This window comes from Halomonas sp. AOP12-B1-6, assembly GCF_052379225.1.
GTDB classification, from domain to species: Bacteria; Pseudomonadota; Gammaproteobacteria; order Pseudomonadales; family Halomonadaceae; genus Vreelandella; species Vreelandella casei.
This window is the reverse complement of the sequence record NZ_JBQSYK010000001.1, coordinates 632,195-862,880: the sequence shown is the minus strand read 5'-3', so window position 1 is coordinate 862,880 and position 230,686 is coordinate 632,195. Positions and strand designations below refer to the sequence as shown.

Here is a 230,686-nt window from a genome sequence, read left to right as displayed (position 1 = left end):
TCCTACGATCAGCGCAGTGCGCTCTTGAGGGAGGTGAGTTGAATGTCGCGCCATCGTGATAGGCTCCTGGGTTCAGAGGTGGGTGCGCAACTGCCAGAGTTCGGGGAATAGAACTGTGTTGAGAGTGGAGCGAAGGTAGCTAACTCCGCTGGTGCCGCCGGTTCCCTGGCGATGGCCGATGATTCGTTCTACCGTGCAGAGGTGGCGAAAGCGCCAGTGCTTAACGCTGTCTTCTAATTCCACTAGTTGCTCGCCTAGGGTGTATAGCTCTCGGTGTTCCTCGGGCTGGCGATACACTTGCAACCAAGCTGCTTCCACTGAAGGAGAGTGACTAGTTGGCTCACTATGCTCAAATTGCAGCCGAGACTGGTCAATATCCATGCCGCGTGCAGCCATTAGGCGCACCACTTCATCATACAGTGATGGCGCCATTAAACGCTTTTGCAGTGCATGCAGGGCCAGTTCGTCCTGAGTGTGGTCTGCTAAGTGTGCTGAGGATTTGTTGCCAAGCAGGAACTCTATCTCACGAAACTGCACGGACTGATGCCCTGAGGCGCTGCCCAGCGACGGGCGCATAGCAAGAAAATCGCTAGGGGTTAGGGTCGCCAGCACGCTCCAGGCGTGATTCAAGTGATCCATGATCCGCTGTACTCGCGCGATGGCCTTCAGCGCGGCGGGTAGGTTATCACTGCCCAAATGCTGAATCGCCTGGGTCAACTCATACAGCATCAACTTCATCCACAGTTCAGCTGTCTGATGCTGGATGATAAACAACAATTCGTCAGGGATCTCGGAGCGTGGAACTTGGCTGTCTAAAATCTGCTTGAGATGTAGATAATCGTCATAGCGCATTTCGTTCGGGGCGGTGGCCGACGTCACACGCTTTCTGCCGGATAATGGGCATGGCATCGTAGTATCTCCTCAGGCCTTTGTCAGTGGTTTGCAGATATAGTTGATCTGACCACCGGCCACGGCAGGGAGAATAATAACCTCATCACCCTCGTTAATTGGTGTCTGTAGGCCGCTGTGAAAGCGCACGTCCTGATCGTTGACGTAAAGGTTTATAAATTTCACCAGAGCATCATCCTTTACCAGTCGTTGCTTCACTCCTGGCCAATCTCGCTCCAGGTCATCAATGACGTCAGCCAAGTTACTACCTTGGGCATCAACAGTGGCAGCTCCATTGGTTAAGGAGCGCATAATAGTGGGTATATGAATAGTGACAGGCATTTAGATTCCTTATTTATCAATAAAATAGTGGGGGTTGCTCGAAAGTCAGCTCTTGTTCCAGTATCCGACCATGCTTGATGTAGTAGCAGCGCATCGCTGGGCAGAAGTGTTTAACGGTGCTAATGATTAAGTGGTAGGCGTCGGGAAAGGCAGCGGCATAATCTACATCTGTGGAACTGGGATAGGGTTTTGAGGCAGTATGGGAGTGATAGATCACCAGTGGAAACTCACTACGTACGTCCATTTCCCGCCACACTAGTAGTTGTTCTCGTGGCTCGAAGATGAAAAAGTCTTTAGATTGAGCGGCATTGTGCATAGGTATCAGTCGGTGAGGTCTGGGCTCTCCTGCCAAGCTGGTGATGATGCCGCAGCATTCAATCGGGTGTTGCTCATGAGCTTGGCGGAAGAGGGCATCACGCATTGAAGTGGATAAATTCAGCATGATCGCACCTTAGTAACTTGCTAGAGTCGGATTGACATCGTGTACCCATGCCAATACGCCACCCTGCAAATTGCGCACGTTACTGAAACCGGCAGTGAGCATCGCCTGGACTACTTCTCTGGAGCGGGTGCCGGCCTTGCAGTACACCACGTAAGGTGCGTCTTTTTCGGCCATGACACCTTGGCCAAGGCTAGTTAGTACGTACGCCTTGGGCAGCAAATGTGCGCCCTCAATATGGACGATGTCCCACTCGTTCTGTTCGCGAACATCCAGCAGTGTCACTGTGGGCTCTTTAACCAGCAGTGTATGCAACTCAGTGGCGCTGATGCTTGGTACTTCGGTCTGTGCATTAGTTGGCTGGCCTATACCGCAGAACTGTGGATAGTCCTGGAGTGAGGTTATAGGTATACGCTGAGGGTCGCGCTGCAACGGCAGATAACGGTGACGCATGCGTAGTGCGTCGTAGACCATCAGTGTGCCAAGCAATGTCTCACCGATACCGGTGATCAGCTTAATGGCTTCTGTGCTCATCGCTGAAGCCACAGCGGCGCAAAGAACGCCGAGCACGCCGCCTTCTGAGCAGGACGGAGCGAATTGTGGCGGGGGTGGCTCAGGATAGAGGTCTCTGTAGTTCAGCCCACCATTCGGAGCATTTTCCCAAAATACGCTGACCTGCCCTTCAAATCGGTAGATTGAGCCCCACACATAAGGTTTATTGGCCATCACGCAAGCGTCGTTAACCAGATAACGAGTGGCGAAGTTATCGGCCCCATCGATGATCAGGTCGTATTGGTCGAACAGTTCAAGGGCATTGCTGTTATCCAAGCGAAGCTCATGCAGTTGCACCTTTACATTGGGGTTTAGTGCCTTGATGGCGAGGCTAGCGCTTTTTGTCTTGGGCTGACCCAAAGTATTCATGTTGTGGATCACTTGACGTTGCAGGTTTGAGGCTTCGACTAGGTCAAAGTCAACGATGCCCAGTGTGCCAATACCTGCTGCGGCTAGGTAGAGCAGAGTAGGAGAACCTAATCCTCCGGCGCCAATCACTAGAACTCGGGCGTTTTTTAGGCGTTGCTGCCCAGTCAAACCTAATTCGGGAATTAAGATGTGACGACTGTAGCGTGATAACTCCTCAGGGATTAGTTTGGCTCCTTGATTACTAACCAGAGGTGCTAGGTCTCGAGGTAATACCGATGCGTCATCATGTTGATTCCTAGTGGTCATAGGTCAGCTCCGTTCGAGGTTCAAAACTTGCGCCAAGGCTTGGCGTAGGATGTGCATTTCGTCGGTGGTACCAAGGGTGATACGTACCCACTTATCAAGTCCCGGCCAACTTCTGCCGACTTTCACACCCAGTTGCGCGAGCTCCTCAATTATCGTGGCGACGGGCCGTTGACAGTCGATCAATAGGCAGTTGCTGTGGGAGTTGCTGTGGCGCAAGCCATAGCCGCCTAGCCAATCTGTGAAAGCTTGGCGTTCCTTCTTAGTGGCATGCTTACGCCGTGTGCATTCGGCTTCGTCAGCTAGACACGCAAGGGCAGCGGCTGCCGCCGGTGCCGGTACGTCATGAGCCGGTTGTGTATGGATGCGATTAAGCAGCTCTGGTTGCGCCACTGCATACCCAATGCGCAGACCTGCCAGTCCGTAGATTTTCGAGAAGGTGCGTGTAACAACCAAGTTTGGATGTTCTCGTAGTGCAGCGATCATCGAGGGCTCGTCACTGAATTCCACATAGGCTTCATCTACTAGCACCACGGCCTGTTGGGTCAGGTTGGCGGCGCCGTGAATCAGTCGAAGGAGCGCATCATGGGGCGTTACGCTGCCGGTGGGGTTGTTGGGGTTGGCCACATAGATCAATCCTCCTGCACCAGCCTCAAGCATCGCTGACACATTATGTTCCCCGTCTGCTAGTAAGGGTATCTGGCACACTGGCCGTTCATGCAGCCGTGCAGCTTGCTCACACACTGGAAAACCAGGCGCCCCTACCACTAGTGGTTTTTGAGCATTTGTGAAGGCCAGTGTCGCGTAGTGCAGAGCACGGTTCGAGCCTGGATAAAGCGATATCCATTCATTGGGAATTTGGTGTCGGTCGGCCAGGTCTTGACGTAGCTGTTCGACCAGTTCGAATTGATAGCGTGAAGATATCCTCACTGCATTCCGTGCAGCCTCTAGTGCTGCTGTTGGCACGCCGTAGGGCGATTCATTCAAGTTGAGGGAAATCGGCGCTTGACTTGCCCGCATGAAGTTTCCGCTTGACTCCTGGCGGCAGTATGGTGACTGCATTATGTTATGTTCCTTTTGTTTAGTTTTAAATCAATTGGTTAAAGTGAGTCGCGCACCGATTTTGGCGTGTAGCCGAAAAACTTTGTGAAGGCGGCACTAAAATTGTTTGGGTGCTGGTAGCCTACTTGGTAGGCCGATTCCGATACTCGGTATCCAGCCGCTAATAGTTCTTGTGCGCGCTGCATGCGCATCTCCAACAAGTGTTGGGCGGGACTGTTGCTGTAGGCCTGACGGAAACATTCCTTGAGTTTGTACTCACTGATGCCCAGCTCCGCGCACAAGCAAGCATTGTTTATAGGCTGGCTCAAGTGGGTGCGCATGAAGGTTTCAACTCTTTCAAGCAAGTCCACATCACGGCCTGTAATTCCTCCTCTCTGTACCTCACCGGGGGCCAGCAGGTTGAGCTGTTCACCGAGCAGGCTTAGAGCATGGATACGCTGGCGCAGCCCGTCTTGCTCTCCTACCCTCGGGTTCTTGAAAAATCTGAGATGTTCACTGGCTCGGCTGTTGACGTGAGAGATTTTGCGAAAGCTTTCGTTATGGCGCAGAGCTTTGCCAAGTAATCGATCACAGCGCTCTGGCCCGATATAACGCGTAAGTGCTGACTCAGAAACCACTAGGCGCAACTGCTGGATGGGTTCGTCGGCGGCGTAGCGCCTTTCACCAATGCCTTCCTGAAATACTGAAACCGTAGTTCGGTTGGCTGAGAAGGGTAAGCTGTTACCTACTCGGTCTAAGAACTCGGATTGTCCTGAAAGACCGAATGTGATCACCAGGGTTCGTTCATTGCCTTCGTGCTGACAAGCTTCGCGTAACTCGCGTCCCGAAGAGATTCGAGAGCGGACAACTGAGAAACCTGCCTCGCAATCCAGTCGCTCAATTAATGTATGGCTTCGAGAAGAATCGCTTTGACGGCATGTCCATTTCTGCAGTTCTTGATCAGTGGCCAATTTCGGTTTTGACAAGCAGTTCACAACACATCACTCCTTATCCATCTTAATCAGCAGGCGTTTCGGCGTGGGCAGCAATGAAACGCCAATAAGCCCCTAGGCGCAGTGTCTGCAATCTGTGGCTGGGGTAATCAGAGCACAGGCGGTACAGGCAAAAAATGGCTTCGCATGAATAGCATACGGAAACCTTCGATTTTCATATGTAATGCGAATGATTAGCATTACCTCAATAAAGTATCATCCCTCATGTCATCTCGACAATTGCCAGCAGGCTGATTACTCGTTGCTCAATATCCGATCCGAGGTAGGGCATATACGGGGGCGCGCATTGATTCTGGTTAAATTTGGCAGAGTAAGGAGGAGGGGGATGATCCCGATTGTTGTGAAACCGCCACTGACGGGGATTACGATATCCTTGACTCCTGCGCCAATAGGGTTGGAAGCGGTTGCAGAGGCTTTTATCCACCGAGCAGAGCTGCTTGGTGCACGAGTAGAGAGGAATCTGCAGTCCACCGCTAACAAGCTGGTAGCACAGTTCGAAGATGGTGGGGGTGCACGAGTGGTTGTGTACTTACGTGGCTGGCCTTGTGGTAATCAGCCAATAAGCGAGGCGCTGGCGCAGGCAGCTTGTGGGCTGAGTGGTTGGCATGCTCGCAATGCAGGTGGTGTATTTGCTCTGGGGCCGGACTATCTATCGGTGCTATCCGCATCACTTATGTGCACTACTGGCGTAGCCGCTCTGATTGGCCAGTACCGTGGTAGTGGTAGCCGTGAAGTAAACCTGAGCCTGGGCGGAGTCGGGTTGTTATCTATGGCTCAGTATTTGGCTATGGATGACGCTGGCCAAGCCTCTCCATCCAAAGCAGGCATAGATTGGTCTTCACCTCCCTTTATCAGTGTCGAAGGGCACCTCTTTGAGCTTGAAGCACTGAGCCCTGAGGCTTGGCTAAGCTTTTGGAGTAGGTTACAGGTTTCGGCAGTTGACATCGCAGCAGCTTGGTCGCCCTTCCTACAGCGCTATACCACCGCCCAAGCGCTGCTGCCGTCCAGCCTATTTGATGCCTGTTCCAGCCGACGATTGGTGGATCTGCAGCGCATGGCTAGAAACAGTGGTGTGGATATATGCCCACTGCGTTCGGGAACTGTGGTGTCTTGGCAGACACATGGCCCTTGGTCTTTCGGAGAGCCACGAGTGGCCGCGTGTAGCTCCACGTTAAACACTGCACCGGAGCGGCCATTGACAGGGTTGCGGGGGATTGAAGCTTGTCGATTGATTCAGGGGCCGCTGGCGGGACACCTGTTGCGCGAACTTGGCATGGAACTGGTAAAGGTAGAACCACCTGGCAGCGACCCGATGCGAGGTATGGCGCCATTGGTGAACGAGTTGTCGGTACATTTTCATGCCATCAATCGGGATAAGTCGTGTGTCGAGCTTAATCTGCGCAGCGGGGGGGACCGGGAACGCTTGCTACAGATGGCTGGCGGCGCAGATGTCTTCCTGCATAACTGGGCGCCTGGCCGAGCCGAGCGTTTAGGGTTGACGCCTGACATACTGCGTCGCCAGTCATCCTCACTCATCTATGCTTCGGCGTCTGGTACTGGTCGAGTACCAAAAATGAATGATCCACTTGCCACCGATTTCATGATCCAGGCGTATAGCGGTTTAGCATGCCGGATCAACCAAGCAGAAAGTCCCGCTGGAGCGTTACTGACGTTGGTGGACGTGCTTGGTGGAGTGGCCCTAGCCGAAGGTGTTGTTGCTGCACTTTACGCTCGCTATGCACATCAGCAGGTTCTGGAGCTAGATTCAGCCATGGCCGGAGCTGCTGCGCTGCTTATGGCGTCTAGCCCTGGCTCACCCCCGGCACGGAGTTTCGCCACTGCCGATGGTTACGTGATGGTTGAGTCGTGCTCCAGGCACATGTTGTCAGAGTTAGACCTGCGCTCGCTAGCGACTACCAAGGCGCTGACTTTGCTGGCAAAGCAAGGGGTTATCGCTACCCCCGTTTCTTTTTGTGCTGCTGATGTCGGAGCCCACCCCAACTTGTCAGGCACGCTGAGCCGTGACGAACATGGTCTGAATGTTGCCACCCCTTGGATCATTAATGCTTAAGGACAATGTAACATGCCTAATGAACTAGCCATGCGGCAGAATCAAAGTCAACTCAAAAAAACACAGGTGTTGGATTGGGTTCCTACCAGCCTACGCGAGCGTTGGGCCTCGGAAGGTATCTACCCGAATAAAGGCTTGTTTGAGGCCTTTCTGGATATTGCTCAAGTGCGTCCGATGGATGCAGCCGTTATCGAGGGTGCCGACAGCCTCAGCTATGCTCAATTGCGAGCGCGAAGTCTCAGCCTAGCCCAAGTGCTGCATGATATGGGAGTTGGTGCGGGAGATGTGGTGGCAGTGAACTTACCAAATGGGTGGCGTGCCTGTGCTGTAGACTTGGCTGTAGCCGCATTGGGGGCGATTGTGCTGCCATATCCAATGGGGCGACGCAAACGCGATACCCGCGCTATGCTCACCAAATCCGCCGCACGCGTTCTGGTATGTAAACGAAAGGTAGGCGACACCGATTACGCTGAGTTGGTCGATAGTTTGAAGCATGAATTACCGGCACTAGAGCAGGTGCTGGTATGCGGACAACGTTACCAAAATTGGCCGAGTTTGGCTGAGTGTTGGGAAAGGTCAGAATTCAATGCCCTCAGCGTGCGCGTCGATCCTAATGCTGGAGCCCGCCTGATAGCTTCTTCAGGCTCGGAGTCTGAGCCTAAATTGGTGCTTTACTCGCACAATGCGTTGGTGGGTGGTCAGACAGCTTATCTACACAGCTTGGTTCAGGATTCATCGAAAATACGTGCACTTTTTGCGGTGCCGCTAGCTTCGCCCTTTGGCTCGCTTGGCACTCCCTGCACTTTGGCTTCCCTTGGGGGAGTTCTCATTTGCTTGGATCGCTTCGAGCCGGACGAAGTGCTACGTCTGCTCTCCCAACAACGAGCCACACACCTTTTTGCTGGCCCTAATATGGTTGACATGCTGTTGGCTAGTCCTTTGCTCCAGCCATGTGGGTCTGAATCGCTTGATTTCTCCTCTCTCACGACGATCGTCAGCGGAGGCTCAGCACTGAGTGAGCAGACTTATGAAGGGGTACGTAACAAACTAGGGTGCACGCTGATCCAGTCCTACGGTTCTGCTGACGGTATTGCCTGCCATACTGAGCTTGATGACCGGCCTGAAACGACTGTGCGGACTGTCGGTTGCCCCGATCCGACAGTGATTAGCGTGAGCATTCGCAATGATTTGGGCCAGCAGCTCGGCTGTGGTGAAGAGGGAGAAATATGGGCGCGCGGACCTATGACGCCGATGTGCTACTACGGTGCACCGGAACTGGATCAGCGCTACCGCAACACCGAAGGTTGGGTGCGTATAGGTGATCATGGATTACTTGATGCTGAAGGGCGTCTGCGCATTGTTGGTCGACGTGCTGACACTGTGCTACGCGGCGGTTATAAAATTAATCTTGTTGAAGTGGCCCATATATTGCGCGGTCATCCTGCGGTTGACCAGAGTGTGGTGCTCAACAACCCTACTGAAGATGGCAAGCCGAGCCTGGATGCTTTTGTAGTCATGCAGCCTGGCCGTCACGCGCTGACGTTGGAGAAAATGCTGGCGTATCTCGTAAAGGAAGTGGGTGCTCAGCCGAGTCAACTGCCTGATACGCTGACGTGTGTGCCTGAGTTGCCATTGGCGCCATCTGGTAAGGTTGACCAGAAGGCGTTACTACAACGCTGTAAGGCGGTCTGGAACGGTGTTTCAGCACAGCCGGTAATTGACTTATTGATGGGGGTGGAGCGCGCAGGCGTGTTACGTGCGGCTATCGAGCTCCAATTGTTTGATCAAATGGGCGAAGGCGTCACCGCTGAGGTACTGGCTGAGCGTATTCAGGCCAGCCCCCGTGGTACTCGCATCCTGCTCGATGCTCTCGCTGGGCTGGGGCTAGTGTCAAACGAACCCGGCCACTCCTACTATCGTGCTAGTTCTTTGGGAGAGAAATTCTTGTGTCGTACTTCACCCCATTATGTCGGTGGCTTGACACAAGTTTACACCGCTGACCTGATGTGGGACGCCTTCCGCGATTTTAAGGGCGCGGTAGTAGCTGGTGGTAGCGTTCTTTCGCAAAGCCTGGAAGCGGCTAATCACCCATATTGGAAAGAATTCTCTCAGGGCATCACTAACACTGCGCGAGTTACTGCTCGACGTTTAGCTGACCAAATACTGCCATGGCTGGGCGAGCGTTCGCAGCCTGAGGTTCTGGACTTGGCCTGCGGAAACGGTACCTACGGCTTCACACTGGCTGCCAAACAACCTTCGATGAGAGTGTGGGGAGTTGACTGGCCAGACAGCGAAGAGTTATTTGAGAAAACCGCTGAGTGTTTTGGTGTTTGTGAGCAGGTACGTTTCATTCCTGGTGACCTCTTTGAAGTAAGGTTTGAGCAGCGCTTTGACTTGATCATTCTTAGTCAAGTGTTACACCACTTCGATGAATCTCAGTGTTGGCACCTGTTGGCGCGTTTGCAATCTTGGCTGAAACCCGGAGGGCGGGTTCTAATTGCTGGCTTCATGCGCTCCAATGCACCACCCGAACAGGAACCGATTCAACGGCTGTTTGCAGCACAGATGCTCAGCCTCACTGAGGCTGGTGACTGTCATTCGATAGAGTTGGTGCAGCAATTACTAGCCGAACAAGGTTGGCAGGATATTAAAACCAACCGTCTGAGAGGACTGCCTATTCAGTGCGTGCTGGCAACTAGAGGTGACTCGGGGGTAGAGGCATGACCCCGGTTCTCTGGCGCTTGTCGCGGCCTTTGCGTCCTTCGATTTTACTGGCTGCGTTCGGCCAAGTGGTTGTCACCGCCTGTCATGTTGGTCAGGCGCTATGCTTAGCCAGTGCTTTGGCCGGGCTATTCGCTGACCAGCCATTGTCCGAACTATGGTGGCCGCTGTCGGTTTTTTTTGTTTTTACTTGGCTACGCATCGTGCTGATGGGGTTGTCTGAAGCACTCGCTATGCGTGTGGCAGGGCTTGCCCGGCACTACTTGCGTCAGCGCCTGATTGGTCAGGTATTACGTGTGGCGGCTGATCCGGCCAGCGACCGAGATAGCGGGGAACTGAGTACCACCTTGGTGCAGTCGGTGGAAGCCTTGCAAGCCTATTACAGCCGTTATGTGCCTGCAGTGCTGGGTGCGGTGTTTGGTGGCGGGGGTGTGCTACTGCTAATGGCGTATTTCGATAGCCGTTCTGCCCTTGTGGCTGCTCTTGCTGCGCTGGCGCTACCCTTTACTGATCGCCTCTGGTTGCGTTGGCGGCGCGCTTCTGCAGGTGGGTTGTTCGCGAGTATGGGGCGTTTTTCCGCGTATTTGCTCGACAGCTTGCGCGGCGTCACCACGCTCAAGGCCTTCAATGCTCAGACCCGGCGCCGTCAGGTACTCAGTCAACAGGCACGGGATCTGCGTGAGCAGGCCATGGGTGTGCTTTACGCCATTCTCATGCGTAACGGCGCAACAGGGCTGCTTAGCTTGGGTGGTTTAGCGTTGGTGACTGCGCTTAGCGCTCAGCGCGCCGTTGCCGGTGAGCTATCGCCGTTTGCGTTGTTGGCCGTTGTGCTGCTGGCCCGCGAGGCCTTCGGTACGCTGGAAAAGCTTGATAAGACCTTCCACATTGCATGGTCGGGTAATGCGGCGGCGGCCCCCGTCATTCGTTTACTTGACGCTATACCTGGGGTGCCAGAGCCGATTGAGGCCCGGGCTTTACCGACCCATCATGGAGTGGCCTTTGATAGCGTTAGTTATACCTGGCCGGGTGGCTGCGAACCTGCGTTGCACAATGTGAATTTTACGCTTGAGCCTGGTGAGTTCGTGGCTGTGGTAGGGCCCTCTGGCGCAGGAAAATCGACCCTGGCAGCTCTATTGATGCGCTTTGTTGCACCTGACTGCGGCCGCGTCAGCCTGGGCGGCGTTGATCTTCGCGATTTGCGCGTCAATGACGTATACGAAAACGTCAGTGGCGTGTTCCAACATAGTGTGCTGCTGCATGGCAGCATCGAAGAGAACTTGAGGATGGGGGCTCCTCAAGCCAGTGATGAGGATCTGGCTGAGGCATGCCGGGTAGCGTCACTGGAATCGTGGATTTCAAGTCTTGAAAAAGGCGTTGCCACTGCCGTGGGAGAAGGCGGCGCGCGACTTTCTGGCGGTCAGCGACAGCGCATAGCTATCGCACGTGCTTGGCTAAAAAATACACCGGTCATGGTGTTGGACGAGGCGACCGCGAACGTGGACGTTGCCAGCGAAACCCACATTGGAGAGGCCATCGAGCGGCTTCGCGGTCAGCGTTCGCTACTGGTGATTGCACATCGTCTAGCCAACGTTCGGAATGCCGACCGCATTCTGGTGCTTGATCGTGGTCGTTTAGTTGAGATCGGTGATCACCACAACCTACTGACCCGAAATGGCCTCTATGCGCGCCTCTGGAACCGGCAGCACGCCCACGAAGCGTCGCCCCAAACCGAGGAAGAACTAATATGAAAGTCAATGTCCACGAAATTCCCCAGGGGCCGCGTAGCACATGGGGTGACCTGTTACGCCTTTCCGCTGGCCAGCCGCGCCTGCTAGCACTCACTATCGCTGCTACGCTCATTGCCCAGGCTGGCATGGTGACAAGCCTTGCGTTGGGTGCCTGGCTAGCAGGTTTGGCGCTGACGGGTGCACCGGAGAGCCTCTGGCAACCCGTGCTTTGGGGCATGCTTGTCAGCGCCGTTGCTGGGGCCGGTGGTCGCTGGTGGCAGGCACATATCTCCCATGCCTTTGCTTTTGCTCTGATCGAAACGCTGCAGGTGGGCATTTACGACGGTCTAGAGCGTGCCGCCCCAGGTGGTTTGTCCGACACCCGCAGCGGCGAGCAGGCCAACGTGGCGCTGAACGATGCTCAGGCGCTGGAACACTTTTTTGCCCACACCCTGGCCGATACCATCGCTGCAGTTGTGGTACCGCTGTTGGCACTGCTGGCGCTGGCCTGGATACAGCCTTGGCTTACTTTAGTGTTACTGCCATTTCTGCCGACTCTGACCAGCGTGCCATTCTGGCTGGGGGAGCGTGCTTTTCGCCAGGGGCGCGAGATGAATGCCGCGCTAGCGGGACTAAACGCTGAAGTGATTGAGGGCATTGAGGCGCGTCGAGAGATCCTCTTGTTCAATCAGGAGGCGGCTTGGCGCGCTCGGCTGGGGCAGTATCTGGCGCGGCTGAAGAGCGAGCAGCGTCGTTACGCCTTGCGAACAGGCGCGGAGCAAGGCGGTATAGAGCTGATCCAGTCCTTAGCATTGATCACCGCGCTGGTGGCCAGCGCAGTGTTGCTTGAATATCAAGCCCTAGCGTTGGCTCAAGTTCCGCTATCGGTCGTGCTGGTAGGCGCGGCACTGCTACCTTTGGCAGAGGTAGCGCGCAGTGCCAGCCAACTGGGTGCAGTGCGCGCCAGTGCGGCACGGGTGTTGGCGTTGCTGCATCAGCGTTCGCCGATTCAGGACAATGGCCAGCGATTGCCTAAGGATGCCAGCATCGAATTCAACCAAGTGGTGTTCGCCCATTCCGAGCGCCCTGTGCTGCAGGGTGTCAACTTCCGGGTAGAAACGGGTGAGATGGTCGCACTGGTTGGCCCCTCAGGATCTGGCAAGACCACCTGCGCCAACTTACTAATGCGCTTCTATGAGGTGCAGAGCGGCACAGTGAAGCTGGGCAGCGAAGATCTGCGTGATATTCCCCTATCCGAGCTGCGCCACTGGATCGCCTGGGTTGGTCAGGAGGCCTACTTGTTTGACGACAGTATCGAGGGCAACTTGCGCTTGGGCAAACCAGAGGCGACGCAGCAGGAAATCGAAATCGCTGCGCATCAGGCCCAGGCCCACGATTTCATTCAGGCCCTACCTGAGGGCTACCAAACGCGTTGCGGCGCGAATGGTGCGCGGCTTTCAGGTGGTCAGCGTCAGCGTATCGCCATCGCCCGGGCACTGCTGTCTCAAGCGCCCGTGCTGGTAATGGATGAAGCTTCATCCAGCCTCGATGCTGACAGTGAACATGCCCTGCAGCAGGCCTTGTTGGCGCTTCGTGGGCAGTACACGCTACTGGTGGTAGCACATCGTCCAAGCACCATTGCTCAGGCTGACAGGGTCGTACTCCTGCAGGATGGCTGCATTCTCGATCAGGGCTCTCATGAGCAGTTGCTGCACCGTTGCGAGCAATATGTCCAGTTGCTCGCGCAGCCAGCCAGCGCTTAAAAACACATGCTTAGCAACGAGTACCTTAAGCGTTTAGCTCCAGAAACTTAAAACCTGGGAATACCGACATGAAAGCCCCCGCCATTTCGTACTGGTCGTTGCAGTTGCTGCTCGGCTGGATCAACTTCGCTATGACCGCACCAATGATCTATCTCTACCTAGGGTTACCGCTGGTGATGCGCCAGCAGGGGTGGTCCGGCACCGCCATCGGCCTCTTCCAATTGGCAGGGTTGCCGGCCGTGCTCAAGTTCGTATTGGCTGCTCCGGTAGATCGCTGGGCGCGAGATACCGCCGGTTATCGGCGCTGGAGCTTAGTACTGTTGGTCGGTTATGCCGCAAGCCTTGTAGCGCTGGCGGGGCTCGACATAGGAAAAACGGGCTTCACGACGTTATTCGCCCTGGCGATGCTGGCTAGCTTATTCGGCACTTGGGCCGACGCGCCGGTCAATGCCTTGGCTATTCGCTGTTTACCCGAGACTGAACGTATGCGCGCAGGCACTATCCGTTCAGCCGCCAGTTCATTGGGGGCAGTGTTCGGGGGTGGTGCGATGCTCATTTTGCATGATCGTGTTGGCTGGTCTTGGCCGTTCTTTGTGCTGGGGGTTGGACTGTTGTTGGCCCTTGTCGGACTTTATCTCATACGCCCAGTGCATCTTGATACGATAGCGACACCCAAACGCTCAGAGGTGGGGGTGCGCCAATGGGTTGGCTATTTCGCTTCTGCTCAGCGTCGCCGTTGGGTGGTCGTGTTGATGCTCTATTTCCCCTTTATTGGCACTGCCTGGGTATACCTTAAACCGTTACTGCTCGATCAAGGACTGCCGTCCGGTCAGGTGGCCGTGGTAGCTGGTTTGCTGGGTGGCGTGGTCGGTGCTTTGGGCAGTCTGCTAGGCGGTTATGTCACTTACCGTCGTGGTTTGCACTATGCCCTGCCTGGCTTTGCAATGCTCGCCCTCGTTGCCTTGGCTGCATTATCGGCGGCGTTGGCCAGCCATGCGAGCTTGCCGTTGCTAACTGCCTGCACCGTGCTTCTGGCGCTGGCCATGGGCGCCTCGGCTGGATTAGTGTTTGGCATGATGATGTACTACACCCGTGAAGGTTTGACGGCTGTGGACTATGGTCTGCAATCGAGTCTATTCGTGCTCACGCGTACGGTTGTGCCCATGCTCGCAGGGCTGCTGCTTGACCATTTCGGGTATCTGGGCATGTTAAGCGCTCTGATGGCTGGCATGCTGGGAATAGGTTACTGGAGCCTGCGATTTGTGCGGGGCATGGGCGAGATGCCACCAAAGATGGGGCGTGTCGCCTGATTCCCGAACCGTTGTGGTCACTATAGTGGGGTACTGCGGAGCTAGGTCGGTTGTGCTGAGAACATCGTGATGTTAGCCGTGTCCGGTGTCGACTTCCGGCACCACTGACATGCCGACTTTTAACTGTTGGGCTTGAGGTTGACCTGGATCGATGGCGATGCGCACCGGTAGACGTTGGACGATCTTGGTGAAATTACCTGTGGCGTTGTGGGGTTGAATGGCTGAAAAGCTCACCGAGCTGGCTGGGCCTAGGCTATCCACTCTGCCGGTTAGGGTGATGTTGGGGAGAGCATCGATGGTGAAACTTACCGGTTGGCTGGGCCGCATACGGGCGATTTGTGTTTCACGGAAATTGGCGGTGATATAGAGATTGTCCAGAGGAACTAAGGTCAGCAGCGTTTCACCGATTTTCATATAGCCGCCGAGGCGCACCACTTTCTGAGCGACGATACCTTTCACCGGTGCTGTAATGTGGGTGTAGGATAATGCCAATTCCGCTGCGTCCAGTTTGGCCTGAGCGATGTTTTGCGCCGCTTGGGCTTTCTCTAGGTCGGCCTGCAACACTTCCAACGCCTGTTGGGTAGCGGTATAGGCGGCCTGGTCGCCGATCAGGGTGGCCCTTGATGCAGCTAACTCTGCCTCTGCCCTTTGCAGCGACTGAACGGTACCGGCACCGCGGGCGCGCAGGTTGAGGTAGCGTTCTCGCTCCTGTCGAGCCAGTGTCACTGCGGCCTGATCGACGTCAAGTTTTGCCTGTGCTTGATGAATGCGACTTTCCTGACGCACGATTTGCGCTTGTAGACTGACGATTTCCGCAGCTGCCTGGGCCAGTCCAGCACTTGCTTCTTCCACCTTAGCTCGTGTATCGCTGTCATCGATCTCTACTAGCAGGTCGCCGACGCTCACCGTCTGGTTTTCTTCCACCAGTACCCGCTGTACACGACCGGCAACCTGCGACGCCACCCGTGTTAGATCTGCCTGTATATAAGCATCGTTGGTGGATTGATATCTGGCGGCGCTTTCCGGGCGGTTCAGCGCATAGACACCCGTAATTGCCAGGGCCAGGAGTATCAGAATGAAAGGAGTTCGCAAGCGACGTAATGAGGTCATGGCTATTATTCCGGTGAACGAGAGGGAGGTGACGGTGGCGTTACGGGCGTGAGACAGAGCGTCAGCGGAATCAGCATCAGGGCAAGCACGCTAAGTGCCCGGTAAGCGTCGGCGGTGGCCAGCGTGACGGCTTGGGTAGTGACGGCGTCGGACAACGTCATCAGTTGGTCTTCATGCATTCCTAGGGCGGCGCCAGCTCGAGCCATGCTGTCCAGCAACATGTCGCTGTGAAAATGGCTTTGAATCAGTATCAACTGAGTGACCAGCGCGCTGCCCAGGGCGGTGCCGAAGGCGCGCAGCATATTCACCAGCCCGGATACGAAGGGGCCTTCCATTGGCTGTACCACACTGGTAGCCAGAAATAGCAGTGAGACCACCGCCATTGGCTGGCCGATCGCTTGCAGTGCTTGTACAGCGACGAACTGGTGCCACATCCATTCACTGGTGATTTGGGCGCCTAGCCAGCAGGCTATCGCCACAATCAGCAGGCCAGTGGCAAATACCTTGCGTGCATCCATCCAAGGCTGGTATAGAAGCAGAGCCACCAGGGAGCCGAGCACCAACTGTGGTAGCCCGATGGTGAGCCCAACGGCACTGGATTGCAGTGGTCTATAACCTTGCACTTGGGCGAGAAAATTAAGCGGCAGTAGAGCGCCGGACATCAGCACAACCAACAGCCCAACAAACAGGGTGAAGCCCAGCCCAAGGTTGCGCCGGGAAAGCAGTTGAAGGCGGATAAAAGGGCTGGGATGATGCCACTCGCTGAGCAGACCGGCGAAGGTGGCGATTAGGCCGCCAGCAAGTGCACTGCAGATCAGTGTTGAATGAAACCAGCCAAGACGTACACCCTGACTGAGAACTATCGCAAGCAGCGCTAATCCGGTAACCAGACAAATATGGCCGATCCAGTTGCCCTGACCGAAGCGCTCATGGCGTGGTGGATCCTGAGGGAGGCCCCATGCACATAGCGCTAAGCTGAACATACCCAGCGGAACGATTTGCCAGTAGACCCACCGCCAGTCGAACAACTGATCTGTCCACACGCCAGCCAGCCACACCGCCAGATTGGGTGCTAGGGTGGCAGTCATGGCGAATAGCGCCAAACCGTGCAGGCGAATATGAAACGGCAGAAAACGCAGCGCTGCCATCATCAGTGTCGGGATCAGACCGCCAGCGACGGCACCTTGCAGACCGCGCAGTAGGAGCATGGACGGTAGCGACTGGGCAAAGGGCAGTAGTAATCCGAGCAGCGTGGCAGCGGAGATTAACACCAGTTGATAACGGCGCAGTGATAGGGTGATGGCGAACCAGGCGGCAAACGGTTGTACCGTGATTTCGCCAACGAGATAGACGGTATCCAGCCAGGAGGCAGCGTCGGCACCCAAACCATGGGCGCCGCGAATATCTGGCAATGATAAGGCAGGAACCCGGTTGTTAAATCCTGCCATGATGGCTGCGATGAATACGCCGGTCAGCCCGGCGATAAGCCGAGGGCCAAAAACAGGCTGGGCTGGGGTGGCGGTGCGGGTATTAGGCATGGAGAGCGCTCCGGCGATCACAATCGCCAAGTGAAGCGCATTCCTACCTCCCGGGGCGGGCTGTAGATGGTGACGAAGCCGTTCTGGTAGCCCACGGCGTCATAGCGCTTATCGCCGATGTTGTCGGCGTAGGCGGCGAGCTCCCAATCACCTAACTGATAGCCAGCGACCAAGTTGAGCAGTGCATAGTCGTTACGCTCGTATTGGTTGGCGGCGTCTAGGTAGACTTTGCTGCTACCGACCAGGCTGCCCTGGGTGTACCAGCCTTCTGGATCGTCGTAGCGTAGGCTCAAATAACCGGTAAAATCGGGAGCGAAAGGATTGTGATTACCAGCGTAGTCGGCTGAGCCATCTTGGAATTGATCAAATCGGGTATGGTTCCAGGCTAACCCCCCTTTAATTTGCCACCCATCGCCAAGCAGATAGTCAAGGTCGAGTTCTACCCCTTTAGAGGTGGCTGTGGCAGCATTGGTGATGTACATCATGCCGGCGGTGGGCATTTGCATGACTTGCATGTTGTCGATGTCCATCAGATAGGCGGCGAGAGAGTAACGCAGGCGCCCTTCGGCTAGCCAACCCTTAGCGCCGGTCTCGTAGGACCAAGTTTTCTCTGGACCGAAGGACTGATAGTTCGTTGCGGGGGATAATATATTGAACCCACCGCTACGCACGCCTCGCGAGATACTGGCGTACCACTGATTGCGTGGGCTGATTTCATATTGCAACGCGATCTTGGGCGAAAAGTGCGACCATGATTCCGACCGGCTTGCCGCACCACGTGGGTGTAGTTCCACCTGATTGTGCTCAATGCGCCCACCGGTAGAAAGGCGCCAGTGTTGTGCCAAGGGTAGGTTCCAATGGGTAAACAGGGCTGTCGTTTGGCTTTCCTGATTGGCATGAAGATCCACAGAGCCCATCATATTTTTGCTGATACTATGCAGCCGGTTATCACTGCTATCGCCGTAGACGCCGAGCAACCACTCTGTCTCGCCAAGAGCACCCTCTAAGCGAAGCTCCTGGGATAGCGTGCGTAGCCGGTTGTCACGACCTACGTGCAAGATATCCTCGGCCCTGAAATCGGTATCCTGCTGTATATGATCCCGGAAATCATTCCAGGCAGTGACGGAATGGAGACTCAAGTCCGAGGCGAATTCATGTTCCGCGGTTAGTGCTAGGGTTTGCCCCCAGGATCGGTTCCAACTTGGGGTGCCTGAGGCAACAGTGGCACGATGCGCGCTAGGTGCCCCCCAGCGGGATGCACCATCATCATACTCTTGGCGCGTATAGCGCAGTGCCAAATCAGTCGCATCACCAGGCGTCCAGCGCAGCCCTAGGTTGAGATCGTGCCGATTGCGGTCATCTTCATTACTGCCGGTGTGGATGTTGTCGATAAAACCATCCTCACTCGACGTGCTAACCGCAATACTGGCATAGAGATTGTCCTGAACGATGGGGTGACTGACGGCGAAGCGAACGGCTCGATGGCCATGGTTGCCGGCTTCACCGCTAACAGTGGCGCGAGGTTGGTTGTCCATCGGCTGGGTGTGGATAGCAATGACGCCAGCTTCGGCATTACTGCCATAGAGTGTGGACTGAGGGCCGCGTAGTATCTCGATTCGGTCGACGTTAAGTAGGCTGCTCTCGAATCCCTGAGCAGACAGTGTTGGTACACCATCCACCAGAAGCAACGTTGAGGTGGAAAAGGTGTTGAAGTTAGCCGTTAGTCCCCTCATTACGGGAGAATTCATGCCGGCCTGTCCGAATGGCTGAAACGATAACCCAGGAACCCGTCCCTCTAACTGTTCGAGGCTGGTCAGGCCCGCTGCTTCAATTTCAGAACCATCAATCACCGCGACACTGGCAGCCACATTTTCCAGTGGCTGCTCGGTTTTTTCCGCGGTCACCGTTATCGGTGTGAGGGTGGCGGGGGCTTCACCCTCTGTCGTTATTGCTGAGTTTGTCGTATTCGCCCACCCGGGGACGGCTTGCAGGCAACTCATCATGGCTGCCAAATGGAAAATTCGACGTCGCTTGTGCTGCATCTTTCGTTTCCCCTTATTCCCTTATGTTATTTCATTACGTGCTAATTTCCCCGCTACAATCTCATCGGTACGGGGAGTACGCTGAGAACAAGGATACTCTTAAGGCAAATAGTAATCATTGCTATTAAGTATGGTGGTTGGCGGTTTACCTATGAATGTATGCAAGCGCAGGGCTGGGGCAGCTGCCCATTCTGGTTCGGCCGAGCTGATTTTGACTGCTCAGTTCAAATTGAGCCTTGGGGCGTAGTCTGCTATTCTGTCGTCCCATCCTGGTGTGGCTTTCTGTTACGCCTTTTGATCACGTTTCGACAGGTTTTCCATGACACGATATATCTTCGTGACCGGCGGCGTTGTGTCCTCTCTTGGCAAGGGCATCGCGTCGGCCTCGCTGGCGGCGATTTTAGAGGCCCGCGGCCTTAAGGTCACCATGCTCAAGCTCGACCCGTACATCAACGTGGACCCGGGCACCATGAGCCCTTTCCAGCACGGCGAGGTGTTCGTCACCGAGGATGGCGCCGAGACCGATCTGGACCTGGGCCACTACGAACGCTTTATTCGTACCAAGATGACCCAGCGCAACAACTTCACCACAGGCCGTGTTTACGAGCACGTGCTGCGCAAAGAGCGCCGTGGCGATTACCTGGGTGGCACGGTACAGGTCATCCCGCACATCACCGATGAAATCAAGCAGCGCGTTTATGCCGGCGGTGAAGGTTTCGACGTGGCGCTGGTAGAAATCGGTGGCACGGTAGGTGATATCGAATCGCTGCCGTTTTTGGAGTCTATTCGCCAGATTCGTAGCGAGCAGGGTGCTAATCGCGCGCTGTTTATGCACCTGACGCTGGTGCCGTATATCAAGACGGCGGGCGAGACGAAAACCAAGCCTACCCAGCACAGCGTTAAAGAGCTGCGCTCGATTGGTATTCAGCCGGATATTCTGATTTGCCGCAGCGAAGTCGAGCTTGAAGAGAGCGAACGCCGCAAAATCGCGTTGTTTACCAACGTTGAAGAGCGTGCGGTCGTACCGCTTCAGGACGCAGATACCATCTACCGTATCCCGCTGATGCTTCATGAACACGGCCTGGACGATATCGTCTGCGATAAGCTGCGCCTTGATGCCGAGCCCGCCGATCTTTCCGAGTGGGTGAAAGTGCTGGACTCCAAGCTTAATCCGCTCAAGTCCGTAAGTATCGCCATGGTCGGTAAGTACATGGAACTGCTGGACGCGTACAAGTCGCTTAATGAAGCCTTGATTCATGCAGGCATTCAAGGGCGCATCAAAGTCAATGTCGACTATATTGACTCCGAAGACATTGAGCGCCATGGCACCGAGCGTCTGGCGGGCAAAGACGCCATTCTAGTGCCCGGCGGCTTTGGCGAACGCGGCGTCGAAGGCAAAATTCTGACGGCTCAATTCGCGCGTGAAAACAACGTGCCTTATCTAGGCATCTGCTTGGGTATGCAAGTGGCGGTGATTGAGTTTGCCCGTAACGTGGCGGGTTGGAATGACGCTAACTCCACCGAGTTTACCCACGATACCCAACACCCGGTGGTGGGGTTGATTACCGAGTGGCTGAACCCAGAAGGCAAAATCGAGCTACGCGATGCGGCGTCTGATTTAGGCGGCACCATGCGCTTGGGCGGCCAAGTATGCCATCTTGAAACAGGCACTAAAGCGCGCGAAGCCTACGGCTCTGATGAGATTGTTGAGCGCCATCGCCACCGCTTTGAGGTCAATAATCAGTTTATTGATGAGCTTGAGAAAGCAGGGTTGGTGATCTCGGGCAAGAGCGTCGACCAGTCGCTGGTGGAAGTTATCGAGCTGGCTGACCACCCTTGGTATGTGGCCTGCCAGTTCCACCCAGAGTTCACCTCCACCCCACGCGATGGCCACCCGCTATTCTCGGGCTTTGTTAACGCCGCATTGGAGCATAAAACAGCGCGCAGTCGCGCCCATGCGCATTCTCAGGAATAAGAGGGCAACAGCATGGCTTCTCAAGAACGGTCTCAAGAACGCTCTCAAGCTGGATCGCAAGAGCGTCATATTAACGTCGCCGGCTTAACCGCCGGCAATTCCTTGCCGCTAATGCTGCTGGGCGGCATGAATGTGCTGGAGTCTGCCGAGCTTGCCGATGAGGTAGCTCAAGCGTATGTGACGGTGACCCAGAAGCTGGGGATGCCTTACGTATTCAAGGCCAGTTTCGATAAAGCCAACCGCAGTTCAATCAACTCTTACCGCGGCCCCGGTATTGAGAAAGGCCTGCAGATTCTGGCCGATATCAAAGCCCGCTATAACGTGCCGATTATCACCGATGTGCACGAGCCCTGGCAGGCGGAAGCGGCCGCTGAAGTCGCCGATATTATTCAACTGCCCGCCTTTTTGGCCCGCCAAACCGATTTGGTGGTCGCCATGGCCAAAACCGGCGCGGTCATCAATATCAAGAAGCCGCAGTTTTTGGCGCCTCATGAAATGCGCCACATCCTCAGCAAGTTCCAGGAAGCGGGTAACGACCAACTGATGCTTTGTGAGCGTGGCTCAAGCTTTGGTTACAACAACCTGATTGTTGATATGCTCGGCTTTGGCGATATGAAGCAAACCGGCTATCCGGTGTTTTTCGATGTGACCCACGCGCTGCAACGCCCCGGTGGGCGAGCAGACAGCGCCGATGGGCGCCGAGCTCAGGTAGCGGAATTAGCCCGGGCAGGTGTGGCCGTAGGGCTTGCTGGGCTATTTTTGGAAGCTCACCCGGACCCTGACAACGCCAAATGCGACGGACCCTGTGCGCTGCCGCTGGATCAATTAGAGCCGTTCTTAACTCAGCTTGCGCAGCTGGATGCGCTAGTGAAAGGGTTTGAGCCGCTAACGATTCGCTAAGCAGGACGTTATATTAATAATTTTATCTGACCTATAGGAAAGGATATTGCCATGACCAAAATTGTTGCTATCAGTGCGTTGGAAGTGCTGGATTCACGCGGTAACCCGACCGTGCAGGCGCACGTACGCCTTGCCAGTGGCGCTGTCGGCGAAGCCTGTGCCCCCAGCGGAGCCTCAACCGGTTCACGGGAAGCGCTAGAGTTGCGTGACGGCGATAAGTCGCGCTACCTCGGCAAAGGTGTGCTGAAAGCAGTCGATGCGGTCAATGGCAAAATTCGTGATGCGTTGTTAGGTATGGATGCCCGCGACCAGCGCGGCTTGGACGATGCCATGCTGGCGCTGGATGGTACCGAGAACAAGGCGAATCTGGGCGCTAACGCGATTCTAGCGGTTTCCCTGGCAGCCGCGAAAGCGGCGGCTAACGCCAAAGGCGTGCCGCTTTATGCCCACATCGCTGAGCTATACGGCCAGCCGGGTCAGTACAGCATGCCGGTACCGATGATGAACATTATCAACGGCGGCGAACACGCGGATAACAACGTCGATATCCAAGAGTTTATGGTGCAGCCGGTGGGCGCGGCTAACTTCCGTGAAGGACTGCGCATGGGGGCGGAGATTTTCCACGCGCTGAAGAAGGTGCTGTCGGCAAAAGGTCTTTCTACTTCAGTGGGTGACGAGGGCGGCTTTGCGCCTAATCTTGCGTCTAACGCCGATGCGCTGGCTATCATTAAGCAGGCAGTGGCGGATGCTGGCTACTCTTTGGGTACTGACGTTACGCTGGCGCTGGACTGTGCGTCGTCTGAGTTCTATAAAGACGGCCAGTACAACCTTTCTGGGGAAGGTAAGAGCTACGACGCCGAAGGTTTTACTAACTATTTGGCCGGCCTGTGCGCCGATTATCCGATCGTTTCTATTGAAGACGGTATGGATGAATCAGACTGGGCTGGTTGGAAAGCGCTGACCGATAAGCTGGGCGATAAAGTGCAGCTGGTGGGCGATGATCTGTTTGTGACCAATACCAAAATTCTCAAACGCGGTATTGATGAAAAGATTGGCAACTCGATTCTGATCAAGTTTAATCAGATTGGCTCGCTTTCCGAGACATTGGATGCCATTAAAATGGCGCAGGATGCGGGTTTCACTGCGGTCATTTCTCACCGTTCAGGTGAAACGGAAGATACCACTATTGCTGATTTGGCGGTGGGAACCTGCGCAGGCCAGATTAAAACGGGTTCGCTATGCCGTTCTGACCGGGTGGCTAAATATAATCGCTTGCTGGTCATCGAGGCTGAGCTTGGCGAGGTTAGCTACCCTGGCCTAAAAGCGATTAAAGGCCAATAAATCGCTGAAATTGAGCGAAATATTAGGGTGTTTGTAAGAGATGTCTCAAAATTTTGTAAGAGATGTCGTACAAATTCCGACGAAAATCGCTCTGGTTAGGGTAAGAAAATATGACATTTGCCGCTAGCTAAAACTTAAGCTATTGTTTTTTAAATTATAATCGTTGAAAGGCGAGTCGATATGACTCGCCTTTTTGCGTTATGGTCATGTTGAGAAGCCGCCGAGATCTGCCACAATGCGATCAGGACAAGGGGAGGCAGGGATGCTTTAGGCAGGATGCAATAGGATGAAAGATCGGAGGCGCCTGGTAATTAGTGGAGTGATTACTGGCAAGGATGTTTTCCGAGAGGGGAGTGGTCAGAGGAAGTGCTTGGAGTGGGCGGCCTAAGGGTCGCCTTTTTTTATGCCTGACCCTGCCTATATTGCACTGCCTATATGGGCCCCAGCTCAGAATAAAAAAAACCAGCGTAGCCGCTGGTTTAACAAATGCTAGGTTAAGAAAAACGCTGCGCTCAGCGCTCTAGTTTTTCCATCTTGCCTGGCTTGCCGTCCCATTCTTCAGCATCGGGTAGCGCATCTTTTCTTTCGGCTATGTTCGGCCATACATCTGCTAGCTCAGCGTTAATCTCAATAAAGGCCTCTTGCCCTTCAGGCAACTCATCTTCTGAGAATATCGCTTCGGCGGGGCACTCGGGCTCACACAGTGCGCAATCAATACACTCATCCGGATGAATAACCAGAAAGTTCGGGCCTTCATAGAAGCAGTCGACCGGGCAGACTTCCACGCAGTCGGTGTATTTGCACTGGATGCAGTTCTCGGTAACGACAAACGTCATCTTGCTATCCCTCTCGCGGGACCGGATATGTCCCGGTCATGATTAATCGTGAATGGTTATAAATCAGCCGTTTTTTATAAGCTAAAAGTTTGATGACATTCTAGAGGTGCGCATACCATGCGGCAAGCGCCGCATGGTCTTCTATTGCAGCTATTAGAGCAAGTCCCGCCATTGATAAAGCAGCGCGAGGGCTTCTCGCGGCGATAAATCATCCATATCCGTCTTTTCAAGTGCCTCGATCACCGGGTGAGGTGTTGCGGCAAATAAGTCGTTTTGCTGCGGCGCAGTGCTCGGCGCCTGTGTACTGTTGCCCACATCACGATGCTCTAAGCTGACCAGCTTTTCACGGGCGCGTTTAATCACATGATTAGGAACGCCGGCTAACTGAGCCACCTGCAAACCATAGCTCTGGCTTGCAGGGCCTGCCTCTATGCGATGCATAAACACAATGCTGTCGCCATGCTCGGTGGCCGTTAAATGGATGTTGGCCACGCCGTCCATGTGCTCCGGAAGGGCGGTCATCTCAAAGTAATGGGTGGCAAAGAGCGTTAGCGCACGCCCTTTAGCCAAATGTTCGGCGCTGGCCCAGGCAAGTGATAGGCCATCAAAGGTGCTGGTGCCACGGCCAATTTCATCCATCAAAATCAGGCTTTGCTGGGTAGCATTATGCAGAATATTGGCAGTTTCGGTCATTTCGACCATAAAGGTAGAGCGCCCGCCCGCAAGATCATCCGACGAGCCAATGCGGGTGAAAATGCGGTCCAGTGGGCCTATTTCAGCGGCATCGGCGGGCACGAAGCTGCCGCAGTGAGCCAGCAGCGCAATTAGCGCGGTCTGGCGCATATAGGTCGATTTACCGCCCATGTTGGGGCCAGTAATGATCAGCATGTGCTGATCAGGCGTGAGCGTGACGTCGTTAGGTACAAAAGGCGTTTCACTGACGTGCTCAACGACAGGGTGGCGCCCGGCTTCAATTCGTATGCCGGTGGCCTCGCTGAGCATTGGGCGAACCCAGCCAAGTGCTTCTGCGCGCTCAGCAAAGGCGCACAGTACATCCAGCTCAGCGACGGCTTGAGAGGTGCTTTGCAGCGCATGCAGGCTGGCATTGAGATCACCCAGCAGGCGATCATAAAGCCATTTTTCACGCGTCAGCGCGCGCGATTTGGCTGACAGCGCTTTATCTTCAAACTCTTTGAGTTCAGGAATGATAAACCGCTCGGCATTTTTCAGCGTTTGGCGACGGATATAGTCGGCTGGCGCCTGCTGTGCCTGGGAGCGAGGTAACTCAATAAAGTAGCCATGCACTCGGTTATAACCGACTTTCAGGTGCGCCAAGCCAGTGCGTTCGCGCTCGCGAAGTTCGAGCTGGACCAGATAGTCGCCAGCGTTTTCGGCCATACCGCGATGCTCGTCGAGCTCAGCGTCAAAGCCGTCAGCAATCACGCCGCCATCGCGGATGACCACGGGCGGGTTCTCGACCAGCGCACGGCTCAGCATATCGGCCATTTCTGGGTAGGGGCGAATATGCGGGCGCAGGGTGTCCAACGCACTGCCGCTCTCTACCTCACTCAATTGCTGTTCAAGCGTGGGCAGCGTTACTAGTGCGTCTCTAAGGCGTGCTAAATCTCGTGGGCGGGCGCTATACAGTGCCACGCGAGCCAGAATACGCTCGACGTCGCCGACGGCGCTCAAGGTATCGCGAAGCGGCATGTAGGCGGCATCTAAGCTGAGCAGTGCCACGCCTGCATGACGAGCCTGGACAATCTCGCGCTGGCGCAGGGGACGGTTGAGCCAGCGCTTGAGCAGTCGCGAGCCCATGGCAGTGGTGCAGGTATCCAGCACGCTGGCCAGGGTGTTGTCGCTATTGCCGCCGAGGTTGATGTCAATTTCTAAATTGCGCCGGCTGGCCGCGTCAATGACCACCGCATCATCACGATTTTCGACGCTGATCGCAGTGACATGAGGCAGTCGCGAGCGCTGGGTGTCGCGGGCGTAATCGATCAATACGCCTGCGGCAATCAGTGCGGTAGTCAAATGCGCGCAGCCAAAGCCGCGCAAATCCTGGACTTCAAACTGATCACACAGGCTGCGGGTAGCGCTGTCTATATCAAATAGCCATTCACCCTGACGACGCAGGCTGCGTTTTTGTGACCAGGCAGCCGGCAGCGTTAAGCTTTCCGGTACGAGCAGCTCAGCGGGCGATAGGCGCGTAAGCTCGGCGAGCATTTCGGCTTCGCTCTCTACTTCCAGTACGTTGAAGCGGCCGCTGGAAAGCTCAAGCCATGCCAGGCCCCAGCTATCTTTGCCGGGGGAGACGGATACCAGTACGTTGTCGCGGCGCGCATCGAGCAGCGCTTCGTCGTGGAGCGTGCCGGGGGTGACGATGCGAACCACCTGGCGATCAACGGGGCCTTTGCTGGTCGCTGGGTCGCCAATTTGCTCGCAGATAGCCACCGACTCGCCGCCAGCAACTAAGCGTGCCAGGTAGCCTTCAGCGCTGTGGTAGGGTACGCCAGCCATCGGAATAGGTTTGCCGCCTGACTGCCCGCGCTGGGTAAGCGTGATATCCAGTAACGCGGAGGCGCGTTTAGCATCGTCGAAAAATAGCTCGTAAAAATCCCCCATTCGGTAGAACAGCAGTACCTCGGGATGTTCACGTTTGATCTTTAAGTATTGCGTGATCATTGGCGTATTAGCGGGGATGGCCTGTGACATGGGCGTCCTGGTTAAGCGTAGCGTAAGCCGTCTCGACCGACGGCATGTTCTTTGAGCGGTTTCTTTGCGTCAGTTCTTTAAGAAAGCTAAACGCAGTATTCTACGCTGAACTGACGACTCACTTGAAGGAGCGACGATAGTGACCAGCGTATCTAGCCTAAAAAATCTTGATTTAACACTGCTTGCTCAGCGGCTGGGGCGGCTTTGCCAGCAGTTAAAGGTAGAAGTCACCGCCGCTGAGTCGTGCACGGGCGGCGGCGTTGCCAGCGCGATTACCGCGGTTGCGGGTAGCTCGGCCTATTTTACGACCGGCTATGTAGCGTATGCGAATCCGGTGAAGAGCCGATTATTGGGCGTGCCCGACGCTATGCTGGCAGCGCACGGTGCGGTGAGTGAAGAAGTGGTGAACGCCATGGTGCTTGGTGCCTGCCGGGAAAGTGGTGCAGGCTTGGGCGTTGCGGTCAGCGGTATCGCCGGGCCAGACGGTGGCAGTGAGGACAAGCCGGTAGGTACAGTATGGCTGGCGTGGGGCGATGCCAATGCCCAGCAGGCGGAATGTTTTCATTTTCCAGGCGACCGCTCAGCAGTGCGTGAACAGGCCGTGCGTCAGGCGCTAGCCGGGCTAGTGGCGCGCTTGGATGCTCAGGTAAATGCGGGCGATACGAAATAATTGTGAGAAAGTGTCGTCGAGGATTTGTTTACGACGGAATCTTTGGCATACTACTGGCTAATTATACAGCTTGTTATGAGGAATCACTGAATGGCTCAGGATGACAACCGCACTAAAGCGCTAAACGCTGCACTCAGCCAAATCGACCGTCAGTTCGGCAAAGGCACCGTCATGCGTCTAGGCGACGCTCCGCGTGTAGTCATGCCGTCGGTTTCCACCGGTTCATTGGGGCTGGATATCGCGCTCGGCATCGGTGGTCTGCCGTACGGACGAGTATGCGAAATCTTTGGTCCAGAATCGTCGGGTAAAACCACGCTGACCCTTTCAGTGATTGCTCAGGCGCAAAAGCAGGGCAAAGTGTGTGCCTTTGTAGATGCCGAGCACGCGCTTGATCCAAGCTACGCTGAAAAACTGGGCGTTAATCTGGATGACCTGCTGGTTTCCCAGCCGGACACCGGCGAGCAAGCGCTAGAAATTACCGACATGCTGGTGCGTTCTGGCGGTGTTGACGTGATTGTTATCGACTCGGTCGCAGCGCTGACGCCGCGTGCGGAAATCGAAGGCGAGATGGGCGATACGCACGTTGGCCTACAGGCGCGGTTGATGTCACAGGCGCTGCGTAAAATCACCGGTAATATCAAAAATGCCAACTGCTTAGTTATCTTCATTAACCAGATTCGTATGAAGATCGGCGTTATGTTTGGTAGCCCTGAAACGACGACCGGCGGTAATGCGCTCAAGTTTTACGCTAGTGTGCGCCTCGACATTCGCCGTACGGGCTCGGTTAAGGTTGGTGATGAAGTCACCGGTAACGAAACCCGCGTCAAAGTGGTCAAGAACAAAGTGGCGCCGCCGTTCCGCCAGGCTGAATTCCAGATTCTTTACGGCAAGGGTATCTATCACGCGGGCGAAGTTATTGATCTGGGCGTGCAGTGTAACCTCGTCGATAAAGCCGGTGCTTGGTACAGCTACAAGGGTAAGAAAATAGGCCAGGGTAAAGCTAATTCAGCGCTGTATCTGGAAGAGCATCCTGAGATTATGATTGAAATCGAAACGCAAATCCGCGAGCAGTTACTGGCCAAGCCGGACCCCAAGAAGGAAAAGGAAGAGGCGTCTGTAGAGGCAGCGGTTGACGCAGATGCGGGTGATGACGATCTGCTATAAGGCACCCTAATGGCGTTTGCCTCGCAGCGTGATGCTACGCCACGAGTGATCGCCATCGGCTTGCTGGCTCGGCGCGAATATTCGCGCGCTGAGCTGGCACAGCGATTGGCGAAAAAATCCTTTGAGCCCGCTGCCATTGATGAGTGTCTGGATACGCTGATCGAGCAAGGGTTCCAGTCGGACGAACGCTTTGCTGCAAGCTTTGTGCGCTCACGTATTTTGCGTGGTCAGGGCGTTATCCGTATTAAGGGTGAGCTACGCCAGCGCGGCGTCGACCAAGAAACGCTTAGCGCTGCGTTTGAGTCGGTGGTGGCGAACGAGCAGGTTGACTGGTTTGAGTTGGCGCGCGAAACCTTGGCTCGGCGCTTTACGTCTGCTGGCGAAACACCCAAAGAGCGCGCCAGGCGAGAGCGCTTTTTAGCCAGCCGTGGCTTCGATTTTGAACAAATACGTTACGCACTTTCCTGTCTTTAACGCCTTCTTAGGCGCCTGAAATATCTTCGTTTCTGCGTATAACCACATCGTCTCTTACATTTCTAATGGCGCTCTAATAGGCTTGTGCATCTTTTTGATTGCATTTCTGCCACTAAGTGCGGCTTTAGTCGTTTGACAACTGCGCTATAATGGCTGCTTTGCGACCCCTGAGGGTAGCGGTGACAGCGCCCTGGGACACCACGCTTTCTTGTTACGGATACCCTATGAAAAGCGCAGAGATAAGACAGGCCTTTCTTTCCTTCTTTGCAGAGCAGGGGCACACCATTGTGCCAACCAGCTCGCTAGTGCCGGGTAATGACCCTACGCTGCTGTTTACCAATGCCGGTATGGTGCCGTTTAAAGATGTGTTTCTGGGTCGCGACCCGCGCCCGTATGTACGCGCCACTTCTGCGCAACGCTGCGTGCGCGCGGGCGGAAAGCACAATGATTTAGATAACGTCGGTTATACCGCCCGTCATCATACTTTCTTCGAAATGATGGGTAACTTCAGTTTCGGTGACTACTTCAAGCGTGATGCTATTCGCTTTGCCTGGGTGTTTCTAACCGAAACGCTGGGGCTGCCTAAAGAAAAGCTGTGGGTAACGGTGCACATCAGTGACGACGAAGCTGAGCGTATCTGGAAGGATGAAGTGGGCATTGACCCTGAGCGCTTTTCCAAGCTGGATGAGGACAATTTCTGGCAGATGGGTGATACCGGCCCCTGCGGGCCCAGCTCAGAAATCTTCTATGATCACGGCCCAGAGGTCTGGGGCGGCCCTCCCGGTAGTCCGGAAGAAGATGGCGACCGCTATATTGAAATCTGGAATTTAGTGTTCATGCAGTTTGATCGCGATGCTCAGGGAACGCTCAATCCGCTGCCTAAACCTTCTATTGATACCGGCATGGGCCTGGAGCGAGTGGCTGCTGTCATGCAGGGTGTTCACTCCAACTATGAGATCGACCTGTTTCAGCGCCTGCTGCAAGCAGCTTCACAGGCAACCGGCCATGTGGACACGGCGACGCCTTCATTGCGCGTGATTGCCGATCACATTCGCTCCTGCGCCTTTTTAATTGCCGATGGGGTGCTGCCTTCCAACGAAGGGCGCGGCTACGTGCTGCGGCGTATTATTCGCCGCGCGATTCGCCACGGCCATAAGCTAGGTGCGGTCGACCCGTTCTTCCACAAGCTGGTCGGTGCGCTTGACGCTGAAATGGGCGATGCCTATCCAGAGTTGCGCGAAGCCTGTGGTCAAATCGAGCGCGTGCTACTGAAAGAAGAAGAGCAGTTTGCCCGTACGCTGGATCACGGTATGGGGCTATTGAATGCGGCGCTGGCTGAGCTGGAGGGCAACGTGCTGTCGGGTGAAACTGTGTTTAAGCTTTATGACACTTATGGTTTCCCCTTTGACCTGACGGCGGATGTTTGCCGGGAGCGTGGCGTCACCCTCGACGAAGAAGGTTTTCAGCGTGAGCTGGAAGCGCAGCGCGAACGCGCCCGAGCGGCCAGTCAGTTTGGTGCTGATTACAGCGCCTCCATTGAAGTGGATGGCGAGACAGCCTTTACCGGGTACGACCGCTTAGAAGATCAGGCCAAAGTGACGGCGCTGGTCGACAGCGAAGGTAATGCACTGGCGGCACTTGAGGCCGGTCAGAAAGGCACCGTAGTGCTGGATCGTACGCCGTTTTACGGCGAGTCGGGTGGCCAGGTAGGCGACACCGGCTATCTATACGTAGATGGCGGGCGCTTCCAGGTAATGGATACCCAAAAGCAGAGCGGTCATCACCTGCATCAAGGTGTGATGGTGGAGGGCGCGTTGAGCGTTGGTGCTAGCGTGCGCGGCGAAGTAGACGCCAGCCTGCGCGCTGCAACTATTCGCAACCATTCGGCCACTCACCTGCTGCATAAAGCGCTGCGCATGGTGCTGGGTGATCACGTGCAGCAGAAAGGGTCACTGGTTAACGCTGAACGCCTGCGCTTTGACTTTAGCCACTTTGAACCGATGACGGCTGAACAGCTGGCGGAAGTCGAGCGGCTGGTCAACGAGCAGATTCTCGCTAACGCTGCGACCAAAACCGAGCAGATGAGCTTGGATCAGGCCAAAGCCAAAGGCGCTGCGGCACTGTTTGAAGCCAAGTATGCAGAGAACGTGCGCGTACTGACTATCGGTGCTGACGACTTCTCTATTGAGCTTTGTGGCGGTACCCACGTGGCGCGCAGTGGCGATATCGGCTGCTGTCACGTGATGAGCGAAGTGGGCATTGCTTCGGGCGTGCGCCGCATTGAGGCGATTACCGGCGAAAACGCGCTGGCCTACTTCCGCGAGCAGGAAGCTTGCCTGGGGCGCTTGGGTGATCGCTTGAAAACCAAGCCAGAGCAGGTCGAAGCGCGGGTAGAGTCACTGGTTGAGCGTAACCGCAGCCTTGAGAAAGAGCTTGAGCAGCTCAAAGCTAAGCTTGCTAGCGCCGCGGGCAGCGACATGCTTAGCCAGGTCCAAGAGATCCAAGGTGTTAAACTGTTGGCGACCCAGCTAGAGGGTGTGTCTGGCAAAGATCTGCGTGGCATGCTTGATCAGATTAAGAACAAGCTAGGCTCCGGCGTAGTTATTCTTGGCGTTGCCGATCAGGCGGCGGGCAAAGTAAGTCTCATTGCCGGCGTGACCCAAGATCTGACTGGCCGCGTGAAAGCTGGGGAATTGGTCAACCATGTTGCCTCGCTTGTGGGTGGAAAGGGCGGTGGCCGCCCCGATATGGCTCAGGCGGGGGGTAGCCAACCCGATGCGCTGCCGGATGCGCTGAAGAGCGTACCTCTATGGTTAGAAAACACGCTTAACTAAACTCCAAGGCCGGTGGCATTATTGCACCGGCCTTATCGTTAGATATGTACGACAAATTTCATCCTCCATTTCCGAACGCATAGGAAAAACGGCATATGGCACTATACGTACAGAAGTTCGGCGGCACCTCGGTGGGCTCTGTCGAGCGCATCAAGGCCGTCGCTGAAAAGGTCAAAGGCTTTCGTGATCAAGGCCATCAAGTGGTGGTCGTGGTTTCTGCCATGAGTGGCGAAACGAATCGACTAACAGACATGGCCCAGGCGCTGAATGAAGAACCTGCTCCGCGCGAGATGGACATGCTGTTGTCTACCGGCGAGCAGGTCACGATTTCGCTACTCGCCATGGCGCTTCAACAGATTGGCGTGCCAGCAACGTCGCATACCGGTGCGCAGGTGGGGATTCTGACGGATAGTGCCTATACCAAAGCTCGTATTCAGCGCATTGAAACCGACGACTTAAAAGCGGACTTAGATGCCGGTCGGGTCGTCGTGGTGGCTGGCTTTCAGGGGGTCGATGAAAACGGCAATATTACTACCCTGGGGCGCGGTGGCTCTGATACCACTGGGGTTGCATTAGCAGCAGCGCTAGGTGCCGATGAGTGTCAAATTTACACCGATGTCGACGGTGTCTATACCACCGATCCGCGAGTATGCTCTAAGGCCCAGCGGCTAGAAAGTATCACTGTGGAAGAGATGCTAGAGCTTGCCAGCCTAGGCTCTAAAGTGCTGCAAATTCGTGCCGTAGAGTTTGCCGGTAAGTACAACGTACCCCTGCGGGTGCTGTCGAGCTTTGAAGACGGCCCCGGCACCCTAATTATTGCAGAAGCAGACAAAGACGAGGACGCAATGGAAGAACCACTGATCTCCGGTATCGCCTTCACTAAAAATGAAGCCAAACTGACCCTGCTGAACACGCCTGATGTGCCCGGCGTGGCATCGCGTATTCTTGGCCCCATTGCCGATGCCAATATCGAAGTCGATATGATCGTGCAGAACGTGGCTCCCGCCGGTGACTATACTGATTTCACCTTTACGGTCGCGAAAGGTGACTACAAGGCTACCAAGAAGCTGCTCGAAGAGACGGTGATCCCTGATTTGGGAGGCGGTGAGCTACGCGGTGATGATAATATCGCTAAAGTATCGCTCGTCGGTGTCGGTATGCGTTCCCATGCGGGCGTGGCATCGAAAATGTTCCGCGTGCTGGCCGATGAAAACGTTAATATCCGTATGGTATCCACCTCCGAGATTAAAATTTCGGTGGTGATTGATGAAAAACATATGGAACTTGCTGTTAACGCGCTACACAAAGCATTTGGCCTAGATAAAGCAGATGTTGAATCTGAGTAACACTAATCGCTTAACTCTTCTACGCTAAAGAAGTACTTACTGCCGTGTGGTGGTGAGCTTTCTTTCAGCGGGAGGTTTTAAGGTATCAAGGAGCCGATGTTTTTTGTGGTAGGCAATACCGTGTAGTACTCGTGGTATTGCCTTCGGCTGATATACCCCGCTGTAAAACGTCTGAAAAGGAGATCAGCCATGCTCATCCTAACTCGCCGTGTTGGCGAAACCCTGATGATCGGTGATGAAATGACCGTCACGGTGCTAGGTGTGAAAGGTAATCAAGTGCGTATCGGCGTAAATGCGCCGAAAGATGTATCGGTTCACCGTGAAGAGATTTATCAGCGCATTCAGCGTGAAAAGAACAGCGAAAACGAAGTGAAATGACGCTTACGCTCGTGCATCATTATGTGATGCATTCAGCGTAAGGTAAGGCCAGCGCGAAAAAAAATCGGCCAAGGGCTGGACAGAAGTAACCTAAATCGGTAATATTCGCGCCGTGCCGTTAAGGAGAGGTGGCCGAGTGGCTGAAGGCGCTCCCCTGCTAAGGGAGTATAGGGTTTATAGCCCTATCGAGGGTTCGAATCCCTCCTTCTCCGCCAACTGCACACTAGGTATGCGCCCGTAGCTCAGCTGGATAGAGTACCTGACTACGAATCAGGGGGTCGGAGGTTCGAATCCTCCCGGGCGCGCCACCTTTTAGTTAGCAAGATGCAGTAAATATAAGTGCAGTTATTACGCGCCCGTAGCTCAGCTGGATAGAGTACCTGACTACGAATCAGGGGGTCGGAGGTTCGAATCCTCCCGGGCGCGCCAGATTCTAAACCCGCTCTCTCTTGAGGGCGGGTTTTCTGTTTCAAGCCTGTTTGTAGCCTGGCCGGAAATGGCTCGCGCCCCGGTCTTGCGATCGTGTGTAGCGCCCACCGCTTTTGCGGCTGGGCGCTTTTTTTGGCCGTTCGTTTTGTTTAAGCACTGACCACAAGGCTGTCGAGCAGGTGGTCTAAGTCGGTGAGACGCTTAACGCGTTGAAAGTTCTGGTTAGCTTCGTCGCTGCCTTGACGCATTTGGGCAAGCCACTGCTTCACTAAAGAGACGACGACGCGGTCCGGCAGGTGTTGGCGCTGCAGGGCGGCATACTCTTGAAGTACGCTTGCGCGCATCGCCCAGCTGCTTTCAGGCAGTCGCTCACCGGTTGTCTGCCAATGGCGAATGCGCGGTGCAAGCCAGGGGTCTGCCAGTGCGCTGCGCCCAAGCATGACGTCATCACATCCCGAGAGCGTGCGCGCTTTCCAGTAATCTTCAAGCGTCCAGATATCGCCGTTGGCGACCACCGGAATGCTGACATGTCGACGAATCTTGCCGATCCATTCCCAGTGAGCCGGTGGGCGGTAGCCCTCGTCACGGGTGCGTGCATGCACCACCAAGTGTGCCGCACCGCCAGCTTCAGCCGCTTGCGCGCAGGCCACCGCTAAGCGCCGATTAGAGAAGCCCAGACGAATCTTGGCGGTCACCGGGATCTCGCCGTCCAGCGCGTCAGCAGCGGCTTTAACCGCTTGGTAGACACGTTCAGGTTGGCGTAATAGTGCAGCGCCGCCGTCGTGTCGATTGACCAGCTTGGCGGGGCAGCCGAAATTAAGATCAACGCTCACTGCGCCTAAATGGAGCGCTTGGCGCGCGTTGGCGGCCAGAGCGCTAGGGTCAGAGCCGAGCAGCTGCAGATGTACCGGAATACCGCTTGGGGTTGCCACGGGGGGCTGAGCAAGCTCTGGGCAGTGTTTATAAAACACTCGCGGCGGCAAGCATGCATCAACCACGCGCACGAACTCAGTCACGGTCCAATCGAACCCCGCTTGGCGGGTTAAGAGATCGCGGGTGAGCGCATCGATCACTCCCTCCATGGGGGCTAGGCCAATTCTTCCGTTATGTAGTAAATTAACAACCATGACTTCCACTATCGCGCCATTGCATTCTATTCTGGGTGTGGCAGGTTAGTGTATTCCCCTTACTGCGCCAAGCGCCTTTCATTGCATTGGCGTAATCCTATGCCAATGAGCAGCACTTATAAACGAAGGAGAGCGTCTTATGCAGGATCAAGGACTATTGCAGGACGGGCTAGCGTTGATGGCGCTCGGGATGGGGGTAGTGTTTGTTTTTCTTGCTATTTTAGTTGTCAGCGTCACGCTGATGTCAAAGCTAATCGGCCGCTTTCAACCGGTACCTGTCGCTGCTGATACGGGTAGAAAGTCACTAAGTTCTTATCCATCTTCCTCGCCGGATGACGAGGTCATGGCCGTCATCAGTGCTGCAGTGCACCGTTATCGCTCCACGCGACGTAGTTAACTTTCTGGTTTTTTTTCGTTAAAGCTACTTTTTGGCTATTTTTTTGTTAATTTTACTACAAACTTGCCGTTCTCTACTGTGAGCTAAGACTATGAACGAAGTAAAACGCCCTTTAGGCATTACCGATGTCGTGTTGCGCGATGCCCATCAATCGCTGTTTGCAACGCGCATGCGTTTGGACGATATGCTGCCGATCGCTGAAAAGCTTGATCAGGTTGGCTACTGGTCGTTGGAAACATGGGGCGGTGCCACCTATGACGCCTGCATTCGTTACCTCGGCGAAGACCCGTGGGAGCGTATCCGCGCCTTGAAAGAAGCCATGCCGAATACGCCTCAAGCAATGCTGCTACGTGGCCAGAACTTGCTAGGCTATCGCCACTATGCAGACGACGTAGTGGATAAGTTCGTGGAGCGGGCAAAAACCAACGGTGTGGATGTTTTTCGCGTGTTTGATGCGATGAATGACCCGCGCAACCTTGAGCGCGCCATTCTGGCGGTGCGAAATGTAGAAGGCCATGCTCAAGGCACCATTTCTTATACAGTGAGCCCGGTACATACCCTGGATAGCTGGGTCGATCTCGCCAAAACCATTGCAGGTTTAGGCGCAGATTCATTGGCTATCAAGGATATGGCGGGGCTGCTTACTCCCTACACGGCGTTTGATCTTGTCACGCGGCTGAAGAAAGAGCTGCCGATTCCGATACACCTGCATTGCCATGCCACCACAGGCCTCTCGACCTCGACCATTCTAAAAGCCGTCGAGGCGGGTATTGATAACGTTGATACGTCAATCTCTTCGATGTCGATGACTTATGGCCACAGCCCGACCGAATCGGTGGTCGCGATGCTCAAAGACACCGACCGCGATACTGGTTTGGATCTTGAACTGCTGGAAGATATTGCCGGTTATTTTCGCGAAGTGCGTAAAAAATACGCCGCCTTTGAAGGCTCGCTGCGGGGGATTGATTCGCGCATTCTGATTGCCCAGGTGCCGGGCGGCATGCTGACCAACATGGAAAGCCAGCTTAAAGAACAGGGCGCTGGCGACAAGCTCGACGACGTGCTGAACGAGATTCCACGTGTGCGTGAAGATCTGGGGTTTATTCCCCTGGTTACGCCAACCTCACAAATTGTCGGCACGCAGGCCGTCATGAACGTGATGATGGGCGAGCGCTACAAGTCCATTTCCAAAGAAGTGCAGGCGCTGCTCAAGGGTGAGTACGGCGCGGCCCCTGCGCCCTTTAACGCTGAGCTGCAAAAGCGTGTATTAGAAGGCGGTGAGCCGATTACCTGCCGCCCGGCGGATAACCTTGCGCCTGAAATGGAAAGGCTGGCCACAGAGCTGAAAGAGAAGGCCGGTGCTGACGGTATCCGGCTGGCAGAGGGTAAGCAGACAGTCGATGACGTGCTGACCTATGCGCTGTTTCCGCAGATTGGTTTGAAGTTTTTGAAACATCGCGATAACCCCGACGCTTTTGAACCCGCGCCCCAGGCGGTGGATGCGAGCGCCGGTAACGCGGCTGCTCCGACTGAAAGTAAGCCGTCAGTCGCGAACGGCGGCCCAGAGACCTATACCGTTAAGCTCAATGGCAAAGCCTACGTGGTGGAAGTTTCTGAAGGGGGTGAGCTCGGCGAGGTGCAGGAGCAAACGGCAAGCGCGACGACGGCCGCCGCCCCTCAGGAAGCATCCACGCCTAGCGGGGAAAGCATCGATGCGCCGCTGGCAGGTAATATTTTTAAAGTGAATGTGCGTCCTGGCGATCAGGTCGCTGACGGTGATGTCGTCATTATCCTGGAAGCGATGAAAATGGAAACCGAAGTGCGCGCTAGCAGCGCAGGCACTGTGTCTAAGGTTAACGTTAGCGAAGGCGATAGTGTCGCCGTAGGCGATACGCTGATCGAACTCTAAGGGCGCTCGGTAATGGATAAATTAGTAACCTTATGGGAAGGCTCTGGGCTTTATAACCTTGAACTTGGCCAGGCGGCAATGATCTTAGTGGGGCTATTGCTGCTCTATCTGGCTATTTATAAGAAGTTTGAGCCGCTGTTGTTAGTGCCGATTGGCTTTGGCGGCATCCTTGCCAACATACCCGAAGCAGGGCTGGCACTTTCGGCGCTAGATCAGGCCATTGATGTTGCTAAACCTGTGGTGCTGCAGCAGATAGCAGCCGCGCTAGGCGCAACGCTGGACCCGGTTGGCGGTCTTGAAACATGGCGAGAATCGCTGAAAGTGATCGCCCACGATGGCGTTGCGCCAGACCAGCTACGTGCCGCGCGAGACATTGCCATGAGCGTCGGCTACAGCGACGGCATGCTGTATAACTTCTATAAAGTGGCGATTGGCTCGGGTATTGCGCCGCTGATTATCTTTATGGGTGTGGGTGCCATGACTGACTTTGGCCCCCTGCTGGCCAATCCGCGCACGCTGTTTTTAGGCGCGGCAGCTCAGTTTGGCATTTTTGCCACCCTGTTTGGCGCCGTGCTGCTGACCTCAATGGGCGTGATGGATTTCTCGCTTAATCAGGCGGCCGCTATTGGTATTATCGGTGGCGCGGATGGCCCGACGTCTATTTACGTATCAAGTGTGCTAGCGCCTGAGCTGCTGGGTGCAATCGCTGTAGCCGCTTACGCGTATATGGCATTGGTGCCGTTGATTCAGCCTCCCATCATGCGTCTTTTGACTACTCAAAAAGAACGTGAAATCAAAATGACGCAGCTACGGGCGGTGTCTAGGTTAGAGAAAGTCGTCTTCCCGCTGATGCTGTTGATTTTGGTTGCGCTATTTTTACCCGATGCCGCACCGCTTCTGGGAATGTTTTGCTTTGGTAATCTGATGCGTGAATGTGGGGTGGTCGAGCGCTTGTCGGATACCGCGCAAAACGCGCTGATCAATATCGTAACGATAATCCTAGGGCTTTCCGTAGGCTCCAAGCTCATGGCCGAGAGCTTTCTGGCATTTGAGACGCTGGGAATACTGGGCTTAGGTATTGTCGCTTTTGGTATTGGTACAGCTGCCGGGGTATTAATGGCCAAGCTAATGAACCTAGTGAGTAAAATGCCCATCAACCCGCTCATTGGCGCCGCAGGCGTTTCCGCTGTGCCTATGGCGGCCCGGGTGGCTAATAAAGTAGGGCTTGAAGCCAACCCGCATAACTTTTTATTGATGCACGCTATGGGGCCCAACGTGGCTGGGGTAATTGGATCAGCGGTCGCTGCTGGGGTAATGATTAAATATCTGGGTTAATCAAGCTACGCGTATCAAGGTGCGTCATCAGACCGTTTTTAACGCAGAGTTGAAACATTAGCGATTAGAGCGCGGCATGCTGAAAATTTCAGCTGTCGCGTTTTTTATGGTGGGGCGGTATGAAACTCAATCGTGCTCTTCAAGCGGTTTTCCAGCGGCGAAAAGTCGAGCGGGCAGTCGCTTGGCCAGCCAACGGCTAAGCGGACGCCGTTTCCATCGTAATCGGCTTGCTCAATAAGAACGTCACGCTCTTCGCACCAAGCGCGAGCAATCGCTTCATGGGCAAAGCTCAGCCGTAGAGTGTAGATATCGCGCTCAATGACCTCGCAGGTGGGCAGTGTCTCAAGCGCATGGCTGACTGCCTGGGCGTAGGCGCGAGCTAACCCACCGGTGCCTAGCTTTGTACCGCCAAAATAACGAATGACGACACAGCCAACGTGGCCAAGCCGGCTACCTTGCAGCACCTGATACATTGGCCTGCCGGCGGTGCCGCCAGGCTCGCCATCGTCAGAAAAACCAATGAAATTCTGCTCGCCTGGCGGTCCTGCAATGTAGGCGGTGCAGTGATGGCTCGCATTAGGGTGTGCCGTTTTAGCGGCATTGAGTAGAGCAGTGAACGCATCAATGTTAGAGGCGTGACATATCCAGGTTATAAATTGGCTCTTCTCTACGTCAATGTCAGCCGTATGCCATATGGATGCAGGCAGATTGGGAACCCGGTAACGCATTAATGCTCCGTAATAGCAGACTTGCTCACATGAGGTTCAACACCCATCACCATGCCCAGTACCTGAATATCCCTATTATGCAAAAAGAGCGCTGGCTGAAGCGCATCTTCTGGCCATAGCTGCACGCCAGAACGGCTTATGGAGAGCTGCTTCAGCGCTATTTTCTGCTGATTGATTTCGGCAACGGCGGTTTCTGTTTGGGTGTCGTGCTGGTAGCGCCGAATAATAATGACATCGCCATCGAATAAGTTGCAATCGCGCATCGCATTGCCGCGTACTTTAAGCGCATAGGTATTGTGCCGCGTAACGTTAGACGTCAATGCATGAGGGCGCGGTAGTGGTTGCCTATGAGTGAGCGTAGCGGTAGATGCTGCCATTGATATCGTCATTTGGGAATCTCCATTGCTACGCCGGCTGGTTAGGCTTCGTTCATGCGTAGTGAACTTGAAAATAGCGACCTTAAACATTGACTGCAGGCAATCGCTTTAGCGGTGCAGGCGATGCTGAATCGCACAAAACATGTCTTTCCATACAGTGGTTTTAGTATAGGCCTGTTTTTGCATACAGTGCTAGTGGTAATTCGTCTTATTGATCATTGGAGTCCGTTGTCCACTGGTTGATGGCCGGTTGTGCAAGTGGCGAGAAAGGAGCTTTCCGTGTAGAGTTCGATGCGAAATCAATGTGCCTGGAGTGACGCTTGAGCCTGCATCTACAAGCCCGAGGACTTGGCTGTGAACGTGATGACCGCTGGCTATTTAAAGGGCTGGATCTGGATATTCATAGCGGTGAAGTCGTGCGTATTGAAGGGCCTAATGGCTGCGGCAAGACAACGCTGCTCAAGATCCTCTCTGGGCAGCTCAGCGACTATCAGGGCGCGCTTTTCTGGAATGGCACGGTAATGAGCAAGGCTCGTGACCACTTTCTTGCTAACCTGCTTTATTTGGGGCATGCCCCCGGCATAAAGTTGGGGCTTTCGCCGCTAGAAAATTTAGCGTGGTATCAGGCGCTGAGCGGTGAAAAAGACGACGAGGAAGAGCGCTTGAATGCGCTTGAAAGCACCGGGCTGGCAGGTTTTGAAGAAGTGCCTACCGGGCAGCTGTCGGCGGGTCAGCAGCGGCGAGTGGCATTGGCGCGGTTAACGCTGACGCCGCGAGCCCTGTGGGTATTGGATGAGCCCTTTACCGCGATTGATCGTAACGGCATTGCTGATCTTGAAAGACAGCTTGTTGCGCATGCAAAGGCAGGTGGCTGCGTACTCGTCACCACACACCACGATCTGCCCGCCTCGCCGCTGCTGAGGCAGGTAGCGCTGGGGTAGAAGGAGACCGCGTTGCATAGCACGTCCAATGGCTCTTCAGAAAGTCCTTCAAGCCGCCCGCTGAGCTACGCTTCCAGCAGCGCTTCACAGCCTTCAGCGCCTAGCTGTTTGGATAGTTCGGCGATCGGCCCAGTAGCGCCATTGCTCGACCATAAGGGCGGGCTAATGATTGCGGTAAAAGCCACGCTGCTGCGTGATTTAACGCTATTGCTTCGCCGTCGCGGTGACATTCTTAATCCTTTAGTGTTCTTTGCGCTCGTGATTACCTTGTTTCCAATGGCTATTTCGCCCGACCCTGCGCTGTTGGCAATTATTGCACCGGGCTTGCTCTGGGTGGCGGCGCTATTAGCCGCGCTGCTGTCACTCGATAGCCTGTTTCGCAGCGACTATGACGACGGTAGTCTTGAGCAGCTGTTGCTGGCCCCGCACTCGTTGGCCGCGCTAAGCCTAGCAAAAGTGGCCGTTCACTGGCTGCTAACTGGCTTGCCCTTAGCGCTGATAGCGCCGCTATTAGGCGTTATGCTGTCGTTGCCCACCGGCAGCTACGCCGTGCTAGCGCTGTCGCTTGCGCTGGGGTCGGCCAGCCTGAGTTTGATTGGCGCGATTGGCGCCGCGTTAACCGTCGGCCTGGCGCGCGGCGGCGTGCTGCTCTCGCTGCTGGTGCTGCCGCTGACGATCCCGGTATTGATTTTTGGGGTGGGCGCGGTGCAGGCGTCTATTGTCGGTAGCGGTGTTGCCGCACATTTAGCTATTTTGGGCGCGCTGCTTGCCGCCTCGCTTATGCTGGCGCCGTGGGCGATTGCCGCATCGCTGCGCATTAGTATTAACGGTTGAGGATAGAACACGCTATGTGGGCCTTTATACATAAGCTGGGATCGCCTCGGTGGTTCTATGGCATGAGTGCCAAGATGCAGCCGTGGTTTTGGGCTGCAGCGGTGCTGCTGTTGGTCGTTGGTTCACTATGGGGGCTGGCATTTGCGCCTGCGGATTATCAGCAGGGCAACAGCTTTCGGATTATTTATGTACACGTGCCGGCTGCTTTTTTAGCCCAATCTATTTTTATCGCTATGGCCGTGTCGGGCCTGGTGTTTATGGTTTGGAAAATTAAAGTGGCCGACATGGCGGCGACAGTGATGGCGCCGTTCGGGGCGGTGATGACCTTTGTGGCGCTGTTTTCCGGTGCTGTGTGGGGCGTGCCTACCTGGGGTACCTGGTGGATGTGGGATGCGCGGCTCACCTCTATGCTGATTTTGCTGTTTCTGTATATCGGGGTCATCGCCTTACGCAGCGCGTTTACCCGGCGCGATAGCGGGTCCCGTGCAGCCTCGGTGCTGACGATGGTGGGTGTCATCAATATTCCCATCATTAAGTATTCGGTTGATTGGTGGTATACCCTGCACCAGACGGCTTCATTTACGTTAACCTCGCGCCCGACCATGCCTACACAAATGTGGCTGCCGTTGGTCATTATGCTGTTGGGTTTTTACTGCTTCTTTATTGCGATAACGCTAATGCGCACGCGTAGCGAGATTCTACGGCGAGAAGCCAGTAAACGCTGGGTGCAAGAGTTGCTGACAGACCCGATGTTGAGCACTGCAACGAAGAAGGCGCGCTAATGGCATTTACTTCCTTTTCTGACTTTCTCGCCATGGGTGGCCATGCACCTTACGTTTGGTCTGCTTGGGGTGTCACGGCGCTGCTGCTGCTCGCCAGCGCTTGGCATGCGCGCCTTGAACAGCGTCAATTGCTTAGGGTCTTGAGACGGCGCGCCAGGCGCTCGAAAGGAGTACGTCATGACGCCTAAACGAAAACAGAAACTGTGGGTTATCCTAGGCTTGGTGTCGCTGGCGGCGATCGCCGTGGGGCTAACGCTGTACGCGCTGCGCGCTAATATTAATCTGTTTTTTAGTCCGGTACAGATCGCCCAGGGTGATGCCCCCATGGCGCGACAAATTCGTGCCGGTGGGATGGTCAAAGAAGGTTCGGTGGCTCGCGATCCTGACAGCCTGGACGTCGAATTTACCGTTACGGACTATGTCGATGATCTTCAGGTCGTTTACAGCGGAATTTTGCCCGACCTTTTTCGTGAAGGCCAAGGCGTGGTAGTGGTGGGTGAGCTTCAGGCCGACGGCCATTTGTACGCCGATAAAGTCCTCGCTCGCCATGATGAAAATTACATGCCGCCGGAAGTGGCCCAGGCGTTGAAAGAGGCGGGTTATTCGCCTGCCGACTATCAGACCAGTGCCGCCGACAAGTAATGGTGCGATTGCGCCTGCTTGCCAACCAGCCAGTGCCAATTCGGAGTGCACATGTTCATCACAATGATTCCTGAAATTGGCCACTTTGCGCTGATTATTGCGCTGCTCATGGCGGTGGTGCAGGCCGTGATGCCGCTTGCCGGCGCGGCGACGCGGCGGCCTCTATGGATGGCCTACGGCCAATCGATGGCGGCGGGGCAGTTTTTGTTTGTCGCCATTGCCTACGGCTGTTTAACCGCAAGCTATATGCTCGACGATTTTAGCGTGGCGAACGTGGCCAATAACGCCAACTCGCTGCTGCCCTGGTATTACAAATTCAGTGCGGTATGGGGCAATCATGAAGGCTCGGTGCTGATGTGGAGCTTGATGCTGGCAGGCTGGGGGTTTGCCGCGAGTAGGTTCACCGGTAGCCTACCGCGGGATATGGTTGCCCGAGTGATGGGCGTAATGGGCATGGTTTGCGGTGGGTTTTTATTGTTTATTCTGATCACCTCTAATCCCTTCGAACGATTGCTGCCCAATATGCCGCCCGATGGCGCTGATCTGAATCCGCTGCTGCAGGACATTGGGCTTATCGTTCATCCGCCAATGCTTTATATGGGCTATGTGGGCTTTTCTGTGGTGTTCGCCTTTGCCATCGCGGCGCTGCTGGGCGGTCGACTAGATGCGGCCTGGGCTCGCTGGGCGCGGCCTTGGACCAATGTAGCGTGGGCATTTTTGACCGTAGGAATCGCGCTGGGCAGTTGGTGGGCTTATTACGAGCTTGGTTGGGGTGGCTGGTGGTTTTGGGACCCCGTTGAAAATGCCTCACTGCTGCCTTGGCTAACCGGTACCGCGCTGGTCCATTCGCTGGCGGTGACCGAGAAACGCGGCTCCTTTAAAAGCTGGACTGTGCTGCTGGCGATTGCGACCTTTTCGCTGTCGCTGATGGGGACTTTTCTAGTGCGCTCCGGCGTATTAACCTCCGTGCACGCTTTCGCCAACGACCCCGACCGTGGGCTCTTTATTCTGATTCTGTTAGCCATTACGGTAACGCTGTCACTGCTGCTGTTCGCTCTGCGCGCACCGCGTGTGAGCCATAGCATCGGCTTCAACTGGCTCTCCCGAGATGCGCTGCTGCTGATCAATAACGTGTTTCTCGTCATTATGACCGTGACTGTTTTACTCGGCACCGTTTACCCGTTGATTCTAGATTCTCTCAACCTTGGAAAAATCAGCGTGGGGCCGCCTTACTTTAACGCGCTGTTTGTGCCATTAACCGTGATGATGTGTGTGTTTATGGGCCTTGGCTCGGCCGCCCGTTGGAAAGGTATGGCGGCTAAAGACCTTATCCATAAGCTTTGGTGGGCGGGCGCTGCGGCGCTGATCATTGGGGCAGTAATGCCGCTGCTATATCGCGGCGAGTGGAATCTTTTGGTCTCTCTAGGCATTGTCTCTGCGCTGTGGGTTGTGCTGCCGATACTGCGCGATATCGTTGATAAAACCCGTCATGCCCGCTCGTTTTCTGCGGGGCTACGCAAGCTTTCACTGTCCTACTGGGGCATGGTGCTGGGCCACGTGGGCGTAGCTGTCACCATTGTTGGTGTGACCGTTGTTTCTAACTACAACATTGAACGCAACGTGCGCATGTCGCCAGGCACCACGGTAGAAGTAGCGGGCTATCAGTTCACCATGAGCGAACTGACCGAGCGTCACGGTGCTAACTTTTTGGCCGATACTGCGATAATTCAGGTGCAGCGCGGCGAGTCAGGGCGCCGCTTCACTATGCGCCCTGAAAAGCGTCTTTATCTAGCGACGGGTATGCCGATGACCCAGGTCGCCCTGCGGCCGGGGCTATTTCGCGACCTATACGTGGCAATGGGCGAAGACCTGGGCGACGGTAGCTGGGCAATGCGTGTTCAGTACAAGCCGTTTGTGCGCTGGCTCTGGCTGGGCGCCTTATTGATGGCCTTTGGCGGAGTGCTTGCAGTGCTCGATAAGCGCTATCGCCGTGTCGCCATAGCGCGTGATATACCCGCTTCGACCGCCCAGCGCTATGCTGCGCAGAAGGTCACACTATGAAACGACGGTTACTGCTATTACTGCTGCCGCTGTGTTTTTTAGGCTTAGCCCTGTTCTTTTACAAAGGTTTGTCGCTGGACCCTTCGCAGCGCGATTCAGCGCTCATGGAGCGGCCGTTCCCAAGCTTTGAGGCAGTCACGCTGCGCGATGAACATCAGCGCGTTGACCAAACGCTGCTGGAAGGCGAGGTGACGTTGGTGAACGTCTGGGGCGAGTGGTGCCCGGCGTGCAAGCAAGAGATGCCGCAGCTTTTAGAGTTAGCGGATCACGACGTTCGTATGATGGGCGTCAACTATCGTGATATCCGCGAGAAGGGCTTAGCGTTTCTCAACGAATTTGGCGACCCGTTTGAGGCCAATATTTTTGATCCCCAGGGCGAGCTAGGCTTTGATCTTGGCGTTTACGGTGCGCCGGAAACGTTTATTGTCGATGCCAACGGTGTGATTCGCTATCACCACAAAGGCTATATATCACCGGATGACGTGCGCGAGCGGATTCTTCCGGAGGTGGAAAAATGGCGTTAATGCGTGCCGTTGCAGCAATGCTGATAATGATCGTCGCCTCTAGTGCGGCGGCGGGTGGAATTGAGCTGCGTCAATTTGATGACCCGGTGATGCAGGCGCGTTATCACGATTTAACCGCCGCCATGCGCTGCCCGCTGTGTGAAAACCAGGCCATCGGTGACTCTAACGCGCCGATTGCCGCAGACATGCGCGATCGCGTTTACCAGCTGCTGCAAGAAGGCCGGTCGGATATCGAAATTGTTGATTATATGGTGCAGCGGTTTGGTGAGTATATTCTGTACAATCCGCGCTTAGAGAACCGCACGTATCTGCTTTGGGGGTTGCCCATTGCGCTGGTAATGCTGGGAGCGCTGGTGGTTTTACTGATGATCCGCGCCCGCCGTAATGCCTCTTCCAAAGCGCTAAGTGCGGAAGAGCGCCAGCGTGTTGAAGCGCTGATTAACCGTAAGAGGCCTTCATGACGCTGCTTTGGATTGCGATTGCCGTTTTATTGCTACCTGCGCTATGGCTGTTAGTATCGCCGCTCAGGAATGCGCGTGCACTGCATGAGCAGCAGCGCCAGTTTGAAGCCAACGACGTCTCCGACGAACAGAATGTCGCTATTTTCAAGCGTCGTCTTGCCTCGCTAGAAGCTGCACATGAGCGTGGCGACATTGATGTCGAACGCTTTGAAGAAGACCGTTTGGAGCTAGAGCGTAGCCTGCTGGAAGACACTGCCGTGCGCGAGCAGCGCCCGCTTAAACCTGCCCACGCCGGGCGTTTAGCGGTGCCGCTGATAATGGTAGCGGTGGTGGCGGTTAGCGTGGTGTGGTATCAGCACAAGGGCGCTGAAGGCGATCTAATACTTCTGGCGGTGCGGCAAGCCGTGCAGCAAGACCCGGAAGGGTCGCTTGATATGTATATTGAGCGTATGCAATTGCAGGCGGAACGCCAGCCGAACAACCCCAATGTGTGGGGCACGCTGTTTCCGCTTTATCGCGAAACGGGGCAGATGCCTCAGGCCGTTGGTGCCTTGGAGCGCCTGATTGAGATTGAAGGGCGTCTTCCACCGCTGCTGGCTCAGCTCGCACAGATTCGTTTTTTTATGGCCGGGCGAGAGCTTACCGATGAGGTACAGGCGCTGGTCGATGAAACGCTGGCCAAAGACCCGAATGAGCCCACCGTGCTAGGGATGTTGGGTCTGCACGCCTTTGATAATGGCGATTACGAACAAGCGATTGACCGCTGGCGCCGCGCGGTCGCTAATAGTGCCGATACGGATACCGCCGCCTCGCTGCGAGAGGCTATTCGCATCGCCCAAGAGCGCATGAGTGCGGCTTCCGAAGGGCCTGAAGAAAACGTCGACGAAGTAGTGAACAGCCATGCACTTAAATAGCCGTTTGTTGAGCAGCCCTGTTTTGAATAACCAAGGCGTGGCCTCGCTATGCGCTTAACCTCCATACGCTTAGTCGGCTTTAAGTCCTTTGTCGACCCTGTGACGGTGCCTTTTGATGGCAATATGACCGCCATCGTAGGGCCCAACGGCTGTGGAAAATCCAATATTATTGACGCCGTGCGCTGGGTGATGGGCGAATCTTCGGCGAAAACGCTGCGCGGCGAATCCATGGCCGACGTTATTTTTAACGGCTCGACCGGCCGTAAACCTATCAGCCAAGCATCCATCGAGCTCAAATTTGATAATCGCGACGGCGGCATGGGCGGTATCTATGCCCAGTATGCTGAAATTGTCGTTAGACGACTCGTAACCCGCGATGGTCAGTCCAACTATTTCTTCAACGGCCAAAAGTGCCGGCGTCGGGATATCGCCGATCTGTTTATGGGCACCGGCCTGGGGCCGCGATCCTATGCGATTATCGGCCAGGGCATGATTTCGCGCCTGATTGAAGCTCGCCCCGATGATCTACGTTCGACGCTAGAAGAAGCCGCGGGCATCTCCAAGTACAAAGAGCGCCGCCGGGAAACCGAAAACCGCATGCGGCGGACCCAGGAGAATTTGGAACGTCTTAACGATATTCGCGAAGAGCTGGATAAACAGTTAGATCGGCTTAAGCGCCAGGCTGAAGCCGCCAAGCGTTATCAAGAGTTGAAACAGCTGGAGTATCGTCTCAAAGGTGAGCTTGCGCTATTACGCGGCCGAACTCTGCGCGTCGAACAGTCACATCAAGAAAATCGCGTTCGCGAGCTGGAAATCGCCGTTGAAAAAGATGTCTTTGGCGTTCGCCAATGCGAAACACGGCTGGAACAAGCCCGCGAGCAACATGACGAGCTATCTGAAGTACTCGATCGTCATCAGCAGCAGTTCTTTGAAACTACCACGCGCATTGCTCGGCTGGAGCAAGACCAGGCCCACCGCCGCAGCCGTGAAGCGCAGCTGGCCAGCGATATCGCCACCGCCCGCGGTGAGTTAGACGAGCAGCGGCGCGTTAGCGAAGGTGATCAGATTCGCTTAGCCGCGATTGATGAACGCTTTGACGATTTGCAGCCTGAACACGACGCATTGGAAGAGCAGCTTGAGCGCCTGGAGCAATCGCTGGCCGATGCCTCTCCAGCGCTGGAAGCGGTCGAGCAGCAGTGGGCCGACGCTGAAACGCGCTGGCGCGATGCCAGCCGCGATGCTGAGCGAAGCCAGGATCAACTGCGGGATCTTGAGCAACGGATTCAGCGCTTGCAGGCTGAAAACCAGCGCCGCCGTCAGCAGCGCAGCGAGGTGGCTGATCTCACCGAGCTGCGCGATGAGCACGCTTTGTGCCACGCGCAGCTAGCGGATGCTCAGCAGCAGGCCGACGACTTTCACGCCGGGCGCGACCAGTGGCAGCAGCGCTACAGCGATGCTAAAGCAGCGTATCAACAGGCCTCCCAGTCACGGGATCAACAGCGTGCTGCACTAAGCCAGCGACAGGGGGAGCTTGCATCCCTTCAAGCGCTGATGGATGCGGCCCTGGCGGATCATGACCCTGATATTGGGGCTCGTCTGGAAGCGCTGGGTCTCGAACAGGCGCCTCAGCTGGGCGAGGTGCTTCAAGTGACACCCGGTTGGGAAGCGCTTACTTCTTGGCTTCTAGCGCCGTGGCTTAATGCTCGCTTGGTCGCTAGCCATCAGCTCGCCGCCTTGCCTGATGCGCTGGCCACCGACTGGTGTTTGATTGATCAAGCGTCGCCAGCACCATCAACCGCGGGCCAACGGCTGGATAGCCTGGTAAAAGGCGCGGGAGCACTGAGCGAATGGTTAGCAAGTGTTCACTACACGGAAACGGCTGCCGAGGCGCAGCAGCAGGTAGCGCACCTAGCCCCTGGCGAAAGCGTGGTGAGTCGCGACGGCGTTTGGCTGGGCCGTGGCTGGCTGCATCAACAGGCCAACGGCGAGGGTATTGATGGGTTGCTGCTTATCCGTCGACGCTACGCCGAACTCAATGAGCGTCGTGAGAGCGAAGAAGAAGCGCTAGCGCTGGCCGAAGAGCAGTGTGAAGCCGCCAGTGAGACCATTGAGTCGCTAGATCAGGCCCGCGATCAGCAGGCTGAGCAGGAGCGCAATCACGCCGCTAGCTTGCAGCAGCTAGCGGTAAAAGAGCGTAGCCTCGCTCAGCGCCTTGAGCATTTAGCTGGCCGCGCGACGGAGCTAGATGCAGAGCTTGCCCAGTTGCAAGAGGATGAGGCGGAGTTAGTACTTACCTTAGATGAGCAGCGCGCACGCTGGAACGAGGCGATGGCGCAGCTGGAAAGCACCGCAGAAGGGCGCGAGCAGGCCTCGGAGCAGCGCCGCTTTTTGCGTGAACAGCGTGACCAGCTGACCCAGCAGCATTCGCCGCTTAAAGCACAGCAGCAGGCGCTGGCGCTTGAGCGCGAACGCTTAAATGCCGAGCGCGCTAGCCTGCGCTCGCAGCAGTCCCGCTCAAGCGACTCTGAAGAACGCCTATCGCTGCGCATTGCCGAGTTGGAAGAGTCTCGGGAAATGCTGATTGAGCCCGATGAGTTGGCAGGCGAAGAGCTTGAAGAGCTGCTGCAGCAGCGTGAGCAGCAGGAAGGGCGCTTAAACGCGACTCGCCAGCAGGCTCAAGCGCTGGCAGAACAGCTGCGCAATGATGAGCTTGCCCGCCAGCAGCATGAGCGCAATCTAGAACAGAGCCGCGAGCAGCTACAGCAGCGGCGCATGGACGTGCAGGCGCTGGCATTGAAAGCCGCCACTCAAGATGAGCAGTTGGCAGAATTAGGCCATAACGCTGAAACGCTTGCCGAACAGCTGCCTCAGGAGGCCACTGAAACGAGTTGGCAAGAGCGTCTGGAAAGTACCACCGATAAGATACGCCGCTTAGGGGCAATCAACCTTGCCGCGATTGAAGAGTATGATCAGCAGGCTGAACGACGTAATTATTTAGAGGCGCAGCACGCTGAACTTACCGAGGCGCTGGAAACGTTAGAGAGAGCGATTAAGCGCATTGATCAAGAAACGCGCATACGCTTTCGGGAAACCTTTGATCAGGTTAATGCCGGGCTGCAAGTTTTGTTTCCGCGTGTGTTTGGCGGCGGTGCGGCATGGTTAACGCTGACGGGCGATGATTTGTTGGAAACGGGGGTGGCGATTATGGCCCGCCCACCGGGCAAGAAGAACAGCACTATTCATCTGCTATCAGGCGGAGAAAAAGCGCTGACGGCATTGTCGCTGGTGTTTGCGATCTTCCAGCTTAATCCCGCGCCTTTTTGTATGCTAGATGAAGTGGATGCCCCGCTGGATGACGCTAACGTTGGGCGTTACGCCAAGCTGGTGAAAGAAATGTCTGAGAACGTTCAGTTTATTTACATCACCCACAACAAAATTGCCATGGAAGCCGCCGAGCGCTTGATGGGGGTGACCATGCAAGAGCCCGGCGTATCGAGACTAGTCTCGGTAGGTATTGAAGAGGCGGCCGCACTGGTTGATTAAGCGCCTTCGCGCTTAGCCCTCACCTAGTTCGCGCATGACCGCGTAGAGTTTGGACTTCGCTTCAAAGCCTACACCTGGGATATCCGGCAGGCCGACATAGCCATTCTCAACTTGAATGCCGTCAGCGAAACCACCAAAAGGTTGGAAAACATCCGGATACGACTCGTTGCCACCTAAATGCAGGCCGGCCGCAATGTTCAATGACATCTGGTGGCCGCCATGGGGAACGACGCGGCGCGATGACCAGCCCAGGTCTTCCATTACCTTCAGCGTACGCATGTATTCAACTAAGCCGTAAGAGAGTGCGCAGTCAAACTGAACAAAGTCGCGGTCAGGGCGCATGCCGCCATGGCGTAACAAGTTGCGTGCATCTTGATGCGAGAACAGGTTTTCGCCGGTCGCCATAGGCAGGTCGTAATGATTAGCAAGCTCTGCCTGAAGAGCGTAATCAAGCGGATCGCCAGCTTCTTCATACCAAAATAGATTATAAGGCTTTAGCGCTTCGGCATAGGCGATAGCGGTGGCTTGGTCAAAGCGGCCGTTAGCGTCAACGGCGACGCGGCTGCCATCACCCACAACCTTAATTACGGCCTCAACGCGGCGTAAATCTTCTTCAAGCGGTGCTGCGCCAATCTTCATTTTGACTACGTTATAACCGCGGTCTAAATAGCTGTGCATTTCATCTTGTAGTTTGCTGTGGTCTTTACCGGGATAGTAATAACCGCCCGCTGCATACACCCACACTTTATCGTCGGCAACGCCGTTACGGTAACGTTCGGCCAACAGCTTATAGAGTGGTTTGCCTTCGATTTTAGCCACGGCGTCCCAAACGGCCATGTCGATTGTGCCTACCGCAACGGAACGCTCGCCGTGGCCGCCGGGCTTTTCGTTGGTCATTAAGGCTTTCCAGATAGCAAACGGATCAAGGTTGTTATTCTCTTGATCGATAAGGCTTTCTGGGTCCGCTTCGCTAATGCGATCCAAAAAACGGTCGCGCATCAGCGCTCCCTGTCCATAGCGTCCATTCGAGTTAAACCCGTAGCCAATCACCGGCTTACCGTCACGTACTACGTCGGTCACTACGGCGACCACGGAGCACGTCATTTTAGAAAAGTCGATATAAGCGTTGGCGATGGGTGACGCAATGGAAACAGTTTTTTCGCGGATTTCAACGATGCGCATAAGGCATTCCTCTATCGATTTAGTGCTTAACAATAACCGTGGTAATTCAAGCCAACCAATGCTATTACTGGGCAACCCCATGCTGAAATGGCATTGCCTATGGAGCTTGTTTGGCTTGAAGATTTTATCGCCCTAGCGGAGCACGGTAGTTTCGTGCGTGCTGCAGACGCTCGTCATATTACCCAGCCAGCGTTTAGCCGCAGGATACGTTCACTTGAGCAGTGGATGGGGGTGAGCCTGTTCGTGCGAACGCCGCAAGGCACCACGCTGACAGAAGCCGGGCGGCATATTTTAACCGACGCGTCTGAAGCCACGAGCCGCCTTTATCGGCTGCGCACCGAGGCGCAGGAAGTGGCTGGGCATATGGCCAAAACGCTTCCTTTTGCCGCGACGCACTCGCTTTCGTTTACGTTTTTCCCGCGCTGGATTCGCCAGGTGGATAACGGCGCTCCGATTGAGGCCATTCGTCTTCATTCCGATAGCATGGCAGGGTGTGAAAAGTTACTGGTGCATGGGGAGGTGCCTTTTTTGCTCTGCCACCGACATCCTGCCGTGCCTTCACCCTTGGCCCCGGGGCTGTTTATTAGCAAGCAGGTGGGGGAAGACACCCTGATTGCGTTGATGAGTCGACACGTAAGTCAAGAAATTCCCTCTCATCAGCTGCCTTATTTGGCTTACACCGAAGCATCGGGCCTAGGCCGTATTGTGGCCCATCGTTTATATGGCAAAGCCGCGGTTTTGGCCGTTAAACCACAGTTTAGTAGCCACTTAGCCGCGGTGTTAATGTCCATGGCGCTGGAGGGAAAGGGGGTGGCGTGGTTGCCAAAAAGCCTTGCAGAGCAAGAGATTAGCGATGGTCGCTTAGTCCGTGCGCTGGACGAAAGATGGGATATTACTTTACAAATACATCTTACCCGCCCCGTTGGCCCCTTAAGTGCGGCGGCTGAAGTATTTTGGAATAAGCTGTAATTTTAAACAGCGGTTTGTTAATCATAGGCTCATAAACATTAACTTAGATGTGTAAAAAAATGTCCTAAAGTGTTCAACTTAACTATATTACCTCTATTAAAGTTGATCTTGGGGCCCTTAAGGAGCTTAAAGATAGAGGCTGAAGCTTGAAGTGATAAGCATGTTTAATGAGGAAGTGGTAGTGCGATTTCCTAAGATTAATTCATCCTTTCTTGCTTCTACGGGTTCTATATAAAGCGGCTTAAAAAGCCTTGATCAAATGCTCGTTGCACTTTTGTTTGAAGTTAAGGTCTATTTTTTTGCTTTTAACCGTGCCAATGCTTTGCTAATGTGCAAAAATTGTGCGAAATAGAGTAAAAAGTGGCCCTTTTCATAGTATTCGCGCTATGCTTGGTGGTATTAATGGCAAGTATTTATTTAATCGCCGTTACCTTTATTTAGGCATGAATTTTTAGACACAGTGCCTTAGCAACCGGCAAGATGACCATGGAACGTTCGACATGGAACTAAGAGAGTGGCTAATTATTTTAGGGCTGGCGTTGGTATCGCTCATCGTTATAGATGGTGTGCGAAGACTTCAACGACAGCGTCGTGTACCTCGCCTTGATCAGGCAGAGAAGGATCTTTCAGCTAGTCAGCTAGAAGACCCTGATGATGCTGCTAAAGCAGCCGAGATCAATTGGGAGCTTCCTAACGGTGGCGCCCGAGTTGTTAAGCCTGCAGATTATAGCGGATTAGGAAGTAAGCCAAAGTTAGAACGTCAAGAGCATCCTGGTGCCTCACGAGTACTTGCTGAGTTTAGGCGCTCAGCCACGGCTAAGGTCGCTAAGCGTAAAGCCGAGAAAGCCGAGAAAGCAGAAGCGCTAGCGGTTGCTAAAGCATCGCCCGCAGCACCTCAGGTCAATACGCCGACGGCTAGTCATCGAGTCAACATTGCTGATACAGCGCCTGAACATGAGCGCCGCGAGCCCAGTGTTTCTTTTACAGCGCCGCAGACTGCACAACCAGCGACGGCTTCTATTGCCGAAACGCCATCGGTTACTGAAACATCATCTACTGCTCAGGTACCGGCAACAGAATCGGTTGTTTCAGAACCCATCGCGCCAGAAGTAGTGACGACGCCTGCTGAGCCTATGACTGCTGAGACTCCTACTACAAGTGCGGGTATAAGCGCGAGTGAACCAGTCGAAGCTCCGGTGCAGTCCGAGCGCGAGAACGTGCTACGTGCCGAGCCGGAAGATGCCGCGTTTGCAAAACACGCTTTTAGCGACGCTGCACCAAAGCGTCGTAAGCTGCGCTCTGATACCGTGGGCGAGCAGGAAGAGTTAGACGATGATCAGGTAGACGAATATCGTCTTGTTGATTTTGAAGGTATGGGCCGATCGTTTAAACGTCGTCTCATTGAGCGTCGTTTAGACCGCCAGCGTAAAAAAGCTGAGAAAGCCATTCGCGATAAAGCGTTGGCAAAACAGAAGGCCGAGCGCAAGGTGTTAGAAGCTGAACAGCGTCGTGAGGCTAAAGAGGCCGCTGATGCTGAGCGTGCTCGACTAGCTCAAGAACAGGCGCAGGCACGCGAAGTCGCTGCCAACGCCGCGGCAGCTGATCGACTGGCAGCACAGCAGCGTATCGCTGAAGAAGAGGCGCGTCACGAATCGGAAAGCTCCTTCGCTTATGAAGAAAGTTATGACCACGCAGATGAGCGCGACGAGTACGCCAGCGACGAGTCTTTTGATGAACGGGCCGCTAGTGAGCGAGAGTCCAATCAGAGAGTGCGCGTTCATCCCACGTTAGAAAAAGCCTTACGTCATGACGTCAATGGCGAGCACGCGAAAGAAACGCTTTCCAGCGCTGAAGAAGTAGTGGTTATCAGCGTACTGTCGCGTGATCCCGACGGCTTTGATGGCAGTAAATTGCTTGAACTCATGATGGTGTGTGGTTTGCGCTACAGCAGTGGTATGGGTATTTTCCACCGCTTTGAGACTGAAAGCGAAGACAGCGAGCTACAGTTCTCGATGGTTAACGTTGTTAAGCCGGGCACTTTCCCCATTCAAGAAATGGGTGAGTTCATGACCCCCGGCGTAACGCTGCTGATGCCGCTGCCCGGCGCTGTCGACAGCTCCGCTGCGTTTGAGGCGATGGTCGAGACGGCCATGGTGCTGGTTCGTCATATGGGCGGTGAGCTGAAAGATGAAAATCGCAGCGTTATGACCGCACAAACGATTGAATTCGCCCGCCAGCGTGTGCGTGAATTTGAACGCCGACACCGACTGCATCGCCATATGCAAGCACGTTAATTCGCGCTAGCTGTCTAACACCCGCCTTCTTTCAGAGGGCGGGTGTTTTTGTTTATGCGCCTGCTTTTATAATGGGTGCTGTTTTCAATATCTGTTTTAAATATCTATTTTGCATTTTCGCTGCCGCTTTTAGCTAGTACTGGAACCCATTCTAATGAGTCAGTCTGATTCTCAGCCACGAGAAGAGATAAACCAACTGCGCGTCGCCTTGGATGAGGCCAATCACCGCTACTACATCCTGGATGAACCGACACTGACGGATGCCGACTACGACCGCAAGCTACAGCGTTTACAGCAGTTGGAAGCCAGTTATCCCAATCTAATTACCAGCGATTCGCCGACCCAGCGGGTGGGTGCCGCCCCGGCGGACGGTTTTTTGTCTGTGGCGCATGCCATTCCCATGCTGTCGCTGGATAACGCCTTTAGCCGCGAAGATATCCTCACTTTTGCCGAGCGTGTGGCTGATCGCCTGGAATGTGCTGCCGATGAAATTACCTTTAGCTGCGAGCCTAAGCTTGACGGCGCCGCCGTGTCGCTCGTTTACGAACAAGGCAGGTTAGTGAGCGGTGCGACGCGAGGCGATGGCCGTAGCGGTGAAGGCATTACCTCTAACCTGCGCACGCTGCGCTCGGTGCCGCTGAAGCTGCTGGGCAACAACGTGCCTGGGCTGCTGGAAGTACGTGGCGAGGTGATTATGCGCCATACGGGTTTTGAAGCGCTTAACGAGCGCGCACGAGAAGAAGGCAGCAAGGTATTTGCTAACCCGCGCAATGCCGCTGCCGGCAGCTTACGCCAGCTAGATCCGCGGATTACCGCAAAACGTCCGCTAGAATTCCACGCCTATCAAGTTGCCCGAATCGATATGGCAAATTTGGATGACAGTGTAATACCAACACACAGCCGGCAAATGGAAAGATTGAAAGATTGGGGTTTTCGATCGAGTGGTGAGCTGAAAGTCGTCAAAGGCCCGCAAGCGGTCGCCGACTACTGTGAGAAGCTAGGCGAGCAGCGCGATAGCCTCGGCTTTGATATCGACGGTGTAGTGATTAAGGTTGATGACCTGCGCCATCAGCGAGAGCTGGGCTTTGTCGCCCGGGCCCCGCGCTGGGCGGTGGCATTTAAGTTTCCAGCCCAGGAGGAAGTCACCACGCTTAACGATGTGGAGTTTCAGGTGGGGCGCACCGGGGCAATTACGCCCGTCGCGCGGCTGGAGCCTGTTAGCGTGGCGGGCGTGACGGTATCGAATGCAACATTGCATAACGCTGATGAAATCAGCCGCTTAGATGTGATGGTCGGGGATACGGTGTCGATTCGCCGCGCTGGCGATGTGATCCCACAGGTGGTTCGGGTGCATACGGAGCTGCGGCCGGCGGACGCTAGAGCCATTATCTTTCCTGAGCACTGCCCGGTGTGCGATTCACAAATTGAGCGGCTTGAAGGTGAGGCGGTGGCGCGCTGCTCGGGCGGCCTATACTGCGCTGCCCAGCGTAAAGAGGCGCTGAAACACTTTTCCAGCCGCAAAGCGCTGGATATTGATGGCTTAGGTGAAAAGCTGATTGTGCAGCTAGTGGATCTTGACTGGGTCAAAACGCCGGCGGATCTGTTTCAGTTAACGGTTGAAAAGCTGCAAAGTCTGCCGCGCATGGGTGAAAAATCCGCTACCAACCTGGTCGGCGCGCTTGAAAATGCTAAGGCGACCACGCTTGCGCGGTTTATTTACTCGCTGGGTATTCGCGAAGTGGGCGAAGCAACGGCGGCTAACCTAGCCAATCATTTTGGTACGCTTGAAACTATTCAGGCGGCAGAGCTGGCGGCGCTGGAAGCCGTGGGCGATGTTGGCCCCATTGTCGCTGCTCATGTGCATACTTTTTTTCGTCAGCCCCATAACCAGGAAACCATTGCGGCACTGCGCGACGCCGGTATTACTTGGCAAGAAGCGGTCGTCACACAAGGCCCTACGCCGCTGGAAGGGCAAACCTGGGTACTGACCGGCTCGCTGGAAAGCATGACCCGCGACGAAGGTAAGGCACGCTTGCAGGCTTTGGGGGCCAAAGTGGCAGGCAGTGTTTCGAAAAAAACCACGTGCCTGGTCGCTGGCGAAGCCGCTGGCAGCAAACTGACGAAAGCCGAGCAGATGGGCGTTGACGTCATCGACGAGGCTACTTTTATTGAACGCTTGGCAGAGTGGGAGCAGCGCTAATGGGCCGATTTATTGAAGTACCCGCACGAATGCTGCCAGAAGAAACGTTGAATGCGCTGTTGGAGGCCTTCGTTACCCGCCAGGGTTACGATACGACCGACACGACTGGCGAGGGCATGCACGGCTGGGTCGCCGAACTGAAAAAACAGCTGTCGCGCAATGAACTCATCATTGCGCATGACCTGGAGCTAGAGATGACCGAAGTCATGACCCTAGCTCAGTGGCGCTCCTTTGGCCGTGACGTGGCCGACGATGAAGAGGAAGGCGACTACTGAGCGCGGATAATCGCGCTAATAATACGTCGTCCTGGATGCAGGTGATCAACCAGCGGTACTTCTAAAGGCATTGGCTCATCGCACAGCCGCGAAGCAATCAGCTCGGCACATAGCGGCGCGCTGGCCAAGCCCCGCGAGCCGTGCGCGGTGGTTATCCACAGCCCCCTATGATGCTCGCCACGCTTGTTCGGCACGCGAGTGGCATCTTTGCTGAGCACGCAATAGTCGGCCCGCCACGTATCCGCTACCGGCACCGGCCCTGCGTAGGGGCTTTTGTCGGGGCTCGCGGCACGCACCGCTGCCCGGCCCTGCAGGTTTTCAGGGCTAAGATTAATGCCCGCCTGTTCTAGCTCTTCAGCCAGGGCGGGCAGCGTTTGGCGCAGCTCGTCAATGTTGCGCTGATGGTCGGCCGCTGACACATCGGTGGTGGCGTTGTTGGGCACAAAGCTTGCGCCAAAGGTTAATACGCCATCCAATGCCGGCGCGACATAGCCACCGGCACATATCACGCGGCTAGGGCCTGCCACCTGTTCGGGTAGATTGATTTCACTGACCTGACCACGCACAGATTGCAGCGGTAGCGCCAAGGTTTGCGCAAAGCGGTTGGCTAAGTGGGCGCTGGCAACCACGACCTGATCCGCCTCCACGATGCGACCATCGGCTAAGTGAAGCTGCCAGCCCTGGCCAGACGCACAAGCAGCGTCTTTGCGATCAAACGATGCGACGTCGCCCTGCAGCAGTGTGATGTTCGAATGGCTTAGCAAGTGCTCACATAGCGCCTTAGGCCGCACCCAGCCCGCCTGCGAATAAAATAGTCCGTGAGACGCGTCAATAGTCAGCGCCGCCGTATCGGTTAGCGCAGGATTTTGCATCGCAGAGACGACCTCGCTAGGCAGCGGGTGCTGCTCAATAAAGCGCTGCTGGCGAAGCGCCTCTTTATCGCCACTAGCGAGTTGAATGACGCCACAAGGTTGCCATAAAGGAGATGCAGACAGCGGCTGTGTGCAACGCTGCTGGGCCAGCCAGCGCTGGCTATAGAGCAGCCCGGCGAGATAAACGCGGCTTTGATGGTTGGTCTCTGCGGCAAGCTTCACATACAGCGCGCCCTGACGGTTGCCGGAGCCGCCCGCACCAGGGGCCTCACGCTCAATGACCGTCACCTGAACGCCGCGCCGCGCTAGCGCCGCCGCCACGCTACTGCCCGCAAGCCCCGCGCCGATTATTGCTACGTGCTTAGCCACTTCAATAGAGGGCGGCGTAAACCAGGGGGTTTTCTCACGCCGCTGATCGCTGGGCGGCGACTCAATACTGCCCGCCAGCATTTCTCGTTTACGGCCATAGCCCGGTACTTTTTGCCAGTGAAAGCCTGCCGCTTTTAAGCCACGCTTTACAATGCCCGCGCAGGTAAATGTCGCAAAGGTAGCGCCGGGGCGCGAACGTGCTGCCATGGCGTTAAACAGTGCCGGGTGCCACATGTCAGGGTTTTTGGAAGGCGCAAAGCCGTCCAAAAACCAGGCATCTACCTGGCCATCCAGCTGTTCTAAGCGCTCGGTGGTATCGCCAAAATGCAGGTCGAGGGTAACTCGCTCGGTTAGGTGCAGGCGATGAATGCCGCTGACGGCGGCCGGCCACTGGGCACACAGCACCTGCGTATAAGCAGCCAGTGAGGGCCAAACGGCTAGGGCACGCTCAAGCGCCAGGCGATCAAAAGGATATTTTTCGGTGGATAACAAATGCAGCCGAGCATTAGGAGGCGCGTGTTGTTCAAAGCACGCCCAGGCGCAGAGCATATTTAACCCTGTGCCAAAGCCCGTTTCGCCAATGACAAAAGGGCGCGCCAACGTCCAGCTGGCAAAACGTTCAGGAAGATGATTGGCACCGAGAAACACGTGTTCCGTCTCAGCGCGGCCATCGCCACGGGTAAAATAGATATCATCAAATGCTGCTGAGCGGGGCGCACCGTCTTCATTCCAGGTAAGTGTGGGCGTGGTTAGCGCCGCGAGGAGGGGCAAAGCGGTTGGACGTTGGGCCACGCAGGCATCCTTCGTAGTGATAGTAGTGATAGTAGTGATAGTAGTGGTGATGTCGTCGATGATGACGTAGTGATCAACCGATGGTTAAAAAGTGATCAAAGTGTTGATAGCAGCGCTATCTCTGGCTTAGCGAAAAGCGTCCGCCGGGTTTGCACAGAGTTTTCCACAGGCACTGTGAAGAACTTTGTGCCAGCCTGACGAACACCCATAGGGGGCTATTAAAATCAAGGCAGCACTTTTTTGAATGGCTTCACAACGACTTTGGCATAGACCCCGGTAATCATGAAAGGGTCGGCATCGGCCCAGGCTTTAGCCGCTTCCAGGCCGTCAAATTCTGCCACGACCAAGCTGCCTGAAAACCCTGCGTCACCCGGGTTTTCAGCATCAATGGCAGGGTGAGGGCCCGCCAGCACCAAGCGGCCTTCATCGCGTAGTGCTTCTAGGCGGGCTAAATGATCAGGGCGAGCCGTCAGTCGACGCTCTAGGCTATTGGCGACATCTTCACTAAGAATGGCATACAGCATTGAGTATAACTCCTTGATTAGACGAGGTTGCGACGGTAGCGCTAATTGACCATGTGATTATAAGCGCGCACCATATCTGACGCACCGTTCTCACATGCTACTTTGAAATACCGTTTCTGACAGACAGGGGAGCGGTTAAGTAACGACTGAACAGCATTTCAGTTTTTCCAATGCTCATTCTGACAAACTGGCCACACGGCGTCATCTTATGCCTCAACTTCCGTATACCTTTGATGCCGATCAGCGCTACCCGGTTGATTTGCACATGCACTCCACCGCTTCTGATGGCGCGCTAACGCCCACTGAGCTTGTAACGCTGTGTGCAGAGCGTGGGTTAACGCATATGTCGCTGACTGACCACGATACCATGGACGGCATCGACGAAGCGGCTCGCGCGGCTGAGCAAGCGGGGCTGTGCCTTGTCGCTGGGTGTGAGTTATCCACACGCTGGCAGGGCATTAATATTCATGTCGTGGCACTAATGCCCGGCGGCCTGCAGGGGGCGATGGTCGAAGGCTTGATTCAGCAGCGTGATGCGCGTATTCAGCGTGCAGAAGTGATTGCCGAACGGCTGGAAAAAGTGGGTTTAAGCAACGCGCTGGAAAAAGCGCGTGTGCAGGCTGGTAGCGACCGCCCCTTGGGACGCCCAGACTTTGCCCGTGCGCTGGTCGCTGAAGGCCTAGTGCCCGATTGGTCAAGCGCCTTTAAGCGCTACCTGGGCAGCGGCAAGAAGGGCGATGTCAAAGCTCACTGGCCGGAAATTAGCCAGGTGGTGGCGTGGGTGGTGGCATCTGGTGGCGTCGCTGTGGTTGCGCATCCACTGCGCTATGGCTTAACGCGGCGCAAGCGTGGTTTGTTGATGGACACGTTTCAGGCAGCAGGCGGGCAAGCGGTTGAGCTGGTCAGCGGCCAGCAGAACTCGGACAGCACCCGCGATTTAGCCCGCCAGCTTGCTGAGCGTGAGCTTTACGCCTCTCTCGGCAGCGACTTTCACTTCCCCGGCAGCCATGCGGCGCCAGGCAGTATGAGCCTAGTGCCACGCACGGCTGCCCCTCCCATATGGCAGCACCCGCGGTTACAGCATTTACGTGACGCGCAGCCCGGCCTGCTGGCAAGCGCCTAGGCCGGTGTTTGTCGGGCGGTAACGGCGTGCTTTTAATGACGTACTTATAAAGACACTGGTAAAGACTGGGCCACGTCAACGTCAGGTCAGCTATGCTATATAGATAGGATTTAAGGATAGGAGCAGTTTTATGAGCCAGTATTTTCAGATTCACCCAGAAAATCCCCAGAAACGTCTAATCGACCAGGCTATTGCGATCATTCGTAAGGGCGGCGTTGTGGCGTATCCCACCGACTCAGGCTATGCCCTGGGCTGTCATTTGGGCGAGAAAAAAGCGGTTGAGAAAATCAAATGGCTGCGTTCGCTGGACGACAAGCACAACTTTACGCTGGTGTGCTCTGATTTGTCAGAGATCGGCACTTACGCCAAAGTCGACAACGACGTTTTTCGGCTGCTGAAAGCCCACACGCCAGGGCCTTATACTTATATTTTGGATGCCACCTCTGAAGTGCCTCGTCTATTGCTGCACCCTAAGCGGCGTTCTATTGGCGTGCGCGTGCCGGATCACCGCATAACTCATGCGCTATTAGCCGCGCTGGGTGAACCGTTGATGAGCGTGACGCTAATTCCGGTGGGAGAGACATTGCCCATGAACGACCCGGAAGAGATTCGCGAGCGTTTTGGCGCCCATTTGGACGCCATTATTGACGGCGGCGCCTGCCACTTAGACCCAACAAGCGTAATTGATCTGCGCGAGCTGCCGCCCAAAATCATTCGTGAAGGGCGGGGCGATATTGCTCCTTTCGTAGGCTAAAAACTCTCTTCAAGGCAAATCCCCGGCTCGTAGCATGATCGAGGTGGCGGTTTGTCTTTTTTAGTTATTTGATTGTTCAATGAAAATAAAATATGATCCTAATGATTCTTTTCGATAATAAATCGTGATCCTTTAAGGCGCGGAGTCGCCTCGTCTTTTTGAGATCACCTAGCCCAGGAGATCATTCAATGAAGATGTTTTTCACTTCTCGCCTCTGCACCTTTGCTGCCTTAGCCAGCCTTGCCGCTCTACCGCTGACCAGCCACGCGGACAGCGATGACGCAGAAATGTGTGCCCAGGAAGCTTATGCGATGGGCCTACGCTATCAACAGCAGTCTGCTGAAGCCGCAGCCCTTCAGCGTCAGGGTTTTGCTCTCGCCACCTACCGACTCAAAGATCAAATTGAAGCTCATGGTGGCAGCGACGGCTTAGCCATCATGACCGACCTGGATGAAACGGTGCTGGACAATAGCGCGCTGCTGGTTCGCGACATGCAGGCGTGCCACGACTACACCGCTTGGGATACTTGGAAGCACTGGGAGCGTGAAGGTGAGCCGCGTTTAATGCCGGGCGCCAAAGCGTTCCTGGATTACGCGGATGAGCAGGGCGTGGCTATTTTTTACGTTTCTGATCGCTACCAGGAGAATGAGGCCGACACAATCGCCACGCTAGACGCGTTAGCGCTGCCCCAAGTATCTGAGCAGAGCGTGATGCTGCTGGGGCCTGCTAAAGAAGAACGGCGCGCGGAGGTGGTTGAGAGTCACACGCTGGTCATGCAGTTAGGCGATTCGTTGCACGATTTTGCGGATGATTTTGCAGGTGCCGACCTTGCCCAGCAGCACGAGCTTGTAAACGATAATGCAGAGCGCTTTGGCAAGGATTGGATTGTATTCCCCAATGCGACCTACGGTGCTTGGAGTGAGGCCGAGTTAGATGCCTGGGACGCGCCGCTCGAAGCGGAGTGATCCTTAATACTCCAGCCCCTTGATCTCTTGTTACCTCAGTAAAAGAGAACTGCGCGTCCCAGGTTTCGTTATCCTGGGGCGCGTTTTAGTCTTCGTCTTGTTTTTCTTCGTCTTGCTTTTGTTCGTCTTTCTTGCGCGGGTCTTCGCTGTCCTCGTCTAACCAGGTACCACAGCGCATGCAGTAGCGTGCGCGTTTGTCATGCTGCTCATGCCCGCATCCGGGGCAGGTTTCTTCCGAGTGGCGATCTTCACGTATCGAGCGAATCACCTGTGCCGAGAAAATACCGGTGGGCACGGCGATAATCGAGTAGCCGAGTAACATCAGTACCATGGTAATCGCCTTGCCTAACGGTGTCGCAGGCACGATGTCGCCATAGCCCACCGTCGTCATGCTAACGATAGCCCAGTACATCGACATGGGAATGCTAGTGAAGCCTGCCTCCGGCGATTCGATGGTGTACATCAAGGCTGCAAATAGCGTCACCACCATCAAAATAGAGAAGAAGAACAGCAGAATCTGGTGCAAGCTGCGCTTCAGGGCATCGATTAGTAGGTTGGCTTCACCGACAAACGCCATCAAGCGAAAAATACGGAAAATACGTAGTACTCGTAGTAGCCGCACAATCACCAGTGCGTGGGCGCCGGGTACTAAAAGAACGAGCCAAGTAGGTAAAATCGCAATTAAATCGACGATTCCATAAAAGCTTTTGAGGTAGAGAAGAGGACGTTCCAGGCAATAGATGCGAACGAGCAGCTCAATGCTGAACAGCAGCGTCAGGACCCATTCCGTGTAGAAAAATATGTCCCCGTAGCGCTCAGCATAAATTTCAATGCTGCCCAGCAGAATTACCGCGACGCTCACCAAAATGGCCACAATCAAGGCGATATCAAATGCTTTCGCCCCCGGTGTGTCGGACTCGAATATGATATGAAACAGGCGGCTACGCAGGCCTTCCGTGGCTGGCGTTAGGTGAAAATTCATTGCGTCATCCTGAAGTGGGCACTCATTCAGCGCTAGCGTAGCGCGGTTTAGTACGCCAAGCGATAGGCGAGTGCTAACGCCGCGCTGCCGTAAGCGGCCTGTGGCTGGCCTTGGGCGTCCAGGGCGCTCGGCAGTGCCAGGGCATAAGTGCGTGCAAGGGCATCTAACTCAGGATGTTCCGCCAGCGTGTTGATAGCCTGATGGGCTTTTGCTAGAAAGCTTGCTTGCTGGCTGTCATGGTAGGCATCTAGCGCCAGCGTGGCGCGGTGCAGCCATTGCGCCGGGGTTTGCGCGTCGGGTAACGGCCAGTGCTGGGCACTTAGCATATTACCGCGCGCTGCTTTGCTGCTGTCTGATGGGCGCAGAGGAACCTGCTCAGCAAGTGCTAGTGCTAATGTCCACAGCGCCTCTGGTTCGCCCCTTTTTAACTCAAGCTCTATTTCACAGATAGGTGTGCGGTAGCTACCGCTAATAATCTCGCCTTGATCCAATACCAGCTCAATATGGTTGTCAGTCTCGGTTGCAGCGATGCTTGAAAGGCCGCTGGTTAACTGCCAGCAGCGCCGCGTGAAGTCAGTGCGTAACGTCGGAACGAGTGAGGGCAGCGCCTGCGCAAGCTCGCCTTGAAAAGGGGGCAGCTTGGCAAGCGCCGTGAGGTCTAGCTGCGGGCCGGGAGCTTGCCACTCCCACTCTTGGCGTTGAGAAAGCCCGCCGCTACCTTGGCCTGCTGTTTTGACAGTGTGCAGCACGTTACCATCGATTTCGCGCAGGCGAACGGCAATGCGCGCTTTGGCTAGATCGTTTGTCGGGGTATCGAAATAGATGTTGGCCAATGCGTGTTGAGATACGGGAACTGAAGCGAGAAGCGGGTGTTGGCTTAGCGCAGCCGGCCCCGTGGGGGGGAGCGCCAGCTTAATCTCTACTTCTAGAGGAATGGGGGTTTTCATGGCAATCGCCACCTCGCTATCGTGACATATAGATGAATATTTGATTACATTTATGAACTTTTCATGACGGCGGCGAGCGCACTCTTTATACTGGCGCCGCCATTTCCAGGCTTTCCGAAAACAGGCTAAAAGGCATTATGGTTACCTCCAATCCTTTTTCTTCGATGTTTGGCCGCTCGCCATTCCAGCCGTTATTGGCCCATATCGTCAAGGCAAACGAATGTGCCGACCAGCTGTTGCCGTTTTTCGAAGCAACCCTGGCAGACGACTGGATCAAAGCGGCTGAGCTGCGCGAAAACGTCACCCGCTTAGAGCATGACGCTGATACGCTGAAAACTGAGTTGCGATTGAACCTGCCCAACACCATGTTTTTACCGGTGTCGCGGTCTGATCTGCTTGATCTCATTAGCGTACAGGACAAAATCGCCAATAAGGTGCGCGACATTACCGGCATTATGATGGGCCGTAAAATGCGTGTGCCGGATGAGCTGGCTGAACCGATGCGCGATTATATCCGCACAAGCGTTGCTTGTGTTGCGCAAGCCCGTCAGGCATTGGAAGAGCTCAAAGATCTGCTTGAGTCAGGCTTTGGACGTAACGTCGCTGATGTCATGCATCGAATGATCCGTGAACTGCATATTCTCGAACACCAGGCCGATGACCAGCAGGTGACTATTCGTCGCCAACTGTTCGCGCTTGAAAGTCAGCTGCCACCCGTCGATGTGATTTTTCTTTATAAAATCATTGAATGGGTGGGTGAATTATCTGACCGCGCCGAGCGCGTGGGTAGCCGCTTACAGATTCTGACAGCCCGCTAAGGGGACTTGTATGCTGATTATTGCCCAGCACGGTGAAATCTTCATTATCCTGGCCTGTTTGTTCGGCTTCTTTATGGCTTGGGGCGTTGGTGCGAACGATGTAGCCAATGCCATGGGAACCTCGGTGGGGTCGAAAGCGATCACCATCAAGCAAGCCATTCTTATTGCCGTTATCTTTGAGTTTCTAGGCGCATGGCTCGCCGGTGGTGAAGTCACCGCCACCATTCGCGGTGGGATACTTGACCCCGAATTATTGGAAGCCAATCCTCAGCTATTAGTTTACGGCATGTTGTCGGCACTGTTAGCTGCCGCCATTTGGTTGTTGATTGCTTCAGCACGCGGCTGGCCGGTGTCTACCACGCACTCTATTGTGGGCGCTATCGTCGGTTTTGGCGCGGTGGGTCTGGGGGTTGATGCGGTGGCGTGGGGCAAGGTAGGTCAAATTGCCTCTAGCTGGCTCATCTCGCCGCTGCTCGCGGGTACCATCGCCTATGTCCTCTTTAAGTCTGTTCAGCATCTGATTTTTGAAAGCAGCGACCCGCTTGCAGCGGCTAAGCGCTACGTACCCGGTTACGTTTTCCTGGTGGGCTTTATTGTCTCGATGGTCACGCTGACCAAAGGCTTGTCGCACGTAGGTTTGAACCTCAGCTTTGGGCAAAGCTTGTTGCTTTCGATTGTGCTCGGCATCGCCATTATGGGCCTGGGCATCGTTATGCAGCGCCGCATTAAGTTCGAGCAAAATGCGAACGACCACTTTGGCTACGCTAACGTTGAACGCGTGTTTGGCGTGCTGATGATCTTTACCGCTTGTGCAATGGCGTTTGCGCACGGCTCGAATGACGTAGCGAACGCAGTGGGCCCTCTGGCCGCAGTCATTAGCGTTGTACGTAGCGACGGCGTGATCGACAGTGCTGCGTTAGTGCCCTGGTGGGTGCTTATGTTGGGCGGTGCGGGGATCGTGGTAGGCCTTGTGACCTACGGTCACAGAGTGATTGCGACAGTGGGTACCGGCATTACCGAACTCACCCCAAGCCGAGGTTTTGCCGCCACCCTGGCTGCCGCAAGTACCGTCGTATTGGCCTCGGGTACCGGCTTGCCTATCTCGACGACGCATACCCTGGTTGGCGCTGTGCTGGGGGTTGGTTTAGCGCGCGGCATGGCCGCTCTTAACCTGCGTGTGATTGGCACCATTGCTATTTCGTGGCTGATTACGTTGCCCGCGGGCGCAGGCCTGGCTATTTTGTTCTTCTTTATGTTTAAAGGCATGTTCGGCTAGGCCGGCTCTACTAGCTTGGTCTTATTAACTTGGTTCTACTAGCTTGGTTCTGGTAAATCGGCTCGGCTAAATCAGCCAAGCAGGTATGAAAATAACGGCGGCACTCTTCATCGCGATCTGCATGAGAATTAGCAGATATGCAATTGAAGGTGCCGCTGTTTTTTATGCTCTGTTAAAGTAGCTCAGTTGAACGTGATAACAGCCTGTTTCTTTCACCTGCTGCCGGAGAGCGGCCCTTGGATACGCGCTTCCCCTTTGTTGATTGGTTTCGTAACGCTTCCCCCTACATTAATGCGCACCGGGGGCGAACCTTTGTCATCTTAATTGAAGGCGAAGCGATGGCCTCTGGCCGCGGGGAGCAGCTGATTCAAGATTTAGCGCTACTGCATACGCTGGGCGTGCGCTTGGTAGTGGTGTTTGGCACTCGCCCTCAGGTACAGGAAGCCTTAACGACGGCGGGCGTTGAGCCCACGCGTATTGATGGCCGCTGGGTCGCCGACCGCGCCGTGATGATGCACGTGGAGCAAGTCGCCGCGCACCAACGGCTGTGGTTAGAAGCGCGGCTTTCCCTTGGGCTGCCCAGCACGCCGCTGCACGGCGTTGAGCTTAGCGTGATCTCTGGCAATCTCGTGACCGCCAAACCGCTCGGCGTAAGAGAAGGTGTGGACTTTGACCATGGCGGGGAAGTGCGTCGCGTGCGGGCCAGCGCCATTGAAGGCCTGCTGGAGAAGGGCTCGTTAGTGCTGCTGCCACCGCTGGGTTTTTCAAGTACGGGCGAGGTGTTTGATCTGGATGCCGCCGAAGTCGCCCAGCACGCCGCCGTGGCGCTAAAGGCCGATAAGCTGATTCTGCTCGGTGAATCCGAAGGCTTAGATGATGAGTGTGGGGCACTGCTGCGCCAGCTTTCTCCGGCAGAAGCGGAACCGCGTTTAAACGCCGCATTGCCAGGCAGTGAATTAGCCCGCCATTTACAGGCCGCCTGCACGGCGGCACGGCAGGGTGTAGCGCGCACGCATCTCCTTTCCTGGCGCAACCATGACGCTTTGCTGGGCGAGCTTTTCACTCGCGACGGCGTGGGCACCATGATTACTCAGCATCGCTACGAACAGCTGCGCCCGGCCACGCTCAACGATGTGACGGGCTTACTGGAGCTGCTAGAGCCATTAGAGCGCCGCGGTATGCTGGTTGCGCGCTCAAGAGAACGCCTAGAGCACGACATTGATGATTACATGGTCATTGAGCGCGACGGCATGGTGATTGGCTGCGCGGCGCTACATGTGTTCCCCGATACGCGCATTGCCGAACTGGCCTGTGTGGCGGTACACGACAGCTACCGTGGCGGCGAGCGCGGCGAAAGCTTGGTGGAAGCCTTAGAGCGTCGCGCCCGCCAGCGGGGGCTTAGCGAGATATTCGTGCTCACTACGCATACCGCGCACTGGTTTGTTGAACGCGGATTTCACGCTGCCAGCCTAGATGATTTGCCACCGCTTAAACGTGAGGCCTACAACCACGCGCGCAAATCGAAAGTGTTGGTGAAAGCACTGGCTTAGCCCATGAGTAGCCGGCTGAGCAAGCCGCCGCCGACCAATAACAGCACAAATAGTATGAGTCCTAGAATAAAGGGACGAATACCTAATTCGACGAGCGTTGCTATTCGTGTACCGAAACCTAAGGCGGCCATGGCCATCGCTAATGCCATCTGCCCAGCGAACGCCAGCGTCTGACTCAAGGCGCTGGGTAGCGCTACGAGGCTATTAACGCCAACTGCAGCCATAAAGCCGAAGGCAAACCAGGGCACAACCAGTGTCCCGGTTTTAATGCCCGCTTCAGAGGCATGCTGTTGACTCCACCATTGTCCGATAATCAGCAGAAAGGGAATGAGCAACATCACTCTGACGAGTTTGACGATAACGGCATTAGTGAGCGCTTCTTGGCCCACTGCATCGGCTGCTGCGACGACTTGAGCCACTTCATGAACGGTTGCCCCAATATAAACGCCATAGAGCCCTTCACTCATCCCCGTCAGTGGATACAGCAAGGGGTAGATAAACATTGCTAGCGTACCAAACAGCACTACCGTTGCTACTGCGATAGACGCTGCAGCGGGCTTAGAACGAATGGTAGTTTCAGTGGCCAGGACTGCGGCGGCACCACAGATAGCACTGCCGGCACAGGTCAGTAGCGTCGTTTCGCGGTCCATCCCCAGCAGCCGAGTGCCGATTTGATAGCCGGCGACTAAGACAGTGCAGACCACGACTATATCCAGCAGCAACGCCCACGGCCCGAGTGCAAAGACTTGTTGTACCGTCAATGAAAAACCGAAAAGTACGACCCCGCCTCGAAGCAACCAGCGGGTGGCAAAGTCCAGCCCTGGCTGAGTACGCGTAAAATGACGTGCCAGTGGCAGGTTGCCTGCTATCAGCCCCAGGAGCAATGCGGTCACTAATGGGCTGATGCCGCTGGATGCTAGCCAGGGCAGGTAGGTCAGTACAAAGCCTGCAAACGTTAATGCGCTACAGAGAAGTAGGCCTTGCCACATGAGTTAATGCCTTTAATATGGATTTATAGTTAGTCTATTAAGAAATAAGTTTATGCATTAACATTTAATAATAATATAGCTATTCGGTAGAGCCGATGTATGACACCGCATGTAACGTTTCGCCAGCTCCAGGTTTTTGTTTGTGTCGCTCAGGATGGCACTGTGATTGCCGCGGCTCGGCGCTTAAGCTTGTCTCAATCAGCCACCAGCCAATCACTGGCTGATTTCGAGCGGCAATTAGGGGTTGATCTCTTTGAGCGGCTGGGTCGCCGGTTACGGCTCAACGATTTAGGACGATCCCTTTTGCCTAGAGCCGAGCGTCTGCTTGATGGTATGGCTGAATTCATCGCCGCTGCTGAGGAGCCTGAAGGTGGGTTGCGAGGGACGCTTATGGTGTCGGCAAGCACGACTATCGGTACTTACCTGCTGCCTCCTCTAGCAGGTAATTTTTGTAATGAGCACTCGGAAGTGGACCTGCGCTTAAGACTTCGTAATACGAGTGATGTCATTACAGATTTGCTGCATTTTGATGCAGATATCGGTTTGATAGAAGGGGGCTGCCACGAATCACGTTTAGTCAGCCAGGCGTGGCATAAAGATAAGATGGTGATCATCTGCTCTCCTGGGCACGCTTTGGCGCAGAAAAAACAGTTGGATGACGCCGACTTGGACCAGGCTGCATGGATTCTCCGTGAGCCCGGCTCCGGGACTCGAGATGTGTTTGAATCCGCAGTATTGCATCACGTTGAGCGGCTGCAGGTGCGTATGGAACTCAGTCAGAGCGAAGCTATCAAGCAATCGGTAAAGGCAGGCTTTGGGCTGGGTTGTTTGTCATATCTTAGCGTGGTGGGCGAGCTTCAGCGCGGCGAGTTAGTAGCACTTGACAGTAAACTGACACTCTCCAGATCTTTTTCTTTGGTCTGGCATCCGGAGCGATATCGAAGCCCGCTATGGCAGGCATTCAAAGTGTTCTTGCTGGACGACGGCAATTTCCCCTACGCTAATATTCACTATTAGCCAAGAGTATTAGGATTTTAAGCGCCGCTTAACTTCGACATTTAATCTGCCTTCCGCAAGCTTCACGTTGAGCTTTTGACCTGGCTGGGTATCCGACGCGCGTCGAACCACTTGGCCCTGTTCATCCTGGGCAATCGCATAGCCTCGCCCCAATACGGCCAGTGGGCTGACTGCATTGAGCTCCCGCGCAGCGCTGGTTAGTCTTGCCTGTCTACTCTCGAGCTGGCGCTGCATCGCCGTACCCAGGCGGCGCTGCAGCTGGCTGACGCGTTCCTTTTCTGCACGGTGCAGGCGCGTCATATCCTGGCTGGTTAACCGTCTGCTCAGCTGTGTTACTTGCGCTTTTTGCTGGTCGAGCGTTTGCTGCATGGCGCGATTCAAACGCTGATTAAGGCCAGTTAAATGCTGGCGCTGACGATTAAGCTGCTCGCCGGGGTGGCGCAGCTTGGCGCGCAGGGTATCCAGGCGTTGGCTATCGCGTTCCAGGCGTGCCTGCATGGCTCGAAGCAGGCGGCTGTGCTGATATTCAAGCTGGCGCTTAAAGGTGTTTTGATCGGGCACCAAGCGCTCGGCAGCGGCAGAAGGGGTGGGGGCGCGCATGTCTGCGGCAAAATCCGCCAGGGTGACATCGACCTCATGGCCCACCGCCGACATGACCGGCAGCCGGGAATGGAAAATCGCCCGCGCCAAATGCTCGTTATTAAATGCCCACAGGTCTTCAAGGCTCCCACCTCCGCGGGTCATGAGAATCACATCGCGTTCAGGATCTAGTCGCGCCTGGCGATTGAGCAGGGCCAGCGCCGATATCATCGCCGGTGCGGCCTCTGCTCCCTGCACTGGCACGGGAATCAGCGTGACATCTGCCAATGGCCAGCGGGCCTCCAGCACTGCCAGCACATCACGAATGGCCGCTCCGGTGGCAGAGCTTAAGATTAAAATTTTACGCGGTGGGAAGGGCAGCGGCCGGGCATTGGCAAACACGCCTTCGCCTTCCAGCTGCGTTTTTAAGCGCTCAAATGCCGCCAGCAGCTCACCCAACCCCGCCGCCTGCACCGCGTCGGCAATCAGCTGATAATCGCCGCGCGGTTCGAACAGCGACACCCGCCCACGCAGCTTGACCTGATCGCCATCGCGCATCGGGGCCGACACAAACCGCGCCCGCTGACGAAACAGCGCGCAGCGAATCTGCGCCCGGTCATCCTTCAACGTGAAATAGACATGCCCGGAAGCGGGGCGAGAGACGTTAGAAAGCTCGCCCTCTACCCACACTTCGCCTACATCGCGCTCAAGCGTTTGCTTGGCACGCTGGTTGAGTTGGCTAACGGAAAGCGCCTGGGGAGTCTCTGGCATGATTTAATCTCAAAAAGCCGAATCGCAAATAAATAACAGCGGGTTAAGCCTATCATTAAGCCGTCATAAAAAAACGGATTAGCCATTGGTCGCAGTTTGCTAGCGTCTCCGCATTGCTGGGGCGGCCCTCAAAACGCTATAATAGGCTATTAACCTTTCACGCCCCACTTCTCCTCTTCCATCAGGGTGTTGCCGCTATGCTACGTATGGCCCAAGAAGCGCTTACGTTCGATGACGTACTCCTCATTCCTGGCTTCTCCGACGTTCTACCCAAGGATGTCAGCCTCAAAACTCGCCTGACCCGCAATCTCTCGCTCAATATTCCCCTTGTTTCTGCCGCGATGGACACCGTTACCGAAGCCCGCCTGGCGATTGCCATGGCTCAGGAAGGCGGTATCGGCATTATTCATAAGAGCATGGCAGTCGCTCAGCAAGCAGCCGAAGTGCGTAAGGTCAAAAAGCACGAAAGCGTCATTGTTAAAGACCCGGTCACCGTTAGCCCCAAAGCGAAGCTGGAAGACCTGCTCAGCATGGCGAAAGAGTACGGCTTTTCGGGCTTCCCGGTGGTTGAAGGCGAAACGCTGGTTGGTATTGTGACCGAGCGCGACATGCGCTTTCAGCCCAACGTAGGCGACAGCGTGGCCGATATCATGACCCCGCGTGAGCGTCTGATTACCGTGGCCGAAGGCACCGAGCTTGAAGTCAGTAAAGCCAAAATGCGCGAACATCGCATCGAAAAAATGCTGATCGTCGACGACGAGTTTCACCTGCGCGGTTTGGTGACCTTCCAAGATATCGAAAAAGCCCGCACCTACCCGATGGCCGCTAAAGATAGCGATGGCCGTTTGTTGGTAGGTGCCGCGGTGGGCACCGGCCCTGAAACGCCGGACCGCATTGCTGCATTGGTTGAAGCAGGCGTTGACGTGCTGGTTGTCGATACAGCACACGGCCACTCCAAAGGCGTTATCGATCGTGTGCGCTGGGTGAAAGAACATTATCCTGACCTGCAGGTGATTGGCGGCAACATCGCCACCGCCGCAGCTGCTGTCGCGCTGGCTGAAGCCGGTGCAGACGCCGTTAAGGTCGGTATCGGCCCAGGTTCTATCTGCACCACGCGCGTCGTGACCGGCGTTGGCGTGCTGCAAATCACCGCGGTTGCCAACGTTGCAGAAGCGCTTAAGCCGTTTAATATCCCGCTGATTGCCGATGGCGGCGTACGTTATTCTGGCGATATCGCCAAGGCGATCGTCGCTGGCGCCAGCACGGTGATGCTGGGCAGCATGTTTGCGGGTACGGAAGAGGCGCCCGGTGAAGTTGAGCTGTTCCAAGGGCGTACGTATAAAGCCTACCGTGGCATGGGTTCCATGGGCGCGATGTCCCAAACGCAAGGCTCTTCGGACCGCTACTTCCAGAGCAAAGATGAAGGTGTTGAGAAGCTGGTGCCGGAAGGTATTGAAGGTCGCGTACCTTACAAGGGCCAGATGACCGCCATCGTGCACCAAATGCTGGGCGGCTTGCGTGCCTCCATGGGTTACACCGGCTGTCACGACATCGAAGAAATGCGTACCAAGCCAGAGTTCGTCAAAATTACCGGCGCTGGTATGGCCGAATCTCACGTTCACGACGTGCAGATCACCAAAGAAGCTCCCAATTACCGGGTGAGCTAACCAGCACGTTTAGATAGATGGCGCGGCGGGCTTTGCCCCGCCGCTTGCTTTTTGGCCTTACCAGCGGCACCCACACCGCTTAACCGAGACCCCGCCATGAGTGACATTCACGCCCACAAGATCCTGATTCTCGACTTCGGCTCACAGTACACCCAGCTGATCGCCCGCCGCGTTCGCGAGATCGGCGTATTTTCCGAAGTCCGCGCGTTTGATATCACCGAAGAAGAGATCCGCGAGTACAACCCTAACGGCATTATCTTAGCCGGTGGGCCGGAGTCCGTGACCGAATTGGACTCCCCGCGGGCGCCCCAGTGCGTGTTTGAAATGGGCCTGCCGGTATTTGGTATCTGCTACGGCATGCAGACCATGGCCGAGCAGCTGGGCGGTAAAGTGGAAGGCTCCAACCAAAGCGAGTTCGGTTACGCGCAGATCCAGATCGACGTCGATAATGCGCTGTTTAACGGCATTAAAGACCACGTAGACACCGCTTCCGGCAAGACTCTGTTAGACGTGTGGATGAGCCACGGCGACAAGGTGGCCAAAGCGCCGGATACCTTCACCGTAACGGCTTCCACTCCCAGCTGCCCCATCGCCGCGATGGCCTGGGAAGAGAAGCAGTTCTACGGCGTACAGTTCCACCCGGAAGTGACCCACACGCTGCAAGGCCAGCGCATTCTTGAGCACTTCGTGCTGAATATCTGTAAAGCCGAGAAGCTGTGGACGCCTGCGCAAATCATCGAAGACCAGGTACAGCGCGTACGTGACCAAGTGGGCGACCGCCATGTACTGCTCGGCCTTTCCGGCGGTGTCGATTCCTCTGTTGTGGCGGCACTGCTGCACAAAGCGATTGGCACCCAGCTGACCTGCGTATTCGTCGACAACGGCCTGCTACGTAAGCAGGAGGGCGACCAGGTAATGGAAACCTTCGCCAAGCACATGGGCGTGAAGGTGATCCGCGTAGACGCCGAAGACCTGTTCCTCGGCAAGCTGAAAGGCGAAAGCGACCCGGAAGCCAAACGTAAAATCATCGGTAACACCTTTATCGACGTGTTCGATGAAGAAGCCAATAAAATCGACGGCGTCGAGTTCCTGGCCCAAGGCACCATCTACCCGGACGTGATCGAATCCGCCGCCTCTAAAACCGGCAAATCGCACGTGATTAAATCCCACCACAACGTGGGTGGCCTGCCGGAAACCATGAAGCTCAAGCTGGTCGAGCCACTGCGCGAACTGTTTAAAGACGAAGTGCGCAAACTAGGCCTGGAACTCGGCCTGCCCTACGATATGGTCTACCGCCACCCATTCCCCGGCCCCGGCCTGGGCGTGCGTATTCTGGGTGAAGTCAAAAAAGAGTACGCCGACATCCTGCGCGATGCCGACGCCATCTTCATCGAAGAGCTACGCGCTTCCGGCTGGTACGAAAAAACCAGCCAAGCCTTCGCCGTGTTCCTGCCAGTGAAATCGGTAGGCGTAGTAGGCGACGGCCGCCGCTACGAATGGGTCATCGCGCTACGCGCGGTCGAAACCATCGACTTCATGACCGCCCGCTGGGCGCACCTGCCCTATGAGCTGCTTGAGAAGGTCTCCAACCGAATTATCAATGAGTTGGGTGGGGTTTCGCGGGTAACTTATGATGTGAGTAGTAAGCCGCCTGCTACTATTGAGTGGGAGTGATGTGTAAAAAAACCAAATTATGACGCAATAATTGATCTGAAATAACTTTAAGATAGCTACCGCCAACCAAAAAATTGGTTTGGCGGTAGTTTTGAAGAACCTGGAGTTTGCTATCGATAACTTAGGTTTTTATTTTCCTATGGATAGCTTGAATTGAAATGGCGCTAAATTATGATTAATATTTTTTTGGCATGGCCTTCTGAATACCATTCGAATGAAAACTGTTAAATTTAATAACCCTAAGCCAGTCGCAGTTGATTTATTTGCTGGAGCTGGGGGATTTTCTCTTGCTGCTATCTTGTCCGGGTTTTCGGTTGATTTTGCAATCGAAAATGATTCATATGCTGTTCAAACTTATAAAAATAATATCCAACGTTTTTCCGATGGTGAGGAAACATGTGTCTTGGATAAGAGTATTTTAGAATACGCTCCAGAAGTAATTAAAAATCAAAGGTTTGAAAATAAATCATGCGACCTTCTCTTGGGTGGGCCGCCTTGCCAAGGTTTTTCTGCACACAGAATACTAAATGCAGGTGTGAATGATCCTCGCAACGAGTTGATATTGGCTTATTTTGCATTCGTAAGAGCGCTAAGGCCCCGTGTGTTTTTAATGGAAAACGTGCCTGGAATTTTATGGGAGCGGCATAAATCATATGTTAAAAAATTCTATGAAGAAGGGCGGCGGGCTGGATACCATGTTTTTGAACCAATAACTCTCGATGCGCGAGATTTTGGTGTGCCGCAGAGAAGAAAACGGGTATTTATTTTAGGCATTCGAGAAGAGCGTGATAGTGAAGGTTTAATCTGGCCACCTCATCCTACACATTGTGATCCTAAAAAAATACATGGCAGTCTTTTGCCTTGGGTTAGCTGTGAGCATGTTTTTAGTACTCCACCTACGCATGATATTAATGACATTCATATGAATCATGGGAGTGAGCTAGTAGAGGTTTTCAAGCGAACACCTCTTAATGGCGGTAGCAGAAAAGATTCAGGCCGCATGCTAGCTTGTCATGAAAAACATGACGGCCATAAAGATGTCTATGGGAGGATTGATCCAACACAGCCAGGGCCAACAATGACAACAGCGTGCATTAACCCCTCGAAAGGGCGCTTTGTTCACCCTACTGAGCATCACGGAATTACGGTGAGACAGGCCGCTAGGATGCAGACCTTTCCTGATGATTTTACCTTTATCGGCGGCTTAACCGCTGCAGGTCGCCAAATTGGTAACGCTGTGCCTATTGATTTGGGACGTTTTTTGATTGAGCATATCAAAAAATACTTAATCGATGAAAAACCAACACAGTGACTCATAGCCTCAATTGAGTCTCAAAAAAGCGAGATTGAAAGCGTATGATTGAAACGCTCGCATTTCGGACTCAAGCACGAACCGTGGATCATTTGGGTCGTGAACAAATTGCCGATTGTCCTACGGCAATTTCCGAGCTTTGGAAAAACTCTTATGACGCATACGCGCGAAACGTAAGTCTTCATATATTTGATGATCCAGAGCCAGTGGCCGCTGTTTTCGATGATGGGCATGGTATGAATTATGATGAGTTCATAAATCGGTGGCTCGTTGTTGGTACAGGATCAAAATACGATAAAAGCGCTTCAGATGAAGATGATCGCGACGGTTTGCCAAAGCGTACCAAACAAGGTCAAAAGGGAATTGGCCGATTGTCGTCAGCAAATGTTGGTCCACTGCTCCTGATAATCAGTAAGCGAAAGAAACAAGATTTTGTAGCTGCGTTGATTGATTGGCGTATTTTCGAAAATCCCTATCTAGTTCTGTCAGATATTGAGATCCCTGTGACCCAATTTTCTGATAAAGAAGAACTTTTTCAACTGCTACCGAGTTTATTTGATCGCTTAACAGATAATATCGGAGGTAATACATCGGATACTAGACGAACTGATCGTTTGAAACTTGCATGGGAAACATACGATAAGGTTGTACTCGAAAATGACCCTAAGGCGGGGAAGCCATCCGAACTCATAGCCAAAACCATCATTCACGCGCGGTTCGAAGAGCGTCATCTTGAGCCTTGGTTGTTATGGCGTGGGGATAGAGATCATGGGACTGCCCTAGTTATTTCTGATATCAACTACGATCTTAAAGCGCAATTACCTTCCATTGAAATGGACGGCAACGTAAAGAGCATTCGAGAAGCTTTTTTCGGTACTCTTTCAGCATTTACTGATCCGTATGTTGGGGCGGATGTCAGCGAGCATAATGCTTTTGATGCCGAATTCGCTTATGAAGTAAAAGCCTGGGCTGGCGCAGTCGCTCTGCCGATAGTAGAAGATGAACGGGATGCTATTAATCGCGAAGTTACTGAAGAAATGGAACATGTTCTTTCTGGAAATATCGACGCTGATGGTGTGTTTCGAGGTCAGGTTAAGGCTTTCGGTGAGTGGCAGCAGCAGGGGGCAGATTACGAAATATATCCACCAAAAGATATAAGAGTTCCAAAGGGGCCTACTACTTACGTTGGACCCTTTAGTTTGCATGTGGCAACTTACGAACGTGATAGGGAAAACTCCACTTTATCAGATGCAGATTTTTTGAGGTTTAAAGGCCTTGCAAGTCAGCATGGGGGGTTTTTGCTCTTTCGTAATGGATTACGCGTTTTGCCATACGGCCGTGTAGACAATGACTTTTTTAATATTGAAACAAATCGAAGTGTTAATGCAGGGCGTGAATACTGGAATGCAAGGCGTATGTTTGGCCGCGTTGCCATCTCTAGAGAGATGAATCCGAACCTGCGTGACAAGGCTGGACGTGAAGGTTTCATTGATAATCGTGCTGCCAAAGTATTGCGTTCAATTGTAATGAATATACTCAAGCGCGCTGCTTACGAGTATTTTGGAAGTAATTCAGATCTTAGAAAAGAGTTACTCCCTGAAATTCAAGCACTGAATCAAAAAGAAAAAGCTGAAAGCGAACGCAAAGAACTTGTGAAGAAAAATGCGAAGAAATTTCGCTCGCGGCTTAAGGCTAACTTGCCGTTTGTAACTGCTATATTTGACGACACAAAAAGTATTGTTCACGACACTCATATCGATGACGAGCATGATTTAAATAATGCTCAAAATTTGATTAGCGAACTGAATGACCGCTTGGCTGATTTACGGGTCGTTGGTGCGCCCGCTAAGCTTGGTTCAAGCGAAGATGATTATCGGGCGTATAGATTTATGTATGCCAGTATGCTGGACCGGATTCGTGCCTTAGAAGAAAAAAGGGCTGAAGCTATTGAGAAAATTAGCCCTGCTCAACCCGAAGAGATTGCGCAGAAACAGCTTAATAGTCACGCTAGTAAGCTGCAAGCTCGTTTGCGATCCTGGCGCAAATCTATAGACGCTCTGCAAGAGACGGAGAGAGGCCGTGTTTCTGCCTTATTCGATGAACGTAATAAAGTGTTCCATCATGAAGCCATGCCATTGGTTGAGCAGGTACGGTTAGGGCGACTTGGCCTTGATCATGCTTTAGATCAAATGAAAGCACTTCATACGAAGCTTGATACTGAGAATGAAGACACCTTTCAATCCTATTTGGATGCTCTGGAGTTGATGAGCGAGAACATCAATATCGAGCTTATTGCGCGCCAAGGTACGGCTGATAATATCAACCTTCGTGATGATTTGAACCGTCTTAATCAAGTTGCACAGCTGGGAGTAACTGTAGAAATATTAGGTCATGAGTTAAATACTAATGAGCGTACGATTAGAGAAGGTATCAAACAGATACGCTTGGCCGGTGATGTGCCTGGAACTCAACTTGTCGTAGCAGGGTTTGAGGCCCTTAGCCAACAGCTTGAATTTCTTTCCCCGTTGAAAGTTTCTGGTAGCAGAACACGTCGCCAGATTACGGGCAAAGAAATTGAAGATTACCTTATTAGCTTTTTCGATGCGGTATCGCGCAATAGAGCTATTAAGATACACGCCTCTGAAACATTTCGAACGCTCAGGATTTATGAACAGCCGTCGCGCTTATACCCAGTTTTTGTGAATCTAGTTAATAATAGTGTGTATTGGTTAGTTAACTCGAAAACGCCTAAAGCAGAGGTTTATCTCTCGGTAAAAGAAGGAAAAATTGTTGTGTCAGATAATGGCCCGGGAATTAATCCATTGGACCAGGAAAGTCTCTTCAAAATGTTTTTCACGCGCAAGTCAAATGGTGGGAGAGGCATCGGGCTATATCTTTGTAGGGTTAATTTGATGGCCGGAGGGCATTCTATTGAATACACAACAGAGCGAAAGTTTCGGCCCTTAGATGGAGCCAATTTTGTAATTGATCTCAAGGGGGCTGATTTTGACTGAGACAAATACTTTTAACGAATTGGTTCGTGAAGCATTTATCGCTCCCCTTCGTTCCGTGTTAATCATTGATGATCAATATCCTACATGGGAAGAAATTTTCAAGTCAAAAGTCACGAACGGTAGCCAATCTGTTGAAACAGGGGCTAGTGCAGTTAATAAGTCATGGGTCGGGTCTGCGACTTCTGCTGAAATCTTAAATTTAATCAGTGAGTTTCGAAGTCAAAAACCTGGCTTTATTATTGATATTCATGATGGCGTTTCAAAAAAATCCTCCAATAAAACAGCAGGTAGTGAAACCCCTGAGGAGCTCGCTGATCACTTACATCAGTCAGACCTACTTGTCTTAGACTATAATTTGGAAGGAGTTGATGCTGGAACTGGTGGAGAAGTTGCTCGAAAGATTCTCGCTTCAGTTTTAAATAATCATCACTTTAATTTAGTTGTGGTTCACACTAGCGAAGACCTTGATAAGGTTATACAGGAGTGTCTGGTCGCACTGATGGATAGCTGTGAAAAACAATACGGCAATGAGATTGCTGGTCAGATTAAAGATCTGAATGATCTGATTATAGAAGAGGAAGATTCGGAAAAATTTGATCGAAATGATATACATGAAAAGCTTGACATGGCGTCTTATATTCAAGCTCGTCATCCTGATAAAGGCTGGCAGATAGCTTTGGGTGAGTTTATGCAGGGTAAGGGGGCTTTTGCTGACTTACATGAATGGGCTAGCGAGTTGGGCTTAAAAAGCTCGCAAAAGAAAACATTTTTTTACTGGGCAGTAAGTGTTTTTGAAGCGCGGTACTCTGATGGTTTTACAGAAAGTCCGCCTAAGAGTTTAGCGTGGCATATCTCTGAAAATTGCAAATGGCTACGCACATCTCGTGGTTTTGTGTGTTTCGTTGAGAAAGGGCCAGAAAACCTTCTAGCAGAACTCGAAAGCGCACTTGTTGACTGGAAACCGACACCTTCTCGTCTTCTTTCGGCGAAGTATCGCTATGAAATCAGCCGCATAGGCGCGGAAGTGGAGGATGCGTCTTTAAGAAAAAAACATGCATTTGCTAAGTTCTACGAGACAATAAGCAAACCGGGTAGGAAAGATCTTCCTCCCGAGCAGATTGAACTTCTTCGCCACTACAAATTAAAAGATCATGTTTCTCGCCAGTCTGAAATGCTCTCATTTTTAGTAGAGGATAATGTCGCTAATTTTGGTGAGAGAATATACGCTACAGACGCAGCGAATGATTTCAGTTTTCAGAACCACTATGGGGTTAATTTATCAAATGTTGAAGACAATGAAACCGCTATAAGTCAATATAATCGTTACATTTGTTGCTTACCATCGAAAGCAGACATATCCGGGGAGCTTGGCTCTGAGCAGCTAGATAGCGGTCACATCTTTAAGCTGGATGAATCGTGGTGGGTCTGCGCGACACCTGCGTGCGATCTTCAGCCAGGACAAAGCACAATTGCTTTTGGTAAAGGAATGGATCCGAGCCTGCGTCCTTTTACAGCAATGCAACTCCATCCTGTCAATAACCTCGGCGACTTAACCAATCGTCATATTAATAGCGGATCTTATTGTTACGTAGAGTATGAGGGAAAGATATTGGGTCTTGGAGTGAAGTCTCCAAAAGATGATTCCAGTAACCCTGCTGTTCAGAAAGTTGATTGGCGTGCGTTCGTTGCTCAACGAGGGGGCGTAATAAAAAATGGAAAATTGCAATTAGTGGAACTTCAGCTTGAATTTGATGAGATGAAAATACGAAGTAATCATAAGGAAGCTGTGGTTATTGCAAAGCTTAGGTATGAATATGCACTTAATTATATTCAGCGTGTCGGAACAAGTGTAAGTCGTATTGGCCTTGGATATGTGTCACCTTCTGAAATTAAGAAAAAGTGATTTTTGTTTGGAATGTGGGTGCTTTGTCTCGCCCACGTTATGACTTTTTCACCATGCGGTAATATTTTATCAAAATTGTGTTTTAGCTACTGAATAGGTGCTGCCTAATCATCTCGGGTTCGCATGAGAAATTCTTGTGATAGAAATCGTGAATAAGCGGTAGCTTGGTTTTCGAATATTCATACGCAACAGATTTTGCCTCAAATTCTTCCAATGCACGTCCATCTTGATCAACCATGTCTTCAAGGTGCATTCCTGTATAGATACCGGTTTTTGCCCAATCACTAGGACACTGTAAGACCTCACTTGGCCAAGCCTTTCCCGAGAAAAGCCTGTCAAACTCTTGACTCTTTACCAACCAGCCTTTGTAACCGGTGACAGGAAAATGCACATCTTTACCACGCTCCAGAAAGTAGAGAATATTTTTCATCTCAACCCTCGTCCTAACATAGCCCCACGGCTGTTGGTGAGCAATTATGTATCGCGTGACTTCTTCGGTAGCATTCACTAACTCAACAACAAAACCAGCATGACTTTCACAGTCAGCCCAGCCACTCTCACCTCCAGACGCTATGGGCTTATATCCACCTTCAATGACAAAATGAACATTAACGTTTCTAAGCTCGTAAGTACCAATCGTTGGCCAAAGTAAGTAAAGCCACCGCCACGCGGGATTTGGCCGAGCTGCTGGAAAAAAGGCTGTCTTTCCAAGCTACCTGGCGGTGGTCGCAGCACTCGTTACTCCGTGGTGGTGGGCTAGGGCTGCCTGTTGAGAACTATAGGTTCCAAGGGGTTAGTTAGAGACGCCCTCGCAGTTGTCGTGATACAGCGGGGCATCGGTGCCAAGCGCTAGGTGCTTGGTGGCGCTGTTGTAGTAGAAGTGACCGGACTCTGCGCTCAAAAGCGCATAGTCGCCGCATACTCCATAGCCCTTGTTGGCGCGCTTTAAATGCGGGATGTCGGCCTGCGTCTAGCTACCGAAACGTTCCGATATACTCGCGGCGATGTGCGCATCACGCTGGGCCTCGGAATAGGCTTGGCCACCGAATGTCAGGCCTGCAACGGCTAAAATGGCGACGACGGGAATCCATAGATTATGCATAGCGTGTCCAGTGAGTCGGTGTGGTTGTGTATGATGCCAATAGGAAAATTATTTAGCGGGATAATCACGGGTTGCTGGCTCAGCTTTACTGGTTGTTGTGGGCTGAATTGCTGTTGAACACGACTCGCAGATTAAATAAGCTGCCTACCGCCCAAAAGCCTTATTTAACCTCCGCATCGTCCCGAATCGCGCTAGAGATGGCGTTTATATGGCGCCCACGGTTCCGGGGTAACTTTATGGATGTACGCAAATGACGCTTGACCATTTTGTGGCCAATTATGGCAGCTTCGGCCTGTTCGTGGGGGCGAGCTTGGAGGGCGAAGGCGTCGCGATGCTTGGCGGTATCATGTCTCATCAGCACCTGATCGGATTTTGGCCCGCTATCATCTCCCTTGCGCTGGGCTCTTTCCTTGCGGATCAACTATTCTTCCTGCTTGGACATGGGTGGCGCAATAGCGCTATCGTTCGTTCGGTTCAGGGTAGCGCGGCAGGTGGGCGTGTACTGACGACGTTCAACGCCCACCCGAACGTTTTCGCGTTCTCCTTGCGATTCCTTTACGGACTACGCATGGCCGGTGCGGTGACCATCGGCACGACCAACTTTCCTTGGCCACGATTTATCCTGCTCAATGCTATTTCGGCATTGATCTGGTCAACGGCCTGGGTCACGCTCGGTTATGTGTGTGGTCAGGCAGTCGCGCCACTTTTTGAGCGTCTGAGCGGCCTTTCCCATTTTGTGCTGGCGGGTGTTGCCGCCATCCTTTGCGTCGCGTTAGTGGCCGTGGTGGCTTTCCGGCGGAGACGAGCTCAACGCTTGACGACGCGCGATTGAGCTCGCTGCATCCACAAGAGCGCGACATTACTCTATCGTTTGCGCCTCAGCACGAGATAGGCAGGTGAGCTGCGAGGCGTTCACTCGCTGCAAGTGGTGTCGGGGCGGCTTGGTCGGCCTACTGTTCATTTTGAAGCGCCGCCCCGTGAACAGTTGGAAGCTGAACTGCGTGGTTTAACCAACCACCACAGAGACTGGATGGGCTGATTCGCGCTGGCTCAGTCAGAGCGGCAATCAGTGCGGTTCTATTCCCTAAGCGCGGCCATTATGGCGCGACGTTTACCGCTCAAAAGATCGTGAAAAGGTTCTAAGAGACCCTCAGAGACGCCCCCCGCAGTTGTCTTGATACAGCGGGGCATCGGTGCCTAATGCCAGGCGCTTGGTGGCGCTGTTGTAGTAGAAGCGTCCGGACTCGGCGCCTGAGAGCTCGTAGTCACCGCATACCCCATAGCCCTTGTTGACTCGCGCCAAGTGGGAAATCTCGGTCGGTGCCTGGCTGTCGAGGCGTTCCGATATGATCGCGGCGATGTGGGCATCACGCTGGGCCTCGGAGTAGGCCTGGCTGCCGAATATCAGGCCCGCAACGGCTAAAATGGCAACGACGGGAATCCATAGATTATGCATAGCGTGTCCAGTCAGAGAAGATGAAAGTGCATGAAGTCGGCAAGAAAAGTATTTAGCTGGATAATAACTTTTTGCCCATACCATCGTCCATGAGCTGACTATCAACCTTAATCGGCTCATTTCCTCCTCTGTGTAGGGCACGCTCTATTCGATGAACGCATCTTTATCGACCGCCAGCGTTAGCGGTTTGTTTGCCTCCAGTTCATTCATCCTTTGCGCCAGCGCTTGGCTAATGGAGTGATAGGCCGTGCTGCCCAATGCCAGCCTAAACGGGGCAGAGGGTAGGTCGGCGGTGTCGATGAGGCGGCTCACGGTTTTAACCGCATCGCCTTTAATGGCGAAAGCCCCCGACGCCAACGCACGGCGCGTTTCGCCCGCGGGTGTTTCTTCATACATGGGCATGGGGTGCGTGCGGTCCAGCGCCTCGCCGAATTGGGTGGCGGTGGGGCCGGGTTCGGCAAGGATGAAGTCGATTCCAAAGGGTGCGACTTCTTGCGCGACCGACTCGACGAACCCTTCGATGCCCCATTTGCTGGCGTGGTAAAGGCTGAAACACGGGTAGGCGATTTGACCGCCTTCCGACGATACCTGCACGATACGCCCACCTCCTTGCTCGCGCAGGTGGGGTAGCACCGCCCGAATCAATTGAATTGAGCCGGTAAGGTTGGTCGCTATCTGCCGCTCAACCTGTTCGTCCGTGGCTTCTTCGGCGGCGCCAAACACGCCATAGCCCGCGTTGCTGACCACCACATCGATTCGACCGAAGGCAGCAAAGGCTTGCGCTACGCCCTTTCTCATTGCCTGCGTATCGGTCACGTCGAAGTTCACCACGTAAAGGCGCTCCCCATGCTTGGCCAGCAGGTCGTCCAGCGAACCGTGTCGGCGTAGCGTGGCGACCACGCGGTCGCCGCGTTCGAGCAGGTGTTCGGTGAGCAGGCGGCCAAGGCCGGTCGAAGTGCCTGTAATCAGCCAGGTTTTAGCCATGTGTTATCTCCCGTGAAGTGATTGAGCGTTGCGAGAGATAAGATAGGTCAGTAATACTGTTAATAGAATACTCAACAATTGAGACAAGTTAGTGAAGGATATTCACCAATGAACAAGCCGACGTTAGCTGACCTCAAGGCGTTTAAAGCGGTGGCTGAACACCAGAGCTTTCGCCGTGCGGCTGATCTAATGGGCGTAAGTCGGTCGTCGCTAAGCCATACCCTGCGAACCCTTGAGCGCAGATTGGGTACGCGGCTACTACATCGAACTACGCGGAGTGTCTCGTTGACCGAGAGTGGTGAGCGTTTACTCTTGCGTTTGGGCCCGCTCTTGGGCGAGCTGGACACCCTGCTGGAAGAAGCCTCAAGCCTTGAAGGTAAGATCACGGGTAGATTACGCATTAACGCAAGCGAAGCGGCGATTCGCCTGTTGCTTGAGCGTGTCGTGCCCCGCTTCCTAACGCTTTACCAGGATGTCGAGCTTGATCTGGTGGCAGAAGGGCGGCTGGTCGATATTGTCGAGGAAGGGTTCGATGCCGGGATAAGGCTAAGGGAAGCTGTTCCCAAGGATATGATTGCCGTGCCTGTCGGCGGAGAGCTGCGGTTTCTTGCCGTTGCCTCGCCTGGTTATTTACAGGGCAAGCCGATACCTAAGACGCCCGATCAGCTCGCCCTGCATCAATGCATCAGGCAGAGGCTGCCCAGTGGCAAACGTTACCGCTGGGAATTCCAGCAGCACGGCCAAGAGGTGGTGGTCGATGTGCCGGGAGCCATGACGCTGGATAGCAGCCAGCTGATGGTAGAGGCGGCCGTGGCGGGGTTGGGCATCGCTTATGTGCCTGAACCTTATGCACACGTAGCGCTTCGCGATGAGACGTTAGTAACGGTGCTTGAGGATTGGTGCCCTTACATAGCTGGCCTGTATCTTTACTACCCCAATAACCGCCATGTACCGCCCAGCTTGCGGGCCTTTATTGATCTGTTGCGAGAGTGACCTACTGCAAGCGGTGGCCGCATACAAAAGCGCCCCGTGATGCTTGCGGCAATCCATACAGTGGCAAATACCTACCCGGAGCGGCTCGCCATTGGCCACGATTCGGATCTTACCGCAGAGACAGCCACCCGTTAGTTGAACCATTGTTAATCTCCAGAAGATTCATACATTTAAAGTAGGTGGCACTTTTGGTTTTGTCTTGCTGCCGTATCGTATGTATTTGATGCCGGCAAACTGACGTAAATTGAACTGTTGGATGAGTCGGGTTTTCTCTGCGCTCCTGGAATCCAGTCGTATCGCGACTACAAGCAGGCGCGGGCCTTAAGCTGGTAAATCGCCTTCCTGTGGTTCTTTAAAAGATAGATAATTGGTGAGCTAAAAGTACACAAAATTTGATTTTATTAAAGATACTAATGACAGATTATTTAGTTAAGTGCTAATTTGTGAACCATGAGTACACTTAAAGAAGAAAAGCTAAAGAAAGTGCTTGAAGCCATACCTTCAGGATTCATGGTCGACACCGCATGGCTTGAACGCCACGGTGTAAGCCGTTTCCTTGCTCGTAAATACGTCGATAACGGCTGGCTGGAGCGCGTTAACCGCGGCGTCTTCCGACGCCCCGCGCCGAATGCAACAACGTCGGCCACAATCGATTGGAAAACCTGCCTGCTCTCCATGCAGCATATGATGCGCTATGACATCTATGTCGGTGGCACAACGGCACTTACCCAACAGGGCTTCGATCACTATCTGCGGCTGGGTAGCAGTGCGCCTATCTGGGTATATGGCAACGTCACACCCAACTGGCTCAGCAAACTGCCACTAAACGCACCCATCGTCACCCGCAGCACCTTACTGTTCGCCGATCCGTCACTTGGGCTTGCCAGAAACAATATCAACGACGAAGACACGCTGCCATGGGACTGGACGCTTAATATGTCGGCACCTGAACGGGCGATTATGGAAGCCATGGACGAGTTGCCCGACCAAGAGAGTTTTCATAACCTTGATATGGTGTTCGAGAGCTTGACGACACTGCGGCCGAAACTACTGTCGGCGTTGCTGCACAGTTGCAAGAAGATCAAGGTAAAGCGGCTGTTCTTTGTCTTTGCCGATCGCCACGACCATCCCTGGCGCAAGCGCCTTGATCCAGCAGCATTCAATCTTGGGAGTGGCGACCGTGCACTGGTAAAAGGGGGCAAGATACATCCACTTTATCGGATTATGGTGCCTGAAGCGTTTGTAAAGGCGGAGGCAGAAGATGGCGCGTGAAACCTATGAAGCGCAGGTCGCACTCCTTGTGCGCATTCTTCCGCATGTGGCGAAGGAAGATGTATTCGCGCTGAAGGGAGGCACAGCGATCAACCTGTTCTATCGTGATCTTCCGCGTTTGTCGGTCGATATCGACCTGACCTACCTTCCGGTTAAAGATAGGAATGACAGCCTTTCCGAAATCAACGACGCTATGGATCGCATTGCGTGTGCCATTGAAGGCGGTATCGTTGGTGCCAAAACACAACGTATCAAGGGCGGCGGCGGTGGCGCCACTCGTCTTCTTGCCCGCATGGGTGGCGTAGAGATCAAGATCGAAACCTCTCCAGTTACACGCGGCGTCGTTCATGATCCTGAAACGCTTTCCGTCTCTGAAGCTGTTGAGGATGAGTTCGGCTATGCAGAGATGCAGATTGTCTCCTTCGAAGATTTGTTCGGCGGTAAGTTGAACGCAGCCGTTGACCGTCAGCATCCGCGCGACCTTTATGATGTGAAGCTGCTTTACGATAACGAAGGCCTAACGGATGATCTATTTCGCACTTTTCTGATCTATATTGCGAGCTCGCCGCGCCCCGCGCATGAGTTGCTGAATCCGAATCTCATCAAACTTGATCAGCCTTATACTCAAGAATTTGAGGGAATGACCAGAGCTTCTGTCAGTCTCCAAGAGCTCTTGGACACCCGTAACCGATTGATTGCAGATATTCAATCCCGCTTCGATGAGAACACCAAGCGATTCCTAATGAGCCTGCATGACGGTACGCCCGATTTTGATGCTATTGATCGCCCTCGAGCGGCGGATCTGCCTGCCGTACGCTGGAAACTTATCAACCTGGAAAAGCTGAAAAACGAAAATGCCGACAAGCATGCTCAGCAACGTCATGAGCTGGAAGGGCTGCTAGGGTAAGGTGAACAGATCGGAATCTTGAAGCAAACGAGGCAACCCGCCCAGCCGCTATGTGCTTTACTATCAACAACTGTTATTCACGGAGGAAACGTCCATGGCCATAGGCGGCTTGATAGGATTACTGGATGACATTGCCGCATTGGCGAAGTTGTCCGCAGCATCACTGGATGATGTGAGTGCCGCCGCTGGGCGTGCGACGGCGAAGGCCGCCGGGGTGGTGGTCGATGATACGGCCGTGACGCCGCAATATTTGCAGGGGGTGGCAGCGGAGCGTGAACTGGCGATTGTGAAGCAGATCGCGCTGGGGTCGATCCGCAATAAGCTGGTTTTCATCCTGCCAGTGGCGCTACTGCTGAACCACTTTTTGCCCGTGCTATTGCCGATCATTCTGATGGTGGGGGGCACCTACCTGGCCTTTGAAGGCGCGGAGAAGGTCTGGCATAAGCTCTCCGGGGGCCATGATGAAGAAAAACCTTCGGTGGAAAAGGGGCCGGAAGCCGAGAAGAAGATCGTGAGTGGTGCCGTGCGGACTGACCTGATTCTATCCGCCGAAATTATGGTGATCGCGCTTTCTTCTGTTGCGCATCAAGGGTTCTGGTCACAGATGGTGAGCCTGATCGTGGTTGCGTTTGTTATCACTATTCTGGTGTATGGCGTGGTGGCGCTGTTGGTCAGAATGGATGATTTCGGCCTGAAACTCGCTAAGCGGGATAGCTCGGGCGTGCAGAAGCTGGGCCGTGGTCTGGTGACTGCTATGCCCAAGGTGCTGGCGACTATCGCAGTGGTGGGCACCGTCGCCATGCTATGGGTGGGCGGGCATATCCTGATGGCCAACCTGGGCGTCGATGGAACGGGTTGGTTCAACGCGCCCTATGATTGGGTACACCATATTGAGCATGGCATTAGCGAGGCAACCGGTGCGTTGGGCGGCATACTGGGCTGGAGCTTCAACACGCTGTGCTCTGCGGTGATTGGCTTTTTGGTGGGCTCGGTTGTTGTGGGTATTCTGCACTTCATTCCTTCCAAGAAGGCGCATTCCGAATAGGTGCGGGCCGTGACGTGTGTATCAGGCATCTGAATGCCCGCCATATTGTACTCACTCGCGTATCGGTTCACTCATATCACTCTAGAAAATGATCTTGAGCCGAATACAAAGCCTAATCGGCTCAATATGTGATCCGAATAGGCCGTGGGCAGAGCTTGGCTCTCTAAGAGCCCTTTCCCCAAAGTGATGCCAGTGGCCCGCCTACCGGGGATTCTTTTGGTAAGGCTACGCAAGCCACCCGCGTTTGTGCTGATGCTAGCTGTGATGGGTCACCACGCTCTCTCTCCGGCTCTTGGCCTGGTGGATAGGCACCGACCATGCAGAAGTCGTCGTCCGACGCTACGCTGGCATGCATAATTCCTGCTGGAAGCACCAGCACATCTCGCTAACCTCTGAACAAACTATGCTTGCTACTCCTCCCGTTGGCGGCTAGTCGCTTGGACGAAAGCGGTAGGGGATTGGCCGAGCACCTTGCGAAACATGCTGGAGAAAGCGGCTGGGCTGTCGTAGCCAAGTTCCAGTGCGGTTCGGGTAACGGAGCTACCGGATAGCAGCCTGGGAATAGCCGCCATCAGGCAGGCCTGCTGGCGCCATACGCCAAAGGAGAGTCCGGTTTGCTGGCGGAACAGGCGATTGAAAGTTCGTTGACTGCAATGCAACTGCTGAGCCCACTTTTCGGGAAGGGAATGAATGTTCGGCTGGCCGAGGAACGCTCTGCACAGGCTGGCGAGCGGAAGGTCATGAGGCAGGGGCGCAAACAGTGGCAGGGCCTGAGCCTGTTCCAGTTCGTAGAGAAGTAGTTGCGCCAGGGCGCCGTCGCGGCCGTTTTCCTCATAGAGTGCGGGGATGTGGGCGGAAGCCAGCAGCAAGTGATGTAGGAGGGGTGTCACGACCAGTACCTCACAGCTGGGCGAAGCGCGTGGTGTGACGTGGGGCTCGATATACAGACTTCGGGTGCTCACCTCGTTCATGCGCACTTGATGGCGCTTGCCCGCCGGTAGCCAGACGCCGCTGTAAGGCGGCACCATCCAGGTGCCGTCATCCGTATTGACTTCCATCACGCCGGTCATGCCATAGAGAAACTGGGCGCGGCGATGGGTATGAAAGTCGAGGAGGGTGCCGGAACAGTAGTCAGTACCGATGGCCACCACGGGTCTTGCTACATGATCCACCTCTGACAGCGGCGTATTGAGCATAAGCGTGAACCTGGCTGAAACGCGTTGATGGTTGTCCGAATGACGAATGTCGGCCAAACCTCGCCAGCATATAGTGCCTGCTGTTTCGTTTCATCAGGAGAGTGCCGGTGTATAGCGTATTGCTAGTTTGTGGCGGGTTTGCGGGAGTGACCACCGTGTTGTTCGGTTTTGGTGGTGGGTTCGTGGTAGTTCCTTTGCTGTATATCCTGCTGATTACCGTTCATGGGCCGGATAGTGGTATCGGTCAGGCGGCCATGCATATTGCAGTGGCTACCTCGACGGCGTTGATGGTGTTTGCTGCTTCCCTGTCCACATGGCGCCACCATCAACGGAAGACCGTGCGATGGCACCTGGTGCGACCGCTGGTCGGCTATATCGCCGTGGGCGCTGTGCTTGGCGCGGCGGCTGCCGTGTCGTTAAGTGGCGAGTGGGTGCGCTGGGCATTCATCGGCTATCTGAGCATCACGATTGCGGATGCCGTTCTGCGGCCTGGTTTTCTGCATCAGTCGGGGAGTGATGTGCGTCCTATGGGGCGTGGGGTAACGGCGATGACGGGGACATTGATTGGTGCAGTGGCTGCCTTGCTAGGCGTGGGCGGTAGTGTAATGACCGTACCGCTCATGCGGCGTAGAGGCGCGAGTATGACGGCGGCCACTGCCATGGCCAATCCGTTGTCGTTGCCCATGGCGGTGAGTGGCAGCGCGACGTATGTGTTGCTGTCGGCAAATCACCCCGCGTGGGGGGGCTGGTATGCCGGTTATGTGGATCTGGGCGCCTTGTTGGTACTGGCGGTGGGCTCGTGGCTCGGTATCCGCTTAGCATCGACCTGGATCGGGCGCATTCCTGATCGTATTCATTCCAGGGTGTATCTGCTACTGCTGACCATGGTGCTTGTAGTGATGGTTTGCGTGCGTTGAGCGGTGCTTACTTGGGAGATGCCTGTTTTGTGGGTCGGGTCTTTATAGGGCGCAGGGCTTAAAAGATGAGAAGCTGGTTCATTCAAAAATCACGCACTATGTGATGGAGTAGGCCAGCGCAATTCGAAACAAGAGCCACCTTCATCAGAGGGGTAGCATCTGGCCTCGCCATGGTGGGCTCTTGCAATCGCCGCGACTACTGCCAATCCGAGTCCACTTCCTTGCTTGTCTCTTGGCATACCACTGTCAACGTCTCGCGCATGCCGAAATGCCTTGAAAATCTGAGAAGCATATTCCTGCGGTATGCCTGGGCCGGTATCTATAACACGTAAAACACACCACCCATCATCCTGGCGCGTTTCGATGATAAGCGATCCTGGTGATGCATGCTGGCGAACGTTCTCCAGCAACGCAAGCAACGCCTGACGGATACGAACTGGGTCGCAGTACACGGTGCCCGATTGCAGATCAAAGATTGGATAATGTTTTGATGCATTCAGAGCATGCCTACAAAACTCAACGACTGATTCAATTTCAGCAGAAAGGTCACATTGCTTGATCTCAAGGTTCAGATGACCGCTTTCGGCTAAGCTTACGGCGCGAAGGTCTTCAATCAATTGTGCCATGCCATCGATTTGGGTAAGGAGACTCAGAAACTGGGATTTTTCGGGGGGAAATACGCCTTCTGCCAAGCCTTGCAGGCGTCCGCGTAAAATAGTAACCGGTGTACGCAGCTCATGAGCAATAGCTGCGTTCCAGAAAGTCATTTCCTTGGACATACGCTGTAATTGATCTGCCAAGGCATTGAAGTCGTTGGCTAACACAGCGGCCTCACCTAACGAGCGATCACCCGTAGTGGCGCGTGCGTCCAGGTCGCCTTGCGCGACGCGACGGATGCTTGCTGTTACGGAGTTTAGGGGTACCAGAATGCGACGCGCCAAGTGAATACCTACTATCACGGCGAACGTCAAACCAATCAACGTTGTGATAATGAGCCAAGCCCACTCTGGCCCAGCCGGAAACATGCTTGGATCGTTAATCGACCCCTGCCAAAAATGGAAGGCAATGAAATAGAACACATAAGAGGTCACCACGACTAGCAGCGTTATCCCAAACGCCATCGCTGCCATGGTTAACGCGATTGTGCGGCTCAATCCGATGAGTTTCATTCTGTTCCCCACAGCCGATACCCAACGCCACGTATACCAACGGGTATGCCTCTCACATCGACGTCTTCCAGTTTTTTACGCAGCTTGCTTATATGGCTGTCGACAGTGCGCTCAAGCGCCTCGCCCTCGGGTAGGCAGGTGGCTAACAGCTCAGCGCGGGTGCACACTTTTTTGGGCGCGCGTGCAAGGTGCGTCAGCAACCTGAATTCTGTGAGCGTCAACGCAAGGCTGTGCGAGTCTCCACCCACTTGGACGAAGGCTTCGTGTTGTTCCAGGTCGATCTCAAAGGGGAAAACCCTAAGTACATGGGATTGGTGGCTGGCATCAGCCATGGTGCGCCTTAACACTGCCTGAGTGCGTGCGACGACCTCGGCAGGGTTAAACGGCTTGACGACGTAGTCATCGGCACCAAAACGCAACCCCATCAGTTTATCGATATCCTGATCCATGGCGGTCAACATGATGACGGGCGTCTCACCACGATGGCGAACCTCTGACAGCACCTGCCAACCATCCATTTTAGGCATCATTACATCAAGTAAGACGAGATCGGGTTTCATCGACAAGTGCATTTCCAATGCTTTGCGTCCATCTTCTGCGTAGATGGTTCGGAGGCCCGCTCGTTTCAGATAAGCCTGAAGAATATCAGCGATCTCAGGCTCGTCTTCGACTATGAGAACCAGTGCTTGTAGGGCAGGAGAAGAGCTGGGCGACTGATGAGTCTTGGACATGTAAGTGCCTAATGAAACATTCATTGTATTCTCCATCATATCTACACATACCGTCGACGTGAATACCACGCTACAGCGATATAGTCCCCTTCAATTCTATTAGTAGGCAAATATTTGTCTATTTCTGCAAGAGCTGTGCATGAAGAACTATGCATGAAGAGCTATGCATGAAGGACTATGCCTGAAGGAACTATCCATGACGATCGGCCCTTTTTACCGTAACGGTGGCTTCTGTGCCTTGCTGCTAACCGTGCTAACCGCCTGCGGTCCAGTTGAGCAAGCAGTCGCGCCGCCTCCTGCCCGAGTCTCTGTTGTGACTTTGGAGCCTGTTAGATTGGAGCTGACCGAAGACTTGCCGGCTCGGGTCGTGCCTTTTCAAGTGGCGGAAATTCGTCCGCAGATCAGCGGGATTGTCCAACGCCGCCTTTTCGAACAAGGAACCGACGTGAGTGCGGGGCAGCCACTATTCGAAATCAACCCAGCGCCGTTTCGCGCGGAGGTGGAAACGGCAGAAGCCGCTTTGCAGAAGGCTGAAGCCGAGCTTGCGCATGCCCGTTCGCAGTCAGCCCGGTTGGAGTCGCTGGTCAGGGGGCAGTCGGTGAGTCGCCAGGCGTATGACGATGCCGTCTCCAACAGTCAGCAAGCCGCCGCTGAGGTGGCCCAAGCGCGTGCCACGCTGTCGCGCCGCCGCCTTGACTTGGAATTCTCCACGGTGGTGTCCCCCATTTCAGGCCGAATTGATCAGGCGTTGGTAACGGAGGGAGCGCTGGTGGCCAGCAGCGATAGTACGCCCATGGCCCGTGTTCAGCAGATCGATAAAGTCTATGTCGATGTTCAGCGCTCGGCTTCCTCGCTCGACTCGCTTCAAGACGCGATGGCGGCGCAACCCTCCCTCGACAGTGGCTTACCGGTCACTATCCTCGGCAGCAACGGCACACCCTACGATGTGACTGGACACCTTCTTTTTTCGGGAATCAATGTGGACACCAGTACAGGTGACATTTTGCTGCGAGTCCTCGTAGACAACCCCGAACGGCGCCTGTTGCCCGGTATGTTTGTACGTGCCCGCGTGCCGTATGCAAGCTATGGCGCTGCGTTGACGGTGCCGCAACAGTCCGTGGTGCGCATTGGCGGTAAGCCTTACGTGTGGTTGATTGGTGCCGGCGACAAGGCGGTGATGGTCTCAGTTGAGCTTGGTGAATTGGCGAACGGTCGTTATCGGGTGAAAACGGGAGTGACAGAAGGGCAGAAGGTCGTCGTCGAGGGTATAGAGCGACTGGCGGATGGGGGCGAGGTCAGCGCGACTGATTGGAACATGCCTATGCCTCTCAACGCCTCAGCGGCATCCTCTCACTAAGTTCTAGGAGTATCCGCAATGCCCCAGTTCTTCATCCAGCGCCCAGTCTTCGCATGGGTGGTCGCGCTGTTTATCATCCTGCTGGGCGTGCTCGCCATTCCGCAGTTGCCGGTTGCTCACTACCCCTCGGTAGCACCCCCTTCGGTGACCATCACCGCAACGTATCCCGGTGCCACACCGCAGACCATGAACGATGCGGTGCTCAGTCTCATCGAACGCGAACTATCCAGCGTCAAGAACCTGCTGTACTTCGAGTCGTCGGCCGACGCTTCTGGATCGGCTTCTGTCATCGCCACATTCAAGCCCGGGACGAATCCAGAGCTGGCCCAAGTGGATGTGCAGAATAGACTCAAGGCAGTCGAGCCTCGGTTACCACAGGTGGTGCGTCAGGATGGGCTGAGCGTAGAGTCAGCGTCATCCAGTTTTCTGATGATCGTGGGGCTGAATTCTGAGGATGGGCGCTTTGATGAGCTTGCCCTGAACGATTATATGGCGCGCAATATCGTCGAAGAGCTGCGCCGCATTGACGGTGTCGGTCGTGTTCAGTTGTTCGGTGCTGAGCAGGCGATGCGAATCTGGATAGAGCCGGAGATGCTGATGGCTTTCGGCTTGTCGGTGAATGATCTCTCGACCGCGATCATGGAGCAGAACGCACAGATTGTGCCGGGTAGCATCGGTGCGTCTCCGGCGTTACCTGGCCAAAAGGTGTCCTCGTTGTTGACCGCACAGGGGCAATTGAATACGCCGGAAGCGTTCGCCGCTATCGTACTTCGCACTAATGTCGACGGCTCCAACGTGGTGTTGGGCGATGTGGCGCGAGTCGAGTTGGGTGCCCAATCCTACGGCTTCTCCAATCGTGAGAATGGCCAGCCAGCGACCGCGGCGGCTATACAGCTGGCGCCCGGTGCCAACGCTGTCCGCACGGCGGAAAGTGTGCAGGCGCGTTTGGCTGAGTTAAATGAGGCTCTACCCGCGGGCATGAGTTCATCGATCCCCTTTAATACGGCCCCGTTCGTTAAAATTTCTATCGAGAAGGTCATCCATACTCTCATCGAGGCGATGGTACTGGTTTTCCTGGTGATGTTGCTGTTTCTACAGAACATCCGTTACACGCTGATTCCCGCACTGGTCGCGCCGATTGCGTTGTTGGGAACCTTCACGGTGATGCTGCTGGCAGGTTTCTCAATCAATGTTTTGACGATGTTCGGTATGGTGTTAGCGATTGGCATCATCGTCGATGACGCGATCGTGGTGGTCGAAAACGTTGAGCGCATCATGGCCAAAGAGGGACTGTCGCCAAAGGACGCCACTATCAAGGCAATGAAGGAAATCACTGGCGCGGTGGTGGGTATCACTCTGGTATTAACGGTGGTGTTTATCCCGATGGCTTTCTCAAGTGGTTCGGTCGGTGTGATCTATAAGCAATTCGCGCTGACGATGGTGGTCTCGATTTTGTTCTCAGCGTTTCTGGCGTTGACGTTGACACCGGCGCTATGTGCAACCCTTCTCAAGCCCATTAAGCCGGGTCACCACGACAAAAGCGGCTTTTTCGGCTGGTTCAACCGGGCGCTTAAACGCATGACCGCCCGTTACGAATCGCGTGTGGGGCGACTCGTCGCTCGCAGCGGTCGGTTCATGTTGGTGTTTGTGGTCATCGTAGGCGTGCTGGTAATCGCTTTGCGCCAGTTGCCTTCGGCTTTTTTGCCGGAAGAGGATCAAGGCTATTTCATGACCAGTATCCAGTTGCCCGCCAATGCGACCACTGAGCGTACCTTGGATATCGTCAAGGCGTATGAGTCTTACGTCATGGCGCGACCTGCAGTGGATGGCAATATGTCTATTTTGGGGTTTGGATTCTCGGGATCCGGCGCGAATACGGCGCTGACTTTCACCACGCTAAAGGAGTGGGGGCAACGCGACGGCGCCACGGCGGCGAGTGAAGCGGAAGGGGTTCAGCAGGCAATGAGTCAACTGAACGAAGGGACGGTGATGAGCATGTTGCCGCCGGCCATTGATGAATTGGGTACCAAGTCCGGCTTTACGATGTTCTTGCAGGATCGACGCAACCAGGGGGCGGCCGCCCTTAAGGCTGCCGAGACGACGCTGCTGGAATTGGCGGCGCAGAGCAAGGTGGTCAGCGACGTCTATTCCGACGGCCTTCCGGAAGGTGCGAGCATTCGTCTTGATATTGATCGTCAAAAAGCCGAAGCGCTCGGGGTATCGTTCGCCAACATTAGCGAAATTCTGTCGACTGCGATGGGGTCGTCATACATTAACGATTTTCCGAATGAGGGGCGGATGCAGCAGGTGATTATGCAAGCGGATGCGTCGGCACGCATGCAGGTCGGCGACGTGCTCAAGCTTCACGTGCGTAATAGCAGGGGAGGCATGGTGTCCATGTCAGAGGTAGTTGCCCCAGTGTGGGACGAAACACCGCTACAAATGGTGCGCTATCTGGGCTATCCCGCCACCAGCATTTCCGGGAGTGCGGCTGCGGGCGCCTCCACCGGTGACGCGATGGCTGAAATGGAGCGTCTGGCGCAGCAACTTACGCCCGGCTTCGCCGTGGCCTGGACGGGGCAGTCCCTTCAGGAGCGCCAGTCCGCTGCCCAGGCGCCCATGCTTGTTGCGCTGTCAATCCTGGCGGTGTTTCTGGTGTTAGCCGCTCTCTACGAAAGCTGGACCATTCCACTATCGGTCATACTGGTTGTCCCGCTGGGGTTGCTGGGGGCGGTGGCCGCCATGTTGCTGCGTGACCTGCCTAACGATGTCTTCTTCAAAGTCGGTATGGTCACCGTGATCGGGTTGTCTGCGAAAAATGCGATTCTGATCGTTGAGTTCGCAAAACAGTTGCGTGGGCAAGGTAAGGGGCTGATGGAGGCCGCGGTGGAAGCCGCCAGCCTGCGCCTTCGCCCGATTCTTATGACCTCACTCGCTTTCGGTTTGGGGGTAGTGCCGTTGATGGTCGCGTTTGGCGCCAGCGCCAAAACTCAGCATGCGATAGGTACGGGGGTGTTCGGCGGTATGGTCAGTGGGACGCTGCTGGTCATCCTCTTCGTCCCGGTGTTCTTCGTTTTCGTGATGGGCCTTCAGGAGCGAGTTAGTGGCTGGAGAGCTCATAACGGCAAGGCACCTTAATGCCATGCGGTGACAGGCTTTTGCCTGTCGTGCTAACGCTGTCGGCGCTCTCTGTGCCAGCCGTCCTGCCAGTGGCAGCGTTGGAAGTTACAACCATTATTTAGGAGTTAAGTGTCTAATGCTTTCTGCTATCCCACAACGTTGGCTAGTGCTGTTTGCCGTCATGCTGGCGTTCCTGCCTGTTGTCATCGACATGACGATTCTGCACGTCGCGGTACCTGTGCTGACGCCAGCGCTGGGTGCCACTGGTACTGAGGTGCTGTGGATCATCGATATTTATCCGTTGTTGATGGCGGGCATGCTGGTGCCGATGGGCACCCTGGCTGACCGCGTCGGTACACGCCGTGTGTTGCTGACCGGGCTTTTCGTGTTCGGGGTGGCGTCACTACTGGCGGCTTTCTCGACGACACCCGCCCAGTTGATTGGTGCCCGAGTGCTGCTCGCCATTGGCGGATCGATGATCATGCCCTGTGTTCTGGGCGTCATACGCAAAACCTTCGAAGACGAGCGCGAGCGTGCGATGGCGCTTGGCTTATGGGGAACGGTGGGGGCCGCAGGCGCAGCAGTGGGCCCATTGATTGGTGGCGCCTTGCTGGAACATTACTGGTGGGGTTCGGTATTCCTCATCAATGTGCCCATCATGTTAGTGGTTGCGCCGGTCGCCTATGCACTGCTGCCGCGCCGCGAGGCTACGACACCCGGCAAATGGGCGTTCGGTCAGGCCCTGATCCTGCTTGTTGGCATCATCGCGGTGGTCTATGGCACCAAGTCTGGGATGGGAGTGGGACAGCCGCTGTGGCGGGCTGGATTAGTGCTCTCCCTGGGATTAGTGATGCTGGCTTGGTTTACACGTATCCAGTTGCGCTCGCCGGTGCCGATGCTGGACTTATCGCTATTTCGCCATCCGGCCATCGTCGCTGGCATGGTGATGGCGTTAGTGGCTTCTGGCGCACTGGCAGGCGTCGAGCTGACGCTGGCGCAAGAGCTCCAATATGTGCTGGGCAAGACGCCGCTGCAGGCTGGCCTTTTCATGGTGCCTATCATGGCGGCCGCAGCAGTCGGTGGGCCCGTTGCCGGTTACTTGTCCAACCGGTTTGGCTTGCGGCTGGTTGCTAGTATGTCGATGGCGTTCGCGGCAGCTGCTTTGGCCTATATGGCACATGCTGACTTCCACGCACCTGACTGGACCGTACCAACAGCGTTGGCCGTGCTGGGGTTAACTCTTAGCATCGGTCTGACCGCTTCTTCGATTGCTATTATGGGGGCAGTGGACGCCAGTAAAGGAGGGGCTGCAGGCTCTTTGGAAGCCACTGGCTATGAATTGGGCAGCGGGCTCGGCATCACCCTGTTCGGGGTTTTCATGGCCAGCGTGTACACCAACACCATCGCGCTGCCGTCACCCTTGGATCCAGCCCTCGGTGCACAGGCCGCACGCTCAATCAGCGACAGCATCGTTGTGGCACAAGGGCTGGCCGCAGATCAGGCGGAGGCACTCATCAATGCCGCGAAGGCGGCATTCTCCACCACGCACTCTATCTTGCTAACCACTGCTGCAATTCTCATCGCTTTGCTGTCGGTGGTGGTGTTTCTAATGCTGGGTGGCTACCAAGACAAGCCAGGAGCGCACGAGTGATGGTGGTCGGATTCCGGCATATCCATGCGTTACTAGCCACGGCATTAGCTGCTAAAGTAAATGTTGCGGGCTGCCATGGTGGCCCCATCTATGTGTCCCGCCCATCGAACAGTTGATCAACAGTCGCCTTACCTTCGCAGCCCTGCTAGTGAGCCGCCTACCGGTGATTGAGACTGCCGGCGTGTTTTGTCGATTACCGTCCAGTAGCGTATACCTCATGATTGCCTTGATAGCGACACTCGGTATCATATACCTAAGGTTGTCTATCATTACGCCCTTTGACCGCGAGCTTCTATGACCCAATCTAAAACGCCCTTCATTGTGGTGCTGAGCCTGGCAATGACCATGATGCTGGGCCCGTTTTCCATGGATACGTATCTGCCGGCCTTTCCGGTCATCGGCGAATCGCTGGGTATTTCTCAGCAGGCGGTATCGCTAAGCGTTTCCGTGTATGTATTCGCGATGGCGGTGGGGCAGTTGATCGGCGGTGCGCTTTCAGACCGTTTCGGGCGACAGCGAGTGCTGATGAGCGGGCTGGCGATTTTTGCGCTTTCAAGCATCGTCATCGGCATGTCGGATTCCTTGAACATGCTGCTCGTCGGGCGGGCCGCTCAGGCTCTTGGCGCCGGTTTTACTTTGGTATCTGTGCCGGCACTGGTGCGCGACCGGGTGGCGGGCCGCGACGCCGCGAAACTGTTCTCGATGATGGGCTTTATCATGGTGTTGGCACCGGGCATTGCCCCGAGCGTGGGCAGCGCGATTCTATCAATAGGCTCCTGGCACACTATTTTTTTCGCCTTGGCGGTATACGCGGTGCTGCTGGTGCCGTTGCTGGTGCGGGTGCTGTTTACCGGCACGGGCAAGGTGTCTCGAGTGAAAAGCCCTAAGATGAGCCTGCTGGCGCGTTACAAGCTGGTACTGTCGACAAAGCAGGCGCTACCGTTCATCGTTTGGCAGGCCGCATCTTTTTCTACCCTAATGATGTTCATCACCTATGCGTCATTTATCTATCAGGGGCATTTCGAACAGTCGCCCTCAAGCTTTTCGGTGCTGTTTGCGGCGAACATCGTCGCGATGCTTATCTTCAATATTCTCAATCGTGTTCTGCTTTCCAGGCTGCCGTCGCTGCGCATTCTTCAGTTGGCGACGGGCTGTCAGGCGGTCGGCATACTCTTGCTGCTGATGGCTGCCTTCATGGACTGGTCAATGTACGCTTTCCTGGCCGCCATGATGCTGACCATCGGCACGGTGGGGGCGATCTCACCGAATATCCAGGCCTGCTTTTTGGAGTACTTTCCCACCAGTGGTGGAACGGCCGCCGCGCTTCTGGGGGCCGCCCAGTTCGGTGTTGCCGGGCTGCTGAGCGCATTGTCCGCCATGTTGCCGCATTCGCTTGAAGCGGTCATTCTGGCCATGGCCGCCTGTGGTTTGGTGGCGTATCTGATGCTTGGCCGCTCTATCATCAAAGGGCGTGCCGCCGTCGAGGCGCCCTAGAGCAGGCGGCAAACCCTTACGTGTTTGGCCATTAAGGCTGCAAATGCAAACACCCCGCTTTTAAAGGCGGGGTGTTTGCTCTTTACGCTTCTTCAATACCATCAACAATAAACACGCGGTAATCTTTAGCCTTGAGTAAGCGCGCGGCGTGCTTTAAGCGTGGAAAAAAAGCTCCATAGCATGATAAAGGCCGCAATGGAGAGGATGGTTGCGCTAATAGGCCTATTAATGAAGGTCGCAAAATCACCCGATGAGAGCAGCATGGCGCGGCGGAAGTTGTCCTCCATCATCGGCCCTAGTACAAAACCCAAAATGAGGGGCGCTGCAGGGAAAGCCAGTTTGCGCATTAAAACGCCCAGGGCACCGAAGATCATCACCAGTAGCACATCAAAGGCACTGTTATTGACGCTGTAGGTGCCCAGACAAATGAACATCAATACGACTGGAAAAAGAAGATGATAAGGAACGGCAAGCAGGCGCACCCATATTCCAATAAGGGGGACGTTAAGAATGACCAGCATAATATTGCCGATCCAGAAGCTCATGACCAACCCCCAAAAAAGGCTGGGCTCCTCTGTCATCAAGGCGGGCCCTGGCGTAACGCCATGGATGATGAGCGCACCTAACATTAATGCCATTGTCGGGCTGCCGGGTATACCCAAGGCCAGAGTTGGGATGAAAGACGTTTGGTCAGCTGCGTTATTGGCGGATTCTGGAGCCATGATGCCTTCAATTGCCCCTTTACCAAATCGGCTTGGATCTTTGGATGAGCGCTTTTCCACCGCATAAGCGATGAAGGCAGCGAGTGAGGGGCCTGTTCCCGGTAGGGCGCCAAAGAATGAGCCGATGCTTGAGCCACGCAGCATCGGGAGCCACGAACGTCGCATGTCATCCCGTGTAGGTTTCATGGCGCGTAGCGTCAAGTCAGACGATTTAAAGCGGTTTGCCTTAACACTGCCAACGCTAATAATGAGTTCCGCGACCCCAAACACTCCCATGGCAAGCGCTACAAGGCTAATGCCGTCACCGAGTTCCGGGATACCAAAAGCAAAGCGTTGTGTGCCTGTGTAAACGTCGGTACCGATACTACCCAGGAAAATGCCTAGCATGACCATGACGAACCCTTTGACTGCCGAGCCATCAGCAATACCGGTCGCCGCAATTAGCCCAAGCAGCATTAATGAGAAGTACTCAGCGGGGCCCATGCTCAGTGCATATTGTGCTATCACTGGTGCGAATAGCGTCAGGATGACGATGCCGATGGAGCCGCCAACGAAAGAGGCCACTGTAGTCATAAAGAGGGCTACGGCACCACGACCTTTTTGCGCCATAGGGTAGCCATCCAAACAGACCACCGCATTGGCAGGCGTGCCTGGCACGTTAAGCAGGATAGACGCCGTGCTGCCACCGTAACTCGTGCCGTACCATATTCCCGCCAGCATTATGAGTGCTGATGTCACTTCCATATGAAACGTTATGGGAAACAACATGGAAATGGCTGCTAAGACGCCAACACCAGGTATAACGCCAAGTAATGTTCCTAGAAACACGCCAACAAAGCAGTAAAACAGATTGCTAAGTGAAAGCGCTGTATGCAGGCCAAGCGAAAGATTGCCAAAAAAGTCCATTAGAATGCCCACCTGAAGATCGGTATGTTCATGCCAAGTGCCAAGCGGAAGATCAAAATGGCTGCCAGGATGAGAAAGGCGATGAGTGCCAAAACCGTCTTAATTCGCAGCTGCTTATCGGCAAGCGAAGTGATCAGTGTTAACAGGAAAATTGCAGGCACTAAGCCAACACGTGGTACGGCGAGAGAGAAGAGCAAGATTCCGCCGAGGATTGCAGTCAGTGGACGCCATTCAATGCTAGGCATCGGAAAACGCGGGCGCGATGCGCCTCCAATGGAAAGCATTATTCCCAGTAGGGCAATAATCAATCCTATGCCCATAGGAACCATGCCAGGCCCCATGCGCTGAAGTGTCCCCAGGTTATAATGCGTAGAAGCATAGGCGGCAATGATAAGGCCAAGGGCTGCCAGTGCCATTCCCGTAATAATGTCAACAATATCGCGATTTAGCATAATGATGTCTCCCATAAGGCCGAGCAAATAAGTAAATGCCCGGCCTTAAATGATCACTCCACTGTCGCGCCCGAGGTGCTGACGGCTTCAGCCCAACGCTCATACTCGGCCTGCAGATAAGCCTCAAGTTCATCAGCAGAGCCACCCTCTACCGTACTGCCTTCGCTCTCTATCGTTTCGATCAGGCGCTCATCCTGAAGGGCCTGATTGATAGCGGCGTTAAACGTTGCGACTACATCGTCAGGAAGACCGGCAGGACCGACCACCGCTTTCCAATCGGAGGCTTCAAAACCTTCATAGCCTAATTCGGCTATCGAGGGAACATCGGGTAGCGCCGCGTTACGCTCAGCCGAGGTAACCGCTAACGCTTTTAATGAGCCTGATCGGATATGCGACAATAAGCTGGGAAGGCTGGCAGTAACAAAGTCCACATGCCCGCCAATGGCGTCCGTTACTGCTTGGGCCGCACCGGGGTAGGGTACATGCATGAACTCTACGTCTGCTTGGTCGCTAAATACTTCCATTGACAGGTGACTTACCGTGCCAGAGCCGGGCGTACTCATGGACACTTTGCCGGGGTTTTCTCTGGCGGCGGCGACTAAAGATTCAAAATCTTCGTAGGCCGAGTTCTGGTTAACGGCTAGAACCATGGGTTGAGAACTAATTAGCGCAATAGGCGTAAAATCATTCAATGAGTCATAGGGAATGCTGGCGTAAAGTGTCGGGTTAATCGCCATGTTAGACGTTTGCCCCATGCCCATCACCTGCCCATCATTTTTAGCACGAGCGAGTTGTGAAAGGCCGATGTTGCCGCCCGCTCCGCCTCGGTTCTCAATAACGAAGTTCCATCCTTGCTGCTCGGAGAGCTTCTCCGTTAGTACGCGTGAGGCAAAATCGGTACCTCCACCGGCGGAGAAGGGCACAATAAAGTCGATGGATCCTTTGGGATAGGATTGGGCCATTCCTACAGCCGGAAGTATAAGCAATGCAGCGCAGGCGATAGATTTTAAGGCGTTGTTTTTCATAGCGTTTTCCTTGTTTATGTTGTCGTACGGCTTATTGTTGTGTGCTGAAGTAACGTTGTATGCTGACGTAGTAGCTAAAGCGGACAGCCTTTCTTACGCAGGATGGAATCGAAGCGCTCGCGGTCGATCTTGCCGGTTTCATTCTGCGCACGTATGCGCGCTTCTTGCTCTGCCTGGGACTGACACAGGCTTAAAATCGCCTCGGCTTCACTAGCGGGGATAGCGATAACGCCGTCAGCGTCACCCAGAATTAAGTCGCCAGGCATCACTGTCATGCCTGCACATGAAATGGGCGTATTTATCTGGCCAGGGCCGTCCTTGCTGGGGCCACGGTGAACATGGCCGCGGGCGTAAACGGGTAAAATGCCTTCGGCCCATTCAGCGACGTCGCGCAGCGCGCCATCAATTACGAAGCCACCCAGTTGGCGGGCAATCGCTGTTGTGCGCATCAGGCCACCGATCACTGCGGTGGAAAGGTCGCCGCCCCCGTCGATAACGATAATGTCGCCTGGTTGGGCGCGTTGTATTGCGACGTGCACCATGAGGTTGTCACCTGGGCGGGTGCGTACCGTAATAGCCGTACCACACATGGTGAGCCCAAGGTCGTTGTGATAAGCGCTAAGTCCTACTGCGCCCGTATGGCGCCCCATCACATCGCCTGCATGAGCGACTGGCACTTGCTTAAAGGCGGTCAGCAGCTTTTGCGTTAGCGTGGTTTGACGTGGTTGAACAGCAAAGCCAGCAGGCCATTTTCCGCCATCAAGAGTCGTGCTCATTGAGTTATCTCCAGTAAGTGTTCGTTGACGATGCGTCCATGCGCAGGGGGATGCCCTGCCAGCAGTGCCAAGGCATTTTCGGCAGCGGCACGGGCAGTCAGTGCTAGCGCTGCATCGCTATTGCCGCCTACATGTGGAGTGAGTACCACTTGGGGTAAGCGCAGAAGAGGATGATTTTCGGGAGGAGGCTCAATGTTCAAGGTGTCCAGTCCTGCGCCCTTTAGACGGCCAGCCATGATGGCGTCGGCCAGGGCATTCTCATCAATGAGCCCACCGCGTGCGGTATTGATCACAATGGCACCCGAGTGGAGCTTCGCGAGTGCTGCGGCATCAATTAGGTTTTGGGTAGAGGGCAGCAGCGGGCAGTGCAGAGAGAGCACATCGCTACTGGTTAGCAGGTCGTCTAGGCTAGCCGCCTTAAAAATACCTTCTGGCATGGCTTCAAGAGCGGGGTCATAGGCGATGACGCGCATACCAATGGCATTGGCCATTCGGGCGACATGGCGTGCGATGGTGCCGCAACCCACCAGTCCCAGCACGCGGCCTGAAAGCTGTAAGCCAGGAGTTTGTCGCGGCCATTCTCCGGCACTGATACGTTGGCCCAGATCCGAGACATTACGCGCCACGGTGATCATCAGGCCTATGGCTAGCTCAGCGACTGATTGCGCGTTGGTATCACCGACGACTGTCACAGGAATGCCCAGCTCAGCCGCTGCTTGAATATCTACCGCGTCATGGCCTACGCCATGGCGGGATATCGTGCGCAGCCCTTGGCAGGATGCAATGGTTGCTTTGTTCAGCGTGAGCGTGCGTGCGATGACGGCGTCAATGGGCTGGCTGGCCATTATCTCACCCAGGCTATCTTCCTCCCCTTTGGGGATGAATAGCAGGCGGCAGCCTGCTTGCTCCAGCACATCCCTGCCTTCATCAGCCAGGCGTGGGGCTGTCACCAGAATCGTATAACTCATGGCTGGTCGCCTTCCTGCTCAACACTACGGGGAGCATGGCCGGTATAGGTCCAGGTTTCGGTGCGGGGGAGTGGGCCTTTATTGCGCTCAGGTCGCTGCATCTGTTCCCAGGCATGGCTCATGATGCCTACCGAACGAGATAGCACGAACAGACCACGACATAGCGCTGGTGGAAATCCCAGTGCTGCATAAATAGCGCCGGTTGCACCATCCACATTCATTGGAATTACGCGACTGCGGCCTTGGGATATCTGGCGCTCAACTTCTTCTGCAATATCGGCAAAATGCGTATTGATGCTGTTGTCGGCAGTGGCGCGTAGAACCTCCATCAATTTTGGAGCACGCGGGTCTTTGGGATGGAAGCGATGCCCGAATCCTGGGATATAGCGCACGCCACGTTCTTTAAGCTTGGCAAGCTCGGTATGGGTGGCGGAGGTAATATCCTCACCAGCTTCACAGCGTGCCTGGATAGCGTTATATAGCGCCACGCACTGCTCGCCCGCCCCGCCATGTACATCGCCTAGTACGTTGGCTGCAGAAGCCATGGCGTTGTTGATGCCTACACCACAGGTGGAGGCTATGCGCGCAATGGCGATAGATGGCGCTTGTGGCCCGTGGTCAATGGCGCTCATCAGTACCGTGCTTAACAGAGAGGCTTGGGCTGCACGGGGTAGATCGCCACGTAGCATCAACCAGATCATTTCCGGGAAGCCGACCTTGCCAATCAGATCCTCAATAGCGTAGCCGTGGTAGCGGATTATGCCGGGGTGCATTTCTATGATATCGGTAGACCACCAGTCTTCACCGGCGGTACGGCGGTTCTCTTCATTCATTTTTCCGTCTCTTTGGTTGTTATGTCTGGATGAGTGAAGGCGGCGCGTGCGGCAGCGTCATAGCCGAGCTCTGCAAGAATCGCATCGGTGTCCTGACCCAATGTGGGAGGCGGAGTTTTGGGTTCAGGGTCGCCGCTGCCCAGGCGAAAACCTGAGCGCACGACTGAAAGGTTTGTCTGGCCGATAACATTTGGGAAAGTGCGTGTTAATTCGCGCTCTTTTACTTGGGGGTGGCGAAGCGCCTGGGGAACGGTGAGCACTTCTCCTGCAGGTATGCCATGGGCATTCATGCGTGTTGCCCACTGCTCAGCAGAGGCGGTTTGTAAGGCGGTTTCCAGCTCGGTGGTTAGAGCGTTACGATGACGCTTGCGTTCTTCGCGCAGTTGAAAACGTGGGTCGGATATCAAGTCCACGCGCTCAATCAACTGACACAGAATCTCGAACTGTTCTTGCTTATTCGCTGCGATGTTCAACAAACCATCACCAGTGCGGAAGGTGCCGGATGGTGCCGCCGTTGTATTTTGGTTTCCCATAGGAAGTGGCTCAATGCCACACGTCAGCCAGTTGGACACCACCCAGCCCATAGTGCCCATCATCGATTCCAGCATGGATACATCAATGACCTCACCGTGCCCGGTTTTATGCCGTCCGACCAAAGCGCTTGAAATGGCGAAAGCTGCGGTCATACCACCGATGGTGTCGCAAACGGGGTAGCCAACGCGCAGTGGTGCAGACGTTTCATCGCCTGTCACACTCATTACTCCGGAAAGACCCTGGATGATCTGATCGTAAGCAGGGTTTTTCGCCAGTGGGCCGGTTTGTCCAAAACCTGAAATAGCACAGTAGATCAGGCGTGGATTAAGCGCTTGCAGGCTCTCATGGCCAAGGCCAAGCCGGTCCATTACGCCAGGGCGAAAGTTTTCGACCAGTACATCGGCGGTCTGTACCAGTTTGCGAAAAGCCTGCTTACCTTGGTCGGATTTTAAGTTGAGTTCGATCGAGCGCTTGCCGGCGTTTTGGGCGAGAAATGAAACCCCCATCAGTTGGGCATTTAGTTCGGGGTCGGCTCCTAGCTGGCGGGCCAAATCTCCACTGCCGGGCTGCTCAACTTTGATGACATCGGCACCTTGCTGAGCTAACTGATAGCAGCAATAAGGACCAGCAAGTACATTGGTTAGATCCAGTACCCGAATCCCTTCTAACAAATCAGACATGGGGGCTTGCCGAATGCTGTAATTTTGATGAGCACCATAATGGTTCCTTTTTGTTCTGTCAGGCATAATGGTGTTCTTTATGGCAGAACGTTTTTGGCATGTCAAATCTGTTCTATTTTAAAATTTATGTGTTCTGTCAGGTAGAATTAAGTGCAAATGGAGGTGTAGCTTGGTCCAAAAGCAAAATCGAGTAGAAGCTGTTGAGCGTGCTTTAACGATCCTGGAAGCGTTTACGGATCAGGAGAGATCGCTATCGCTCGTTACGTTAGCGGAGCGTACCGGGCTGTATAAAAGCACTATCCTTCGGCTGATAGGATCTTTGGAGCGCTTTGGCTATATCGTGCGTGAAGGCGATGGCACCTATGCTTTAGGCCCCAGCCTGTGGCGGCTAGGGAATCTATTCCGCCATACCGGCGATATGGGTGAGCTGATTCGCCCACAGCTGGCTCACCTGGTAGAGCAAACTCAGGAAACGGCATCGTTCTTTATCCGCTTGGGTAGCCAGCGCATGTGCCTTTATCGGCTTAACTCGCCAAAGCCTGCTCGGCATCATCTGGATGAAGGCGCGCTACTACCTATCGACCGGGGTGCGACAGGCCGCGTTCTTTTGGCGTTTAATGGGGAAGAAGGCGCGTTTTATGACGATATCCGTGCTAAAGGCTATGCCTTCTCGAAGGGCGAGCGGGACCCGGATGTTGCTGCCATAGCACTACCTGTACTTGATCGGCATGGAGTAATGCGAGGCTCAATATCCGTTTCTGCGTTAATTACCCGGCTAACCGATGAAAAGGTCGAATCAACAGTCGCACTACTCCAAGCGAGCTGTGACGCCTTGCGTGAGACCATGCCTTAGATAGTGAAGGGGGCCTGCTCTTTGGCTGCTTGCTGTGATAGACAAAAAGATATTCAGGCTATCGTTTGAAGCGAAATTTTTTGGGTGGAAAGTAAAGAAAATAGTAACGCAGGTAACAGAAAGGGCCGTTCGTTAAACCACGAATGGCCCTTTCTGTTTCTAAGCGTTGCTGCAAAAAGGCTTTAGGCCTCTTCAACCCCATCAACAATAAACACGCGGTAATCAGCCCCTAGGAAGCGGTGCTTGCGGGCTTCCTGGTAGGCGGGGCTTTGGTACCAGGCGCGGGCGGCGGCCATATCGGGAAAGCGCAGAATCACAGCGCCTTCCATTGAGCTGCCTTCCATTACTTCAACGTCGCCGTAGAAGGCGAGCGGCTGTGGGTCGTGGCCTTCGCGGGCCGCTTTGGCCTTTGTGGCGTATTGCTCCATTTCCTGGGCGTCGTGAGTGTGTTCTCGGGTGAGTACGACATAAGCGGGCATTACATTATCCTTACGTAGCGGTTAGTGCTGCTCGGTTTCAGGCTCGATCACGATTTCTTGCTCTAGCCGCTTTTCTTCCAACGTTGCTAGAGCAATTTGGTAGCAATCTTCGATATGGCGGTTGCCTATGTACTTCATGGACGTGAAGCTAATACCGCCAGCCACAGCGCTGCCGATGAAGGGTACGAACTTGGTCGTCCCTTTTGCGACCATCTTGACGCCCATCTTTTGAAGCAGCGATAGAACCAGTTTTTTCGTGATGTACTTCCCGGCCATCTTGCTGCCTACATTGGAGATCGCCGTCATTACCATTATCTTGGATTCTGTATCCAAGTTTTCAATCTGCTCAGGCTTTAAACCAAATTTATCATTGATCTTCGGAATGAGCCTTAGCAGAAGGGTCACGTCCGACCCCAAATCCAGGCCTGGGATGGGGATAACGGCAGCGCCCGCTGAAAGCGTTGAGCTCTTTGTTACCATTGAGTAACAGGACTTTTTAACTTTTTCGAGCTCTTCTAATGATTCGATCATATAAGGCCCTCTGTAAAGAAACAGCGTTGATGATCAATCGCTACTGCGATTTTTTTCCATCGGGAAAAGCAGCAGCCATATCGGCTGCCGCCTTATTCATCCCACTAGAGAATAGCGTTACTCATTACCGTCGTACGTTACGCGCCAAATGGCATTCGTTAGGTCATCAGCGATAATAAGGGCGCCCGCAGGGTCAATGGTGACACCCACTGGCCTACCGCGGGTTTGGCCATCTTCGGTGAGAAAACCGGAAACGAAATCAATCGGGTCGCCGGAAGGGCTGCCGTCACTGAAGGGCACAAAGACCACCTTGTAGCCAACCGGGTCTGAGCTGTTCCAACTACCGTGTTCGCCGACAAACGCGCCCTCAGCGAACTCATCACCCATTTCAGGCGTTGAGAAAGTAACGCCAAGAGGCGCTCTGTGCGAGCCCAGGCTGTAGTCCGGCGCAATCGCGGATGCGACTTTGTCAGGGTCTTGCGGTTGAACGCGCGTATCGACGTTCTGCCCCCAATAGCTGTAAGGCCAGCCATAGAAGCCGCCTTCCTGAATGGAGGTGAGATAGTCAGGTACTAAGTCTGGGCCGAGTTCATCGCGCTCGTTCGCCACTGCCCAAAGCTGATTGGTTTCTGGCTGAATGGTCAGCGCCGTGGGGTTGCGCACGCCGGTGGCGTATGCGCGATGAGCGCCGGTCCTCGCGTTAATTTCCCAGATTTCAGCGCGGTCGACCTCGGCTTCCATGCCACGCTCGGTGATATTGCTATTGGAGCCAATACCAACATAAAGAAAGCGCCCGTTAGCGCTGGCGGTCAGTGATTTGGTCCAGTGGTGATTAATCGCCGACGGAAGCAGTGTCACGACTTCTGGTGGGCCGCTGGCTTCGGTCTGGCCTTCCTCATAGTCGAAACGGACAAGCGCATCTTGGTTGGCGACGTAAATGTTGTCATCCACCAATGCTAGCCCGTAAGGCGCGTTGAGATTCTCGGCAAACACCGTTTGCTCTTCATAGGTGCCGTCACCGTCAGCGTCACGCAGCAGCGTTAGCCGATTACCACTCTCAACCGAGGTGGTGCCGCGTGCCTGAATTAATCCAGCGATAAAATCCTTCGGTCTTGATTTTGGCGCTTCACCGCCGCCTTTGCCTTCTGCCACCAGAATGTCGCCATTAGGGAGCACGATAGTCTGGCGCGGTACTTTCAGATCGGTGGCGATCGCCGTGATCGAATAGCCTTCGGGTACGATGGGCTGTTGATCGCCCCATTCTGCTTGTTCAGGCACGGTCATGTTAGGCAACAGCCCGCGCTGCGGCTCGGGCAGCGTCGGGTTAGCGCCATACGGCTGTTCCGATTGAGCGACGCTGCTGCCACTGGCTCCCAGTAACACCGAAAGCGTGCTGACATAAACGAGATTAGACACTTTCATGGCTTACCCTCGGCGCTGAGACGTGAGAAACCGACCCAAGTCGCCGCGCAAGCCAGCACGGTAACAACGATCGAAAGAATTAAGCCGGTCGGCATCATGGCCCAGGCATCTCGTGCATGAACCAGCGCGTTAATAAAACCAACGAACCACGTGACCAGCAGCAGGGCAACGTAAATCAGCGAAAGGCCACGACGGCCGTCAGCGCTGAACAGGCCAATAAGGGCGGCGAGCAACGCCAAACCGTTGAAAACGAGCCCTCCTGCAATAAGCCAGGAAGAAAAGGTGCTCCACTGTATATGGAAGTTCGATGAGTAGGCGTAATCGCTCAGCGCGGCGCCCAGGAAAAGGGGAATCATTCCGGCAAGCAGTACGGCATGAAGCGGATGTAACCCGCGTCGATAAGTGCGGTCGGCGGTGGCTATCACGGCAATCTCCTTATGCTGATCAAGCTAATGGATGTACCTGAAATGTTAGCTGCTCGTGCCAAAACACGTCAGGGAACGACGTCATATTCGTTAGTGCGCAGTATAGTTGACGCATGGCATTCTGACCAAAGTGAAGCTGGGGGAGCGGCGGCCTACCACCATTCATCGTCGATAAATCACGGAGGTAGTCTAACAGGGAACCAAACGCAACTATCTTTGATATCTGAAAGATATCGAGCGACATTAACTTAGTATTTTACCCCTACTGGAAGGCGCTGATAGCTTCTTGAAGTGACTTTCTCAGGAGCTTGAGCATGATTTTGGAAATTTCCGTTTCAGAAATTAAAGGTAGACAAGAAACTTTTTTAACTAATTTAAAGAATAAGGGCTGTGATGCTGCCTTGCTCTTTAGCGTTACCGATATTTTCTATCTCACTGGGTTTAACTTTCGTCCTTCAGAAAGGCCCATGGCTCTTATTGTGGATGGGAAGGGCGCGTTTAGTCTGTTTGTTCCTAAAATGGAAGTTGAGCATGCGCGAGAATACGCCGTTATTACCGATACGTTCGATTATCCTGAGTACCCGGGTATTACGCATCCGATGGAGTATCTCAAGCAGGTGCTGCAAGATAAAAATTTCAGCGCTTTAAGCGTTGGCGTCGATGCTGAAGGTTATGGTTCTGCCAAGGGATACGCTGGCCCCGCCATTACGGCGTTAGTGTCGTTTGCTAAGAAGGTATCTATCAAGGGCGTCGTCGAAGAACAGCGTTATATCAAGTCGACGACTGAAATCGAGTTAATTAAAGAGTCGGCACGCTGGGGGAATCTCGCTCATAGCTTGCTTGCTAAATATACCCTGGCAGGCGGGCGGGAAATGGAAGCGGAAAGCCGCGCCACGCAGGAGGCAACCAAGGCGATGTTTGAAACCTTGGGCGCTGGGTACCGGCCCTACGGTTCGCCTGCGCATGCGTTCTACCGTGGACAGATTGGCCCGCACTCCGCTTTTCCTCATTCGCAAAACCAGAACGCCCTGTTCAAGAAAGGCTATAACGTCGTTTCTCAGGCAGCCTGTGATGTGTGGGGCTACAAGAGTGAACTGGAACGCACCATGTTCATTGAAGAGGCGTCTAAGGTGCAGGAGGAGTTCTTCCAGCACATGTATGAGGCGCAGGAAGTGGCTTTCAAAAACATCAAGCCGGGCATTCCTGCTTCAACCGTGGAGCAAGAAGTGCAACGGTACTTTAAAGATAATGGACTAACGCAATACGTTAAACATCATACCGGTCACAATATGGGGCTTTTAAACCATGAAGCGCCGTTTTTTGATCTAGGCGATCACACTCTTCTGCAAGCTGGCATGGTCTTTTCGGTTGAGCCTGGGCTGTATGTTGAAGGCTTGGGTGCTTTTAGACACTCCGATACTATCGTGGTAACGGAAGATGGCATGGATATGATTACTTATTTCCCCAGAGATTTTGAGTCGTTAATTATCGGTTAACAAATAGGGCAAGGCTATTTACCTTGCCCTTATAATTTTTAGGGAGATAAAAATGAAAAAAATAGAACCTGATACGCAGGCACTTAAAAAGAAGAAAAGCTTACCTGATTCTTATGTCATTCTTTTTGCGATGTTGGTGGTAGCGTCTATCTCGACGTGGTTTATTCCTGCAGGAAGCTTTGAACGTACCACCGAAGGCAGCGTTGCGATGGTGGTGCCAGACAGCTATGTATCGCTTCCATCTACCCCGACCACGCTTTACGATTTTTTTCTTTCGATACAGTCAGGCCTAACCGACTCGGCGGGCATCATATTTCTTGTGCTGACGATAGGCGGCGCTTTTGCCATCTTGGATTATACTGGCGCCATTCAAGCGGGAATAATGCAACTGATCAAAAAAACACGTGATAGGAAGTATGCGTTGATCGTTGTTGTATCGATCGCCTTTTCAGCTGCGGGCTTTATTGGGGCGTTACAAACCGCAGTTATCGCCTTTATTCCTATTGGCATCATTATTGCGAAAGCATTCAAACTCGACGCGATAGCGGGCGTCGCTATTATCTACCTAGGGGCTTATGCAGGCTATACGATTGGGGGGCTGGACCCTATCACGACCGGGTTTGGGCAAGAGATAGCAGGACTCCCGGTTTTTAGCGGCCTTTGGTTCCGTTTTCTCGTTTATCTTTGTATTTTAGCGTCTACTGTCCTGTACTTATGTCATTACATTTCGAAAATTTCAAAAGATCCCAGCCGGTCTGTGCTTGGAGCTATCCCGTTTCCTGCGGAAGTTGAAAATACCAATACAATTCCAGATGAATTCAACAGTAAACATAAGGTGGTACTGGGTTATTTCACGACCTGTATGGTCGGTTACATTGTGGGTGTGTTTAATCTAGGTTGGGGCCTTAATGAAATGGCGGCGCTGTTCCTGGTAATAAGCCTGGGGACCGCTGTCATCGAAAAGATATCGGCTAATCAGTATGTGACGCTTTTTGTAAAAGGAGCGCAGGGCATGCTGTATGCGGCCTTGATTGTGGGTCTGGCCCGAGCCATTGTCGTCGTGCTTAGTGACGCCAATGTGTTGGATACTATCGTCAACTCAATGGCTATTTTACTGCAGCCATTATCCAGCATATTTGCGGCGTGGGGGATGTATGCCTTTAACTTGGCTTTCAATCTGATTATTAGCTCTGCAAGTGGCCAGGCAGCTATTGTGATGCCTGTTATGGCACCGTTGGCAGATACGATTGGCTTGACTCGGCAAGTGGCTGTGTTGGCCTATAATTTTGGTGATGGGTTTACCAATATCATTACGCCTACTTCGGGTATTTTGATGGCCAGTATAGCGATTGGCGGAGTGCCTTGGGTCAAGTGGCTCAAGTTCGTCTTTCCCTTGCTGTTAATTTGGATGGCCATTGGTGCTATAGCGCTTGGCATCGCAGTCGCGATCAATCTCGGTCCATTTTAACGTCGGTAGGCACGCTCGGTTATTCGATCGTGCCTGCTTTGAGTCCCTGCTTTATATACTGAATAAAAAAGCCTGCTGTATCGGTTAATAGGTTGGGATTCCAGGCCATCGAACTGATTTTTTTGACATCTGAGCTGATGTCCTTATACACCACGTGTTCGTTTTTAATGTATTTGGCGGAATGGGGGAGTAGCGTAATGCCCATTTCAGCGGCGACCAAGGCGACCAGTGTTTGCTGCTCTTGGGCGGTTTGAATGACGTTGGGCATAAAGCCATGGTCTTTGCAGAGTGACATGATGGCATCGTAGTAACCATGCCCCGCGCTTCTAGGTGTCATCACCCAGTTTTCATCGCAAAGTACGCTCACGTCGATAACGTGATCGGCATCCGCCAAGTGGTGGCTTTTGGGCAGGCAGGCAATGAAGCGCTCCTCCAATATGACGAGACTCTCGATTCTTTTATCGGCCACAGGGGAAACCAGGAAGCCGATATCGATTGTGCCATGGATAAGCCCTACGATCTGGTCATAGGTGGTTAATTGCTGCAAGCGTATATCGACCCCAGGGTGGTGTCGCTTGAAATCTTTAACAATGATGGGGATAAGGTGAAACGACATGGTGCCACTAAATCCGATTGAAATGGCACCTTCTTTTCCTTGAGCGATTCTTTGAGTGAACTCGATTTCTTTATCTAAATTGGCAATGCATGCTCTAGCTGCTTCTAAAAAATGTTGACCTGCCGGTGTAATCTTAACTTCTTTATTATTCCTAATGAGCAACTGAACGCCAATCTCTTCTTCAAGATATTTTATTTGATTACTTAACGGCGGCTGAGAAATATTGAGTAACTTAGCGGCGCGCCTGAAATGCAGCTGCTCCGCTACCACGATAAAGTATCGTAAGTGTCTCAGTTCCATGATGTTCTCTCGGTTGTCGTTCAACGCTAGCCTGGTTGCTGATTATAATACCTTCATCGGTCGGGTAGCGCAGTGACACGAGCGACGTCCCCCCTGATTGAGTAGCGCTACACTTTAGAGTCCGATCCTATGCGTTAGGAGATTGGACATGAATAAGCGTTCTAGCGAAGAGCAAATCATTGGTTTACTGGGCGAAGACGAAGCGGGACTGCCCATCAAGGAGCTATGCCGTCGGCATGGTTTCTCGGAAGCCAGCTATTACCTTTGGCGCAGCAAGTTTGGCGGCATGAGCGTGCCTGATGCCAAGCGGCTCAAAGAACTCGAAACTGAAAATACGCGATTAAAGAAGCTTCGTTTGTGATTTAAATCAAGCACTGTACATCGTCGGTTTCAGGTGGTCGCGCGCGGGGTTGGACTTTCCTTATGCCATGCACCGCAACGGTGAGCATCTCTCAGTGAAAGGGCGTTATGTGATTTCGGTCGACGACGGGAATGCTGGACTTGCCGCAGGGCTGGCGGGGCTCGGCGTGCTTTGGCTCCCGGATTACATGGCCAAGGAGCACGTGTCCCGCGGGGAGCTGGTTCGCTTGTTTGACGAGTGGCACCTGGCACCGATGCCGATGTACGTCGCATTTCCACCGAATCGTCACGTCAGCGCTAAGCTGCGCGTATTCATCGACTGGGTGGTGGAGTTGATGGATCAGCATGCGCCTATCGTGGGTCGGTCGGCTACGTAAGCTGCCAGCCGTTATTCGCGCCAAATTGACTGAGACTGCATCGAGTTAACCAGGACTTTCCAAAGATGCTCCGCCGCAGGTGTGAATCTGCGCCCTTGGCTACGGACAAGGTGACAGGTCGCGGTATAGGAGAGCGGGTGGTCAATTGGAATTGCCACAATGTCACCGCGCTCAACTAAATGCCGAGCTAACGGCCGCGTCATAAAAGCAATGCCTAACCCTGACATCACTAAAGCCGCTGCCGTCGAAAAATGATTACATTGATAGGCAGGCAGTGGCGCCAGCTGCTGTTCACGAAACATCTCATTGATGTAAAGCTGAATGCCGAACTGCTCTGCCATAAAAACTAACCGTTGGGCTGCCAACGTTTCAAGTGTGATGGATTCCAGCGTTGCAAGCGCATGATCCGGCGGGAGGATCGCGCAAATAGGCCCACGGTTAAAGCTGCGAACCATGACCGGCGGGTCGCCTAGCGGCCCAAAGCTAATCGCCATGTCAACTTTTCCGCGCAATATCATGTTGATGGTTTCACTCATGTTGCCCGAGTGAATATCGACAAACACATCAGGGTAATCCGCACTAAATTGCGCTAGTGGCCCTTTCACGAACTCACTGATCATGCCTTGTCCAACGCGAAGGCTGACGCTGCCACGGCGCAAGTGGCGCATATCTTGTAACGTCTCGGCTAGCTGGCGCCGACGGTAGAGCATCTCTCTATGATGCTCTATCAAAAGCTTACCCGCTTGGGTAACCACTACGTTTCTGCCCTGTTTTTCAAGTAATGGAATTTGTAAGTAGCGCTCAAGTATCGACACCTGACGACTAACCGCGGATGGATTGACGCCTATCGCTTCAGCGGCAGCTCTAATGCCACCCTGCATGGCGACCTCATAAAGATAGGCCAGCCTGTTTTCGGTGATTTCCTGGCCTATTAGTTGCTCTCTCATTGGCGTTGCCCTTGTTGGCGCTAATGTATAACAGTTGCTTTCAAGGCAACGATTATGTTGCTTGCTTCTTATTCTTTCTACTGTGGGGCGACCACATACTGATGATTACCAATAGAGCAGCGCACCGTACTTAAGGCTTTTAACGACGCGTCGGCTTGTTATCAACAGCGATGAGGTTGTATGAAAACTATCCACGATTATTTGCATGCAAATCAACGATTCATTTTGGACGATATTGAAAAACTGGTAAGAGCTGAGTCGCCCTCGAATGATAAAGCGGCTGTCGATGCGTGCGGACAAACGTTGAGCCAGTTATTTCTGGATAGGCTCAACTGCCAACCGGATGTTTATCCACAGGCCGAGAAAGGCGATCACCTCGGCTTTACCATAGGTGAGGGCAAGCGCCAGATACTCATTCTTGGGCATTTTGACACGGTCTGGGATATCGGGCGGCTTTCTATTCGACGTGAAGAAGACAAGTTTTACGGCCCGGGAATTCTCGATATGAAGGCTGGCCTTGTGCAGGCGGTTTGGGCTGTTAAAGCATTAAACGAGCTAAACCAGTTACCCAGTGCACGCATTCGCTTTCTCTGCACCAGCGATGAAGAGTTGGGAAGCCCCACGTCCCGTGAGCGTATCGAACAGGAATCTGTCGCTAGTGATGTCGTGCTTGTCGTTGAGCCGGCCACCGCTACAGGCAGTGCGTTGAAGACTGCTCGTAAAGGCTCGGGACGCTTTTACATGCATATTACGGGTAGAGCGGCCCATGCGGGTAATAACCCAGAAGACGGTGTGAACGCGATTGAAGAGCTTGCTCATCAAGTTCAGTACCTGCATAGCTTAGCCGATACTTCCCGCGGGACGACGGTTAATGTCGGCATGGTTCAGGGCGGCGGGCCACTTAACGTCGTGCCGGAGACGGCAGAAATAGGTATTGACGTAAGAGTGTCCGCTCTAGATGAAGGAGAACGACTACAGAATGCGATTTATAACTGCCAGCCTCACCACTCTGAAGCAACGTTAAAGGTGACAGGTGACATGACGCGCCCACCGATGGAACGTACGCAAGCAACGGAAAAGCTATTTTTGATAGCCCAAAAGGCAGCGGATGAGCTTGGCTTTGAGCTAAAAGAAGCCTCGGTAGGCGGCGGTAGCGATGGCAATTTTGCGGCCGCTAAAGGTATTCCTACCCTGGATGGTTTGGGGGCTACAGGAGCCGCTCCGCATGCTGAATATGAGCATATCGAAATCGAGACGGTGGTGCCGCGTACCTGCATGCTAGCCGAGCTGATACGTCAAGTTTAACGACGAGAGAACTCTCGGCGTTCGCTTATAACGTACTGAACATACCTAGAAAAATAGTCAGGAAACGAATACGTGAAGACTAAATCATTACAAAAGTTCACTATGCCCGATGCCTTTGTCATTCTTTTTGGGCTGTTACTAATCGCTTGGTTGTTAAGTTTTTTCATTCCTGCCGGGGCATTCGAACGCACGACGGAAGGGCGTCCAACCGTTATCCCCGGCAGCTTTCATATGGTCGAATCCAGCGGCCTGAGTTTTTTTGATATCTTCCTTTCGATTCAGAACGGTTTTGTCAGCTCGGCGAATTTAATTGCGCTCGTATTGGTGATGGGGGGTGCCATTGCGGTTGTCGAGTCTACCGGGGCTATCAATGCGGGTATCAAAAGACTGGTTGATAAAACTAGAGGTCGCAAGTATCTGCTGGCTATCGTCGTGTCGTTTGTATTCGGCGTGGTATCAGCGATTGGCGTTGGATCGAATGCGGTTATCGCTTTCATACCTCTTGGTATCGTCTTAGCGCGAGCGCTTAAGTTAGATGCTATTGCGGGCATCGCGATTGTCTATCTTGGCTATTTCTCAGGTTCCGCTGCCGCTGTTTTCGACCCCATCACGTTGGGTATTGCTCAGTCTATTGCAGGGCTCCCGCTCTTTTCGGGTGCGCCATTGAGAGTTGCCCTTTTCTTTGTCCTGCTCACAGTCACCATTACCTATGTTTGCCGCTATATCAAACGAATTAGCGACGACCCAAGCCGAAGCTTGATGGGTAGCCAGCCGTTTAGCACTGAGGCGGTAGGTGCTGATGATGAAAATCTAACTTTCACACGACTTCATATCGTAATTTTAAGCTTCTTTGTCGCCTGTTTGGGCGTATTTATTTACGGCTCTTTGCGGCTGGGCTGGAGCGTTAATGAGCTTTCCGCTATTTTCATGATTAACGGTATCGGTAGCGCGGTACTTGCTCGGTTTTCGCCCAATCAGTTTGTGCGGATGTTCATGAAAGGTGCCCAGGGAATGCTGTATGGTGCCTTTATTATCGGCATCGCAAAGGGCATCACGGTCCTAATGGCGGAAGGGATGATTCTGGACACGGTGGTCAATTCCATCTTTGTACCGCTCAGCACCTTGCCATCCATGTTAGGGGCGTTGGCGATATTCGTGTTCAATCTGTTCTTTAACTTTTTAGTCCCGTCAGGAAGTGGGCAGGCAGCGGTGGTAATGCCTATTCTTACTCCGTTGGCAGACATGCTCGACATTACACGCCAAACGGCTGTTATCGCGTTCAAACTTGGCGATGGCATTACCAATATCATTACGCCTACGTCGGGTGTTTTGATGTCCGTACTTGCCGTCGGCGGTGTTCCGTGGAGTAACTGGGTACGTTTTGCGTTCCCTCTAGTGTGCCTCTGGACGTTAGTCGGTATCGCCTTTGTGATCATCGCGGTATTGATTAATTACGGACCCTTTTAAATATTCAAAGCGAGATCATCTGGCTTTGCGCACCTTACCGTGACGCCCTAGTGGAATCATCATGGGCTTGCCGCTGACCGGGTCTTCAATGACCCGGCTCTCTAGGCCAAACACCTCCCGCACCATCTGCTCGGTGAATATCTGCTCCGGCGGCCCCACCGCGTAAACCTTCCCCTTGGTCATCGCTACAAGCCTGTCGGCGTAGCGGGCAGCTAGGTTGAGTTCATGCAGCACCATCACCACGGTGGTACCTCGCGCCTGGTTGAGATCAGTCAACAGATCGAGCACTTCAATTTGATGGTTGATGTCGAGAAAGGTGGTCGGCTCATCGAGTAGCAGTACATTCGTTTGCTGCGCAAGCGCCATGGCGATCCAGGCCCGCTGGCGCTGCCCGCCCGAAAGCTCTTCTACTGCGGCATCGGCAAGCACGGTCATGTGGGTGGCCCTCAAGGCCTCCGCCACGGCGGCATCATCGTTTGCAGTCCAGCGTTTAAAGAGCCCTTGATGGGGGTGACGGCCGCGGCTGACCAGATCCAGCACGGTAATGCCTTCTGGTGCGATAGGGGATTGCGGCAAAAAGCCCAGCTGTTGCGCCAGGCGTCGCGTGGGTAGCTTATGAATAGCGTTGCCATCGAGTAATACGTCACCCTGGGTAGGGGCGAGCAGCCGCGAGAGCACGCGTAACAGGGTCGATTTCCCGCAGGCGTTGGCACCAACAATGGCCGTGGTATGGCCAGCACAAACGGTGAGGCTGACATCATTGAGCACGGGGCGCTCCCCGTAGCCGGCCACCAAACCCTGGGCGAGTAACGATGAAGCGTTCATAAAGAGCCTCTGCTTTTATTGTCGCGAATAATTAAATAAATAAGGTAAGGGGCGCCCAGCACGCCGGTGACAATGCCGACCGGGTAGCGTGCGGGCAGCAGAAACTGACCTGCGTAATCGCCTAGTAATACCAGTAGGGCACCCACCAGCGCAGAGGGGATCAGCAGTGAACCGTTTCGACCAATCAGGCGCGCGGCAATGGGGCCGGAAAGAAAGGCGACGAACGCGATGGGGCCGGAAACTGACGTCGCGAAAGCCACCAGGGCCACGGCACAAACGACGATAGTGATACGCGTAACGGCTAAACGAACCCCTAAACCTGCCGCTATATCATCCCCCATGCGCATGGTTTCAAGGTCGCGGCTACGGCTTAGCAGCAGTCCGCCGAAGAGAACAAGCGCGATGAATAGCGGTAGCGCCTGGTCAAGCTGCGCGCCGTTGACACTGCCGGTCATCCAGCGCAGTGCTTCTTGCAGCGTCCAGCTGGGTGCGCGCATTAGCAGGTAGGCAGTGACGCTTTGCAGCATGGCGGCAAGGCCAATACCGATGAGAATCAAGCGTCCGCCGGTGACGCCCTGTTGCCAAGAGAGCGCATAGATCAACAGTGCAACGCCCAGCCCTGCGCCAATCGCCACCATGGAAACGGCCGGGCCGCTCATTGATAGCACCACGATAGCGAAAACTGCGCCGGTACTGGCCCCCGTGCTGATGCCAATAATGTCGGGACTGGCGAGCGGGTTGCGTAACATCGTTTGAAAGGCGACGCCGCCGAGGCCAAAGCAAGCCCCGGTCAGTACCGAAATGACCGCCCGCGGCAGGCGTAATTCACGCACGGTAAAGCCTGCTCCAGGGATTTCCGCACCGCCAAGAACACGCAGTACGGTCATCAGCGGGGTAAAGGACTGCCCCAGCGTTAGCGTCAACGCCACGCCTGCCAGTAACAAAACGACCAGAACCGCCATCATGCGCCGGCGGTGTTTGGTCTGTGCTTGGCGCATTCGCCCGAACTCAGCCGTTACGGGAAGCGTCTGGCCGGTCATAGCGACCCTACTTTTCGGTTACGTACAATCCAGATAAACACGGGGGCGCCAATAAACGCCGTCACAATACCTACATCTAGCTCCGATGGTTGCACTATTAAGCGCCCAACGACATCAGACAGCGTGAGGAGTACGGCACCGGCCAGAGCAGAGAAGGGCAGCAGCCAGCGATAATCACCACCGACCAGCAGTCGGCAGGCGTGCGGCACGACTAGGCCGACGAAGCCAATCGGGCCGCAGACCGCCGTAATAGCGCCGCAGAGCAGTACCGCACCGATCGCGGACATAGCCCGAGCGACGGCGACCTTTTCACCCAGACCCGCGGCCGTATCATCCCCAAGCGCTAGTAGGTTGAGCTTGCGCGCCGCCAGCAGGGTGATCACAAACCCTACGAGCAAAAAGGGCAGCACCGGCACTATTTGATCATGAGTGGCGCCGCCTACTCCCCCCACCAGCCAAGACTGCACCAGCCCGGCAATATCGTTACGCGGCAAGATGACCGCCGTGGCCAGCGAGCTCAGCGCTGCCGTGGTGGCAGCGCCGGCAAGCGCTAGCCGCAGCGGCGTGGCGCCACCGCGGGAGAGGCTCGCAATGGCGTAAACTGCAACGGCCGTTAGCCCGGCGCCCGCAATCGCGGTCCAGATATAGGCAGTCGTTTCATCAATCCCAAACCAGGCGATGCCAATCACAATGGCCAGCGCCGCTCCGGCGTTCACGCCTAACAGGCCGGGGTCGGCAAGCGGGTTGCGCGTCAGGCCCTGCATAACGCCGCCCGAAACGCCCAGCGCGGCCCCGGCAAGCATTGCCAGCAGCGTGCGCGGAATGCGATTGGCCACGGCGGCATCTCCGATGCTTTCGATTTGCCCACTCAACGCCGCCGCTATTTCTGGCCAGCCAACATCACGGGTGCCAAAGACTACAGAAAGCATCACCGCCAGGGCCAGTAACGCTAGCAACGCTATACCCGCCGCTAACCGCTTACTCAGCTGGCGCTGCCTAAGAAGCGTACTGTCATCCGTCGCCATCCTATCGCCAGGCGCCGTGACACCATTAGTCTGACTGACGTGCGGCTTCTGAGAGTAGGTCAGCATAATCGTCTAATAACCAAGGAATCGACATCGGGGTAGGGTTGGCCGCAGCGCCCAGCGGTGTATTGCCCAGCAGCACAATGGCGCCGTTTTCAACGGCCGGGAGTCGGGACGTTAGCGGGTGGGCTTCGAGCTGATCAACCAGCGCTTGGCCACCGTAGGTGACGAGAATATCCACATCGTTGAGCTCATCAATCAGCTCAGAACTGATTTCGCCTGAGTATTTGCCGGGCGGTGAGTTCTGTTTGACGATCGCTGGCGAGACCATCCCTAAATCATGAAAAAACTGCACGCGCGCATCGTTGTCGTTGTAAAAAGAGATACGCCCAAGGTTAGTGGGATCAAGGTGGGTCACGAACATCGCCGTTTTACCTTCAAGCTCGGTATGGGCGGCGGCGGTATCGGCAATGGTTGTCTCAAGACGTTCGACCAGCGCCTCACCTTCTTCAGCCATGCCCATGCCCGCGCTATTGAGCAGAATCATATCGCGCCAACCGGTGGCCCAGGGGCCTTCGGTGTAGGCGACGACCGGCGCTATCTGACTCAAGGTGTCATAGTCGGATTGGCTGAGCCCTGAGTACGCGGCAAGAATGACATCGGGCTGGCTGGCGGCAACGGCTTCGAAATCAATTCCGTCACCTTCGTCGAACAGCGCCGGAAGCGGAGCATCAATCTCTGCAAAATGTGCTTCTACCCAAGGAAGCAGGCCAGAGTTGTCATCGTCACCAAAGCCTGCGGCAGCAAAGCCAACCGGCACAACGCCAAGAGAAAGCGGTATCTCATGGTTTGCCCAGGCCACCGTCGCGATCCGCTCAGGCTTTTGGGTCAGCACGGTTGTGCCCAGGGCGTGCTCAATTTCAAGCGGATATTCTTGGGCGGTAGCCAGTGTTGAGTTCAAAGCGAGTGTTGCAATCATCGCAAGGCCGAGCGTTTTACTACTCAGTAACCAGGTCATCATGACGCTCCAAATGAATAAGATGGCCGCCTCAAACGGTGTTCAAGGCGGCCATGTAGCCATCAGTGGCTGACAGCGCGTGCGTCAATTAGAACGCGTAGCGCAGTGTTGAGGAGATGCTTGCGGGTTCGCCGTAAACGCCGTAGCCACCCACATTGCTGTAGTACTTCTCATCGAACAGATTCTTGACGTTAACCTGAAGCGACAGGTCCGGCGTGAACTGGTAGCGGCCAAACAGGTTGGCCAGCGTATAGCTACTCTGTTCGAACTCGTTGGGTATTCCTGGCGGGGTAGTAAGGTCACCGGCGAAGAGGCTGCTCTGCCAGTTAACGCCACCGCCGAGGGTCAGCTCGCGTAGTTGCGGCACGTTATAGCTGGCGAAGAGGTTGAACAGCGAACGCGGCTGATTAATGTTGAACGAGTCATCGTCGGACGTTGCAGTGAAGTGGGAGTAGCCGACGGTCATATTAAGATCCTCGGTCACCGCGCCGCTCAGCTCCATTTCAAACCCTTCACTCACTACGCCGTCAGCGGCCGAATAAAACGTCTCGGTTTGGCCAGGGCCCACCATTGGCAGAGCCGCAGCAACGTTGTCCTGCTCGATACGAAACACGGAGAAAGAACCGTTGAGCAGACCATTGAACCACGCAGCCTTGAGGCCGGTTTCGTAGTTTTTGCCCACGACCGGATCTAGGTAGGTACCGTCAGCATCGCGATAGTTCTGGGGCTCAAAAATTTCGGTGTAGCTGGCAAAGGCCGAGTAAGTATCATTAAAATCAAACACCAAGCCGCCGTAGGGTGTTACTTCGTACTTGCTCTGGCTATCCAGGCTGCGGAATAGCGTCATCCCATCCCACTCGGTATAGCGTGCGCCCACAATCAGCGTTAGCGGATCAGCTAGCGAAAAGCGCGAGGCAGTATAAACGGCTTTCTGACGGGTGCTGGAAGCTTCAGAAGGAGTGAATTCAGGCCAACCTTCGTTCGGGGCCGAGCCATCCCAATGGTTTAAATCATCAACGTCAAAGCCAGAGATGAAGGTGTTTTCGTAGTCGTTGGTTTGGTCGCTGTAGCTGCCGCCGATGACGAGTTCATGCTCACGGCCTAATAGTGCAAACGGGCCGCTGGCCTGGACGTCTACAGAGTCGACTTCACGGTGTCCACGGTTCCATCCGGTAAAGAAGTCCACTCCGCTACCATCCATTTGATCTGGCAGCGTTGCCTCTACGTAAGGGTAAGCCAGCTTGCCATCCATATCGGTTTTTTCATGCGTGCCCACGACGCGCACTTGCCAGTCGTTGTCGAAACGGTGGCTGATTTCAGCGAAGACTTTCTCAGACTCGAAATCGTAGTAGGACCAGTCTGGTGCGACGCTAAATGAACGTGAGTAGTTGGTGGGCGTACCGTTGCTGAACCATAGCGGTAAACCGCCCCAGGTGGGCGAGGAGGTATGGCTATCCTGGTAATCAAAGCCTATCGAAAGCGTGGTGGCATCGGTCACATCGGCGTCGATAATCCCGTAACCGAACGTGCGGCGCTTGTCCTGGCGATCAAGGTGGGCGCCGCCCTCCTCGTAACCGCCGATAAACCGCGCACGCACATTGCCTGAAGCCGTTAGCGGTGTGGTGAGATCAACGGTGGTACCTTGCTGATCCCAACTGCCCAGCGTGCCGGAAACCGAACCAGTAAACTCGCGGCTGTCGGCGTGCTTACGCACAAAGTTAACCGATGCCCCCGGGTTTCCCGAACCGCTAACGAGCCCGTTAGCGCCGCGAATCACCTCAACGCGGTCGTAGATCGCCGTATTCAGCCGGCCTTCGCCGAAGTACCAGCGGTTATCGGTATTGAGCGTCGGAATGCCGTCGTACTGAAAGCTATTGATGCGAAAGCCGCGCGCTGCAAAGCTGACGCGGTCACTATCAACATTGCGCACTGAAATGCCTGTGGTGTTTCTCAATACGTCTTCGATGGTGGCCAGATTTTGATCCTGAATACGCTGCTCGGTGACGATGCTGATGGCTTGTGGCAGCTCTTTCTGACTCAGCGTTAAGCCTGTGCCTGCGCTAGTGGTGCGCCGCGTATAGCCAACGTTCTCATATAAATTGGTGCCGGTCACTGTCACGGTGCCTAGCGATTCGGCATCGTTGGCGGAACCCGACTGAGCCAATGCGCTGCTCGAAGCAAATAGAGAGCCCGCGATAAGTGCGGTGAAGGTAGCGCTTCGCAAGGAGAAAGAGGCCGTTAAATGGCTAGGCACAGAATGTTGCATGCAATCTAAAACATGAAGTGACGACGTTTTCATATGATCCCTTGAGTCACGCCTTGGCGGCGCTCGCTCATTAGTTTTATATCGTTCAATAGCGGGGTGATCATATAAAAATGATTCGTAAATGTAAATGTGTATGAGAACTCTTAGTATTTGATGCTGGCGGTAGGCTATTAGCCATTCCTGCAGGATATTAGCTATCAATTGCGCCTATAAATTACGTGGGCTTAACGGTAACGAGCCGGAAACAACTGCATCATAAAATGTTCGTTATTTGACAGGCTTTGCTGCCTATGTGAATTAATGATGACTATTAACAATGTAAACTCCATATTAAACTAATGTCTATCGCTCTTTGTATTCCTTTTAAATCAACTGCATATGTGGTTATTTGAAAGGCGTTGTTTTTTTTATATTGTTTTTTTTAATACCCGCTATAGGATGCCAAAAAGAAAAACATTTTCGAAATACAACATTGGCTGCTTTCAATAAAAGCGAGCTGGGGCAAAAAGGGCGGCGGGGTGACAATGCTTGGAACAATTTTTCTACATGAAATAGCCGGTACAGCGGTATTAACGCTCTTGGGGTGTGGGGTGGTGGCTAACGTGCTGTTGAACAAAACCAACGGTAATGGCAGCGATGGTATCGTTATCTTCTTTGGTTGGGGGTTGGCGGTTTTTTGCGCGGTTTACGTCGCCTTTGACACCGGTGCCCATATTAACCCTGCCGTTACCCTTGGACTGCTTGTAGGCCCGGCAACTGAATACGCGCCCGGCATTCCTATCAACGTTGCTACCACCGCCGCCTATTTTACGGCTGAAATCATCGGTGCCTGGCTGGGCGCAGTCGTTTGTTACCTAGCCTATAAAAAGCATTACGATGACACTGAGGATGCTTCAAGCATATTAGCAACGTTCTCTACAGGCCCGGCAATTCCCTCCTACGGGTGGAATCTGGTGACCGAGATCATTGGTACCTTTGTGCTTATATTTGTCATTATCATGTTTGGCCATACGCCGTCAGGGCTTGGCCCGCTGGCCGTAGCACTGCTGGTAGTGTCGATTGGCGCTTCGCTAGGCGGGCCAACAGGCTATGCAATCAACCCCGCCCGAGATTTGGGGCCGCGTATTGCTCACGCGCTGCTTCCCATTAAACATAAAGGGACAAGCAACTGGTCCTACGCATGGGTGCCAATCCTAGGGCCTGCTATCGGCAGTGTCCTTGCTGGGCTTGCCGCCTATGTTTATTAAGTCAGAGTTTATTAAGTCAGCATTTATTAAGGCAGTCTGCTGGTTTTTTAAAACAGCCACGTAACGTTAACGATTGAGAGGCATTTCATGAGCCAGAAAAACTACGTTCTCGCTATTGATCAAGGCACCACTAGCTCGCGGGCGATGCTATTTGACCATGACGGCCGGATAGTCAGCGTGGCGCAGCACGAGTTTGAGCAGATTTTTACGCGCCCTGGCTGGGTTGAACACTGTCCTCGCGAGATCATGACCAGCGTGCTGACCACCTTAACGGAGGTGATTAACAACAGTGGTATTGATGTTGCCGAGATCGCCTCCATCGGTATTACCAATCAGCGTGAAACCACCGTGGTGTGGGACAAAAACACCGGGCAGGCCGTCCATAACGCCATTGTTTGGCAGTCGCGCCACTCTGCCGAGATCTGCGATGAGCTGCGTGAAGCAGGCCACGCCGATATGATTCGCGATAAAACCGGGCTGGTCATTGACGCTTATTTCTCTGCCACTAAGTTGAAGTGGTTATTTGAGAACGTGGCGGGTGTTAAGGAGAAAGCGGAGAAGGGCGATCTGCTTTTCGGCACCATAGATTCATGGTTGGTGTGGAACCTGACGGGCGGTGCCGTGCACGTCACCGATGTCAGTAACGCTTCGCGTACGATGCTGTTTAATATTCGTGATCGGCAGTGGGACCCGGAGCTTCTTGAACTGTTCGGTGTCCCGGAGTCGATGCTTCCCGAGGTTAAGTCCAGCAGTGAGATCTACGGCAACATACTGCCTAAGTTCCTGATGGGCCAAGAGGTGCCGATTGCGGGTATCGCCGGCGACCAGAATGCGGCTCTGTTTGGTCAGGCCTGTTTTGAGCCAGGTATGGCAAAAAATACGTATGGCACCGGCTGCTTTACGCTAATGAATACCGGCACCCACGCCACGCCCTCTAAAAACGGCCTGCTTACCACCGTGGCGTGGGAAGTGGATGGCACGCTGGAGTACGCCTTGGAAGGCAGCGTGTTTGTGGCGGGCTCAGTGATTCAGTGGCTGCGTGATGGCCTGAGAATGCTGGGAAAAGCTTCGGATTCAGAAGCGTATGCCACACGCGCTAAAGATAATGACGGCGTTTATATGGTGCCTGCCTTTACCGGTTTAGGGGCACCTTACTGGAACTCCAACGTGCGCGGTGCCATGTTTGGGCTCTCTCGGGGAACCCAGAAAGAGCACTTTGTGCGTGCGGCGGTGGAGTCGCTTGCGTATCAAAGTGCCGATGTCCTCAAAGCCATGCAGGCTGATGCTGACATTGCGCTGACTGAGCTTCGCACCGATGGCGGGGCGATCTCCAATGATTTTCTTGCCCAGTTCCAGGCCGATATCCTGGGGGTCGACGTACTGCGTTGCGAGGTAAACGAGACCACTGCGCTTGGGGCGGCTTATCTCGCCGGACTCGCCGTAGGATTTTGGAAATCACGCGATGAGATCGTCAAGCAGTGGGCGCTAGAGCGGCGCTTTACGCCGCAGATGAAAGACGAAAAGCGCGATGAGCTCTATGCAGGTTGGAAGAAGGCGGTAAACGCCACCATGGCGTTTCACGTAGACTCCTAAGCTTAACGCGTTAGGCTCAAGTGTTTTACAAGCCCCCGGCCCAGGCTGGGGGCTTTTGCGAAAAAGGTATTCAATATTGTATTAATAATGATCTATAAAGAGTCCGGCTGGAGGCGCCGATAGCATAATTCACATATCACGTAGCGAGAACAGCATAAGAACCATTCAAACTGCGCTGGCCTCCATTGGTGATCTACGCCTTGTATCCAAGGAATAAGCGTCCGAACATGCATGCTAAGGTGGTCATCTCTCGATTGATTTACGTCAACCGACGACTGTTGGAGCGAAGGTATGAATAGAGCTATTTTATACCGTCAGTTGGCGGCGGAAGCCCGTCAGCAGCTTGGGCTGTCGCTGCTCAATAAGGTGATTTGCGCGCTGATTTTGGTTGCCTCTTTCGCGGCCATTTTAGAGACCGAACCCACACTTCGCCAACGAGCACCGGGGCTATTCTATGTACTTGAGACCGCGTTTGTTGTGATCTTTACGGTTGAGTATCTGTTACGGCTTTATGCCATGGGTGAAGACCCGCGCTATCGCGGATTCGGTGGTCGGCTTCGCTATATGTTTACGTTCTGGGCGCTGGTGGACCTAATCGCCATCTTGCCTTACTTCTTGGGTTTTATGACCCACAACAACGCCTTCCTGCTGCGGCTCTTACGCTTAGCGCGCATGCTGCGTCTCGCCCGGCTGGGGCGGTTTAGCCAGGCTTGGGTGTCATTGGCTGACGCGTTAAAGTCCCGTTCTCATGAGCTTTTGCTAAGCGCGGGCGTGGCGGGGTTGCTGCTACTATTTTCATCCTGCTGTCTTTACGTGGTGGAAGCCGCCGCGCAGCCCGAGGCGTTTGGCAGCGTGCCGCGCGCATTGTGGTGGAGCATCGCCACGCTAACCACCGTTGGCTATGGCGACGTAACGCCTATCACGGCGCTTGGGAAGTTCTTTGCGGGCCTAACCGCCGTGGCAGGCATCGGTATCATCGCCATGCCCACCGGTATTCTAGCCGCCGCGTTTAGCGATGCATTGCAGAAAAAATCATCAGATGCCAAAAAATAGCTACACACAGCTACTTTTGAGCCGCCTGTGTCGTCTTCGTTTGTAAGCTGTTATCACGCTTAAGATGCGGCCGCTCTGCCATGATGCGCGCCAGACGCTCAAGCGAGAGCTCCAACCGTTCAATCAGGCCTTCCAGCAGGATGCGGCGGTCGGCGGGTACATTGCCGTAGGTTGTAATCGCTGCATCCAGCTCTTTTCCTGCCTCGCGAATGCCTTGTGGCTGGTGGCCGGTAGCGCTGTGCTCAAAACCGGTAGCGAGTGTGCGCAGAAGGTTTTGATGCGCTTGGCGGATCTGCGGATGCGGGGCATCGTCTAGCCGGTCGCGCAGCCTTAGCGTGGCGGTGCCGAGATCGAGCCCGGTAAGGCCAAGAATGAACAGGTGGCGCTGCTCTTCGGGCAGCATGTCATCGTGCTGTGCTAGATGCAGTAGACGGTCCGCCATGTGGCCGCTGAAGCGGGTTTCGGCGTCGCGAATGGAGTTTCGTCTCAGCGCATGGATATCTTTGGAGATCGCTTTTATCAGGCGTCGTCGTCTCAGCTGAGTGCCCAGGCCTGGGAGCAGACGAAAGGCCATGACGACGCAGCTAAGGCCGATAATCACCGAGATGGCTCGGTTGGCAAAACTATCAAACGAGAAGTCCATACCATTGCCGGGCATCGTCAATAGGATGTTGAAAATAGTAAAGGCGAGGCAGTACCCCATGGTCGCCATATTCGTGGCCCCTAACAGGCCTAAAAATAACGGTGTTCCGAAAATGAGTGCGAGTAACGGAAAGCTATTGGCCTGAGAAAGCAGCACATGGCCAAATAGAAAAGCGCTGGGAATGGCGGCCAGCATGCCCTTATAAAACATCATGGTAATCGCTATCGGGTTGTCACGACTGGCGAAGAAAGCCGAAAACAGAGTGCCTAGCATCATCGCAATCATCGCGCTCTGCCAGGCAGTGACAATCCAAAAGGTCGCCAGCAGCGAAAACACCAGCCCTGAGCGTATGGCATTAATGCTAGCGGCAAGGTGATCGCGGTGCCAGGCTAGCTGCGATGAACGTAATTTATAGCGTCCTGGCGAGGCTATGGCTTCACGGGCATCGAGCATGACCATAGCGTGGCCAATTGATTCACGTAGCCCTAATCGAAGGCGGCGGTCTAGCGGTGCTAAGCTGCTTTCATCATCGCTTTCATGGACCTCATGACGCAGCGCTTGAAGCGCTTTTCTGGCCTCAATGACGCCTTTGACGTGTTCTGCATCACGAAAACCCTGCGCAACGCGACATGCCAACTGAAGGCTTTGTGGGTCAAGCCGGTCGGCGTGGTCGTGCATAAGTTGATGGAGTGCCTGTAAATTGGCGAAAAAGCGCAGGGTGCGGCGCGTTAGCACATGGGTCGCGCGTACCCGCCCCGGGCCAATAGGGCCTTCAAAACGCGCAGCTTGGCTATCGGTTTCTAGTAAGGTTAACGGGCCTAAGCTACCTCGAAGAGCCTTCTGCATGGCGGAAATATCGTCGCTAGCTTCCAGGCGCAGGGCGGCATGCTCAAAGGCTTCGTTGATCACGCTGTCGGCCTGGGTGGCAAGATGCGTTCCCACATGGGATGGCCATAGCAGCGAGCTAACTAACATGGCGCAGACCGCGCCCAGCCCTAGCTCGGATAGGCGCGCCACCGCGATATCGAAAATTCCCGCGGGCGTGCTACCGCTGGAAATAACTACGATCAGCATCGCGGTGACGGCCGCCATCAGGCAGCCATAGGTATAGTTATTACGCCATAGCGAGCCAACATAGGTGCATAGCATAATCCAGCTAGTCAACGTGATAAGTGCGGGTATGCGGGCTTGAGCGAAGAATGCCATGATTACAATGCCCGCTACAGCACCAATAAAAGTGCCGACAAGCTGGCAGATGCCTTTTTCGACCACCATGCCGCTCATCGGACGAATTTGCAGAAAGGCCGCGGAAATTAGCGCCCAGTAGGGGCGTTCTAAATCGAACAATAGCGCAATGTAGAGCGCAAGCATCATTGCAAGCGTGGTCTTGATGGCGAACTTCACCGCCGTGGCGTTGGGCGTCAGGTAGGTTTGCAGAAACGGCGACATGACTTACTCAGGCTGCGCGGCAGGGCGAACGCGCACGGTTGCCGTCATACCCACGCTCAGCAGCATCTCATCAGGCACTTCGTTTAACGTAATGCGAACGGGGATACGCTGCGCCAGGCGCACCCAGTTAAACGTCGGCGCTACCTGGGGTAGCAACTGCGGGTTAAGGCTGGTGTTGCTATCGGCAATGCCGCGGCCAATGCCCGCAACCCGACCGTCTAAATGAGTATCACCGTTCATCAGGATGACATTGACCGGATCGCCAACGTTGATCGATGTCATTTTGGTTTCTTCGAAGTAACCGACGACGTAGTAAGAGTTGTCGGCTATCAGTGCCATCACCGGCGTGCCGCGATTCACGTAGTTGCCTGTGGTGAGATGTACGTTAAGTAAGTGCCCGCTGACGGGGGCTGTAAGCTTTGTGCGTGCTAAATCAAGCTGGGCGCTGGCTAATTGCGCCTGGGCTTGTTCTAAGTCAGCGGCGGCAATACGCGAATTAATTTGTGCAATCTGCTGATTTTCGGCACTAATCGCCCGGCTATTGCTTAATTGGTTGCGTCGGCCCTCTTCCGCGCGGTTTAACTCAAGCGTTGCCTGGCGATGGTCCACCGTGGCTTGGGCGCTGTCGACGGCAGACTGATAGCGCGTTTCATCGATATCAAACAGCGCATCGCCTTGCGCTACGTAATCGGTGTCCGCAACGTCAAGGGTACGCACCCAGCCGGAAACATCGGGGGCAATGGTGATCACTTCAGCGTGTACGCGGGCGTCGCGGGTCCAGGGAGTGTACAGATAGTAGCGCCATAGCCAGGCACCGGCGGCAATGGCAATCGCGACAATAATAAGGGTCAGCAGAATACGAAGCGAAGGGCGCATTAAGGGCTCTCAAGCAAAATGGTAAAAATGAAGGTGGTGGCTGCCGTAAAGATGACAAAAAGCGAGATATCGAACCAGGCCTCGTACCACAGCGCATACTGCCCGACTGCCCAGTGGAGCAGGGAGCGTGTCACTAGCGTTGCGACAAACCCAATCAATGCGTAAATCAGCAGTGGGCTGAGGTAAATGCCACCAAAAGCGATTTCTTGAAGACCCATAACATCCTTAAATGGCCTGGAAGCAACATAAATAGCGATGAGTGTAGCGAGGTGAATCACGCACGTTGGGCGGTTTTTCCACCTGCCAGTATAGAAAGATTACACCAATTTTTCCCTTAGCGTGATAGAGCATAAGCTGAGTTTTCCACTGCACGCTTGGGAAGCACAATAACCATCAGCGTAGGGCGTTAGAGAATCGTTCACGTTTCATTAACGTTTTAAGAGTTATGCTTTAGTCTTAACGTCTTATTTTGTCTACTTCAAAATGGTGGAAAAGATTTGTGCTGATTAAAAAGAAGAAAGCTCGATCCCATACCGAAGATCGTTATCTGGCACTGGTGTTAGCGACGGCCGCCGGTATTCTCAACGCCATGGCCTTGGGCGCCTTTGGTTTTCTCCCTTCGCATATGAGTGGCAATGCCTCGCAAATATCGAGTGAGGTGGCTAGCTCAGATACGTATGGCTTTTTGTTTCTAGCCGCTCTGCTTCTGGCATTTGTGATAGGCGGTGGCCTTGCGCGGGTTGCCGTGATTGCTGGGCAAAAATTCAGAACAATCTTTTGCTTGATTCTCCTGGCGGAAGGTGTGGCATTAACCGCAGTGTCGGTGTTTGAAATTTTGTTTTACTCGGTACGCTTCAATGCGGAAATACTGATAACCCTGGGCTTTCTGATGGGAGTACACAACTCCACCTCAACTCAGCTGTCGAATGGGCGAGTGAGATCCACTCACGTGACCGGCACGTTGACGGATGTTGGCATTGCACTAGGCTCGTTCTTGTCGTCATTTGTTTCACGCGATAAGGGGCTCGACCGGCGTTTTTTTCAAAAGCAGCTGCACACGCATTTAACGACGATTTTTTCATTCCTTAGCGGGTGTCTGGCCGGATTAGTGTTGTTTGATTTATTCGGCTTCCACGCGATGTTGGCGCTAGGTGTTTTTTTGATCGTCGTTGCCTTGAGCGCCATTGTTATGACGGTGCGTATGGCCAGCAAGCTGATGGTCGCCAGAAAAGCTTAACGTTAAATGGCATCGCAATCGTTGCGTTCAGCGCTGTAAATACGTCCCCGGTAATTGCTCTGCCAAGAAGTCCATAAACAGCCGCGTACGCTGTGAAAGCGTGGCTTGGCGATAGTAAACGGCATTGACGGTTTGGGTCTGTAGCTCAATGTGGTTGGGAAGCACTTCAACGAGGGTGCCTTTCTGGCGCGGCGTAATGGTCATAAAATCGGCTAAACACACGATGCCTTCGCCCGCTACGGCCAGCTCCACTAACGTGCTGCCGCTAGAGGCCGCAAGCGTTGGGGTAATAGCCAAGAGTGCCCCATCGGCGTGACGCAGCGGCCAGCGATTGAGATGATCGAGCTGATTAAAGCCCAGCAGGCTGTGCTGTTTGAGATCATCAATGCTTTGCGGTGCGCCATGGTATTCAAGGTAGGCGGGGCTTGCCAGAATGCGCAGTGGGCTGTAGCCGAGTAAGCGTGCATGAAGCGAGGAATCTTCCAACTCGCCGATACGGATGGCCAGATCAACCCGTTGTTCTAGCAGGTCGACAAACCGGTCATGAGTGTCGAGCGCTAGTGTAATACCAGGATAGCGAGCACGAAACTTGCCAATCACCGGCACAATCACGAACTGCATAAAGCTAGGGGCTGCGTTGATCCTCAGCCTGCCCTTGGGCTGGCTATGGCGATCCAGCATTGCTTCTTCAGCCTCATCCACGGCCGCCAGAATGTGGTGGCAGTGACCCAGGAACGTCTCGCCTTCCTCTGTGAGCTCCAAACGACGCGTGGTACGGCGCAGCAAGGTAGTGCCGAGCTTTCGCTCTAGGCGATTAAGCGCACGGCTAACGCCAGAGACCGTAATGCCGAGCCGTTCCGCGGCGTTAGTGATTGAGCCACTTTCGACCACTGTGACAAATGCCTGCTGTTCTTCAAGGGTGCTTTTCATATGGGAGGCTCATTAATCAGGCATCTCGATCTTTATCTGTTGTTTTGAGATGAGTCGCTAACGTTATCAGTATTGTTGATTTTAAATCAAAAGTGTTTTGACCAAGCATGGCTTATTTTCCATCTCTTTTGATCTCACAATACGCGCCATATGCAGCTCTAACTATGCTGCTTAGCTATATTATATAGCCAAGTTGCTAGGTAATTATTTGGGAATTCAAGCAATGAAGATTTTACTGATTAATGGCGGAAAAGCGTTCGCTCACTCTGGCGGTGAACTCAATAATACGCTGCAAAGCGTGGCAGTGAGTACATTGCAGGCGTTGGGGTATGAGGTGCGCGAGACAGTGATTGACCAAGGTTATAATGCAGATGCCGAGGTGCAGAGCTATTTGTGGGCCGATACGATTGTGTATCAAATGCCTGGCTGGTGGATGGGCGCCCCCTGGATCGTCAAGCGCTATATTGATGAAGTGTTTACTGCGGGGCACGGTTCACTCTACGCCAGCGATGGCCGTTCGCGCCAAGATCCTAGCAAGCAGTACGGCAGCGGAGGCTTACTGCAGGGGCGCCGCTATATGCTGTCGTTGACCTGGAACGCGCCTTTGGAAGCATTCGAAGCGCCGGGTAACTTCTTTGAAGGGCGAGGAGTGGATGGGGTGTACTTTCCGTTTCATAAATCGCAGGAGTTTATCGGCTTAGCGGCGCTGCCGACGTTTATTGCCAACGATGTGATGAAAGTGCCTAACGTTGAGCGTGATACCGATGCTTATCGCCGCCATCTGCGCACAGTTTTTGGCTAAACATAAGTTAAAGCCCACCTCGTAAGGTGGGCTTGTCTGGATCGTGTGGCTTGTCTTGCCTCCTCTTGACTAGCTCAGCTTAGCGCTCTCGGTCCAAGCTCTGAACGGTGAGGTCTAGCGCTTTGTACATGTCTAACCTGGCTGACAGGCCGATATCCGGGTGATCGAGTTCATTAGCACGTTCCGATGGCAGTATCGGCGCGGTGAGGTCATCGGCATCGGTCGGTTCGAAATCGTACTCTTCACCGATGGTCATAGCGCTACGACGCAATAGCATGCGCAATTGCGCCGGTGTAAGAGCGGGGTCTATCGACATCATGGCTGCCAATAAACCGGCCACCAGGGGCGTTGCGTAAGAGGTGCCGCAATGGGCAGGGCCTTGCTCTCCCTCTATCAGAGAAGAGCCTCTAACGCAGGCGGCTGCCGTTATGTCGACGCGCATATCAATATTCGACGCGTCGCGTTTGACCACGTAACCAGGGTCGTCAACCTGCAGTTCTTGATCGCCTTGCTGATGACCACCCACCACAAACAGCTGGTCGGTCACGAAAGAGGACGGTAGACGATAATCATCACTTCCAGAAAACGACGAGGCGTTACCCGCTGAGTTGACGACTACCACGTCGGGATGTTCGCGGCGTAGCCATAAGAAGAATTCTTCGAGTAGCTCCTCATAGCCGCTCATGGCGATACCGGAACGCACCAGCGAGTCGACTTCTTCTCCGTCAATATCGATGGCCCCCACTCGATGAATGCCCCAGCTCCAGTTGAGTACGCGTACACCGTCTTCCACCAGATTGACCGACGCGGCGATATTGGCGGTAATGCCCGCATCCGAATTGCGGTCAACAATCACATCGAAGCCTGGGCCTACCGAGTCTAGCCCGCGTAGAAAGCCGCTATTGCCGCCTTCATTCCAGGCGGCGGCAAATACGCCGGCAACCGTTGTGCCATGCCCGTCGGGCGCGACGGCATCGCGTGCATAGACACAGGTTCTAAGAGAGTCCGTGCGACAGTCGCCCAGGTAGTCGGCAAAATCCGGTGCGTCGAAGTCTACTTCCCGCTCGATGACGCCAATGCGAATGGGCTGAGTCTCGATATCGCCGCCCTGACGTGGCAGGCGCCGCTTATAATAATTTACCGCGTCTAAAAAGCGATTTGACGCCCAGTCCTGGTCGTCGGCTGCGGGCAGCTCATCGGTCTCGTTCTCAACGCTTTCTTCTGCGCCTGATTCTTCGACCACCACCGCATCGACGCTGACTTCACTGCCTAGCCTGAGTACTAGCGCATCGCGTGCATCTAAGTTGCTGACCGGAAGGCGCAGCTGGTAGGTGTTAAGCGGCGGGATTATACCGACCACCTCTGCACCGTACTTTTCTGCTAATCGCTGGGCTTCTTCGGCACCTTCGTAGCTTTCTTCAATAATCACGCTGACCAGATCCACGTAGGTGGTCAGGCCATCCATGTTCTCCGCCAGCTCTTGGTCCGTGGCCGCTACCACGTGACTGCCTTTGAGGCTTATCCATACCGGGTTGCTCGCTTGGTCGTGTTGCTCAAACCACAGCGGGCCGCTTTGTGTGTCGGCGCTGGTGATGCGGACACGTATATTTTCATCCGTGTGATCAAGGTTTTCGGCCTGAAGCGGTATTCCGTTCAGCTTTACCTGAAAATCGCTGTTATCAAGCCCGCTGACGTTCAGGCAGAACTCTTGAATATCTTGCTGTAAAAGATCGCCACAGCGCTGCAGTTGTTCAACGCGCAAAGGTTGTTCATCACCTATAGACTGCTCCGCGCTTGCGCCAGCTGCGAGCAATAGCGATCCTAACGCTATTACCCGACGGGTAGCGCCTAAATATTTTACGGCCATTATTACTACTCCAATACGGTATTAGACTGTCTGCCCATAGCATAACGGCATTAGGTGAACTGAACATGAACCCAGCCTGCAAGAGCTTACCTTGTCAAGGGTATTTAACGGCTAAACCGCTGACGAAACTTAGGCAGGGTGCGAGCAACAGGCGGTAGGCGGGTGGCCATTATCAATGCAGCAACGGCGGCATAGATGGCCCATTCGCGCAGATCGGCGCGCACTATCCAAAAGAAGTGCAGCAGTGCCAATGCTAAAATAGCGTAAGAGAATTTGTGCAATGGTTTCCAGCGCTTGCCTAGGCGTTTCATCGCCCAGCGGTTGGAAGTCGCACCCAGCACGGCAAGGCCGGTTAGCGCGATCATGCCCACAATAATGTAGGGCCGTTTGACAATTTCGCTGCCTAGCAGCGCCCAGTTAAGCCCCAGAATGAATAACGCATAGCTGAGCAAATGCAGCGTGGCGTAGGCCAGTGTCCATAAACCTAGCTGGCGCCGAATGAGTGCAAAGCCTTTCCAACGGGTCAGCTTGGTGAGAGGCGTGAGGCTTAGCGTGAGCAGCAGCATCCACAGTGCGCCAATGCCGATGTTGAGTAGCAGGTAACGCCCGGGCTCAGGGCCAGCAGCGTTATTGGCGACTTGCCAGCCCCAAAACAGTAGCGGTGTTAATGCCGCCAAGAAAACGCCAATGCGCCAAACAAGCCATATGCGCGGTGCTGCCATCAGTAATTAGCCCTTAAATCCAATCCCGCATACATCTCGGCAACTTCGTCCGCGTAGCCGTTAAACATAAGCGTATCAATATGGTTCGGGCTGAACAGGCTGTTGGGCAGCCGCCGTTCGGAGGCTTGGCTCCAGCGTGGGTGGTCAACCTGTGGGTTCACGTTAGCGTAGAAGCCGTATTCGTTGGCGGCAATCTCCTGCCAGGAGTTGACCGGCTGCTCTTCAACTAACGAAATGCGCACAATCGATTTGATGCTCTTAAAGCCATATTTCCATGGCACCACTAATCGTAAGGGGGCGCCGTTTTGATTAGGCAGTTCGCGGCCATACATGCCCATCGCCAGTAACGTGAGCGGATTCATGGCCTCGTCTAAACGCAGACCTTCCACGTAGGGCCAGTCAATCAGCGAGAACGACGAGCGCTGCCCTGGCATCTGATCCGGGTCTACCAGCGTTTCAAAACGCACGTATTTTGCTTTGCTGGTAGGATCGGCGCGCTTGATTATCTCGGCTAGGGGAATGCCTAACCAGGGAATGACCATCGACCACGCCTCGACGCAGCGCAGGCGGTAAATACGCTCTTCAAACTGCGACGGCTTGGCGAAGTCTTCAAGCGTAAAGCGCCCGCCGTTGTTAACTTCACCGTCGACCACCACGCTCCAGGGCTGAGTTTCTAAGCTGCCTGCATGACGGGCTGGGTCACTTTTTCCCGAACCGAATTCGAAAAAATTGTTATAGCTGCTGACATCCTCAAAGGGGGCGATAATGTCTTTTTCAGGATCGCTTGGGGTGACTGCGCGCCACTCAGTTTGGCTAATCTTTTCGCTTAACCAGGGCGGTGCACTGCCGTCGGGCACATCAGAATAGTCAGCGGCATTGGCGTAAGCTTTTTGTCCCGCCAGAGCAATCCCCGCGCCTAGGCCCGCCATGCCACCCATAAAGCGACGACGTGAAAGGTAAATAGACTCCGGCGTTACATCGGATTCGTGTAAATCACTGGGTTTGGCAATTTTTATAAGCATATGATGCCTCCGCTAGGAAAAGCTTGCGCACAGCGTGGGTAGTGAATGCTGCATTGGATATTACTTAGAGTGGTAAGTTCACCAAAACTTATACTAATCCTCTCCATTAAATAGAGCGAATTGGGCTGGTGAGCCGCTACCTTGCTCCGATATGCTACCTAGGCCGTCATACCCTTTTGCAGACGGTTGATAAGGAGTTTGTGTTCTCATGATAGAAGCTCGGGGATTAACCCGCATTCCTTTGCGCAATGCCGCCTTTGTTGCATGCGTGATCCTACTGGTCATCTCGCTGATTGGCTTAGTATTTTCGCTTGTATGGCTAGTGGGCGTGGCACTTTTTGGCCTTCTTGCTTGGCTAGGCTTGCACGACATGCGCCAAACACGGCGAACGGTCAGCCGTAATTACCCAATCTTGGCCCACATTCGATATACCTTGGAATCCATTGGCCCTGAAATACGCCAGTACTTTATTCAGTCGGATTTGGACGAACGCCCGTTCTCCCGCGAGCAGCGTGCCGTGGTGTATCAGCGCTCTAAAAATGAGAGCGATAAGAAGCCTTTCGGCTCACTGTTGGATATGTATAAACCGGGCCATGAGTGGATCAATCATTCGCTGCTGCCCTATGCAATTGAAGACGCTGACTTTCGGGTTCGAGTAGGCGGTAGCCGCTGTAGTCAGCCTTATTTTGCTAGCGTGCTTAATATTTCGGCGATGAGCTTTGGCTCGCTTTCAGGCAATGCCATCGAAGCGCTGAATGCGGGCGCCTGCAAAGGAGGCTTCTATCACGACACCGGTGAAGGGTCGATTTCCCGCTATCATCGCATTCACGGTGGCGATTTAGTCTGGGAAATCGGCTCCGGCTATTTCGGCTGCCGACACGACGATGGCTCGTTTAACGAGGAACGGTTTGCCGCCAACGCCAGCGATGATCAGGTCAAAATGATCGAAATAAAGCTGTCGCAGGGAGCCAAGCCCGGCCATGGTGGCATACTGCCGGCGGCTAAAGTGACCGCAGAAATTGCCGAGGCCAGGGAAGTGCCCATGGGCCAGGATGTGATTTCTCCCGCCGCTCACACCGCCTTCTCTTCACCGCTAGAGCTGATGGAATTTATTGCCCGCCTACGTGCGCTTTCCGGCGGCAAGCCGGTTGGGTTTAAGCTGGCAATTGGCCACCCCTGGGAGTGGTTTGCGATTGTAAAGGCCATGCTGGAGACCGGTGAGCGGCCTGATTTTATTGTGGTGGATGGCGGCGAAGGGGGAACCGGTGCCGCGCCGTTAGAATTTATTAACCGTATGGGCGTGCCGCTCACCGAAGCCGTGACGCTAGTGCACAACACGCTTGTTGGGGCTGGGCTGCGCGAGGAAATTCGCATCGGTGCTGCTGGCAAAATCACATCGGGTTTTAATATTGCCCGCACGTTGGCGCTGGGGGCCGACTGGTGCAATGCCGCCAGGGGCTTTATGTTTTCACTGGGCTGTATTCAGGCGCTCAACTGTCACTCCGATAAGTGCCCAAGCGGCGTGGCAACCCAGGATCCTAAGCGCAGCCGTCATTTGGATATTGCTGACAAAACGGAGCGGGTATATCACTTCCACCGCAATACGCTAAAAGCGCTGGCGGAAATGCTAGGGGCGGCAGGGCTCACCCACCCGAGTGAGCTGGGGCCAGAACATATCATCCGCCGCGTATCGGAAAATGAGATTCAGTCCTACGATCAGGTCTTTACGTTCTTGAAACCCAATGAGCTACTGCATTCTAAATGTGAGCACACCGTGTTTAAGCACTATTGGGAAGATGCCCGAGCGGACTCTTTCTTGCCGCCCCCGGCGATAGAGCGGCTGCGCTTTACTAAGTTGGAGTGACAGCTATGGCTACTGGGTTTCCGAGTGCTCACCTGCGTTTAGCGTTGGGAGTGAGGATTTAGTCGCCGGTAGCGATAGCCCGTTGAGGGTCGGTGATCCATTCGCTCCAGGAACCTGCGTACAGGCTGGCCAGAGGGTAACCTGCCAGGCAAAGGGCAAACAGGTTATGGCAGGCGGTTACGCCAGAGCCGCAATAGGCCACCAACGCTTCCGGTGAGCGCCCGCCAAGCTTCTCGGCAAAACGCTGCTTGAGCTGCGGCACGGGCAAAAAACGTCCGTCGCTGCCCAGGTTGTCGGTAAACGCCGCGCATTGCGCGCCGGGGATATGCCCGGCTACCGGGTCGATAGGCTCTACATCACCTCGAAAGCGTGGCAAGCCTCGGGCATCCAGTAAGGTGAGGTTCGGCTGGCCAAGGCGCTGCTGTAGTTGCTTGGCCTCCAGCAGCAGGCGGTTATCTGGCTGACCGCTGAAATGCCCGGGAACACTCTGCGGTGAATCCTGGCTCAAGGGCAGGCCGACGGCGAGCCAGGCGTTCAAGCCGCCATCAAGAATGAACACGCCATCTCGCTTACCCAGCCACGCCAGCAGCCACCACGCCCGGGCGGCATAGGCACCGGTGCCATCGTCATAAAGCACGATGGTAGCGTCGTTATCAATGCCCCAGTCTCGCAGGCGATCAACCAGCTGTGCGGGGTCCGGTAAGGGATGACGGCCGGTCACTCCCGGGATAACCGGCGAGCTCAGGTCGCGGTTCAGGTCAGCGAAATGCGCCCCGGCGATATGCCCCGCGGCATAACTTTGCTGCCCATAGCCCGGGTTTTCCAAAGCAAAGCGGCAATCCAGAATCACCAGGCCGGGCTGCTGTTGCTTTTGGCCTAGAGCAAGTGGGCTAATTAGCTGTGCGAGGGACATAGCGGGCTCCTGAAAAATAAGTCGAACATTGATCCTACTGCATTTCTTATAAGGCGTGGGCCTGGAAGAAGTAAAACCTTATAGTGCTTCCTTCTTTCATTGTTAATCCTAAGTACGCATCAATGGCACTGACGGCCTCTTTCGCTCGCGCGCGTTAGCGTCTATGGTCAGGCTATGCTGACCGATCGGCATTGTTGAGTGCTAACTTCTCTACCTTCCCAAGGAATGCCATGGCTTCTTCACGCCGTGAACTGGTGTCGTTAATTGAGCAAAGCGTCATACCGCCAGAGCAGGTGACACACGCTATTGAGGCTGCTGGGTTGAGGCCATCGCCCCGTGACTGGGCGATCTTTGTTGATCGATTACTGCTGTGGCTAGGCGGGCTGGCGCTAGCCTTTGCGGTGTTGTTTTTTATTGCTTATAACTGGCTCGAGATGGAGCGTTGGCTGCGCTTTGGCGTGGTGCAAGCCGCGGTGTTGCTGGCGGTAGGTATCGCCGTGTGGGCCAAGACTCGCCTGACCTTACAGCGTGTGGCGCTAACGTCGGCCACTTTGTTAGTGGGTGTACTGCTAGCGCTGTTTGGTCAGGTGTACCAAACCGGTGCTGACCCCTGGCAGCTGTTCTTTACCTGGGCGTTGCTAACGTTGCCCTGGGTCTGGGTGGCACGTTTTGAGCTACTTTGGGTTCTGTGGTTAGGGCTGCTCAATCTTGCCATCGGGCTTTATTTTCGTACTTGGGGTGGGCCGTTTGGCGCCCTGGCAAACAGTGACGCTGCGCTGTGGGGGTTGTTGGGGATCAATACCCTTGCATTGATCTTCTGGGAGTGGGGCGCTTATTCCGGGCGTTGGGGTGAAGGTCGTTGGGCCGCTCGCTTGCTCGCGGTGGGCAGCGGGGTACCGATCACGCTGCTATTGATGTCCCTGATTGCCGAGATGCAGCCGATGTGGTCGTCAGTGCTGGTGATTTATCCTCTCTGGCTTGTGGCGCTGTATACCGGTTATCGCCACTGGCAGCCGGATCTGTTCATGATCGCAGGCGGCTGCGTCTCAGTGATTGCCGTGGCCACGTGGCTGCTTGCTCGATACTGGCTGTGGGAAGGTGAGTGGCAGGCAGGAAGTTTGTTGCTTATGGCCGTCGCGGTGCTAGCGATGGGCGCCGGGGCTGTCATATGGCTGAAACGGCTACACCGGGAGACATGGCAATGATGCGCAGAGCCGACGATGCTCAAACAAATAGTTTAAAAGCCAAGCTGACCCAGTCAGGCATTGTGTTAAACGCTTCTACGCTGCCGGCGACGCTAGAAACGCCGTGGTTTGTGCGCGTGTTGCAGGCTTTTTCCGGTTGGCTGGCGGCATTTTTTTTACTGGGCTTTATCGCCATTGGCGGAGTGTTTATTGTCGAGAGCGCCGCTGCATCGTTGGGCCTGGGGCTCGTTTTGATCGGCGCTGCTTTTGCGCTACTGCGGGCAGTTCACAGTGATGTGCTCGAACATCTGGCGCTCGCCATTAGCTTAGCCGGGCAGCTACTAGTGGGCTGGGCCGCCATCGAGCATTGGAATAACGCTGCCTATGTATGGTGGTCGATGCTGGGTTTGCAGAGCGCACTGGCGCTGGTGATGCCAAGCGTAACGCATCGTGGCTTTTCTGCCTTTGCTGCCAGCGTAGCGCTGTATCTGGCGTGGGTAACAGCGGCAACGGGGATGGCCGCCAGTGGCATTGTGCTGTGTGCACTAACCGCACTTTGGTTAAACGAATTTCGCTGGCCACGTCGCATTAAAGAGATGCAGGCGTGGGGCTATGGACTAGCGTTGGGCCTGCTGGTCACTCAGGGGCTAGCGCATGCGGGTCATCCGCTGCCGTTTCTTTATGAAGCGCTGGATAGCAATTTAGTGCGGCTAGGGGTTTGGATGAGCGTTGGGCTCGTTGCGCTGGCACAGCTGATTCTTTTCCAGGCGCTGTTTAACAAACAGCCTTTAGCTAGCGTGCGCTGGATGACCTACGCTGCCGGTGTGGTGCTGTTGGGGGTGACGTTTTATGTCCCTAGCGTAGGCCAGGGCGTGGTGGTCATGCTGTTAGGCTTTGCTATTGGCAATCGCGTGCTGACGGGGTTGGGGATGCTTTCGCTGATGCTGGCGATCGGCAGCTATTACTACTGGCTGGACGCAACGCTTCTGACGAAGTCGATAGCGCTTTTGGTGATGGGAACCCTGCTGCTAGGGCTGCGTTTTGGGCTACACCGGAGGTGGGAAGCTAGGATTGCTCACTCGAGCGATGGGAGCGTAGACAATGATGCCTAACGCGAAAGCAAGCAGGCTGGTGATTCTCGTGGGCATGTTGCTGGTGTTGGCCGTGATTAATGGGGCAATTTGGCAGAAAGAGCGTCATTTGGCGCTGGGTGAGATTGTCTACCTTGAGCTCGCGCCGGTCGACCCGCGCTCATTGATGCAGGGCGACTACATGTCTTTGAACTTTGCTATCACCAGCCGTATTCAAATGGCGTTGAATCCAGAGGGTGATATCTTGAGCGCAAGCGATGGCCACGTCGTTGTGCGCTTAGATGAGCAGTATATCGCCCACTTCCAGCGATTAGATGATGGCAGCCCGATCGGTGATCAGGAGCGGCGCCTACAGTATCGACTACGTAATGGCTATGTGCGTTTTGCTACCAATGCTTTCTTCTTCCAGGAAGGTCATGCCGAACGCTATCAATCCGCCCGCTACGGGCAGTTTCGCATTAACAACCAGGGCGCGCCGCTGCTGGTTGCTTTATACGATAGCGAGTTGAAGTCGCTAGGCAGCCTGGTTAGATAGCGTGCTGTGAAACACATATTCGCATTGCGCATGCCTATGTTTGCTAAACCGAATAGAGAAAAGGAGTGCATGATTGATGAGAACGGTGCTGCTCCTTGCGTCATCAAATAAGATAGGCTGTACTTTACGCTTACTCCTTTTACCCCACTGACATGGATGGCCCTGTGATGATCACAAGGCTGGCTACGTAATTGGTCTGTCGATGGTCGGTAAGCTGGTTCATCTCACTTAATAAAGGCATGTATGAAAGCAAATGGCTTATGGCCCGCATGGATGGTGCTGATCGCAGCACTGCTATTTTCCAGCGTGTGTGTGGCGCAAACTCAGGGAGAAGAGAGCGAAGATAATCGGTGGTTTGCTGTTGATGAAGTAAATACGGGACTTGAAGAAGCGCCGGAGGACGTCAACTTAATTACCCCACGCGAGGCTATTCGAAGTTTTCAAACGCTGGCGGACAACGAAGAGTTTGCGGCGGCGGCGCATGTTCTCAATTTGTCCGATTTATCGCCTGCCGAGCAGCGCGAACAAGGCCCGGAGCTAGCCAAACAGTTGGCTGAAGTATTCAAGCGTGGTGAGTTGCTGAACGTTGCCAATCTTCCTGGCCGCCGAGACGCGCTCATTGAGAATACGGCTGGGCAGGAGCCTAATCCTCAAGCAGGCCAGCCGCGTCGAGACTTGGAAATAACGTCGCTGAAAGTGGGCAGTGATACTTACGATATACGGCTGGGCCGTTACCGAGCCGGTGATCAGGATCCCGTTTGGCTGATTATGTCAGACAGCGTGTCGTCGATTCCGCTACTTTATAAAGAATATGGCCCTTCCATGCTGGAGGAGCATATTCCGGAACGCTTTAAGGAATCGCTCGGCGTGCTGATGATTTGGGAGTGGATCGCCATTCCCATTTTCCTGATATTGGTTGCGCTCATGGGGTGGGGGGTTTATCGCTTTGTTGGGTTGCTGGCGAAGCTAATTCCTTCCGGCGCAAAAAGCATCTTTGTGGGCAGAATAAAAGGCCCCATGGCACTCATCATGATGTCTCTGGTGACGCAGGTGGTGCTGGACTATGTGGTCTCTTTCTCTGCTATCGCTATGGGTACCTTCCGCGTTGTGTTAACCGCCATTCTGGCGTGGGGCGCGGCAACCATTGCACTGCGCTTGGTCGATACCATTATGCTGCGTATGACGCGGCGTTTAGTGGGCGAGATTGATGATACAAAATCGCGTGATGAGCGCCGGCTGCTGACATCGCTCTACGCGTTACGCCGCGTCATCATTCTGATCACGGTCATTGCAGTATCGGTTTACGTACTCAGCCAGGTTCAGATCTTCGAAACACTAGGCTTGTCTATTCTCGCCTCCGCAAGCGTTCTTGCGGTACTGGTCGGTATTGCTGGCCAGGCCATGCTGGGGAACATTTTGTCTTCTTTTCAGCTGTCGCTGGCCAAGCCGATCCGAATCGGTGACTTGGTTATGTTTGAAGGGCAGTGGTGCTATGTGGAGGGGATTTTTTATACGTTTATTCGATTGCGCTCATGGGACGAGCGGCGGTTGATCGTACCCGTCACCTATTTTGTGTCTAAACCGTTTGAGAATCTTTCGGTCAAAAGTACCAAGATGTATCGGTTTTTGAAATTGACGCTGCACTTAAGCGCTGACGTTGAGCTCTTAAGGCAAACGTTTTTAGACGTTGCTAAGGATGAAGAGAATGTTATCGAGCACCATAAGCTGCTGTGTTATGTGACAGGGCAAACCGCAACGGCGCAGATCATTACTTTTTACCTGATGACGTCCGACCCGCTAGCAGGCTGGGTGGCAGAAATGAACGTGCGTGAGAAACTGCTGGCCTTTATTCGCGATAACCATCCGGATTGGTGGCCACGCGATGTCATGGTCATTAGCCATAACGATATTGCGCGGGGTGAGCCGGGCAAGCGCTCTACGCCATTGGATAGCGCTGACGTAAAGCCTTCTGAATAGGCACCACAAGCGCTCTTGATGAAGGTCGGCCTCTAAAAGGCATCGCCCGCTGTCGCTGAATAATCAGTGGCAGCGGGCGAAAACAAGTCCGTGATGGGCGCTTACTTAGGACATGTCCTAAGCTGTGGCTTAAGAAAATACGCGGAAGCGTTGCTCATCGTCCATGAACGTTTTTTCGCCAAACGGTGCTTCATTAGAACCGAAGGGCATTTGCGCGCGCAGTGTCCAGGAAGCCGGTAGATCCCAGGCATCAAATACGGCATCGTCGATAATGGGGTTGTAGTGCTGCAGGCTGGCGCCAATGTCGGCCTGTGAAAGGGCCGTCCATACGGCAAACTGGGCAATGCCGGTAGCATGCTCTGACCAAACAGGGAAGTTGTCGGCGTAGAGCGGAAATTTCTCTTGCAGCCCTTTGATGACCTCTTGGTCTTCAAAAAACAGCACGGTGCCAGCACCAGCAGCAAAGCTGCTGACCTTCTGCTCAGTAGGCTCAAAAGAGTCCGCAGGTACGATTTTACGCAGCGTTTCCATGACTATCTGCCAGAACTTGTCGTGCTGTTCGTTGAACAGAATAACCGCACGCGAGCTTTGTGAGTTGAACGACGTGGGTGCCTGCTTAACGGCTTCTTTGATCAATGCCGCTGTATCGTCTTGGCTGATGGCAATGTCTTTGCCAATGACATACTGGCTACGACGCTTCTTGAAGATTTCAATAGCTGGATTAGACATTTAACGCTCCTTCTTTGTTTATCCGAATTTTTGAGGGGGAAGATAACCTCAAAACATTGGAAATGAATTTAATACACATCCGGATTAGAAACCATGGAGAAAAGTCAGCGGTTTCAGTGAAAAAAATCCTTTTATTCATCTCTCTAATGATGCCCGCAGGTATCGGTGGCCGAGTAGAGCACTCTATTTCGCGCTTTCGGCCAATCTTTTCTGTGCCAGACGCTTGGCGCCCGCAATATCCTGCTTGCCTGACCCCAAGCGAGGAAGGGCATCCACGGTAAGCCAGTCACTGGGCACCATCATTGATTTCGTGCCGTTAGCGAGCATAGCGGCTTTTACGGTGCTGGCATCTACAGGTGTTTCCGATAGCATTACAATGCGTTCGCCTTTACGACTATCGGGGATGTTGACCGCCATTAGCGCGGTGTCAGGCTCCTCAAGTGCGGCTTTAACGGCCTGTTCTACGGCGCCTAGCGCGACCATCTCGCCGCCAATTTTGGCAAAGCGTGCGTAGCGGTCGATCAGCGTTAAAAAGCCGTCTTCGTCGAGAAATCCTTTGTCCCCCGTGACGTACCAGCGCTGGCCATCAATGTCGCGTAGCGCCTTGGTCGTGCGTTCAGCATCGTTAAGATAGCCCTGCATGACCTGTGGGCCACTGATCAAAATCATACCCGCTTCGCCAGTGGGTAGTTCTTCGAAGCTTTCAGGCGAAACGACTTTGAAACCAGTGCCAGGCAGCGGCATGCCAACGCTGCCAATTTTGCTACCGCGCTGCACCTGCTGGTAATGAATGCCGAGGGCATCCGGTAAGTTGACCGAGGCAACCGGTGACGTCTCCGTCGCGCCATAGCCTTCATAAATCGGTTTGTGGAATTTCAGTGCAAAGCTTGTACGTACGCTGTCATCAAGCTTTTCTGCGCCGGCCACGATCACCCTCAGGCTATCCAGCATTAGCGGATGCACCTTTTGGCTGCGTACGAACAGGCGTAGAAGGCTGGAGGTACCAAACATAATGGTCGCTTTATGCTTAGCAACCGTGCCGGCTATGCCGGGGGCATCGGTTGGATCGGCGTGACACACTAGCGGCACCCCTTCAATGAGCGGTAGCAGCTGCGTGACGGTGAGGCCAAAGGCATGAAACAGCGGCAGCGATCCCATCACAACGTCGTTGCTTTGTGTATTAAGAACGTCAGAGGTCTGTTTGATGTTGGCCATGAGGTTGCGGTGGCTCAACATCACGCCCTTAGGCTGACCTTCGCTACCGCTAGAGAACAGGATCGCGGCCGTTGCATCCGCATCATGGCTACGGCTAAAGCAGCGCTGTAATAGCCACGTGGGCAGTAGGCGTACGGCAAGCCAGGTACTGGCACGCTCGGCGCGGCTGATCGTTGCCTGTAGGGTTTCCAGATACATTACTTGCTGCTGGCCAAATAGCTGGTCAACCGCTAACCCGCGCTGGGCTAGCGTTGCTACAAAGCGCTTTGAAGTGAACACCGTTGTAATCTCTGCCTGGGTGAGCGCCGACGCCAGCGTCTCTTGGCTCGCCGTGTAGTTGAGGTTCACAACGGTTTTTCCCGCCAGCAGTGTGGCCATGTTGGTGATCACTCCAGCGCTGCTGGTGGGCAGCAATAGGCCAACGTTTTGCCCAGGGCAATGCTTACGGATGCGTTTAGATAGCAGTACGCTGGCAGTTAACGCTTGGCTGGCACTGAGCGGACGCCCAAGGGTATCGGCCAGCGCAAGCTTGCCTGGGCGGCGCTTAACGCTTTGAATCCAGGCATTAGCAAGCGTGGGTAGTTCGCCCATGGCCCGCTGCCAGGAACGGCTAGCCTGTTCAAAAATACGTCGTTTGAGCACATCGGCGGGCGTGTCTTTGGGCAGTGGTTTTCCAAAAGCGACCACCACCGAACGGTGCAGTGGGGCATTGCGCAGCTCTTTGAGCTTGCTTGATGAATGTGAGAACTGGCTGCCCCATAGTCCACGCAGGTAGAACGGGATTATTTTGACGTCAGGATTGGCCATTTTACAGGCGCGTTCATAGCCGCGCCGAAATTCGCCAAGCTGGCCATTGCGACTAATCGCTCCTTCAGGAAACAAACACACCACTTCTCCGGCATTGAGCAGTTCGGCTACATCGCTTAGCGCCTGTTCGGCAGCGGCGCCGCGTTCGATAGGAATACAGCCCAGCGCTTTAAAGAACCAGCGTAGATACCAGCGCTGGTAAATGCTTTTTAGCATGACAAAACGTACGGGCCGCGGGCTGGCAATTTGCACCATGGCCCAATCCAACCAGCTGATATGGTTGCCCAGTAGTAGCACGCCGCCTTGTGCCGGTAGGTTTTCCAAGCCGTGAACATCCACGCGATAGTGTCGCGTGAGCAGAAAGCTTAGCAGAAGGCGCACTAGGCTTTGGGGTAGCTTGAAGATAGTGTAACCGCCGCCGACCATGGCCACAGCCGCGATGAGAAGCAGCAGATAGTGACTATCCACACCGGCCAGCGCGAATAGCGCCGTGAGCATCAAAAAGCCCAGCATGGCGATATTTTGAATCCAATTGTTGGCAGCCAGCACGGTACCTAATTCGTGATCGGCCGCGTGAAACTGGATCAGCGCATTCAGCGGTACGATAAACAGCCCGCCCATGATGCCAATAAACACGAAATTGAGCGCTTGGCTAAGCGGCGTTGATAGCAGGGGAAGGCACCATAGCCCCGCGGCCACGCCGATAGCGCCCAAGGGAATAAGGCCGGTTTCAATACGGTTGCGGGAAAGCTTACTCGCCAGCAGCGACCCGGCTGCAATGCCAATGCCGCTCGCGGCGAGAATTCCTTGAAGCACAAGCGTGTTATCGATACTTAGCGCATCTTTCGCATAGGCGGGGAAGGCTGCCAGCAGCACTTGGCCAACGGACCAAAACGTTGCAAGGCCGATAATCGACAGCCTGAGAACAGGCTGGCGCGCCACGATACGCAGGTTGTCTTTTAGCGCGCGGCCCTTAATGTAGCGCTGCCAGGTAAGCGGTGTTTGGGAGCGTGGCGTGTTGTCCAATGGCAGGCGATAAAGCGTGACCACTTGGAGAGCGCTATTGAGCACGAGCAGCCAGCCCAGCGGTGCAATGTGACGTAACAGCTGCGCTGGCGTCTGGTCATCAGGCGATACCCAGGTTTCAAACAGTGCGGTAAAGGCCACGGTGCCCGCTAAAATAGCGCCGATAGTGACCGCCTGAATCAGCCCGTTGGCTTCCGCCAAACGTGGCTTGCCGAACAGCCCCTTTACCAAGCCGTATTTAGCCGGGGAGTAAAAAGCCGATTGAATGGCAAGCAGTAGCGTCATCGCGAACGCTAACCAGAACCATCCCTGGTAGTACGCGGCGGTGATGCCGAGTGAAATAGCCACCGCCGCCCAGGCAGAAACACGCATGACGCGCACCTTGGGGTAGCTATCTGCCACATGGCCAGCGGGGCTAAACATTAAAATAAATGGCAGCAAAATTAAGCCATTTACCAGGGCCGTGAGTACGACCTGGGTGGTGCCCTCATAGCTTTTGAAGATCGTATTCTGAATAACGATCTTGTGACCCAAATCCACAAACGCATTGAGAAAGATAGCGATCAAGTAGGGCCAGGCGCCCCTCATGTGCAGTACGTTTCGCATGTATAGGTTGCCTTATCAATTCCTAGAAGTAGCAGCAATGTGTGCAAGAGGCGATATTTTTGCAACTCTAATGCGCTAAGTTGTAGCATGCAGGCTTTAGAGTATCTTTATTTGCTACTTTTGGTGCTAGGAGGCGCTTGTGTCCCAGGCCAGTTCACTCATTAAGACCTTGAAACGCCAGCTTCGTGCTCAGGGTAAAACCTACGCTGATGTCGCCCAGTGGCTAGCCTTAAGCGAAGCCTCTGTTAAGCGCCTGTTCGCAGAACAGCACTTCACGCTAGCGCGGCTTGAGTGCATTTGTGATCAGCTTAATATCGAGTTCGTCGAGCTGGTACAGGCCATGCAGAATGACGAGCAGCGTTTACAGCAGCTGACCCAGGCTCAAGAGCAAAGTATTGCCGATGATCGCGAGCTGTTTCTGGTCGCTGTGTGCGTCATTAATGGCTATAGCTTCAACGAAATCCATCATCAATACCAGTTGAGCGAGGCCGAATGCACACAGCAACTGGTTAAACTTGAACGGCTTAAGTTGATCGACCTGTTGCCAGGTAACCGGATAAGGCGCCGGGTAGCCGCGAATTTTCGCTGGCGCCCGGGTGGGCCGATCCAGTGCTTTTTCCAACAATATCTAGCCAGCGAGTTTTTTCGCTCCCGCTTTGATAGTGACAGCGAAAAGTTAATGGTGCTGAACGGCTTGTTGTCCCCCGCGGGTAATGAAGAGTGGCAGCAGACGATGCAGCGCCTCGCAAAAGAGTTTCATGCCCTGTGTGAGCGGGAAAGTAGCCTGCCTATCCATAAGCGCTTTGGCACCACGTCTGTGCTGGCCGTTCGCCAGTGGCAATCGGTGTTGTTTAAAGAGTACGCCCGGGTAGATCGTTAACGTCGCTAAGCAGCCACTATATTGTGCGGAAGTTGGTGGCTTCCTGCTGCAGCCAAGTGACGAAGCGAGCTACCGCCGGTGGCATATCTCCTTCGATAGGCAGAAGTAGATCGTAGGTTAAGGGAGACGCCAGCGAGTATCTGTCTGCAAAAGGGCGTACCAAAACACCGCTAGCGAGCCGATCAGCGACCAAAGGGTAGCTAGCAAGTACCACACCTTGCCCGGCAATGGCCTGGTCGAGTGCCAGGCTGTATAGCGAGTATTGCCGCTGATTGGGTTTTTTGTGCATCGCTACCCCAGTGCTTTTAAACCAGTCATGCCAGTTTGGTATTGGGGGACCCGCATGACGACACCAGTCCACGGTGAGCAATGTCTGGGTTAGCAAGTCGCTAGGGGCTTGCAAGTTTGCCTGCTTGAGTAGGGATGGTGAACAAACGGGAAAGAGGGTGTCTTCAAACAGTCGCAGACTGGTAACACCCGGCCAGGGGCCTTGGCCATAGCGCAACGCTAAGCGTGCTCTGTTAGGCAACCATAACGGTGAGATTAAGCGCGCTTCGGCATCCAGAGATATTTCAGCTTGCCGTTCGCTAGCTTCAAAGTGGGGCAGGCGAGGAAGTAGCCACAGCTGTAGAAAAGAAGGCGGTGCACTCAGTAGCAATTGAAAGGCATCTTCGGAGCGCTCGGTGACATGCTGTACGCCGTTGGCGATACGCAACAGGCCGGCTTGCACATCTTCAGCCAGCATATGGCCCGCTTCAGTGGCACAAACCCCATTAGCATGGCGTTCAAATAGCTTCACGCCCAAGCGGTCTTCTAACAGTTTAACCTGTCGGCTAACTGCACCCGGGGTAACATCTAGGCGATGTGCAGCGGCTTTGAAGCTATTTTCTCGCACCGCTTCGGCAAACGCACGCAGTGCATTCAGCGGTAGTCTTTCAATTCGCATAGCATGAGTTTTCCTGAGCCTAGGCCTGAAAAGTAATCGTTTGTAGAAAATCGAGCGCCCTGCTGAAATGGCCACCTTAATCTTACAGGAGTACGTAATGAACCATCAAAGGACGGCCTCATTCACTTCTGCTGCCATTTCTCAGCGTAAGTCGATGGATGCTACGGCAGCATCGCTGATGCTGTTGTTTTGTCTGGTGTTGGGATTTCAGCAAGTGGCAATTAAAGGCGTGGCTGAAGATATCTCACCCGTTGTACAAATAGCATTGCGCTCCGCTATCGCAGGATGCCTGGTAGGGTTGCTCGCCTATTGGCGAGGAATTCGTTGGAAAGAGGTGGGCCATCACTGGGGCCCTGGGTTGCTGGTTGGACTCGGATTTGCTGCCGAGTTCGGTTTTGTTGCATGGGGGCTTAACTATACGCTTGCATCACACATGTCGGTCTTTCTTTATACGGCCCCCATCTTTGCGGCGTTGGGATTACATCTTTGGGTGCCTGGTGAGCAGCTTTCAGCCCGCCAATGGTGGGGTGTCGGTCTAGCGTTTTTAGGAATGGTGATAGCGATGGCGCCAAGCGGTGCTTATGGCATCCATATTATTATTGGCGATGCTCTGGGCTTGCTGGCTGGCCTTTCGTGGGCGGCCACGACCGTCGTGATCCGCAGGACCTCGCTTTCCGAGGCGCCGGCAGAGCTTACTCTAAGCTATCAACTAAGCATTACGGCCCTATTGTTACTGCCAGTGGCCGCTCTATCGGGCCAGTTAGTGAATGCACAGTTTACGTCCATGGCTGTCGCTAGCCTTGGCTTTCAGGCGCTAATTATTTCGTTTGCCGCACTGATGCTGTGGTTCACATTGTTGCGTCGTTATCGCGCTTCGCAGTTGGGCGTGTTCTCTTTTCTCGGCCCGCTTTTCGGCGTGCTTTTTGGTACCCTATTGCTCAATGAACCGTTAAGCACCAATTTTCTAATGGGCGGCGGCGTTATCTTAGTCGGCATTGTCCTGGTGACGCGCTAAACCCATAACCTGCGAAGAAATAGCGATGAGCATAACCCCTTTTCAATCACTGGCATGCCCGCTGGATGGCGAGCCCCTTTATCTGGAAGGCAGCACCTGGCGATGTAGCGCTGGGCATAGCCCTTCAAAGCATGATTTTTCAAAACATGATCCTTCAAAACATGATCCTTCAAAACCTAGTTCTTCAAAACCTAGTCCTTCAAAACACAGCTTTGATATCGCCAAGCAGGGCTATGTGAACTTGCTTCCGGTGCAGCAAAAGCGCTCAAGCGACCCAGGCGATAGTAAAGCCATGGTGGCTGCTCGTCAGCGCTTTCTTGACGCTGGCTACTATCGGCCAATTGCAGATGCGGTGAGTCGTGCCGTGTTGAGCCAGGCGAAGCGTCAGTCGATACGCGATACGCCGTTTAGCTGTTTGGATGCAGGCTGTGGTGAAGGTTACTACCTGCGCCAGTTAGCTAGCGCGGCGCAGGATGCGTTGCCGCTGGCGCTAATGGGTCTGGATATCTCAAAGTGGGCGGTGCTGGCCGCGGCTAAGCAGGATAGTCGGCGGGGGGGGCAACAAGAACATAGTCAAACACCGCAAAGCCAATGGGTGGTCGGCAGCAACGCGCATTTGCCGGTGCAATCACAAACATTAGACAGTGTGCTGTGCATGTTTGGCTTTCCCGTCATGGGCGAATTTGCGCGCGTGTTGAAACCGGGCGGCATGCTGTTACAGATTGAGGCGGGGCCAAGCCATTTGCGCGAGCTGCGGGAAATTATCTACCCCACCTTAAAGCCCGAGCGTTCAAGTGAGTCAAAGGTGCCGGAGGGTTTTATACATCACCATACTGAGCGCCTCTGCTATTCACTCGCACTTGAAGGCGCTGAAGACATTTCGGATCTGCTGACGATGACGCCGCACCTTTATCGAGCTAGTGCCGAAGGCCGTGCTCGCGCTGGGGCGCTTGAAGCACTTGCGATTACGGTAGAGGTGCGCCTGGTGCATTGGTTGCGAAGTGAGTAGGGCTCAAACGCAATTGTTAACTAGCAAACGCAACAAGGCCCGCATAAGCGGGCCTTGTTATTCGAACCTCGTAAGGTTCGAGCAAACTTAAAAGCGCTATGTTTTAAAAAACGTAGGCTTAAGAAATTTGCTTGATGTTTGAAGCCTGAAGGCCTTTCTTACCCTGGGTAACGTCAAAAGAAACGTTAGCGCCTTCTTGCAGGGTTTTAAAGCCGTCTGACTGAATTTCAGAGAAATGAGCGAACAGGTCATCGCCGCCGTCAGAAGGAGCAATAAAACCGAAGCCTTTAGTATCGTTGAACCACTTAACTGTGCCAGTAGACATAGTAAAAATCCTTTCGCGCAAAGCGCTTAATAAAGTTCCTGGTATCACCCAGATTAATAGCGGATAAAACAAGGAATACAATTACAGGCTTGCCGAAAGATTTCGTACATATCAATCTCGTACACTTCTGAATCTTTTTCGTACACTTCTGAAACCATGCTGCTTGCTAACCAACTGGCGACACAGTGTCATTAATATTTAGATGTGTCAACGCCTTTCTTGGCTTTTGCCTCTATGGCAGGGTCAGATTCATTACTGCCAGCCCATTTTCCATACGCTGGCATCTTTTAGACGTTGCCACGGCACAACGACTTCGCGATGCGAGTGGATGGCTTCAATCACGACATCGACGACGTTGTCGTCTTCATCGCGCAGCAGCTTGGTCACCAAGAAGTGTTTCTCTTTATTGCTGGGTTGCACCGCCGTCCATTTGCTGTGGTGCAGCTTGCGGGGATTAATAGCGTGCATGGGTACTCCTCGGTGACGATTTTGCATGCTTGTCATCATGGCTAGCGATGCGTTTACTGCTGCACCCACTGTTCAATGTTCAGCTCTTTATTGAGGCTTCTGAGGGTGTTGGTCAGCTCACGGCCACTGTCAGAGTGACAGCCCGTATCGTGTTCCAGTACCGCCTGTTCGCCCTCGCCGTTAATCCAGGTGACGGTATATTGAGGCAGGTCAGTCGCGCGGGGTTCACAATCAAGCGTTTGTTGCGTGGTGCCCATATTCGGCTGCCAAGATGCTAGGCGTGTTTGTAGTGCACTAAACGTCGTCGCATCGCCAGCCAGCGTGCGTTCACCTTCAGTGGCCGTGTGGCGCTCGCCCGTGAAGCGCGTGGTGCCATCTGCCTCAACCGCTACGCTGTAAACAGGGCAGGTGCCGTAGCAAGGGCCTACCTGATAACGAATTTCAGCCAAAGTATCTGAACTGCTCGCGGGCTGATGCTGTGCACAGCCGCTCATCAAAAGTGCCAGTGCCGTTGCCGCTAAACAGATGGTGGGTACGCGCATGCAGAAATTCCTTTTTTGGCTCTATGACGATTGATTGAAAGCAGCTCACAATAGCGGCTGCCATGCTAATGGCAAAACATCATGTGTCCCAAACCTGCTGATTATCATGAGTTTTAACGCCTAATGATACTTGATGTTCATAAGTTTCAGGGCAATAAAAACCTTCGATGAACTCAACCGGTTGCTGATGTTCATCGAAAACGATGCGACTTATGCATAGTAGCGCGTCACCTGGCTCCATCTTAAGCAGATTTGCTTGCTTTGGCGTCGCTAGTTTGGCGGTGATTGTTTGCTTTGCGTGGGAAATCGTTACATTAGCTCGTGCAAATAGAAGTAGCAGGGGCTGAGTAGTTAGGTCGTCTTGCGAAAATGAGCGGCCTATATGTTCAGGAACATAGGTGGTTAATAGCGAGAACGGGGTGCCATGATGACTTCTTATACGAGTTGCTTTTTGTACCAAGCTACCGGCAGTCAATTGCAGCTGATGGGCAATGATGCTGGTGGCAGATACGTAGCCAAAATCTAGCACGTCCACATCCGTAGTCAGTCCCATCGCAATTAGGTTTTCTAGAACTCCAGAGATACTTGCCTGTATCGGCGAGGCTTCGTTGGCAGCGATGGGGAACGTGCCCTTACCGCGGTGTCGTTCAACCAATCCTTCTCGATTAAGGCGCTCCATTGCCTTACGCATTGTGATGCGTGAAACACCAAACTGTTGGGCCAATAATACTTCGTTGGGCATTGATTGATCTGGAGGATAGTTTCCTTCCAGGATCTCCTGACGCAATACCAGATAAACCCGATGATGTTTGGGCCAGGGATCGTTAGAGCTCTCAAATGAGGGCGAGTAAGATAGCTCTCGCACATCGCCTCCTAGGTAAGGTGGGTGTTTTGTTTGTTCTATTGACATAACAAAGATACCATGCATCAATAGCGCATGTTAGCTCGACCAATAACACAAAGCTCTCTGACATGTCTGCTAGATGATCAATAACGAAATATTTAATAACGAGATATTCAATAACAATCCGATAATCGGAGAAGTGATATGCCATATCAACTGCGATTCAAGAAAGCTTCAGTTATTTCTCATGTTCTTTGTCGCTCCCTTTGGGTGCTCCCCTTGCTCACGTTAAGTGTATCTTCCTTAGCGCTTGCAGACGACTGGCCTGATAGCCCTCTGGAAATTGTGGTGCCTTTCGATGCGGGCGGCAGCGCAGACCGGTTGGCTCGCGGGTTGGCCGAGCATATGTCCCCTCGCTTTGGCGTGCCTATTACCGTCGTGAATCGACCGGGTGGTGCTGGCGCTTTAGGCGCTACCTACTTTCAACAACAATCAGCTGACGGAGAAACCTTGCTTGTCATGCAGGCGACGCCCTACTTAGCAAGTGCCATTGAGGTAAGTGGTGCGCCGGTTGAGTGGCAGGATTTTTCGCTCTTGAGTGCGCAGTGGAATGATTATGGTGTGCTTGCCGTGCACAACAGCAGCCCCTACGAAAATCTTGAGCAATTAATTGAGGCCATGCGCGAACCCGGTGAGGTCAGCTCCGGCATTATTGTGGGTAACGGGGGGCATATCCAAACGCTCGTCATGATGGATGCGCTGGGTATCGATCATGAAAATGTGCGCTTTGTGACCTATAGCGGCGGTGCTCCATTACGTACGGCGCTGGCTGGCAACCAAGTGGATTTTGAGATTCTTGCCGCCGAGGCTGCGCTGACGATAAATGAAGAGGTGCGAGCACTGGCTGTTGTACACGATCAGCCAAGCGATAGCTGGGATGCACCACTCCTAAACGATGAACTGGCTGAGTTCGGCGTTGAGCCTTTACCGCTGATTGGTGGGAATGTCTCAGGCCTTATGGTGCATTCTTCTCTGCAGGAGGAATATCCCGAACGTTACGATCGCATCGTGCAGGTGCACCAAGAAACGTTAGAAAGTGACGAGTTTCAAGAGTGGGCGAAAAACGCACGAATGGGTGCTGATTGGCTAACGCCTGAAGAGAGTCAGGCGCTTATTGATGCTACCTATGAAGCTATTCAACAGTACGCACCTTTAGTCAAGTAGCCGCGTACGGTGTTTTGATCGTTTTACAAAAGGCAGTAGGAGTTATGACGTCTTCAACTTTTAGCCGCTCCTTCCCATGGGGAAATGTACTTTTTTCGTTAACGCTAGCGGGGGCGTTTTTCTACTACGCTCACGGCGTTCATGCCGCTGCTCGTGGGGCTACCGACTGGGTGTTGGTAGTCCCCGTCGCCGGTATCGGCATTGCATCTCTATTGGTTATTACAGGTACGAAAATTGTGGATTGGTACCGGGAGCATGCGCATGATTCAGGCCGCACTGTTCCAGTCAAAACCCTTCTTTTCATGGCGCTGTTGGTTCTTTACGTGGGTGCACTGCCATTCATTGGTTTTGATATAGGCAGCTTCGTGTTTCTTGCTTTGACGCTTTACGTGCAAGGAGAAAAGCGCTGGTGGGTGTTGCTAGGAAGTGGCGTGCTGGTCTCTTTCGTTGTGGTGTTGGTATTTGTCCAGCTTCTTAACGTACGCCTTCCGACTATCCTGCTTTAACGACAAAGGTGCTGAAATTCATGATTGATACGGATGCATTCCAGGCCGCGATTGAGCTGCTCGCAAGCACGCCAGCAGCGTGGTGGGTGGTCGTCCCTGGCTTGATAATCGGATTGTTCTTTGGCTCGATACCGGGGCTGTCGATTTCTATTGCCATGGCGGTGTTTCTCCCTGCTACGCTGTATATGGATTTTCTACCCGCTATTCTATTTCTGACTGCCATTTTTACAGGCGGCGGTTTCGGCGGTGCGATACCCGCTATCATGATGAATATACCCGGCACATCCTCCTCGGTAGCCACGGCCTTTGACGGCTATCCTATGGCGCGCAAAGGGCAGCATGCTCAAGCGCTCGGCATTGGGTTAATGGCTTCCGTGCTAGGCACGTTAGTCGGGTATTTGTTACTGCTTCTGACAGTTCAATCAGTTTCTCATTGGGTTCTTAAGTTAGGGCCAACGGAGATGTTGGTTATTGCTCTATGGGGGGTCACGCTGATTGCCGTGTTGAATGACGCTAGCATTTCTAAAGGGCTAGCAGCGGGCGCGCTGGGCATTCTGATTAGCACTGTCGGCTACAGCGATGCAGGACAGATGCGAGGAACCTTTGGCAGTATGTACTTGCTGGATGGTATTCCGGCCATACCTGCGCTCATCGGCTTTTTCGCGGCGTCTGAGTTGTTTAATCTGGTTGGTAAAAACTACATCGTGGATGCACAGGAGAACCGTGTTGTCCGGTTTCGCAGTATTTTGGAAGGAATGGCGTTTGTGGCAAGCAGGCCACTACAGGTCCTGCGGGGAGGGGGGATGGGTGCGGTTATAGGCGCCATTCCTGGCGTAGGGGCAAGTATCGCTAACCTTGCCGCTTATGCAACGGCGAAAAAACAGTCGAAAGAGCCAGAGTCTTTTGGCAAAGGCCATCCTTCCGGGCTCATTGCGGCAGAGTCGGCTAACAGCAGTTCTGAAGGGGGTTCAATGATTACCCTTCTGGCGCTGGGGTTGCCGGGCGGCGCGGGTACCGCTGTATTGCTCAGCGCGTTTGCTTTGCATAATGTGACGGGAGGCCCACGGTTCATCCGCGAAAATACCGACATTGTCTATGCCCTGATTCTTGGCAATATGGCTCAGGCCGCCTTATTGTTGGTGGTTGGGCTGGGCTTTATTTTTTTGGCGGGATATATCGTCAAAATTTCGCTTAAATTCATGATTCCCGTGGTAATGGTGCTTTCTGTCGCAGGTTCTTACACCATTACAGGAAATATGGTGGGCCCGATTACAGTTGTGGTTACGGGTATCCTGGGATGGCTGATGCGTTTGTATGGCTTTCCAGTGGCCGCTACGGTGGTAGGTCTATTAGTCGGTAGTATGGCTGAAGGTGAGCTGGTAAGAAGTATGCAGATCAGCGGAGGTAGCTTAGGGTTTATATTGGAACGGCCTATTACGCTGATTTTTATGGCTTTACTACTGTTGTCTATACTGCCTCGCATTGTAGGAAGCGTCTCTAAGTGGAAGAAATCTTAAACTGCTCCACTGTATTGCTGTGCCTCTAAAGCCACTGGCTTTTAGTAAGCCGGTGGCTGTTGCCGTTACTGAATAATAGCGCTGTAAAGAATGGCATTGCTTACTTTTTACGATATAGCACCATACCTGCGTGATAGAGCACGCCATCGATGAACTCACCATCAGCGGTAAAACCGGTGTCATCCCAGTATTCTATGTAGTTATTCGTTACTCGATAGCGGCCCTGGTAAGCACTTTTATGCTCACCACGGGCCTCGTCGTAGCGATTGTTGGGTAAAAGATCATGACGAATACGTCCATCTTCAGTTACCCACATACCAACATACGGATGGTCTGCCATAGCCTCGATTTACTGCCGCCTACTCACCTTGTCGATCTTGCTGTGCCACACTAATAAGGTGGTGTGCAGGCTTATCAAAATAGGCCCATCAACGTATTCAAACCTGTAGGGACTCAAATGACACGCATATGGAAGGCCTATTTGAACGCGTCGTTGATTTTACGCGTCACCATCGCGCTGGTATTGGGCGTGTTAGTCGGGCTTGTTGGCGGGGATACAGTGGCCGTTTGGCTGGCGCCGCTGGGTGATTTACTGCTGCGGCTACTGACCTTTTTGATTGTGCCCATCGTGCTGTTCACGCTGATGGTGGGGGTTAACCAGTCGCGCGAGGGTAGCGCGGGGCGTATAGGCGGAAAGGTCTTTGGCTATTATCTGGCGTCTTCAGCGCTGGCCATTATGGTGGGCTTAACGGTTGCTACGCTGTTTAGCCCAGGAAGTGGCATGACGCTCAACGACGAAGCCAGTTTTTCGGTGCCTGAAAACCCTGGCGTTGTCGAGGCGCTGCTTAACATCGTGCCGGATAATATTATCGGGGCTTTTGCCGAGCTTAATATGCTGGGCATTATTTTTACGGCATTAGTGTTTGGTATTGCGCTGCTAAAAATGCGCCAATCACCGCGCCAGCATGCGATGGGCGAGCGGTTGTACGAGGTGATTGAGGCACTAAACGATGTCACGCTAAAAGTTATGTCAGGGGTGTTGCACTATGTGCCCATCGGCGTCTTTGCAATTGTCGCCGAAACGGTGAGCCGTCAAGGCTTGGAAACGCTGCTATCGTTGGGTGATATGGTGGTTGTGCTGTATATCGCGCTGGGCGTTCATGTGCTGCTTTATTGCGGCATCATGCGTTTATTTGGTGTGAAACTACGCACCTTCTTCCGTGAGGCACGCACGCCCATGCTCACGGCATTTGCCACTCAAAGTAGCTCTGGCACGCTGCCGTTAACGGTCAACGCGGCCCGCCGTTTAGGAATTTCTAAGAGTATTTATGGCTTCAGCCTGCCGCTAGGGGCCACTTTGAATATGGATGGGGCGGCGATTCGTATCGCTATCTCGGCAGTCTTTGCCGCCAACGTGATTGGCGCGCCGCTGGATTTCATCAGCATGGTACAGATTGTGCTGATTGGTACGCTGGTCTCGGTGGGCACTGCCGGGGTGCCGGGTGCCGGTATCATTATGATTGCCACGGTGTTTGCCCAGGTCGGGCTGCCGATTGAAACCGTTGCGTTGCTCGCCGCTATTGATGCACTGGTAGGCATGGGCGCCACGGCCTTGAACGTGACCGGCGATTTAGTCGGCACATCGGTGATTGCGCGTAGCGAAGGCGAGCAGTTAAGTGAGACGCCTGTAGAAGAAGCGTCAGAGGTTGCAAAGGGGTAGCTTAAAAGCGCTTGCCCTGTAGTCCCGTGAGAATGCATTCACTCCTGGCATCGGCGCCTCCATGGCCACGTTGACTAGGCATAAAAAAGCCGCCTAAGTGTGACCTTAGGCGGCGTTGCATTTATCAAGCGATGAGAACTAAATGTTAGTGCTTTAATATCACATAAAACGCATGGATGATGCCGGGTATAAATCCAAACAGCGTTAGAATAATGTTCAGCCAGAAATGTCCTTTAAATCCGACTTCAAGAAATACGCCGAGTGGCGGAAATAGAACCGCAAAAATCATTTTGATTGGATCTGTCGCTGTAAACGCCATGAAGCCTCCTTTGCTTTCAGGGGTGTAGCCTGTACAAGTTTAAGCATTACCAAACAATTTATCTATGCCTCAATTAACTACTAGAGACTAGCCAGATCAGGAAATCGTTCAATCCTGCCATGCATTTTCACGTTGAGGTATCTGGGAGGGACCCCGTGTTGAGAAGAGTAGCGACCACGTCTTTTTGTTTATTAAGCTGTCTGACGGCTAGCCAAAGCTGGGGCCAAAATATGCCAGTGACTTCCAGCGCGATGGACACGCTAGAGGTCACGGCACCGCGCCTGGCGCGCGAACTGTACGCAACGCCTGCCGCGGTCTCAACGCTTGACCGTGACGCCATTGCACAGGGGCAGCAGCGTGCTCGCCTGGATGAGGCATTAGTGCGCGTACCGGGCGTGTTTGTGCAAAACCGCGATAACTTTGCCCAGGGCCAGCGAATCTCTATTCGAGGTTTTGGCGCGCGGGCACCGTTTGGCGTGCGTGGCATTACCGTGATGGTCGATGGCATTCCCTACACGCTGCCCGACGGTCAAGCGCAGCTTGATGCCATCGATTTAGACAGCGCTGAGCGTATCGAGGTCATCCGCGGGCCCTCTTCGGTGCTTTACGGCAACGCGGCTGGCGGGGTGATCGCGGTGACTACCGCCGACGGTCGCGATAACCCAGGAACGCGCCTGCGCGCGGAGGTTGGGAGTGATGGCTATCGAAAAACGTCGCTGCAAACCGGCGGTTCAGAAGGAGACTGGTCGCATCATGTAAGTCTTTCGGCGCTCAATGTTGATGGCTATCGTGAGCAGAGCTCGACTGAAAAGTATTTGCTAAATGCCAAGCTGCGCCGTGAGTTAGGCAGCGGAAGGGCGATAACGGCCATTATCAATTTGCTTGAAAACCCGCGCTCCGAAGATCCTGGTGCGCTAAATGCACGCGAAGTCGCGAACGGGCGTGATCAGGCCGCCCCAAACTCCATAGCATTGGATGCTAGGCAAAACGTTGATCAGCAGCTGCTCGGCTTACAGTACGAAGATCTGTCAGCAGGCCCTGGCGAGCTCTATGTAAAGGGTTTTGTTGCGCAGCGGGATTTTGAGCAGCAGTTGCCGTTCGTGGGCAGTAGCCGGTTGGGCTATCAGCGTGATTACCTGGGCGCGAGCGCTGAGTATCATCATGAAATTAATGTGGGCAGCCTGCCGCTGAGCTATATCACCGGTGTGGATGTGGCGCGTCAAAACGATGAGCGCTTTCGTAATGATGTAAACGCTCAGGGCGTGGTGGGTGAGCAATTGGCGGAAGAGACGCAAACGGCAACCTCGGCCGGGGTCTTTGCTCAGGGGGATTTGGCGCTTTCCGAGCAGGTAACACTCTCGCTGGGTGCCCGCTTTGACCGAGTAGAGTTAGAGGTCGACGACCGCTACCTGGACGATGGCGATCAAAGCGGTGAGCAAACCTTCAACGAATGGAGTGGCTCAGCGGGTTTGAGCTACCGCTATCGCCCACAGCATCAGGCATATGTGAATACCGGTACCGCGTTTGAAACGCCCACCTTCTCAGAGTTTGCTAACCCCTCGGGTGGCGGTTTCAACCCTTCAATTTCGCCGCAAAAGGCCTGGAATCGTGAGATAGGTCTGCGCGGTTACGTTGAACCGCTGGCGATGGATTACGACTTGGCACTGTTTTCGGTGCGTGTGCGCGATGAGTTAGTGCCGTATGACGAGGGTGCTCGCACCTTCTATCAAAACGCGGGCGATACCGACCGTGATGGGATTGAGCTGGCGCTAGGTTGGCAGTTAGCCAGCCAGTGGCGATTGGACAGCGCCTTAACGTTGGCGCGCTACGAATTTGATGGTTTTGCAACGCCAGCTGAGCGTTTTGATGGTAATCGTATTCCCGGTTTGCCCGAGCAAACATGGGTCAATCAGCTAAGTTGGCAAGGCCTTGATGAACGCTTTGCAACGCTGGAAACCCAGTACGTGGGCGATATGGTCGCAGACAATGCCAACGACACAGAGGTTGATAGCTACTGGCTGGTCAATTTGCGGGTGGGGGATGGCTGGGCGCTGGGCAGCGACACCAGGCTGAATGCTTATGTCGGCATACGTAATCTACTTGATGAGGAGCATTTCGCTAACGTGCGCCTGAACGGCACCTTTGGGCGCTTTTACGAGCCCGCGCCAGGACGCAGTGTGTATGGCGGAGTGGAAGTAAGGTTCTAACCCTGCAATTGAGGTACTAATAAGCGCTGCGCTGAGAATGGCCTAGGCGCTTATTCTCCACTTCCCATCAACAGAACGGGCGGCCCTGAGGCCGCCCGTTGTGTTTGTCGTTACCAATGCGGGCCGCTAAAAAATAGCGTAGCTGAGCATAGTTAACGTTTTACTTGGCTCACATTATTCCGGTAGCGCGTAGCCAATGACATAGTCACCCATTTTTGTACCAAAAGTGCCGTGGCCTCCCGCCGTAACGACCACGTACTGACGCCCATCTGTGCCGGTATAGGTCATTGGGGTAGCCTGGCCGCCGGCCGGCAGACGCGCTTTATATAGCTCTTCGCCAGTGGTGACGTTGTAACCACGCAGATACTGATCCAGCGTGCCGCTTAAGAACGAAACGCCGCCCGCCGTGGTTAATGGGCCGCCAAGCGCAGGCACCCCCACGTTCAAGCCAATCGGTAGGCCAAACGGCATGCTGTCGCGAGTTGTGCCATTGCGGTGTTGCCAAACGACCTCTGCGCTTTGTAGGTCAATTCCAACCACGTTACCCCAAGAGGGCGCTTGGCAGGGAAGGCCTAGCACGGAAAGCAGCGGGCCGAGTTCAACCGCGTAGGGCGCGCCTTCATTGGGCTGTAAGCCCTGTTCGCTGGCAGAACCTTGGCCTTCCTCCACCTCGTCACGCGGGATCAGCGTGGACACAAACGCTAGGTACTTAGCCCCGGTGAACAGCGCTTGACGCTCAGGGTCAACCGCAACCCCGCCCCAGTTCATCACACCCACATTGCCGGGATAGATGATGCTGCCTTCCAGCGACGGCGGGGTGTATTGGCCTTCATAGCGTAATGAGTTGAATTGAATGCGGCACATCATTTGATCAAACGGTGACGCGCCCCACATATCACGTTCGGTGAGTGGCGGAGGCAGTAGGTTCAGCGCCGATTGAGTCTGGGTTTCAGCAGTCCAGTCGCCGTCTACAGCGCCTTGAGGCACGGGCACTTCTTCGATGGGTACAATCGGCTCGCCGGTTTGGCGATTTAATATATACAGGCTGCCCTGCTTGGTTGGCTGGATTACCGCAGGCTGTGTGCCGTCGTTGGTGGCTAGATCTATCAGCACCGGCTGGGCGGGGGTATCCATATCCCATAAGTCATGGTGTACAAACTGATAAGCCCATTCAACTTGGCCATCGTCCAGATTGAGTGCTACTAAGCCCGCACCATAGATTTCGTCATTTGCTGTGCGGTCGGCGCCATACTGATCGGGGGTGGCATTGCCCATGGGTAGGTAAACCATGCCAAGTTCTTCGTCAACGCTGATCGGCGCCCATACGTTGGGTGAGTTGCGGGTGTAGGTTTCGCCTTCAGCCAATGGATCGGTATTGTCTGGATTGCCGCTATCCCAGTTCCATACCAGCTCGCCGGTGTGCACATCAAAAGCACGAATAACCCCAGATGGCTCATCGGTGGAGCTATTGTCGGTGACATGGCCGCCCAGGATTATCAGGTTCTCGGTCACCGTGGCAGGGGAGGTTGAGTAGTAGCCGCCCGGTGCAAAATCGCCAATATTGTTAGTCAGATCAATTTCGCCGTTATCGCCAAAGTTAGCGCAGCGTTCGCCGTTATCGGCATTCAAGGCGATCAAGCGAGCATCCGCCGTTGGCAGGTAGAGCCTGCGTGGGCACATGACATCCGTGGCGCTCAGCATTGCGGGCGTAGTGCTATCGTCTGCAACGCCAAACAGCAGCGACAGAAAAGAAAGATCCAGGCTGAAAATATCGTTGTTATCGAAGATATCAAAAGACATTGCCGTGTCGCTTGCCGGTGCGCTGTCTGTCGCTATGTTAGTTGCGTCGTCGTTAGGCGTGGCGTCAGAAGAATAGCTGGCTGCATCGTAGTAGGCGAGGCCGCGGCAGGTCATGTGCGCCCAGCTGGAAAAGTCATCTGCCCCCTGAGTGCTGATTTCCGGGTCGAACTCCCAAAGGGTTTCACCCGTTTCAGGAGAGAGTGCCATGGCACGGCTGTGCGAGGTGCAGATATACAGGCTGTCGTTAACTTTTAGCGGCGTATTTTGATTGGTAATTTCGGGTGGTGCATTAGAGCCCGCCTGATCGCCGGTTTGAATGCGCCACACCTCTTCAAGCTCGCTAATGTTGTCAGGCGTTATCTGATTAAGCGAGGAGTAGTGAGTGCCAGCGTTGGTGCCGCCGTAGGCAGGCCAGTCGTCACCTGCCACCTGGGCGGGGTTAACGGCGCCGGCACCGGGTATGTTGTTTGTGGCTAGGGTACCTTTAATAGTGCCGGGGTCGCTGAACTGACTGGCGATGGCCACGATCATCGCCGCGCTAATGCTGGCCATCAGTGCCAAGCTGCCGCCGCGTGAATGGAGCGGCTTACGCCACCAGGGAAGCAGTAGCAAAATGCCTATTAAGCAGAGAATCGCGACCCGAGGAACCAACTGCCACCAGTCCAGGCCCACTTCCCAAAGTGCCCAGCCCAGGGTGGCTAAAAGTACCAGTGCGTAGAGCCAGAGAGCGGCGCCTCGGCGCAAGATGAATAAAATGCCGCACGCGATAATGCTCAATCCGGCGATTAAGTAGTAGGCGCTGCCGCCCAGGCTGATTAGCTTTCCGCCGCCAACGGCGAGCACTAAACCCACTATTAATAAAACAAGGCCCGCGATGATAGCTGGCCATTTGCAGTGGTCACGCGTGCTTTCTTTCATGAGATGTCCCCTTATGAAAACGTACTAACGTTGCTTGATTTAGATAGACAAGCAACATGCCAACAACGCGCTTTAACCCATCGACAGCGCCGATGGGTTAAGACACACCTTTTCAGTGGCTATTTTAGTAATCAAGCCGCTATTGGTCTAACGGTTTGATTTTTTTCTGAGGCGAGCACGTTACCGCAACGTCGCAGTCGCTGCGGTAACGTGGGACAGCAGGTGAGAGCGTTATAGCTTAACCAGCATTTTGCCGGTGTTGCCACCTTCAAACAGCGCAAGGAAGGCATCAGGCGTACTCTCCAGGCCTTCTTTGACGGTTTCTTTATAAGCCAGCTTGCCTGCCGCTACCTGGGGAGTCACTTCGTTTAGGAAATAGGGGTAGCTTGACCAGTGATCAGCAACGATAAAGCCCTGCATCTTCGCTTTGCGAATCACCAGCTGAGAAAGATTGCTGGGGCCGGGCGAGGGCGCTTCAGCATTGTAGCTATCGATCATGCCGCATACGGCGATGCGAGCGCCTTCATTTAGCTGGCTGAGCGCCGCTTCAAGGCAGATGCCGCCCACATTTTCGTAATACACGTCGATGCCGTTAGGGCTGGCAAGTTTGATCGCATCGCTTAATTCTTGCGCGGTCCGGTTTTGATAGCTGACAGGCTCGACGCCTAATGATTCAAGCCATGCGAGCTTATGAGCCGCGCCCGCAATGCCAACAACATGGCAGCCCTTTGCTTTCGCTAGCTGAACGGCCAGCGAGCCAACCGCGCCGCTGGCGGCACTCACTAAAACGTTGTCGCCCGGCTTGCATTCGGCTATCAGATTGAGGCCGGTCCAGGCAGTCATGCCGGGCATTCCTAGAACACCCAGATACGCTTGTTCAGGCACGTCATTTTCCGGTAAGGGCGTGAGGCCTTCTGCGGGAAGCTGAGCAATATCACGCCAACCACCCATGTGACTGACGTTATCACCGACCTTAAGACGTGAATCATTGGACTCGATAACCTCGCCAATCGCACCGCCTTCCATCGGTTTACCAATTCCAAACGGTTCTACATAGGTGCGCAAGCCACTCATGCGGCCACGCATGTAGGGGTCCACAGACAGCCAGTGGTTGCGAATACGCACTTCGCCTTCGGCAAGGTCAGGCAACGTTTGCGTCTCAAGCGCGAACAGAGAGCGGTCGGGTAGGCCGTTGGGATAAGCGGTAAGCGTGTAAAAGCGCGACTGCATAAATGTCTCCTGCGAATACGTTACATGATGAACATTACGCGTTGTACGACGCGTGCGGTGTCCCTTGTAGCATAGAGACCATTAGCCTGCTGGCAAGTTCGTCAATGTAGGTTAATCGCGCGTTTAGAGACAGGACGCACAAAAAAACAGGGCGATCCATTGCTGGTCGCCCTGTCTATATGCTGCTGTTACGATACTACGTGTGCTGTCGCATTGATTAGGCTAAGGGGTATCACACACCAACCAAGAATGTGTTATCCGTTAATCCAACAGCGTTACCATCACCGGTGCCGTACCGCGTCGGAGCATGCCAAGCTTAACCGCCGCGCGTTTAGATAAATCAATGATTCGCCCTTGCACAAAAGGACCGCGGTCATTGATCAACACTTCTACTTCTTGCCCAGTATCCGGGCGTGTCACCAGTACTTTCGTTCCAAAAGGCAGGCTTGGATGAGCCGCCGTTAATGCCTGTTGGTCAAAAGGTTCCCCACTAGCAGTGGTGGCTCCCTGAAAGCGGTCGCTGTAAAACGATGCGACGCCTTCCTGTATTTCTGTTTCGTGTGCAAAGGCACTATTGGCAGCGCTACATGTTACGATCGCTGCCAAGCAAATCGTTCGGATCAGTCTTTTTCGGGCTCCCATGGGAGTACCTCAGTTTTGCGTGTCACGAATCCCGCACTCTTGATGAGGTGCCTTATAGGCCAAACGATAGTACCCGTGTCGCTTAAGCTCAGCAAGCTTTAAGAAGATCGGTGCAATTAGGTTCATATTCGAGATTTTTACACTTTCCTTATGCGACCTTGAATTTCAGCTACTTACCGAATTGTGCAGGAACTGTGTCAATAATAGCGTGACTGAAATACAGTGCTTTTCATGAAACGCTCACTTGAATAGCGTAAGCATCTTATACTTACGATTGACGCATTAATTAATCATTGTCATTGCGACTTAATAGGAAATTATTCATGGCTAAATCTTCTTCCTTGGGTTTTGTACTTGTCGCTGTTGGCGGCGCTGTCGTTGGTTTTTTGGCCGCTCAAGTTATTCCTTTACAGGGGCTGTCAACCGACGCGACGCCCGTCGAAAACGTTGATGGGACTGGTAAACAGCCTTCTTCTGCTGTTGCGGGATTGAAGAAATTTACACTCAACGAGCGTATGAATGGTGAAATAACGTCGGCTAGCGAGCTCAACGGTAAAGATGGCAGCCGTTTTTTGCGCTATGCCATGACGTTGGAAGCAGAAGATTTAGTCGAAATTTCTCTGCGTGGCGCATTGCAGGGCATAGTGGCTCTGTATGATGACCAGTTGCAGCTGCTGGCAAGTGCGCCAACGGTACGCCAGCGCATTGAAGAGAGCGGTGATTATGTAGTGGTAGTGAGCGGAGCTGATGCGCATAGCTACGGCCCGTTTAGCGTCAATGGCCGTACTATCGAGCTCAGTGATTCCGATACGCTAACCGTTGATGCGCCTATCGATAGTTGGCTCAATAACGAAGCCCGTGAATTTACCCTAACGATCGCAGAAGCCGGTATGTATCAAATAGAGATGCGTGCCGATGACTTCGATGCCTATCTAGTGTTGGAAGGCCCCAATGGCTATCTGCGTGAAGATGATGATAGTGCTGGTGATTTAAACGCACGCATTTCGGATTTTCTTGCCCCGGGTGATTACACGCTGCGCGCACGCACGGCCTATGGCGATGCCAATGGCCTGTTCTCGCTAACGGCAGAACCGCGCGAGCTGCCAGGTGATGGTGAGCTGCGCAATGATGGCCCTATTGCGCCCAATGAGTCCTTCAATGGCTGGTACAGCGGTCAAGATCTTGGCTATGAGCTAGAGATTGAAGAAGCTGGCATGTACCAAATTGAGATGAGCTCCAGCGAAGTCGACTCCTATCTGGTATTGGAAGGCCCCAATGGCTACTACCGCGAAGATGACGATAGTGCAGGTAACTTGGATGCGCGCATTGCTGACTTTTTAGCACCCGGCACCTATCAGCTAACAGCACGCACGGCTTATGGTTCCGAGAGCGGTCTATTCGCGCTTGCCGTTGAGCCGCGTGAATTGCCCGATGACGTTGAGTTGCAAAACGAAGGCGCGCTCACGTCTGGCGAGACGTTAAATGGCTGGTACAGCGGTGAACCGCTTACTTACGAGCTTACGATCGAGGAAAGCTCGCTGGTGACGATTGCCATGCGTTCTTCAGATTTCGACACCTTTTTAGAAATTAGCGGCCCAGGCGTTGCTGTAAGTGACGATGATGGCGCAGGCGGTACCAATTCGCAGTTGCAGGAACAGTTGCTACCGGGAACTTATACCGTGAGTGCACGCGGATATAGCACCGCTGGCAGCGGTTTGTTTGAGCTGAACGTTGAGACTGAAGCCGCGGATATTGCGCCAGATATGTAACTTCCCACGCTTTTGACGCAGTCCATAACGCCCTTGCCGCTGATAGCGACAAGGGCGTTTGTATTTGTTTTGGAACATAGCGCCTAGCGGCCTGCTTTGATGCATCCAGCGATGACCAGTACCGCCGCTGCGGGTAGGCGCCAGTCAAGAACGCTCATCCCTGCCAAGACCAGCAGCAGGGCGGCTAAAATGGGTACGCCGTAAGCAAGGCTGCCTACCAAGCTGGTGTGCCCCCAGCGAAGGGCTTTATCCCAAGCCACCATCGCTATCCCGTACGGACCTAGCCCCAGGGCGATACCTGCCAAAAGTGCCTCGCCACTGGGCAGCGCAATGCGCCCTTCTAATAGCAGACTAGCACCTGTAGCGATAGCGCTAGCAACAAGCAGCAGCCTAGGTAATAGCGGCGTAAGTGCCACCGGCGCTGCTTGGCTCAACCATGAATAGATAGCCCAGCAAAAAGCCGCTAAAAGTGCCAAGGCGTAGCCAGTAGTAGCGCCACCTAGGCCGCCACTGATCGCTTGAGGCACGAGTAGCAGCGCCGCGCCTGAAAACGCAATCAGTGCGCCTAAAGCCCCGGCTAAGCGTAAGCGGCCAAAGCGACTCCACTGGGTGAGTAATACAAACAGCACGGGCCAGGTATAAGTAATCAGCGCCGCTTCAGCGGCGGGCGCTAAACGCATGCCGATAAAGTACGTGCTCACCGCACCAAAAATGAGCAATGGAACGCCTACCCAGATCCTGAACTGCCAGCCAAAGCTGCTGGCCGCGACGTTGACGCGGCGGCTTAAGGGGAGCGTTGCTAGTGCCCCAGCTAATAGCGTTACCGTCGTTAGCTGCAGGGGTGGCGTGGCCTTTGCGAATTCAGCCAGCAGCGGCGCCGCACTCCAAAGCATCACGGCCACTAGCGCCGCGCCAATGCTGTACCAGCGTGGAAATATGACGGGGGCGTGAACGGGATGCATGTGCGATCTCCTTGATTTAAGCATGTGCAGAGCAGCATACTTATTGCCAATGCATCACAATATCAATCTTTATTGATGGTATTCATCAAGGATTATGATATATGCGCGCACCGACGTTGGATCTCACCTTGCTGCGTACGCTAGTGGCTATTTCTGATACCGGTAGCGTGACCGCGGCGGCTAAGCGCTTGGATTACACGCAGTCGACGGTCAGCATGCAGTTGCAGCGATTAGAAGCGCAGTTAACGCTTACGCTGCATGAGCGAGAAGGGCGACGAATACGCTTTACATCGGAAGGAGAGCGTTTGCTTAGCCACGCGCGCCGCCTGTTAGCGCTTAACGACGAAGCGTGGAGCGACATGCAGGCGCGCCAAGTCACCGGTGATCTTACCCTGGGGATTCCTGAAGATTACGCGTCGTTATTGCCCTCCGTGTTTGCTTACTTTCATCAGCTTTATCCGTCAGTTGGCTTGCGGGTTATTTGTGGCACCAGCGCACTGCTTGTTGAGCAAGTTAAGACCAAAGAGTTAGATTTGGCCTTAGTCACGCGCCAGCGCAACTCCCCCGGTGGCGATGTCATTCGCCGCGAGCCGTTGGTGTGGGCGGTGGGCGTGAATCAGCAGCCGTTGCTCAGTGACCCACTGCCGCTGGCGCTCTATTCCCCCGGCGCTGATGTGTTTCGTGAAGTGGCCGAGCAGGCGCTGCAGGCGGCGGGGCGCAGTTGGCGAGTTGCCTATACCAGCCAGTCTATGGCGGGGTTAGCGCCTATCGTGACGGCTGGGCTTGCGGTGGTGGTCGTCACGCGCAGTATGCTGACGCCATCCTTACGGCCTTTAGATGAAAGTAGCGGGCTGCCCGCGCTACCAATGATTGAGTTGGCACTTCACCGTGCGCCGCATCGCCCCTCAGAGCCGGCGCGCCGTTTAGGAGAGTTGATTCGCGAGCAGCTAGCCGCACCTGAACAAGCGCTATAAGGTAAGTAACGTTTAGCGTTGAACGTGGCGCAATGCTTTAATCAGCGTGAGGGAGCGTTACTGACTAGAATGATAAGCAAATAAATTGGCGGTTAGGAGCATGGCATGCACGAACTGGATCACTATATTTACCCGCATCGGGTACTGCACTGGCTAGTCGCTGGGGCGTTACTGCTCTCATTGGCCAGTGGCTTAACATTAGGATTGGTAGGTTTTGACCGTATTCTTGACTTGGCGGGAAGCGTGCTTACCAATTTGCTATACACCAGCCATAAAACGCTCGGCGTATTGATCTTACTGCTGATGACGCTGCGTATCATTACGCGCCTAGCCTTTGTGGTGCCGGACCATTCACCGCCGCTGAATGCCTTTGAGCGTACCGTCAGTACTAGCGTGCATCATTTGCTGTATTTGGCACTGATTATTATGCCGATAGTGGGTTGGGCCGCGACGGCAAGCGGAGGCTTTCCTGTGGAGTTTTTCAAGTGGCAGTTACCGGGCTTAATCGGCCGTCATGAGCAACTGTCCGAGCAGTTGTTTGTATGGCATGGATGGCTAGCCTGGATCATTTTAGGACTGGTGGTTCTGCATGTCGCGGGGGCGCTGTTCCATTGGCGAATCAAGCGCGACAACGTGATGACACGGATGAGCCTATTTGATTGAGCCGGGCGAGGGTGCTGATTGAGTAGGACACGCCTGCTGTTGCGATAGCCGCCCGCTGAGCGGCATCGCAACGGTTTGAAAGGCGCGAGTCAGATCTACGCCTGGCCCTGCTCCTAGCTTTGCGTTGGTCTCAATGCTCTACCTGAAATACCCGCTTAAGGTATTTGACGAAGCCCTGGTCTCGTGACGAAGTTTTGCCGGGTTCATCGGAGATCTTGGCCACCGGCTGGCCGTTGCAGGCCACCATTTTAATCACCATGTTCATCGGTTTTAGGCCGGGCACGTCGCAGGTAAGCGTGGTGCCAATCCCAAAGCTTGTTTTGATTCTGCCTTCAAGCGTTGTCTTAAGCGCCATTGCCTTATCGAACGTTAGCGAATCGCTAAAAATCAGCGTCTTGCTGCGGGGGTCGATGCCCAATGTTTTATAGTGCTGGATGCACTTTTCCGCGAAGTGCAGCGGGTCGCCGCTATCGTGGCGAAGTCCATCGAAAAGCTTGGCAAAATACAGATCGAAATCTCGCAGGAAGGCGTCCAGCGTGATGGTGTCGGTGAGTGCGATACCAAGATGTCCGCGGTATTCCTGAACCCAGGCTTCCAGCGCCGCGCGCTGGCTATCGACTAGACGACTACCTAGCTGCTGATGTGCCATTACCCATTCGTGGGCCATCGTGCCCATGGGGGCGAGCCCGTGGCGCCTGGCGATATCGACATTACTGGTGCCCACGAAGTTGCCTGGGAATTCCTGGCTCAATACCGTGATGATGGCTTCCTGCACCGGCTGAGAAAGCCGACGACGGGTGCCAAAGTCTGCAAGGTTCAGGCCTGCCAGCTGTTCGGACGTGTAGTTTTCACGCAGCGTATCGAGCTTATAGCGCAGCTGATTCACCGCCTGCTCAATAGTGATATCAGGGTAGAGTACGCGGTTACGTACTTCGCTAATGATCGCCAATAACACGATTTCGAACAGTATGCTGTGCGACCAGGGACCGTCGATGACGATACATAGCTCCTGGTCTTCCATAAACACGTCAACGTACTCGGGACGGAAGCGAAACAGTTCTAGGAAACGTATAAAGTCCGGCGTGAGGTAGTTAATCGTGCTGAGATAAGCCGATTCCTCGACGCTGAGCTTGAGAGTGCCTAACTGATCGATCTGATCGCGAATCTCGCTCAGGTACGGCGCCAAATCTTCCGAATTACGGCACCGGAATTCCCAGGTAACACTGGCATTGGGGTATTTGTGGTGTACCCCCTGCATCATGGTGATCTTGTACCAGTCGGTATCCAGCAGCGAGGTGATGATAGGCCCGTCGCGGTAAGTGGCTGTCATGAAACATTCCTAATGTAGCGCTGGTGCTTGGTAAACGGGGCCCTCACTGAGTGCATGGGGTCTCCTTGGTTATTGTAACGACTAGCTGAGGGTGTAGCCGCGGCGGTTATGCGCCTTTTATACACCGCTTTTATGCATTGCCCGTTATGAATGGGAATCATGCCATCCGCCTAGTTTACAGGTAAGCGAGATTTGATGCCTTTATTGACATCGCTGGGCAGTACGTCAAACTTCAGCGCTCTTTTATTTACAAGGTGAAAATTCCCATGGAGCTGGTGCGCTTAGTACTTCACCACTATCGCTGGCCATTTTTGGGCGCGATAGGTTTGAGCCTGTTAAGTGCTGGCTTAGGGGTGGGCGTTATTGCGTTTATTAATCAGCGGCTGATTGAAGTAGGCAGCTTGGCCGCGTTACCGCAATTTTTGGGCTTATTGGCCCTGCTACTCGCCATCACGCTGGCGACACAGCTGGCGCTGACCGTGCTTGGGCATCACTTTGTATTTGACCTGCGCTCACGCTTAGTGAAGCGCATCCTGGATAGCGATATCGAGCGCCTGGAGCAACTGGGCAATGCCACGTTGCTTGCCAGTTTATCGAGCGATGTGCGAAATATCACCATTGGCTTTGTGCGCCTGCCAGAGCTGATTCAAGGGGTGGCCTTAACGCTGGCTTCAATCGCTTACCTGGCTTGGCTATCGCCGCAAATGGTGGTGATTACCGTGCTGTGGATCGCATTCACCATGGGGGTGGGCTGGGTGTTGGTGTCGCGGGTCTATCGCCATTTTCGCTTAGTGCGTGAAAGTGAAGACCGCTTATATAAAGACTATCAATCGGCTATTGAAGGGCGTAAAGAGCTTGCGCTCAACCGCGATCGTGCGCAGCGCTTTTTCGACGAAACTTATACTGCTAATGCCCGTGATTATCTCTATCACATTATTCGTGCCGATACCTATCACCTAAGCGCCGGCAACTGGTCCAATATTATGATGCTTGGAGCCATTGGCGTGGTTTTCTTTATGGCTAACGGGCTGGGCTGGGCAACGCCTGCCGTCGCCGCTACGTTTGCGCTAGCGCTGCTGTTTTTACGCACTCCCTTGATTCAGGCCATCGGCGCGTGGCCTACCTTGATTAGCGCGCAGGTGGCCTTTGATAAGCTGGCAAGCCTGGAGCTTGCCGACTACCAACCAGGCTTTAGCGTCGACGATTCGCTGCACGACTGGCAACGGCTTGAGCTGGTCGATGTCAGCTATCATTACCCGGCCAGTGCACAGGGTGAAGGGTTTCAAGTCGGCCCTGTTAGCCTGACGCTAGAGCGCGGAGAGCAGGTGTTTCTTATTGGGGGCAACGGTAGTGGTAAATCGACGTTGGCGCGGCTATTAACGGGGCTCTATCGGCCCCAAAGTGGCCAGATAAAGGTGGATGGCCAGGTGCTAACGCCGGCTCAATGGCACGCCTTCCGCGCCCGCTTTGCAAGCGTGTTTACCGATTTTCATCAGTTTGATCAAGCCATGGGCCCAGGTGGACTGCCGGCTGATCCAAAAACGATGGCGACGTGGCTAGAACGGCTGCAAATGCAGCATAAATTGCAGTGGGAGGGGGATCGAGTCACTAATACGCAGCTTTCACAAGGACAGCGTAAGCGTCTGGCGCTGCTGCTTGCGATTGCTGAAAAGCGGGAAATTTTATTGTTAGATGAGTGGGCCGCCGATCAGGACCCGCAGTTTCGTCGTTTATTCTATCGTGAGCTGCTGCCACATTTGCGCGATATGGGCATCACGGTGTTTGCTATCAGCCATGACGATAGCTATTTCGAACATGCTGACAGGCTGTTGGAAATGTCGAAAGGGCAGTTAAGCGAGCTTAAGGGCGAGCAGCGGGCGCTGGCTAGCGCCGATGCGGTGGCGCAAATTAATATCTAGATCAACTATCGCCTGCCTGTTTTTCTGAGCAAGTCGCTCAATTAGCAAGCGGCTTGGTTGCTTCGGGCGTGCTTGCTTGCCTCGATATTGCAGGCTTCAAGTGGGCAGGTGCCGCAGGTGCCTAATTCATCCAGTAGGTAGCGCAGGCAGCACAGCTTGCGCACCCGCTTTACCTCTTCGCTGCCTTTAGGCTGAACGTAACGAACCGGTTGAAAGAGCGGATTGCGTTTGCCGTTCGCCAAGGTACGTGTTTCTAGCAGTGCTTTGGCCGCTTCAAGGGCGCCCTCGTTGACGAGGGGATGCTCAGCCAACACATTGATGAAATGATCGATGTAGCTCCCTGCATTACTCCAAAATACCCGCGGTGCCGCGCCGGAAATAGCCGCTAGCTGTTCAATTAGCGGTGTCCAGTGCTGCTCGATTAACGTCGCAAAGCGTTCATATGGGGAGTGGGTAGTTAATGGCGTGCCTTCGTGAGGCAGCCACAGCCGTGAGGTACAGCCCTTGTCGTTAAGGACGACCTGGAGATCATTCAATCCCACCGGCAGTTCGCGATTAAGCAGCAGGTTGGCCACAAGCGTCGGCAGTGCCAGCGCGCTGAAATGCCACTTCGACCAAATAGAGGCAACGGCTCGCAGGTCCCCACCTGGGTATTGCTCCGCCATGAGGGCGATATCTTCTTTCAGCCAATGGGCATCGAGCCAGCGGGCAGCGTTAAAGGCTTCCAGCGGGGGCGTCCCGCCAATAAGAGGCGGCGTAAAGTTGGCTAACGGCCCTATATAGCAGGCAGCTAATGAAGGTTCGAAGATTTGCGGCTGACGCAGGGCGAGGGGCATAAACGGACTCCAACACAGGGCGCTGGGTGAATAACAATGCGCTTACTTTAAACGGTAATGCATCTCAGTTAAATAGTGGCGTGTGTGTTAAATGCGTTTTAATATCAAATGAAAATAATTTTGCTTTGCTGTAGCATTCGCATTCCCGCTATGTTTTCAGCACCCGCTGCCCGCTATTAATCGATACTGAGGAACTCGCTTCATGTCGCTGCCTTCCCCTTCCTGGCGCACGCTCACCTTTGTGTTACTGGGAGCGCTGCCGATGCCCACGATAGTGTGGGCGCAAGCATCCTCTGGTAATAATGCCCCGCTTGATACGGTCACGGTGATCGGTGAAGCGGCCACTCACGGTGATACACCGTCGCCCGCGTTTGCCGGGGGGCAGGTGGCTGCCGGAGCGCGCGTTGGCTCCTGGGGGCAGCGTAATGCTGCCGATGTGCCGTTCAACGTCATTGGATTTACCGCTGAGCTTATTGATAATCAGCAGGCGGACACGTTGGCCGATGTGCTTATTAACGATGCGTCGGTGCAAAGCGGTTTTGGTTTTGGCAACTATGCTGAAAAGTTTCAGATTCGTGGCTTTGAACTTGATGGCGAAGATATCTCTTATGGTGGGCTTTATGGCGTATTACCTCGCCAGGTGGTCGCGACCAATATCGCCGAGCGCGTCGAGCTGTTTAAAGGCGCCAATGCCTTTGCTAACGGCGTTTCGCCCAGCGGCTCGGGTGTGGGTGGGGCGATCAACATTGAGCCAAAACGCGCTGCGGATGCGCCGCTGACAAGACTAACCACCGGGGTGACGGGCAGCGGCTATGTGGAAAGTGGCATAGACGTTGGGCGACGCTTTGGCGATGAGAATCGATTTGGCGTGCGCGCTAACGTTGTGCGCGGTCGCGGCGACACCGCGATCAACGATGAGGAGAGGCGGGCAACGTCTGCCGTGGTTGGACTCGATTATCGCGGTGACCGTGGTCGTGCTTCGTTAGATATTGGCCATCAAACTCATAACGTCAACGGTGGGCGTTCGGTAGTCTATGCTGGTGCTGGGCTAACGGCGGTTCCCAATGCACCCTCAGCGGATGCCAACTATTCGCCAGAGTGGGCGAATACCGATTTGCGCACCAATTTCGCGATGCTGCGTGGAGAGTACGATATCACCGGCAGCTGGACCGCGTATGCCGCACTGGGTGGCAATAACACGCGCGAAAGCGGGCTTTATGCATCGTCAACGGTTAACAATGCGCAAGGTGATTCCACCATTGGCCAACTGCGCGCTCCTTATCGTGCGGAAAGCGTTGGCAGCCAAGCGGGTCTGCGCGGAGCGTTTGACACCGGTGCAGTGAGTCACCAGCTGGACCTTGGCTATTCAAGCGTCTATCGCACGACGCGCTCGGCCTATGAGCTAGCTTCACCCGGTCAGCCGTCCAATATTTACCGACCGGCTGACATTGCCGTACGCGAGCCTGCGTTTGCAGGTGGAGATATGAATGACCCCAGTTTACGTAGCCGTACCCGCAACAACGGCGTATCGCTGTCTGATACGTTGGGCTTTCTGGATGATCGCCTGCTCTTCACGCTAGGGGCGCGCTACCAGGAGGTCGAGGTCACCAACTATGATTATGACGGCGACTTTGATGCTCGCTTTAGCGATACGCGCCTTTCGCCCGTGTATGGCATCGTAGTAAAGCCGACGGATAGCTTGTCGCTTTACGCCAATCACATTGAAGCGCTCCAGCCAGGCGACACCGCGCCAACAAGAGCGGTAAACGCGGGCCAGAGCATTGGTTTGGTCGAAGCAGAACAAAACGAGGTGGGTGCTAAGCTGGATTTGGGTACTATCGGCGGCAGTTTGAGTCTGTTTGAAATCGAGCAACCCAATGCCTTTATTGACGCTGAAACCGGTGTTTTTGGCTATTACGGCGAGCAGCGTAATCGTGGCGTGGAGCTCAGTGTGTACGGTGAGCCGGTGGAGGGGGTGCGTTTGCTGAGCAGCGCCATGTGGATTGATCCTGAGCTGGTTCGCACCGATGACGGCGCTAATCAAGGCAACGACGCGGTGGGAGTGCCCAACTACCGCTTAGTGGTTGGCAGCGAGTGGGATATTCCTCAGGCTCCGGGCTGGACATTGAGCGGCCGCGCGGTGCGTAACGGCAGTCAGTATCTAGACCCCGCCAACCAGCTTGAGGTTGACGCTTGGACCCGCTGGGACCTTGGGGTTCGTTACGCCATGCCGTTAAATCAGAACACGCTCACCCTGCGTGCCAATATCGAAAACCTCACCGATGAGAACTACTGGGCTTCTGCGACCGGCGGTTATTTGACGCAAGGCGAGCCTCGTACGGTCAAGCTTTCTGCTGCATTAGACTTTTAAGCTTTCTTTAAAGAATTTCGCTTAACGAGCTAATAGCGCTTCGCTGAGTAACTCAGCGAAGCGTGCTGCTGATGGAAACCCGCCAAAACTCCACACCGCCGGTAGGCGAATAACGCGATCTGCCTGCACGGCGGGCAGGTGCTGCCACAGTGGATTGTTCGAAAAACGGTCACTCATTCCCGCGGGCAGTGGCTCGACGACGACAATGGCCGCATCGGGATAGGACAGCAACTCCTCTAGCGCCACCGTTGAAAATCCCCACTGGTTGGTCGGATGCTGCCAAACATTGCTCAGCCCCAAGCGTTCAAGTACCGCTTGAAAAAGGCTGTGTTCGCCAAACACGCGCAGATGCCGTGCATCGATAAACTGCACAACGAGTAGCGATGGCTGCTCTTCTAACTGCGTTTTTTGCTGATCCAAATAGGTTTCTAAGGCATTGATCATAGCGACTGCTGCATCCTCGCTGCCGCTCAGCGCAGCCAAGGTGTGGGTTGTGCGCTCAAGGCGTTGCCACAAGGGCTCGCCGAGCTGGTAGGTGTCTAGCGCGGTCACGGGGGCAACGGTACTAAGCTGCTCGCTTAAGCGCATATACAGTGGCGAAAGCAAAATATGATCTGGCGCTAGTTGAGCCATTAACTCGCGGTTGGGCTGTGCCCGAAGACCAACGTCAACAACGCCTGGCGGTAGCTGCTCGGCGCCGGCCCAGCGTTGATACTGGGAAATCTCTGCTAACCCTACGGGCGGATTGTCTAGGGCGATCAATGTTTCGGCAATCGTCCAGTCCAGCGTCACAATAGTGTTTGAGGCGATGGCCTGACTAGAGAGAGAGCTCAGGCAGCTCAACGCGAATAGCCCGTTGCGAAGACGAGGTGTCACTGGGCAACGGCGATATTATGCTCTCCGTTAGGGTGCTTCATTACCTGCATGGGGAGCCCGTAAATAGCTTCCAGCGTGCTATCGCACATCATGTCGTTTGGCGTGCCGCAGGCCAGTAAACGACCGCTGTGCAATGCCATCAGCTCGTCGCAGTAGCGTGAGGCCATATTGATGTCGTGCAGCACGATAATAACACCGAGATTTAGCTCGTCGCACAGCTTGCGGATCAGCGCCAATACTTCGATTTGGTGAGCGATATCCAGCGCTGCTAATGGCTCATCGAGCAGCAGAAACCGGCTGCCCTGGGCGAGTAGCATGGCCAGCCATACGCGCTGGCGTTCACCGCCGGAGAGCGTGTCGACCAGGCGGTCGGCAAAGGCCTCGGTGTGAGTAAGGGCAATGGCCCGATCAATGGCCTCTTTGTCTTTTGGGGTGTGGCGCCCCAACAGCCCGTGCCATGGATAACGGCCAAAGGCCACTAGCTCGCGCCCGGTAAGGCTTTCGGCGCTGGGCAAATGCTGGGGCAAGTAAGCCACCTGGCGGGCAAATTCACGGTTTCCCCAATCACTTAGCGGGCGCTGGTCAAAGTCAATCTCACCTTGGCTGACCGGCTGCTGCTGGGCCATCAATTTAATCAAGGTCGACTTGCCTGAGCCATTGTGGCCAATCAGGCCGTAAACTTTGCCTTCATGAAAGCTGTGGTCAATGGGGGTTAGAATTGGTTTGCCATTAATCTCAAAAGTGGCGCCTTTGACCTCGAACATGAATCACTCCTGGCGATAGGGTTAATGATAATGGCTCCATTCTAGTGCTAATAGTTCTCATTTTTAACAAAAAAATGAAAAGATTCACGTGAGATAGGGCAAACGCCGCCTGGGAAAAGCAGGCAAGGGGGCGGTCTCGGTCAGCTAGCCCACGTTTGATTGGCTAGCCGATGAGAGTAGAAATGACTTGGGTCGTTTATCAGGCAGAAGTTAAACACGCTAGCAGTTGGCTGTGCCGCTCGGGGTGTGCCGCAAGTAAACTGTTACAATGAGCGGTATTCTGCTCGCCAGTGAGGCCCGTGACGGTGTAATCAGCTTTTCTGGCAATCAAAATGCCGCCGGCGATATCCCAAACGTCGAACTTAGCGTCTTGAGACCAAAAAGCATCAAACCGGCGCTGGCGTGTGTAGGCGACGCCTAGCGCCTGGGCTGCAGATACCTGCCACCTGGGCATTAGTGCAGCTGTTTATAGACAACACCTATGGCGGGTGGAGCCTATGTGCCACTGGATCCCGAGTATCCTTCGGAGCGGCTGGCGTTCATCACCGACGATAGTGGCATCGAGCTGTTGCTGACTCAGCACACCTTGCGTGGGGCATTGCCGATAGCTGATGGTCTCAGCGTTGTGGAGTTGGATCGGCTGGATATAGCCCATTACGCCACTACCAATCCAGCGGTGACGCTGCACGGCGAACACCTCGCCTATGTGATTTATACCTCGGGCTCCACCGGGCGACCCAAGGGAGCCGCCATTCGCCATGATGCCTTGACCAATTGTATGGTCTGGATGCAGGAGACCTACCAGCTCACCGATACCGATGCCGTATTGCATAAGGCGCCGTTCGGGTTCGACGTCTCTGTGTGGGAGATTTTCTGGCCGCTGAGTGTCGGGGCACGTTTGGTGATTGCCCAACCAGGCGACCATCGAGATCCAGAGCGCATCATTGAGCTGATTCAGCGGCACGGCGTTACCACGCTCAACTTTGTGCCCTCAATGCTCAAGGCCTTCCTGGCCTATCCCGATGTGAAGGCCAAGACGCGACTCAAGCATATTATGTGCGGCGGTGAGGCCGTTCCAGCCATGCTACAGCAGGACGTGGCTGAGAATCTTGATGGCGCAAACTTACATGACCTCTATGGCCCCACCGAAACCACCATCCATGTTACTCACTGGTGGTGCCGTGATGACGTTCACCGCCAGATCCCCATTGGACGACCCATTAGTGGTACCCGCACCTACGTCTTGGATGGTGAGCTCAACTTGGTACCACAGGGCGTTGCAGGAGAGTTGTACCTGGGCGGGATAAGCCTGGCCCGTGGCTATCTCAATCGCAGTGATCTCACGGCGGAGCGCTTTATCGCCGATCCGTTCACCGAGGGCGAACGCCTCTACCGTACGGGAGATTTGGTGCGCTGGCGGGAGGATGGCCAGCTCGAGTACCTAGGCCGCCTTGATCACCAGGTAAAAATACGCGGCCTACGTATTGAGTTAGGTGAGATCGAAGCTGAACTGCTATCGCAACCGGAGATTCGCGAGGCGGTGGTAGTTGCCCAAGAAACCCCTAGTGGCTCGAGACTGGTGGCGTATGTGGTTTCCCAAGCCGACGGTGAACTCGACACCAGTAAATTACGTGATCGATTGGGTCAACAGTTGCCAGATTATATGGTGCCGGGAGTCGTGGTCACGCTTGATGCTTTGCCGCTGAATGCTAACGGCAAGGTAGAGCGAAAGTCCCTGCCCGAGCCGGATTTGGCCAGTAGCTCGCAGTACGAGAAGCCTCAAGGCGAGGTGGAAGAAGCGCTAGCGGGCATCTGGGCCGAGGTGCTGGGTGTGGAGCAAGTAGGTCGGCACGATAACTTCTTTGAGCTAGGCGGTCATTCGCTATTGGCCCTGAAGGTGCTGGAGAAAATGCGACATCAGGGGCTGACGGCGCAGGTACGCACGCTGTTCCAATGCCCTGAGCTGGTGGTCTTCGCCCAGGCACTGACGCATACATCAGAGCGGCAGGAAATAGTCATCCCTCCCAACCGCATTCCAGATGATTGCTTGGCAATCCAGCCTGAGATGCTGCCTTTGATTGAACTCAATGCCGAAGAGATCAGTGCCATCGAAGCAGCAGTGCCCGGCGGTGCTAGCAATATTCAGGATATCTACCCGCTGGCACCGTTGCAGGAGGGGATTCTCTTCCATCACCGGTTGCAGGAGAAGGGCGATGCCTATGTCACTCCGCGTTTGCTTGGCTTCGACAGCCGAGAACGGCTGGAAGCATTTATAGCCTGTTTCAATAAGCTGATTGCCCGCCACGATATTCTGCGTACGGTGGTGCTGTGGGAGAACCTGCGTGAACCGGTACAGGTGGTGTACCGGCATGCCGTGCTGAATATCGAGTGGCCAACGGTGCCGGATGAAGCTACCGGTCGTGTGGTCGAATGGTTATGTTCTGAAGTGGATCCTGAGCAACATCGCCTCGATGTGCGCCGAGCACCTATGCTTCGGGCGCTGGCTGCCCATGATGCCGAGGTTGGACGCTTGCTACTGCAACTGCCTAGCCACCATCTGGTCATGGATCACACCACTCTCGAGCTACTGGTGGAAGAAATTGCCCTGATCCAGCAAGGCCGTGAAGAGGAGCTGCTTCAACCCCTTCCATTCCGCAATTTCGTTGCCCAGGCCCGGCTAGGGGTAAGCTTGGAGGAGCACGCAGCCTTCTTCAGCGAGCAGTTGGGCGATATTGAAGAACCGACCGCGCCCTTCGGACTACTAGACATCCGCGGCGATGGCAGCGAGATAGAGGAAGTGCGAGTTCCTTTGGACACGGAGGTGGCCCAGCAGGTGCGGAAACAGGCTCAGCGCTATGGTGTGAGCACGGCTAGCCTATTTCATCTGGCCTGGGCGTTGGTGCTGAGTAAGACCACCGGACGGGACGATGTGGTGTTTGGCACCTTGTTGTTCGGGCGCATGCAAGGCGCCGAAGGTGCCGAACGGGCGTTAGGGATGTTTATCAATACATTACCAATACGTATTAGGATGGATTCACAAGGCATCGATAACTGTCTTCGCCGCACCCACGAGGCCCTGTCTGCGCTACTGCACCACGAGCATGCGAGCCTCGCCCTAGCGCAACACTGCAGCGGTCTGCCTGGAGGAACACCGCTGTTCACAACGCTATTTAACTACCGCTATAGCCCTCCACAGGATGAAGACATTCAGGCTAGTCCGGGCATGATTTTGCTGGATAGTCAGGAGCGTACTAACTATCCGATCACGATGTCAGTGGACGATCTAGGTAACGGCTTCCAATTGGTAGGCCAAGTGAGCTGCTCGATTGGCGCACAGCGGCTGTGTGACTATTTGAATACGGCTATTGTGGAGGTTGTAGAAAATCTGCAAGTGACGCCTCAACAACTATTAAATGAGATCAGCCTGCTCAGAGCGGATGAGCAGCAGTTGTTGAGCGAGTGGGGAAAGAATACGCAGCAGTATTCTGATTCTTCTCCAATTCATCATCTGATCGAGCGGCAGGCTTCGGCAACCCCAGCGGCCACGGCGCTAGTATTTGAAGAGCAGTCACTCAGCTACGCCGAACTTAATGCCAGTGCCAATCGTCTCGCGCACTATCTGATCGGGTTAGGCGTAAAACCTGAAACTCAAGTAGGTATCGCTGTTGAGCGTTCTATCGAGATGGTGGTGGGGCTACTGGCCATTCTTAAGGCGGGGGGCGCCTATGTACCACTGGACCCGGATTACCCTGTCGAGCGGCTGGCCTATATGATCGAAGACAGCGGCCTTAAGCTGCTATTTACCCAGCAGCATCTTCGCGAGTCGTTATCAGTAGATGAACGCCTGAATGTCATTGAACTGGATCAGTTGGATGTGGCGCAGCATGCTTCAACCAATCCTGAAGTAGCGCTGCATGGCGAAAATATTGCTTATGTGATCTACACCTCTGGCTCCACCGGGCGACCCAAGGGCGCGGCCAATCGCCACCAGGCGCTGAACAATCGCCTGCAGTGGATGCAGGATGCCTACCATCTGACAACTGACGATGTGGTGTTACAGAAGACCCCATTTAGCTTCGACGTCTCGGTATGGGAGTTCTTCTGGCCGCTGATGCAGGGGGGGCAGCTGGTGGTGGCGCCACCAGGTGCTCATCGTGAACCGGCACAGCTGGTCGAATTGATACGTACTCACAATATCACCACGCTGCACTTCGTGCCTTCGATGCTGCAGGCCTTCCTGGCTCATGGCGAGATAGAAGCTTGCACTAGTCTGACGCGCCTGATGTGTAGCGGCGAGGCACTGCCGGCGGAGCTGCAGAACCAAGTATTTACTCGGCTGCCCCACACGTGGCTCTACAACCTCTATGGTCCCACAGAAGCGGCTATTGATGTTACCCACTGGACGTGCCAGGACGATGGGCGCAACCAAGTCGCTATCGGCCAACCGATTGCTGGTATCCGCACCTATGTACTGGATGGCGATCTCAGCTTGGCGCCGCTTGGCGTCGCGGGGGAACTCTATCTCGGCGGCATTGGGTTGGCGCGTGGCTATCTGCACCGCTCTAATCTGACCGCAGAACGTTTTATCGCGGATCCATTTGTGCAAGGTGAACGCCTCTACCGTACCGGCGATCTGGTGCGCTGGCGGGAGGACGGCCAGCTCGAGTACCTGGGTCGCCTCGATCATCAGGTGAAAATACGCGGCTTCCGTATCGAGTTGGGGGAGATTGAAGCCCAGCTGCTATCTCAGCCGGAAGTGCGTGAGGCGGTGGTGGTTGCACAAGAAGGCCCCGGTGGCGCTAGGTTAGTCGCTTATGTGGTTCCCCAGGCTGGCAGTGAACTCGACACCAGTTCACTACGTGAAGCGCTGGGTCAAAAACTACCGGATTATATGGTGCCGGGAACTGTGGTCACGCTCGATACACTGCCATTGAATGCCAACGGCAAGGTGGATCGTAAGGCGCTACCTGAGCCGGAGTTAGCCAGTAGCTCGAAGTACGAGCCGCCTCAGGGTGGAGTGGAAGAAGCCTTGGCTGAGATCTGGTCTGAAGTGTTGAGCGTAGAGTGTGTCGGTCGTCACGATAATTTCTTCGAGTTGGGTGGGCATTCGCTGCTAGCTCTGAAAGTGCTTGAGAAAATGCGGCACCAGGGGCTGACAGCGCAGGTGCGTACCCTGTTCCAGTACCCGGAGCTGGTGGCTTTTGCTCAAGCGTTGACGCAAGCGCCCGAGCAATATGAGACCACCATCCCGCCCAATCTGATCCCCCACGATTGCCAGGTTCTCCAGCCGGACATGCTGACACTAATCGAGCTCAATGCCGAAGAGATCAGTGTGATCGAAGCGGCAGTGTCCGGCGGTGCTGCCAACATCCAGGACATCTACCCATTAGCACCGCTGCAAGAGGGCATCCTTTTCCATCACCGGCTGCGGCACCGGGGAGATACTTATGTACTTCCCTGCCTACTTGGTTTCGATAGTCGGGAGCGGTTGGATAGGTTTATTGCTGGTTTTAACCAGCTCGTTGCCCGTCACGATATTCTTCGTACTGCGGTGCTCTGGGAAGGGCTCCGTGAGCCGGTACAGGTGGTATACAAGCATGCCGTAATGGAAGTCGAATGGCCGTCGGTTCCTTATGAGGAAGCTGATCGTGTCGCCGAATGGTTATACACCCAGGTGGATCCTGAACATCACCGCATTGATGTGCGCCGAGCGCCCATGCTACGAGCGGTGGCAGCATACGATGCTGAGCAAAACCGCTGGTTGTTGCAGCTACCTAGCCATCATCTGGTCATGGATCACACTACCCTTGAGCTACTAGTCGAAGAAATTGCCCTGATCCAGCAAGGCCGCGAAGATGCGCTACCTCAACCCCTCCCATTCCGCAATTTTGTTGCTCAGGCCCGACTAGGGGTAAGCCAGGAAGAGCATGAAACCTTTTTCCGTGAGCGGTTGGGCGATGTTGAAGAACCGACAGCGCCCTTTGGACTACAAGACGTTCGTGGCGATGGCAGCGATATCGAAGAAGTACGCGTTCCTTTGATTGCGGAACTAGCCCAGCAAGTTCGGCAACAGGCCCAGCGCCATGGTGTTAGCACGGCTAGCCTGTTCCATCTGGCCTGGGCCTTGGTGCTGAGCAAGACCACAGGGCATGACGACGTGGTATTTGGCACCGTGCTATTTGGCCGTATGCAGGGCATCGAAGGTGCCGAGCGAGCGCTGGGGATGTTTATTAATACGCTTCCAGTGTGCATCAAAACAGGCTCCCAGAGTGTTGATAAGTGCCTGCGCCAAACCCACGACGCCCTATCTGAGCTAATGCACCATGAACATGCCAGCCTTGGACTCGCACAGCGCAGCAGCGGGCTGCCTGGCGGAACCCCGCTATTCACGAGTCTGCTGAACTATCGTTACATCGCACCTCAGCAAGAGGGAGGCACCGTTCATACTTGGGAAGGTATGGAGGTACTGGGCGGTCAGGAGCGTACCAACTACCCGATCACCATGTCGGTGGACGACCTAGGTAACGGATTCCAATTGGTAGGGCAGGTTAGCCGAATGATTGGGGCGCAGCGGTTGTGTGACTACCTGAGCACCGCCATTGCAGGCATCGTAGAAAACCTGCAAGCGGTGCCTCGACAACCATTAAGTGAGATCAGCCTGCTTAGAGCAGACGAACAGCAGTTGTTGAGCGAGTGGGGGGAGAATACGCAACAGTATTCCGAAGCTGCGCCAATCCATCAGTTGATCGAGCGCCAGGCTGCGGTAACGCCAGAGACTACTGCGCTAGTATTCCAGGATCAGTCACTCAGCTACGCCGAACTCAATACCCGCGCTAATCGTTTGGCACACTATCTGATCGGTTTAGGCGTAAAACCCGAGGTTCGAGTGGGCATCGCCATGGAGCGTTCCATCGAGATGGTGGTGGGTCTGCTGGCGATTCTCAAGGCAGGTGGTGCTTACGTACCGTTGGATCCGGATTACCCCGCCGAGCGGTTGGCCTATATGGTCGAAGATAGTGGCATTGAGCTGCTGCTTACCCAGCAACATCTGCGTGATACCTTGCCGATGACCGGTGGGCTAAACGTTATTGAACTGGATCGCTTGGATGTGACGCATCATGCGTCAACCAACCCGGAGATGGCACTGCACAGCGAACATCTCGCCTATGTCATTTATACCTCGGGCTCCACCGGGCGGCCCAAGGGCGTAATGGTGCGTCATCACGCCCTTAGTCACTTCTTATTAAGCATGCAGGAAGCCCCAGGCCTAAGCCCAGACGATATTCTGGTGGCGGTGACCTCACTATCGTTCGATATTGCCGCGCTGGAGCTGTATCTGCCATTGATCAGCGGAGCAAGGGTGGTGTTGGCGAGCCGCGAGACGACTCGAGATGGCAGGGCCTTGGGAGAGTTACTCAATCAGGAAAAAGCGACGGTTCTGCAGGCGACACCCTCCGGCTGGCGGTTGCTACGCTCGTCAGGTTGGCCATGGGCGGCGGCTCCGCTAATGGAAGGCTTTAAGGGGCTATGTGGTGGTGAGGCCTTGCCACTTGATTTGGCTGAGGATCTGCAAACTCAGGGGATCGAATTGTGGAACATGTACGGCCCCACTGAGACCACGATTTGGTCAGCGACGGATCAAGTTAAGGGCTGCCAAGCTTTCCTGGGAAGGGCGATTGCGGCGACGCAGTTGTACGTTTTGGATAGTGCGCTCAACTTGGCACCCCTCGGGGTGGTGGGGGAGTTGTATCTAGGTGGTGTGGGCTTAGCGCGGGGCTACCTAGGCCGTGCAGAACTGACGGCGGAGCGCTTTGTGGCCGACCCCTTTATGGCGGGCGAACGGGCCTATCGAACCGGTGATCTAGTGCGTTGGCGGGAGGATGGGCAGCTTGAGTACTTGGGGCGGATTGACCATCAGATCAAAGTGCGCGGTTTCCGTATTGAGCTAGGCGAGATCGAAGCCCAACTGCTAGCCCTGTCGGAGATACGCGAGGCAGTGGTGGTTGCCCAAGAGGGGCCTAGCGGAGCTAGGCTGGTGGCTTATGTGGTTCCCCAAATCGACGCTGAACTCAATACCCCCTCGCTACGCGAAACGCTGGGACAAAAGCTACCGGACTATTATGGTGCCTGGGGTGATAGTCACTCTGGAGGCGCTGCCGCTAACCCCGAACGGTAAGGTCGACCGTAAGGCCCTACCCGAGCCGGACTTTGCCAGTGGTACGCAGTATGAATCGCCTCAAGGCGAGGTAGAAGAAGCGCTGGCGGAGATCTGGTCAGAGATACTTGGCGTTGAGCAGGTGGGCCGACACAACAACTTCTTTGAGCTGGGAGGGGATTCGATTCTCAGTCTTCAGATCGTCTCTTGGTTGCAACGGGCTGGTTGGACGGTCACTCCTCGGCAAGTCTTTGAGCATCAGAGCATAGCCCAGTTAGCGCTGAATGCGACCAGTGCACAGGAGGAAGCGCAAAGGCGTGAGATTGAGTTCTATGAATTAGCAGATTATCTGAGCGGTGAGCAGATCGAAGCCCTAGGCTTAGACCAAGGCAATATCGAAGATGTTTACCCCCTGTCGCCCACACAAGAGGGGATGTTCTTCCACTCTCTTGAAGCGGAAGAGCCGGGGCTCTACGTCAATCAATTGAACGTAGACGTCAGTGGCTTGGATGCTGATAGGCTAGTAAGGGCTTGGCAAACTATGGTCGAGCGCCACGCCACGTTAAGAACGGGTTTCTTATGGCAAGCGGGTATGGTGCGCCCACTACAGCTCGTCTTTACGCAAGTGGAACCGGAAATAGTACTGTTGGATTGGCGCGATAAGAAAGATGGGCTTGAAGAGTCCCTTGCCACCTATGCTGAGCAAGTGCTCAAGCACCAAATTGACTGGCTGACACCACCATTAGCCTGGTTACATTTGATTCGGCTTGATGATGACCGCTATCAACTGATATGGACTCGGCACCATATTTTGTCCGACGGCTGGTCTGAAGCCCGTCTAATTAACGAGTGGCTGGCCAGCTACGCAGAAGAACCTTTGGCGGCGGCTGGGAGGCCCTACGGTGACTACATTCGCTGGTTGCAGCGTCAGGATGCCGACTCGACCAAAAAATTCTGGACATCAGAATTGGAAGGGCTGGAGGGGCCGACGCTGCTGGCCGAGTCGAGCCGTCAAGAGAGTGATGCCCAGGGCTTCGCCAAACGCTATACCCGTCTAGGACGGCAAGATACCGAGCTCCTAAAAGCTGCTGCCCAGCGACAGCGAGTGACTCTAAATACTTTAATACAGGCTGCCTGGGGGGTGCTACTGCAGCGCCACTGTCATCAGGAGCGGGTGATGTTTGGCGCGACGGTATCCGGCCGCCCACCGAGCCTGCAAGGTGCTGAGGAGATGGTAGGTCTGTTTATTAACACCATCCCTGTGGTGTTGGCGGCGCGGCCTGAGCAGAGTGTTGGGGCTTACTTGCAGAGCGTGCAGGCGAGCAATCTGGGCATTCGTGAGTATGAACATGCCGCGTTAGCAGATATTCAACGCTGGTCTGGGTCATCGGGTCGCGCCTTGTTCGACAGTATCATTGTATTTGAGAACTTCCCCGTCGATAGAACAATGCGTGATCAGCAGCGGCATGGTCTGCGCTTTGGTGAGGTTGCCGGGGAAGGCATAACTGGCTACTCGATGGATCTGCAGGTGGTGATCGATGATGAGCTGGAGATCGAGTACTGCTATAGCCGACGGGACTTCCCAGAGCCGTTCATTGATGAACTGAAATGCGCTATGGAGCTGCTCATTCGTCAGATGGCGGAGTCGCCGGATCGGCCTGTGGGTGGGCTGGAATGGATTGAATCAGCTCGATGGGATGCGCTGAGTGAATTAGGCCAGAGTGGCCGCAGTGGCTTCTCCCGCATGCCAGTGCATCGCCGCATCGCTGCGCATGCTGTTACACGGCCAGATAATATTGTGCTCCGCATGGGTGACCAGGCTTTAAGCCATGTGCAGCTCAACGCTCAGGCTAATCGCCTTGCTCACTATCTGCGCGAGCAAGGCGTGGGGCCAGATGTGCGGGTCGGCGTGGCATTGGAGCGTTCCCCCCAAGTCATTGTCACTCTGCTGGCTGTACTGAAGGCGGGCGGTGCTTATGTGCCACTCGATCCGACTTACCCGCCCGAACGTCTGAGTTTTATGATCAAGGATAGTGGTATGGCCCTGCTACTAACGCAGCACGGGGTACTGCCGCGCTTGGCAAAGGTGGAGGGTATCTCTTATGTGGATTGCGAGGCGCTCGATCTAAGCCGTTATGACGATACTGACCCCGATGTGACCGTGCACGAAGAGTCGCTGGCTTACGTGATCTATACCTCGGGCTCTACCGGTACACCTAAAGGCGTTACGGTGGCTCATGGCCCGCTGGCGATGCATTGCCAGGCGATCAGCGAGCTCTATGATATGGAACCAGACTCCTGCGAGTTACACTTCATGTCATTCTCATTCGATGGTGCCCATGAGCGCTGGCTAACAGCCTTATGCTCGGGGATGAGCCTAGCAATTCGGGAAGAAGAGCTATGGACAGCGGAACAAGCCTATACGGCCTTGCAACACTATCGGGCAGCGAACGTGGCCTTCCCGCCGGCCTATTTGAATCAAGTCGCTGACTGGGCAGAAGGGCGTGATGATACGCCACCGGTGGAGCTTTACGTTTTCGGTGGTGAAGCGATGCCCAAGACAGCCTATGACAAGGCGCGCCGCACACTGCGGCCGCGCTGGTTCATTAATGGCTATGGCCCCACCGAAACAGTGGTGACGCCACTGCTGTGGAAGACACCCGCTGAGGAGACCTTTGACTGTGCCTATGCACCGATTGGTCGCCCCGTTGGCGAGCGGTCGCTCTACGTGTTGGACGACAACCTACAGCCGGTACCCAAGGGCGTTGTGGGTGAGTTGTATATCGGAGGTTATGGTTTGGCGCGGGGCTACCTTGGGCGCACCGGCTTGACCGCTGAGCGCTTTGTGGCCGATCCCTTCGACACCTTGGGTGGGCGCCTCTACCGCACTGGAGATCTGGTGCGCTGGCGGGAAGATGGCAATATGGAGTATATGGGGCGTGCAGATCACCAAGTGAAGGTGCGTGGCTTCCGTATTGAACTGGGTGAGATTGAAGCACGTGCCCGTGAAATACCTGGCGTGAGTGACGTCGCCATCGTTACCCATGAAACCTCGAATGGACATCAATTGGTTGCTTATCTGGTAGCTGATGAGGAGGCGGATAACGATCGATTAGTGCGCCGTGCACGGCGACATTTCGAAGCGCATCTGCCCGACTACATGGTGCCAGCACATATGATGGTACTGACAGCCCTGCCACGTATGGTCAATGGTAAACTGGATCAGTCGGCGCTACCTGAACCGCGGCTGGATGAAAACCGCGAGCACGTGGTTCCCTCTACATCGGAAGCCCGCCAGCTTGCCGAGATTTGGCAGGAAGTATTGGGTATAGAGCGGGTCGGAGAAACGGATAACTTCTTCGAGCTGGGTGGAGACTCCCTACTGAGCCTGAAGGTGTTGAGCCGAGTGCGCGCTCTAAAGGAGACTGCGCTTGATTTCAAACTTCGCGACCTGATGCAGAAGCCAACCATTGCTGGATTGTTAGGGCTGGGCGCAGCTTCGGATGCTTCGCTGGATGGCGTGGTTAAGCTGAATGGCGAAAGTCAGGGTCAGTCACCGCTGTTTTGCGTGCATGCTGGTATGGGCACCCTTTACGACTATCAGCCTTTGGCACGGCGTTTACAGGGAGTATGCACGGTATATGGGCTGCCGTGTCGGATGCTAACCGATCCTCAGCATTGTGATACGTCGCTGGAAGCGATGGCTGATGACTATGCAGCCACTATCCGTCGCCTGCAGCCTCAAGGGCCCTATCGGTTATTGGGGTGGTCCCTAGGTGGTACCGTGGCAGCAATGATTGCGGCACGGCTTGAAAAGCAGGCCCAGGAGGTGATCCTGTTGGCGTTGGTGGATCCCTATATCCCCGGTAGCGGCCAGAAGAGCGAAGATGATTGGCGCCGGGATTTTGCGGCCTATGTGTCGGTAATCTTGCCGGGTATCTCACCTGAGATGGTCGCTAATAGTACTCATGCATCGACCTGTAAGGAGCCAAGCGAAACGGAGCTTGCCACTATGCTAGAACGTTTGCTGGCGTTGGATGCGGCCCGCGGACGGGCAGGTTATGCCGCTCTGGGTGGTGAGGAATTGGCACGGATCTTCTGTGTGGCACGCCATCTGAAGCGACTCTCCCTAAAGTCTGGTATGTTGCCGACGTTGAGTTGTGAAGTGGACTGTTGGTGGTCTGAGGGGCGTCCACACGAGGAACGGCAAGCGCTAATGCATCAAGTGGGACAAGTGCCATGTTGGGCTATTGAAACTTCTGAGGATCACTTCTCGATTGTTTCCAGCGATTCGCTATTGCTAAAAGTGATGGGAAAGCTGCAAGAGGATACCCAAACAACGAAGCGCGTAGAGGAGAATTTACCGGCCTAACGGCCGGTTTCTGACAAGTATGCTTACTCTTCCCGGCTGCCTGATGAAGGCAGTCGGGAAGTTAAGTATTTTCTAGCGCATCCTTGAGTGACTCTGCAAAGCGAAGCATGGAGGGGAACCCTCCCCATGGCCAATAATTTCTATTGATACTTACTGATGTATCATCCAACCAATGCTGCCATAGTCCTGACGCTGGTAATGTTGAGTCAGGTAAGTCTTGAGAGTAATTCGAGCGAAGCAGAATTATTTTCCCTTCTAACTGAAATGCCTCTGGGATAGTTAAGGTGCTGAACCCCCAGTCATTCGTGTTGCCTTTCCAGGCATTCTCTAATCCAAGTTGGGTGAGGGTCATATCTTCCAGACTTCCAGGCCCATAGACACGAACATGTCGGTCATCTCGAATTTCTACGATCAACAGAGGATCTATAGGTCTTTCAATCTGTGTGGCTATTAATGATAGCTCAGCGTCTACAGAGTCAATGAATGTTTGAGCTTGCTGTTGCTGGTCGTTCAGTTCCCCCAAATTTATAGTAAGTTGTTCAAGGCTCTGCCAAATATTTAATGCTTTCCCAAACAACCGGGTTTTAATTACATCAGCAATATCGGAAAGCTTATTCTCTAAATTCAAGTGGGCCGGTGGCGATATCAGAATGGCATCAGGTTCCAATGATGCTAGATATTCAAAATTGGGCTGAAACCTAAGTCCGAGCTCAAGGGTGTCAGGCAGTAAGTATTCTTGGTTTAATTTTCTATACTGTGCTAAACCCGCCATTGCTATGGGAGGGCGTTGCAAAGCAGCAAGTGTATCTGCAATAGCATAGTCGAAAGTGACGAGTTTTTTGGGTTCTTCAGCGTTAGCAAGTGGCACGACCAGCGGTAAAAATAGCAGTATGACTAAAAAAAATGCTCTGTGGCCTGACGGTGGTAAGTTGCCCATATCGATCATTTATATACTTTCTATTTTGGCTTTTATAAAACAATGGCAGGCGGTGATGCCGCCTGCCATTGCCTCTATTGGTAATGACGTTACCATTGATAACTGATTGAGCCTATGATGCTTCTCGGTTCGCCATAGAAGCATCCATAAGTGCAAGACTCAATATAGGTCTTATCAGTGAGATTGGTGGCATTCACTGCATATACCCAAGATCCAGTTTCATAACTCACTCGCGTATCGACAAGTGTAATCGACGGCACTTCTCCCTCTACCCAAGTCGTCCGGGTTGGGCCTACGTAGCGAACGCCACCTCCTACTTTCAGCCCTGGTAGGCCGAAATCGCCAAAACGGTAGTCGCCCCATAAAGAGAACTGATTATAGGGCGTATTAGCTGTTCTCCTGCCCACCTGATCTGGCGTAACGGGGCTGCTTTTCGTTGTACGCGCATCTGTGTAGGTGTAGGCGGCTACCAAGTTGGCATTGGGGCCTATTGCCGTCTTCGCTTCCAATTCGACACCACGTGAACGTACTTCCCCTATCTGTGTCTGGAAGCTGGTATCCACCGGATCGGTGACGCTGACGTTTTCCTGTGTCAGCTCGTAAGCGGTGGCGGTGAGCATGGTATCCCAGCTATCTGGCTGAAAGCGGACGCCTAATTCATATTGTTCGCCTCGCGTGGGGTCAAACCTATTGCCATTACGGTCAGTACCACTGGTCGGTTCAAACGACTGGCTATAGCTGATAAAGGGCGCCAAACCATTATCGGCAAGATAGACACCCCCCACGCGTCCAGTGAAAGCATTTTCCGTTTCACTGCTCCACTCTGTGGGGCCAAAGTAGGGTGAGCTCTCAGACTCAGTCCAGTCCTGACGTCCACCCAGCATGAGCACCCATTTGTCAGCGATTTTCATCTGATTTTGAGCATACAGGCCAATCTGTTCACTGCGTTGTCTACTAGATGGTCCAGGTATTCGTTCGCTGCTGATTTCCTCAGCGCCATAAATGGGGTCAAACACATCTAGCGGCGGGGCTGACGCACGGAAATGACGCGACACATCATGGCGTTGACGATGATAATCAATACCTATCAGGCTGGTGTTAGCGGTATCACCCATATCCCAATTATACTGTAAAGATGTGTCTGAGGTGAGCGCTCTAGAGTCATCATGGCGATCTAAAGCGGTTCTCATATAGACTCGTTGATCGTTACTTTGGCCAAGACCTATCTGAGGAAAGTCTCGCTCAGATCGGAAGGTGCGGAGGCTATGGCTGAGGTGGAGGCTATTAGAGAAATCGTGCTCAAGTAAATATCCGATCGAGTAACGCTCGTTATCATACTCATCGAAGTCAGGCTCTCCAGCGAATCGCTCCCGAGGAATGTCCCCATTCGGGTTAGAAAGAATGGTGCCGCTGGTGGGTAGTCCATACACATAAGCCGTTTCGTCGCGCTGATATTCACTCAGTAGGGTGAGTGAAGTAGTCTCGCTCGGCTGCCATTTTAAAGCTGGCGCGATATAGGTGCGATCATCCGGTACGTGGTCGACGAAGCTGTCACTGTCCCGATGCAGCATGGTAATACGGTATGACAATACGCCATCTTCATCCAATGAATCGGAGAAGTCCGCAGATATTTGACGTCGGTCGAAACTGCCTGCCTCGATATTAACTTCGCGTAGTGGAGTGCTGGTGGGGCGTTTACTAACAGCGTTAAGAATGCCACCCGGGGCAGCCACGCCATACAAGATTGATGAGGGGCCTTTAAGTACTTCCAGCCGTTCCAGACCATAGAGTTCTTGCTGACCGTCATACACGTTTGCTTGGTATTTGCTGCCATCTCGGTAGGTTGTCGTGTTGCGAAAACCGCGAATTCTTAACCCTTCTGTGGTTCGATCGGCTCCTTCGAACCTGGAGATGCCAGCAGTATAGCCCAGCGCTTCAGTGAAGTTCCGAGCCCCGTAGTTTTTAAACTCCTCACTGCTAACTACCGAGATAGACTGCGGCGTTTCAATAATCGGTGTATCGGTTTTGGTGCCTGTTGCGCTGCGGGTGGCCGCAATACCTTGTACAGGCCCCGTTGCTTCTTCATAAATACGGCTTTCGGTTACTTGCAGGGTAGGCAGTGTGGTGCTTGTGTCGCTGCTTTCATTAGGCTGTAGATCAGTGCCTTGAGCGAGAGCAGCCGGTGCCGCGAATAGCATTGCCGCGCAGGCATTGGCAATGGCCACGGTGATCAGTTGCCTGCGCAGGCCGGTACGAAGTTGCTGCATAGTAATCCCCTTGAATGATATTTATGCGTTAATGATAATTGTTATTATTAGTATTATGTTCTGGGTTTGTACTGTCTTGCAACACTCTGTTGCTCAAAATGGTACGCGTAGTAAGCGGTGTCATATGAATGCCCCATAGGCTGGCAGCCATATCTACTGTGCGGGAGGGCTCGTAAAATGCTGCCGTAGCGCCTTGGCGATATCCCCACGCACCTGACCGGTGGCATCAGGCGTAATGCTGCCCAGGCGTGCGAAGTCGTGCACCATGCCGTGGTATATGGTCAGTTGGGTATCCACATTCGCTTCCTGTAAGCGGTTCACGTAGGCGATGCCTTCGTCGACTAGGAGATCGTGTTCGGCCAGGGCGATGAAGGCAGGTGGTAAGTTTTTGAGATCCGCAGCCTCCAACGGCGCAAAACGCCAGTCGTGACGTTCCTCATCGCTATTTAGGTAGTGGCCAAACATCCACTGCAGGGTGTCTGCTTCCAGCAGGTAGCCTTGTGCGTATCGGCGGTGAGACTCGCTCTCCTGCCAGGCACTGGTACAAGGGTAGAGCAGGATCTGGCAGCGCGGCGGGGGCCAACCATTGTCTCGTGCTGATATGCAAAGAGCTGTGGCGAGGGTGCCGCCAACACTGTCACCACCCACGGCAATGCGTGAGGTATCGAGCCCCATCTCTTCACCATGCTTCAGCAGCCAGCAGTAGGCATCTTCAGCATCGTGAAACGCTGTCGGAAACTTGTGCTCGGGGGCTAGGCGATAGTCGACAGCCAGCACTGTGTAGCCAGTTGCTTGAGCGATGCTTTGGCAGAGCGAATCGTGGGAGTCCAGGCTGCCCAGTAGATAGCCGCCACCATGGAAGTAGAGCAGAGTGGGCGCTAAAGGCTGCTCGCCTTGGTAGCGGCGCAGTTCAAGAGGGTGGCCATCTCGACAGGTGATGCTCAGTGACGTTGCATCGTTAGATATTGGCTCATCAAGCATCTGTGATGATGCCTCGTAGGCAGCGCGTGCTTGTTCTGGTGAGAGAGTGTGGAAAGGTGGGTTGCCGCTATCGGCAACCAGGTCTAAGAAAGCGGCGACATCAGAATGTAAGGGCATAATGGGCGTAAGTCTCGATATTAGGGGCCGCTCCGAGAGAGCGGCCATGCGTCGATAGTGCTTGGTTAGTCCGCGCCTACGAGAGAGGGAGTTGATACGCCGGAATGGACTGTTGGCAGTGCCTCATTCAGTTCTTCGCAAATCTCACTTGTCCGCGCCGCCAAAATCGACAGCAGGGTGTCGCTTAAACCATGGGTGGGTTCGCAGCTGCCTTGCAGGAAAATAGCCGGTTTGAACGCAGGCTTGGTGTAGAGCTGATAGTGGCGGTTGACGGCAAAATCTGGCAGGTAGCCCGCAACGGGGGCCAGCAGCCGTTTATGGGTGTCGCGTACATAGCCGGTGGCTAATACCACTGCGTCGTAACGGGTGGACTCGGTATGGCCGCTCTCCAAATCGCGCACCAGTAGCTCAACGCCTTCAGTAGTTGCTTCGCTGCCAATGACCTCATGGCGGCGGCGGAAGCGGTGACGGACTAGGCCGGTTACTTTTTGCTGATAGAACACATCGTAAATCTCCTGAATCAGCGCCAAGTCAGGGGCTGAGTAGTTGGTGCTTTTGTACTCCTGCAGCAGCGCTTCCCTCTGGCCGGTGGGGTTGTTGAACACGTAGTCGGTGTATTCGGGGTTGAAAATCTCGTTGACGAAGGGGCTATCGTCCGAGGGTTTAAAGGCCCATGCCCGGCTAATAAGGTCCACCTGAATGCCTTCACGGCCGTGCAGATCCAGGAATATCTCAGCGGCGCTCTGGCCCGCACCGATCACGGCGATGCGTTTGGGGGCGTCTTGTTTGGCTAGCTCCCGAAGATAGTGGCTGGAGTGGAAGACCCGTGGGTCTTCTTTTAGCCCAGAGAAGCATTCAGGCACATTGGGCGCGCCGCCTACACTTATCACTAATGAACGGGTGAGTCTTTCCTGCACCGCGCCGTTCTCATCCCGTGAACGAACGCGGAGGTAGGCGACCTCGTCGTTTTCAGTTTCGGGCAGTACTTCAAACACATCCTCTCCATAGGCGCACTGGTGTTCAAAGTGGCTGGCGGTCCAGCTTAGGTAATCATTGAACTCGTGGCGGCTGGGGAAGAAGGTTTGCAGGTTGATAAAGTCCTGCAGGCGGCCTTTGCTGTGAAGATAATTGAGGAAGCTGAAACGGCTGCCTGGGTTACGCGGCGTGACCAGGTCTTTGAGAAAAGAGATCTGCATATGGGCATTTTCCAGCAGCATATGCGGGTGCCAGGCAAAGCTGGGCTGGCGTTCAATAAAGACGGCATCCCGCGCTTGCCCTGCTTGGCGTTGCTCGTCGAGCGCAATGGCCAGGGCAATATTGGAGGGGCCGAAGCCGATGCCGATCAAATCATGAATATGCATAAGAGTCCTCGTGGCTGACGTGTTTATGGGGTGAAGCGTGGGTCGGGTCGTGGCGCTGACCCAAGGTGCGGAGCCAGCGGTATCCAACTGCGCTCGTTAAAAAAGTGTTCGCGTAGCTGCATGCCGAGCATGGCCCGCTTATGGGGGAAATCGAACGCCTTCACATGGGCATAACCGCACTGGGCAAGGTTGCGCAGCATCTTGGCGTTATCCACGCGGGGCTCGATCACCAGGCGTTGGGTGCGGCAGTCGTCCAGGAACAGGTAGTGAGAGATAGAGGGCAGCCAAGCGGCGACATAGGGCCGCCCGCGAAAAGCGGCTTCGCCGATCAGCACGTGCCAGCCACGGTCAAAGTCACCAACGTCGTAATAAGCGCCGATGCGATCCTCCTTGGCCCAGTAGGTCTCGAAATAACCGAAGGGCTCTCCGTTGATACAGCCGATCAGAGGTACAACGCTGGGGTTCTGGAGCGTGCTCTCCAGCCGCTCGCGATGCTGTTCCAAATCACCCTGCTCTTCCCAAAAATGGGCGACGACCGGGTCGTTCATCCAGCGGTTGAAGCGCTCCAGATCAAGTTCCAGGTCAAGCACTCGAAAGCTTAATGTGGCATCCAGCCAGGCAATATGGCGCTGATAGACCGTGCCACTGGGGCGCGGTGGGCGGCGTGGATGTCGCTTTTCGTTCTCCAGGATGGGTTGCTGAGGGTAGGCGTGCATGGAGGGGGAGGTGAGCCAAAGGGTTGGCAACTGCCAAAATAGCTCCGCGTAGGCCCAGAGTTCTCCATGGCGATCTTTAACCGCGATACCGTTGGCACACAGAGTGGGGTGTAAAACCGTGGGGAGCTGCAAACGAAGGGCTACAGTACCTGGGTAAACGTTAAAAGCCCCTTCGATAGCAGCAAGCAGCACCGGTAAGGGCGGTGCCGAGCGCTTCGGCCAACGCAGCGTCAAGGTATGGTTATCGTCCACCAATGACCACTCAAGGTGCTCATGATCACCCTTTACGAGAAGTGACTGTGTGTTGGCATTACCGGTGACTTGATAGGTGTAACCCTCTGGGCGTGAGAGCAGCGGGGCCGCCGCCGTGTGGCTTTCAGAGGATACATGTACCTGTGTTTGTGCCTGGACAGAACTGGACACCGCTTAGCTCCTATCAATAAGAACGAATCACAAAAACGAATCGAAAAAGCGAAGAAAAAACAGCCGTAAAAATCACCCCACCGGAGGGCGGCGGTACTGACTTCTTTATCTAAGGACGAATGAGAATGAGGCTTGTTTACAAGAATGTTGGTTAACTTTTTGCGTGCGCGGTTCGTCATTAGAGATAGGTGTCGGTTTTCAATCGCTTTCCAATCGCTTTGCAACGAGGTGAATGTGCTTTCCTATCTGTTTCGTCGAACCCGTGGGCTGATGACCGCCGCTGCCCTGGCCAGTATTCTTTCGGGGCTTTTCAGCGTGCTGCTGATTGCCCAAATCAATGCAGCGTTGACCAGCGATGCCGCCAGCCGCGCTAGTGCGGCCTGGGCTTTTGCGGTCATTGCCGTGGCCCTGATGGCCTGTCGGATGGTGTCGACGGCGCTGTTTGAGCGGTTGGGGCAGCGGGCGCTGGCCGAGTTACGCCGTTTTGTTGCCCAGTGCGTGGCCGAGACCCCTTTTGCTCATTTCGAGCGTGTGGGCAGTGCGCGGATCCAGTCGGCGCTTACCGAGCACAGCAACAATGTGGCGATCCTGTTCGTTAGCTTGCCGGTTATTTTGACCAATACGGTCATCGTGGTGGGGTGCTTGGGCTACTTGGCGATGCTCTCATGGCAGGTGTTTTTGTTTGCACTGGGGGTGATTGGGCTTGGGGCGGTTGGTTACCACTTGGTGCACTTACGCGCTATTAACTACCTCCAGAGTGCCTCGTCAGAGCAGGATCGCTTGTTTGGTCATTTCCGCGCGCTGACCGATGGGGCAAAAGAGTTGCGCCTGCATCAGCGCAAGAGTCGGGTTTTTATGGATCAGATACTGGGGGAGTCGGTTGAAGGCGTGCGGCGGCTGCGCACCTGTGGCATGTCGCTGTTCGTGATCTCGACCAGTTGGGGGCAGTTCCTTATGTACGCCTTCATCGGCCTGGTGCTGTTTGTATTGGCGGGCGATGGGCCTAATCAAACCCAGGTAATGACCGGCTTTGCCCTGGTGTTTGTGTTTATGGTGACGCCCCTGGAAGGGTTGTTGATCAATATTCCGCGGATCAATATGGCGCGGGTAGCCGCTAGCCGAATTGATGACATCACCCGCGAGATGCCCCAGGGGCAGGAGAGGCAGGCGTCATCTCAGACGCCTGATTTTCAACGGCTTGAATTGCACGGCGTTACCCACCAGTACTACCACGAGCAGAGCGATGACTTTTTTGAGCTGAGGCCGATTAATTTGAGCTTTACGCCGGGGGAAGTGGTGTTTCTGGTGGGGGGCAACGGCAGCGGCAAGACCACGCTGGCCAAAGTAGTGGTGGGGCTTTATCCGCCGGAAGGTGGCGAGGTGTTGCTCAACGGCGAGCGCGTCGAAGCGGATGGCTGGGATGCCTACCGGCAGCTCTTCTCGGTGGTGTTCTCGGACTTCCATCTCTTTGAGCGCCTGTTGGAAGCGCCGCGGGAAGATCTCGACGAAGAGGGCAACCGACTGCTGGCCAAGCTGCATCTGCAGCACAAGGTGCGGGTTGAGAACGGTGCGTTCACTACTCAGGCGCTCTCCCAGGGGCAGCGTAAGCGCTTGGCGCTGGTAGTGGCCTACCTTGAAGATCGCCCGTTTTTGGTGTTTGACGAGTGGGCGGCAGACCAGGATCCGCTATTCAAAGAGGTGTTCTATTGCGAGGTGTTGCCCGAGCTAAAACGCATGGGCAAAGCGGTACTGGTCATCACCCACGATGACCGCTACTTCCACCTCGCGGATCGATTGGTGAGGCTGGAGAGCGGCAAGCTGTTGGCTGCTGAGTCTGAGACTGCCGAAGAGCCTCTGGCGGAGCCCTCACCGGTCTCTTGATCCCATCATGCGCTCCAACACCTTGTCCTTGAACCAGAAGCGGTGAACCAGCGCCATGGCGATATGGCCGATGACTAATCCGCATAGCAGCCACGAGAGCGGGCCGTGAAGGAGCTCGGCGGGGGCGATCATCCAGGTGATCTCGCGTTCTGCTTCGGGCAGTAGCTCCATGCCATAAAAGCGCAGCGCACCGCCGCGGCCATACTGGCGCAGAATGGCGAAAGCGGGTAGCCACAACAACAGCCCATAAAAGGTGATATGTACGAGCCGCGCTATGCGGCCACCTAGCCCCGGCGGGCGGGGCGGGCGTTGCTTGCGATTTATCCATGCCCAGCCAAGGCGCGCCAGAGTCACGATCAGGAGCATAAAACCTAACGAGCCGTGAGGCCCGATGCTCGCCAACAACAGCGTGATAGCGTTTTCGCCCATTCCCCGCCAAGCCAGCACCACGGTAAATTGCAGTGTGACCAGTGCGGCGGTGAGCCAGTGCAACGCACGGCTTATGCGCCCGTAGTGGTTGGAGCTGTCTCGCCAGCCAATAGGCGTTTGAGCTGGCATGCTGGTGTGATCACTGTTTAGTGCGGTGCTGTTTGCCATGACTTTAACCATTGGCCTTGCCCATGCGCCAGTAGCCCATGCTGGTGACGTACTGTTTGGGTAGCCCGCACTCGTTAACCAAGTAGCGGCGCAGCTTCATGGCGACCTTGGTTTCAGCGGCGATCCAGGCGTAGAAGGGGGCGCTGTCGTCCAAGATGGCGGGTTCCCAGAGAGGGCCTTCCTCATCGTCGCTTGCATCGTGGGTAGTGGCTGTCGTGGGAAAGCCGCCTAGCGCTTGAATTTCCTTATGCAAATCAATGTCGCGCACTGCCCTCAGCAGCATTTCACCGTGTTGACAGCCGGGCTCGGTATCGCGAGCCAGCCAGCGTAGCCTGGCGGCTTGAGGCAGCGGCTGAACATCGTCGCCGCGAGGTACTTCGAACAGCGCTTCGACCTTGGGTTTAAGGGGCAGGTCATCGAGAGTTTCCAAGATGCCGGCCGCGGCAGGAAGGGCGGTTTCATCGGCGATAATCAGGATACGGCGCACGCCTTGGGGCGGTTTCCATTCGTAACCTAGTTTTGGGCCTTCCGCATTGGCGTCCGGGGCTGTCATCGCCAGGCGGTCGCCTGGTTGGGCTCGCATTGCCCAGCGCGAGGCGGGGCCATTGTCGCCGTGAAGTACGAACTCCACGTCCACCTCGGCTTTTTCTGAGCGTAGGGCGCGAATGGTATAGGTACGCGCAGATGGCCGCTGGGCATCCGGTAGGGCGCGGTAGGCACCGTACCAGTCGTGCTCTTCCAGCTTGGCGATCTCAAACAGCTGGTCGAGACTGCCACCGTCTTCAGGAAAGAACAGCTTGACGCGCTGATCCGGGGCGTAAGTCGCCATTTGGCCAATACCTGGGCCAGTAAAGGTAAACCTTACAAGCGAGGCGCTGACTTGGGTACGGCGGGCGAGTTTGATATCGAAAAGCTGGTAGCTCGGTTTGGCGGCCATAGTGGGCTCCATTATTTATTCATCGATCAAGGTGTCAATTGTAGTGCTAATTATTATCATTTAGAATCATTGTCAATAATTTAACTATTAACCTCCAGAACGATTAAGGCTTGGACAATGACTCTGCTGCCTATCACGTCCTATGTGGCGAACTGCTCGGCGATCACAAAAGGCAGCTCGCTATGCTAGGCGCTGCACAATTTTCCCAACGAGTGGGAGGCATGTCGCCTGCGAAAGCCTGCCTATTGCTTAGCCTGCCGATGGTGGTGCTGTTTTGGGTCGGGCTAGAGGGCCAAGGCGGTTTTGCGCTGGGCCTGCAGGCGTTAGTGGCGCCCTCTTTTGAGAACGTTGACGAGCTGCTGCTCTACTATGCCTGGTGGCCGCGCCTTTCGGTCGCCCTGCTCGCCGGGGGTGGCTTGGGAGTGGCAGGCGTGCTCATGCAGCAGGTCCTGCGCAATCCGTTGGCTTCGCCCACCACCCTGGGGGTGGCATCGGGCGCTAACCTGGCGCTGATGACCGCCACCTTGCTGGCGCCGGGGCTGCTTGTCGCCGGGCGCGAATGGGTCGCCTTATTAGGCGGTGCGCTGGCGGTTGGATTGGTTTTCCTGCTCTCCTGGCGGCGCGGGCTGGCGCCGATCGTGGTGGTGTTGGCGGGTTTGGTGGTCAATCTGTATCTGGGGGCACTCTCCACCGCGTTGTTGCTGTTTAATCACGAGGCGCTCTCGGGGCTGCTGATTTGGGGCGCGGGGTCGCTGGCGCAAAACGGTTGGGACGGGGTGGCGGTGCTCTGGCCACGGCTGGCGATTAGCTGTGTTGCCGCGTGGTTTCTGCTGCGCCCTCTGGCAGTGCTGGAGCTGGATGACGCCAGCGCCAAGAGCTTAGGGGTTTCGCTGACCTATCTGCGCTTTGCTGGAATGGGACTGGCAGTATTTATTACCGGCAGCATTGTCAGCGTGGTGGGCATCATTGGTTTTATTGGCTTGGCAGCGCCCAATATTGTGCGCATGGCCGGTGCGCGCCGCTTAGGGCCGCGGCTAATCTGGTCGGCGCTATTGGGCGCAGTGCTGTTGGCCACCACTGATCTGCTGCTGCAGCAATTCGGTGGCATGATGACGGCCTTTATTCCTACTGGAGCGATTACCGGTGCCCTAGGGGCGCCGCTGTTAATGTGGCTGATTCCTCGCCTGAAACTACAGGGCGACCAGCCACCGAAAGGGGCCGGTGTTTTCGCCCACCGTCACCCTGCGCCGTCACGCTTAGCTACCGGATTACTGCTCGCGTTACTAGGGGCAACGGTTCTTGGCTTGCTGTTTGGCCAGGGCGTAGACGGCTGGTATTGGCTGTCGCCGGATAACTGGAACGTGATGCAGTGGCGCCTGCCGCGAGTGATGGCGGCAGCGGCCAGCGGCTTGATGCTGGCGATTGCCGGGACGATTCTCCAGCGTCTTTCGGCCAACCCCATGGCCAGCCCTGAAGTCTTGGGTATTAGCGGTGGTTGTGCCATTGCGCTGATTCTGGGGATTTTCCTGCTGCCTGCACCCACCAATATGATGCTGATTGGTGTGGGCACCCTAGGCGCTTTCGCGACGCTGCTGGTGTTGGTGGGTATCAACCGCAAGAGCGGTTATCTACCCGAGCGTTTGCTGCTCACCGGGGTGGCGGTCAGTGCGCTGTTTGATGCAGTGCGTAGCGTGATGCTGGCAGGCGGTGACCCGCGTGGCCAGCAGGTGATTGCTTGGCTGGCGGGCTCTACCTATTACGTGGATATCACCAATGCTGTCGTGGTGGGCGGCATTGCGGCCGTATTGGCGCTGGTCACGCTGCCGTTTACCCGCTGGCTGGATATCATGCCCTTGGGTGCACCAACGGCGCGCGCGTTAGGAGTAACGCTTAATCGTGCTCGCTTGGCGCTGTTGCTACTGGTGGCACTGCTCACTGCTTGCGCGACGCTGGTGGTGGGGCCGCTTTCGTTTATTGGCCTGCTGGCGCCACATATGGCGCGTTTAGTCGGCTTCTCACGAGCAGGGCAGCACCTGTTGGGCGCTGCGTTGATCGGTATGCTGTTGATGGTGCTGGCCGACTGGATAGGCCGTCAGCTAATTTTTCCCTATGAGATACCGGCGGGCTTGGTTGCATCCCTGATTGGCGGCGCATACTTTATGTGGGGGCTGCGGCGGCTGTAGTGCTTTATCACACGCTAGCCCCACGAGATGCTATTTAGTGCTGGCTAAAGTAGGCTTTCATGACCGCAATGACCTTATCAATATCCGCATCGTTGATATCGCGATGGACAACGAAGCGCGTGGCGTAAAGCATCTCAATAAGCACGCCATGTTCTTTGAGCCAGGCGGAAAGTGGCTGGATATGAGCATCAGGGAAGCGTGCGAATACCATGTTGGTAGCCTGGGAAGTGATTTCAACGCCGGGCAGTTGCGCTAGGCCTTCCGCTAGGCCTGCGGCGCGGCGATGATCATGACTTAAATCAGCCACGTGATGGTCTAGCGCATATTGGCAGGCGGCGGCGATAATGCCTGTTTGGCGCATGCCGCCACCGACCATTTTGCGTAAACGGCGTGCCTTATCGATTAACGCCTTTGAGCCGATCAAGGCTGAACCCATCGGCGCGCCAAGGCCTTTTGAAAAGCATAGAGAGACGCTGTCGAAGGGCTGGCAGAGCTGCTTCAGTGAGGTGTTCGTGGCGACGGCAGCATTAAACAGTCGTGCGCCGTCTAAGTGTGTCGCCAGCCCGCGTTCACGCGCCAAATTCGTTGCTGCAATGACGTAATCTGCCGATAGCACTTTGCCGGCCATCGTGTTTTCCAAGGCCAGAAGTTTACTGCGCGCAAAGTGAAAATCATCAGCCTTGATGGCCGCGCTTATTTTCTCAAGTGGCAGCGTTCCGTCGGAGGCATTCTCAATCGGCTGGGGTTGAATGCTGCCTAAGACCGCGGCACCCCCGCCTTCATAGCGATAGGTATGGGCTGACTGCCCCACGATATACTCATCGCCGCGTTCGCAGTGCGCCATTAACCCGACGAGGTTACTTTGCGTGCCGCTAGGAAATAGCAGGGCGGCCTCTGCCCCAGCCAGCTCGGCTAGAGTTGCTTGAAAGGCGTTGACTGTTGGGTCATCGCCCCACACGTCATCGCCCACCGGAGCCGCCATCATGGCCTCTTTCATAGCGGTCGTTGGGCGTGTCACCGTATCACTGCGTAAATCAATCATGCGCCTCTCCTTTTTTTGTGGTGGCAGTTACTTAGGCATGTTTTCTCAAGCACGTTTTGAAGGATGCATCTATGGTTAACAGCATACTGCAAGTCTCTCCAGCATAGGCAACCCGATGGATCTAAAAAGTGGCTATCCCTATTGGGCGATCAAAAATGGCCTGCTGACAGCGTTTCCCAAGCTTATCCACCATCATGCGTGTGACGTTGTGGTGATTGGCGGCGGTATTACCGGCGCCTTAATCGCTGATGAGCTTAGTCGACACGGCCATCACGTGGTGGTCATTGAGCAGCGTGATGTGGGGTGGGGTAGCTCTGCGGCGAGCACGGCGTTGCTACAATACGAAATAGATACGCACATGACCGATTTGGCCAAACGCTACGGAGAAGCCGATGCAGTACTCGCTTATCGCGCCTGTGCTCAAGCGATTGGCGAGATTGAAGCACTGGCGGTGGCGCTAGGCGACGTAGATTTTGAGCGCCAGAAGAGCCTCTACTATGCCAGTCACGAAGGAGATGTGGCAGCCCTCAAAGAGGAGCTGACGCTGCGCCAAAAGCACGGATTTGATGCCACATGGCTGGACAGTGACGCCATTTTAGCGGAATACGGCTTTGAAGCGCCTGGTGCTATTCTTACCCAGCTGGCAGCCAGTATTGATCCTTACCGTATGGCCTATCGGCTATTTAATGCCGTTGTCGAGCGTGGAGGGGAGGTATACGACCGCACGCAAATGGCGTCCATGTCGCCTGACGAGCAGGGCGTGACGTTAACGCTTACTAACGGGGCTACGCTGCGCTGTCAGCACTTAATTATGGCGGCGGGGTATGAGTCACAGGCCTGGCTACCTGAGAAAGTGGCGATCAATCGCAGCAGCTACGCTTTTATCACCGACCCGCTTGCACCTGAGGCGTTAGGGGCATTACGCCACACGATGGTGTGGGAGTCAGCGCGCCCGTACCTTTATATGCGTTGCACCGGTGACGGCCGCTTATTAGTAGGCGGTGATGACGACGATGAAGATATTCCTAAGCGTCGCGATGCTCGGGTTGAGGAGAAAGCCGCTGGTTTGGCGCGTAAGATAGAAGCGCTATGGCCGAGGCTTGATATGAATCCCACCTTCTCATGGGGCGGCACTTTTGCTGAAACGGAGGATGGCCTGCCTTTTTTTGGCCCTCACGAGGCGTTTGGCTCGCGCGTACACTTTGCCATGGCATATGGCGGTAATGGCATAAGCTATAGCATGATTGGCGCAACGTTGTTGCGCGCGCTTATAGAGGGTAGAGAACACCCGTTGGAAGCGCTGTTTTCGTTTCAGCGTCTGGCTAAATTAGCTGCGCGGCAAGACGACCCTTAACACAAGCTTCAAGATGCGCATGATTGAGCGATATCGATAAGGATGGAAAATGATGGGCCACGCACTTTATTTACGCGCACTGGAGCGCAACGACCTGCGTTTTGTGCATGAGCTAAATAATAACCAGAGCATTATGTCGTACTGGTTTGAAGAGCCTTACGAGTCATTTGACGAGCTAGAGGAGCTTTATAACAAGCATATTCACGACAACGCTGAACGACGATTTGTAGCAGAGGATGGCAATAGTGACGCGATTGGTTTGGTAGAGCTGATTGAGATTGACTACATCCACCGCAGCGGTGAGTTTCAAATTATCATTGCGCCCGATTATCAGGGTAAAGGCTTTGCCCGATCATTAATTCAACAGGCGCTGCACTACTCTTTCACCATCTTAAACCTACATAAGGTGTACCTGATTGTGGCGGTGGAAAACGTCAAAGCAATCCATCTTTACGAAGAGAGCGGGTTTATTGAGGAGGGAAAGCTGGTTCAAGAGTTCTTTATTAACGGAAAATATCGCGATGTAAAACGAATGTATATTCTACAAGATACCTTCCTAGCCCAGCTCGACAGTGCCGACGCTCCAGAAACTAACTGGCTATAAAAAAGCGCCTCGTTCATACGAGGCGCTGGGGGTCTGAAACAGATCTTGAGCAATTGCTTTAGCGCAGGAAATCCTTAATAGCATCAAGGGCAGCTAGCTGCTGCCTTGCGCGCTGTGCCCATACTTCCATGACATCGTCGTTTAATGTTTGAGCTTGGGCGTTTGAATATTGCATGGCGTTCACTCCTTTATTTAAAGGGACATTAGTCAGAGGTGCATGACAGAAATGCATGCAACATTTTGTTATAGAGCCTGTATTGTGCGCAGCAGCATTTTCGCTATTGGTCACGATAGTAAGGACTTTCAGAGGCTTGTGATAGTCCAAACGGTGTAGGTAATCGGCTATTTTATGTAAGCCTGGGCTTACATAAGGTGCGTTAGCGCTATTATATCTTTGAATGGAAAAGGTTTTCATAAAATTAAAAAAGCCGGAAATTATTCCGGCTGCATGGTTTATCTTTTGGTCTTGGGGTAGCAAAAGCAGCTGAATTAACCTAAATAGGCTGTCAGTGCTTCGGCGGCGGCACGATGCCACTGGGCGTTTAAGCTCCAGAACGCTAGAACTTCACTATCGCGCGCAGGGTGTAACGTTAGAAATGTCATTTTGTGGCCCTCCTAGTGGGACAACATCTCTAGTATAGCTGTTTTTTGCTGCATCGCAGCATTTTGCGTAAGAAGCATTCCTGACAATCTAGCCGGCACACATTGGCAATCATTGGAGCCACCGCGCTGGCGTGCTATGTTCATCGTCAACTAATAAAAATCACGTAGCTGCTAATGACGAACTCAGCCTTATCCTCTTTCGAACAGCATGACCAGTGGGTCGATGTGCCCGATGGCCGCCTGTTTACGCGCACCTGGCAGCCAAGTAATACACAAATGCCTGAAAGCCCCATCGTCTTGCTGCACGACTCTTTAGGTTGCGTTGCGCTATGGCGCAGCTTTTCCGCGGCGCTATGCGTCGCCACCCAGCGTCGCGTGATTGCCTATGACCGCGTTGGTTTTGGCCTATCTGCCGCGCGTAACGATATTCTGCCGTTAAGTTTTATCGATGATGAACCCAGCCAAGGGTTTGCAGCGCTTCGCGATGCTTTGGGCGTAGAGCGTTTTATCGCGATGGGGCACAGCGTGGGTGGCTGTATGGCCGTTCAGTGTGCGGGGGCTTACGCCGATGATTGCGATGGTTTAGTCACTATTTCTGCGCAGGCCTTTAATGAACAGCGCACGCGAAGCGGCATCGTAGAAGCCCAGGCCGCATTTCAGGCACCAGAGCAGCTTGCTAAGCTAACCAAATACCACGGCGATAAAGCCCGCTGGGTGCTCAATGCCTGGACAGAAACATGGCTGAATCCAGCGTTTGAAAACTGGTCATTAGTGCCTGCGCTTGAGCGCGTCAAGTGCCCCAGCTTGATCATTCATGGGGCAAACGATGAGTATGGTTCTCGTCGGCAGCCGGAAAGCATTGTGCGCCATCTTAACGGCCCCGCACATTGCGAAATACTGGCAAATATCCATCATGTACCTCACCGTGAATGTGAAGCCGATGTGGTGAGCTTGGTAAGCCAATTTGTTGAGCAGATTTCGCGCTAAATTTCGCTCTGAGTGACGAGTAAGAGGAGAGCCAATGCGCCTGCGTATTTTGTCTGATTTACACTTGGAGTACTTTGATGGATACCGCGAATTGCCTGAGGTTGAGGCTGACGTGGTCATCCTGGCGGGCGATATTCACCGCCAGTGTGAGGGGCTTGCCTGGGCTCGCCGGAGCTTTCCAAACACACCCATTATCTACGTGCCCGGTAATCACGAGTTCTATAATACCTGCCTGCCATTGCTGCGCGAGGGGCTGGCAGAAGAAGCCGAGCGGCTCGAGATTGAGCTACTGGATAGTCGTAGCATTACGCTGAACGGCGTGCGTTTTTACGGCACCACGCTATGGACCGATTTTGCGCTTTACGCCGGTGATCCAACAAAAAATCCGGCTGATACCCTGTCTAAAGCACTACGCTATATGCCTGATTTTCGCATCGTCCAAACCGCGCCAGAGCGCATTTTTACGCCTGAAGAAAGCTGCCAGCTGCATAGTGAAGCGCGTCATTGGCTCGAAGGGGAGCTCGCACAGCCGTTTGATGGCCCCAAGGTGGTGATCAGTCATCATGCACCGCTTCACGACTGCATTCCCGGTCAATATTTAGGCGATGACCTTTCCCCTGCGTTTGCCTCTCATCTTCCTCATTTAATGGGCAAAATGGATGTATGGATTCATGGGCACGTTCATGAGCCGGTCGATATTTTGCGTAACGGCACTCGGATTCTTGCCAATCCCGGTGGTTATCCGGATGAATTCAACCCAGCGCTGTTTAGGCCAGATTGGGTCGTTAATATCTAACTATAATGATCATTGTCAGTTTTGGCCTACTACTTTGGTTTAGATTTCGCGAGTTCTGCTTGCTTCCCCAGCGTGAGGTACTTATCTTCATAGTTGTATGATGTATTACATTAAAGTTCGCGGACGAGTTCGCCTATGCGGTGCTTATCAAAGGTGCTGGCAAAACAGTATTCATAATTTCTTTTGCGTTTGTTTGCTTGGCCATTAAGGGCCTTCACTCTCAAAAGGAGTCACTTAAGAACTCATGCCGAGCCATTCCTTTACGAGTATGTGCACAAGGAGTAGACACAATGTACAAGCATAAGAAATCCCTGCTTACACTGGCTGGAGCCGTAGCTTTATCCTCGATCTCCGGCGCTGTCCTTGCTGACTATCCCGAGCGTGATATTCGCGTAATAGTTCCTTGGGGGGCCGGCGGCGGCACTGATGGTATCGTCCGTAAGCTGACCAGTATTGCCGAGGACAGCCTCGATGTTTCTATGTACGTGGAAAATATTGAAGGGGGCGTTAGCGCTACCGGAACCGGTCAGCTAATGAGCGCTCGCGCAGATGGTTACACTATCGGCGCGCTGACCTACGACAGCCTAGTAACAGTGCCTTGGCAGGCCATGCTGCCGAGTTATGATGTCGATAAGCTTAAATTGATTGCTCGGGTGACGAGCGAACCCGACGCTATCGTGGTTGATGCTGACTCCGACTATGAGTCGATTCACGACCTTATTGAAGCTGCCAAAGAAAATCCTGGCGAGATACGCGTCGCCATCCAAAATCTGGGTGGACGCATCCACTTAGCTATTTTGCAGCTGCAGGATTTAACGGGCGCTGAGTTCCGGATCGTTTCTTACCCAGGCGGGGCCGCTCCGCAGAAAGAAGCCATTTTGTCTGATGAGGTTGATGTTGCGCTAACTAGCCTGGGCGATTTTTCAAATCTTATTGAAGACGGCACCGTACGTGGGCTGGTCGAATTTACAGATACGAAGAACCCTACCTATCCTGACGTGCCAACGTCGGCTGAAGAAGGAATAGACCTGCGCATTGGGAGCTTCATTGTGTTTGCAGCACCCGCAGACACCTCAGAAGAAGCACTTGCGATTCTAGAAGACGCTTATAAGACGGCGTATGACAGTGATGAATTTCAGGAGTGGGTGACCAATGTTGGCGTGACGCCTAATTGGTTAGGTATTGATGAGGTAACCCCCTGGGCTGAAGAAAACGCCGAATCACTATTTAGCGAAATGGATGCACTGGTCGAAGCGGGCGTTATGTCTAAGTAAACAGTAGCGTGAAGCACGTGGCATTGATTTCAATGCCACGATCCATTCACTTAAAGGGTTCTGTATCAATGAACAACGTCGAGCGATTCAGAACGTCGGCAGTACTGTTCCCAGTCTTTTTGTTGATGTTGACTACGATCTATCTGGCAGAAGCATTGAGTATTCGCTCACAGTTTGGCGGTGACACTATCGTAGGGCCACGTTTCATGCCCATTCTTATGGCGATCATCATGTACATCGCACTGGTGGCTGTATTGGTGGGCGAGTGGCGTAAAGATACAGAGGTATCGGCGAATAGCTCTTTTCTCAGGCCGTTAATGATTGTGATGGCAACGGCAGTCTATATCACCGTGTTTCGTCCTTTAGGTTATATCCCTGCCACGCTGGGGTTTGTGGTGGCACTGTTTCTTATTTTTGACTTTGAGCGGAAGCGTCCCGCTTTCTTTGCGCTGTATGCCATTGCCGTAACGGCGGTTTTTTATGGCCTGTTCGCCGGTATTTTTGGCGTGCGTCTGCCTCCAATGTTAGGAGGGTTCTGATGGATACATTTGTTAGTTTTCTGGGCGGTTTTGGCGCCTTGATGAGCTGGGAAGTACTGGGCTTCATGATAGCCGGTTTTTTGATTGGCACATTTTTCGGTGCAATGCCCGGCCTTACCTCCGTCTTGGCCATTGCGCTGCTATTACCTATTACGTACACAATTGATGTTGTCCCCGCACTGGTTATGTGCGCCTCAATATTCATGGCGGGGATGTATTCAGGCAGCATAACGGCCACGACCATCAATATTCCCGGTGCACCATCGTCAATGATGACGGCCGTAGAAGGCAATGCTCTGATGTTAAAGGGGCAGGGCGCTAATGCGCTAGGTCACGCAGCATTGGGCTCCATGATCGGCGGGGCGGTTGGTGCATTATTGCTCATGGCGTTTATGCCGATTGCCGGCGAACTTGCGCTGTTGATCCGTACGCCAGGGAAGTTTTCGCTAGTTCTTTTTGCGCTTGTGGTGATTATTATTGTCGATAAAGGCGCTGTCGCTAAGGGAATTGTGGCAACCACTCTGGGCATTATGCTGGCCACCGTGGGTATTGATGTGCTCCAGCCGATCCCGCGTTTCAACTTTGGCACCGAATTGTTAGTCGAAGGTATCGGCTTGATGCCTGTGGTCATTGGTGCGTTTGCCGTAAGTGAGCTGCTGGTTCAGGCGCAAAACTGGAACCATTCTCTTGACGATACGCTTGATCGTGCCAAAGCGCTCAAAATTCGCCGCCGTGATTTCATTCCACCTTGGTCCGAGATTCGTGAAATCGGTTTTTTTACCTATATTAAAAGCGCCTTCATAGGCTATGCCATCGGCATTCTGCCCGGCGCCGGTGGGTCAATGGCGGCGTTTGTCGCCTATGCTGATGCCAAACGTGGCTCCAAGAAGCCGGAAGAGTATGGTCATGGTAGCCGCGAAGGGATCGCTTCGGCTGAGTCAGCTAACAATTCCATGTGTGGAGGGGCGTTCGTGCCCATGCTGATGTTTGGTATTCCTGGGGATCCGACAACGGCTATCGTGCTAGGCGTTTTGGTGATCAATGGTTTACAGCCTGGGCCGCGTCTTATTGAACAGCAGGCCGACCTGATTGCACCAATGTTTGCTTCTTTGTTCGTGAGTGCGTTGATTCTTATCCCGCTGACGCTATTTTTATTCGGGCCGTATTTTATTCGTATCGTCTCGATTTCCCGTGGCCTTCTCTATAGCTCTATTGCCGTGGTGGCGTTAGTCGGAAGCTACGTAGCAACCTTCTCCATTTTCCAGATGTTTTTGGCGCTGATGTTTGGCGTGCTGGCTTTCTTCCTGCGCAAACATAACTATTCAGTTGTTGCCATGTTACTGGGCTTCATCTTAGGGCCAGACCTAGAGCAGTACTTGCGACGAGCCTTGTCCTTCAATGATGGTAATCCGATCATCTTTTTGACGAGTCCAGATAGTTTAGCGTTCCTGGTGTTGACCGCCGTATTTGCCTATCTGATTCTGCGTAAGAAGCCGAAGCTCAATGCCTGAGTCTCGTCGCTAATTAATAAGCATCGCTTCCTTTATTCGACCCGCACCATAAGAGCCAGCATTGGTGCGGGCGATTACCATTAGGAGTGCGACATGGCGATAAAAACTCGTCCCTTGCCGCGTGCTAAGGCCTGTTGACGGTTGGGCGAAGAAGACTTGGCGGTATAAGGCCTGCTTGCAGCTACTACTTTGGTTTATATTTCACAGCTTGTGCTTGCACCATGCCTTCGGGATACTTATCTTCAGAGTTGTATGATGTATTACATTAAGCGTTGGGCAGCTCGATGGTGCTAGCTCACCCAGGGGTCAACGCATTTACAAAAGAGGGTACAACGTGAAATTTTCAAAAGAAGCAGTAACAAATGCCATTGGCGATGGCCTGCTATCATTTCCTATTACTGATTTTGATAGCCAAGGCCGCTTTGATGAGGCGAGCTATCGTGAGCGTTTAGAGTGGTTCATCAGTCATGATATTTCAGCCGTTTTTGTAGCCGGGGGTACGGGTGAGTTTTTTAGCTTGTCGCTTGACGAGTATCGTCAGATTGTTCGCGTTGCGGTTGAGGTCATTGATGGCCGACTGCCGGTTATTGCTAGCGCTGGGTTGAGCGTTGAAGCAAGCGTGGCGTTTGCAAAGGCGGCAGAAGAGGCGGGCGCTGATGGCATTCTCTTAATGCCTCCATACCTTACCGAGTGCCCACAGGATGGGTTGGTCGAGTATGCACGCCAAGTGTGTGACTCTACTGAGCTAAACGTGATTTATTACAATCGCGGCAACGGTATTATGACGGCTCCTTCCGTTCAGCGGCTTGCCGATCTTTGCCCCAATCTGATTGGTTTGAAAGATGGCAAAGGTGACATTCAGGCGTTAAACAAAATTATCAAAACGGTTGGCGATCGTCTGTCCTATATCGGCGGTGTTCCTACGGCTGAAATCTTTGCCGAAGCCTATCTCTCTATTGGCGTGAATACTTACTCCTCGGCGGTATTCAACTTCGTTCCTGATATGGCGGTTACCTTCTACAAGGAACTGCGTAAAGGAAATAAAGGCGTTGTTAAACAAATTACCAACGACTTTTTCATTCCGTTTGTAGACCTACGTGATCAAAAAGCCGGCTATGCCGTCAGCTTGATTAAAGCCGGCGCTGCTCTTATAGGTCGCCCAGCAGGCGACGTGCGGGCACCGTTGGTTATGCCTTCTTCTGCTGAATGTAAAGAGCTAGAGACACTCATTGATCGTGTCAAGAAGTGATAACCACTAAGCGACAATAAATCAATAATGCACGCAAGAGGTTAACTGATGATGATATCTAAGAAGGTGGTTGCAACCGTTGGCTCAGCTACATTGCTAGCAGCATTGGCCATCCATTCTGGGGTTGTCATGGCTCAAGAGGGCCAGCTCCGCGGTAATATTCGGGTGGTGATTGGCTCTACGTCTACCGGGGGCGACACCTATCAAAATGCCAGCATTGTCGTTGACCGATTAGCTGAGCGCCTTGGTCTCAACATGAAGGTAGATGCGGTTGGGGCAAGCTCCGCTTTTCGTACCCTGGACAGGGACTCTCGCGGCAATACGTTGATGATCTTTCATGATCAGTCATACCTTGGGCACCTTTATGGTGTTCAGGGATATGACGACATTTTTGAGAAGTACATCATTGGCCCCACGATCTCGATTAATCCGGGTAATGCCTATCTAGTACCTAAGGATTCTCCTTATGAAAATCTCGATGACATTATTGAGGCGGTAGGCAGTGGCGAGACTGTTCGTGTTGCGGTCCAGCCTGGTGGCGTTTCTGAGATCGGCTTTAGTGCCTTGAAAAACGCGATTGCTATCGAGCATCCGGGGCAAGAGGATAATTTAGTTGCCGTTAATACCGGCTCTCAGTCCGATAAAAATCAGCAGCTTTTCGATGGCCAAGCCGATGTTATCAATGGCAGCGTTCAGGCCAATGAGCAGTACACGCGCCTGCCGGAAGACGATCAGAAAGCTATGCGGTTTATTTGGCTAACGGCTCGTCAGAGCACGATTGAGCAAGCCAATGAAGAGGGGTTAGGTCAAACCACCCGCGAGCAGTTGCTTGAGTATGTTGAGCCTAACGTCCATGTGACGATTGGGGGCGATGCGGCTGAAGACGAGAGCTTTACCTTCGATAAAGAGTTCTTCTTCCTTTACAACAAAGAGATGGACGCAGGCATCGTAAGCCAGATTGACGAAGCGCTTGCTGAAATCTATGCGGAAGGAGAAATTCAAGAAGTCCTACAGAACTCTTTCTTTATCCCCGATTTTAAACCTTCTGAAGAAGCGTCTGAGTACTTGCACGATAAAATGTCTCGTTACGAAGAAATCATTAATAACATTAAGTAAACGCGGTGAAACTAGCGGCTTGTATGCCGCTAGCTTTTTGTATGCCGAGAATGATAAGCATGCGGCCCATCAATGTCTGGAGCTAGTATGGAGTCAGGTCTAACCAGTTTATTAAGCGTTTCGATAGATTTCGAAACCTCCCACTTATTCTTTCCGAGGATTATCCACTGGATGATGGGTGGCCTGTTTGCCCTGATTTTGTTAACCAAGGTAGCGCCTTTTTTAGTGGCTGTGAAACGAGGCGAGCGGACTCTGCCGATCGTCGGTGAGCCTATGGATCGCTTTCGTTTTTTTGGCACTCTTATCCTTATAGCGGCGTATTTTTACTTGATGGCCGTCGTAGGCGATCTTTTCCCGTATACGGGCTATGGCTTTCTATTTGTTTCAATGGCTTTCGTGCTTCTTATGTCACTTCTGTATGTGCATGAGTGGACGAAAAGGTCAGTGACTATCATCGTCATTAATGCTGTTGTCGCCCCTAGTTTAGCCTGGTTCGTTCTCGCCAAGCTGTTCACCATCACTTTACCGTGACCTAAGCGAGTACCGCCATGGAATTCCTGTCACTGCTCGATCTCACTTTTTTTCTGCTCGTCGGATTTGGAACCCTAGTTGGTATCATCTTCGGCGCTATTCCCGGTATGACGGCGACGATGGCCGTCGCCGTTTGCTTGCCACTGACCTATGCACTAGGGCTTAACTACGGTTTAGCGTTATTACTTGGCCTCTATGTGGGCGGTATTTCGGGTGGCATGGTGCCTGCTGTGCTGCTCAATATTCCGGGTACGCCATCTTCTATTACCACCACGTTTGACGGCTATCCGATGGCCCGTAAAGGTGAGGGGGAAAAGGCGCTACGGATCTGCGTAGTTGCTTCCGTCGTTGGTGGGCTTATTAGTGCCGCTGTACTGTTTCTGTTTGCTCCTTTGCTAGCCGACTTTTCGATTAAGTTCTCTTATGTAGAGAAGTTTCTCATTATTCTATTGGCCCTGAGCGTTATAGCCTCTCTTTCAAGCAGCATGCTGGTGGGTATCTTCAGCGGTGTGATTGGCATCTGGCTTAGTTTGATTGGCGACTACAGTATTTCAGATGGCGGTAATGGTCATACCCGGTTGATGTTCGACTTTATGGAGCCTTACTTATTTGAAGGATTCTCACTGCTTCCGGTATTGATCGGTATTTTTGGTATATCCGCGATTTTGCTAGACGCTGAAAAAGGCGTTCGCAGCGATGTGAGTAACGAGCGTATGAAGGTTGGCAAGCAGAGCCCGTTTTCTCTGTCGATCTTCAAAGGTAGTTTTGTGAATTTAACGCGCTCTTCTTTTATCGGTACTTTTATTGGCATACTGCCTGGTGTTGGTGGCAGCGCTGCATCGGTGCTGGCCTATACCCAGGAGAAAAACCTGGCTCGCGACTCTTCTCAAATGGGTAAAGGCGCGCCTCAAGGGTTGATTGCGTCTGAGTCTGCTAACAATGCGCTAACCGGCGGTGCACTTATCCCGTTGCTGTCGCTAGGTATTCCTGGTGACGCTACGACGGCGGTGCTTATTGGTGCTTTTACTCTCCAGGGTATTCAAGTAGGGCCGCTGTTTATCCCAGAAAATACCGAAACGTGGTACATCATGATGACGGCATTAATATTTGCCAATATCGTCATGTTCTTTTTAATGTTCTATGCCATTAAATACATTGCCAAGGTGGTGATGGTACCCAAACATATTCTCTATCCCATCATTGTCATGATGTGCGTGGTCGGCGCTTATGCGATTAATTACGGCATTATGTTCGATGTTTGGACGCTGCTTATCTTTGGCGTATTGGGCTATGTGATTCAGAAAATCGGTTTAGAAGTGGCTCCTCTTATCATCGGCTTTATCTTAGGAAGCCAGATAGAAGTCTACTTTGTTAAAAGCCTCGAATCTTTTGGCACTTACTCCATCTTTTTTACCAAAAGTCCGATTGCCATGGTGCTGTGGGGGTTAATCGCTGCCTCCGTCATTTTCTCGATCATCATGGGATTTAAGTCTCGCGCCAGGCAAAAGCTGGAATTGAGCCAAGCCGCCGACAATAAATAATCTACTTTTGGAAAACACCATGACACAGACCATGACTAGCGCTCGCGTAATTAAAGTACATCCCAATGATAATGTTGCCATTGTCATTGAGCACGGCGGTCTTGCCGAAGGTGCTCTGATTGAAGAGGGGTGCACCACGACCATGTCGATTCCTCAGGGCCACAAGGTGGCTCTGGTGGATTTAGCGAAAGGTGATCAAGTTGTTCGCTATGGTGAAGTGATCGGTAACGCGGAAACCGCTATTTCTAGCGGTGGCCATGTTAACGAAACAAATATGCGCATGCCTGTCGCGCCTGCACTCGACGAACTACCGCTGGCTACGCGTAAGGCACCGGCCGCTGAGCCACTATATGGCTACACTTTTGAGGGTTTTCGCAATCCTGATGGCAGCGCTGGCACCAAGAACGTATTGGGCATTACCACCAGCGTGCAGTGTGTTGCGGGCACCGTCGACTACGTGGTGCAGCGTATTAAGAGTGAGCTGCTGCCGCGCTTTTCCAACGTAGACGACGTAGTGGGGCTGAATCATAGCTATGGCTGTGGCGTGGCTATTAATGCACCGGCTGCTATCGTGCCGATTCGCACCCTTAAAAACATCGCTTTGAATCCGAATTTTGGTAACGAGATCATGATCATTGGTCTGGGTTGCGAGAAGCTGCAGCCTTCTACGTTGCTTGATGATCGACCCGTAAAAATCTATGAGAACACCGAGGCTGCTGACCCTGAAGCCAATGTGCTGAGCCTTCAAGATGAAAGCTTTGAAGGGTTTGGAGAGATGGTCGAGGGCATTTTGGCCATGGCTGAGCGGCATTTAGAGCGGCTCAATCGCCGTCAGCGGGAAACTTGCCCAGCATCAGATTTAGTCGTTGGCATGCAGTGTGGTGGCAGTGATGCCTTCTCTGGGGTTACCGCGAATCCTGCGGTCGGCTTTGCGACGGATCTTATTGTGCGAGCCGGCGGCAGCGTGATGTTTTCCGAAGTGACAGAAGTGCGCGATGCCATCCATCTGTTGACGCCACGCGCTATCGACGAGCAGGTGGGCAGGGCGCTGATTGAGCAAATGGCCTGGTACGATGACTATCTTGCTCAGGGGCAGGCAGATCGCAGCGCTAACCCATCACCTGGCAATAAAAAGGGTGGTCTCAGTAATGTGGTTGAAAAAGCATTGGGCTCAGTCATCAAATCGGGTAACTCGCCCATTGTTGACGTGATCGGCCCGGGTGAGCGCCTGCGTCGAAAAGGGCTGACCTTTGCGGCCACGCCCGCTAGCGACTTCATTTGTGGAACCCTGCAGCTAGCCGCTGGAATGAATTTACAAGTATTCACTACGGGCCGTGGAACGCCTTATGGGTTAGCCATGGTGCCCGTGCTTAAAGTGTCTACTAACTCCCATCTTGGCCGGCGCTGGCATGACATTATCGATTTGGATGCAGGCTCCATTGCCACGGGTGATGCCAGTATCGAAGAGGTTGGCTGGGAGCTGTTTCATCTAATTCTTGATGTCGCCAGTGGTCGTAAACAGGCCGCCGCTGATCGGCTAGGTATTCATAACGACCTGGTGTTGTTTAACCCGGCCCCCGTAACCTGATTGCAAGGATAGGTTTTTGGTAAGGGGCAATAATAATAGAGGTAACGTCATATGTTTCCGAAGATTAAAACCATGCGTGTGGTTCCTGTGGCAGGCTACGACGGTTTTTTACTGAATCTTAGCGGCGGACACGCACCCTATTTTATCCGCTGCGTGGTTATCCTCGAGGATACTGCAGGCAATAAGGGGGTGGGTGAAATCCCTTCCAGCGCAGGCATACTGAGCGGGCTTGCGCAGTGTCGTGAGTTAGTGGAAGGCTCACCTATCAATAATGTTAAGCAAACGCTTAATCAAGTGCGCCTGTTGCTCGCTCAAAATGGACGTGAAGAGCGGGGCCGCCAAACCTTCGACCTGCGCGTTGCGGTGCATGTTATTACCGGTATCGAGTCGGCCCTGCTGGATCTCTACGGCCAGGCGCTTCAGCTACCCATGGCAGATTTGCTTGGTCAGTATGGGCGCCAGCGTGACCAAGTCGATGTGCTGGGCTATCTATTCTTGTTAGGCGACCCCGGTAAGACAGACTTACCTTACCTTCAGGCGCAGAACCCCCGAGACCGCTGGGACGAAATACGCTATCAAGAAGCGCTGACGCCAGATGCCGTTGTCAATTTAGCCAAAGCAGCCTATGAGCGCTATGGCTTTAAAGATTTCAAACTAAAGGGCGGGGTGTTAAGCGGTGAAGACGAAGCCGATTGCATCCGCGCGTTGCACGACGCCTTCCCTGATGCGCGACTGACGCTTGACCCTAACGGCGCTTGGAAGCTTGATGAAGCGGTTCGAATTCTAGAGCCGATTAAGCACTTGCTGAGCTATGCAGAAGACCCCTGTGGCCAGGAAGAAAGCTATTCGGGACGCGAAACCATGGCAGAGTTTAAGAAGCGTACTGGTTTAGCAACGGCGACCAACATGATCGCGACTGATTTCAAGCAGCTCCAGTACGCCGTTCAATTGAATGCAGTGGATATCCCTTTGGCGGATTGTCACTTCTGGACGATGCAAGGTGCTGTCAAAGTTGGCGAACTGTGCCACGAATGGGGGATGACGTGGGGGTCGCATAGTAACAATCACTTTGATATTTCATTAGCAATGATGACGCACGTTGCCGCGGCTTGCCCTGGCGATATTACGGCGATTGATACTCACTGGATTTGGCAAGATGGCCAGCGTATCACGAAACACCCATTCCTCATCCGTGATGGAAAGCTAGACGTTCCGACCACACCGGGACTGGGTGTCGAGCTGGATGAAGAAAAGCTAATGGAGGCGAATCGCCTATATAAAATGCTGGATGTGACTCAGCGAAACGACGCAATGGCCATGCAGTATCTGGTGCCTGGGTGGGAGTTTGATCCTAAGCGGCCGGCTCTGGTTCGTTGACCATCCGCTGCATCCGCTATTGATGGTAATAAATACTAATTTCAGATATTTACGGTATTTTTGTGTTTTTTATAAATGCTCAGCTGGCGTGCTTCGAACTGATACTTTGGTTTAAATCTAACTTTTTTATCTTGCGCCAGCATGCCTTGGAACTTATCTTTCTAGTTGTATGATGTATTACATAAATTTTATTAGACCGATCTGCTGTACGTGTTCGCACACTGCCGATAATGCCAGCCAATGCAGAGCTGTCAGCCACTCAATGCCTGATCGATTTGGCCCTATAAGTACTAACAGACGCGACATAAGTATCTTCGACTAAAAGCTATCAATAACAAAAGGATGTTCGAAATGCGCACCAATAACCGTACGAAAAAAAGCCCTTTGAAGACCCTAGCACCTATCGTTGGCGCAGCTGCATTAGTAGCCTTTGCGCTGCCTGCGCAAGCGGAAGACTGGCGCGGGTGGAACATTCATCCAGATGGTTATCCCAACTCCGTGGCGCTCAAGGAGTTTGCTGAGGCTGTGGCTGAGCAAACGGAAGGGCGCGTTAATCCACGCGTCTATAATAATGCCGTGTTAGGTGATCAGTCGGACGCCATTGAGCAGACCCGCAACGGGGCGTTGGACTTTGCCAATTTTAATATGGGGCCGATGGGGCCGATTGTTAAAGAAACCAATGTTTTCTCATTACCTTTTTTGTTCAACAATATTGAACACATGCACACGGTAATGGATGGTGAAATTGGCGACCGCTTTGCTGATGCCTTAGAGGAAAAAGGCCTAGTTGCGCTTTCTTGGTTTGATTCAGGCGCACGCAGTATTTACAACACCAAGCGGCCCATTAACACGCCCGAAGATGTTCAAGGCTTAAAGATTCGCGTTATGAACAATGATCTTTATGTCGAGATGATGGAGGCGCTGGGCGGTAATGCTACGCCGATGTCGTATGGAGAGGTTTATCAGAGTTTAACCACTGGCGTGCTTGATGGTGCTGAAAATAACTTTCCCTCTTTTGAATCAAGTAATCACTACGAAACAACCGATTACTTCTCACTAACCGAACACTTGATCATTCCTGAGTGTTTGTGTGTCGCTAAAGCTAGCTGGGATGACCTTTCAGAGGAAGATCAAACCATTATCAGTGGCCTCGCCGAAGAAGCTTCACAACGTCAGCGTGAGCTTTGGGTAGAAAGCTCTGAAGAGAGCCGTCAAATCGTTCTAGACCATGGCGTTGAAATCAATGAAGTAGAAGATAAGGCTGCCTTCCAGGCGCTTATGGAACCTATGTATGAAAACTTCATTGCTAACAACCCAGGCACAGGCGAGCTGATCGAGGAAATTCGCGCAGCTGAGTGATTTTCTATTGATGTGCTTCCGGCAGCTAGTCACTGCCGGAAGCTTAAAAGGAATGTGTCGTGAGTAACAAAATCGAACCACCCCTTGATGATCAGCACTTAGCAGAAAGCGGCACGCTTGATCGAGCCTTAAATAATATTGCTGCATTATGCATCCTTATCGCGGGCATTTTGTTAGTCATCCTGATTGCTATATTCGGGTGGTTAGTTTTTGGCCGGTATGCGCTAAATAATACGCCCACATGGGTCGAACAGGCTGCACTGGTGCTGGTTGTATATATCACCTGCTTAGGCGCAGCGGCGGGCGTAAGACACCATACCCATCTCAATATTGATTTTATTCGTGAAAGGTTCGCGGGGCCTTTACGCGATGTAATGCACCATATGTCAGACCTTTTTATCTTCTCCTTTGGTGGGTTTATGGCCTTCCAGGGTTGGACGTTGGTGATGACCAACTTAGAAAGAGCTATTCCCATGATCGGTATGTCAGAAAGTTGGCGTGCGGCCCCTCTGGTGATATGTGGCGTGTTAATCATGCTTTTTTCAGCCACTGATATAGCGCAGCGCTTACTAACTCGAAAAGTGAAGAGGGTATAAACGATGGGTCTTATGATTCTTTTCGGGATATTTTTTCTAGGCCTTTTAGTCGGTGCACCGGTCGCATTTGCTGTTGGCTTAGCTGCGGTGGTGACCTTTTTATATGAAGGCTTGCCTCTGTTTGTTGCTTTTCAACGCATTCTTTCAGGCATTTCCGTTTTTTCATTACTCGCTATTCCCTTCTTTATCTTCGCCGGCGAGCTAATGATGCATGGTGGTATTTCCACGCGCCTTGTGCGCCTAGCCTCGGCCATGGTGGGTAAAGTACGTGGCGGTTTGGGAATGGTGAATATCAGTTCTTCCATGTTGTTCGGGGGTATCTCCGGCTCGGCAGTGGCGGATACCTCTGCGTTAGGCTCCATTCTAATTCCTGTTATGAAAGAGAAAGGCTATGACGCCGACTATGCCGTGAACGTTACGGTGACCTCGTCGGTCGCTGGTGTGGTGATTCCGCCGAGCCATAATATGATTCTTTATGCGGTAGCAGCAGGCGGTGGTATCTCTGTTACCCAACTATTTATTGCTGGCATTGTGCCCGGTATTTTGATGTGCCTGAGTCTTGCTGTGGCAGCCTATGTTGTCGCAGTAAAGCGCGGCTATAAAGGCGAAGCATTCCCTGGTTGGAATGCGTTAATTATTAGCTTTATTGCCTCACTCCCGGGACTTATGACCGCGGTGATCATTGTCGGTGGGGTGCTGTCAGGCATTCTAACCGTTACGGAGTCGGGAGCCTTCGGCGCCATTTACGCGATTGCTGTGACCGGTCTCGTTTATCGCGAGTTGACCTGGGCCTCTTTTAAAGCGGCTGTAGTGCAATCGGTAAAAACCACCTCGCTGGTAATGATCTTAGTCGGCTGCGCATCGGCCTTCTCCTACCTGCTTGCGCTCTACAATGTCCCGGAAATGCTGACGACAGGCCTGATGGCTATTTCCGATAAGCCGGTCGTGATTTTTCTGATGCTCAATATCATCTTGTTGATTTTGGGCATGATTATGGACATGGCGGCGTTAATTCTGATCTGTACGCCTATTTTTCTACCGGTGGCTATGCAGTTCGGAATGGATCCGATTCAGTTCGGCATCATTATGATGATGAACTTGGGACTAGGCTTGTGTACCCCCCCAGTAGGCGCGTGTCTGTTTGTTGGCTGTGTGATCGGCAAGATTAAAATTGAAGAAGCGGTGCGTACTATTTGGCCGTTTTTCTTGGCGCTTTTTGTTGCCTTAATGCTGGTGACCTATGTGCCCGCTATCTCATTGACGCTACCAGGCTTTTTCCGCTAAGGCTTCGTAAGTTGAGCTGCTAAGGGATAGATCGATTATGAAAGTAGTTGCTGTGAACACCCATATACTTGATTACCAGCTTGAGACGGCGTTCGAGAGTGCCTCGATGCACTTTTCGCGCCGCCAACACTGCTTGGTCGAAGTCATCTGTGATGATGGCACCATTGGATGGGGCGAGTGCTTAGGGCCGGCGAAGCCTAATGCCGCGATTGTCGACGTATACGCGCAGTCGTTAATAGGTGAAGACCCGTTGCAAACGGAGAAAGTTTGGCTCTCTCTTTACAACCGGCTGCGAGATCAAGGGCAGCGTGGTTTAACCATGACGGCGCTGAGCGGTATTGATATAGCGCTATGGGATATTAAGGGTAAGCACTTTGGCGTGCCGATATCGACGCTGCTGGGCGGCCGTTTTCGAGATAGTGTGCGTGCTTATGCTACTGGTTCGTTCCGGCGTGCGGGCGTTGATCGTGTTACGGATGTCGCCGCTGAGGTGGCGGGCTATCGTCGTGAAGGCTTCCATGCGGTCAAAATTAAAATTGGTTTTGACGTTGAGGAAGATCTGGCCGTCATTGCCGCCGTACGTGATGCTATCGGACCTGATATGCGTCTGATGATTGATGCCAATCATGGCTATGACTATCTAGAAGCCATTGAGGTTGGTCGCCGCGCTGCGCCGCTGGGTATCGACTGGTTTGAAGAGCCCGTGCTACCCGAGCAAATCGCTACCTATGAAGCCGTTCGAGCCGATCAACCGATCCCTGTTGCCAGCGGTGAAAACTGGCATGGTCGCTACGCCATGCATGAGCCGCTTGCGCGCCGCGCAGTGGATATTGTGCAGCCGGATATTTGCGGTGTGGGGGGCTTCAGCGAAATGCGGCGAGTGGCGGATATGGCGGCTATGCACGGCGTGCGTTTAGTGCCACATGTCTGGGGGACTGCTGTATGTATAGCAGCAAGCCTGCAGTTCATGGCGGCTCTGGCGCCCAATCCGCCACGGCGCAATCCGATTGAACCCATTATGGAGTTTGATCGCACCGAGAACCCTTTTCGTCAGGCTATTGTCCACACCGCTCTTGAACACCGTCAGGGCGTTATGACAATCCCGGATGGCCCGGGATTAGGTATTGAAATTAATCGAGATGCGCTGGTCACCTACGCACTTAGGGAGAAGTAACCTTGTCTATCCCCACGAATACACGGCTGCTAAGCGGTAAACCACCTCTCCTAAAGGCGCCTGCAGGGGCGACCGATTGTCATATGCATCTATATTTACCTGGCTATGAATCCCAGCCGGGTGGACCCAATATCGCTGAGTTGGCGACGGTTTCTGATTATCAACAAGTCCAGAAATGGCTTTCTCTGGAACGCGTTGTGGTAACACAATCCAATGCCTATCAATTTGATAACCGAGCCATTTTGCAAGGGGTTAAAGAAATTGGACAGGAGCGCGCCCGCGCCATTGTGGCAGTAGCCCCCGGTGCTTCTGAATCACAGATTGAGTCGATGCATGCCCAGGGTGCACGCGGTGCCAGGATCATGCAGCTACCCGGTGGCGCAGTGGGAATTGCAGAGTTGGCCGCTGTCGAAAAGTGTGTGCGTCCCTTTGGCTGGCACTTAATGGTGCAGTTTAATGGTCGTGAAATAGATGACTACATGACAACGCTGAAAGCGATTGAAACCGACTATATTATCGATCATATCGGCAAGTTCATGCCTCCCGTGGCCGCTGACGATGCACGGGTTGATCAGATGCTAAGTTTGCTAGATCGCGGAAATGCATGGATTAAAATTTGCGGGGGCTATGAAACCAGCCTAACCGGCGGCCCCGATTATGCCGACGTAGATCCGATTGCCAAGCGACTTATCCAGCATGCGCCTGAGCGCGTTATCTGGGGTTCGAACTGGCCTCATGTTGGCGTTCCTCGGGAGCACTACCCTGATGATGCTGATCAGTTAGACGTCTTGCTGCACTGGGCCGATGAGAATGTGCGCCAAAAAATTCTTGTGGATAACCCTGCCTCACTATACGGCTTTGAAAGGGCCTAGTTTTAAAGTTCACTCATTTATGGAGCTCGATTTTTTGAGGCTTTAGGTGTTGTTGAAACGTTACGTTTTCAAACGTAGCCTTTATAAAAGAATAAGGAGTTTATATGTTAAATCGCATTCTCGTTACCGGCGCAGCGGGCGGGCTGGGCAAAAGCCTACGACCTCATTTGTCGAAGCTTGCCAAGCATGTGCGGCTTTCCGACATTGCAGATTTAGGCACGCCGGGGGAGGGTGAAGAGCTAGTTCAAGCTGACCTTAATGATATGCAGGCGGTCGCTGACCTAGTGCGTGATTGCGATGGCATTGTTCATCTTGGTGGTATGTCGCTAGAGAGCCCGTGGGAGGCCATCTTACAGGCCAACATCATGGGGACTTACCACCTCTATGAAGCCGCGCGCAAACAGGGTAAGCCGCGCATTGTGTTTGCTAGTTCCAATCACGCTATAGGCTTTTACGAGCGACATCAGCGTATCGATACCCAAGCAGTGCAAAAGCCAGATTCTTTGTATGGCGTTTCGAAATGTTTCGGTGAAAACCTCGCCAGCCTATATTACGACAAGTTTGGGGTGGAAACGCTGAGCGTCAGAATTGGCTCGTGTTTCGATAAACCTGTCGATACTCGCATGATGGCAACCTGGCTGAGTTTGGGTGATTTTGTTAGTCTCTTAGAACGCGCTTTTATGACCCCGCGCTTAGGCTATACGGTCATCTACGGCGCGTCGGATAATGCCGAAAAGTGGTGGGATAACTCTCATGTAGCCTTCCTAGGCTGGTCGCCGAGAGATAGTTCTGAACCCTGGAGAGCTGAGACGGAAGAGATTGACCGCGATATTGATAGTAACGATTTCGCAGTGCGCTATCATGGGGGCAAATTTACCAAACTAGGCCATCCAGACGACGTCTAATGGTTCTCTCGAGATCTAGGTTGTATAATATAATACAACCTAGCCTTTGATTAAGGATAGCTTTCATGGCCAAGCAAAACGCAACGGCATCTGCCCTAAAACCGCTTCAAGTAACTAAAGTGATGCAGCAGGGAAGCTTGTCCGTTCACGTGGCCAATCAGCTGGAAGCATTGATCACCCAAGGCAAGGTCAGCGTGGGGGAAAAGCTACCTACAGAGAACAGCCTTTGCGATTCCTTTGGTGTGAGTCGCACCGTTATCCGTGAGGCAATTACCCATCTTAAATCCCTGGGGCTAGTAGCGACACGACGTGGCGTAGGTACCACGGTGCTGCGTTCTTCTAGTTTAGAAGCACGACCTGCTGAGCGCATCAATCCGACTACGGTGGAAGATATTTTACATCTTCTGGAGCTGCGTTTGACGTTAGAGCCCGCAGCAGCTGAGCTGGCAGCTTTACGCCATGATGACGAAGACCGTCAGCGATTAGAGACTCAGCATTTAGCCTTTAGCAATGCCTTTGCCCAGAAAAGCCAGGCGCGGGAAGAGGATTATCTTTTTCACTTTGCCATCGCGACGGCGACTAAAAATCCTTTTTTCCAATCTTTTTACAAGCAGTGGAGCCAGAGCGTGATTCCGCGCGCCAAGCTGCTGAGTACCGATATTAACCCTATATCTTCCGAACTTTACTTGGAAAGAGTTCAGGCAGAGCACACGTCCATTATTGAAGCCATTCTTTCCCGCGATGCCCAAGCCGCCCGTGAAACGATGTTTCAACACCTTAACCGGGCGCGCAACATGTACGCAAAATATCGCGACCAGTGAGATCACTGAACCATATGAGGAGCAACGTATGACGATTCAAGGCGAAATGCTAATCGGCCAAAAGTCAGTAACCGGTACACAGGCCAATATCCAAGCGGTTAATCCTGCAACCGGCGAATCCTTAAAGCCAGTGTATGCAGGCGGCAGTCGAGCACACGTTGAGCAAGCTTGCGAGCTGGCCGAAGCAGCGTATAACACCTATCGAGAAACGTCGCTTGAAGAGCGCGCTACGTTTCTTGAAACGATCGCTAGTGAAATTGAAGCTATTGGCAGCGAATTAATTGAGCGTGCCATGGCGGAATCTGGGCTTCCTCAGGCGCGTCTTGAGGGTGAACGTGGCAGAACCTGCGGCCAACTACGTTTATTCGCCTCCGTTGTACGTGCAGGAGAGTGGTTGGATGTTCGTATTGATCCGGCCATGCCAGATCGCCAGCCGCTTCCGCGCGCTGACTTGCGCCAGCGCCATATCGCACTAGGC

189 protein-coding genes, 3 tRNA genes and 3 pseudogenes (2 of these 195 cut by a window edge) are annotated in these 230,686 nt (G+C 54.0%); 112 read left to right on the top strand and 83 right to left on the bottom strand.

Annotated features, from left to right (window positions below; translation table 11 throughout):
- The 7 genes in view from ACT3TR_RS03860 to ACT3TR_RS03830 are tightly spaced (at most 38 nt apart) and all read right to left on the bottom strand, a layout consistent with a single transcriptional unit that may run on beyond the window.
- Positions 1-54 carry the start of an FAD-dependent oxidoreductase gene (locus ACT3TR_RS03860; protein WP_087107903.1) on the bottom strand. It extends 1,335 nt beyond the left edge of the window, so the window shows 54 of its 1,389 coding nt (coding positions 1-54); its start codon is at positions 52-54; its stop codon lies off the left edge, out of view.
- Between the two features lie 18 nt (positions 55-72).
- The gene (locus ACT3TR_RS03855) at positions 73-909 is read right to left on the bottom strand and encodes a tryptophan 2,3-dioxygenase (protein ID WP_087107905.1); all 837 of its coding nucleotides are present in this window, start codon (positions 907-909) and stop codon (positions 73-75) included.
- Positions 910-921: 12 nt separating this feature from the next.
- The gene (locus ACT3TR_RS03850; protein WP_087107907.1) at positions 922-1,230 is read right to left on the bottom strand and encodes a MoaD/ThiS family protein; all 309 of its coding nucleotides are present in this window, start codon (positions 1,228-1,230) and stop codon (positions 922-924) included.
- Between the two features lie 16 nt (positions 1,231-1,246).
- A complete protein-coding gene (locus ACT3TR_RS03845) occupies positions 1,247-1,672 on the bottom strand; it encodes a Mov34/MPN/PAD-1 family protein (protein ID WP_087107909.1) in 426 nt (141 codons plus the stop codon).
- A gap of 9 nt (positions 1,673-1,681) precedes the next feature.
- Positions 1,682-2,896: a molybdopterin-synthase adenylyltransferase MoeB gene (gene moeB, locus ACT3TR_RS03840; protein WP_087107911.1), complete on the bottom strand. Its 1,215-nt coding sequence runs from the start codon at positions 2,894-2,896 to the stop codon at positions 1,682-1,684.
- A 3-nt stretch (positions 2,897-2,899) separates the two neighbouring features.
- Positions 2,900-3,955 carry an aminotransferase class I/II-fold pyridoxal phosphate-dependent enzyme gene (locus ACT3TR_RS03835; protein ID WP_087107913.1) on the bottom strand — a complete coding sequence of 352 codons (1,056 nt, stop codon included), beginning with the start codon at positions 3,953-3,955 and terminating at the stop codon, positions 2,900-2,902.
- 38 nt (positions 3,956-3,993) lie between these two features.
- Positions 3,994-4,929 (bottom strand): helix-turn-helix transcriptional regulator, encoded by a 936-nt coding sequence (locus ACT3TR_RS03830; protein WP_087107915.1) that lies wholly within the window; start codon positions 4,927-4,929, stop codon positions 3,994-3,996.
- A gap of 343 nt (positions 4,930-5,272) precedes the next feature.
- Between ACT3TR_RS03830 and ACT3TR_RS03825 the strand changes: the two genes are divergently transcribed.
- From ACT3TR_RS03825 to ACT3TR_RS03805, 5 genes are all read left to right on the top strand, one after another.
- Positions 5,273-7,018: a CoA transferase gene (locus tag ACT3TR_RS03825; protein ID WP_176372193.1), complete on the top strand. Its 1,746-nt coding sequence runs from the start codon at positions 5,273-5,275 to the stop codon at positions 7,016-7,018.
- A gap of 12 nt (positions 7,019-7,030) precedes the next feature.
- Entirely contained in the window at positions 7,031-9,742 is a 2,712-nt protein-coding gene (locus tag ACT3TR_RS03820; RefSeq protein WP_087107920.1) for an AMP-binding protein, read from the top strand.
- Positions 9,739-11,487, top strand: coding sequence for an ABC transporter ATP-binding protein (locus ACT3TR_RS03815; RefSeq protein WP_087107922.1), 1,749 nt, complete (start codon positions 9,739-9,741; stop codon positions 11,485-11,487). Before ACT3TR_RS03820 ends, ACT3TR_RS03815 begins: the two co-directional genes overlap by 4 nt.
- Complete coding sequence (locus ACT3TR_RS03810; RefSeq protein ID WP_087107924.1) at positions 11,484-13,229, top strand: ABC transporter ATP-binding protein; 1,746 nt, start codon at positions 11,484-11,486, stop codon at positions 13,227-13,229. The genes ACT3TR_RS03815 and ACT3TR_RS03810 overlap by 4 nt, the downstream gene beginning before the upstream one ends.
- A gap of 68 nt (positions 13,230-13,297) precedes the next feature.
- Positions 13,298-14,539, top strand: coding sequence for an MFS transporter (locus ACT3TR_RS03805; RefSeq protein WP_087107926.1), 1,242 nt, complete (start codon positions 13,298-13,300; stop codon positions 14,537-14,539).
- Positions 14,540-14,611: 72 nt separating this feature from the next.
- Here the strand turns inward: ACT3TR_RS03805 and ACT3TR_RS03800 are convergent, their stop codons facing one another.
- The 3 genes from ACT3TR_RS03800 to ACT3TR_RS03790 are packed head-to-tail and all read right to left on the bottom strand — an operon-like array spanning position 14,612 to position 19,229.
- The gene (locus ACT3TR_RS03800) at positions 14,612-15,649 is read right to left on the bottom strand and encodes an HlyD family secretion protein (protein ID WP_087107928.1); all 1,038 of its coding nucleotides are present in this window, start codon (positions 15,647-15,649) and stop codon (positions 14,612-14,614) included.
- A gap of 5 nt (positions 15,650-15,654) precedes the next feature.
- A complete protein-coding gene (locus tag ACT3TR_RS03795; RefSeq protein ID WP_087107930.1) occupies positions 15,655-17,187 on the bottom strand; it encodes an MFS transporter in 1,533 nt (510 codons plus the stop codon).
- Positions 17,188-17,204: 17 nt separating this feature from the next.
- Complete coding sequence (locus tag ACT3TR_RS03790; protein WP_217883853.1) at positions 17,205-19,229, bottom strand: TonB-dependent receptor; 2,025 nt, start codon at positions 19,227-19,229, stop codon at positions 17,205-17,207.
- A gap of 319 nt (positions 19,230-19,548) precedes the next feature.
- On the opposite strand from ACT3TR_RS03790, the gene ACT3TR_RS03785 reads away from it, so the two are divergent.
- From ACT3TR_RS03785 to eno, 3 genes are read left to right on the top strand one after another with little or no spacing between them, the layout of a single operon-like run.
- Positions 19,549-21,204, top strand: a complete 1,656-nt coding sequence (locus tag ACT3TR_RS03785) for a CTP synthase (RefSeq protein WP_444624478.1) — start codon at positions 19,549-19,551, stop codon at positions 21,202-21,204.
- Between the two features lie 12 nt (positions 21,205-21,216).
- Positions 21,217-22,104: a 3-deoxy-8-phosphooctulonate synthase gene (gene kdsA / locus ACT3TR_RS03780; protein ID WP_444624479.1), complete on the top strand. Its 888-nt coding sequence runs from the start codon at positions 21,217-21,219 to the stop codon at positions 22,102-22,104.
- A gap of 51 nt (positions 22,105-22,155) precedes the next feature.
- Complete coding sequence (eno, locus tag ACT3TR_RS03775) at positions 22,156-23,445, top strand: phosphopyruvate hydratase (RefSeq protein WP_444624480.1); 1,290 nt, start codon at positions 22,156-22,158, stop codon at positions 23,443-23,445.
- 512 nt (positions 23,446-23,957) lie between these two features.
- Here eno and fdxA read toward each other — a convergent pair.
- Complete coding sequence (gene fdxA, locus ACT3TR_RS03770) at positions 23,958-24,281, bottom strand: ferredoxin FdxA (RefSeq protein ID WP_096281989.1); 324 nt, start codon at positions 24,279-24,281, stop codon at positions 23,958-23,960.
- 153 nt (positions 24,282-24,434) lie between these two features.
- Positions 24,435-26,996: a DNA mismatch repair protein MutS gene (mutS, locus tag ACT3TR_RS03765; protein WP_193062768.1), complete on the bottom strand. Its 2,562-nt coding sequence runs from the start codon at positions 26,994-26,996 to the stop codon at positions 24,435-24,437.
- Between the two features lie 136 nt (positions 26,997-27,132).
- Between mutS and ACT3TR_RS03760 the strand changes: the two genes are divergently transcribed.
- The 9 genes from ACT3TR_RS03760 to ACT3TR_RS03720 all read left to right on the top strand — a co-directional run bounded on the left by ACT3TR_RS03760 (position 27,133) and on the right by ACT3TR_RS03720 (position 34,291).
- Entirely contained in the window at positions 27,133-27,666 is a 534-nt protein-coding gene (locus tag ACT3TR_RS03760; protein ID WP_096281987.1) for a CinA family protein, read from the top strand.
- 90 nt (positions 27,667-27,756) lie between these two features.
- Positions 27,757-28,830, top strand: coding sequence for a recombinase RecA (gene recA / locus ACT3TR_RS03755; RefSeq protein WP_193062766.1), 1,074 nt, complete (start codon positions 27,757-27,759; stop codon positions 28,828-28,830).
- Between the two features lie 9 nt (positions 28,831-28,839).
- Positions 28,840-29,304 carry a regulatory protein RecX gene (locus tag ACT3TR_RS03750; RefSeq protein ID WP_193062764.1) on the top strand — a complete coding sequence of 155 codons (465 nt, stop codon included), beginning with the start codon at positions 28,840-28,842 and terminating at the stop codon, positions 29,302-29,304.
- 224 nt (positions 29,305-29,528) lie between these two features.
- A complete protein-coding gene (gene alaS, locus ACT3TR_RS03745) occupies positions 29,529-32,138 on the top strand; it encodes an alanine--tRNA ligase (protein WP_193062761.1) in 2,610 nt (869 codons plus the stop codon).
- 95 nt (positions 32,139-32,233) lie between these two features.
- Positions 32,234-33,484: an aspartate kinase gene (locus tag ACT3TR_RS03740; protein WP_193062759.1), complete on the top strand. Its 1,251-nt coding sequence runs from the start codon at positions 32,234-32,236 to the stop codon at positions 33,482-33,484.
- A gap of 189 nt (positions 33,485-33,673) precedes the next feature.
- Positions 33,674-33,862, top strand: a complete 189-nt coding sequence (csrA, locus tag ACT3TR_RS03735) for a carbon storage regulator CsrA (RefSeq protein ID WP_193062757.1) — start codon at positions 33,674-33,676, stop codon at positions 33,860-33,862.
- 122 nt (positions 33,863-33,984) lie between these two features.
- Positions 33,985-34,077, top strand: a tRNA-Ser gene (locus tag ACT3TR_RS03730).
- 16 nt (positions 34,078-34,093) lie between these two features.
- Positions 34,094-34,170, top strand: a tRNA-Arg gene (locus ACT3TR_RS03725).
- A 44-nt stretch (positions 34,171-34,214) separates the two neighbouring features.
- Positions 34,215-34,291, top strand: a tRNA-Arg gene (locus ACT3TR_RS03720).
- Between the two features lie 149 nt (positions 34,292-34,440).
- On the opposite strand, the gene ACT3TR_RS03715 is transcribed toward ACT3TR_RS03720, so the two are convergent.
- Positions 34,441-35,418 (bottom strand): tRNA dihydrouridine synthase, encoded by a 978-nt coding sequence (locus ACT3TR_RS03715; protein WP_226938560.1) that lies wholly within the window; start codon positions 35,416-35,418, stop codon positions 34,441-34,443.
- A 139-nt stretch (positions 35,419-35,557) separates the two neighbouring features.
- Between ACT3TR_RS03715 and ACT3TR_RS03710 the strand changes: the two genes are divergently transcribed.
- The 3 genes from ACT3TR_RS03710 to ACT3TR_RS03700 all read left to right on the top strand — a co-directional run bounded on the left by ACT3TR_RS03710 (position 35,558) and on the right by ACT3TR_RS03700 (position 39,059).
- The gene (locus ACT3TR_RS03710) at positions 35,558-35,815 is read left to right on the top strand and encodes an OadG family protein (RefSeq protein ID WP_193062755.1); all 258 of its coding nucleotides are present in this window, start codon (positions 35,558-35,560) and stop codon (positions 35,813-35,815) included.
- A gap of 91 nt (positions 35,816-35,906) precedes the next feature.
- Positions 35,907-37,724, top strand: a complete 1,818-nt coding sequence (gene oadA, locus ACT3TR_RS03705; protein ID WP_193062753.1) for a sodium-extruding oxaloacetate decarboxylase subunit alpha — start codon at positions 35,907-35,909, stop codon at positions 37,722-37,724.
- A gap of 12 nt (positions 37,725-37,736) precedes the next feature.
- Positions 37,737-39,059 (top strand): sodium ion-translocating decarboxylase subunit beta, encoded by a 1,323-nt coding sequence (locus tag ACT3TR_RS03700; protein ID WP_193062751.1) that lies wholly within the window; start codon positions 37,737-37,739, stop codon positions 39,057-39,059.
- A gap of 104 nt (positions 39,060-39,163) precedes the next feature.
- On the opposite strand, the gene ACT3TR_RS03695 is transcribed toward ACT3TR_RS03700, so the two are convergent.
- A complete protein-coding gene (locus ACT3TR_RS03695) occupies positions 39,164-39,787 on the bottom strand; it encodes an IMPACT family protein (protein ID WP_193062749.1) in 624 nt (207 codons plus the stop codon).
- The gene (locus ACT3TR_RS03690) at positions 39,787-40,176 is read right to left on the bottom strand and encodes a LexA family protein (protein WP_226938555.1); all 390 of its coding nucleotides are present in this window, start codon (positions 40,174-40,176) and stop codon (positions 39,787-39,789) included. The genes ACT3TR_RS03695 and ACT3TR_RS03690 overlap by 1 nt, the downstream gene beginning before the upstream one ends.
- Positions 40,177-40,484: 308 nt before the next feature.
- Here ACT3TR_RS03690 and ccmA point away from each other — a divergent pair, with 308 nt between their 5' ends.
- From ccmA to smc, 10 genes and pseudogenes are all read left to right on the top strand, one after another.
- Positions 40,485-41,105, top strand: coding sequence for a cytochrome c biogenesis heme-transporting ATPase CcmA (gene ccmA / locus ACT3TR_RS03685; protein ID WP_193062747.1), 621 nt, complete (start codon positions 40,485-40,487; stop codon positions 41,103-41,105).
- Between the two features lie 165 nt (positions 41,106-41,270).
- On the top strand, positions 41,271-41,939 hold the full coding sequence (ccmB, locus tag ACT3TR_RS03680; RefSeq protein ID WP_226938559.1) for a heme exporter protein CcmB: 669 nt from the start codon (positions 41,271-41,273) through the stop codon (positions 41,937-41,939).
- Between the two features lie 14 nt (positions 41,940-41,953).
- The gene (locus ACT3TR_RS03675) at positions 41,954-42,721 is read left to right on the top strand and encodes a heme ABC transporter permease (RefSeq protein ID WP_096281976.1); all 768 of its coding nucleotides are present in this window, start codon (positions 41,954-41,956) and stop codon (positions 42,719-42,721) included.
- A complete protein-coding gene (ccmD, locus tag ACT3TR_RS03670) occupies positions 42,721-42,909 on the top strand; it encodes a heme exporter protein CcmD (protein WP_096281975.1) in 189 nt (62 codons plus the stop codon). The genes ACT3TR_RS03675 and ccmD overlap by 1 nt, the downstream gene beginning before the upstream one ends.
- Positions 42,899-43,363, top strand: coding sequence for a cytochrome c maturation protein CcmE (gene ccmE / locus ACT3TR_RS03665; RefSeq protein WP_096281974.1), 465 nt, complete (start codon positions 42,899-42,901; stop codon positions 43,361-43,363). Before ccmD ends, ccmE begins: the two co-directional genes overlap by 11 nt.
- Before the next feature lie 51 nt (positions 43,364-43,414).
- The gene (locus ACT3TR_RS03660; RefSeq protein WP_444624481.1) at positions 43,415-45,424 is read left to right on the top strand and encodes a heme lyase CcmF/NrfE family subunit; all 2,010 of its coding nucleotides are present in this window, start codon (positions 43,415-43,417) and stop codon (positions 45,422-45,424) included.
- Positions 45,421-45,948 (top strand): DsbE family thiol:disulfide interchange protein, encoded by a 528-nt coding sequence (locus ACT3TR_RS03655; RefSeq protein WP_096281972.1) that lies wholly within the window; start codon positions 45,421-45,423, stop codon positions 45,946-45,948. Before ACT3TR_RS03660 ends, ACT3TR_RS03655 begins: the two co-directional genes overlap by 4 nt.
- Complete coding sequence (locus tag ACT3TR_RS03650) at positions 45,939-46,409, top strand: cytochrome c-type biogenesis protein (protein WP_096281971.1); 471 nt, start codon at positions 45,939-45,941, stop codon at positions 46,407-46,409. The genes ACT3TR_RS03655 and ACT3TR_RS03650 overlap by 10 nt, the downstream gene beginning before the upstream one ends.
- Positions 46,406-47,281, top strand: a pseudogene (gene ccmI / locus ACT3TR_RS03645) (c-type cytochrome biogenesis protein CcmI); the annotation flags it as partial. The gene ACT3TR_RS03650 and the pseudogene ccmI, both read left to right, overlap by 4 nt.
- A gap of 90 nt (positions 47,282-47,371) precedes the next feature.
- Positions 47,372-50,866 carry a chromosome segregation protein SMC gene (gene smc, locus ACT3TR_RS03640; RefSeq protein WP_444624482.1) on the top strand — a complete coding sequence of 1,165 codons (3,495 nt, stop codon included), beginning with the start codon at positions 47,372-47,374 and terminating at the stop codon, positions 50,864-50,866.
- A gap of 12 nt (positions 50,867-50,878) precedes the next feature.
- Here smc and ACT3TR_RS03635 read toward each other — a convergent pair whose 3' ends face one another.
- A complete protein-coding gene (locus ACT3TR_RS03635) occupies positions 50,879-52,048 on the bottom strand; it encodes a mandelate racemase/muconate lactonizing enzyme family protein (protein ID WP_444624483.1) in 1,170 nt (389 codons plus the stop codon).
- 99 nt (positions 52,049-52,147) lie between these two features.
- On the opposite strand from ACT3TR_RS03635, the gene ACT3TR_RS03630 reads away from it, so the two are divergent.
- From ACT3TR_RS03630 to ACT3TR_RS03615, 4 genes are all read left to right on the top strand, one after another.
- Entirely contained in the window at positions 52,148-53,017 is an 870-nt protein-coding gene (locus ACT3TR_RS03630; protein ID WP_441686623.1) for a LysR family transcriptional regulator, read from the top strand.
- Positions 53,018-53,517: 500 nt separating this feature from the next.
- Positions 53,518-55,311, top strand: coding sequence for a cell division protein ZipA C-terminal FtsZ-binding domain-containing protein (locus ACT3TR_RS03625; RefSeq protein WP_444624484.1), 1,794 nt, complete (start codon positions 53,518-53,520; stop codon positions 55,309-55,311).
- Positions 55,312-55,465: 154 nt separating this feature from the next.
- Positions 55,466-57,511: an NAD-dependent DNA ligase LigA gene (gene ligA / locus ACT3TR_RS03620; RefSeq protein ID WP_444624485.1), complete on the top strand. Its 2,046-nt coding sequence runs from the start codon at positions 55,466-55,468 to the stop codon at positions 57,509-57,511.
- Positions 57,511-57,786, top strand: coding sequence for a YheU family protein (locus ACT3TR_RS03615; RefSeq protein ID WP_193062733.1), 276 nt, complete (start codon positions 57,511-57,513; stop codon positions 57,784-57,786). Before ligA ends, ACT3TR_RS03615 begins: the two co-directional genes overlap by 1 nt.
- Here the strand turns inward: ACT3TR_RS03615 and mnmC are convergent.
- Complete coding sequence (mnmC, locus tag ACT3TR_RS03610) at positions 57,780-59,819, bottom strand: bifunctional tRNA (5-methylaminomethyl-2-thiouridine)(34)-methyltransferase MnmD/FAD-dependent 5-carboxymethylaminomethyl-2-thiouridine(34) oxidoreductase MnmC (RefSeq protein WP_444624486.1); 2,040 nt, start codon at positions 59,817-59,819, stop codon at positions 57,780-57,782. The two genes, ACT3TR_RS03615 and mnmC, sit on opposite strands and share 7 nt — an antisense overlap.
- Positions 59,820-60,043: 224 nt before the next feature.
- Complete coding sequence (locus ACT3TR_RS03605) at positions 60,044-60,343, bottom strand: YciI family protein (RefSeq protein ID WP_193062729.1); 300 nt, start codon at positions 60,341-60,343, stop codon at positions 60,044-60,046.
- A 208-nt stretch (positions 60,344-60,551) separates the two neighbouring features.
- Between ACT3TR_RS03605 and ACT3TR_RS03600 the strand changes: the two genes are divergently transcribed.
- The 3 genes from ACT3TR_RS03600 to ACT3TR_RS03590 all read left to right on the top strand — a co-directional run bounded on the left by ACT3TR_RS03600 (position 60,552) and on the right by ACT3TR_RS03590 (position 63,185).
- Entirely contained in the window at positions 60,552-61,466 is a 915-nt protein-coding gene (locus ACT3TR_RS03600) for a PHP domain-containing protein (protein WP_444624487.1), read from the top strand.
- 130 nt (positions 61,467-61,596) lie between these two features.
- Positions 61,597-62,220: an L-threonylcarbamoyladenylate synthase gene (locus tag ACT3TR_RS03595; RefSeq protein ID WP_096281960.1), complete on the top strand. Its 624-nt coding sequence runs from the start codon at positions 61,597-61,599 to the stop codon at positions 62,218-62,220.
- A gap of 188 nt (positions 62,221-62,408) precedes the next feature.
- A complete protein-coding gene (locus ACT3TR_RS03590; protein ID WP_444624488.1) occupies positions 62,409-63,185 on the top strand; it encodes a 5'-nucleotidase, lipoprotein e(P4) family in 777 nt (258 codons plus the stop codon).
- 85 nt (positions 63,186-63,270) lie between these two features.
- Here ACT3TR_RS03590 and ACT3TR_RS03585 read toward each other — a convergent pair whose 3' ends face one another.
- Complete coding sequence (locus tag ACT3TR_RS03585) at positions 63,271-64,167, bottom strand: ion transporter (RefSeq protein ID WP_441686348.1); 897 nt, start codon at positions 64,165-64,167, stop codon at positions 63,271-63,273.
- 47 nt (positions 64,168-64,214) lie between these two features.
- A complete protein-coding gene (locus ACT3TR_RS03580) occupies positions 64,215-65,114 on the bottom strand; it encodes a CYTH domain-containing protein (protein ID WP_444624489.1) in 900 nt (299 codons plus the stop codon).
- A gap of 137 nt (positions 65,115-65,251) precedes the next feature.
- On the opposite strand from ACT3TR_RS03580, the gene ACT3TR_RS03575 reads away from it, so the two are divergent.
- The 3 genes from ACT3TR_RS03575 (at position 65,252) to argA (ending at position 68,758) form a co-directional block, all read left to right on the top strand.
- Positions 65,252-65,932 (top strand): TIGR00153 family protein, encoded by a 681-nt coding sequence (locus tag ACT3TR_RS03575; protein ID WP_096281956.1) that lies wholly within the window; start codon positions 65,252-65,254, stop codon positions 65,930-65,932.
- 10 nt (positions 65,933-65,942) lie between these two features.
- Complete coding sequence (locus ACT3TR_RS03570; RefSeq protein ID WP_096281955.1) at positions 65,943-67,208, top strand: inorganic phosphate transporter; 1,266 nt, start codon at positions 65,943-65,945, stop codon at positions 67,206-67,208.
- A gap of 236 nt (positions 67,209-67,444) precedes the next feature.
- Complete coding sequence (gene argA, locus ACT3TR_RS03565) at positions 67,445-68,758, top strand: amino-acid N-acetyltransferase (protein ID WP_096281954.1); 1,314 nt, start codon at positions 67,445-67,447, stop codon at positions 68,756-68,758.
- On the opposite strand, the gene ACT3TR_RS03560 is transcribed toward argA, so the two are convergent.
- Positions 68,755-69,747: a YeiH family protein gene (locus tag ACT3TR_RS03560; RefSeq protein ID WP_444624490.1), complete on the bottom strand. Its 993-nt coding sequence runs from the start codon at positions 69,745-69,747 to the stop codon at positions 68,755-68,757. The genes argA and ACT3TR_RS03560 overlap by 4 nt on opposite strands.
- A gap of 99 nt (positions 69,748-69,846) precedes the next feature.
- Here ACT3TR_RS03560 and ACT3TR_RS03555 point away from each other — a divergent pair, with 99 nt between their 5' ends.
- Entirely contained in the window at positions 69,847-70,764 is a 918-nt protein-coding gene (locus tag ACT3TR_RS03555; RefSeq protein ID WP_444624491.1) for a LysR substrate-binding domain-containing protein, read from the top strand.
- A 9-nt stretch (positions 70,765-70,773) separates the two neighbouring features.
- Here the strand turns inward: ACT3TR_RS03555 and xseA are convergent, their stop codons facing one another.
- Positions 70,774-72,114 (bottom strand): exodeoxyribonuclease VII large subunit, encoded by a 1,341-nt coding sequence (xseA, locus tag ACT3TR_RS03550; RefSeq protein ID WP_444624492.1) that lies wholly within the window; start codon positions 72,112-72,114, stop codon positions 70,774-70,776.
- Between the two features lie 197 nt (positions 72,115-72,311).
- On the opposite strand from xseA, the gene guaB reads away from it, so the two are divergent.
- The 5 genes from guaB to ACT3TR_RS03525 all read left to right on the top strand — a co-directional run bounded on the left by guaB (position 72,312) and on the right by ACT3TR_RS03525 (position 81,684).
- Complete coding sequence (gene guaB / locus ACT3TR_RS03545; protein WP_096281950.1) at positions 72,312-73,781, top strand: IMP dehydrogenase; 1,470 nt, start codon at positions 72,312-72,314, stop codon at positions 73,779-73,781.
- A 96-nt stretch (positions 73,782-73,877) separates the two neighbouring features.
- Positions 73,878-75,455, top strand: a complete 1,578-nt coding sequence (gene guaA, locus ACT3TR_RS03540; protein ID WP_444624493.1) for a glutamine-hydrolyzing GMP synthase — start codon at positions 73,878-73,880, stop codon at positions 75,453-75,455.
- 214 nt (positions 75,456-75,669) lie between these two features.
- Complete coding sequence (locus ACT3TR_RS03535; RefSeq protein WP_444624494.1) at positions 75,670-76,767, top strand: DNA cytosine methyltransferase; 1,098 nt, start codon at positions 75,670-75,672, stop codon at positions 76,765-76,767.
- Between the two features lie 44 nt (positions 76,768-76,811).
- On the top strand, positions 76,812-79,781 hold the full coding sequence (locus tag ACT3TR_RS03530) for an ATP-binding protein (RefSeq protein ID WP_444624495.1): 2,970 nt from the start codon (positions 76,812-76,814) through the stop codon (positions 79,779-79,781).
- Entirely contained in the window at positions 79,774-81,684 is a 1,911-nt protein-coding gene (locus tag ACT3TR_RS03525) for a response regulator receiver domain (protein WP_444624496.1), read from the top strand. Before ACT3TR_RS03530 ends, ACT3TR_RS03525 begins: the two co-directional genes overlap by 8 nt.
- A gap of 82 nt (positions 81,685-81,766) precedes the next feature.
- Here the strand turns inward: ACT3TR_RS03525 and ACT3TR_RS03520 are convergent, their stop codons facing one another.
- Complete coding sequence (locus ACT3TR_RS03520; protein ID WP_444624497.1) at positions 81,767-82,114, bottom strand: hypothetical protein; 348 nt, start codon at positions 82,112-82,114, stop codon at positions 81,767-81,769.
- 191 nt (positions 82,115-82,305) lie between these two features.
- Here ACT3TR_RS03520 and ACT3TR_RS03515 point away from each other — a divergent pair.
- Positions 82,306-82,444: pseudogene (locus ACT3TR_RS03515) on the top strand (DeoR family transcriptional regulator); the annotation flags it as partial.
- Between the two features lie 210 nt (positions 82,445-82,654).
- On the opposite strand, the gene ACT3TR_RS03510 reads toward ACT3TR_RS03515, so the two are convergent.
- Positions 82,655-82,786 carry a hypothetical protein gene (locus ACT3TR_RS03510; protein WP_444624498.1) on the bottom strand — a complete coding sequence of 44 codons (132 nt, stop codon included), beginning with the start codon at positions 82,784-82,786 and terminating at the stop codon, positions 82,655-82,657.
- 250 nt (positions 82,787-83,036) lie between these two features.
- Between ACT3TR_RS03510 and ACT3TR_RS03505 the strand changes: the two genes are divergently transcribed.
- The gene (locus ACT3TR_RS03505; protein ID WP_444624499.1) at positions 83,037-83,618 is read left to right on the top strand and encodes a DedA family protein; all 582 of its coding nucleotides are present in this window, start codon (positions 83,037-83,039) and stop codon (positions 83,616-83,618) included.
- A 318-nt stretch (positions 83,619-83,936) separates the two neighbouring features.
- Here ACT3TR_RS03505 and ACT3TR_RS03500 read toward each other — a convergent pair whose 3' ends face one another.
- The gene (locus ACT3TR_RS03500; RefSeq protein WP_444624500.1) at positions 83,937-84,242 is read right to left on the bottom strand and encodes a hypothetical protein; all 306 of its coding nucleotides are present in this window, start codon (positions 84,240-84,242) and stop codon (positions 83,937-83,939) included.
- Positions 84,243-84,386: 144 nt separating this feature from the next.
- Entirely contained in the window at positions 84,387-85,226 is an 840-nt protein-coding gene (locus tag ACT3TR_RS03495; RefSeq protein ID WP_444624501.1) for an SDR family oxidoreductase, read from the bottom strand.
- Positions 85,227-85,334: 108 nt separating this feature from the next.
- On the opposite strand from ACT3TR_RS03495, the gene ACT3TR_RS03490 reads away from it, so the two are divergent.
- Positions 85,335-86,219, top strand: coding sequence for a LysR family transcriptional regulator (locus ACT3TR_RS03490; RefSeq protein WP_444624502.1), 885 nt, complete (start codon positions 85,335-85,337; stop codon positions 86,217-86,219).
- Here ACT3TR_RS03490 and ACT3TR_RS03485 read toward each other — a convergent pair.
- A complete protein-coding gene (locus tag ACT3TR_RS03485) occupies positions 86,103-86,363 on the bottom strand; it encodes a GFA family protein (protein ID WP_442347253.1) in 261 nt (86 codons plus the stop codon). The two genes, ACT3TR_RS03490 and ACT3TR_RS03485, sit on opposite strands and share 117 nt — an antisense overlap.
- Positions 86,364-86,669: 306 nt before the next feature.
- Here ACT3TR_RS03485 and ACT3TR_RS03480 point away from each other — a divergent pair, with 306 nt between their 5' ends.
- The 3 genes from ACT3TR_RS03480 to ACT3TR_RS03470 all read left to right on the top strand — a co-directional run bounded on the left by ACT3TR_RS03480 (position 86,670) and on the right by ACT3TR_RS03470 (position 89,443).
- The gene (locus tag ACT3TR_RS03480; protein ID WP_096281931.1) at positions 86,670-87,491 is read left to right on the top strand and encodes a type IV toxin-antitoxin system AbiEi family antitoxin domain-containing protein; all 822 of its coding nucleotides are present in this window, start codon (positions 86,670-86,672) and stop codon (positions 87,489-87,491) included.
- Entirely contained in the window at positions 87,481-88,398 is a 918-nt protein-coding gene (locus ACT3TR_RS03475) for a nucleotidyl transferase AbiEii/AbiGii toxin family protein (RefSeq protein ID WP_096281930.1), read from the top strand. The genes ACT3TR_RS03480 and ACT3TR_RS03475 overlap by 11 nt, the downstream gene beginning before the upstream one ends.
- Positions 88,399-88,492: 94 nt before the next feature.
- Positions 88,493-89,443, top strand: a complete 951-nt coding sequence (locus ACT3TR_RS03470) for a DUF808 domain-containing protein (protein WP_444624503.1) — start codon at positions 88,493-88,495, stop codon at positions 89,441-89,443.
- Between the two features lie 163 nt (positions 89,444-89,606).
- Here ACT3TR_RS03470 and ACT3TR_RS03465 read toward each other — a convergent pair whose 3' ends face one another.
- Both ACT3TR_RS03465 and ACT3TR_RS03460 read right to left on the bottom strand, forming a co-directional pair.
- Entirely contained in the window at positions 89,607-89,822 is a 216-nt protein-coding gene (locus tag ACT3TR_RS03465; protein WP_444624504.1) for a hypothetical protein, read from the bottom strand.
- Between the two features lie 31 nt (positions 89,823-89,853).
- Positions 89,854-90,639, bottom strand: a complete 786-nt coding sequence (locus ACT3TR_RS03460; protein ID WP_441686510.1) for an AraC family transcriptional regulator — start codon at positions 90,637-90,639, stop codon at positions 89,854-89,856.
- Between the two features lie 107 nt (positions 90,640-90,746).
- On the opposite strand from ACT3TR_RS03460, the gene ACT3TR_RS03455 reads away from it, so the two are divergent.
- Entirely contained in the window at positions 90,747-91,556 is an 810-nt protein-coding gene (locus ACT3TR_RS03455) for a sulfite exporter TauE/SafE family protein (protein ID WP_444624505.1), read from the top strand.
- An 89-nt stretch (positions 91,557-91,645) separates the two neighbouring features.
- Here ACT3TR_RS03455 and ACT3TR_RS03450 read toward each other — a convergent pair whose 3' ends face one another.
- Positions 91,646-92,725: an ATP-binding protein gene (locus ACT3TR_RS03450; RefSeq protein ID WP_096281926.1), complete on the bottom strand. Its 1,080-nt coding sequence runs from the start codon at positions 92,723-92,725 to the stop codon at positions 91,646-91,648.
- Entirely contained in the window at positions 92,722-93,480 is a 759-nt protein-coding gene (locus tag ACT3TR_RS03445) for a response regulator (protein ID WP_226938630.1), read from the bottom strand. Before ACT3TR_RS03445 ends, ACT3TR_RS03450 begins: the two co-directional genes overlap by 4 nt.
- A gap of 172 nt (positions 93,481-93,652) precedes the next feature.
- Here ACT3TR_RS03445 and ACT3TR_RS03440 point away from each other — a divergent pair, with 172 nt between their 5' ends.
- The 4 genes from ACT3TR_RS03440 to ACT3TR_RS03425 all read left to right on the top strand — a co-directional run bounded on the left by ACT3TR_RS03440 (position 93,653) and on the right by ACT3TR_RS03425 (position 101,078).
- Positions 93,653-94,813, top strand: coding sequence for an efflux RND transporter periplasmic adaptor subunit (locus ACT3TR_RS03440; RefSeq protein WP_444624506.1), 1,161 nt, complete (start codon positions 93,653-93,655; stop codon positions 94,811-94,813).
- Positions 94,814-94,831: 18 nt separating this feature from the next.
- Entirely contained in the window at positions 94,832-97,951 is a 3,120-nt protein-coding gene (locus ACT3TR_RS03435) for a multidrug efflux RND transporter permease subunit (protein WP_444624507.1), read from the top strand.
- Between the two features lie 118 nt (positions 97,952-98,069).
- Positions 98,070-99,584 carry an MFS transporter gene (locus ACT3TR_RS03430; protein ID WP_444624508.1) on the top strand — a complete coding sequence of 505 codons (1,515 nt, stop codon included), beginning with the start codon at positions 98,070-98,072 and terminating at the stop codon, positions 99,582-99,584.
- A 294-nt stretch (positions 99,585-99,878) separates the two neighbouring features.
- Positions 99,879-101,078: a Bcr/CflA family efflux MFS transporter gene (locus tag ACT3TR_RS03425; protein WP_444624509.1), complete on the top strand. Its 1,200-nt coding sequence runs from the start codon at positions 99,879-99,881 to the stop codon at positions 101,076-101,078.
- Positions 101,079-101,203: 125 nt separating this feature from the next.
- Here the strand turns inward: ACT3TR_RS03425 and ACT3TR_RS03420 are convergent, their stop codons facing one another.
- From ACT3TR_RS03420 to ACT3TR_RS03390, 7 genes are all read right to left on the bottom strand, one after another.
- Complete coding sequence (locus ACT3TR_RS03420) at positions 101,204-102,706, bottom strand: tripartite tricarboxylate transporter permease (protein WP_441686497.1); 1,503 nt, start codon at positions 102,704-102,706, stop codon at positions 101,204-101,206.
- Positions 102,706-103,158 (bottom strand): tripartite tricarboxylate transporter TctB family protein, encoded by a 453-nt coding sequence (locus tag ACT3TR_RS03415; RefSeq protein ID WP_176483417.1) that lies wholly within the window; start codon positions 103,156-103,158, stop codon positions 102,706-102,708. Before ACT3TR_RS03415 ends, ACT3TR_RS03420 begins: the two co-directional genes overlap by 1 nt.
- Positions 103,159-103,211: 53 nt before the next feature.
- Positions 103,212-104,183, bottom strand: coding sequence for a Bug family tripartite tricarboxylate transporter substrate binding protein (locus ACT3TR_RS03410; RefSeq protein WP_096281919.1), 972 nt, complete (start codon positions 104,181-104,183; stop codon positions 103,212-103,214).
- 74 nt (positions 104,184-104,257) lie between these two features.
- Entirely contained in the window at positions 104,258-104,959 is a 702-nt protein-coding gene (locus ACT3TR_RS03405) for an RraA family protein (RefSeq protein WP_441686494.1), read from the bottom strand.
- On the bottom strand, positions 104,956-105,927 hold the full coding sequence (locus tag ACT3TR_RS03400; protein ID WP_096281917.1) for a hydroxyacid dehydrogenase: 972 nt from the start codon (positions 105,925-105,927) through the stop codon (positions 104,956-104,958). The genes ACT3TR_RS03405 and ACT3TR_RS03400 overlap by 4 nt, the downstream gene beginning before the upstream one ends.
- On the bottom strand, positions 105,924-106,760 hold the full coding sequence (locus ACT3TR_RS03395) for a citryl-CoA lyase (protein ID WP_444624510.1): 837 nt from the start codon (positions 106,758-106,760) through the stop codon (positions 105,924-105,926). Before ACT3TR_RS03395 ends, ACT3TR_RS03400 begins: the two co-directional genes overlap by 4 nt.
- Positions 106,757-107,974 (bottom strand): CaiB/BaiF CoA transferase family protein, encoded by a 1,218-nt coding sequence (locus tag ACT3TR_RS03390; protein WP_441686491.1) that lies wholly within the window; start codon positions 107,972-107,974, stop codon positions 106,757-106,759. The genes ACT3TR_RS03395 and ACT3TR_RS03390 overlap by 4 nt, the downstream gene beginning before the upstream one ends.
- A gap of 169 nt (positions 107,975-108,143) precedes the next feature.
- On the opposite strand from ACT3TR_RS03390, the gene ACT3TR_RS03385 reads away from it, so the two are divergent.
- On the top strand, positions 108,144-108,827 hold the full coding sequence (locus ACT3TR_RS03385; RefSeq protein WP_096281914.1) for an IclR family transcriptional regulator: 684 nt from the start codon (positions 108,144-108,146) through the stop codon (positions 108,825-108,827).
- A 182-nt stretch (positions 108,828-109,009) separates the two neighbouring features.
- Here ACT3TR_RS03385 and ACT3TR_RS03380 read toward each other — a convergent pair whose 3' ends face one another.
- The 4 genes from ACT3TR_RS03380 to ACT3TR_RS03365 all read right to left on the bottom strand — a co-directional run bounded on the left by ACT3TR_RS03380 (position 109,010) and on the right by ACT3TR_RS03365 (position 111,684).
- The gene (locus ACT3TR_RS03380; protein WP_441686789.1) at positions 109,010-109,306 is read right to left on the bottom strand and encodes a DUF1330 domain-containing protein; all 297 of its coding nucleotides are present in this window, start codon (positions 109,304-109,306) and stop codon (positions 109,010-109,012) included.
- Between the two features lie 21 nt (positions 109,307-109,327).
- Positions 109,328-109,837: a hypothetical protein gene (locus tag ACT3TR_RS03375; RefSeq protein ID WP_193063439.1), complete on the bottom strand. Its 510-nt coding sequence runs from the start codon at positions 109,835-109,837 to the stop codon at positions 109,328-109,330.
- Between the two features lie 117 nt (positions 109,838-109,954).
- A complete protein-coding gene (locus tag ACT3TR_RS03370; protein ID WP_441686788.1) occupies positions 109,955-111,259 on the bottom strand; it encodes a PQQ-dependent sugar dehydrogenase in 1,305 nt (434 codons plus the stop codon).
- Positions 111,256-111,684 (bottom strand): DUF2231 domain-containing protein, encoded by a 429-nt coding sequence (locus ACT3TR_RS03365; protein WP_441686787.1) that lies wholly within the window; start codon positions 111,682-111,684, stop codon positions 111,256-111,258. The genes ACT3TR_RS03370 and ACT3TR_RS03365 overlap by 4 nt, the downstream gene beginning before the upstream one ends.
- Before the next feature lie 314 nt (positions 111,685-111,998).
- On the opposite strand from ACT3TR_RS03365, the gene ACT3TR_RS03360 reads away from it, so the two are divergent.
- Together ACT3TR_RS03360 and ACT3TR_RS03355 are read left to right on the top strand one after the other, a co-directional pair.
- Positions 111,999-113,180 (top strand): M24 family metallopeptidase, encoded by a 1,182-nt coding sequence (locus tag ACT3TR_RS03360; RefSeq protein ID WP_096281909.1) that lies wholly within the window; start codon positions 111,999-112,001, stop codon positions 113,178-113,180.
- A 52-nt stretch (positions 113,181-113,232) separates the two neighbouring features.
- The gene (locus ACT3TR_RS03355; RefSeq protein WP_444624511.1) at positions 113,233-114,648 is read left to right on the top strand and encodes a YfcC family protein; all 1,416 of its coding nucleotides are present in this window, start codon (positions 113,233-113,235) and stop codon (positions 114,646-114,648) included.
- 19 nt (positions 114,649-114,667) lie between these two features.
- Here the strand turns inward: ACT3TR_RS03355 and ACT3TR_RS03350 are convergent, their stop codons facing one another.
- Positions 114,668-115,564 carry a LysR family transcriptional regulator gene (locus tag ACT3TR_RS03350; RefSeq protein WP_096281907.1) on the bottom strand — a complete coding sequence of 299 codons (897 nt, stop codon included), beginning with the start codon at positions 115,562-115,564 and terminating at the stop codon, positions 114,668-114,670.
- A 148-nt stretch (positions 115,565-115,712) separates the two neighbouring features.
- Between ACT3TR_RS03350 and ACT3TR_RS03345 the strand changes: the two are divergent.
- Positions 115,713-115,916, top strand: a pseudogene (locus tag ACT3TR_RS03345) (transposase); the annotation flags it as partial.
- A gap of 76 nt (positions 115,917-115,992) precedes the next feature.
- On the top strand, positions 115,993-116,301 hold the full coding sequence (locus tag ACT3TR_RS03340) for a LysR substrate-binding domain-containing protein (RefSeq protein ID WP_444624512.1): 309 nt from the start codon (positions 115,993-115,995) through the stop codon (positions 116,299-116,301).
- A gap of 11 nt (positions 116,302-116,312) precedes the next feature.
- Here ACT3TR_RS03340 and ACT3TR_RS03335 read toward each other — a convergent pair whose 3' ends face one another.
- Complete coding sequence (locus ACT3TR_RS03335; protein ID WP_444624513.1) at positions 116,313-117,248, bottom strand: LysR family transcriptional regulator; 936 nt, start codon at positions 117,246-117,248, stop codon at positions 116,313-116,315.
- Positions 117,249-117,428: 180 nt separating this feature from the next.
- On the opposite strand from ACT3TR_RS03335, the gene ACT3TR_RS03330 reads away from it, so the two are divergent.
- Positions 117,429-118,553, top strand: coding sequence for a M20 family metallopeptidase (locus ACT3TR_RS03330; RefSeq protein WP_444624514.1), 1,125 nt, complete (start codon positions 117,429-117,431; stop codon positions 118,551-118,553).
- Positions 118,554-118,625: 72 nt separating this feature from the next.
- Positions 118,626-120,020, top strand: a complete 1,395-nt coding sequence (locus ACT3TR_RS03325) for a YfcC family protein (protein ID WP_441686603.1) — start codon at positions 118,626-118,628, stop codon at positions 120,018-120,020.
- Positions 120,021-120,035: 15 nt separating this feature from the next.
- Here the strand turns inward: ACT3TR_RS03325 and ACT3TR_RS03320 are convergent, their stop codons facing one another.
- From ACT3TR_RS03320 to fhuE, 5 genes are all read right to left on the bottom strand, one after another.
- Positions 120,036-120,845, bottom strand: a complete 810-nt coding sequence (locus tag ACT3TR_RS03320; protein ID WP_444624515.1) for an ABC transporter ATP-binding protein — start codon at positions 120,843-120,845, stop codon at positions 120,036-120,038.
- Entirely contained in the window at positions 120,842-121,885 is a 1,044-nt protein-coding gene (locus ACT3TR_RS03315) for a FecCD family ABC transporter permease (RefSeq protein ID WP_444624516.1), read from the bottom strand. The genes ACT3TR_RS03320 and ACT3TR_RS03315 overlap by 4 nt, the downstream gene beginning before the upstream one ends.
- Positions 121,882-122,910 carry a FecCD family ABC transporter permease gene (locus ACT3TR_RS03310; RefSeq protein ID WP_225734315.1) on the bottom strand — a complete coding sequence of 343 codons (1,029 nt, stop codon included), beginning with the start codon at positions 122,908-122,910 and terminating at the stop codon, positions 121,882-121,884. Before ACT3TR_RS03310 ends, ACT3TR_RS03315 begins: the two co-directional genes overlap by 4 nt.
- A gap of 25 nt (positions 122,911-122,935) precedes the next feature.
- Positions 122,936-123,928, bottom strand: coding sequence for an iron-siderophore ABC transporter substrate-binding protein (locus ACT3TR_RS03305; RefSeq protein ID WP_444624517.1), 993 nt, complete (start codon positions 123,926-123,928; stop codon positions 122,936-122,938).
- Between the two features lie 88 nt (positions 123,929-124,016).
- Entirely contained in the window at positions 124,017-126,194 is a 2,178-nt protein-coding gene (fhuE, locus tag ACT3TR_RS03300; protein WP_441686599.1) for a ferric-rhodotorulic acid/ferric-coprogen receptor FhuE, read from the bottom strand.
- Positions 126,195-126,718: 524 nt separating this feature from the next.
- Between fhuE and ACT3TR_RS03295 the strand changes: the two genes are divergently transcribed.
- From ACT3TR_RS03295 to ACT3TR_RS03285, 3 genes are all read left to right on the top strand, one after another.
- Positions 126,719-127,441: an MIP/aquaporin family protein gene (locus ACT3TR_RS03295; RefSeq protein WP_096281894.1), complete on the top strand. Its 723-nt coding sequence runs from the start codon at positions 126,719-126,721 to the stop codon at positions 127,439-127,441.
- A gap of 87 nt (positions 127,442-127,528) precedes the next feature.
- Entirely contained in the window at positions 127,529-129,034 is a 1,506-nt protein-coding gene (glpK, locus tag ACT3TR_RS03290) for a glycerol kinase GlpK (protein WP_096281893.1), read from the top strand.
- 291 nt (positions 129,035-129,325) lie between these two features.
- Positions 129,326-130,087 carry an ion transporter gene (locus tag ACT3TR_RS03285; RefSeq protein ID WP_444624518.1) on the top strand — a complete coding sequence of 254 codons (762 nt, stop codon included), beginning with the start codon at positions 129,326-129,328 and terminating at the stop codon, positions 130,085-130,087.
- 10 nt (positions 130,088-130,097) lie between these two features.
- Here ACT3TR_RS03285 and ACT3TR_RS03280 read toward each other — a convergent pair whose 3' ends face one another.
- Genes ACT3TR_RS03280 through ACT3TR_RS03270 form a run of 3 tightly spaced genes read right to left on the bottom strand, consistent with a single transcriptional unit; the run spans position 130,098 to position 133,273 of the window.
- Complete coding sequence (locus ACT3TR_RS03280; protein WP_444624519.1) at positions 130,098-132,179, bottom strand: FUSC family protein; 2,082 nt, start codon at positions 132,177-132,179, stop codon at positions 130,098-130,100.
- Positions 132,180-132,182: 3 nt separating this feature from the next.
- Positions 132,183-133,055, bottom strand: coding sequence for an efflux RND transporter periplasmic adaptor subunit (locus ACT3TR_RS03275; protein ID WP_444624520.1), 873 nt, complete (start codon positions 133,053-133,055; stop codon positions 132,183-132,185).
- Positions 133,055-133,273 (bottom strand): DUF1656 domain-containing protein, encoded by a 219-nt coding sequence (locus ACT3TR_RS03270; RefSeq protein ID WP_096281889.1) that lies wholly within the window; start codon positions 133,271-133,273, stop codon positions 133,055-133,057. Before ACT3TR_RS03270 ends, ACT3TR_RS03275 begins: the two co-directional genes overlap by 1 nt.
- Positions 133,274-133,554: 281 nt before the next feature.
- Here ACT3TR_RS03270 and ACT3TR_RS03265 point away from each other — a divergent pair, with 281 nt between their 5' ends.
- Positions 133,555-134,292, top strand: a complete 738-nt coding sequence (locus ACT3TR_RS03265) for a YoaK family protein (protein ID WP_441685759.1) — start codon at positions 133,555-133,557, stop codon at positions 134,290-134,292.
- 27 nt (positions 134,293-134,319) lie between these two features.
- Here ACT3TR_RS03265 and ACT3TR_RS03260 read toward each other — a convergent pair whose 3' ends face one another.
- On the bottom strand, positions 134,320-135,222 hold the full coding sequence (locus tag ACT3TR_RS03260) for a LysR substrate-binding domain-containing protein (RefSeq protein WP_444624521.1): 903 nt from the start codon (positions 135,220-135,222) through the stop codon (positions 134,320-134,322).
- Positions 135,223-135,445: 223 nt separating this feature from the next.
- Between ACT3TR_RS03260 and ACT3TR_RS03255 the strand changes: the two genes are divergently transcribed.
- Positions 135,446-136,024 carry an NAD(P)H-dependent oxidoreductase gene (locus ACT3TR_RS03255; protein WP_444624522.1) on the top strand — a complete coding sequence of 193 codons (579 nt, stop codon included), beginning with the start codon at positions 135,446-135,448 and terminating at the stop codon, positions 136,022-136,024.
- A gap of 79 nt (positions 136,025-136,103) precedes the next feature.
- Here ACT3TR_RS03255 and ACT3TR_RS03250 read toward each other — a convergent pair whose 3' ends face one another.
- The 3 genes from ACT3TR_RS03250 to msrP all read right to left on the bottom strand — a co-directional run bounded on the left by ACT3TR_RS03250 (position 136,104) and on the right by msrP (position 139,635).
- On the bottom strand, positions 136,104-137,891 hold the full coding sequence (locus ACT3TR_RS03250) for a S8/S53 family peptidase (protein ID WP_444624523.1): 1,788 nt from the start codon (positions 137,889-137,891) through the stop codon (positions 136,104-136,106).
- A gap of 104 nt (positions 137,892-137,995) precedes the next feature.
- Positions 137,996-138,613: a protein-methionine-sulfoxide reductase heme-binding subunit MsrQ gene (gene msrQ / locus ACT3TR_RS03245; protein WP_096281884.1), complete on the bottom strand. Its 618-nt coding sequence runs from the start codon at positions 138,611-138,613 to the stop codon at positions 137,996-137,998.
- The gene (gene msrP, locus ACT3TR_RS03240) at positions 138,613-139,635 is read right to left on the bottom strand and encodes a protein-methionine-sulfoxide reductase catalytic subunit MsrP (protein WP_096281883.1); all 1,023 of its coding nucleotides are present in this window, start codon (positions 139,633-139,635) and stop codon (positions 138,613-138,615) included. Before msrP ends, msrQ begins: the two co-directional genes overlap by 1 nt.
- 208 nt (positions 139,636-139,843) lie before the next feature.
- On the opposite strand from msrP, the gene ACT3TR_RS03235 reads away from it, so the two are divergent.
- Positions 139,844-141,499, top strand: coding sequence for an FMN-binding glutamate synthase family protein (locus ACT3TR_RS03235; RefSeq protein ID WP_096281882.1), 1,656 nt, complete (start codon positions 139,844-139,846; stop codon positions 141,497-141,499).
- 58 nt (positions 141,500-141,557) lie between these two features.
- Here the strand turns inward: ACT3TR_RS03235 and ACT3TR_RS03230 are convergent, their stop codons facing one another.
- A complete protein-coding gene (locus ACT3TR_RS03230) occupies positions 141,558-142,412 on the bottom strand; it encodes a sulfurtransferase (RefSeq protein ID WP_096281881.1) in 855 nt (284 codons plus the stop codon).
- Positions 142,413-142,642: 230 nt separating this feature from the next.
- Between ACT3TR_RS03230 and ACT3TR_RS03225 the strand changes: the two genes are divergently transcribed.
- From ACT3TR_RS03225 to ACT3TR_RS03210, 4 genes are all read left to right on the top strand, one after another.
- Positions 142,643-143,617, top strand: coding sequence for a DUF2157 domain-containing protein (locus ACT3TR_RS03225; protein WP_444624524.1), 975 nt, complete (start codon positions 142,643-142,645; stop codon positions 143,615-143,617).
- Positions 143,581-144,708: a DUF4401 domain-containing protein gene (locus ACT3TR_RS03220; RefSeq protein ID WP_444624525.1), complete on the top strand. Its 1,128-nt coding sequence runs from the start codon at positions 143,581-143,583 to the stop codon at positions 144,706-144,708. Before ACT3TR_RS03225 ends, ACT3TR_RS03220 begins: the two co-directional genes overlap by 37 nt.
- Positions 144,698-145,222, top strand: coding sequence for a GDYXXLXY domain-containing protein (locus tag ACT3TR_RS03215; RefSeq protein WP_444624526.1), 525 nt, complete (start codon positions 144,698-144,700; stop codon positions 145,220-145,222). The genes ACT3TR_RS03220 and ACT3TR_RS03215 overlap by 11 nt, the downstream gene beginning before the upstream one ends.
- Positions 145,223-145,465: 243 nt before the next feature.
- Entirely contained in the window at positions 145,466-147,199 is a 1,734-nt protein-coding gene (locus tag ACT3TR_RS03210) for a mechanosensitive ion channel family protein (protein WP_441685771.1), read from the top strand.
- A gap of 129 nt (positions 147,200-147,328) precedes the next feature.
- Here the strand turns inward: ACT3TR_RS03210 and ACT3TR_RS03205 are convergent, their stop codons facing one another.
- Entirely contained in the window at positions 147,329-147,928 is a 600-nt protein-coding gene (locus ACT3TR_RS03205; RefSeq protein WP_096281877.1) for a nitroreductase family protein, read from the bottom strand.
- Positions 147,929-148,111: 183 nt separating this feature from the next.
- Positions 148,112-151,582: an acyl-[ACP]--phospholipid O-acyltransferase gene (locus tag ACT3TR_RS03200; RefSeq protein WP_444624527.1), complete on the bottom strand. Its 3,471-nt coding sequence runs from the start codon at positions 151,580-151,582 to the stop codon at positions 148,112-148,114.
- Positions 151,583-151,721: 139 nt separating this feature from the next.
- Here ACT3TR_RS03200 and ACT3TR_RS03195 point away from each other — a divergent pair, with 139 nt between their 5' ends.
- Complete coding sequence (locus ACT3TR_RS03195) at positions 151,722-152,462, top strand: helix-turn-helix domain-containing protein (RefSeq protein ID WP_096281875.1); 741 nt, start codon at positions 151,722-151,724, stop codon at positions 152,460-152,462.
- Between the two features lie 16 nt (positions 152,463-152,478).
- On the opposite strand, the gene ACT3TR_RS03190 is transcribed toward ACT3TR_RS03195, so the two are convergent.
- Entirely contained in the window at positions 152,479-153,408 is a 930-nt protein-coding gene (locus tag ACT3TR_RS03190; RefSeq protein WP_096281874.1) for a LysR substrate-binding domain-containing protein, read from the bottom strand.
- A gap of 97 nt (positions 153,409-153,505) precedes the next feature.
- Between ACT3TR_RS03190 and ACT3TR_RS03185 the strand changes: the two genes are divergently transcribed.
- Positions 153,506-154,423 carry a DMT family transporter gene (locus ACT3TR_RS03185; protein WP_096281873.1) on the top strand — a complete coding sequence of 306 codons (918 nt, stop codon included), beginning with the start codon at positions 153,506-153,508 and terminating at the stop codon, positions 154,421-154,423.
- Between the two features lie 25 nt (positions 154,424-154,448).
- Positions 154,449-155,432, top strand: coding sequence for a putative RNA methyltransferase (locus tag ACT3TR_RS03180; RefSeq protein ID WP_444624528.1), 984 nt, complete (start codon positions 154,449-154,451; stop codon positions 155,430-155,432).
- Positions 155,433-155,550: 118 nt separating this feature from the next.
- Here the strand turns inward: ACT3TR_RS03180 and ACT3TR_RS03175 are convergent, their stop codons facing one another.
- The 4 genes from ACT3TR_RS03175 to ACT3TR_RS03160 form a co-directional block, all read right to left on the bottom strand.
- Positions 155,551-155,757, bottom strand: a complete 207-nt coding sequence (locus ACT3TR_RS03175) for a cold-shock protein (protein ID WP_096281871.1) — start codon at positions 155,755-155,757, stop codon at positions 155,551-155,553.
- Between the two features lie 252 nt (positions 155,758-156,009).
- Complete coding sequence (locus ACT3TR_RS03170) at positions 156,010-156,225, bottom strand: TIGR02450 family Trp-rich protein (protein ID WP_096281870.1); 216 nt, start codon at positions 156,223-156,225, stop codon at positions 156,010-156,012.
- A gap of 53 nt (positions 156,226-156,278) precedes the next feature.
- Positions 156,279-156,767, bottom strand: a complete 489-nt coding sequence (locus tag ACT3TR_RS03165; RefSeq protein WP_096281869.1) for a DUF6438 domain-containing protein — start codon at positions 156,765-156,767, stop codon at positions 156,279-156,281.
- 79 nt (positions 156,768-156,846) lie between these two features.
- The gene (locus tag ACT3TR_RS03160; RefSeq protein WP_176483416.1) at positions 156,847-157,632 is read right to left on the bottom strand and encodes a GntR family transcriptional regulator; all 786 of its coding nucleotides are present in this window, start codon (positions 157,630-157,632) and stop codon (positions 156,847-156,849) included.
- Positions 157,633-157,890: 258 nt separating this feature from the next.
- Between ACT3TR_RS03160 and ACT3TR_RS03155 the strand changes: the two genes are divergently transcribed.
- The 3 genes from ACT3TR_RS03155 to ACT3TR_RS03145 are packed head-to-tail and all read left to right on the top strand — an operon-like array spanning position 157,891 to position 160,858.
- Positions 157,891-158,835: a Bug family tripartite tricarboxylate transporter substrate binding protein gene (locus tag ACT3TR_RS03155; protein ID WP_444624529.1), complete on the top strand. Its 945-nt coding sequence runs from the start codon at positions 157,891-157,893 to the stop codon at positions 158,833-158,835.
- A gap of 44 nt (positions 158,836-158,879) precedes the next feature.
- A complete protein-coding gene (locus tag ACT3TR_RS03150) occupies positions 158,880-159,341 on the top strand; it encodes a tripartite tricarboxylate transporter TctB family protein (protein WP_096281866.1) in 462 nt (153 codons plus the stop codon).
- A 20-nt stretch (positions 159,342-159,361) separates the two neighbouring features.
- Positions 159,362-160,858: a tripartite tricarboxylate transporter permease gene (locus ACT3TR_RS03145; protein ID WP_444624530.1), complete on the top strand. Its 1,497-nt coding sequence runs from the start codon at positions 159,362-159,364 to the stop codon at positions 160,856-160,858.
- Between the two features lie 100 nt (positions 160,859-160,958).
- Here the strand turns inward: ACT3TR_RS03145 and ACT3TR_RS03140 are convergent, their stop codons facing one another.
- Positions 160,959-161,198, bottom strand: a complete 240-nt coding sequence (locus tag ACT3TR_RS03140; RefSeq protein WP_444624531.1) for an Atu4866 domain-containing protein — start codon at positions 161,196-161,198, stop codon at positions 160,959-160,961.
- 117 nt (positions 161,199-161,315) lie between these two features.
- Here ACT3TR_RS03140 and ACT3TR_RS03135 point away from each other — a divergent pair, with 117 nt between their 5' ends.
- On the top strand, positions 161,316-162,578 hold the full coding sequence (locus ACT3TR_RS03135) for a dicarboxylate/amino acid:cation symporter (protein ID WP_444624532.1): 1,263 nt from the start codon (positions 161,316-161,318) through the stop codon (positions 162,576-162,578).
- 145 nt (positions 162,579-162,723) lie between these two features.
- On the opposite strand, the gene ACT3TR_RS03130 is transcribed toward ACT3TR_RS03135, so the two are convergent.
- Complete coding sequence (locus ACT3TR_RS03130) at positions 162,724-162,897, bottom strand: YqaE/Pmp3 family membrane protein (RefSeq protein ID WP_096281858.1); 174 nt, start codon at positions 162,895-162,897, stop codon at positions 162,724-162,726.
- A 230-nt stretch (positions 162,898-163,127) separates the two neighbouring features.
- On the opposite strand from ACT3TR_RS03130, the gene ACT3TR_RS03125 reads away from it, so the two are divergent.
- Complete coding sequence (locus ACT3TR_RS03125; protein WP_444624533.1) at positions 163,128-165,104, top strand: TonB-dependent receptor family protein; 1,977 nt, start codon at positions 163,128-163,130, stop codon at positions 165,102-165,104.
- 174 nt (positions 165,105-165,278) lie between these two features.
- Here the strand turns inward: ACT3TR_RS03125 and ACT3TR_RS03120 are convergent, their stop codons facing one another.
- The 3 genes from ACT3TR_RS03120 to ACT3TR_RS03110 all read right to left on the bottom strand — a co-directional run bounded on the left by ACT3TR_RS03120 (position 165,279) and on the right by ACT3TR_RS03110 (position 169,694).
- Positions 165,279-167,822, bottom strand: a complete 2,544-nt coding sequence (locus ACT3TR_RS03120; RefSeq protein ID WP_444624534.1) for a glucose/quinate/shikimate family membrane-bound PQQ-dependent dehydrogenase — start codon at positions 167,820-167,822, stop codon at positions 165,279-165,281.
- Between the two features lie 231 nt (positions 167,823-168,053).
- Complete coding sequence (locus ACT3TR_RS03115; protein ID WP_096281851.1) at positions 168,054-169,052, bottom strand: NADP-dependent oxidoreductase; 999 nt, start codon at positions 169,050-169,052, stop codon at positions 168,054-168,056.
- A 261-nt stretch (positions 169,053-169,313) separates the two neighbouring features.
- Positions 169,314-169,694 carry a septal ring lytic transglycosylase RlpA family protein gene (locus tag ACT3TR_RS03110; RefSeq protein WP_096281849.1) on the bottom strand — a complete coding sequence of 127 codons (381 nt, stop codon included), beginning with the start codon at positions 169,692-169,694 and terminating at the stop codon, positions 169,314-169,316.
- Between the two features lie 323 nt (positions 169,695-170,017).
- Between ACT3TR_RS03110 and ACT3TR_RS03105 the strand changes: the two genes are divergently transcribed.
- Entirely contained in the window at positions 170,018-171,463 is a 1,446-nt protein-coding gene (locus ACT3TR_RS03105) for a hypothetical protein (RefSeq protein ID WP_441686562.1), read from the top strand.
- An 83-nt stretch (positions 171,464-171,546) separates the two neighbouring features.
- Here the strand turns inward: ACT3TR_RS03105 and ACT3TR_RS03100 are convergent, their stop codons facing one another.
- Positions 171,547-172,425, bottom strand: a complete 879-nt coding sequence (locus tag ACT3TR_RS03100; RefSeq protein ID WP_444624535.1) for a DMT family transporter — start codon at positions 172,423-172,425, stop codon at positions 171,547-171,549.
- A gap of 101 nt (positions 172,426-172,526) precedes the next feature.
- Here ACT3TR_RS03100 and ACT3TR_RS03095 point away from each other — a divergent pair, with 101 nt between their 5' ends.
- Positions 172,527-173,399 (top strand): LysR substrate-binding domain-containing protein, encoded by an 873-nt coding sequence (locus ACT3TR_RS03095; RefSeq protein WP_441686564.1) that lies wholly within the window; start codon positions 172,527-172,529, stop codon positions 173,397-173,399.
- Positions 173,400-173,504: 105 nt separating this feature from the next.
- Entirely contained in the window at positions 173,505-174,062 is a 558-nt protein-coding gene (locus ACT3TR_RS03090) for a cytochrome b (RefSeq protein ID WP_444624536.1), read from the top strand.
- A gap of 130 nt (positions 174,063-174,192) precedes the next feature.
- Here the strand turns inward: ACT3TR_RS03090 and pncB are convergent, their stop codons facing one another.
- Positions 174,193-175,392, bottom strand: coding sequence for a nicotinate phosphoribosyltransferase (gene pncB, locus ACT3TR_RS03085; protein WP_444624537.1), 1,200 nt, complete (start codon positions 175,390-175,392; stop codon positions 174,193-174,195).
- A gap of 266 nt (positions 175,393-175,658) precedes the next feature.
- Here pncB and ACT3TR_RS03080 point away from each other — a divergent pair, with 266 nt between their 5' ends.
- Positions 175,659-177,311, top strand: a complete 1,653-nt coding sequence (locus ACT3TR_RS03080; RefSeq protein ID WP_444624538.1) for a multidrug ABC transporter permease/ATP-binding protein — start codon at positions 175,659-175,661, stop codon at positions 177,309-177,311.
- A gap of 41 nt (positions 177,312-177,352) precedes the next feature.
- Here ACT3TR_RS03080 and fhuF read toward each other — a convergent pair whose 3' ends face one another.
- The gene (gene fhuF, locus ACT3TR_RS03075; protein WP_444624539.1) at positions 177,353-178,147 is read right to left on the bottom strand and encodes a siderophore-iron reductase FhuF; all 795 of its coding nucleotides are present in this window, start codon (positions 178,145-178,147) and stop codon (positions 177,353-177,355) included.
- A gap of 202 nt (positions 178,148-178,349) precedes the next feature.
- Between fhuF and ACT3TR_RS03070 the strand changes: the two genes are divergently transcribed.
- Positions 178,350-180,518 carry a TonB-dependent receptor gene (locus tag ACT3TR_RS03070; protein ID WP_444624540.1) on the top strand — a complete coding sequence of 723 codons (2,169 nt, stop codon included), beginning with the start codon at positions 178,350-178,352 and terminating at the stop codon, positions 180,516-180,518.
- Positions 180,519-180,539: 21 nt separating this feature from the next.
- Here the strand turns inward: ACT3TR_RS03070 and ACT3TR_RS03065 are convergent, their stop codons facing one another.
- The 3 genes from ACT3TR_RS03065 to ACT3TR_RS03055 all read right to left on the bottom strand — a co-directional run bounded on the left by ACT3TR_RS03065 (position 180,540) and on the right by ACT3TR_RS03055 (position 182,612).
- A complete protein-coding gene (locus ACT3TR_RS03065; RefSeq protein WP_444647227.1) occupies positions 180,540-181,361 on the bottom strand; it encodes an ABC transporter substrate-binding protein in 822 nt (273 codons plus the stop codon).
- Between the two features lie 29 nt (positions 181,362-181,390).
- Entirely contained in the window at positions 181,391-182,158 is a 768-nt protein-coding gene (locus ACT3TR_RS03060; protein ID WP_193063482.1) for an ABC transporter ATP-binding protein, read from the bottom strand.
- Between the two features lie 199 nt (positions 182,159-182,357).
- Complete coding sequence (locus ACT3TR_RS03055) at positions 182,358-182,612, bottom strand: inositol monophosphatase family protein (RefSeq protein WP_193063484.1); 255 nt, start codon at positions 182,610-182,612, stop codon at positions 182,358-182,360.
- Positions 182,613-182,657: 45 nt separating this feature from the next.
- On the opposite strand from ACT3TR_RS03055, the gene ACT3TR_RS03050 reads away from it, so the two are divergent.
- Positions 182,658-190,334, top strand: a complete 7,677-nt coding sequence (locus ACT3TR_RS03050; RefSeq protein WP_444624542.1) for an amino acid adenylation domain-containing protein — start codon at positions 182,658-182,660, stop codon at positions 190,332-190,334.
- A complete protein-coding gene (locus ACT3TR_RS03045; RefSeq protein ID WP_444624543.1) occupies positions 190,291-194,685 on the top strand; it encodes an amino acid adenylation domain-containing protein in 4,395 nt (1,464 codons plus the stop codon). Before ACT3TR_RS03050 ends, ACT3TR_RS03045 begins: the two co-directional genes overlap by 44 nt.
- Positions 194,686-194,746: 61 nt before the next feature.
- On the opposite strand, the gene ACT3TR_RS03040 is transcribed toward ACT3TR_RS03045, so the two are convergent.
- From ACT3TR_RS03040 to ACT3TR_RS03020, 5 genes are all read right to left on the bottom strand, one after another.
- Complete coding sequence (locus ACT3TR_RS03040; RefSeq protein WP_193063488.1) at positions 194,747-195,631, bottom strand: ABC transporter substrate-binding protein; 885 nt, start codon at positions 195,629-195,631, stop codon at positions 194,747-194,749.
- 80 nt (positions 195,632-195,711) lie between these two features.
- Positions 195,712-197,889 (bottom strand): TonB-dependent siderophore receptor, encoded by a 2,178-nt coding sequence (locus ACT3TR_RS03035; RefSeq protein WP_193063489.1) that lies wholly within the window; start codon positions 197,887-197,889, stop codon positions 195,712-195,714.
- Positions 197,890-198,042: 153 nt separating this feature from the next.
- Complete coding sequence (locus ACT3TR_RS03030; protein WP_441686531.1) at positions 198,043-198,987, bottom strand: alpha/beta hydrolase; 945 nt, start codon at positions 198,985-198,987, stop codon at positions 198,043-198,045.
- A gap of 65 nt (positions 198,988-199,052) precedes the next feature.
- The gene (locus ACT3TR_RS03025; protein WP_193063494.1) at positions 199,053-200,348 is read right to left on the bottom strand and encodes a lysine N(6)-hydroxylase/L-ornithine N(5)-oxygenase family protein; all 1,296 of its coding nucleotides are present in this window, start codon (positions 200,346-200,348) and stop codon (positions 199,053-199,055) included.
- Positions 200,349-200,371: 23 nt separating this feature from the next.
- The gene (locus ACT3TR_RS03020) at positions 200,372-201,487 is read right to left on the bottom strand and encodes a GNAT family N-acetyltransferase (protein WP_319022231.1); all 1,116 of its coding nucleotides are present in this window, start codon (positions 201,485-201,487) and stop codon (positions 200,372-200,374) included.
- Positions 201,488-201,721: 234 nt separating this feature from the next.
- Here ACT3TR_RS03020 and ACT3TR_RS03015 point away from each other — a divergent pair, with 234 nt between their 5' ends.
- The gene (locus ACT3TR_RS03015) at positions 201,722-203,368 is read left to right on the top strand and encodes a cyclic peptide export ABC transporter (RefSeq protein WP_444624544.1); all 1,647 of its coding nucleotides are present in this window, start codon (positions 201,722-201,724) and stop codon (positions 203,366-203,368) included.
- Here the strand turns inward: ACT3TR_RS03015 and ACT3TR_RS03010 are convergent.
- Together ACT3TR_RS03010 and ACT3TR_RS03005 are read right to left on the bottom strand one after the other, a co-directional pair.
- The gene (locus tag ACT3TR_RS03010; RefSeq protein ID WP_226938637.1) at positions 203,354-203,965 is read right to left on the bottom strand and encodes a cytochrome b; all 612 of its coding nucleotides are present in this window, start codon (positions 203,963-203,965) and stop codon (positions 203,354-203,356) included. The two genes, ACT3TR_RS03015 and ACT3TR_RS03010, sit on opposite strands and share 15 nt — an antisense overlap.
- Before the next feature lie 4 nt (positions 203,966-203,969).
- Entirely contained in the window at positions 203,970-204,902 is a 933-nt protein-coding gene (locus ACT3TR_RS03005; protein ID WP_444624545.1) for a siderophore-interacting protein, read from the bottom strand.
- Between the two features lie 182 nt (positions 204,903-205,084).
- Here ACT3TR_RS03005 and fhuB point away from each other — a divergent pair, with 182 nt between their 5' ends.
- Positions 205,085-207,085, top strand: coding sequence for a Fe(3+)-hydroxamate ABC transporter permease FhuB (fhuB, locus tag ACT3TR_RS03000; protein WP_193063500.1), 2,001 nt, complete (start codon positions 205,085-205,087; stop codon positions 207,083-207,085).
- A 34-nt stretch (positions 207,086-207,119) separates the two neighbouring features.
- Here the strand turns inward: fhuB and ltaE are convergent, their stop codons facing one another.
- Positions 207,120-208,127 carry a low-specificity L-threonine aldolase gene (ltaE, locus tag ACT3TR_RS02995; protein ID WP_444624546.1) on the bottom strand — a complete coding sequence of 336 codons (1,008 nt, stop codon included), beginning with the start codon at positions 208,125-208,127 and terminating at the stop codon, positions 207,120-207,122.
- A gap of 115 nt (positions 208,128-208,242) precedes the next feature.
- Between ltaE and ACT3TR_RS02990 the strand changes: the two genes are divergently transcribed.
- From ACT3TR_RS02990 to ACT3TR_RS02890, 21 genes are all read left to right on the top strand, one after another.
- Entirely contained in the window at positions 208,243-209,481 is a 1,239-nt protein-coding gene (locus ACT3TR_RS02990; protein WP_441686589.1) for an NAD(P)/FAD-dependent oxidoreductase, read from the top strand.
- A gap of 52 nt (positions 209,482-209,533) precedes the next feature.
- A complete protein-coding gene (speG, locus tag ACT3TR_RS02985; protein ID WP_096282418.1) occupies positions 209,534-210,085 on the top strand; it encodes a spermidine N1-acetyltransferase in 552 nt (183 codons plus the stop codon).
- Positions 210,086-210,862: 777 nt separating this feature from the next.
- Entirely contained in the window at positions 210,863-211,675 is an 813-nt protein-coding gene (locus ACT3TR_RS02980) for an alpha/beta fold hydrolase (RefSeq protein WP_096281810.1), read from the top strand.
- Positions 211,676-211,709: 34 nt separating this feature from the next.
- Positions 211,710-212,471, top strand: a complete 762-nt coding sequence (locus ACT3TR_RS02975) for a metallophosphoesterase (RefSeq protein ID WP_096281808.1) — start codon at positions 211,710-211,712, stop codon at positions 212,469-212,471.
- Positions 212,472-212,761: 290 nt separating this feature from the next.
- Positions 212,762-213,745, top strand: coding sequence for a Bug family tripartite tricarboxylate transporter substrate binding protein (locus tag ACT3TR_RS02970; RefSeq protein ID WP_444624547.1), 984 nt, complete (start codon positions 212,762-212,764; stop codon positions 213,743-213,745).
- 68 nt (positions 213,746-213,813) lie between these two features.
- Positions 213,814-214,284: a tripartite tricarboxylate transporter TctB family protein gene (locus ACT3TR_RS02965; protein WP_444624548.1), complete on the top strand. Its 471-nt coding sequence runs from the start codon at positions 213,814-213,816 to the stop codon at positions 214,282-214,284.
- On the top strand, positions 214,284-215,795 hold the full coding sequence (locus tag ACT3TR_RS02960) for a tripartite tricarboxylate transporter permease (RefSeq protein ID WP_444624549.1): 1,512 nt from the start codon (positions 214,284-214,286) through the stop codon (positions 215,793-215,795). Before ACT3TR_RS02965 ends, ACT3TR_RS02960 begins: the two co-directional genes overlap by 1 nt.
- A 334-nt stretch (positions 215,796-216,129) precedes the next feature.
- Positions 216,130-217,044 carry a 5-dehydro-4-deoxyglucarate dehydratase gene (kdgD, locus tag ACT3TR_RS02955; RefSeq protein WP_444624550.1) on the top strand — a complete coding sequence of 305 codons (915 nt, stop codon included), beginning with the start codon at positions 216,130-216,132 and terminating at the stop codon, positions 217,042-217,044.
- 48 nt (positions 217,045-217,092) lie between these two features.
- The gene (locus ACT3TR_RS02950) at positions 217,093-218,160 is read left to right on the top strand and encodes an ABC transporter substrate-binding protein (RefSeq protein ID WP_444624551.1); all 1,068 of its coding nucleotides are present in this window, start codon (positions 217,093-217,095) and stop codon (positions 218,158-218,160) included.
- 87 nt (positions 218,161-218,247) lie between these two features.
- The gene (locus tag ACT3TR_RS02945) at positions 218,248-218,691 is read left to right on the top strand and encodes a tripartite tricarboxylate transporter TctB family protein (RefSeq protein WP_444624552.1); all 444 of its coding nucleotides are present in this window, start codon (positions 218,248-218,250) and stop codon (positions 218,689-218,691) included.
- Positions 218,692-218,708: 17 nt separating this feature from the next.
- A complete protein-coding gene (locus tag ACT3TR_RS02940; RefSeq protein ID WP_444624553.1) occupies positions 218,709-220,232 on the top strand; it encodes a tripartite tricarboxylate transporter permease in 1,524 nt (507 codons plus the stop codon).
- Positions 220,233-220,251: 19 nt separating this feature from the next.
- A complete protein-coding gene (gene garD / locus ACT3TR_RS02935) occupies positions 220,252-221,820 on the top strand; it encodes a galactarate dehydratase (RefSeq protein ID WP_444624554.1) in 1,569 nt (522 codons plus the stop codon).
- 51 nt (positions 221,821-221,871) lie between these two features.
- Complete coding sequence (locus ACT3TR_RS02930; RefSeq protein WP_444624555.1) at positions 221,872-223,197, top strand: enolase C-terminal domain-like protein; 1,326 nt, start codon at positions 221,872-221,874, stop codon at positions 223,195-223,197.
- Between the two features lie 351 nt (positions 223,198-223,548).
- A complete protein-coding gene (locus tag ACT3TR_RS02925; RefSeq protein WP_444624556.1) occupies positions 223,549-224,556 on the top strand; it encodes a TRAP transporter substrate-binding protein in 1,008 nt (335 codons plus the stop codon).
- Positions 224,557-224,615: 59 nt separating this feature from the next.
- On the top strand, positions 224,616-225,152 hold the full coding sequence (locus ACT3TR_RS02920) for a TRAP transporter small permease (protein WP_444624557.1): 537 nt from the start codon (positions 224,616-224,618) through the stop codon (positions 225,150-225,152).
- Between the two features lie 3 nt (positions 225,153-225,155).
- Complete coding sequence (locus ACT3TR_RS02915; protein ID WP_444624558.1) at positions 225,156-226,436, top strand: TRAP transporter large permease; 1,281 nt, start codon at positions 225,156-225,158, stop codon at positions 226,434-226,436.
- Between the two features lie 37 nt (positions 226,437-226,473).
- The gene (locus tag ACT3TR_RS02910) at positions 226,474-227,610 is read left to right on the top strand and encodes a mandelate racemase/muconate lactonizing enzyme family protein (RefSeq protein WP_444624559.1); all 1,137 of its coding nucleotides are present in this window, start codon (positions 226,474-226,476) and stop codon (positions 227,608-227,610) included.
- Between the two features lie 83 nt (positions 227,611-227,693).
- Positions 227,694-228,482 (top strand): amidohydrolase family protein, encoded by a 789-nt coding sequence (locus ACT3TR_RS02905; protein WP_444624560.1) that lies wholly within the window; start codon positions 227,694-227,696, stop codon positions 228,480-228,482.
- A 104-nt stretch (positions 228,483-228,586) separates the two neighbouring features.
- On the top strand, positions 228,587-229,387 hold the full coding sequence (locus ACT3TR_RS02900) for an NAD-dependent epimerase/dehydratase family protein (protein WP_444624561.1): 801 nt from the start codon (positions 228,587-228,589) through the stop codon (positions 229,385-229,387).
- 65 nt (positions 229,388-229,452) lie between these two features.
- Complete coding sequence (locus ACT3TR_RS02895) at positions 229,453-230,208, top strand: FadR/GntR family transcriptional regulator (RefSeq protein ID WP_444624562.1); 756 nt, start codon at positions 229,453-229,455, stop codon at positions 230,206-230,208.
- Between the two features lie 28 nt (positions 230,209-230,236).
- Positions 230,237-230,686: the beginning of an aldehyde dehydrogenase (NADP(+)) gene (locus ACT3TR_RS02890; RefSeq protein ID WP_444624563.1), read on the top strand. Its footprint extends 1,125 nt past the window's final position; only the first 450 of its 1,575 coding nucleotides appear in the window; the start codon lies at positions 230,237-230,239; the stop codon falls past the right edge of the window.

Bases quoted from the DNA above. Each gene is read 5' to 3' on its own strand.
- ACT3TR_RS03795 (WP_087107930.1), bottom strand. From the start codon at position 17,187: ATGCCTAATACCCGCACCGCCACCCCAGCCCAGCCTGTTTTTGGCCCT.
- ACT3TR_RS03190 (WP_096281874.1), bottom strand. From the start codon at position 153,408: ATGCGAATTGAAAGACTACCGCTGAATGCACTGCGTGCGTTTGCCGAA.
- alaS (WP_193062761.1), top strand. From the start codon at position 29,529: ATGAAAAGCGCAGAGATAAGACAGGCCTTTCTTTCCTTCTTTGCAGAG.
- ACT3TR_RS03200 (WP_444624527.1), bottom strand. From the start codon at position 151,582: ATGCGAAACGTACTGCACATGAGGGGCGCCTGGCCCTACTTGATCGCT.
- kdsA (WP_444624479.1), top strand. From the start codon at position 21,217: ATGGCTTCTCAAGAACGGTCTCAAGAACGCTCTCAAGCTGGATCGCAA.
- ACT3TR_RS03125 (WP_444624533.1), top strand. From the start codon at position 163,128: ATGCCAGTGACTTCCAGCGCGATGGACACGCTAGAGGTCACGGCACCG.
- ACT3TR_RS03810 (WP_087107924.1), top strand. From the start codon at position 11,484: ATGAAAGTCAATGTCCACGAAATTCCCCAGGGGCCGCGTAGCACATGG.
- fhuB (WP_193063500.1), top strand. From the start codon at position 205,085: ATGCTAGGCGCTGCACAATTTTCCCAACGAGTGGGAGGCATGTCGCCT.
- ACT3TR_RS03660 (WP_444624481.1), top strand. From the start codon at position 43,415: ATGTTCATCACAATGATTCCTGAAATTGGCCACTTTGCGCTGATTATT.
- ACT3TR_RS02945 (WP_444624552.1), top strand. From the start codon at position 218,248: ATGGAGTCAGGTCTAACCAGTTTATTAAGCGTTTCGATAGATTTCGAA.
- ACT3TR_RS03100 (WP_444624535.1), bottom strand. From the start codon at position 172,425: ATGCATCCCGTTCACGCCCCCGTCATATTTCCACGCTGGTACAGCATT.
- ACT3TR_RS03835 (WP_087107913.1), bottom strand. From the start codon at position 3,955: ATGCAGTCACCATACTGCCGCCAGGAGTCAAGCGGAAACTTCATGCGG.
- ACT3TR_RS03095 (WP_441686564.1), top strand. From the start codon at position 172,527: ATGCGCGCACCGACGTTGGATCTCACCTTGCTGCGTACGCTAGTGGCT.
- ACT3TR_RS03625 (WP_444624484.1), top strand. From the start codon at position 53,518: ATGGAACTAAGAGAGTGGCTAATTATTTTAGGGCTGGCGTTGGTATCG.
- ACT3TR_RS02970 (WP_444624547.1), top strand. From the start codon at position 212,762: ATGTACAAGCATAAGAAATCCCTGCTTACACTGGCTGGAGCCGTAGCT.
- ACT3TR_RS03330 (WP_444624514.1), top strand. From the start codon at position 117,429: ATGAAAACTATCCACGATTATTTGCATGCAAATCAACGATTCATTTTG.
- ACT3TR_RS03170 (WP_096281870.1), bottom strand. From the start codon at position 156,225: ATGCACGCTATTAATCCCCGCAAGCTGCACCACAGCAAATGGACGGCG.
- fdxA (WP_096281989.1), bottom strand. From the start codon at position 24,281: ATGACGTTTGTCGTTACCGAGAACTGCATCCAGTGCAAATACACCGAC.
- smc (WP_444624482.1), top strand. From the start codon at position 47,372: ATGCGCTTAACCTCCATACGCTTAGTCGGCTTTAAGTCCTTTGTCGAC.
- fhuE (WP_441686599.1), bottom strand. From the start codon at position 126,194: ATGCAACATTCTGTGCCTAGCCATTTAACGGCCTCTTTCTCCTTGCGA.
- speG (WP_096282418.1), top strand. From the start codon at position 209,534: ATGGGCCACGCACTTTATTTACGCGCACTGGAGCGCAACGACCTGCGT.
- ACT3TR_RS02910 (WP_444624559.1), top strand. From the start codon at position 226,474: ATGAAAGTAGTTGCTGTGAACACCCATATACTTGATTACCAGCTTGAG.
- ACT3TR_RS03695 (WP_193062749.1), bottom strand. From the start codon at position 39,787: ATGCGTTACCGGGTTCCCAATCTGCCTGCATCCATATGGCATACGGCT.
- ACT3TR_RS03785 (WP_444624478.1), top strand. From the start codon at position 19,549: ATGACACGATATATCTTCGTGACCGGCGGCGTTGTGTCCTCTCTTGGC.
- recA (WP_193062766.1), top strand. From the start codon at position 27,757: ATGGCTCAGGATGACAACCGCACTAAAGCGCTAAACGCTGCACTCAGC.
- ccmD (WP_096281975.1), top strand. From the start codon at position 42,721: ATGGCATTTACTTCCTTTTCTGACTTTCTCGCCATGGGTGGCCATGCA.
- ACT3TR_RS03475 (WP_096281930.1), top strand. From the start codon at position 87,481: ATGGCGCGTGAAACCTATGAAGCGCAGGTCGCACTCCTTGTGCGCATT.
- ACT3TR_RS03025 (WP_193063494.1), bottom strand. From the start codon at position 200,348: ATGCATATTCATGATTTGATCGGCATCGGCTTCGGCCCCTCCAATATT.
- ACT3TR_RS03585 (WP_441686348.1), bottom strand. From the start codon at position 64,167: ATGAATTTTCACCTAACGCCAGCCACGGAAGGCCTGCGTAGCCGCCTG.
- ACT3TR_RS03080 (WP_444624538.1), top strand. From the start codon at position 175,659: ATGGAGCTGGTGCGCTTAGTACTTCACCACTATCGCTGGCCATTTTTG.
- ACT3TR_RS03435 (WP_444624507.1), top strand. From the start codon at position 94,832: ATGCCCCAGTTCTTCATCCAGCGCCCAGTCTTCGCATGGGTGGTCGCG.
- ACT3TR_RS02930 (WP_444624555.1), top strand. From the start codon at position 221,872: ATGTTTCCGAAGATTAAAACCATGCGTGTGGTTCCTGTGGCAGGCTAC.
- ACT3TR_RS03520 (WP_444624497.1), bottom strand. From the start codon at position 82,114: ATGAAAAATATTCTCTACTTTCTGGAGCGTGGTAAAGATGTGCATTTT.
- ACT3TR_RS03315 (WP_444624516.1), bottom strand. From the start codon at position 121,885: ATGACCGGCCAGACGCTTCCCGTAACGGCTGAGTTCGGGCGAATGCGC.
- ACT3TR_RS02895 (WP_444624562.1), top strand. From the start codon at position 229,453: ATGGCCAAGCAAAACGCAACGGCATCTGCCCTAAAACCGCTTCAAGTA.
- ACT3TR_RS02950 (WP_444624551.1), top strand. From the start codon at position 217,093: ATGATGATATCTAAGAAGGTGGTTGCAACCGTTGGCTCAGCTACATTG.
- ACT3TR_RS03135 (WP_444624532.1), top strand. From the start codon at position 161,316: ATGACACGCATATGGAAGGCCTATTTGAACGCGTCGTTGATTTTACGC.
- ACT3TR_RS03320 (WP_444624515.1), bottom strand. From the start codon at position 120,845: ATGAACGCTTCATCGTTACTCGCCCAGGGTTTGGTGGCCGGCTACGGG.
- msrQ (WP_096281884.1), bottom strand. From the start codon at position 138,613: ATGGCAGCACCGCGCATATGGCTTGTTTGGCGCATTGGCGTTTTCTTG.
- ACT3TR_RS03560 (WP_444624490.1), bottom strand. From the start codon at position 69,747: ATGTGGCAAGGCCTACTTCTCTGTAGCGCATTAACGTTTGCAGGCTTT.
- ACT3TR_RS03380 (WP_441686789.1), bottom strand. From the start codon at position 109,306: ATGCCCGCTTATGTCGTACTCACCCGAGAACACACTCACGACGCCCAG.
- ACT3TR_RS03710 (WP_193062755.1), top strand. From the start codon at position 35,558: ATGCAGGATCAAGGACTATTGCAGGACGGGCTAGCGTTGATGGCGCTC.
- ACT3TR_RS02965 (WP_444624548.1), top strand. From the start codon at position 213,814: ATGAACAACGTCGAGCGATTCAGAACGTCGGCAGTACTGTTCCCAGTC.
- ACT3TR_RS03445 (WP_226938630.1), bottom strand. From the start codon at position 93,480: ATGAATGTTTCATTAGGCACTTACATGTCCAAGACTCATCAGTCGCCC.
- ACT3TR_RS03230 (WP_096281881.1), bottom strand. From the start codon at position 142,412: ATGTCCCTCGCACAGCTAATTAGCCCACTTGCTCTAGGCCAAAAGCAA.
- ACT3TR_RS03420 (WP_441686497.1), bottom strand. From the start codon at position 102,706: ATGGACTTTTTTGGCAATCTTTCGCTTGGCCTGCATACAGCGCTTTCA.
- ACT3TR_RS03845 (WP_087107909.1), bottom strand. From the start codon at position 1,672: ATGCTGAATTTATCCACTTCAATGCGTGATGCCCTCTTCCGCCAAGCT.
- ACT3TR_RS03340 (WP_444624512.1), top strand. From the start codon at position 115,993: ATGCACCGCAACGGTGAGCATCTCTCAGTGAAAGGGCGTTATGTGATT.
- ACT3TR_RS02940 (WP_444624553.1), top strand. From the start codon at position 218,709: ATGGAATTCCTGTCACTGCTCGATCTCACTTTTTTTCTGCTCGTCGGA.
- ACT3TR_RS03425 (WP_444624509.1), top strand. From the start codon at position 99,879: ATGACCCAATCTAAAACGCCCTTCATTGTGGTGCTGAGCCTGGCAATG.
- ACT3TR_RS02975 (WP_096281808.1), top strand. From the start codon at position 211,710: ATGCGCCTGCGTATTTTGTCTGATTTACACTTGGAGTACTTTGATGGA.
- ACT3TR_RS03715 (WP_226938560.1), bottom strand. From the start codon at position 35,418: ATGGTTGTTAATTTACTACATAACGGAAGAATTGGCCTAGCCCCCATG.
- ACT3TR_RS03210 (WP_441685771.1), top strand. From the start codon at position 145,466: ATGAAAGCAAATGGCTTATGGCCCGCATGGATGGTGCTGATCGCAGCA.
- ACT3TR_RS03255 (WP_444624522.1), top strand. From the start codon at position 135,446: ATGAAGATTTTACTGATTAATGGCGGAAAAGCGTTCGCTCACTCTGGC.
- ACT3TR_RS03360 (WP_096281909.1), top strand. From the start codon at position 111,999: ATGATTTTGGAAATTTCCGTTTCAGAAATTAAAGGTAGACAAGAAACT.
- guaB (WP_096281950.1), top strand. From the start codon at position 72,312: ATGCTACGTATGGCCCAAGAAGCGCTTACGTTCGATGACGTACTCCTC.
- ACT3TR_RS03165 (WP_096281869.1), bottom strand. From the start codon at position 156,767: ATGCGCGTACCCACCATCTGTTTAGCGGCAACGGCACTGGCACTTTTG.
- ACT3TR_RS03555 (WP_444624491.1), top strand. From the start codon at position 69,847: ATGACACCGCATGTAACGTTTCGCCAGCTCCAGGTTTTTGTTTGTGTC.
- ACT3TR_RS03060 (WP_193063482.1), bottom strand. From the start codon at position 182,158: ATGTTCGAGGTCAAAGGCGCCACTTTTGAGATTAATGGCAAACCAATT.
- ccmE (WP_096281974.1), top strand. From the start codon at position 42,899: ATGACGCCTAAACGAAAACAGAAACTGTGGGTTATCCTAGGCTTGGTG.
- ACT3TR_RS03275 (WP_444624520.1), bottom strand. From the start codon at position 133,055: ATGCGCCCTTCGCTTCGTATTCTGCTGACCCTTATTATTGTCGCGATT.
- ACT3TR_RS03295 (WP_096281894.1), top strand. From the start codon at position 126,719: ATGCTTGGAACAATTTTTCTACATGAAATAGCCGGTACAGCGGTATTA.
- ACT3TR_RS03270 (WP_096281889.1), bottom strand. From the start codon at position 133,273: ATGGGTCTTCAAGAAATCGCTTTTGGTGGCATTTACCTCAGCCCACTG.
- ACT3TR_RS03495 (WP_444624501.1), bottom strand. From the start codon at position 85,226: ATGGCTAAAACCTGGCTGATTACAGGCACTTCGACCGGCCTTGGCCGC.
- ACT3TR_RS03510 (WP_444624498.1), bottom strand. From the start codon at position 82,786: ATGCATAATCTATGGATTCCCGTCGTCGCCATTTTAGCCGTTGCAGGC.
- ACT3TR_RS03600 (WP_444624487.1), top strand. From the start codon at position 60,552: ATGCCTCAACTTCCGTATACCTTTGATGCCGATCAGCGCTACCCGGTT.
- ACT3TR_RS02905 (WP_444624560.1), top strand. From the start codon at position 227,694: ATGCATCTATATTTACCTGGCTATGAATCCCAGCCGGGTGGACCCAAT.
- ACT3TR_RS03140 (WP_444624531.1), bottom strand. From the start codon at position 161,198: ATGGCAGACCATCCGTATGTTGGTATGTGGGTAACTGAAGATGGACGT.
- ACT3TR_RS02900 (WP_444624561.1), top strand. From the start codon at position 228,587: ATGTTAAATCGCATTCTCGTTACCGGCGCAGCGGGCGGGCTGGGCAAA.
- ACT3TR_RS03650 (WP_096281971.1), top strand. From the start codon at position 45,939: ATGGCGTTAATGCGTGCCGTTGCAGCAATGCTGATAATGATCGTCGCC.
- ACT3TR_RS03530 (WP_444624495.1), top strand. From the start codon at position 76,812: ATGATTGAAACGCTCGCATTTCGGACTCAAGCACGAACCGTGGATCAT.
- ACT3TR_RS03815 (WP_087107922.1), top strand. From the start codon at position 9,739: ATGACCCCGGTTCTCTGGCGCTTGTCGCGGCCTTTGCGTCCTTCGATT.
- ACT3TR_RS03605 (WP_193062729.1), bottom strand. From the start codon at position 60,343: ATGCTGTATGCCATTCTTAGTGAAGATGTCGCCAATAGCCTAGAGCGT.
- ACT3TR_RS03180 (WP_444624528.1), top strand. From the start codon at position 154,449: ATGAGCATAACCCCTTTTCAATCACTGGCATGCCCGCTGGATGGCGAG.
- ACT3TR_RS03790 (WP_217883853.1), bottom strand. From the start codon at position 19,229: ATGCAGCACAAGCGACGTCGAATTTTCCATTTGGCAGCCATGATGAGT.
- ACT3TR_RS03120 (WP_444624534.1), bottom strand. From the start codon at position 167,822: ATGAAAGAAAGCACGCGTGACCACTGCAAATGGCCAGCTATCATCGCG.
- ACT3TR_RS03855 (WP_087107905.1), bottom strand. From the start codon at position 909: ATGCCATGCCCATTATCCGGCAGAAAGCGTGTGACGTCGGCCACCGCC.
- ACT3TR_RS03820 (WP_087107920.1), top strand. From the start codon at position 7,031: ATGCCTAATGAACTAGCCATGCGGCAGAATCAAAGTCAACTCAAAAAA.
- ACT3TR_RS03225 (WP_444624524.1), top strand. From the start codon at position 142,643: ATGGCTTCTTCACGCCGTGAACTGGTGTCGTTAATTGAGCAAAGCGTC.
- ACT3TR_RS03010 (WP_226938637.1), bottom strand. From the start codon at position 203,965: ATGGCAAACAGCACCGCACTAAACAGTGATCACACCAGCATGCCAGCT.
- fhuF (WP_444624539.1), bottom strand. From the start codon at position 178,147: ATGCCCCTCGCCCTGCGTCAGCCGCAAATCTTCGAACCTTCATTAGCT.
- ACT3TR_RS03030 (WP_441686531.1), bottom strand. From the start codon at position 198,987: ATGCCCTTACATTCTGATGTCGCCGCTTTCTTAGACCTGGTTGCCGAT.
- ACT3TR_RS03395 (WP_444624510.1), bottom strand. From the start codon at position 106,760: ATGAATGAAGAGAACCGCCGTACCGCCGGTGAAGACTGGTGGTCTACC.
- ACT3TR_RS03390 (WP_441686491.1), bottom strand. From the start codon at position 107,974: ATGTCTGATTTGTTAGAAGGGATTCGGGTACTGGATCTAACCAATGTA.
- ACT3TR_RS03250 (WP_444624523.1), bottom strand. From the start codon at position 137,891: ATGGCCGTAAAATATTTAGGCGCTACCCGTCGGGTAATAGCGTTAGGA.
- ACT3TR_RS03450 (WP_096281926.1), bottom strand. From the start codon at position 92,725: ATGAAACTCATCGGATTGAGCCGCACAATCGCGTTAACCATGGCAGCG.
- ACT3TR_RS03740 (WP_193062759.1), top strand. From the start codon at position 32,234: ATGGCACTATACGTACAGAAGTTCGGCGGCACCTCGGTGGGCTCTGTC.
- ACT3TR_RS03750 (WP_193062764.1), top strand. From the start codon at position 28,840: ATGGCGTTTGCCTCGCAGCGTGATGCTACGCCACGAGTGATCGCCATC.
- ACT3TR_RS03305 (WP_444624517.1), bottom strand. From the start codon at position 123,928: ATGACCTGGTTACTGAGTAGTAAAACGCTCGGCCTTGCGATGATTGCA.
- ACT3TR_RS03090 (WP_444624536.1), top strand. From the start codon at position 173,505: ATGCACGAACTGGATCACTATATTTACCCGCATCGGGTACTGCACTGG.
- ACT3TR_RS03580 (WP_444624489.1), bottom strand. From the start codon at position 65,114: ATGAAAACCCCCATTCCTCTAGAAGTAGAGATTAAGCTGGCGCTCCCC.
- ACT3TR_RS03335 (WP_444624513.1), bottom strand. From the start codon at position 117,248: ATGAGAGAGCAACTAATAGGCCAGGAAATCACCGAAAACAGGCTGGCC.
- ACT3TR_RS03205 (WP_096281877.1), bottom strand. From the start codon at position 147,928: ATGTCTAATCCAGCTATTGAAATCTTCAAGAAGCGTCGTAGCCAGTAT.
- ACT3TR_RS03690 (WP_226938555.1), bottom strand. From the start codon at position 40,176: ATGACGATATCAATGGCAGCATCTACCGCTACGCTCACTCATAGGCAA.
- ACT3TR_RS03370 (WP_441686788.1), bottom strand. From the start codon at position 111,259: ATGAAAGTGTCTAATCTCGTTTATGTCAGCACGCTTTCGGTGTTACTG.
- ACT3TR_RS03500 (WP_444624500.1), bottom strand. From the start codon at position 84,242: ATGCATAATCTATGGATTCCCGTCGTTGCCATTTTAGCCGTTGCGGGC.
- eno (WP_444624480.1), top strand. From the start codon at position 22,156: ATGACCAAAATTGTTGCTATCAGTGCGTTGGAAGTGCTGGATTCACGC.
- ltaE (WP_444624546.1), bottom strand. From the start codon at position 208,127: ATGATTGATTTACGCAGTGATACGGTGACACGCCCAACGACCGCTATG.
- glpK (WP_096281893.1), top strand. From the start codon at position 127,529: ATGAGCCAGAAAAACTACGTTCTCGCTATTGATCAAGGCACCACTAGC.
- ACT3TR_RS02990 (WP_441686589.1), top strand. From the start codon at position 208,243: ATGGATCTAAAAAGTGGCTATCCCTATTGGGCGATCAAAAATGGCCTG.
- garD (WP_444624554.1), top strand. From the start codon at position 220,252: ATGACACAGACCATGACTAGCGCTCGCGTAATTAAAGTACATCCCAAT.
- ACT3TR_RS03130 (WP_096281858.1), bottom strand. From the start codon at position 162,897: ATGGCGTTTACAGCGACAGATCCAATCAAAATGATTTTTGCGGTTCTA.
- xseA (WP_444624492.1), bottom strand. From the start codon at position 72,114: ATGCCAGAGACTCCCCAGGCGCTTTCCGTTAGCCAACTCAACCAGCGT.
- ACT3TR_RS03460 (WP_441686510.1), bottom strand. From the start codon at position 90,639: ATGCTCAATACGCCGCTGTCAGAGGTGGATCATGTAGCAAGACCCGTG.
- ACT3TR_RS03105 (WP_441686562.1), top strand. From the start codon at position 170,018: ATGGCTAAATCTTCTTCCTTGGGTTTTGTACTTGTCGCTGTTGGCGGC.
- ACT3TR_RS02980 (WP_096281810.1), top strand. From the start codon at position 210,863: ATGACGAACTCAGCCTTATCCTCTTTCGAACAGCATGACCAGTGGGTC.
- ACT3TR_RS03175 (WP_096281871.1), bottom strand. From the start codon at position 155,757: ATGTCTACTGGCACAGTTAAGTGGTTCAACGATACTAAAGGCTTCGGT.
- ACT3TR_RS03825 (WP_176372193.1), top strand. From the start codon at position 5,273: ATGATCCCGATTGTTGTGAAACCGCCACTGACGGGGATTACGATATCC.
- ligA (WP_444624485.1), top strand. From the start codon at position 55,466: ATGAGTCAGTCTGATTCTCAGCCACGAGAAGAGATAAACCAACTGCGC.
- ACT3TR_RS03005 (WP_444624545.1), bottom strand. From the start codon at position 204,902: ATGGCCGCCAAACCGAGCTACCAGCTTTTCGATATCAAACTCGCCCGC.
- ACT3TR_RS03805 (WP_087107926.1), top strand. From the start codon at position 13,298: ATGAAAGCCCCCGCCATTTCGTACTGGTCGTTGCAGTTGCTGCTCGGC.
- ACT3TR_RS03505 (WP_444624499.1), top strand. From the start codon at position 83,037: ATGACGCTTGACCATTTTGTGGCCAATTATGGCAGCTTCGGCCTGTTC.
- ACT3TR_RS03850 (WP_087107907.1), bottom strand. From the start codon at position 1,230: ATGCCTGTCACTATTCATATACCCACTATTATGCGCTCCTTAACCAAT.
- ACT3TR_RS03110 (WP_096281849.1), bottom strand. From the start codon at position 169,694: ATGGGAGCCCGAAAAAGACTGATCCGAACGATTTGCTTGGCAGCGATC.
- ACT3TR_RS03035 (WP_193063489.1), bottom strand. From the start codon at position 197,889: ATGCAGCAACTTCGTACCGGCCTGCGCAGGCAACTGATCACCGTGGCC.
- ACT3TR_RS03615 (WP_193062733.1), top strand. From the start codon at position 57,511: ATGGGCCGATTTATTGAAGTACCCGCACGAATGCTGCCAGAAGAAACG.
- ACT3TR_RS03415 (WP_176483417.1), bottom strand. From the start codon at position 103,158: ATGCTAAATCGCGATATTGTTGACATTATTACGGGAATGGCACTGGCA.
- ACT3TR_RS03675 (WP_096281976.1), top strand. From the start codon at position 41,954: ATGTGGGCCTTTATACATAAGCTGGGATCGCCTCGGTGGTTCTATGGC.
- ACT3TR_RS03375 (WP_193063439.1), bottom strand. From the start codon at position 109,837: ATGATCGAATCATTAGAAGAGCTCGAAAAAGTTAAAAAGTCCTGTTAC.
- ACT3TR_RS03115 (WP_096281851.1), bottom strand. From the start codon at position 169,052: ATGCAGTCGCGCTTTTACACGCTTACCGCTTATCCCAACGGCCTACCC.
- ACT3TR_RS03260 (WP_444624521.1), bottom strand. From the start codon at position 135,222: ATGAAAAGCACCCTTGAAGAACAGCAGGCATTTGTCACAGTGGTCGAA.
- ACT3TR_RS03235 (WP_096281882.1), top strand. From the start codon at position 139,844: ATGATAGAAGCTCGGGGATTAACCCGCATTCCTTTGCGCAATGCCGCC.
- csrA (WP_193062757.1), top strand. From the start codon at position 33,674: ATGCTCATCCTAACTCGCCGTGTTGGCGAAACCCTGATGATCGGTGAT.
- ACT3TR_RS03185 (WP_096281873.1), top strand. From the start codon at position 153,506: ATGAACCATCAAAGGACGGCCTCATTCACTTCTGCTGCCATTTCTCAG.
- ACT3TR_RS03535 (WP_444624494.1), top strand. From the start codon at position 75,670: ATGAAAACTGTTAAATTTAATAACCCTAAGCCAGTCGCAGTTGATTTA.
- ACT3TR_RS03470 (WP_444624503.1), top strand. From the start codon at position 88,493: ATGGCCATAGGCGGCTTGATAGGATTACTGGATGACATTGCCGCATTG.
- ACT3TR_RS03355 (WP_444624511.1), top strand. From the start codon at position 113,233: ATGAAAAAAATAGAACCTGATACGCAGGCACTTAAAAAGAAGAAAAGC.
- oadA (WP_193062753.1), top strand. From the start codon at position 35,907: ATGAACGAAGTAAAACGCCCTTTAGGCATTACCGATGTCGTGTTGCGC.
- ACT3TR_RS03280 (WP_444624519.1), bottom strand. From the start codon at position 132,179: ATGTCGCCGTTTCTGCAAACCTACCTGACGCCCAACGCCACGGCGGTG.
- ACT3TR_RS03570 (WP_096281955.1), top strand. From the start codon at position 65,943: ATGCTGATTATTGCCCAGCACGGTGAAATCTTCATTATCCTGGCCTGT.
- ACT3TR_RS02960 (WP_444624549.1), top strand. From the start codon at position 214,284: ATGGATACATTTGTTAGTTTTCTGGGCGGTTTTGGCGCCTTGATGAGC.
- mutS (WP_193062768.1), bottom strand. From the start codon at position 26,996: ATGTCACAGGCCATCCCCGCTAATACGCCAATGATCACGCAATACTTA.
- ACT3TR_RS03480 (WP_096281931.1), top strand. From the start codon at position 86,670: ATGAGTACACTTAAAGAAGAAAAGCTAAAGAAAGTGCTTGAAGCCATA.
- ACT3TR_RS03655 (WP_096281972.1), top strand. From the start codon at position 45,421: ATGAAACGACGGTTACTGCTATTACTGCTGCCGCTGTGTTTTTTAGGC.
- ACT3TR_RS03040 (WP_193063488.1), bottom strand. From the start codon at position 195,631: ATGATCGATATGGGCAACTTACCACCGTCAGGCCACAGAGCATTTTTT.
- ACT3TR_RS03405 (WP_441686494.1), bottom strand. From the start codon at position 104,959: ATGAGCACGACTCTTGATGGCGGAAAATGGCCTGCTGGCTTTGCTGTT.
- ACT3TR_RS03485 (WP_442347253.1), bottom strand. From the start codon at position 86,363: ATGGTTCAACTAACGGGTGGCTGTCTCTGCGGTAAGATCCGAATCGTG.
- guaA (WP_444624493.1), top strand. From the start codon at position 73,878: ATGAGTGACATTCACGCCCACAAGATCCTGATTCTCGACTTCGGCTCA.
- ACT3TR_RS03145 (WP_444624530.1), top strand. From the start codon at position 159,362: ATGATTGATACGGATGCATTCCAGGCCGCGATTGAGCTGCTCGCAAGC.
- moeB (WP_087107911.1), bottom strand. From the start codon at position 2,896: ATGACCACTAGGAATCAACATGATGACGCATCGGTATTACCTCGAGAC.
- ACT3TR_RS03150 (WP_096281866.1), top strand. From the start codon at position 158,880: ATGACGTCTTCAACTTTTAGCCGCTCCTTCCCATGGGGAAATGTACTT.
- ACT3TR_RS03700 (WP_193062751.1), top strand. From the start codon at position 37,737: ATGGATAAATTAGTAACCTTATGGGAAGGCTCTGGGCTTTATAACCTT.
- ACT3TR_RS03440 (WP_444624506.1), top strand. From the start codon at position 93,653: ATGACGATCGGCCCTTTTTACCGTAACGGTGGCTTCTGTGCCTTGCTG.
- ACT3TR_RS03055 (WP_193063484.1), bottom strand. From the start codon at position 182,612: ATGCCCAGGTGGCAGGTATCTGCAGCCCAGGCGCTAGGCGTCGCCTAC.
- ACT3TR_RS03400 (WP_096281917.1), bottom strand. From the start codon at position 105,927: ATGAGTTATACGATTCTGGTGACAGCCCCACGCCTGGCTGATGAAGGC.
- ccmB (WP_226938559.1), top strand. From the start codon at position 41,271: ATGATTGCGGTAAAAGCCACGCTGCTGCGTGATTTAACGCTATTGCTT.
- ACT3TR_RS02925 (WP_444624556.1), top strand. From the start codon at position 223,549: ATGCGCACCAATAACCGTACGAAAAAAAGCCCTTTGAAGACCCTAGCA.
- ACT3TR_RS03220 (WP_444624525.1), top strand. From the start codon at position 143,581: ATGGCTGAAACGGCTACACCGGGAGACATGGCAATGATGCGCAGAGCC.
- ACT3TR_RS03350 (WP_096281907.1), bottom strand. From the start codon at position 115,564: ATGGAACTGAGACACTTACGATACTTTATCGTGGTAGCGGAGCAGCTG.
- ACT3TR_RS03070 (WP_444624540.1), top strand. From the start codon at position 178,350: ATGTCGCTGCCTTCCCCTTCCTGGCGCACGCTCACCTTTGTGTTACTG.
- ACT3TR_RS03595 (WP_096281960.1), top strand. From the start codon at position 61,597: ATGAGCCAGTATTTTCAGATTCACCCAGAAAATCCCCAGAAACGTCTA.
- pncB (WP_444624537.1), bottom strand. From the start codon at position 175,392: ATGACAGCCACTTACCGCGACGGGCCTATCATCACCTCGCTGCTGGAT.
- ACT3TR_RS03310 (WP_225734315.1), bottom strand. From the start codon at position 122,910: ATGGCGACGGATGACAGTACGCTTCTTAGGCAGCGCCAGCTGAGTAAG.
- ACT3TR_RS03430 (WP_444624508.1), top strand. From the start codon at position 98,070: ATGCTTTCTGCTATCCCACAACGTTGGCTAGTGCTGTTTGCCGTCATG.
- ACT3TR_RS02915 (WP_444624558.1), top strand. From the start codon at position 225,156: ATGGGTCTTATGATTCTTTTCGGGATATTTTTTCTAGGCCTTTTAGTC.
- ACT3TR_RS03590 (WP_444624488.1), top strand. From the start codon at position 62,409: ATGAAGATGTTTTTCACTTCTCGCCTCTGCACCTTTGCTGCCTTAGCC.
- ACT3TR_RS03285 (WP_444624518.1), top strand. From the start codon at position 129,326: ATGAATAGAGCTATTTTATACCGTCAGTTGGCGGCGGAAGCCCGTCAG.
- msrP (WP_096281883.1), bottom strand. From the start codon at position 139,635: ATGCTTATAAAAATTGCCAAACCCAGTGATTTACACGAATCCGATGTA.
- ACT3TR_RS03635 (WP_444624483.1), bottom strand. From the start codon at position 52,048: ATGCGCATCGTTGAAATCCGCGAAAAAACTGTTTCCATTGCGTCACCC.
- ACT3TR_RS03410 (WP_096281919.1), bottom strand. From the start codon at position 104,183: ATGAAAAACAACGCCTTAAAATCTATCGCCTGCGCTGCATTGCTTATA.
- ACT3TR_RS03215 (WP_444624526.1), top strand. From the start codon at position 144,698: ATGATGCCTAACGCGAAAGCAAGCAGGCTGGTGATTCTCGTGGGCATG.
- ACT3TR_RS03490 (WP_444624502.1), top strand. From the start codon at position 85,335: ATGAACAAGCCGACGTTAGCTGACCTCAAGGCGTTTAAAGCGGTGGCT.
- ACT3TR_RS03800 (WP_087107928.1), bottom strand. From the start codon at position 15,649: ATGACCTCATTACGTCGCTTGCGAACTCCTTTCATTCTGATACTCCTG.
- ACT3TR_RS03575 (WP_096281956.1), top strand. From the start codon at position 65,252: ATGGTTACCTCCAATCCTTTTTCTTCGATGTTTGGCCGCTCGCCATTC.
- ACT3TR_RS03630 (WP_441686623.1), top strand. From the start codon at position 52,148: ATGGAGCTTGTTTGGCTTGAAGATTTTATCGCCCTAGCGGAGCACGGT.